The organism is Streptomyces sp. NPDC030820 (assembly GCF_055572075.1).
Genome location: NZ_JBVIEB010000004.1, coordinates 85,665 through 316,350, shown reverse-complemented (window position 1 = coordinate 316,350; position 230,686 = coordinate 85,665). Strand labels below are relative to the sequence as shown.

Annotated in this window: 198 protein-coding genes, 4 tRNA genes, 8 pseudogenes, 1 CRISPR repeat array and 1 riboswitch (1 of these 212 running past the window's edge); of the genes and pseudogenes, 117 read left to right on the top strand and 93 right to left on the bottom strand. The window is 70.1% G+C overall.

The window, feature by feature from the left end; all coding sequences use genetic code 11:
- Nucleotides 1–329, bottom strand: partial view of an ArsR/SmtB family transcription factor gene (locus ACZ418_RS13270; protein WP_468361572.1) — the 5' end (the start) only. It extends 745 nt beyond the left edge of the window; the window shows 329 of its 1,074 coding nt (coding positions 1–329); the start codon lies at nt 327–329; its stop codon lies off the left edge, out of view.
- 87 nt (nt 330–416) lie between these two features.
- Here ACZ418_RS13270 and ACZ418_RS13265 point away from each other — a divergent pair, with 87 nt between their 5' ends.
- A complete protein-coding gene (locus ACZ418_RS13265; protein ID WP_468361569.1) occupies nt 417–1,601 on the top strand; it encodes an MFS transporter in 1,185 nt (394 codons plus the stop codon).
- Here ACZ418_RS13265 and ACZ418_RS13260 read toward each other — a convergent pair.
- The 3 genes from ACZ418_RS13260 to ACZ418_RS13250 all read right to left on the bottom strand — a co-directional run bounded on the left by ACZ418_RS13260 (nt 1,540) and on the right by ACZ418_RS13250 (nt 3,866).
- Nucleotides 1,540–2,373 carry a slipin family protein gene (locus ACZ418_RS13260; protein ID WP_468361567.1) on the bottom strand — a complete coding sequence of 278 codons (834 nt, stop codon included), beginning with the start codon at nt 2,371–2,373 and terminating at the stop codon, nt 1,540–1,542. The genes ACZ418_RS13265 and ACZ418_RS13260 overlap by 62 nt on opposite strands.
- 95 nt (nt 2,374–2,468) lie before the next feature.
- Entirely contained in the window at nt 2,469–3,125 is a 657-nt protein-coding gene (locus tag ACZ418_RS13255) for a hypothetical protein (protein ID WP_468361564.1), read from the bottom strand.
- A 186-nt stretch (nt 3,126–3,311) separates the two neighbouring features.
- The gene (locus ACZ418_RS13250; protein ID WP_468361561.1) at nt 3,312–3,866 is read right to left on the bottom strand and encodes a DoxX family protein; all 555 of its coding nucleotides are present in this window, start codon (nt 3,864–3,866) and stop codon (nt 3,312–3,314) included.
- A 208-nt stretch (nt 3,867–4,074) separates the two neighbouring features.
- On the opposite strand from ACZ418_RS13250, the gene ACZ418_RS13245 reads away from it, so the two are divergent.
- The 16 genes and pseudogenes from ACZ418_RS13245 to ACZ418_RS13170 all read left to right on the top strand — a co-directional run bounded on the left by ACZ418_RS13245 (nt 4,075) and on the right by ACZ418_RS13170 (nt 23,118).
- A complete protein-coding gene (locus tag ACZ418_RS13245; RefSeq protein WP_468361558.1) occupies nt 4,075–6,045 on the top strand; it encodes a potassium transporter Kup in 1,971 nt (656 codons plus the stop codon).
- Nucleotides 6,046–6,191: 146 nt separating this feature from the next.
- Nucleotides 6,192–7,232: a YncE family protein gene (locus ACZ418_RS13240; protein ID WP_468361555.1), complete on the top strand. Its 1,041-nt coding sequence runs from the start codon at nt 6,192–6,194 to the stop codon at nt 7,230–7,232.
- A gap of 382 nt (nt 7,233–7,614) precedes the next feature.
- Nucleotides 7,615–8,148 (top strand): hypothetical protein, encoded by a 534-nt coding sequence (locus ACZ418_RS13235; RefSeq protein WP_468361551.1) that lies wholly within the window; start codon nt 7,615–7,617, stop codon nt 8,146–8,148.
- Nucleotides 8,149–8,233: 85 nt separating this feature from the next.
- On the top strand, nt 8,234–9,169 hold the full coding sequence (locus ACZ418_RS13230) for a hypothetical protein (RefSeq protein ID WP_468361549.1): 936 nt from the start codon (nt 8,234–8,236) through the stop codon (nt 9,167–9,169).
- Nucleotides 9,170–9,190: 21 nt separating this feature from the next.
- Entirely contained in the window at nt 9,191–10,525 is a 1,335-nt protein-coding gene (locus ACZ418_RS13225; protein ID WP_468361547.1) for a Dyp-type peroxidase, read from the top strand.
- A gap of 17 nt (nt 10,526–10,542) precedes the next feature.
- Nucleotides 10,543–11,430 carry a bile acid:sodium symporter family protein gene (locus ACZ418_RS13220; protein WP_468361543.1) on the top strand — a complete coding sequence of 296 codons (888 nt, stop codon included), beginning with the start codon at nt 10,543–10,545 and terminating at the stop codon, nt 11,428–11,430.
- 195 nt (nt 11,431–11,625) lie between these two features.
- Nucleotides 11,626–12,648: an AraC family transcriptional regulator gene (locus ACZ418_RS13215; protein ID WP_468361540.1), complete on the top strand. Its 1,023-nt coding sequence runs from the start codon at nt 11,626–11,628 to the stop codon at nt 12,646–12,648.
- 304 nt (nt 12,649–12,952) lie between these two features.
- Nucleotides 12,953–14,011 carry a beta-keto acid cleavage family enzyme gene (locus ACZ418_RS13210; RefSeq protein ID WP_468361537.1) on the top strand — a complete coding sequence of 353 codons (1,059 nt, stop codon included), beginning with the start codon at nt 12,953–12,955 and terminating at the stop codon, nt 14,009–14,011.
- A 46-nt stretch (nt 14,012–14,057) separates the two neighbouring features.
- A complete protein-coding gene (locus tag ACZ418_RS13205) occupies nt 14,058–15,032 on the top strand; it encodes a quinone oxidoreductase family protein (protein ID WP_468361534.1) in 975 nt (324 codons plus the stop codon).
- Between the two features lie 37 nt (nt 15,033–15,069).
- Entirely contained in the window at nt 15,070–15,990 is a 921-nt protein-coding gene (locus tag ACZ418_RS13200) for a TauD/TfdA dioxygenase family protein (protein WP_468361531.1), read from the top strand.
- Between the two features lie 33 nt (nt 15,991–16,023).
- Entirely contained in the window at nt 16,024–17,364 is a 1,341-nt protein-coding gene (locus ACZ418_RS13195) for an MFS transporter (protein WP_468361529.1), read from the top strand.
- Nucleotides 17,361–17,567: pseudogene (locus ACZ418_RS13190) on the top strand (alpha/beta hydrolase); the annotation flags it as partial. The gene ACZ418_RS13195 and the pseudogene ACZ418_RS13190, both read left to right, overlap by 4 nt.
- 67 nt (nt 17,568–17,634) lie before the next feature.
- Nucleotides 17,635–18,736 (top strand): annotated as a pseudogene (locus ACZ418_RS13185) (ATP-binding SpoIIE family protein phosphatase); the annotation flags it as partial.
- Between the two features lie 108 nt (nt 18,737–18,844).
- Nucleotides 18,845–20,914, top strand: a complete 2,070-nt coding sequence (locus ACZ418_RS13180; protein ID WP_468361526.1) for a SpoIIE family protein phosphatase — start codon at nt 18,845–18,847, stop codon at nt 20,912–20,914.
- Between the two features lie 354 nt (nt 20,915–21,268).
- Nucleotides 21,269–21,445 (top strand): hypothetical protein, encoded by a 177-nt coding sequence (locus ACZ418_RS13175; protein ID WP_468361523.1) that lies wholly within the window; start codon nt 21,269–21,271, stop codon nt 21,443–21,445.
- The gene (locus tag ACZ418_RS13170) at nt 21,442–23,118 is read left to right on the top strand and encodes a protein kinase domain-containing protein (RefSeq protein ID WP_468361520.1); all 1,677 of its coding nucleotides are present in this window, start codon (nt 21,442–21,444) and stop codon (nt 23,116–23,118) included. The genes ACZ418_RS13175 and ACZ418_RS13170 overlap by 4 nt, the downstream gene beginning before the upstream one ends.
- 235 nt (nt 23,119–23,353) lie before the next feature.
- Here ACZ418_RS13170 and ACZ418_RS13165 read toward each other — a convergent pair whose 3' ends face one another.
- Both ACZ418_RS13165 and ACZ418_RS13160 read right to left on the bottom strand, forming a co-directional pair.
- On the bottom strand, nt 23,354–23,635 hold the full coding sequence (locus ACZ418_RS13165; RefSeq protein WP_468361517.1) for a hypothetical protein: 282 nt from the start codon (nt 23,633–23,635) through the stop codon (nt 23,354–23,356).
- 114 nt (nt 23,636–23,749) lie between these two features.
- Nucleotides 23,750–25,765 carry a cell wall-binding repeat-containing protein gene (locus tag ACZ418_RS13160; RefSeq protein WP_468361514.1) on the bottom strand — a complete coding sequence of 672 codons (2,016 nt, stop codon included), beginning with the start codon at nt 25,763–25,765 and terminating at the stop codon, nt 23,750–23,752.
- Between the two features lie 536 nt (nt 25,766–26,301).
- Between ACZ418_RS13160 and ACZ418_RS13155 the strand changes: the two genes are divergently transcribed.
- The 4 genes and pseudogenes from ACZ418_RS13155 to ACZ418_RS13140 form a co-directional block, all read left to right on the top strand.
- On the top strand, nt 26,302–26,805 hold the full coding sequence (locus tag ACZ418_RS13155) for a lactococcin 972 family bacteriocin (protein WP_468361511.1): 504 nt from the start codon (nt 26,302–26,304) through the stop codon (nt 26,803–26,805).
- Between the two features lie 214 nt (nt 26,806–27,019).
- Complete coding sequence (locus ACZ418_RS13150) at nt 27,020–27,514, top strand: hypothetical protein (protein WP_468361508.1); 495 nt, start codon at nt 27,020–27,022, stop codon at nt 27,512–27,514.
- A 195-nt stretch (nt 27,515–27,709) separates the two neighbouring features.
- Nucleotides 27,710–28,135 (top strand): annotated as a pseudogene (locus tag ACZ418_RS13145) (transposase); the annotation flags it as partial.
- Nucleotides 28,124–28,291, top strand: a pseudogene (locus tag ACZ418_RS13140) (site-specific integrase); the annotation flags it as partial. The pseudogenes ACZ418_RS13145 and ACZ418_RS13140, both read left to right, overlap by 12 nt.
- Nucleotides 28,292–28,761: 470 nt before the next feature.
- Here the strand turns inward: ACZ418_RS13140 and ACZ418_RS13135 are convergent.
- A complete protein-coding gene (locus tag ACZ418_RS13135) occupies nt 28,762–28,953 on the bottom strand; it encodes a hypothetical protein (RefSeq protein ID WP_468361505.1) in 192 nt (63 codons plus the stop codon).
- A 486-nt stretch (nt 28,954–29,439) separates the two neighbouring features.
- On the opposite strand from ACZ418_RS13135, the gene ACZ418_RS13130 reads away from it, so the two are divergent.
- From ACZ418_RS13130 to ACZ418_RS13115, 4 genes are all read left to right on the top strand, one after another.
- Complete coding sequence (locus ACZ418_RS13130) at nt 29,440–29,964, top strand: hypothetical protein (RefSeq protein WP_468361502.1); 525 nt, start codon at nt 29,440–29,442, stop codon at nt 29,962–29,964.
- A gap of 58 nt (nt 29,965–30,022) precedes the next feature.
- Nucleotides 30,023–31,582, top strand: coding sequence for a S1 family peptidase (locus tag ACZ418_RS13125; RefSeq protein WP_468361499.1), 1,560 nt, complete (start codon nt 30,023–30,025; stop codon nt 31,580–31,582).
- A gap of 178 nt (nt 31,583–31,760) precedes the next feature.
- Entirely contained in the window at nt 31,761–35,312 is a 3,552-nt protein-coding gene (locus ACZ418_RS13120) for an ALF repeat-containing protein (protein WP_468361496.1), read from the top strand.
- Between the two features lie 57 nt (nt 35,313–35,369).
- On the top strand, nt 35,370–35,645 hold the full coding sequence (locus ACZ418_RS13115; RefSeq protein ID WP_450987682.1) for a hypothetical protein: 276 nt from the start codon (nt 35,370–35,372) through the stop codon (nt 35,643–35,645).
- A gap of 567 nt (nt 35,646–36,212) precedes the next feature.
- On the opposite strand, the gene ACZ418_RS13110 is transcribed toward ACZ418_RS13115, so the two are convergent.
- From ACZ418_RS13110 to ACZ418_RS13095, 4 genes are all read right to left on the bottom strand, one after another.
- A complete protein-coding gene (locus ACZ418_RS13110; RefSeq protein ID WP_468361492.1) occupies nt 36,213–37,319 on the bottom strand; it encodes a tyrosine-type recombinase/integrase in 1,107 nt (368 codons plus the stop codon).
- An 87-nt stretch (nt 37,320–37,406) separates the two neighbouring features.
- Nucleotides 37,407–37,479 (bottom strand) — tRNA-Arg (locus ACZ418_RS13105).
- Between the two features lie 91 nt (nt 37,480–37,570).
- A complete protein-coding gene (locus ACZ418_RS13100; RefSeq protein WP_468361489.1) occupies nt 37,571–39,181 on the bottom strand; it encodes an IclR family transcriptional regulator domain-containing protein in 1,611 nt (536 codons plus the stop codon).
- 82 nt (nt 39,182–39,263) lie between these two features.
- On the bottom strand, nt 39,264–40,496 hold the full coding sequence (locus ACZ418_RS13095; RefSeq protein WP_468361486.1) for a M6 family metalloprotease domain-containing protein: 1,233 nt from the start codon (nt 40,494–40,496) through the stop codon (nt 39,264–39,266).
- A gap of 570 nt (nt 40,497–41,066) precedes the next feature.
- On the opposite strand from ACZ418_RS13095, the gene ACZ418_RS13090 reads away from it, so the two are divergent.
- Both ACZ418_RS13090 and ACZ418_RS13085 read left to right on the top strand, forming a co-directional pair.
- Nucleotides 41,067–41,714, top strand: a complete 648-nt coding sequence (locus tag ACZ418_RS13090; RefSeq protein ID WP_468361483.1) for a TetR/AcrR family transcriptional regulator — start codon at nt 41,067–41,069, stop codon at nt 41,712–41,714.
- 180 nt (nt 41,715–41,894) lie between these two features.
- Complete coding sequence (locus ACZ418_RS13085) at nt 41,895–43,451, top strand: MFS transporter (RefSeq protein WP_468361481.1); 1,557 nt, start codon at nt 41,895–41,897, stop codon at nt 43,449–43,451.
- A gap of 31 nt (nt 43,452–43,482) precedes the next feature.
- On the opposite strand, the gene ACZ418_RS13080 is transcribed toward ACZ418_RS13085, so the two are convergent.
- The gene (locus ACZ418_RS13080) at nt 43,483–43,992 is read right to left on the bottom strand and encodes a MarR family winged helix-turn-helix transcriptional regulator (RefSeq protein WP_468361478.1); all 510 of its coding nucleotides are present in this window, start codon (nt 43,990–43,992) and stop codon (nt 43,483–43,485) included.
- A gap of 102 nt (nt 43,993–44,094) precedes the next feature.
- Here ACZ418_RS13080 and ACZ418_RS13075 point away from each other — a divergent pair, with 102 nt between their 5' ends.
- On the top strand, nt 44,095–44,886 hold the full coding sequence (locus ACZ418_RS13075; protein WP_468361475.1) for a dioxygenase family protein: 792 nt from the start codon (nt 44,095–44,097) through the stop codon (nt 44,884–44,886).
- 37 nt (nt 44,887–44,923) lie between these two features.
- Here the strand turns inward: ACZ418_RS13075 and ACZ418_RS13070 are convergent, their stop codons facing one another.
- Nucleotides 44,924–45,442 carry a GNAT family N-acetyltransferase gene (locus ACZ418_RS13070; protein WP_468361472.1) on the bottom strand — a complete coding sequence of 173 codons (519 nt, stop codon included), beginning with the start codon at nt 45,440–45,442 and terminating at the stop codon, nt 44,924–44,926.
- 192 nt (nt 45,443–45,634) lie between these two features.
- Between ACZ418_RS13070 and ACZ418_RS13065 the strand changes: the two genes are divergently transcribed.
- Complete coding sequence (locus tag ACZ418_RS13065) at nt 45,635–46,633, top strand: sigma-70 family RNA polymerase sigma factor (protein ID WP_468361469.1); 999 nt, start codon at nt 45,635–45,637, stop codon at nt 46,631–46,633.
- A 652-nt stretch (nt 46,634–47,285) separates the two neighbouring features.
- A complete protein-coding gene (locus ACZ418_RS13060; protein WP_468361466.1) occupies nt 47,286–48,176 on the top strand; it encodes a TetR/AcrR family transcriptional regulator in 891 nt (296 codons plus the stop codon).
- Between the two features lie 58 nt (nt 48,177–48,234).
- Here the strand turns inward: ACZ418_RS13060 and ACZ418_RS13055 are convergent, their stop codons facing one another.
- Nucleotides 48,235–49,224, bottom strand: a complete 990-nt coding sequence (locus ACZ418_RS13055) for a helix-turn-helix transcriptional regulator (protein ID WP_468361463.1) — start codon at nt 49,222–49,224, stop codon at nt 48,235–48,237.
- Between the two features lie 62 nt (nt 49,225–49,286).
- On the opposite strand from ACZ418_RS13055, the gene ACZ418_RS13050 reads away from it, so the two are divergent.
- The 5 genes from ACZ418_RS13050 (at nt 49,287) to ACZ418_RS13030 (ending at nt 55,621) form a co-directional block, all read left to right on the top strand.
- A complete protein-coding gene (locus tag ACZ418_RS13050; protein ID WP_468361460.1) occupies nt 49,287–50,867 on the top strand; it encodes an MFS transporter in 1,581 nt (526 codons plus the stop codon).
- Between the two features lie 223 nt (nt 50,868–51,090).
- A complete protein-coding gene (locus ACZ418_RS13045; protein WP_468361457.1) occupies nt 51,091–51,852 on the top strand; it encodes a DeoR/GlpR family DNA-binding transcription regulator in 762 nt (253 codons plus the stop codon).
- Nucleotides 51,849–52,796: a 1-phosphofructokinase gene (gene pfkB, locus ACZ418_RS13040; RefSeq protein ID WP_468361454.1), complete on the top strand. Its 948-nt coding sequence runs from the start codon at nt 51,849–51,851 to the stop codon at nt 52,794–52,796. The genes ACZ418_RS13045 and pfkB overlap by 4 nt, the downstream gene beginning before the upstream one ends.
- Before the next feature lie 283 nt (nt 52,797–53,079).
- On the top strand, nt 53,080–55,248 hold the full coding sequence (locus ACZ418_RS13035) for a PTS fructose transporter subunit IIABC (protein WP_468361451.1): 2,169 nt from the start codon (nt 53,080–53,082) through the stop codon (nt 55,246–55,248).
- A 121-nt stretch (nt 55,249–55,369) separates the two neighbouring features.
- Nucleotides 55,370–55,621 carry a hypothetical protein gene (locus ACZ418_RS13030; protein WP_468361448.1) on the top strand — a complete coding sequence of 84 codons (252 nt, stop codon included), beginning with the start codon at nt 55,370–55,372 and terminating at the stop codon, nt 55,619–55,621.
- Nucleotides 55,622–55,658: 37 nt separating this feature from the next.
- Here ACZ418_RS13030 and ACZ418_RS13025 read toward each other — a convergent pair whose 3' ends face one another.
- From ACZ418_RS13025 to ACZ418_RS13015, 3 genes are all read right to left on the bottom strand, one after another.
- Nucleotides 55,659–56,405 (bottom strand): DUF6227 family protein, encoded by a 747-nt coding sequence (locus ACZ418_RS13025; protein ID WP_468361445.1) that lies wholly within the window; start codon nt 56,403–56,405, stop codon nt 55,659–55,661.
- A gap of 157 nt (nt 56,406–56,562) precedes the next feature.
- On the bottom strand, nt 56,563–57,780 hold the full coding sequence (locus ACZ418_RS13020; protein WP_468362323.1) for a L,D-transpeptidase: 1,218 nt from the start codon (nt 57,778–57,780) through the stop codon (nt 56,563–56,565).
- A gap of 179 nt (nt 57,781–57,959) precedes the next feature.
- Nucleotides 57,960–58,991 carry a P1 family peptidase gene (locus ACZ418_RS13015; RefSeq protein ID WP_468361442.1) on the bottom strand — a complete coding sequence of 344 codons (1,032 nt, stop codon included), beginning with the start codon at nt 58,989–58,991 and terminating at the stop codon, nt 57,960–57,962.
- A 92-nt stretch (nt 58,992–59,083) separates the two neighbouring features.
- On the opposite strand from ACZ418_RS13015, the gene ACZ418_RS13010 reads away from it, so the two are divergent.
- Nucleotides 59,084–59,287: a hypothetical protein gene (locus ACZ418_RS13010; RefSeq protein WP_468361439.1), complete on the top strand. Its 204-nt coding sequence runs from the start codon at nt 59,084–59,086 to the stop codon at nt 59,285–59,287.
- 159 nt (nt 59,288–59,446) lie between these two features.
- On the top strand, nt 59,447–59,623 hold the full coding sequence (locus ACZ418_RS13005) for a hypothetical protein (protein ID WP_365727584.1): 177 nt from the start codon (nt 59,447–59,449) through the stop codon (nt 59,621–59,623).
- An 86-nt stretch (nt 59,624–59,709) separates the two neighbouring features.
- Here the strand turns inward: ACZ418_RS13005 and mscL are convergent, their stop codons facing one another.
- The 6 genes from mscL to ACZ418_RS12975 all read right to left on the bottom strand — a co-directional run bounded on the left by mscL (nt 59,710) and on the right by ACZ418_RS12975 (nt 65,511).
- Nucleotides 59,710–60,186 carry a large conductance mechanosensitive channel protein MscL gene (gene mscL / locus ACZ418_RS13000; protein WP_468361436.1) on the bottom strand — a complete coding sequence of 159 codons (477 nt, stop codon included), beginning with the start codon at nt 60,184–60,186 and terminating at the stop codon, nt 59,710–59,712.
- A gap of 138 nt (nt 60,187–60,324) precedes the next feature.
- Nucleotides 60,325–60,807 (bottom strand): hypothetical protein, encoded by a 483-nt coding sequence (locus ACZ418_RS12995; RefSeq protein WP_468362321.1) that lies wholly within the window; start codon nt 60,805–60,807, stop codon nt 60,325–60,327.
- Between the two features lie 274 nt (nt 60,808–61,081).
- The gene (locus ACZ418_RS12990) at nt 61,082–61,915 is read right to left on the bottom strand and encodes an S-methyl-5'-thioadenosine phosphorylase (protein ID WP_468361433.1); all 834 of its coding nucleotides are present in this window, start codon (nt 61,913–61,915) and stop codon (nt 61,082–61,084) included.
- A 99-nt stretch (nt 61,916–62,014) separates the two neighbouring features.
- Nucleotides 62,015–62,302, bottom strand: a complete 288-nt coding sequence (locus ACZ418_RS12985; RefSeq protein ID WP_468361430.1) for an FmdB family zinc ribbon protein — start codon at nt 62,300–62,302, stop codon at nt 62,015–62,017.
- A 68-nt stretch (nt 62,303–62,370) separates the two neighbouring features.
- The gene (locus ACZ418_RS12980; RefSeq protein WP_468361427.1) at nt 62,371–63,669 is read right to left on the bottom strand and encodes an MFS transporter; all 1,299 of its coding nucleotides are present in this window, start codon (nt 63,667–63,669) and stop codon (nt 62,371–62,373) included.
- Between the two features lie 285 nt (nt 63,670–63,954).
- Nucleotides 63,955–65,511, bottom strand: coding sequence for a potassium/proton antiporter (locus ACZ418_RS12975; protein WP_468361424.1), 1,557 nt, complete (start codon nt 65,509–65,511; stop codon nt 63,955–63,957).
- 217 nt (nt 65,512–65,728) lie between these two features.
- Here ACZ418_RS12975 and ACZ418_RS12970 point away from each other — a divergent pair, with 217 nt between their 5' ends.
- Nucleotides 65,729–68,542 carry a penicillin acylase family protein gene (locus ACZ418_RS12970; protein WP_468361421.1) on the top strand — a complete coding sequence of 938 codons (2,814 nt, stop codon included), beginning with the start codon at nt 65,729–65,731 and terminating at the stop codon, nt 68,540–68,542.
- Nucleotides 68,543–68,613: 71 nt separating this feature from the next.
- On the opposite strand, the gene ACZ418_RS12965 is transcribed toward ACZ418_RS12970, so the two are convergent.
- Entirely contained in the window at nt 68,614–69,195 is a 582-nt protein-coding gene (locus tag ACZ418_RS12965) for a 5-formyltetrahydrofolate cyclo-ligase (RefSeq protein ID WP_468362319.1), read from the bottom strand.
- 132 nt (nt 69,196–69,327) lie between these two features.
- Between ACZ418_RS12965 and galU the strand changes: the two genes are divergently transcribed.
- From galU to ACZ418_RS12930, 7 genes are all read left to right on the top strand, one after another.
- Entirely contained in the window at nt 69,328–70,239 is a 912-nt protein-coding gene (gene galU / locus ACZ418_RS12960) for a UTP--glucose-1-phosphate uridylyltransferase GalU (RefSeq protein WP_468361418.1), read from the top strand.
- On the top strand, nt 70,236–71,558 hold the full coding sequence (gene glp / locus ACZ418_RS12955; protein WP_468361415.1) for a molybdotransferase-like divisome protein Glp: 1,323 nt from the start codon (nt 70,236–70,238) through the stop codon (nt 71,556–71,558). The genes galU and glp overlap by 4 nt, the downstream gene beginning before the upstream one ends.
- A gap of 137 nt (nt 71,559–71,695) precedes the next feature.
- Nucleotides 71,696–72,208, top strand: a complete 513-nt coding sequence (gene moaC / locus ACZ418_RS12950; protein WP_468361412.1) for a cyclic pyranopterin monophosphate synthase MoaC — start codon at nt 71,696–71,698, stop codon at nt 72,206–72,208.
- The gene (locus tag ACZ418_RS12945) at nt 72,205–72,705 is read left to right on the top strand and encodes a MogA/MoaB family molybdenum cofactor biosynthesis protein (RefSeq protein ID WP_468361410.1); all 501 of its coding nucleotides are present in this window, start codon (nt 72,205–72,207) and stop codon (nt 72,703–72,705) included. Before moaC ends, ACZ418_RS12945 begins: the two co-directional genes overlap by 4 nt.
- A gap of 20 nt (nt 72,706–72,725) precedes the next feature.
- Complete coding sequence (locus ACZ418_RS12940) at nt 72,726–73,349, top strand: GNAT family N-acetyltransferase (RefSeq protein ID WP_451006520.1); 624 nt, start codon at nt 72,726–72,728, stop codon at nt 73,347–73,349.
- A 173-nt stretch (nt 73,350–73,522) separates the two neighbouring features.
- A complete protein-coding gene (sepX, locus tag ACZ418_RS12935) occupies nt 73,523–74,713 on the top strand; it encodes a divisome protein SepX/GlpR (RefSeq protein WP_468361406.1) in 1,191 nt (396 codons plus the stop codon).
- A 91-nt stretch (nt 74,714–74,804) separates the two neighbouring features.
- Nucleotides 74,805–74,878, top strand: a tRNA-Ala gene (locus ACZ418_RS12930).
- Between the two features lie 49 nt (nt 74,879–74,927).
- Here ACZ418_RS12930 and ACZ418_RS12925 read toward each other — a convergent pair.
- The gene (locus tag ACZ418_RS12925; protein ID WP_468361403.1) at nt 74,928–75,404 is read right to left on the bottom strand and encodes a GNAT family N-acetyltransferase; all 477 of its coding nucleotides are present in this window, start codon (nt 75,402–75,404) and stop codon (nt 74,928–74,930) included.
- Nucleotides 75,405–75,483: 79 nt separating this feature from the next.
- On the opposite strand from ACZ418_RS12925, the gene ACZ418_RS12920 reads away from it, so the two are divergent.
- A complete protein-coding gene (locus ACZ418_RS12920; protein WP_468361400.1) occupies nt 75,484–76,287 on the top strand; it encodes an exodeoxyribonuclease III in 804 nt (267 codons plus the stop codon).
- 196 nt (nt 76,288–76,483) lie between these two features.
- Here the strand turns inward: ACZ418_RS12920 and ACZ418_RS12915 are convergent, their stop codons facing one another.
- Entirely contained in the window at nt 76,484–77,110 is a 627-nt protein-coding gene (locus ACZ418_RS12915; protein ID WP_468362317.1) for a MerR family transcriptional regulator, read from the bottom strand.
- 177 nt (nt 77,111–77,287) lie between these two features.
- Here ACZ418_RS12915 and ACZ418_RS12910 point away from each other — a divergent pair, with 177 nt between their 5' ends.
- The 4 genes from ACZ418_RS12910 to ACZ418_RS12895 all read left to right on the top strand — a co-directional run bounded on the left by ACZ418_RS12910 (nt 77,288) and on the right by ACZ418_RS12895 (nt 81,010).
- Nucleotides 77,288–78,859 (top strand): flavin-containing monooxygenase, encoded by a 1,572-nt coding sequence (locus ACZ418_RS12910; protein WP_468361397.1) that lies wholly within the window; start codon nt 77,288–77,290, stop codon nt 78,857–78,859.
- Nucleotides 78,856–79,797 carry an alpha/beta fold hydrolase gene (locus ACZ418_RS12905; protein WP_468361394.1) on the top strand — a complete coding sequence of 314 codons (942 nt, stop codon included), beginning with the start codon at nt 78,856–78,858 and terminating at the stop codon, nt 79,795–79,797. The genes ACZ418_RS12910 and ACZ418_RS12905 overlap by 4 nt, the downstream gene beginning before the upstream one ends.
- Nucleotides 79,794–80,678: an SDR family oxidoreductase gene (locus ACZ418_RS12900; protein ID WP_451006534.1), complete on the top strand. Its 885-nt coding sequence runs from the start codon at nt 79,794–79,796 to the stop codon at nt 80,676–80,678. Before ACZ418_RS12905 ends, ACZ418_RS12900 begins: the two co-directional genes overlap by 4 nt.
- Nucleotides 80,679–80,770: 92 nt before the next feature.
- Nucleotides 80,771–81,010 (top strand): hypothetical protein, encoded by a 240-nt coding sequence (locus tag ACZ418_RS12895; protein WP_468361391.1) that lies wholly within the window; start codon nt 80,771–80,773, stop codon nt 81,008–81,010.
- 158 nt (nt 81,011–81,168) lie between these two features.
- On the opposite strand, the gene ACZ418_RS12890 is transcribed toward ACZ418_RS12895, so the two are convergent.
- Entirely contained in the window at nt 81,169–84,552 is a 3,384-nt protein-coding gene (locus tag ACZ418_RS12890; protein ID WP_468361389.1) for a S41 family peptidase, read from the bottom strand.
- A gap of 181 nt (nt 84,553–84,733) precedes the next feature.
- Here ACZ418_RS12890 and ACZ418_RS12885 point away from each other — a divergent pair, with 181 nt between their 5' ends.
- From ACZ418_RS12885 to ACZ418_RS12875, 3 genes are all read left to right on the top strand, one after another.
- Complete coding sequence (locus tag ACZ418_RS12885) at nt 84,734–85,339, top strand: TetR/AcrR family transcriptional regulator (RefSeq protein ID WP_468361386.1); 606 nt, start codon at nt 84,734–84,736, stop codon at nt 85,337–85,339.
- Nucleotides 85,340–85,448: 109 nt separating this feature from the next.
- Nucleotides 85,449–87,674: an MMPL family transporter gene (locus ACZ418_RS12880; RefSeq protein WP_468361383.1), complete on the top strand. Its 2,226-nt coding sequence runs from the start codon at nt 85,449–85,451 to the stop codon at nt 87,672–87,674.
- 128 nt (nt 87,675–87,802) lie between these two features.
- Nucleotides 87,803–88,318 (top strand): YbaK/EbsC family protein, encoded by a 516-nt coding sequence (locus ACZ418_RS12875; protein ID WP_468361380.1) that lies wholly within the window; start codon nt 87,803–87,805, stop codon nt 88,316–88,318.
- A gap of 7 nt (nt 88,319–88,325) precedes the next feature.
- Here the strand turns inward: ACZ418_RS12875 and ACZ418_RS12870 are convergent, their stop codons facing one another.
- Nucleotides 88,326–89,774 carry an arylsulfotransferase family protein gene (locus tag ACZ418_RS12870; protein WP_468361378.1) on the bottom strand — a complete coding sequence of 483 codons (1,449 nt, stop codon included), beginning with the start codon at nt 89,772–89,774 and terminating at the stop codon, nt 88,326–88,328.
- A 516-nt stretch (nt 89,775–90,290) separates the two neighbouring features.
- On the opposite strand from ACZ418_RS12870, the gene ACZ418_RS12865 reads away from it, so the two are divergent.
- Nucleotides 90,291–91,181: an NAD(P)-dependent oxidoreductase gene (locus tag ACZ418_RS12865; protein WP_468361375.1), complete on the top strand. Its 891-nt coding sequence runs from the start codon at nt 90,291–90,293 to the stop codon at nt 91,179–91,181.
- A 55-nt stretch (nt 91,182–91,236) separates the two neighbouring features.
- Nucleotides 91,237–91,512: a DUF1876 domain-containing protein gene (locus tag ACZ418_RS12860; protein ID WP_468361372.1), complete on the top strand. Its 276-nt coding sequence runs from the start codon at nt 91,237–91,239 to the stop codon at nt 91,510–91,512.
- Here ACZ418_RS12860 and ACZ418_RS12855 read toward each other — a convergent pair.
- The 3 genes from ACZ418_RS12855 to ACZ418_RS12845 all read right to left on the bottom strand — a co-directional run bounded on the left by ACZ418_RS12855 (nt 91,502) and on the right by ACZ418_RS12845 (nt 93,857).
- A complete protein-coding gene (locus ACZ418_RS12855) occupies nt 91,502–92,701 on the bottom strand; it encodes a serine hydrolase domain-containing protein (RefSeq protein ID WP_468361369.1) in 1,200 nt (399 codons plus the stop codon). The two genes, ACZ418_RS12860 and ACZ418_RS12855, sit on opposite strands and share 11 nt — an antisense overlap.
- Nucleotides 92,702–92,784: 83 nt before the next feature.
- On the bottom strand, nt 92,785–93,231 hold the full coding sequence (locus ACZ418_RS12850) for an organic hydroperoxide resistance protein (RefSeq protein WP_468361366.1): 447 nt from the start codon (nt 93,229–93,231) through the stop codon (nt 92,785–92,787).
- Between the two features lie 161 nt (nt 93,232–93,392).
- Complete coding sequence (locus ACZ418_RS12845; protein ID WP_468361363.1) at nt 93,393–93,857, bottom strand: MarR family winged helix-turn-helix transcriptional regulator; 465 nt, start codon at nt 93,855–93,857, stop codon at nt 93,393–93,395.
- 187 nt (nt 93,858–94,044) lie between these two features.
- Between ACZ418_RS12845 and ACZ418_RS12840 the strand changes: the two genes are divergently transcribed.
- Entirely contained in the window at nt 94,045–94,383 is a 339-nt protein-coding gene (locus ACZ418_RS12840; RefSeq protein ID WP_468361360.1) for an SsgA family sporulation/cell division regulator, read from the top strand.
- Nucleotides 94,384–94,396: 13 nt separating this feature from the next.
- Here ACZ418_RS12840 and ACZ418_RS12835 read toward each other — a convergent pair whose 3' ends face one another.
- Together ACZ418_RS12835 and ACZ418_RS12830 are read right to left on the bottom strand one after the other, a co-directional pair.
- Nucleotides 94,397–96,064, bottom strand: a complete 1,668-nt coding sequence (locus ACZ418_RS12835; RefSeq protein ID WP_468361356.1) for a penicillin-binding transpeptidase domain-containing protein — start codon at nt 96,062–96,064, stop codon at nt 94,397–94,399.
- A 277-nt stretch (nt 96,065–96,341) separates the two neighbouring features.
- Nucleotides 96,342–96,851: a trypsin-like serine peptidase gene (locus ACZ418_RS12830; RefSeq protein WP_468361353.1), complete on the bottom strand. Its 510-nt coding sequence runs from the start codon at nt 96,849–96,851 to the stop codon at nt 96,342–96,344.
- On the opposite strand from ACZ418_RS12830, the pseudogene ACZ418_RS12825 reads away from it, so the two are divergent.
- A pseudogene (locus ACZ418_RS12825) lies at nt 96,814–97,491 on the top strand (IS256 family transposase); the annotation flags it as partial. The gene ACZ418_RS12830 and the pseudogene ACZ418_RS12825 sit on opposite strands and share 38 nt — an antisense overlap.
- 67 nt (nt 97,492–97,558) lie before the next feature.
- Here ACZ418_RS12825 and ACZ418_RS12820 read toward each other — a convergent pair.
- Nucleotides 97,559–98,008: a hypothetical protein gene (locus ACZ418_RS12820; RefSeq protein ID WP_356316906.1), complete on the bottom strand. Its 450-nt coding sequence runs from the start codon at nt 98,006–98,008 to the stop codon at nt 97,559–97,561.
- Nucleotides 98,009–98,545: 537 nt separating this feature from the next.
- Between ACZ418_RS12820 and ACZ418_RS12815 the strand changes: the two genes are divergently transcribed.
- Nucleotides 98,546–98,860: a hypothetical protein gene (locus ACZ418_RS12815; RefSeq protein ID WP_468361350.1), complete on the top strand. Its 315-nt coding sequence runs from the start codon at nt 98,546–98,548 to the stop codon at nt 98,858–98,860.
- 17 nt (nt 98,861–98,877) lie between these two features.
- Here the strand turns inward: ACZ418_RS12815 and ACZ418_RS12810 are convergent, their stop codons facing one another.
- From ACZ418_RS12810 to ACZ418_RS12800, 3 genes are all read right to left on the bottom strand, one after another.
- Complete coding sequence (locus tag ACZ418_RS12810) at nt 98,878–99,075, bottom strand: DUF397 domain-containing protein (protein WP_468361347.1); 198 nt, start codon at nt 99,073–99,075, stop codon at nt 98,878–98,880.
- A 49-nt stretch (nt 99,076–99,124) separates the two neighbouring features.
- Nucleotides 99,125–100,669, bottom strand: a complete 1,545-nt coding sequence (locus ACZ418_RS12805) for a hypothetical protein (protein WP_468361344.1) — start codon at nt 100,667–100,669, stop codon at nt 99,125–99,127.
- Nucleotides 100,670–101,376: 707 nt separating this feature from the next.
- Nucleotides 101,377–103,125 carry a dolichyl-phosphate-mannose--protein mannosyltransferase gene (locus ACZ418_RS12800; RefSeq protein ID WP_468361341.1) on the bottom strand — a complete coding sequence of 583 codons (1,749 nt, stop codon included), beginning with the start codon at nt 103,123–103,125 and terminating at the stop codon, nt 101,377–101,379.
- 137 nt (nt 103,126–103,262) lie between these two features.
- On the opposite strand from ACZ418_RS12800, the gene rsmI reads away from it, so the two are divergent.
- The 6 genes from rsmI to ACZ418_RS12770 all read left to right on the top strand — a co-directional run bounded on the left by rsmI (nt 103,263) and on the right by ACZ418_RS12770 (nt 109,134).
- Nucleotides 103,263–104,111 carry a 16S rRNA (cytidine(1402)-2'-O)-methyltransferase gene (rsmI, locus tag ACZ418_RS12795; RefSeq protein WP_468361338.1) on the top strand — a complete coding sequence of 283 codons (849 nt, stop codon included), beginning with the start codon at nt 103,263–103,265 and terminating at the stop codon, nt 104,109–104,111.
- A 343-nt stretch (nt 104,112–104,454) separates the two neighbouring features.
- The gene (locus ACZ418_RS12790) at nt 104,455–104,856 is read left to right on the top strand and encodes a hypothetical protein (protein ID WP_468361335.1); all 402 of its coding nucleotides are present in this window, start codon (nt 104,455–104,457) and stop codon (nt 104,854–104,856) included.
- A 47-nt stretch (nt 104,857–104,903) separates the two neighbouring features.
- On the top strand, nt 104,904–105,800 hold the full coding sequence (locus tag ACZ418_RS12785; protein WP_468361332.1) for a TatD family hydrolase: 897 nt from the start codon (nt 104,904–104,906) through the stop codon (nt 105,798–105,800).
- 152 nt (nt 105,801–105,952) lie between these two features.
- Nucleotides 105,953–107,305, top strand: a complete 1,353-nt coding sequence (locus ACZ418_RS12780) for a ubiquitin-like domain-containing protein (RefSeq protein WP_468361329.1) — start codon at nt 105,953–105,955, stop codon at nt 107,303–107,305.
- Between the two features lie 69 nt (nt 107,306–107,374).
- Nucleotides 107,375–108,244, top strand: coding sequence for a 16S rRNA (adenine(1518)-N(6)/adenine(1519)-N(6))-dimethyltransferase RsmA (gene rsmA, locus ACZ418_RS12775; protein WP_468361326.1), 870 nt, complete (start codon nt 107,375–107,377; stop codon nt 108,242–108,244).
- Nucleotides 108,241–109,134 carry a 4-(cytidine 5'-diphospho)-2-C-methyl-D-erythritol kinase gene (locus tag ACZ418_RS12770; protein ID WP_468361323.1) on the top strand — a complete coding sequence of 298 codons (894 nt, stop codon included), beginning with the start codon at nt 108,241–108,243 and terminating at the stop codon, nt 109,132–109,134. The genes rsmA and ACZ418_RS12770 overlap by 4 nt, the downstream gene beginning before the upstream one ends.
- Nucleotides 109,135–109,145: 11 nt before the next feature.
- On the opposite strand, the gene ACZ418_RS12765 is transcribed toward ACZ418_RS12770, so the two are convergent.
- Nucleotides 109,146–109,739 (bottom strand): Uma2 family endonuclease, encoded by a 594-nt coding sequence (locus ACZ418_RS12765; RefSeq protein WP_468361320.1) that lies wholly within the window; start codon nt 109,737–109,739, stop codon nt 109,146–109,148.
- 156 nt (nt 109,740–109,895) lie between these two features.
- Here ACZ418_RS12765 and ACZ418_RS12760 point away from each other — a divergent pair, with 156 nt between their 5' ends.
- The 4 genes from ACZ418_RS12760 (at nt 109,896) to ACZ418_RS12745 (ending at nt 116,635) form a co-directional block, all read left to right on the top strand.
- The gene (locus ACZ418_RS12760) at nt 109,896–111,704 is read left to right on the top strand and encodes an ABC-F family ATP-binding cassette domain-containing protein (protein WP_468361317.1); all 1,809 of its coding nucleotides are present in this window, start codon (nt 109,896–109,898) and stop codon (nt 111,702–111,704) included.
- 268 nt (nt 111,705–111,972) lie between these two features.
- Entirely contained in the window at nt 111,973–113,826 is a 1,854-nt protein-coding gene (locus ACZ418_RS12755; protein WP_468361314.1) for an outer membrane protein assembly factor BamB family protein, read from the top strand.
- A gap of 112 nt (nt 113,827–113,938) precedes the next feature.
- Nucleotides 113,939–115,717 carry an outer membrane protein assembly factor BamB family protein gene (locus ACZ418_RS12750; RefSeq protein WP_468361311.1) on the top strand — a complete coding sequence of 593 codons (1,779 nt, stop codon included), beginning with the start codon at nt 113,939–113,941 and terminating at the stop codon, nt 115,715–115,717.
- 234 nt (nt 115,718–115,951) lie between these two features.
- Nucleotides 115,952–116,635, top strand: coding sequence for a helix-turn-helix transcriptional regulator (locus ACZ418_RS12745; RefSeq protein ID WP_468361308.1), 684 nt, complete (start codon nt 115,952–115,954; stop codon nt 116,633–116,635).
- A 109-nt stretch (nt 116,636–116,744) separates the two neighbouring features.
- On the opposite strand, the gene ACZ418_RS12740 is transcribed toward ACZ418_RS12745, so the two are convergent.
- Nucleotides 116,745–117,089 (bottom strand): hypothetical protein, encoded by a 345-nt coding sequence (locus ACZ418_RS12740; RefSeq protein ID WP_468361305.1) that lies wholly within the window; start codon nt 117,087–117,089, stop codon nt 116,745–116,747.
- A gap of 21 nt (nt 117,090–117,110) precedes the next feature.
- Nucleotides 117,111–118,802: a sodium:solute symporter family protein gene (locus ACZ418_RS12735; protein WP_468361302.1), complete on the bottom strand. Its 1,692-nt coding sequence runs from the start codon at nt 118,800–118,802 to the stop codon at nt 117,111–117,113.
- A 180-nt stretch (nt 118,803–118,982) separates the two neighbouring features.
- Between ACZ418_RS12735 and galT the strand changes: the two genes are divergently transcribed.
- The 8 genes from galT (at nt 118,983) to ACZ418_RS12695 (ending at nt 127,301) form a co-directional block, all read left to right on the top strand.
- The gene (galT, locus tag ACZ418_RS12730) at nt 118,983–120,044 is read left to right on the top strand and encodes a galactose-1-phosphate uridylyltransferase (RefSeq protein ID WP_468361299.1); all 1,062 of its coding nucleotides are present in this window, start codon (nt 118,983–118,985) and stop codon (nt 120,042–120,044) included.
- Nucleotides 120,041–121,003, top strand: coding sequence for a UDP-glucose 4-epimerase GalE (galE, locus tag ACZ418_RS12725; RefSeq protein WP_468361296.1), 963 nt, complete (start codon nt 120,041–120,043; stop codon nt 121,001–121,003). Before galT ends, galE begins: the two co-directional genes overlap by 4 nt.
- The gene (gene galK / locus ACZ418_RS12720; protein WP_468361293.1) at nt 121,003–122,157 is read left to right on the top strand and encodes a galactokinase; all 1,155 of its coding nucleotides are present in this window, start codon (nt 121,003–121,005) and stop codon (nt 122,155–122,157) included. The genes galE and galK overlap by 1 nt, the downstream gene beginning before the upstream one ends.
- 210 nt (nt 122,158–122,367) lie before the next feature.
- Complete coding sequence (locus tag ACZ418_RS12715; protein ID WP_468361290.1) at nt 122,368–122,814, top strand: hypothetical protein; 447 nt, start codon at nt 122,368–122,370, stop codon at nt 122,812–122,814.
- A 5-nt stretch (nt 122,815–122,819) separates the two neighbouring features.
- Nucleotides 122,820–124,997 carry a hypothetical protein gene (locus ACZ418_RS12710; protein ID WP_468361287.1) on the top strand — a complete coding sequence of 726 codons (2,178 nt, stop codon included), beginning with the start codon at nt 122,820–122,822 and terminating at the stop codon, nt 124,995–124,997.
- Nucleotides 124,997–125,659, top strand: a complete 663-nt coding sequence (locus tag ACZ418_RS12705) for a hypothetical protein (RefSeq protein ID WP_468361284.1) — start codon at nt 124,997–124,999, stop codon at nt 125,657–125,659. Before ACZ418_RS12710 ends, ACZ418_RS12705 begins: the two co-directional genes overlap by 1 nt.
- The gene (locus tag ACZ418_RS12700; RefSeq protein WP_468361281.1) at nt 125,659–126,135 is read left to right on the top strand and encodes a hypothetical protein; all 477 of its coding nucleotides are present in this window, start codon (nt 125,659–125,661) and stop codon (nt 126,133–126,135) included. Before ACZ418_RS12705 ends, ACZ418_RS12700 begins: the two co-directional genes overlap by 1 nt.
- A 392-nt stretch (nt 126,136–126,527) precedes the next feature.
- Nucleotides 126,528–127,301, top strand: a complete 774-nt coding sequence (locus ACZ418_RS12695; protein ID WP_468361278.1) for a LuxR C-terminal-related transcriptional regulator — start codon at nt 126,528–126,530, stop codon at nt 127,299–127,301.
- On the opposite strand, the gene tamR is transcribed toward ACZ418_RS12695, so the two are convergent.
- On the bottom strand, nt 127,260–127,757 hold the full coding sequence (gene tamR, locus ACZ418_RS12690) for a MarR family transcriptional regulator TamR (protein WP_468361275.1): 498 nt from the start codon (nt 127,755–127,757) through the stop codon (nt 127,260–127,262). The two genes, ACZ418_RS12695 and tamR, sit on opposite strands and share 42 nt — an antisense overlap.
- Nucleotides 127,758–127,846: 89 nt before the next feature.
- On the opposite strand from tamR, the gene ACZ418_RS12685 reads away from it, so the two are divergent.
- Together ACZ418_RS12685 and ACZ418_RS12680 are read left to right on the top strand one after the other, a co-directional pair.
- Nucleotides 127,847–128,659, top strand: coding sequence for a trans-aconitate 2-methyltransferase (locus ACZ418_RS12685; RefSeq protein ID WP_468361272.1), 813 nt, complete (start codon nt 127,847–127,849; stop codon nt 128,657–128,659).
- Between the two features lie 2 nt (nt 128,660–128,661).
- Nucleotides 128,662–129,045, top strand: coding sequence for a VOC family protein (locus ACZ418_RS12680; protein WP_468361268.1), 384 nt, complete (start codon nt 128,662–128,664; stop codon nt 129,043–129,045).
- A 13-nt stretch (nt 129,046–129,058) separates the two neighbouring features.
- On the opposite strand, the gene ACZ418_RS12675 is transcribed toward ACZ418_RS12680, so the two are convergent.
- Entirely contained in the window at nt 129,059–129,736 is a 678-nt protein-coding gene (locus tag ACZ418_RS12675) for a TetR/AcrR family transcriptional regulator (protein WP_067049993.1), read from the bottom strand.
- A complete protein-coding gene (locus ACZ418_RS12670; protein ID WP_468361265.1) occupies nt 129,733–130,740 on the bottom strand; it encodes an acyl-CoA desaturase in 1,008 nt (335 codons plus the stop codon). The genes ACZ418_RS12675 and ACZ418_RS12670 overlap by 4 nt, the downstream gene beginning before the upstream one ends.
- A 301-nt stretch (nt 130,741–131,041) precedes the next feature.
- On the opposite strand from ACZ418_RS12670, the gene ppc reads away from it, so the two are divergent.
- The gene (gene ppc / locus ACZ418_RS12665; RefSeq protein WP_468361262.1) at nt 131,042–133,774 is read left to right on the top strand and encodes a phosphoenolpyruvate carboxylase; all 2,733 of its coding nucleotides are present in this window, start codon (nt 131,042–131,044) and stop codon (nt 133,772–133,774) included.
- A gap of 69 nt (nt 133,775–133,843) precedes the next feature.
- Here ppc and ACZ418_RS12660 read toward each other — a convergent pair whose 3' ends face one another.
- The 8 genes from ACZ418_RS12660 to ACZ418_RS12625 all read right to left on the bottom strand — a co-directional run bounded on the left by ACZ418_RS12660 (nt 133,844) and on the right by ACZ418_RS12625 (nt 140,400).
- Complete coding sequence (locus tag ACZ418_RS12660; RefSeq protein ID WP_468361259.1) at nt 133,844–134,533, bottom strand: hypothetical protein; 690 nt, start codon at nt 134,531–134,533, stop codon at nt 133,844–133,846.
- Between the two features lie 126 nt (nt 134,534–134,659).
- The gene (locus ACZ418_RS12655) at nt 134,660–135,175 is read right to left on the bottom strand and encodes a hypothetical protein (protein WP_468361256.1); all 516 of its coding nucleotides are present in this window, start codon (nt 135,173–135,175) and stop codon (nt 134,660–134,662) included.
- 52 nt (nt 135,176–135,227) lie between these two features.
- Entirely contained in the window at nt 135,228–135,830 is a 603-nt protein-coding gene (pth, locus tag ACZ418_RS12650) for an aminoacyl-tRNA hydrolase (protein WP_468361253.1), read from the bottom strand.
- 90 nt (nt 135,831–135,920) lie between these two features.
- Complete coding sequence (locus ACZ418_RS12645) at nt 135,921–136,517, bottom strand: 50S ribosomal protein L25/general stress protein Ctc (RefSeq protein WP_468361250.1); 597 nt, start codon at nt 136,515–136,517, stop codon at nt 135,921–135,923.
- A gap of 209 nt (nt 136,518–136,726) precedes the next feature.
- Nucleotides 136,727–137,707 (bottom strand): ribose-phosphate diphosphokinase, encoded by a 981-nt coding sequence (locus ACZ418_RS12640; RefSeq protein ID WP_450674010.1) that lies wholly within the window; start codon nt 137,705–137,707, stop codon nt 136,727–136,729.
- A gap of 154 nt (nt 137,708–137,861) precedes the next feature.
- On the bottom strand, nt 137,862–139,310 hold the full coding sequence (gene glmU / locus ACZ418_RS12635) for a bifunctional UDP-N-acetylglucosamine diphosphorylase/glucosamine-1-phosphate N-acetyltransferase GlmU (protein WP_468361246.1): 1,449 nt from the start codon (nt 139,308–139,310) through the stop codon (nt 137,862–137,864).
- Nucleotides 139,311–139,445: 135 nt separating this feature from the next.
- Nucleotides 139,446–139,516, bottom strand: a tRNA-Gln gene (locus ACZ418_RS12630).
- Between the two features lie 11 nt (nt 139,517–139,527).
- Nucleotides 139,528–140,400 (bottom strand): hypothetical protein, encoded by an 873-nt coding sequence (locus ACZ418_RS12625; RefSeq protein WP_468362315.1) that lies wholly within the window; start codon nt 140,398–140,400, stop codon nt 139,528–139,530.
- Nucleotides 140,401–140,566: 166 nt separating this feature from the next.
- Here ACZ418_RS12625 and ACZ418_RS12620 point away from each other — a divergent pair, with 166 nt between their 5' ends.
- A complete protein-coding gene (locus tag ACZ418_RS12620; RefSeq protein ID WP_468361243.1) occupies nt 140,567–141,880 on the top strand; it encodes a sensor histidine kinase in 1,314 nt (437 codons plus the stop codon).
- Between the two features lie 20 nt (nt 141,881–141,900).
- On the opposite strand, the gene ACZ418_RS12615 is transcribed toward ACZ418_RS12620, so the two are convergent.
- Both ACZ418_RS12615 and ACZ418_RS12610 read right to left on the bottom strand, forming a co-directional pair.
- A complete protein-coding gene (locus ACZ418_RS12615) occupies nt 141,901–142,395 on the bottom strand; it encodes an SUKH-3 domain-containing protein (RefSeq protein WP_468361240.1) in 495 nt (164 codons plus the stop codon).
- Nucleotides 142,396–142,447: 52 nt separating this feature from the next.
- Nucleotides 142,448–142,963: a YwqJ-related putative deaminase gene (locus ACZ418_RS12610; protein WP_468361237.1), complete on the bottom strand. Its 516-nt coding sequence runs from the start codon at nt 142,961–142,963 to the stop codon at nt 142,448–142,450.
- Nucleotides 142,964–143,260: 297 nt separating this feature from the next.
- Between ACZ418_RS12610 and ACZ418_RS12605 the strand changes: the two genes are divergently transcribed.
- The 6 genes from ACZ418_RS12605 to ACZ418_RS12580 all read left to right on the top strand — a co-directional run bounded on the left by ACZ418_RS12605 (nt 143,261) and on the right by ACZ418_RS12580 (nt 150,163).
- Nucleotides 143,261–144,289: an SMI1/KNR4 family protein gene (locus tag ACZ418_RS12605; protein WP_468361234.1), complete on the top strand. Its 1,029-nt coding sequence runs from the start codon at nt 143,261–143,263 to the stop codon at nt 144,287–144,289.
- 10 nt (nt 144,290–144,299) lie between these two features.
- Nucleotides 144,300–147,152 (top strand): SUKH-4 family immunity protein, encoded by a 2,853-nt coding sequence (locus tag ACZ418_RS12600; protein WP_468361231.1) that lies wholly within the window; start codon nt 144,300–144,302, stop codon nt 147,150–147,152.
- Nucleotides 147,153–147,215: 63 nt separating this feature from the next.
- Nucleotides 147,216–148,142 (top strand): RNA polymerase subunit sigma-70, encoded by a 927-nt coding sequence (locus tag ACZ418_RS12595; RefSeq protein WP_468361228.1) that lies wholly within the window; start codon nt 147,216–147,218, stop codon nt 148,140–148,142.
- A 111-nt stretch (nt 148,143–148,253) separates the two neighbouring features.
- Nucleotides 148,254–148,811 carry a dihydrofolate reductase family protein gene (locus tag ACZ418_RS12590; RefSeq protein ID WP_468361225.1) on the top strand — a complete coding sequence of 186 codons (558 nt, stop codon included), beginning with the start codon at nt 148,254–148,256 and terminating at the stop codon, nt 148,809–148,811.
- The gene (locus ACZ418_RS12585; RefSeq protein ID WP_468361222.1) at nt 148,808–149,125 is read left to right on the top strand and encodes an EthD family reductase; all 318 of its coding nucleotides are present in this window, start codon (nt 148,808–148,810) and stop codon (nt 149,123–149,125) included. The genes ACZ418_RS12590 and ACZ418_RS12585 overlap by 4 nt, the downstream gene beginning before the upstream one ends.
- Nucleotides 149,126–149,290: 165 nt before the next feature.
- Nucleotides 149,291–150,163 carry a DivIVA domain-containing protein gene (locus ACZ418_RS12580; RefSeq protein ID WP_468362313.1) on the top strand — a complete coding sequence of 291 codons (873 nt, stop codon included), beginning with the start codon at nt 149,291–149,293 and terminating at the stop codon, nt 150,161–150,163.
- A 53-nt stretch (nt 150,164–150,216) separates the two neighbouring features.
- Here ACZ418_RS12580 and ACZ418_RS12575 read toward each other — a convergent pair whose 3' ends face one another.
- The 3 genes from ACZ418_RS12575 to ACZ418_RS12565 form a co-directional block, all read right to left on the bottom strand.
- On the bottom strand, nt 150,217–151,863 hold the full coding sequence (locus ACZ418_RS12575; RefSeq protein WP_468361219.1) for a sodium/solute symporter: 1,647 nt from the start codon (nt 151,861–151,863) through the stop codon (nt 150,217–150,219).
- The gene (locus ACZ418_RS12570) at nt 151,860–152,360 is read right to left on the bottom strand and encodes a DUF485 domain-containing protein (RefSeq protein ID WP_468361216.1); all 501 of its coding nucleotides are present in this window, start codon (nt 152,358–152,360) and stop codon (nt 151,860–151,862) included. The genes ACZ418_RS12575 and ACZ418_RS12570 overlap by 4 nt, the downstream gene beginning before the upstream one ends.
- Nucleotides 152,361–152,556: 196 nt before the next feature.
- Nucleotides 152,557–154,062: an MFS transporter gene (locus ACZ418_RS12565; protein WP_468361213.1), complete on the bottom strand. Its 1,506-nt coding sequence runs from the start codon at nt 154,060–154,062 to the stop codon at nt 152,557–152,559.
- A gap of 419 nt (nt 154,063–154,481) precedes the next feature.
- On the opposite strand from ACZ418_RS12565, the gene ACZ418_RS12560 reads away from it, so the two are divergent.
- The 6 genes and pseudogenes from ACZ418_RS12560 to ACZ418_RS12535 all read left to right on the top strand — a co-directional run.
- Nucleotides 154,482–155,270: an ABC transporter ATP-binding protein gene (locus ACZ418_RS12560; protein ID WP_468361210.1), complete on the top strand. Its 789-nt coding sequence runs from the start codon at nt 154,482–154,484 to the stop codon at nt 155,268–155,270.
- Nucleotides 155,267–157,846: an ABC transporter permease gene (locus ACZ418_RS12555; protein WP_468361207.1), complete on the top strand. Its 2,580-nt coding sequence runs from the start codon at nt 155,267–155,269 to the stop codon at nt 157,844–157,846. The genes ACZ418_RS12560 and ACZ418_RS12555 overlap by 4 nt, the downstream gene beginning before the upstream one ends.
- 231 nt (nt 157,847–158,077) lie before the next feature.
- On the top strand, nt 158,078–161,611 hold the full coding sequence (mfd, locus tag ACZ418_RS12550) for a transcription-repair coupling factor (RefSeq protein WP_468361204.1): 3,534 nt from the start codon (nt 158,078–158,080) through the stop codon (nt 161,609–161,611).
- 255 nt (nt 161,612–161,866) lie between these two features.
- Complete coding sequence (locus ACZ418_RS12545) at nt 161,867–162,013, top strand: hypothetical protein (RefSeq protein ID WP_468361201.1); 147 nt, start codon at nt 161,867–161,869, stop codon at nt 162,011–162,013.
- A 7-nt stretch (nt 162,014–162,020) separates the two neighbouring features.
- Nucleotides 162,021–162,803 (top strand): HNH endonuclease family protein, encoded by a 783-nt coding sequence (locus ACZ418_RS12540; RefSeq protein ID WP_468361198.1) that lies wholly within the window; start codon nt 162,021–162,023, stop codon nt 162,801–162,803.
- 68 nt (nt 162,804–162,871) lie between these two features.
- A pseudogene (locus tag ACZ418_RS12535) lies at nt 162,872–163,441 on the top strand (N-acetyltransferase); the annotation flags it as partial.
- On the opposite strand, the gene ACZ418_RS12530 reads toward ACZ418_RS12535, so the two are convergent.
- The 4 genes from ACZ418_RS12530 to ACZ418_RS12515 form a co-directional block, all read right to left on the bottom strand.
- A complete protein-coding gene (locus ACZ418_RS12530; RefSeq protein ID WP_468361195.1) occupies nt 163,428–164,552 on the bottom strand; it encodes a hypothetical protein in 1,125 nt (374 codons plus the stop codon). The pseudogene ACZ418_RS12535 and the gene ACZ418_RS12530 sit on opposite strands and share 14 nt — an antisense overlap.
- A gap of 73 nt (nt 164,553–164,625) precedes the next feature.
- Nucleotides 164,626–166,410 carry a M48 family metallopeptidase gene (locus tag ACZ418_RS12525; RefSeq protein ID WP_468361192.1) on the bottom strand — a complete coding sequence of 595 codons (1,785 nt, stop codon included), beginning with the start codon at nt 166,408–166,410 and terminating at the stop codon, nt 164,626–164,628.
- A gap of 69 nt (nt 166,411–166,479) precedes the next feature.
- Nucleotides 166,480–167,190, bottom strand: coding sequence for a hypothetical protein (locus ACZ418_RS12520; protein WP_468361189.1), 711 nt, complete (start codon nt 167,188–167,190; stop codon nt 166,480–166,482).
- Between the two features lie 176 nt (nt 167,191–167,366).
- Entirely contained in the window at nt 167,367–168,071 is a 705-nt protein-coding gene (locus ACZ418_RS12515; protein WP_468361187.1) for a hypothetical protein, read from the bottom strand.
- Between the two features lie 188 nt (nt 168,072–168,259).
- Here ACZ418_RS12515 and ACZ418_RS12510 point away from each other — a divergent pair, with 188 nt between their 5' ends.
- The 7 genes from ACZ418_RS12510 to ACZ418_RS12480 all read left to right on the top strand — a co-directional run bounded on the left by ACZ418_RS12510 (nt 168,260) and on the right by ACZ418_RS12480 (nt 177,339).
- A complete protein-coding gene (locus ACZ418_RS12510) occupies nt 168,260–170,680 on the top strand; it encodes an N-6 DNA methylase (protein ID WP_468361184.1) in 2,421 nt (806 codons plus the stop codon).
- A 166-nt stretch (nt 170,681–170,846) separates the two neighbouring features.
- Nucleotides 170,847–171,509 (top strand): hypothetical protein, encoded by a 663-nt coding sequence (locus ACZ418_RS12505; RefSeq protein WP_468361181.1) that lies wholly within the window; start codon nt 170,847–170,849, stop codon nt 171,507–171,509.
- A gap of 38 nt (nt 171,510–171,547) precedes the next feature.
- Nucleotides 171,548–173,041 (top strand): protein kinase domain-containing protein, encoded by a 1,494-nt coding sequence (locus tag ACZ418_RS12500; RefSeq protein WP_468362311.1) that lies wholly within the window; start codon nt 171,548–171,550, stop codon nt 173,039–173,041.
- Nucleotides 173,042–173,162: 121 nt separating this feature from the next.
- Entirely contained in the window at nt 173,163–173,990 is an 828-nt protein-coding gene (locus ACZ418_RS12495) for a glycoside hydrolase domain-containing protein (protein ID WP_468361178.1), read from the top strand.
- Between the two features lie 179 nt (nt 173,991–174,169).
- A complete protein-coding gene (locus tag ACZ418_RS12490) occupies nt 174,170–174,823 on the top strand; it encodes a SurA N-terminal domain-containing protein (protein WP_468361175.1) in 654 nt (217 codons plus the stop codon).
- 147 nt (nt 174,824–174,970) lie between these two features.
- Nucleotides 174,971–176,032 (top strand): nucleoside triphosphate pyrophosphohydrolase, encoded by a 1,062-nt coding sequence (locus tag ACZ418_RS12485; RefSeq protein WP_468361172.1) that lies wholly within the window; start codon nt 174,971–174,973, stop codon nt 176,030–176,032.
- Nucleotides 176,029–177,339 carry a cytochrome P450 family protein gene (locus tag ACZ418_RS12480; RefSeq protein WP_468361169.1) on the top strand — a complete coding sequence of 437 codons (1,311 nt, stop codon included), beginning with the start codon at nt 176,029–176,031 and terminating at the stop codon, nt 177,337–177,339. Before ACZ418_RS12485 ends, ACZ418_RS12480 begins: the two co-directional genes overlap by 4 nt.
- Here ACZ418_RS12480 and ACZ418_RS12475 read toward each other — a convergent pair.
- Together ACZ418_RS12475 and ACZ418_RS12470 are read right to left on the bottom strand one after the other, a co-directional pair.
- Nucleotides 177,333–178,016 (bottom strand): DUF899 family protein, encoded by a 684-nt coding sequence (locus tag ACZ418_RS12475; protein WP_468361167.1) that lies wholly within the window; start codon nt 178,014–178,016, stop codon nt 177,333–177,335. The two genes, ACZ418_RS12480 and ACZ418_RS12475, sit on opposite strands and share 7 nt — an antisense overlap.
- Before the next feature lie 133 nt (nt 178,017–178,149).
- Nucleotides 178,150–178,884: a GbsR/MarR family transcriptional regulator gene (locus ACZ418_RS12470; protein ID WP_468361164.1), complete on the bottom strand. Its 735-nt coding sequence runs from the start codon at nt 178,882–178,884 to the stop codon at nt 178,150–178,152.
- A 242-nt stretch (nt 178,885–179,126) separates the two neighbouring features.
- Here ACZ418_RS12470 and ACZ418_RS12465 point away from each other — a divergent pair, with 242 nt between their 5' ends.
- From ACZ418_RS12465 to ACZ418_RS12430, 8 genes and pseudogenes are all read left to right on the top strand, one after another.
- Entirely contained in the window at nt 179,127–179,795 is a 669-nt protein-coding gene (locus ACZ418_RS12465) for a DUF4097 family beta strand repeat-containing protein (protein WP_468361161.1), read from the top strand.
- Nucleotides 179,796–180,075: 280 nt separating this feature from the next.
- Nucleotides 180,076–181,131: a transglycosylase family protein gene (locus ACZ418_RS12460; RefSeq protein ID WP_468361158.1), complete on the top strand. Its 1,056-nt coding sequence runs from the start codon at nt 180,076–180,078 to the stop codon at nt 181,129–181,131.
- A gap of 194 nt (nt 181,132–181,325) precedes the next feature.
- A riboswitch (cyclic di-AMP (ydaO/yuaA leader) is annotated at nt 181,326–181,498 on the top strand.
- Nucleotides 181,499–181,502: 4 nt separating this feature from the next.
- Nucleotides 181,503–182,183 (top strand): transglycosylase family protein, encoded by a 681-nt coding sequence (locus ACZ418_RS12455; protein ID WP_468361155.1) that lies wholly within the window; start codon nt 181,503–181,505, stop codon nt 182,181–182,183.
- 361 nt (nt 182,184–182,544) lie between these two features.
- The gene (eno, locus tag ACZ418_RS12450) at nt 182,545–183,852 is read left to right on the top strand and encodes a phosphopyruvate hydratase (RefSeq protein ID WP_468361152.1); all 1,308 of its coding nucleotides are present in this window, start codon (nt 182,545–182,547) and stop codon (nt 183,850–183,852) included.
- 118 nt (nt 183,853–183,970) lie between these two features.
- A complete protein-coding gene (locus ACZ418_RS12445) occupies nt 183,971–184,447 on the top strand; it encodes an FtsB family cell division protein (RefSeq protein ID WP_468361149.1) in 477 nt (158 codons plus the stop codon).
- A 30-nt stretch (nt 184,448–184,477) separates the two neighbouring features.
- Nucleotides 184,478–184,879, top strand: a pseudogene (locus tag ACZ418_RS12440) (DUF501 domain-containing protein); the annotation flags it as partial.
- Between the two features lie 204 nt (nt 184,880–185,083).
- A complete protein-coding gene (locus ACZ418_RS12435) occupies nt 185,084–186,040 on the top strand; it encodes a Ppx/GppA phosphatase family protein (RefSeq protein WP_468362309.1) in 957 nt (318 codons plus the stop codon).
- A gap of 444 nt (nt 186,041–186,484) precedes the next feature.
- Nucleotides 186,485–187,864: an NAD(P)/FAD-dependent oxidoreductase gene (locus ACZ418_RS12430; protein ID WP_468361146.1), complete on the top strand. Its 1,380-nt coding sequence runs from the start codon at nt 186,485–186,487 to the stop codon at nt 187,862–187,864.
- Between the two features lie 107 nt (nt 187,865–187,971).
- On the opposite strand, the gene ACZ418_RS12425 is transcribed toward ACZ418_RS12430, so the two are convergent.
- Complete coding sequence (locus ACZ418_RS12425) at nt 187,972–188,568, bottom strand: hypothetical protein (protein WP_468361144.1); 597 nt, start codon at nt 188,566–188,568, stop codon at nt 187,972–187,974.
- Nucleotides 188,569–188,820: 252 nt separating this feature from the next.
- The gene (locus ACZ418_RS12420) at nt 188,821–189,480 is read right to left on the bottom strand and encodes a hypothetical protein (protein WP_468361141.1); all 660 of its coding nucleotides are present in this window, start codon (nt 189,478–189,480) and stop codon (nt 188,821–188,823) included.
- Nucleotides 189,481–189,729: 249 nt separating this feature from the next.
- Between ACZ418_RS12420 and ACZ418_RS12415 the strand changes: the two genes are divergently transcribed.
- A complete protein-coding gene (locus ACZ418_RS12415; protein ID WP_468361138.1) occupies nt 189,730–191,022 on the top strand; it encodes a class I SAM-dependent methyltransferase in 1,293 nt (430 codons plus the stop codon).
- A gap of 58 nt (nt 191,023–191,080) precedes the next feature.
- Here the strand turns inward: ACZ418_RS12415 and ACZ418_RS12410 are convergent, their stop codons facing one another.
- Both ACZ418_RS12410 and ACZ418_RS12405 read right to left on the bottom strand, forming a co-directional pair.
- A complete protein-coding gene (locus ACZ418_RS12410; protein ID WP_468361135.1) occupies nt 191,081–193,609 on the bottom strand; it encodes an ABC transporter permease in 2,529 nt (842 codons plus the stop codon).
- Nucleotides 193,609–194,379 carry an ABC transporter ATP-binding protein gene (locus ACZ418_RS12405; protein ID WP_468361132.1) on the bottom strand — a complete coding sequence of 257 codons (771 nt, stop codon included), beginning with the start codon at nt 194,377–194,379 and terminating at the stop codon, nt 193,609–193,611. The genes ACZ418_RS12410 and ACZ418_RS12405 overlap by 1 nt, the downstream gene beginning before the upstream one ends.
- Before the next feature lie 446 nt (nt 194,380–194,825).
- On the opposite strand from ACZ418_RS12405, the gene ACZ418_RS12400 reads away from it, so the two are divergent.
- The 4 genes and pseudogenes from ACZ418_RS12400 to ACZ418_RS12385 form a co-directional block, all read left to right on the top strand.
- A tRNA-Leu gene (locus tag ACZ418_RS12400) sits at nt 194,826–194,912 on the top strand.
- A gap of 816 nt (nt 194,913–195,728) precedes the next feature.
- A complete protein-coding gene (locus tag ACZ418_RS12395) occupies nt 195,729–196,115 on the top strand; it encodes a hypothetical protein (RefSeq protein ID WP_468361129.1) in 387 nt (128 codons plus the stop codon).
- Between the two features lie 604 nt (nt 196,116–196,719).
- Nucleotides 196,720–198,444, top strand: a complete 1,725-nt coding sequence (locus ACZ418_RS12390) for a hypothetical protein (RefSeq protein WP_468361126.1) — start codon at nt 196,720–196,722, stop codon at nt 198,442–198,444.
- Nucleotides 198,445–198,475: 31 nt separating this feature from the next.
- Nucleotides 198,476–198,580, top strand: a pseudogene (locus ACZ418_RS12385) (tyrosine-type recombinase/integrase); the annotation flags it as partial.
- A 27-nt stretch (nt 198,581–198,607) separates the two neighbouring features.
- Here ACZ418_RS12385 and ACZ418_RS12380 read toward each other — a convergent pair.
- From ACZ418_RS12380 to ACZ418_RS12295, 18 genes are all read right to left on the bottom strand, one after another.
- Nucleotides 198,608–199,867, bottom strand: a complete 1,260-nt coding sequence (locus ACZ418_RS12380) for a tyrosine-type recombinase/integrase (RefSeq protein WP_468361123.1) — start codon at nt 199,865–199,867, stop codon at nt 198,608–198,610.
- 19 nt (nt 199,868–199,886) lie between these two features.
- Complete coding sequence (locus ACZ418_RS12375; protein WP_356314058.1) at nt 199,887–200,099, bottom strand: helix-turn-helix domain-containing protein; 213 nt, start codon at nt 200,097–200,099, stop codon at nt 199,887–199,889.
- A 2-nt stretch (nt 200,100–200,101) separates the two neighbouring features.
- On the bottom strand, nt 200,102–200,290 hold the full coding sequence (locus tag ACZ418_RS12370) for a hypothetical protein (protein WP_468361119.1): 189 nt from the start codon (nt 200,288–200,290) through the stop codon (nt 200,102–200,104).
- A 3-nt stretch (nt 200,291–200,293) separates the two neighbouring features.
- Nucleotides 200,294–202,159 (bottom strand): ATP-binding protein, encoded by a 1,866-nt coding sequence (locus ACZ418_RS12365; RefSeq protein ID WP_468361116.1) that lies wholly within the window; start codon nt 202,157–202,159, stop codon nt 200,294–200,296.
- Entirely contained in the window at nt 202,156–203,031 is an 876-nt protein-coding gene (locus ACZ418_RS12360) for a bifunctional DNA primase/polymerase (RefSeq protein ID WP_468361113.1), read from the bottom strand. Before ACZ418_RS12360 ends, ACZ418_RS12365 begins: the two co-directional genes overlap by 4 nt.
- 162 nt (nt 203,032–203,193) lie before the next feature.
- A complete protein-coding gene (traB, locus tag ACZ418_RS12355) occupies nt 203,194–205,260 on the bottom strand; it encodes a plasmid transfer protein TraB (RefSeq protein ID WP_468361110.1) in 2,067 nt (688 codons plus the stop codon).
- 27 nt (nt 205,261–205,287) lie between these two features.
- Nucleotides 205,288–205,878, bottom strand: coding sequence for a plasmid transfer protein TraA (traA, locus tag ACZ418_RS12350; protein WP_468361107.1), 591 nt, complete (start codon nt 205,876–205,878; stop codon nt 205,288–205,290).
- Complete coding sequence (locus ACZ418_RS12345) at nt 205,878–206,402, bottom strand: hypothetical protein (protein ID WP_468361104.1); 525 nt, start codon at nt 206,400–206,402, stop codon at nt 205,878–205,880. The genes traA and ACZ418_RS12345 overlap by 1 nt, the downstream gene beginning before the upstream one ends.
- A gap of 17 nt (nt 206,403–206,419) precedes the next feature.
- The gene (locus tag ACZ418_RS12340) at nt 206,420–207,058 is read right to left on the bottom strand and encodes a GGDEF domain-containing protein (protein WP_468361101.1); all 639 of its coding nucleotides are present in this window, start codon (nt 207,056–207,058) and stop codon (nt 206,420–206,422) included.
- The gene (locus ACZ418_RS12335) at nt 207,055–207,456 is read right to left on the bottom strand and encodes an RRQRL motif-containing zinc-binding protein (RefSeq protein WP_468361098.1); all 402 of its coding nucleotides are present in this window, start codon (nt 207,454–207,456) and stop codon (nt 207,055–207,057) included. The genes ACZ418_RS12340 and ACZ418_RS12335 overlap by 4 nt, the downstream gene beginning before the upstream one ends.
- Nucleotides 207,456–208,271, bottom strand: coding sequence for a DUF2637 domain-containing protein (locus ACZ418_RS12330; protein WP_468361095.1), 816 nt, complete (start codon nt 208,269–208,271; stop codon nt 207,456–207,458). The genes ACZ418_RS12335 and ACZ418_RS12330 overlap by 1 nt, the downstream gene beginning before the upstream one ends.
- Nucleotides 208,272–208,276: 5 nt before the next feature.
- Nucleotides 208,277–208,519 (bottom strand): hypothetical protein, encoded by a 243-nt coding sequence (locus ACZ418_RS12325; RefSeq protein WP_468361092.1) that lies wholly within the window; start codon nt 208,517–208,519, stop codon nt 208,277–208,279.
- Nucleotides 208,520–208,623: 104 nt separating this feature from the next.
- Nucleotides 208,624–208,839, bottom strand: coding sequence for a hypothetical protein (locus ACZ418_RS12320; RefSeq protein ID WP_468361089.1), 216 nt, complete (start codon nt 208,837–208,839; stop codon nt 208,624–208,626).
- Nucleotides 208,839–209,351, bottom strand: a complete 513-nt coding sequence (locus ACZ418_RS12315) for a hypothetical protein (protein WP_468361086.1) — start codon at nt 209,349–209,351, stop codon at nt 208,839–208,841. Before ACZ418_RS12315 ends, ACZ418_RS12320 begins: the two co-directional genes overlap by 1 nt.
- A 118-nt stretch (nt 209,352–209,469) precedes the next feature.
- Nucleotides 209,470–209,766: a hypothetical protein gene (locus tag ACZ418_RS12310; RefSeq protein ID WP_468361083.1), complete on the bottom strand. Its 297-nt coding sequence runs from the start codon at nt 209,764–209,766 to the stop codon at nt 209,470–209,472.
- A gap of 113 nt (nt 209,767–209,879) precedes the next feature.
- Nucleotides 209,880–210,257, bottom strand: coding sequence for a SpdD protein (locus tag ACZ418_RS12305; protein WP_468361080.1), 378 nt, complete (start codon nt 210,255–210,257; stop codon nt 209,880–209,882).
- Nucleotides 210,254–210,505 (bottom strand): WhiB family transcriptional regulator, encoded by a 252-nt coding sequence (locus tag ACZ418_RS12300; RefSeq protein ID WP_468361077.1) that lies wholly within the window; start codon nt 210,503–210,505, stop codon nt 210,254–210,256. Before ACZ418_RS12300 ends, ACZ418_RS12305 begins: the two co-directional genes overlap by 4 nt.
- A gap of 235 nt (nt 210,506–210,740) precedes the next feature.
- The gene (locus ACZ418_RS12295; protein WP_468361074.1) at nt 210,741–211,133 is read right to left on the bottom strand and encodes a hypothetical protein; all 393 of its coding nucleotides are present in this window, start codon (nt 211,131–211,133) and stop codon (nt 210,741–210,743) included.
- A gap of 286 nt (nt 211,134–211,419) precedes the next feature.
- Here ACZ418_RS12295 and ACZ418_RS12290 point away from each other — a divergent pair, with 286 nt between their 5' ends.
- From ACZ418_RS12290 to ACZ418_RS12280, 3 genes are read left to right on the top strand one after another with little or no spacing between them, the layout of a single operon-like run.
- Nucleotides 211,420–211,920, top strand: a complete 501-nt coding sequence (locus ACZ418_RS12290; protein WP_468361071.1) for a GntR family transcriptional regulator — start codon at nt 211,420–211,422, stop codon at nt 211,918–211,920.
- Nucleotides 211,921–211,941: 21 nt separating this feature from the next.
- On the top strand, nt 211,942–212,799 hold the full coding sequence (locus tag ACZ418_RS12285) for a DUF5919 domain-containing protein (protein ID WP_468361068.1): 858 nt from the start codon (nt 211,942–211,944) through the stop codon (nt 212,797–212,799).
- Entirely contained in the window at nt 212,792–213,577 is a 786-nt protein-coding gene (locus tag ACZ418_RS12280) for an inositol monophosphatase family protein (protein WP_468361065.1), read from the top strand. Before ACZ418_RS12285 ends, ACZ418_RS12280 begins: the two co-directional genes overlap by 8 nt.
- A 1,763-nt stretch (nt 213,578–215,340) precedes the next feature.
- Here ACZ418_RS12280 and ACZ418_RS12275 read toward each other — a convergent pair.
- The 6 genes from ACZ418_RS12275 to ACZ418_RS12250 all read right to left on the bottom strand — a co-directional run bounded on the left by ACZ418_RS12275 (nt 215,341) and on the right by ACZ418_RS12250 (nt 221,497).
- Complete coding sequence (locus ACZ418_RS12275; protein ID WP_468361062.1) at nt 215,341–216,090, bottom strand: type I-E CRISPR-associated protein Cas6/Cse3/CasE; 750 nt, start codon at nt 216,088–216,090, stop codon at nt 215,341–215,343.
- Complete coding sequence (cas5e, locus tag ACZ418_RS12270) at nt 216,087–216,962, bottom strand: type I-E CRISPR-associated protein Cas5/CasD (RefSeq protein ID WP_468361059.1); 876 nt, start codon at nt 216,960–216,962, stop codon at nt 216,087–216,089. Before cas5e ends, ACZ418_RS12275 begins: the two co-directional genes overlap by 4 nt.
- Nucleotides 216,959–218,323 carry a type I-E CRISPR-associated protein Cas7/Cse4/CasC gene (locus ACZ418_RS12265; protein ID WP_468361054.1) on the bottom strand — a complete coding sequence of 455 codons (1,365 nt, stop codon included), beginning with the start codon at nt 218,321–218,323 and terminating at the stop codon, nt 216,959–216,961. Before ACZ418_RS12265 ends, cas5e begins: the two co-directional genes overlap by 4 nt.
- The gene (casB, locus tag ACZ418_RS12260) at nt 218,320–218,904 is read right to left on the bottom strand and encodes a type I-E CRISPR-associated protein Cse2/CasB (protein ID WP_468361051.1); all 585 of its coding nucleotides are present in this window, start codon (nt 218,902–218,904) and stop codon (nt 218,320–218,322) included. Before casB ends, ACZ418_RS12265 begins: the two co-directional genes overlap by 4 nt.
- Nucleotides 218,897–220,498, bottom strand: a complete 1,602-nt coding sequence (locus ACZ418_RS12255; RefSeq protein WP_468361048.1) for a type I-E CRISPR-associated protein Cse1/CasA — start codon at nt 220,496–220,498, stop codon at nt 218,897–218,899. Before ACZ418_RS12255 ends, casB begins: the two co-directional genes overlap by 8 nt.
- A gap of 822 nt (nt 220,499–221,320) precedes the next feature.
- The gene (locus ACZ418_RS12250; protein WP_468361045.1) at nt 221,321–221,497 is read right to left on the bottom strand and encodes a hypothetical protein; all 177 of its coding nucleotides are present in this window, start codon (nt 221,495–221,497) and stop codon (nt 221,321–221,323) included.
- Nucleotides 221,498–222,073: 576 nt separating this feature from the next.
- Here ACZ418_RS12250 and ACZ418_RS12245 point away from each other — a divergent pair.
- Entirely contained in the window at nt 222,074–225,556 is a 3,483-nt protein-coding gene (locus tag ACZ418_RS12245) for a hypothetical protein (protein ID WP_468361042.1), read from the top strand.
- Between the two features lie 1,686 nt (nt 225,557–227,242).
- A CRISPR array of direct repeats spans nt 227,243–227,821; the repeat unit is 29 nt; unit sequence CTGCTCCCCGCGCATGCGGGGATGGTCCC.
- Nucleotides 227,822–228,352: 531 nt separating this feature from the next.
- Here ACZ418_RS12245 and ACZ418_RS12240 read toward each other — a convergent pair.
- The 3 genes from ACZ418_RS12240 to ACZ418_RS12230 form a co-directional block, all read right to left on the bottom strand.
- Nucleotides 228,353–229,144 (bottom strand): DUF6445 family protein, encoded by a 792-nt coding sequence (locus ACZ418_RS12240; protein ID WP_468361039.1) that lies wholly within the window; start codon nt 229,142–229,144, stop codon nt 228,353–228,355.
- Nucleotides 229,145–229,274: 130 nt separating this feature from the next.
- Nucleotides 229,275–229,535: a hypothetical protein gene (locus ACZ418_RS12235; RefSeq protein ID WP_468361036.1), complete on the bottom strand. Its 261-nt coding sequence runs from the start codon at nt 229,533–229,535 to the stop codon at nt 229,275–229,277.
- Between the two features lie 128 nt (nt 229,536–229,663).
- Complete coding sequence (locus ACZ418_RS12230; protein WP_468361033.1) at nt 229,664–230,071, bottom strand: helix-turn-helix domain-containing protein; 408 nt, start codon at nt 230,069–230,071, stop codon at nt 229,664–229,666.
- 231 nt (nt 230,072–230,302) lie between these two features.
- Here ACZ418_RS12230 and ACZ418_RS12225 point away from each other — a divergent pair, with 231 nt between their 5' ends.
- Complete coding sequence (locus ACZ418_RS12225; protein WP_468361030.1) at nt 230,303–230,518, top strand: hypothetical protein; 216 nt, start codon at nt 230,303–230,305, stop codon at nt 230,516–230,518.
- The last annotated feature ends 168 nt before the right edge of the window (nt 230,519–230,686 follow it).

Genomic DNA, 230,686 nt, shown 5'->3' with positions numbered 1-230,686 from the left:
GTGCGCAGATGGGCGCGGGCCGCGTCCGGTGCCGTCGCGCGGACCCGGGCGGCCTCGTCCGCGAAGGTCTCCCCGCCGCGGGGAGCCGGGGTGAGGAAGTCGGCGATCCACTCCCGGCCGAGCCCGGCCCGTACCAGCCGTGCCGTCAGCGGGTCCGCCGCCAGCCGGGTGCGGTAGCCGGGCAGATGGGCGCGCAGCCACGCATGCTCACCGGGATGAGCGGCGTCCCCCGAGTGCAGCAGCTTCAGGCAGGCGAAGGTCTCGGCGAGCGGCGAGACGACGAACCGGCTGCGGGCGAGCGTGTCCGCGTTGAGCTGCCACAGGCCCACCCCGGCACCCCCCTCACGGCCGTACGACCTTTCGCGCTGCGGCGAAACAATAACGAGCCGGTCCGTGACCCGCCGAGACTGCCCGGCATGTCCAGCTATCGATCCCTGTTCCGCACCCCGGAGTTCACCCCGCTCTTTCTCGGCTCGGCCGCGCAGACCGTCGGCGGCCTGGCCCTGGGCACGCTCGTGTACCGGGCCACCGGCTCTCCGCTGCTGTCGGCGGTGAGCATGTTCGGCCCGTCGCTCGCCCAGGTGCTGGGCGCCACCGTGCTGCTGTCCGGCGCCGACCGGCTGCCCCCGCGTACGGCGCTGTCCGTGATCGCGCTGGCCTTCGCGGCGGGTACGGCGGTGCAGGCGGCGCCCGGTCTGCCGGTCGGCGCGGTCTTCGGCGTCCTTCTGGCGCTGGGCCTCGTGGCCTCCCTGGGCGGCGGGGTCCGCTGGGGCCTGCTGAACGAGATCCTCGCCAAGGACGGCTATCTGCCGGGGCGTTCGCTGTTCAACATGATGAGCGGGCTGATGCAGATCGCCGGTTTCGCCACCGGCGGCGCCCTGCTCGGCACGCTCTCCCCGCGCGTGTGCCTGCTGCTGTCGGCGGCGCTCTACCTGCTGGCCGCGCTCGCCCTGCGGGTCGGCCTGACGGCTCGCCCGCCCCGGAGCGGGGGCCGCCCCTCCCCGTCGGCGACCTGGCGCAGCAACGCCCTGCTGTGGTCGTCGCGCCCGCGCCGTCTCACCTACCTGGGCCTGTGGCTGCCCAACGGCCTGGTCGTCGGCTGCGAGTCCCTGTACGTGTCGTACGCGCCGCACGCCGCCGGCACCCTGTTCGCCTGCGGGGCGTTCGGCATGTTCGCCGGCGATGTGACGGTGGGCCGGCTGCTGCCACCCGCGGTACGCCGCCGCCTGGCCACGCCCCTGTTGCTGGTGCTGGCGACGCCGTACCTGGTGTTCTGCGCGCACCCGCCGCTGGCGGTGGCGGCGGTGTGCGTGACGGTCGCCTCCGTGGGCTTCGGTGCGAGCCTGGTCCAGCAGGAGCGGCTGATGGACCTGACCCCGGTGGAGCTCGCCGGGCAGGCCCTGGGCCTGCACTCGTCCGGCATGCTGACCATGCAGGGCGTGAGCGCCGCGCTGGCCGGCGCGGTGGCCCAACTCACCTCGCCCGCCGCCGGGATGACGGTGATGGCGGCGGGCTCGGTGGGTGTGACGCTGGCGCTCGCTACGGCTGCTCGGCGCTCTGCGGAGCCGGGGCCGGAGCCTGCTGCTGCCGAGGCACGCTGACGTCGGCGTCGATCTTCTGCACGGCCCGGTCGAAGTAGCGCAGCAGCTCGACGGGGAAGGGCATCACGAGGGTCGAGTTCTTCTCGGCGGCGACCTCGACGACGGTCTGCAGGAGCCGTAGCTGCATGGCCTCCGGCGTGTCGGACATGATCCTGGAGGCGTTGGCGAGCTGCTGTGCGGCCTGGAACTCACCGTCGGCGGTGATGACCCGGGCCCGCCGCTCCCGCTCGGCCTCGGCCTGCCGGGACATGGACCGCTTCAGCGACTCGGGCAGCTGTACGTCCTTGATCTCGACGCGGTCGATGTGAATGCCCCACCCGGCGGCCGGGCTGTCGATCATCAGAGCGAGCCCTTCGTGCAGCCGCTCCCGGTCGCTCAACAGGTCGTCCAGATCGCTCTTGCCGATGATGGACCGCAGGGAGGACTGGGCGACCTGGCCGACGGCGAAGACGTAGTCCTGCACCTCGATGGCCGCGCGCGCCGGGTCGGTGACCCGGAAGTAGACGACCGCGTCGACCTTCACGGACACGTTGTCCTTGGTGATGCCCTCCTGGGTGGGCACGGGCATGGTCACGACCTGCACGTTGACCTTGCGCATACGGTCGGCGAAGGGGATCAGGAAGGTGATGCCCGGCTGCCGGTAGCCCGGCAGGGCCTTGCCCCACCGGAACACGACCCCGCGCTCCACCTGGTTGACCACCCGCATACCGCTCTTCAGCACGAGCAGCGCCAACAGCGCCACCACGACGACCGCCACCACGGTGCCTTCCATGGCACTCCATTCCTCGCAACGGCACGGACACCGGGGAGGACACCGGCGGTGGCCGGATGGATGCGGTCGCCCGCGTCATGAATCCGTCAAGATTGTCACCACTCGTCGTCGCAGACCACCCGGAAGCTGCCCACGACGCCGTCCTCACCGAAACCGAAATTGAGACCGGGCAGGCCCTCGTGCTCGGTACGGGTCACCACGCCACTGGTCTCGCCGTGGGGACCCACGACGGCGACCGGACCGCCGTTGTCACAGTTGAAGCCCCGGAAGATCTCGATGGTCCTCCGGCTGTCGTTGAAGACGCTGAAGCTGCTGCCGCCTCCGCTGGCCGTGGTGATGCAGCCTTCGGCGGAGGCGGAGTACGTACGCTCGTTGAAGTAGATCCTCCCGCCGTCCCCGTGGCCGCGGCCGCGCCCGCCCCCGTCGCGTCCGCCACGGCCTTCGTTCCCGCCACGGCCTTCGTTCCCGCCGCGGCCTTCGTTGCCGCCGCGGCCTTCGTTCCCGTCCCGGCCTTCGCTCTTCTGTCCGCTTGCTTTCGTGTCGTTCGAGGAAGCCGCGGCAGGAGCGGTCTGTCGGACGGGCCTGGCCACCGGGTGGGCAGGATGGGCCGCCGGGTGGGCAGGATGGGCCGCCCGGTGGACAGATGGGGAGGCCGGGGCGGATCCGACGGTCGAGGCGTAGGTGATGCCGGCGGCGGCAAGGACGGTCGCGCCTACTCCGGCGCCGATCAGAGCAACTGTACGCGGGGCCATGTCACTTCTTCCTGTCTCGCGGACGTCGGCCCGGGCGACCGACCTGCGATGAACGTACCGACAGCTCTCATGACCGGCATTCCGGATATGCCTGGAGTGTGACATCGTGAGCCCAGCCGGGTGGAAGCGTGCCGCAGTGTGATTCGGGGGCGCCGCAGACCTCGGCCGCCGGTGTTTGCGTAGTTCTCACAGGCCCAGCGTGATCGCGGCAGCGACACCTCCGAGGCCCAACGCAAAGCCGGCTTCGAGCCAGCCGCCCCTGCCCCAGGGGAAGAACCGGTCGAGGGCCAGGCGGCCCGGCCCGATCGCCGCCACGGCCAGGGCGACGACGGCGATGCAGACGCTGTACTCCACGCCGCCTTTCGCGTCCCACAGGCCGTGGGCGCCCGTGACGGTCGCCATGGCGTTGATCATCACGCCGATCAGGGCGGCGGCCGCGAGGGGCGTGAGGAGCCCCACGGCCAGGCCGAGTCCGCCGAGGAACTCGGAGAGGCCGCCGATCACCGCGAACACCTTCCCCGGGTGGTAGCCCAGGTCGGCGAACTCCTTGCCGGTGGCCGTCAGACCCGGGCCCCCGAACAGGCCGAAGAGCTTCTGGGAGCCGTGTCCGGCCATGAACAGTCCGAAGGTCAGCCGCACCAGCAAAAGCCCCCAGTCGCCGGCGGACCCGCCTCGCTCCGGGGCCCCCTGTGTCGTCGGTCGCGTGGGAGTCGAAGGCCAACCCGTGTTGCGCTTCGTCATGAGAGTGCTCCGGTACGACGCCGGGTGCATGGCGCCCCTACCGATCCTTCCGTAACGGCAGTGACCTCGCACATCGGACGGCCGGCAGCCCGAGGCGCCGTTCGGGACGAAACGGCGCCCCCTGCCGGAGGCCGGCGCCATGGGATGGGTATCGTCCGCCTCGATGCCCTGGCCTGCAGTTCAGCGGGCCGCACGGAGGAGGAGCACCATGGCCGGACCCCGGCGGGGAACCGCGTCGGACGACGGAGCCGTCTCGCAGTCGCCACAGGCCGCTGGGGCGAGCGCCCGCGAATCGGTGCGCCTCGCGCTGGTGATCGGTGCCCTCGGCGTGGTCTTCGGCGACATCGGCACCAGCCCGATCTACACCCTCCAGACCGTGTTCAACCCGAGCGACCCGCACCCCGTCCCGGTCACCACCGAGAACGTGTACGGGGTGGTGTCCCTGGTGTTCTGGTCGGTGGTGATCATCGTCCTGGTCACCTATGTGCTGCTGGCGATGCGTGCCGACAACGACGGCGAGGGCGGCATCATGGCGCTGATCACCTTGCTGCGGCGGTGGGGCTCGCAGCGGGGCGGGCGGGTCGCGGTCGTGCTGGCCGGCCTGGGCATCTTCGGCGCGTCGCTGTTCTTCGGCGACAGCATGATCACCCCGGCGATCTCGGTGCTGTCCGCGGTCGAGGGGCTCAAGGTCGTCCAGCCGTCGCTGGAAAGCGCGGTCGTACCCGTCACCGCGGTGATCATCGTGGCGCTGTTCGTGGTGCAGCGCCGGGGAACGGCGGCGGTGGGCCGGGTGTTCGGGCCGGTCATGATCGCCTGGTTCGCGGCCATCGGCGCGTGCGGCATCGCCGGCATCGCCGACCACCCCGACATCCTCCGGGCGCTGTCACCGACGTACGCCCTGGGCTTTCTGTTCGGTCATTTCGGCACCGCCTTCTTCGCGCTGGCCGCGGTCGTGCTCGCGGTCACCGGCGCCGAGGCGCTGTACGCCGACATGGGGCACTTCGGCCGCCGGTCGATCACCCGCGCCTGGCTGTTCCTCGTCTTCCCCGCCTGCATCCTGAGCTACTTCGGCCAGGGCGCCCTGATCCTCGCCGACCCGCACAACATCAGCAGCCCGTTCTTCCTGCTCGTACCCGACTGGGGACAGTGGCCGATGGTCGTGCTCGCCACGGCGGCCACCGTCATCGCCTCCCAGGCCGTGATCACCGGCGCGTACTCGGTCACCTCCCAGGCCGCCCAGCTCGGCTACCTGCCGAGGCTGCGGATCGCGCACACCTCCGAATCCACCATCGGCCAGATCTACGTCCCCTGGATCAACTGGCTGCTCATGGTCTCGGTCCTCACCCTGGTCTTCGCCTTCCGCAGCTCCACGGCGCTCGCCTTCGCGTTCGGCATGGCGGTCACCGGCACCATCACCATCACCACGCTGCTGTTCTTCTATGTCGCCCGCGCGAAATGGCGCACGCCCAGGTGGCTGATCGTCATCGGCGCGACCGTGCTGCTCTTCGTGGACCTGTTGTTCGTGGCGGCCAACCTGACCAAGCTCGTCCACGGTGCGTGGCTGCCGCTGCTGATCGGCCTGACCGTGTTCACCGTCATGACGACCTGGCAGCGCGGCCGCGAACTCGTCACCGCCGAGCGGGCACGGCTGGAAGGTCCGCTGCCCGAGTTCATCGACGACCTCCGCTCGGGGAAGGTGCCGACGCGCCGGATCCCGGGTACGGCCGTCTTCCTCAACCGGGGCAAGCAGACGGCACCGTTGGCCATGCGGGCCAACGTCGAGCACAACCACGTACGCCACGACCAGGTCGTGATCCTCTCCCTGGCGACCGAACCCGTGCCCCGAGTCCCGGCCGACCAGCGGATCGTCGTCGACGACCTCGGCTACGCCGACGACGGGATCATCCATGTCACCGCACGGTTCGGCTACATGGAGACACCGGACGTGCCCGGCACCCTCGCCATGCTCGACCCGGCCCAGACCGAAGGGCCGCTGCACCTCGACCAGGCGTCCTACTTCCTGTCGAAGATCGAGCTGCGGCGCGGAAAGACACCGACGATGGCGCCCTGGCGCAAGCGCCTGTTCATCGCCACCTCCTACATCACGGCCGACGCCGCCGAGTACTTCGGCCTTCCCCGCGACCGCACCGTCATCATGGGCTCACACATCGAGGTATAGGCAGGCCGGATCGGCTACGGAGCCGCGCAGCCGGCACGCACCATCACCCGGTACGCGCTCCTGGCGGCTGGTGCGGACCTGCCCGTCGAGATCTACTTGTGCTGAGTCCCCGCCGCTTCACCGCCGACCCCGGAAAGGCGCACCTGATGCGTCGTCTCAGCCCCCGAGCCCTGCTGGCCCTGGCCGCCGGCCTGGTCCTCGCCGTCGTCGCCGCCGTGGTCGGCGTGACGCTCACCCGGGGTGGCGGTCAGCCGCCCAAGGTGGCGCTGCCCCTCCGGCTGGTGAAGGAGATCACCCTGCCGGGCGACAGTTCCCGTTTCGACTACGCGAGCCTAGACCCCGGCCGCGGCCTGCTGTTCATCGCCCACCTCGGCGCGAGCCAGGTCATCGAAGTCGACGTGCGCGCGGACCGCGTCGTACGGACCATCGACGGCCTCCCCGGCGTCCACGGCGTCCTGGTCGTTCCCTCGCGGCACACGGTGTACGCCACCGCCACGGACGCCGACCAGGTGGCCGCCATCGACGAGACCACCGGCACCGTTCTGCGCCGCAGTCCCACCGGCGACTACCCCGACGGACTGGCCTACGACCCCGCGCACGGCACCGTGTGGACCACCAACGAGTCGGGCGGCTCGGAGACCGTCGTCGACGCCGGCACCGGAGCATCCCGCGGCACTGTCTCCCTCGGCGGCGAGGCCGGCAACGTCGCCTACGACCCGACCACCCACCAGATGCTCGTCGATGTCCAGACCCGCAACGAGCTCGCCGTACTCGACCCGGCGACCCTCCACATCACCCGCCGTGTCCCGCTGCCCGGCTGCGACCACGACCATGGCCTCATCCTCGCCCCCGCCGACCGGCTGGCCTTCGTCGCCTGCGACGGCAACTCGCGCCTGCTCACCGTCGACCTGACCACCTGGCACGTCACCGGCACCGACCGGGTCGGCCAGGACCCCGACGTCCTCGCCTACGACCCCTCCGCCCGACACCTCTACGTCGCCGCCGAGTCCGGCTGGGTCACCACCGCCGACAACCGCAACCGGCACCTGACCGTCACCGGCCGCGCCCATCTCGCCGACGGCGCCCACGTCGTCGCCGTCGACCCCACCACCCACCGCAGCTACTACCCCGTACCCCAGGGCCCCGGCGGACACCCGTCCCTCCGGGTCTATCGACCGACTCCGTGAAGAGGGTCGGCACTCAACACCGACATCGATCAAGGTGTGCAAGCATCTGCTCCGTCCAGATCGTCTTGCCGTCGGCCGAGTAGCGCGCCCCCATGCCTGGGCCAGCTGCGCGACGACGAACAGGCCGCGCCCGCAGGATGTGTCCGCGCGACGGCACACCGCTCACCAGACCGACCGGTGACTGGGTGAACAGGGCATCCAGCAGTGCCCACCGCCAGACGCTCGGGCGTTCATCTCTTTCGGTCTACCCCGGCATTCCCGACACCTCGACCTCAGACGTCACAACCAGGAAACACCGATCTCCTCCCGCTCAGCGGGCGCGCCCAGCAGTCGGGCGGGAAGATGGAATCGTCCCGGCCACTGGACGGCGGGAGGAGCGGACATGGAAATCAGGCCGCAGGCGGTCGTCCTTCCCAAGGAGACGGATCATCTCGAACAGGGGAAGTACGGGCCCATATTCCCGAGGACTCCGGCGTGTTACGGGTTCACCATCGTCGCGCCCGTCAAGCCCGGCCACGCCGATGCCATGCGCGAATACGGCTACGCACTGGCCAAGGCGCTCGAACAGGATCCGTACCTTCTCGCACCGCTGAAGCTGCACTACCTGCGCTGGGTTCTCTTCGACGACGACACGCGCTTCATGTACCAGGGGATCTTCGACACCGACTTCGACAAGTACACCGAGGACGCCGTCGCGCTTTTCTCGAAGGCGGGCGTGAGCACGGCGTTCGAGCATCTGGAGGGGTTCCCGGAGGACTGGCGGACCAATCCGGAGGCGTTCGTCAGATTCGTCCGTGAGCACCACTGCCCGAGCTTCATCGAGTACGGAGAGTATCCGTATTACACGGCGGACGAGATCAAGAAGGCGTTGCGCATCAAGGACGCTCTGTCGGAAATGCTCGACCAGATGCAGTGAGGGCTGGGCGATGAGCGAGGCAAAAACTGCGCGGACATACAACCAGCGGCACGTTTCCCGGAATTACACCCCTGCCGGGCGGCGTGTGAGCGTCTACGTCTCGTGGAGCTATCCGGCCGAGGCGGGCCGGAACGCGGCCGAGCTGGACAACCGGTTCTCCACCATGACCGAGGTGCGGCGGGTGGCGTGGCCGGCGTACGAGGACCCGAAGTGGTCGGACCCAGGTCAGTTCCAGCAGGGCATCGCGGGATCGCTGGAGCTGTTCTTCTGGGCCTGGGTGCCGTTCCAGGAGTTCGTCGAGGAGGTGACCGGGCATCCCGTCCCGGTCTACCAGCGCATCGACCAGGCCGGTTTCCACACCCCGCTCGATGAGCGGGTGCTCGCCGACACGGACGTCCTGTTCGTCTTCGGACTGGACCACATGATCACCGGGCAGGAGGCGCAGCCCGGCGAGATCGAGGCGCTGCGGGCCTTCCTCTCGAGGGAGGACGCCCGGCTCGTCCTGGGGCCCCATCACGACGTCGGCGCGTCGGACGATCTGTCCGTGCGGGAGGTGGAGTACCGCCACCACGGCGACCCCCTGGTACCTCGCCAGCAGCGGTTCGCGACCTACGTCAGGGACCTGATGAAGGGCCTGGGCGTGCCCGTGGTCAACCGGTACGGGCTGCGTCCCGCCACCGGTGAGGACAACCGGATCGCCCCTCTGTCGACCGTCAGGGATCTGGACGAGAGGGGATGGCTGCAAGGGGTCACGAACTTCAACTTCCACATGCACCTGCCGCACTACGCGGTGACGACCGATGAGCCGAAGGCCATCCACGTGCTGGCCCGGCAGCCGATCGACATGTCCCGGCCCCATCCGTTCACCGAGGACGGGAACACCGAGTTCAACATGTTCCTGTGGATGCCCCCCGGCGGTGACCGCGCCGCGGATGTGCTGCTGGCCGACTCGACGATCTTCAGCACGCTCTTCGGCGCCGACGACAGCCTGCGGAACTTCTGGCGCAACCTCGTCTCGTAGCGATGCCGCAGGGAGGCCGACGTGAGCGCGCCCACGGACGTCACACTGGAACTCGACGACATTCAGCGCGGGGTACTCAGCCCACGGCCGACCCCGTACGCGGCGACATACCTGGTCTTCCGCATCGACGACCGCTCCCAGGGCCGGGAGTTGATGCGGCGGGCGAGCGCGGCGGCGACCTCGGCCGCCGACTCCTCCAGCCCCCTCGGGGACACCTGGGTCAGTGTCGCCGTCACGTACCGGGGCCTGGCGGCGCTGGGGGTGCCGCGCTCATCGCTGGACACGTTCGCCTGGGAGTTCCGGCAGGGAATGGCAGCCCGCGCACGAGCGCTGCGCGACGAGGGAGCCGGCAGCCCACAGCACTGGGAAGCACCGCTCGGCACGCCCGACGTCCATGTCGTGATCACTGCGATCGCACCCGACTCTCCACGCCTGGAGGCGGCCATAGACCGCGCCCGGCCCGCCTACGACCGCCTCCCCGGCGTGACGGCGATCTGGCGGCAGGACTGCTACGCACTGCCCACGGAGAAGGAACACTTCGGCTACCTCGACGGCGTCAGCCATCCGGCCGTCGAAGGCAGCGGCATTCCAGGGTCCAATGCGTTGGAAGTGCCGTTGAAGAGCGGGGAGTTCGTCCTCGGCTACCCGGATGAGATCGGCGGTGTCCGGACGCCGCAGCCGGCCGTGCTGGGGCGCAACGGCAGCTACGCCGTCTTCCGCAAGCTCCACCAGGACGTCGCGGGGTTCCGGCGCTACCTGAGGGACAACTCCGCCGGGGACCAGGACGAGGAGCTGGTCGCGGCGAAGATCATGGGCCGCTGGCGCAGCGGGGCACCGCTGGCGCTCGCCCCCGAGCGCGACGACCCGGCCCTCGGGTCCGACCCGCACCGCCGTAACACCTTCCTGTACGAGCAGGACGACCCGACGGGATTCATCACGCCCGGCGGCTGCCACATCCGCCGGGCCAACCCGCGCGATTCCTCGGTGGCCGGGGAGGTGCGGTTGCACCGCATGATCCGGCGCGGCGCCGTCTACGGCCCGCCGCTGCCCGAGGGAGTGCTGGAGGACGACGGCGTGGACCGCGGTCTGATGTTCGCGTTCATCGGCGCCCACCTGGGCCGGCAGTTCGAGTTCGTCCAGTCGGAGTGGATGAACGACGGCGTCTTCTTCGGGGCCGGCAACGCGAAGGACCCCGTGGTCGGATCCGCGGACGGACGGACGGGCTACACCATTCCCCGGCGGCCTGTGCGGCGCCGCCTCGCCCCGCTGCCGCGGTTCGTCGTCACCCGCGGAGGCGAGTACTGCTTCCTGCCGAGCCTGAGCGCCCTGCGCTGGCTCGGGGACCTCAGCGACTGACAGGGCGGGCGAGCACCATGGACGTGCTGCATCTCGTCCTCAACGCGGTCACCGTCATCTTCATCGCGGCCACCATGTTCGCCGCCGGCCTGAGAGCCACCGTCGCGGCACTGCGCGGCCTCTTCGCCGATGTCCCGCTTCTGTTGCTGGCGCTGATCGCCAACATGGTCGTCGTCCCGCTGCTCGGCTGGGGCCTCGGGACGCTGTTCGGCCTCTCCTCGGCTTCCTTCGTCGCGCTGATTCTGATCGCCTCGTCCCCGGGCGGCCCCTTCGGGGCGAAGCTGGCGGCGGTGCAGCAGGGCGACGTCGTCGCGGGCGCGGCGATGCAGGTCCTGCTCGCCTCCCTCGGCAGCCTCACCTTCGCCCCCACGGTCAACGCCATCCTCACCGCCGCCGACATCGGCACCAAGGTCTCCCTCGACGTCGGCGCCCTGGTGCGGACCGTGGCGCTCCTGCAACTCGTCCCGTTCGCCGTCGGCCTGCTCCTGCGCCGCTACGCCGAGCCCACCGCACAGTCGTGGCACCCCACGGCGGCCGCGGTCTCCAACATCACGTTCCTGGTCGTGCTGGCGGGCATGCTGCTGGGCAACTGGCGGGACGTCGTCGATCTCTTCGGTTCACTGGCCCTGCTCGCGGGGTTCCTGCTCGCGGTGTTCGCCTTTGCCGTGGGAACGCTGCTGGCCACCGGGCCGATGACGCGCCGCACCACCATGGGAGGCGTCGCCTCGGTGCGCAACGCCGGCCCCGCCCTGGCCGCCATCGGCCTCGCCTTCGCCGACCAGCCCGCCGTCCTGGGCGCACTCGCCGCGATCCTCCTGAGTGGCCTGGCGGCAGCCCTCCCGACCGCCACGCTGCTCAGCAGACGCCGGAACGTCCCGGAGGCCTCATCGGCGGCGGCACGGTGAGCCCCACTTGAGGATCTTGCCGGTGGGGCCCTTCGTCCGGTGGCGCGGCGGTCCGGCGGTCCGGCGGCGCGGCTGCCGGACGCCCCACGGCCGCGTGGCGTTGACGGGGATGCGACGAATCACTCGTGCCCCATGCTTGACGCACGGGGACGGGAAACCTAACTTCTGGGGACCCGCCGCCCCTGGAGCGTGCCCATGAGGCCCCTCGTCCGCACCGCCGCGCTGAACGGCTACGTCGAACTGAGCCGTTCCCTCGGTCTCGATCCCCGTGCACTGATGAAGAGCGTCGGCCTGGACACCGCGGACCTGGCCGTGCAGGACCGGTGGATCTCCGGCACGGCGGTCGTCGGACTGCTGGAGCTGTCGGCCGCTGCCTCAGGGCGCGAGGACTTCGGGCTGCTCCTGGCGGAGCTGCGGCGCTTCTCCAACCTCGGCCCCATCAGCCTGCTCGTCCGTGAAGAGCCGGACGTGCGCAGCGCGTTGGCACTGCTGATCCGCCATCAGCACTCGTACAACGAGGTGCTGCACGCCCGGCTCTCGGAGGGCAACGGGGTGGCCACGCTCAAGGTGGACCTCCGGCTCGGGGAGCCACAGCCGGCCCGGCAGGGCACGGAGCTCGCCGTGGGCGCGTTCCACCGCGTGCTGTGCGGCTTCCTCGGCCCGCGCTGGCGCCCGTCGTCGGTCTGCTTCGCCCACCGAGCGCCGCGGGACACCGCCGGCCACCGCCGCCTGTTCGGGCCGTTGGTGGAGTTCGACCGCGACTTCAACGGCATCGTCTGCTACGCCGAGGACCTGGACGCGCCCAACGCCATGGCCGACGCGCAGTTGCGCAGCTACACCCGCCAGTACTTCGAGCCCGTCGCGGCTCCCAGGGAGGCGTCCGAGGCCGACCGGGTGCGCGACCTGATCGAGGCACTGCTGCCGACCGGGCGCTGCTCCATCGAGCAGATCGCACGCAGCCTCGGCGTCGACCGGCGCACCGTGCACCGTCATCTGGCCCGGTCCGGCGAGACGTTCTCCTCCCTGCTCAACTCGACCCGCATGGGGCTCGCGGAGCAGTTCGTCGCCAATCCCAGCCGCTCCCTGACCGAGGTCTCGACGCTGCTGGGGTTTTCCTCGCTGAGTGCGTTCTCCCGCTGGTTCCACGAGCACTTCGGCACCGGTCCGCGGGAGTGGCGCAAGAGCCGGAGCGGCCCGGCAGGGCGCGGCGCGAGCTGAGCCTGCGGGACGCACGGGGCCGGTGGGCCCCATGGACTCGCAGACGTGTCCCCGATGGGCAAGTCACCTGTCACCGCAGGTAAAGCAGGCGCGTGCTGCCCGCTCTACGGTGGCACCACCGCACAGGCGGCCGGCCTCCGGAGGGAGTGCTCTCCTGCTCCCCTGAGGGGCACCCCTCCGGATCGGTCCGAAGCTGACCGGGCCAGGTGTCGCCACCAGCCCGGACGTCCGCTGCCGCACGCCCTGTTGTCGCGTCCGCCGCCTGCCCCGTGACGCGATCACCCCTGCGACAAGGAGAAGCACCGTGCACTTCCACGACGACTCTCTCTTTCCCGAGAACCAGGAAAAGCTGGTGATCCAGGCCGCGCCGTACGGCCCCGAGTGGCTTCCCGGAGACGCGGACGACCTGCCGCTGACCATGGACGAGCACGTACAGGCGGCCGTCGACTGCTACAACGCCGGTGCGACGGTGCTCCACATCCACGTGCGTGAGCTCGACGGCAAGGGCTCCAAGCGGATGTCCATGTTCAACGAGCTGCTCGGGCGGCTGCGCGAGGCAGTGCCGGACATGGTGCTCCAGATCGGCGGTTCGATCTCCTTCGCCCCCGAGGGGGAGGGCGGTGACGCCAAGTGGCTCGCCTACGACACCCGCCACCTGCTGGCCGACCTCACCCCGGCGCCGGACCAGGTGACGATCGCGATCAACACCAGCCAGATGAACATCGTCGAGATCATGAACGACGACGACCTGGAGGGCACGTCGATCGCGAAACCGGACTACTACCGGGCCTATCGCGACATGGTCGTCGAGGCCGGCCCGGAGTTCTACCTGGAGCACCTCAAGCGCCTGCACGCGAACGGCATCCAGCCCCACTTCCAGCTCGCGCACCTGGCCCAGCTGGAGACCGTGGAGCGGCTGATCCGCGCGGGCGTCCACACCGGGCCGCTGATCCTCAACTACGTGGCCATCGGCGGCGGTTTCGCCGGCCGGCACCCGGCCGACCTGGTCGAGTTCATCCGCCGCGTGCCGGACGGCGCCGTCCTGACGATCGAGAGCTCCATGCGCGCCGTGGCCCCGATGAACGCCGTCGCCATCGCCCTCGGCCAGCACGTGCGCGTCGGCAACGAGGACAACCTGTGGCGCGCCAAGGGCGAGCGGATGTCCTCCGTGGGCCAGGTCGAGCAGATGGTGAGGATCTCCGAGGCGCTCGGCCGTGAGATCGCCACGGGAGCGGACGCCAAGCGGATCTACAAGCTCGGCGAGTACTACGCGGATGCCGACGAGACCCTCGCCCGGCTCGGCATGGTGCCCAACCGCCGCCCGGGACAGCGCGGCTTCATGCTGCGCGACGTCCGGGGCTGATCCCGGCCTCCTTCCCCACCCCTGCGACCCCCTCCGGGAGCTCTCCGTGGCACACGCCGTCCGCTTCTACGAAACCGGTGGCCCTGACGTCCTCACCTGGGAGGAGGTGTCCGTCGGCGACCCCGGGCGGGGCCAGGTGCGCATCCGGCACGAGGCCGTCGGCCTCAACTTCGCCGACACCTACTTCCGTACCGGGCTCTACCCGGTACGGCTGCCCGACGGCATCGGCGTCGAGGCCGCCGGAGTGGTGGAAGCCGTCGGCGAGGGCGTCACCCACATCGCCCCGGGGGACCGGGTGACGTACACCGGAAGCCCCCTGGGGGCCTACAGCACCGAACGGGTCATGGACGCCTCGCACCTGATCAAACTGCCCCCGGAGATCGGCTGCGAGACGGCGGCCGCGATGACCATGCGCGGCTTGACGGCGGCCTACCTGCTGCGCAGGATCCACCCCCTGCGGGAGGGGGACACGATACTGCTGCACGCGGCGGCCGGCGGCGTCGGCCTGATCGTCTCCCAGTGGGCCGCACTGCTCGGCATCCGTGTCATCGGAACGGTCTCCAGCGAGGAGAAGGCGGAGATCGCCCGCGCACACGGATGCCGGCACGTCATCCGCTACCGGCAGGAGAACGTCGCCGAAAGGGTGCGGGAACTGACCGACGGCGCCGGAGTGCCACTGGTGCTCGACAGCGTAGGCAAGGACACCTTCGTCGGCTCCCTGGCCTCGCTGTCCCGCCGCGGCCTGCTGGTCTGCTTCGGCACCGCCTCCGGTCCCGTACCGCCCATCGACGCCATGCAACTCGCCGTCCAGGGCTCGCTGTTCGTCACCCGGCCCGCCCTGGCCGACTACATCGCCGACCCCACCGAGCGCGCCGCGCTGGCCGGCGAGCTGTTCGGACACGTCGCCTCCGGGCGCATCAAGATCGAAACCAATCAGCGCTACGCCCTCGAGGACGCGGAGCAGGCGCACCGCGACCTGGAAGCCGGCCGGACCACCGGGTCCTCGGTCTTCGTCCTGTGAGCGAGCGCACCCCGTCCCACCCAGGGAGTGAGCACCCATGCCAGACACCCTCGCGTCGTCACCGCGGCACGCCCCGGCGCCGGTGCGCCCCGGTGCGTGCCGTACCTCCATCGAAGCCGAGCCGCTGACCTGCACCATCGGAGCGGAGATCACCGGCGTGAACCTCGCTGACGCGGCTCGTGACGACCACCTGTTCGCCGAGATCAAGAGCCTGCTGCTGCGGTACAAGGTCCTCTTCCTGCGGGACCAGGACATCTCGCGTGCCGACCACGTCGCGTTCGCCTCGCGCTTCGGCCCGCTGGAGGACCACCCCGTCGCCGGCAGTGACCCCGAACACCCCGGACTGGTCCGGATCTACAAGGACCTGGACAGCCCCCCGGAGCACTACGAGAACGCCCTGCACACGGACGGCACCTGGCGGGTGAACCCCTCGATGGGCGCCGTGCTGCGCTGCGTCGAATCGCCCCCGGTCGGCGGCGACACGATCTGGGTCAACATGGCCGAGGCGTACCGCAGGCTCCCCGACCACATCAAGACCCGGATCGAGGGGCTGCGCGCCCGCCACAGCATCGAGGCCACGTTCGGCGCCGTCATGCCCGAGGAACAGCGCCACGCGCTGAAGGAGCGGTTCCCGGACGCCGAGCACCCGGTCGTGCGCACCCACCCCGAGACGGGCGAGAAGATCCTGTTCGTCAACGCCTTCGCGACGCACTTCGTCAACTACCACACACCCGAGAACGTGCGTTTCGGCCAGGACTACGCGCCGGGCGCGAGCCACCTGCTCAGCTACCTGATCAGCCAGGCCGCCATCCCCGAGTACCAGGTGCGCTGGCGCTGGAGCCCGAACAGCGTGGCCGTCTGGGACAACCGCTCCACCCAGCACTACGCCGTCCAGGACTACTGGCCCGCCGTCCGCAAGATGGAGCGCGCCGGAATCGTGGGCGACAGGCCGTTCTGACCTGCCACTTCCCGAGCAGTCGAGGTGATGACAATGGAGTTTCACACCACTGCGCAGTCCACGGCCCCGGCCGCGTCGGCCTGGCCCGTGTCCAAAGGTTATGCCTGGACGGTCTTCGCACTCGGCTTCGGCCTGCTGCTGTCCGACTACATGTCCCGGCAGGTCCTCAACGCCGTCTTCCCGATGCTGAAGGCCCAATGGCTGCTGTCCGACGCCGCCCTGGGGTCGCTCAGCGGCATCGTGGCCCTGGCGGTCGGCGTGCTCACCTTCCCCATGTCCCTCATGGCCGACCGGTGGGGGAGGGTGCGCAGCCTGCTGCTCGCCGCCACGCTGTGGAGCCTGGCCACCCTCGGGTGTGCCGTATCGGCGAGCTACGGCGAGATGTTCGTCGGCCGGCTCTTCGTCGGCATCGGCGAGGCGGCGTACGGCAGTGTGGGAATCGCCGTGGTCCTCAGCGTCTTCCCGGTCGCCCTCCGGGCCACCCTCTCCGGTGCCTTCATCGCGGGCGGCGCCTTCGGCTCGGTGCTCGGCGTCGCCGTCGGCGGCGCCGTGGCCCAGGCGGCGGGTTGGCGCTGGGCGTTCGCCGCGATGGGGCTCTTCGGCCTGGTGCTCGCCGCGGTGTACGGCGTCGTGGTCAAGGAGAGCAGACTGGCGCCGCGCGGACGGCCCACCGGCGGTGGGGACGGCGCGCAGGAGCGTCGGCAGCTGCGCGCGCACCTGCCCCGCCTGTTCTCCTCCGTCTCCGTCGTCAGCGCCTATGCCGGCAGCGGACTGCAACTGTTCATCGCAGGCGCGCTCCTGTCCTGGCTGCCCAGCTTCTTCAACCGCTACTACCACATGACAACGGCCAGAGCGGGCGCGGTCGCCGGCGGCTACGCGCTGATCATCGGCTTTGGGATGATCTTCGGGGGCATCGCCTCCGACCGCATCAGCTCCACCACCCCGATCCGCAAGTGGGCCGTCGCCGTGGGCTGCAGCCTCGGCTCGCTCCTCCTGCTGACCCTCGCCTTCCAACTGCCCGGGGGCCCGGCGCAGTTGTCGGCCCTCGCCGCCGGCGCCCTGCTGTCGGCCGGTTCCGCCGGACCGGCGGCGGCCATGGTGGCCAACCTGACCCCCGCCGCCATCGCGGCGACCGCGTTCGCCACCCTCACCCTGGCCAACAGCCTGCTCGGGCTGGCCCCGGGCCCCGCGGTCACGGGTGCGCTCGCGGACCGCCTCGGCCTGCTGGGCGCCCTGCGCCTCGTGCCCCTCGTCGCGGTCGCGGCCACGGTGGCCTTCCTGGTCGGCCGGCACTGGTACGAACGCGACCTCCTCCGCCTCGACGACCTCGCCGTGCAGGCGGAGCCCAAGCACCCGTCGGAGATCCCCTCATGATCCCCACCGCGGAACCCACCGTGGTCATCGTCCCCGGTCTGCGCGACCACGTCGCCGACCACTGGCAGACCCTGCTCGCCGGACAGCTCGCCCGTCCCGGCCGCGCCGTCCGCACCGTTCCCCCGGTGGAGGGGAACCGACTCGATCTGGACGTCCAGGTCGGCAACCTGGCCGCCACGCCGGCGCCCCTGGACGGACCGGTCCTGCTGGTCGCCCACAGCGCCGGAGCCATCACCACCGTGCACTGGGCCGGGCGCCACCGCGCACGAAGAAGCCTTCGGCCCGGACTGTACGGCGATCAGCGAGGACCTCGTCGACCGGCTCGCGATCTGTCTGGACAACGCTCGCCGGTTCACGAGGGAGCGCGGCATCGCGCTCGCGCTGCAGCGAGCCCTGCTTCCCCAGGGGTCCATCGTGCACCCCGCTGCGGAGACGGCCGCCCGGTACGTGCCTGCAGGCTGCGGCGCCCAGGCAGGCGGTGACTGGTTCGACGTGGTTCCCCTGCCCGGAGCACGAGTCGGCTTGGTGGTCGGCGACGTCGTCGGCCACGGCATCAACGCCTCTGCGACCATGGGCCGCCTGCGCACCGCCGTGCGTACCCTCGCCGACATCGACCTGCTGCCCGAGGAACTCCTCACTCACCTCGACGACATCATCAGCCACACAGCGGGCGAGCAAGGTGGCGAGCCCACCGGTGAGATCCCCGGCGACATCGGTGCCACCTGTCTGTACGCCGTCTACGACCCGGTCTCCGGTACCTGCTCCCTGGCCCGCGCCGGCCACCCTGCCCCCGTGCCTCCTGGCACTGTTCACCGACGGTCTCCTCGCCAACCGGGAGCGCGACGTCGACGAAGGGTTCTCCGACCTGTGCAGCGCCCTCGCCCTGCCGGCCACCACGCTTGATGCTCTGTGCGACACGGTCCTGGACACCCTGTGCCCCGAACCGCACGCCGACGACGTCACCCTGCTTCTGGCCCGCCCCCGCATGGTCGGGGAGGACCGCCTCGCCGGCTGGGACCTGCCCAGCAATCCCGCGGTCGTCGCCGATGCTCGCCGGCTCGCAGCGGAGCAGATCGCCCTGTGGGGACTGGCGGAGGCCGCGTACGTCACGCAGCTGGTGGTGAGCGAGCTGGTCACCAACGCGATTCGGCACGCCGGAGGCCCGATCCGGCTGCGGCTCATCAAGGGTGAGACGCTGATCTGCGAGGTCAGCGACGGGAGCAGTGTCAGTCCTCATCTGCGCCGGGCCCGAGTATTCGACGAGGGCGGCCGCGGCCTGTTCATGGTCGCCCAGTTCACCCAGCGCTGGGGCACCCGCTACACCCGCACCGGCAAGACCATCTGGGCCGAGCAGAAGCTGCACATGCCCTAGGCACGGCACGCATCCCCCGACCCTTGCCGCCGTACGGCCTGTGCTGGGCCTTCTCGACGCTGTGAGCCGCAGTTCATAATGGAGAAGCAGCAGTATGGAGCAGTGGCGATGCCGGATCCTATGCAGGCCGGGGAACGGATGGCCGCGGTCGGGCAGGCCGCGGCATGGTGGAATCTGCTGCCCGTCGCCTTGATCGTCTCCGATGGCACCGGACGGATCACGCAGTGGGCGAAGGCCGCCCCCGAGCTGCTCGGCTACGCCGCCGGTGAGGTCATCGGCCGTGACCTCACCGACCTCGCCCTCCCCGACCATCGCCCGCAGGCCCGCGCCGTGCACGACGCGGTCGCCTCCGGACGCAGTGTGACCGGGCACTTCCCGATGCGGCGCAAGAACGGTTCCACCATCGGAATGGAGGTGTGGGGGTGCCCCGTGGCCGCACAGGGCGGGGAGGGCTGGGACATACTGCTCCTGGCCGCCGATGCCCGTGAAGCGCGCCAGGCCCGCGAAGTCGGTGGCCTGCTGGACGCGCTGTTCGCCTGCTCGCCGGTGGGGCTGGCGATCTTCGACACCGAGCTGCGGTTCCAGCAGGTCAACCGCGCCCTGGAGGCGATGAACGGGCTACCCGCCTCCGCGCACATAGGGCACCGACCGTCGGAGGTGCTCCCTGGGGTCAACAGCGAGCAGATGGAAGCGGCGATGCGACGGGTGCTGGTCACCGGTGACCCCGTGGTGAACTTCCGCCGCATCGGCACCACGCCCGCCGACCCCGACCACGAGCGCGTGTGGTCCTGCTCCTACTTCCGCCTGGAGGACGCGGAAGGCGAACCGCTGGGGATCAACGCCTCGGTCATCGATGTCACCGCCCAGGAGAAGAACGAGCAGGAGGCCGCCGCAGGCCGTCAACGCCTGACTCTGCTCAACGAGGCCACGCTGGGGGTCGGCACCACCCTCGATGCGGCCCGAACGGGACAGGAGCTGGCCGACATCGCCGTGCCCCGCCTCGCCGACGTCGTCACCGTCGACGCCCTGGCCGACCTCACCGAAGCCACCGAGCCGATGACCAGCCTGTGGGGCGGCGCCACCCTGCGCCGCCTCGGCAAGGCCCCCGCCCGAGGTCACCCGGCTGCCGACATCCTCACCCCCGTCGGCCGCACCTTGCACTTCCCCTTGAGCGCGCCGTACGCGCAGGCTGTCATCGACCGTCGCCCCTTCCTGCTGCGCCGCCTCGACGCCCGTGCCGTCGCCCAGGCCGCCCCCTACTCCTCGATTCCTGAACGGCTCCGGTCCCTGGGCGTGACGTCGATGATGATGGTGCCTCTCACGGCCCGCGGCCTGGTCCTCGGCGTCGTCACCTTCCTGCGGGCCGGCGACCGGCCCGTCTTCGACGCCGCCGACCTTGCGCTCGCCGGCGATCTGGCCGCCCACGCCGCCGTATGCATCGACAACGCCCGGCTGTACCACCGCGAGCACGACGTCGCGCTCACCTTGAAGCGCAGCATGCTTCCCAGCCTCCCGAAACCCCCGGCAGGCATCGAGATCGCCCACTGCTACCGGCCCGCCTCCGACGTCCACGAGGTCGGAGGGGACTGGTTCGACGTCGCCACCCTCGCCCCCGACAAGGGCGCCCTGGTCATAGGCGACGTGATGGGCCACGGCATCCAGGCTGCCGCGATCATGGGGCAGATGCGCACCACTGTGCGCGCCTTCACTCACCTCGACCTGCCCCCCGATCAGGTCCTGCACCACCTCGACGATGCACTCCAGGAACTCGACAGCCCGCTCCTGGCCACCTGCCTCTACGGGATCTGCGACTGCACGGAGGGCCGCTGCCAGCTCGGCCGAGCCGGCCACCCCCCGCCCGCCCTCGTGACACCCGACGGCACCGCCCGCCTGCTCGATCTGCCGGCCGGCGCCCCCTTGGGGATCGGCGGTATCCCCTTCACCGCCACCGAGGTCGTATTGGACCCGGGCAGCATCATCGTCTTCTACACCGACGGCCTCATCGAAACCCGCGGGGCCGACCTGGACGAGCGCCTGGACGAACTCGTCCGCCTCCTCACCGGCGCGCACAACGACCTCAACCAGTTGTGCGCCACCCTCATGGACCGCTTCGCCCCCACCCCGGCCGAAGACGACATCACCATCCTCGCCGCCCGCATCAGCACCCCCACGCCCTGACCGGGTGCTTTCGAGCCGGCACCGGAGGAAGATCAGACGCGAGTGCGTGAGGCTTGTCGGATGTCGGCACTCGCCAAGTCCCCGGGGGTGAAGACGGCTGCGGCAACGCGGAGTCGGGGCGGCAGCGCTGACCACAGCTCGTCGAGAAGGCCGCTGCGGGTCTGTGCGGCGGTGCGATCTCCGTGAACGGGGCGCCGGTGGCGATCTCCTGGGCATCGGTTTCCGCGACAGCGTCCTGGTACCGGGCGGGGCGATGCTGCTGATCCTCACCTCCGGCGCCCTGCTCGCTGTGCTTGCGGTTCGCCCGAGGTCGGCACTCGGGCCAAGGGGATCTTCATCAGGACCGTCAAGGTCATGGAACGCGGCCAGAACTCCAGGCTGTTGCGGGGCGACATGCCGGCCACCTGGCCGGCCTCGACGTTCTGCGGTCTGGCCGAGACCGCGTGGGAGCTGACACTCGAAGGCCACATGGGCGCGCGTCAGGCCCCGGACTTCATCAACGCGATCCTGCTGCAGGGCGCGTCTGCGTGACCCTTCCCCAAGAACGCCTGGTCCAGACCCTGGCCGACTGGTCACGTCAGTTCGGCAGTGCGCCCGCCTGCGCCCGCTCTACGACCCGCCCGGCTGCGGCGGTGGCGATCGGCCCGTCGAGGTCGCGCCGTAAGCTGCGCCGGGGTCCGAATTCATGGGAGGCGTGTGTGGGGCGGGACATGGTCCTCAGCGGCCGGTACGAGCTGGCCGAGAAGCTCGGGCAGGGCGGCATGGGAACGGTCCATCGGGGGGTGGACCGGCAGCTGCGCCGCACCGTAGCAGTCAAGCTGCTCTCCGCAGAGTTGGCCCACGATCCGCAGTCGCGAGCCCGTTTCAGGCGCGAGGCGCACGCGGCCGCCGCGCTGAACCATCCAGCGGTGGCCACCATCCACGACGTCGGCGAGGAGCCGCACCCGGACGGCCCGCGACCCTACCTGGTCATGGAGTACGTGCAGGGCAGCACCCTCGCCGAGGTCCTGCGTGACGGCCCATTGCCTGTCGCCGACGCCGTCAACACGGCCTGCGCGGTACTGGACGCGCTGCGGCACAGCCACGAACGCGGCATCGTGCACAGGGACATCAAGCCCTCGAACATCATGCTCACCGGACCCGGCACCGTGAAGGTCCTCGACTTCGGCATCGCCAAGGCGTTCACCGAGGCCGCCACGCGTATCACCGGCAGCGGTGCAACCATAGGCACCCCCGCCTACCTCTCACCCGAGCAGATCAGCGGCGCGGAGATCGACCACCGAGCCGATCTGTACGCGATGGGGTGCCTGCTGTACGAACTGCTCACCGGGCAGACCCCGTTCCGTGGCGATTCGCCCTTCGCCGTCATGCACCAGCACCTGTACGCCGAACCAGAGCCGGCCGCCCGGTTCCGGCCGCAGATACCGCCGGCGGTGGAGGCAGTGATCCTGCGCGCACTGCGCAAGGACCCGGCGGAACGATTCGCCGATGCGGGAGAGATGCGCGCGGCTCTCGCCGACGCCCTCACACAGAGCTCCATGCCGACGGCCCAGGCCACCGCTCCTCCGCCCCCGCCCCGAGCGATGCGGTCTGGCGGCCGAACAACTCCCCGCGACAGGTTCCGTATCTCACTGCGCCCTTCAGCCGACCGCGCGCTGGCTCTGCTCGGCTGCCTGCTTTCGCTGCTGTGCGCACGCGGTGACCTGGTGGACACCGCTCACTTCGGCCGGGTCGCCGTCGCGGCCGGAGTGTGGGGAATGGTGACGCTGCCATGGTCGACCCGCCTGGCATGCGCGGTGGGCTGGGGACCGGTGGCCGAGGCCGTGGCGGTCAACTCCGAAATGCGGCGTGCCGAGGCAGGCTGGGACAGCTCCCTCGTCGCCATCGCCGCCCTGCTGGCACTGGCCGCCGCCTTCTGCCTCATCAGCGCGGTACGCAGCCAGGAGCGCGGCGTCGGCTCACTGGTCGCCTTCTGGTTCAGTGCCACCGCATCGATCTGGTACTTCCTCGACGACCTGCACAAACTCTTCGTCTTCTACCTGCTCCTGGCGCTGGTGGCCGTTGCCACCGTGTCGTGGGAGACCGTCGAACTCGTGCGGCGCCGGGCCGGGGACAGGCGGTCAGCCCTGGAAGGGCCGTACGCCGGCGTGAAACCGCCGGGCCGCCGGCTCACGACCACGTTGACCCGAAACCTCAGGGCATGACGAGGCCGACGGACGGCCGCCCGGGTCAGCGGACGAGACAGCCCCAAACGATCGCAGCTTCCCAAGCTGATGGCCTGGCGCCGGCCTTGCAGTCTTCCTGGCACACCGGCCGCATCGGCAGTGCGAGCACCACCGCATCGCGCGTTGACCGGACCCGCGCCTCACATGCGAGGCAGCCATTCGCAGCGGTTCGCGGTTGTGGTGCGACAGCGGGCGGAGGGCTCAGCGCTCCGGCTCAGTCACTCTCGCCGGGTGTCACTGGCTCGCCGGCCCCGCCGTACAGGTCGGTGCGGAGACGTTCCTTGGCCGCTTCGAGCCGTGGGCCGTAGCCGGGCATGAAGATCTCGCTCAGCGTCTTGTCCAGGGTCCCCGAGATCGCATAGATGGGGGACCACACGGCTCGGTCGCGCACGATCCCCTCAAGGTCGTCGGACTGGAACATCACTTGGTTGAGCCAGTCCGACAGCACGAACGCCTGATCGCGCGTGAGCCTGATGGTGATCGCTTCTTCGTCCATGATGTGGCTGAACGCCGATGTCCTCTGCTGAATGAGACGGAAACCGAGACAGGCGGGCACCGGAGGACATGCCGACGGCCTGGACCGCAGCCGTCGGCGACCAGGCACCGGCGGTTACCTCTTGATCGTCACCTGGAGAGGGGCCAGGTCCGGGCTTGGAGCGGGCTTGTTACTGCCGGCGGACAGCGGCTGAGCAGCCGTGGTCTGCGACGCCACGCCCTTGTAGTACGGCGTGTAGACGTAGTGGGTACCCACGCCGATGGCCGCACCGATCTTGGGAATGACGGACGCGTCGACCGATCCCGTGCCGCCGAAGACGGCCACGTGGTACATGCTCGACGACATGCGCATCAGGTACCGCTTGGTGTCGTACGACAGCGAGGTGGTGTCGGTCCACAGCAGCGGACCGTACGTGGTCATCGCCGACGACGCGGAGACACCGCCGCGCCAACTGCCCACGGAGGCCACCGCGGCGTTCGACGGCAGCGACCACCACAGGTCGGCGAGCTGCATGGCGTTCGACTGCGGAGTGGAGCCCGCGACCCGGTAGTAGCTGTACTTGCTGGGCCAGTTCGGCATCTTGCCGGCGTTGTACGCCCTGGCCAGCGCCGACTCGGCGTCGGTCCCCACCGTGATGATGTCCGTCGTGCTGGGGCTGTACTTGTTGAGGTACCCGTAGACCGACGACGTCATGGTCGTACCGTCGGTCAGCACGACGGTCGCGGTTCCGGAGCTGCCCATGGAACCGGCGGCGGAGCTCGCCGCGAGGGCGTTGTGGTAGTCGGTGCCGGTTGCCAGGAAGATGTACTTCGGCGTGCTGGTGACGGTGTTGGCCACGGCCACCGAGGTGGAGTAGCGCGAGGTGCCGGACAGCCGCTTGGCCACGTATCCGAGCGAGGTCACCTTGGACGCCACCGTGCTGTTGAGGATCGTGCTGCCGCCGATCAGGTAGACGGTCTTGCCCTTCGGCAGCATGCGCTTGAGCTCCGTCTGCACCGAGGAGTCCAGGCCCGTGCCGGAGGTCATCAGCACCGGCCCTCGCTTCTTGCCGGCCAGCGCTGTCGCGGTGGTGGCGTACGCAGAGTCGGACTTGCTGATGAGCACGGCCGCGCCCGCGTTCTTCAGGCCGGGCGTGCTCGTACCGACCGTGTTCCAGGTCCACTTGGACGCGGCGATGTTCGTGTCGTACGAGTCGGAGCCCCAGACCCGGGAGATCGCGTTGTCACGGAGCGGCTGCCAGGCCACGTTCGTGCCCTGGGCCTGGGGTACCTGCGTCTCCGTGCCCGTGCCGAGGTCGTGGATCCACACCTGCGGGCCCTGGGGGACGTCCGGATTGCCGGAGACGTAGATGTCGTACGCGATCCGGTCGCCCTGCGGCGACCAGGCGGGACGATTGTGGTCGGTCGCGTCCGTGGTGAGCTGGGTCAGCCCGGTGCCGTCGGTCTTGACCGTGAAGAGCTGCTTGTGTCCGTCGACGGACCGGGTGAAGGCCACCGACTGGCCGCCGGGGGAGATGCTCGGCTCGCTCGCGTCGTCGGCCACCTTGGTGAACGCGCCGGAACGGCCGTTGTAGACCCAGACGGCCGGGGTGCCGGCGGTGGCGCAACTCGTTCCCGTCCGTACGAAGGCGAGCATGCCGTTCACCGCGCCGCTCGGCTGGGAGTCGCAGCCGTCGACGTCGGTACCGAACAGGGCCTCGGGCGTGCGGGTGCCGTCGGCCGCGGTCAGTCGCAGCCGGCCACCGGCCGTGAAGACGATGTCGCCGCCGCCGTACCAGAAGGTCGGATCGTGCGGATGCCAGCCGCTGCCCGACGGCATGGCCATGTCCATGCTCTGCGACCCGTCGGACAACGCCGTGCCGATGTGGTCGTCGTACGGGTTCACGAAGACGATCTGGCTGCCGTCGGCGGACCAGGCACCCTGGTTTCCGGTCGGGTAGAACTGGGACAACCGCGACCCGTCGGGGTTGATGTAGTTCATCGAGCCGCCGACGTCGGTGTACAGCAGTGTCCCGTCGGTGGCGGGCCAACTGCTGGGGACGGCCGCCGCCGGCCCCGGAAGCGTGGCGACGAGCCCCGCCGCGAGCGCGGCAGCGCTGATGAGCGCCGCGAGTCTGCGGCGCGTACGCATGTTCAATGTGCCCCCACAAGTGAATGGTTGCCCGCCGGGCCCCTCCCCCAAGGTGAACGGACGGCATCGTGATCGTCCGCACGGCAGCGGCGAAACATTAGCGGCAGGCCACGGCATCTGTGAAGGCAGGGGCACGCGGGCGAAGGGGCTGATCGGAGGGCAGAGCGGACGCCCGGTCAGGCGGCGGGTGGTCGCCTCCACTCTCCCGCCTCGATCGGCAGCTGACCTCGGGCTTTCGTGCAGGGTCATCGTCGGTCGGTGTGGGCGCGTCGGGCGGAGGCGATGTTGACGTGCCCGGCCGGCTTGAGAGCACCGCGGATCAAGTCGCGGACGGTGGCCAGGACGGCGGGGTGTTATGGGCCCTGACAACACTCCTGCCGTGGCCGCGCGTTTATGGTTCCGCCCGTGAATACCACCGCCCGACAACGATTTCAGGCCGTGCCGGGACTGTAAATCAGCCAAGCCTTGACCGCCGCAGCGTCTTCGTATCAAGATCCTTCCTAACCCCCGATAGCGGGGGTGGAAAAGGGGGAAACGTGAAAAGGTTTGGAAAGTCAATACTCTTCGGCATTTCGGGCGCCGCGCTTGCGGTTTCCAGCTTTGCCACCCCGGCGACGGCCTACGGCCCTCAGAGCGGAACCCGTACCGGCCATAACGTGGTTGAGGCCGGCGACGGCCTCATAGCTGGGCAGCCCGCCATCCATAAGAGGGGTGACGGCGTCAACCCGCCGGCGCAGCTGGGTAACCCCTCCGAGTGGGGCGTGGTAAAGCTGGAGATCAAAGATTTGGCCGCTCAGCCGAGAGGGAATACCTGCGAGACTGTGACTCATGGCAAGTGGTGCTATGGGTACGAGGTGGTGTCGGCTGGCACTGGAAAGAAGTGCTACTCGAACTACATCGCGGATGTGACTCACAAGTCAACGGTCAGGGTCGTCAACATCGACCATTCAAGTGGCTGGGTGGCGAAGGGGGAGACTTCCTACGCCAACCACACGCAAGGTGCGGCATATACCTGCTATGCATATTACGATAATGCATAAACTTGTCCGCAGTGATGAGGGTTGATCTCCGTCGGGTGGGCCATTACTCCGGGCGCACACGGGTCCGGAGTAATGCCGCATCAGGCCGGAAGAGGAGAGAGTGAACTTTTGGGGTGCTCGGGCCGCGTCGTTTGCGATACCACTCGGGCTTGGCTTGTTGCTTGGCCTGACAGGGCCTACCGCTGAGCATTGGGGCGGCCGTCCAGGTGCGGCCGTGGGCGCCGTTTTCACCGGTGGGTGGCCGTGGGCCTGTTACGCGTTTCTGGTGGGTTATTTCCGCCGATCTAAAATCGAATCGATTGTTCTCGCGCCTCTGGGGCTGGCTATCGGTGTCGTGACCTACTACCTGACTAAGGAAAGCCTGGCCTCCCTGGGTGGACTGGATTCCTCAGGTGCGGGATCATCCGGAATTGCCCTCTGGGGTGTGCTGGCATTCTTCTTCGGAGCACCCCTTGGGCTCCTGGGGAACCTCGCGCAGGTGCCGGGCATCGGCGGCCTGTTCTTCCGGCTGCTCATTCCCCTGGTGGCTTTTAATGAGACTTCCATGCGTCTGGAGACGGAGTCGCACGGGCCGAGTCAGGTTGTTCTGGGTACCTGGACCACCGTTCGGTTCACGGCTGTTGCCGTTGCGGTCGCTCTGGTGGGCCACACGGTCTGGGGTTGGTGGAGGTCTCGCCGTAATCGTTCCGCCGGGGTGGGCGTTGGCTAGCGAGGTGTTTCAGCGTGGCCACTGAAGTGTTTGGCGTGACCACTGATCGAGTGACGACGTAACCGTCCGCAACGGACAAGGCCCCCGTGCCGTTGAGGGAGGTGTTCGGCGTCTCAACTCGCTGGCACAGCAGCCCTGTCGGTTTCCTGACCTGCCGCACTCGACCTGCCCCGTGCCCTGGTCGAGTAGGTCACCATGCTCATCGTCACCCGCGAGGGTGACCGCCGCTGCAAGCTCCCACCGCACCAGCGTGCTCTGGTCGGTCTGCTGTACCTGCGCCGGCACATCACTCTCGCGCAGATTGCGGCCGGCTTCGGAATCTCGATCGGCACCGCCCACGCCTACACGGCCGCGGTGATCGGCCTACTCGCCGATCGCACGCCCGGCCTCCTGCGCGCGCTGCGCGAAGCCGACCCGGACTACGTCCTGTTGGACGGCACCCTTGCCGAGTGCGACCGGGTCGGCGACAGCCGCGCCGACTACTCCCACAAGCACTGCCGGCGCGGAGTGAACGTGCAGGTGGTGACCGACCCGGCCGGGCGACTGCTGATCTCACCCGCCCTGCCCGGCCGCGCCCACGACCTGACGGCGGCCCGCACCCGCCGGATCATCCGTATCTGTGGCAACACGCTCGCCTCCACGGCCGGTGCCGGCACGCGCGAGCTGATGACCCGCATGGGCCACAGCAGCTCGCGGGTCGCGCTGATCTATCAGCACATGACCAGTGACCGGGACCGGGCCATCGCCGACCGGCTCGGTGCCATGATCCGGGTGGGGGAGTGGCCTCCGAGTCCTCCGAGAAGGACCCTGCGGGCTCGTAGTGGCACGTCTGTGGCACGACCCCTGAAACGCCGAAGGGCCAGCCTGGGAGGAAACCCCTCCTGAACTGGCCCTTCTTTCTGTGCCCCCGGCAGGATTCGAACCTGCGACACCCGCTTTAGGAGAGCAACGGAGCCTGTAGCCAGTGGCTCCTACCTGCACCGTTCGTCTTCATGATGACACCTGGAGTGTCTGTGAGTGCAGGATTCGCCTGTGGTTCACGGCTAGAAACACGGCTCCTTAGAAGCGGCCTGAGCGGGTGTCTCCTATGGCGTCGTCAGAACGTTGGAGCGCGATGGGCCCGTTGTTTGAGGAACCGGACGCGCGGGAGGTGACGGCCCGCGCCCGTATCGAGGACCTGCGTTAGCTGATCGGGGAGTTGACTGAGTTGCTGGAGCGCGAGGAGGTGGTGCTGCCGCGGCTGGAGATCACCGGGAGATGGTTACCGAGATCCTCGGTGAGGCCGGAATGCAGGCGCCGCCCAGACGGCCGGTGGGCTTCTCGATCAGGAGGAACCGCCCTTCGTGCTCGATCAGAGCCGCGGTAGCCCAGGCCTGGATGCCGTCCCCGTGGGTGCGGATGACGAGGTCGTCGGCCAGCCGTTCAAAAGTCGAGGACACGGCAGTCTCCGCATGGAGATGACGTCGGGACGGGGTGGCAGTGCCGGACGGGCAGCTTCAGGGGGGCCAGCAGCGCGATGATGCTGATGGGCTGCCGGCAGTGAGGGCAGTCGCGGGGCGCGGCGGACTCCAGCGGTTTTCTGGCAGGCGATAGTTGGTGGGGCGGCGCGGTGGCACGGGCGATGGGTTTGGGCGGGAGCGGAAGTTCCGGCCTCGGGGGAGCCGGCAGTTCCGGCACAGAGGTGCGTTCGGTGGTTTGGGGGCAGTGGCGCCGTCGATGGCGGCCTGGATGCCGTATGCCCCTTCCCGACTGTGCATGCCCTATGGAGGTTCCATGGATTTCCTATGGTGATGGTCACGTTGTTTCGTATCTGACTCCGCTTTAGGGTCGCACTCGACCACTTATTTTTGCTTTACGTCTGTGTGCGCGGGGGGCTGCAGATGTTATTTCGTCATGCCGTCACCCGTGCCTGGAAAGGAATTCGGGTGACTCCTCGTATGCGCAGGATGCTCCCCGTCGCGGGGGTTGCTGTCGTTCTGGCGCTGGCGGGCACGCCGATGCTCGCCTCCGCCGACCCGCAGCCGACCGGGGGGACCGCGGGGGCCACGCCGCCGTCCGCGGTGGAGGACTACGCCTATCCGAACGCGGATCAGATCCAGCGGGACAAGGGCATCAAGCTGATCAAGGGCGACGGGCACATCACCCTCGCCACGTGCGACGACTCCGCCCAGCAGATCAAGGTCCTGACTGTGCAGGGGCAGAGCGGGGATTCGCAGGGCTCCTACTGCTTCAAGGCTTCCACGAAGTCGGGGTATCTCACGCTGGAACTGCCGCGGGTGTTCGCGCTGGAGACTGCCGACCACCCGATCAGCGCGGACCTGAGGCCGCAGGCGGATCCTTCGGCGCCGGTGAAGACGGTGACCGTGGACAAGAACGGCTACCAGAGCGTGGGCGAGGGCGCGGCCGGTGGTGCACCGGCCGTGCTGCTGGAACTGCGGGTCACCGGCTGACCGGCCCCGCCTTCCGCTGCCTCTCCCACCCCTTCTCGCACGACAGCAAGGAACCTTCATGTCTGGCTTTCGTCCGCGCACCGCGTGGACCGGCGGTCTGATCGCCGCCACCTCGCTGGCCGCCGCCGCCCTGACCGCCGCACCCGCCACCGCCGTGTCCGGCCCGACCGCTTCCGGCACGGTCTCGGCCGCCACCGCCCGCCTGGATGTCGGTGGCCAGCGCGGTTGTTCGGGCACTCTGGTGGCCCCGCAGTGGCTGCTGACCGCCGCGAGCTGCTTCACCGACACCCCGGGTGGCACGCTCACCTCCGGCGCGCCCAAGCTGAAGACGACCGCCGCCATCGGTGGCAGCGCGCAGCAGGTGGTGAACCTGGTGCCGCGCACGGACCGGGACGTGGTGATGGCCCAGCTGGCCAAGCCCGTCAGCGGGGTCACCCCGGTCGCGGTGGCCGGCGCCGCGCCCGCGGCTGGGGACGAGGTCCAGGTTGCCGGGTTCGGACGTACCCGCGAGGAGTGGGTGCCCGACCAGGTCCACGCGGCTGCCTTCAGCGTCCAGGACACCGCCGCCACCACCCTTGACCTGGCCGGCAAGTCCGACGGCGCCGCGATCTGCAAGGGCGACACCGGCGGCCCGGTGCTGAGCGCCACCGGAGCGGTTGTGGGTGTCAGCAGTCTGTCCTGGCAGGGCGGTTGCCTCGGCAGCGATCCGGCCGAGACCCGCACCGGCGCGGTGGCCGCCCGCGTCGACGACCTGGCCTCCTGGGTGCAGCAGGTCGCCTACGCCCCCGTCTTCGCGGCCGCCCCGTGGAAGCACGCGGTGCAGATCACGGCCGGCTACTACACCGGTGACTCCGCCGGCGGCACCCGCCACACGGACCTGATCGTCGTCTGGGACGACGGCAAGGTCACCCTCTACCAGGGCGGCTACGGCAACGACCCCGCCCGCCCCTTCATCGCCGAACACCAGCTGCAGCCCGCAAAGAGCATCTGGACCCACGCCCTTGACGTGAGCGGTGCCAACACGGGCGGCGCCACCGACGGGCTGGTGGTGCGGTGGTCCGACGGTGAGATGACCCTCTACACATCCGTGGACGCCAAGGGATTCCACGGCGAGAAGCAGCTCGCCCCGCCGAAGTCCGCCGAATGGAGGGACGACGCCCAGCAGCTGACCGCCGGCCGCTTCACCGCGAACGGCCTGCGTGACGACCTGATGGTGGTCTGGAAGGACGGCCACGTCTCCGTCTTCAGCGACCTGGCGGCCAACGCCCTGAAAAAGCAGACCCAGACCGTCGCCAAGAACCGCACCTGGCCCTTTGCCGAGAAACTCGCCACCGGCTCCTTCACCGGCAAGAGCACCGACGACGTGCTGGTGCGCTGGATCGACGGCGAGACCACCATCTATCCCGGCATGACCGCCAAAGCCCTGCCCGGCGAGATCAGGATCCGCCCCGAGAAGTCGTACTGGACCAACGCCGCCGCGATCACCGCCGGCGCCTTCACCACCAATACCACCGCCAACGACGTCCTCGTCCGCTGGAACGACGGCCACCTCAGCTACTTCACCGGCGTCGACGCCAACGGCCTCCACACCGAAATCCAACTCGCACCGGCCAACTGACACACCCGGACACGGCCTTCTGAGGGACGGCTCGCGGACGACCGGCGAGCCGCCCCCTGGCACCGCGCTGCCCCGGAGCCGACGACCAACGGCACCGCCGGCAGGGACAAGCGGTGCATCCCCCCAACCGAAAGAACGAATCGAGTCCGCAGTGACATATCCACGACGCCCGGGGCGCGTGGCGGCAGGGGCCCAGCGCGCGATTCGCGTGCTGTGCCTGGGCCTGCTGCCCAGCGCGCTCGTCCTGGGCCTGCTGGGACCCGCACCCTCCCCGGCCAGAGCCGACGGCACCACCCCCACGGACACCGGCATCTCCGGTGCCCTCCCGGACACCGACCGCGCCAAGGTGGTACGCCTGTGGGAAACGGGCGGCCCCGGCGTGCGGGCCGCCGCCGAGGTCGCTCTCGTCGGCAGTGACGACGACGTCAAGAACTTCCTCTCCCAGGCCTCCGACATCGCCGTCCAGGACGAGCGGGTGGCCGCCGCCCAGTTCGCCAGCGTCGGCGGCCTCAGCCTCCAGGATGCCGCCCGCAAAGCACTCGACGGGACGCCGGACGACCTGAAGGCGTTCCTGAAGGACGGCTGGAAGGCACCGCTGCAGCAGGACCAGCGGGTCCGCGTCGCCCAGATCATCGACGCGGGCGGCCCGGAAGTGCAGAAGGCGGGACGCGCCGCGCTCAACGGCACCCCCGAGGACATCAAGAAGTTCCTCGACAACGACCAGTACAACGACCGGGAACAGGACGAGCGGGTCGAGGTCGCCCAGATCATCGCGGCCGGCGGGCCGAACGTCCAGGCGGCCGGCCGTATCGCGATCAACGGCACCGCCGAGGACATTCACGAGTTCCTGCAGGTCGGGCAGTATGTGTCCCGTGCCCACGATCAGGAGCACGCCACGATCGCGCAGCTCGCCGATCAGGCGGCCAAGGCGGGCAAGCTGGCCGGGCAGCAGACCCAGGCCGCCAAGGACGCCTCCGCCCGAGCGGTGACCGCCGCGAAGCTGGCGAAGGCAGCGGCGCAGAAGGCCGAGACCGAGACCGAGGCCGCGCACAAGGACACCCAGCACGCGGCTGCCGCCGCTGCCCGCGCCGCGAGTGCGGCCAAGCAGGCCGCGACCGCCGCGCAGACGGCGATCGACGCGGCCAACGCCGCCACCAACGCCGCCCGGATCGCCGCCAATGCCGCCTCCGCTGCCGCCGCTGCCGCCGACGGTGCCGCCCAGGCCGCCTCCCAGGCCCGGGACGCCGCAGCGAACGCGTCCATCGACGCCGGCCAGGCCGGCGCCGCCCGCAAGGCCGCCCAGCAGGCCCGCGACGCTGCGGCCGGCGCTCACGCCGCCGCCCAGGCCGCCGACTCGGCCCACACCGCCGCCGCCCAGGCCGCCGACGCGGCAAAGGCGGCCAGCGGCGCCGGCAGTGACGCCACCGATGCCGCGAACGCGGCCGACCAGGCCAACACGCTGGCCGACCAGGCCGGCGCCCACTCCGCCGAAGCCGCGAACGCTGCGGCCAGCGCGCACCGGCACGCCCGGGAAGCGGCCCGTGCCGCCGACGCCGCCGAATCCCTGGCGAACGAGGCCGCCACCGATGCCGGTGAGGCGCGTGACGCGGCGAACGACGCCGCCACGCATGCCGAGAATGCGGCCAAGGCGGCAGACGACGCCGCCGCCCACGCCGGACAGGCGGCCACCGCCGCCAAGCAGTCCGCCGAGCACGCCAAGGCGGCCAAGAAGGACGCCGACGCCGCCAGCGCCGCGGTCGCCAAAGCCCAGAAGGTCCACGACCTGGCAGTCCGCATCGACGCAGAGCAGTTGACCGCGCGTACCAACGAGGCTATCGACCACGCCCAGGACCTCAAGGCCCAGGAGGACCAGCGCACCGCGGCCCAGCAGGCGGCCACGCAGCAGGCCAAGGACCTGCAGGCCGAGGCGGCCAAGCTCGCCGACCAGGCGTCCCAGTCCGGCGCGGACCCCGCGCAGATCGCCCCCGAAGCCCGCAAGGTGGCCCTGGCGACTGTGAAGACCGGCCGCTCGTGGAGCCAGTCCGCAGCCCTCGTGGCGCTGGCCGGCTCCGACCAGGACGTGACCGACTACATCCGCACCGGCCGTCAGGACGCGAGCGCTCAGGACGACCGCCAGGACGTCGAACACCTCGCGGAGGCAGCTGGCTCGGCCGACGTCCGCGCGGCTGCCGCCAAGGCCCTCGACGGCGACCCCGGCACGGTGAGCGCGTTCCTCGCCACCGGCCAGTACGAGGCCATGAAGCAGGACATGCGCCTGTACATCGCCCGGACCATCGCAGGCGCCGGCCCGATCGAACAGCAGGCCGGCCGCACCGCGCTGAACACCGACACGGCGGATGCCCTGCGCCGGTTCATCACCACCGACGACACCCAGGAGCGCACCCAGGACGAACGCGTCCGCGCCGCCCAGCTCGCCGACCCCAAGAACAGCAGCAGCGGCCCGGAGGTGAAGGCCGCGGCGAGGATCGCCCTGGAAGGGCCCTCCGACCTCCTCCACCTCTTCATCACCGTCGGCCAGTACAAGGCGCAGCGCCAGGACCAGCTCGGCGCCACGCACGAAGCCCAGATCCAGCAGCTCATCGCACAGGCCGCGGGCGTGGCCGCTACCGCGCAGAAGAACGCGGCCGAGGCGGGCAAGGCAGCAGCCACCGCGGCCAAGGCCGCAGACGAAGCCGCCGACTACGCCAAGCAGGCCGACCAGGCGGCCAAGGACGCCAAGAAGTACGCCACACAGGCCGACGGCTATGCCACGCAGGCCGAACAGTCCGCCAAGGACGCCGCCGCCTCGGCCAAGACGGCCCGCAACGCCCAGCAGGACGCCGAGAACGCAGCCGCCGCGGCCGTCACCTCCGCCGCTCAGGCCCAGTACTCGGCCACCGCCGCACGCGGCTCCGCCGACTCGGCCTGGACATCGGCTCAGCAGGCACGTGCCTCGGCCTTGGCCGCAGGCAAGGACGCCACCGCTGCCCAACAAGCGGAAGACGAGGCGTTCCGTGCAGAAGTCGTCAAGCGGCAGCAGGCGCAGGCGCAGTTGCGGCGGTGGTACGAGGAACAGAAGCAACAGAGCCAACAGGAGGACGACGGCAGTTGGGTACCGGGCTGGCTCAAGGACACCGTCAACACGATCGGCGACTACGGTCAGGCCATCCTCGGTAACTCCGACATCTGGAAGGGCCTGTTGGAGACGGGAGCCGGCATGATCGGCGTCGGTTCGGGCGCCTCGATCGACGTCGCGGGCGGAGGCCTGTGCCTGACCATCATCGGCTGCCTTGAGGGTGCACCCGCGATCGTCGTCGGTACCGGGATAGCGGGCGCGGGGATCTACGGAATCACCGATGGCATCAGCCGATTCAACAACGGTCTCGGACAAGCCCTGCGGGAGGCTGAGGGAACGCCCCGTTCAGGAAGTCCCCAGATCAACTCGAACGGCTGGCCCGTTCCCACCCAGAGCAACTGCCTGGAATGTGCCGAGGTCATCAAGGGCAAGGTCGGCGGTGAGATCTACGAAATGAAGGACTCCTTGGGAGCAAGACTCGGCCCGTCCAAACGCGACCCCCATGGCCAGTGGCACAATCACTTCCTGGTGATCAAAGACGGTCGAGCGTACGACGCTTTCACTGGTTCGGAAGGCATGGATCTGGATGCATATCGGCAACAATGGGATTACTGGCAATACATTCGTCTCGACGCGCGGCCTGACCTGGGGTAGCTGATGGACATCCAAGAACTCTGCTTCCACCTGCGAAATCGGCGCCGAATGTATCTCATGGACGACCGGTTCTCAACGATGGTGGCATTCATCGAGGGGTTCTGCACCGCTCTTGGGAGCTCACCGCTGAGTGGATTTCAGGACTGGGTCTGCGGACGGATCCTCGGTGGCCGTTCGAGTATCCACTGGGCATACGTGATCGCCTCGACCAGAGTGCCCGAGATCCTCGACGGGAACATGCCCATCGACCGGATCCCCCGCGAGGTGGAGGCCGACCTGGCAGACCTGGCGCTTGACCTCGTCGAGGAATTCTCCAACCGTCCGGTCGCCTGATGGGCAACTCATGACGCCGTCCCGCCTCGGACCCATCAGGCGGACGAACTGAGATCTATCCAGGACAAACGGGGCTCCTGTGCCGTTGCGAAGGAGGGACGCAACCTCGATCGTCGGTACAGGAGCTTCGTGCCATTGCCTGCGCGACGTCGAGGCGACGCACAGTCCTGTCTGCTCTGAGGGGCGCCGCCCGAGGCGGTCGCCCCAGGGCCCCCTTGCTTTCCCGCCGTGGCTACATACCGTAGGCCCGGACCATGTGTGGTCCGGGCCTACGCCGTGCACGGTGGTTTTATGTCAAGCCCGGGGTGTCGGAGGAGATGTATGCGAAAGGGGCCAATTGGACACGCTGTTTAGCGACTGACAGCGGAGCGCGCTCACCTCAAGGTGACGAGTCGTGGTGATCATTGGCGTGAAGGCGGGATTCCCGCCGCTGATCACAGAGGCGGGCATTTACGACAACGATTTCCACGAGGAGTGGTCATGAGGGATGGCTCCAAGATCTCCGACAGCGCCAAACTCAGGGGGTTCCGCGCGATGCCCAACGGCGAAAGCGGAGCGCCCTGATACTCACGCCTGGAGGCTGGAGACATCGTCCGTTCGTACGTCGGCACCGGCGCCCAGGAGCTCGGTCACGTTGTACGCGCGCAGGTCTTTCAGACGGTGGGTGTGGATCTTCAGCTTCTGCGCGAGGCGGCGGTATCTCTGGCTGACGCTTGAGGGCACGAGTGGGGCGGAGCTGTCGGCTTCGCCGGAGAACACGAAGGCGTCGCGGGCGAGTTCACCGTCGAGCACCTTGCAGCGTTCCTCGGCTCGGGCTCGGTGGGCGGCCAGGACGGAACGCGTGATCACGTCGATTGCTTGCTTACGGCGCTGGTGGGTTTTGGTGTCCTTGATCCTGCGGCCGTTGTTGGAGTGCTTCACGAAGAGTTCGAGGCGGTCGAGGTTGATGTCCGACCAGCGCAGGGCGCACATCTCGCCGCGGCGTGAGCCGGTGACCATCGTCATGAACAGGAACGTTCCCCAGTCCAGGTCCCGCTGCCAGGCAGTGTTCAGAACCAGGGCTGCCTCTTCCGGAGTGGGCGGGTCGGGGTTCGGCTTGGGTTGGGATGGCGGCTCGGCGAGGGCCGCCACGTTCGTCGTCACGTAACCCCAGCGCAGGCCGCGGTTGAGGGCCGGGCGCAGGATGAAGTGAATCTTGCGGATGGAGTTCGCGGCGAGTGGCTCGCAGACGTGCTTCTGCTTCGTCCTGGGGTCGGTCTTGCCGTTGCGTCGGCCCTCGCACTGTTCCTGGCACTGCCGGAGACGGGCGTAGAACAGCTCCAGCATCTCGGCGGTCAGCTTGCCCGCCTTGAGGTCGCCGAACGTGGGCCTGAGGTAGTTGCGGATGATGCCCTCGGCCCGTTCGTACGACGTCTCGTCGAGTTCGGTGACGCCCAGCCACCGGTCGAGCAGAAACGACATGGTCACCTGCGTCTTGGGGTGGCGCTTCTCGTCGACCTGGTGCAGGAGCTTCGTGCGGGCCTTCTCGGCCTCGGTCTCCGTCTCAGCCTGCTCGTGGAGGTAGATGTCCTTCTTCGTGAGCGGGTCACGCCCGGCGTAGACCCGGACCTGGAAGCCGGCCCCGTTGGGGCGGATGCTGCCGCGCTGACGTCGCTTGCTCTTGGTGTTCGCCATGGTTCTGGAACCTATTCATGGTTAATGCCATGGCTACGACGAACAGCGCGCCTACCTCAGAGAGGTAAACGCGCTGGTCAGACACTGTGCCCCCGGCAGGATTCGAACCTGCGACACCCGCTTTAGGAGAGCGGTGCTCTATCCCCTGAGCTACGAAGGCAAGAAGGCATTGCTCGATCGGTGGCGGCGGAGCCACCGAGCGACAGTGTAGCGGGTGGGGCGTCGGCATACGGCGGGCTGGGGGCGTGGGGTCAGGATGCGGGGATGTGGGTGAAGCGGGAGGCGGTGTGGAGGTCCGACTCGATGTGGGCGGCGGTGGTGCGGAGGGCGGGGAGGATCTCGTCGACGCAGTCTTCCAGGGTGCGGCGGGCCGCGTGGGTGGCGACGTTCAGGGCGGCGACCGCCCGGCCGGCCCGGTCCCGCAGCGGTACGGCGATGGATCGCAGTCCCGACTCCAGTTCCTCGTCGACCAGGGCGTATCCCTGGGCGCGGACCTCGGCGAGGGCCGGGGGAAGGGGAGACGTGGTGTCCGCCAGGAGGACGCGGCCGAGGGAGGTCTGCGCGGCGGGGAGGCGCGCGCCGACCGTGATGTGGACCGTGAGGACGCGGCTCGCGCCCGCTCCGGCCGTGTACTGGATCTCCGCGCCGTCGGGCGTCAGCACCGCCAGCGCCGTCGGTTCGTGCAACCGGTCCGCGAGCAGGCGGAGGTGGGGCTCGGCCAGGCGGGGGAGCGTGGTGCGGGACAGGGGTGGGAAGCCGAGGTCGAGGACGCGGGGGGTCAGGGCGAAGGTGCGGTCGGGGTGCGCGCGCACCAGGCCCAGGTGTTCGTGGGTGAGCAGTGCGCGGCGGGCCGTGGCCCGGGCCAGGCCGGTCGCCCGTGCCACCTCGCTCAGGGACAGCGCCGAGCGGCCCTCGCCGAAGGCGGCCGGCACGGTCAGCCCACGCGCCAGGGACTCCACGAAGTCCCGGCCCAGCTGGTGCTTGGACGCCGTCGTCCAGGTCGCGAGGCCCGCGGGGGGTGGCCCCGGCTCGGGCGGCGGTGCCGTGCGCAGGGCGGACTCCATCGCCGTCACCGCCGTACGAAGGCGGGGGAGGAGGGTGGTGCGCAGGTCGGTCGCCGAGTGGCGGCTGGTGTGACTGACCACGCTCGCCACGCAGGCCACGCGGCCGGTGTCCGGGTGCCGTACGGGTACGGAGACCGCGACCAGGCCCGGTTCGACCAGCTGGTCGTCCACCGCCCAGCCGTCCCGGCGCGCCCGCTCCACCCGTGCCGGGAAGGCGGAGTCGTCGGCGGGCGGTTGCCTCGGCGGTACGGCGGGGAAGGCCGCGTCCGTCGGGTCCGCCGCGCGGCGGGCGCGCCAGCGGGTCCAGTCCGGCTCCGCCCACTCGGTCGCGAACAGCGGGCCCGGGGCGGTGCGTTCGGCCGGGAGCAGGTCGCCGATGCGGAAGCTCACGGACATCGCGCGGCGTCGGGTGGCCTGGTGGATGAAGCGGATGCCGTCGAGGTCGGCGACCGCGAGCGAGACCGACTCGTCCAGCTCGTCGGCCAGGGCGTCCGCGTGGGCGCCGAGCAGTGCGGGCAGCCGCAGGGCGGCCAGGTAGGCGTTGCCCAGTTCCATCACCCGGGGAGTGAGTACGACGTCCCGGCCGTCCAGGCGGACGTAGTCCATGCGGGAGAGGGTGGCGGTGATGCGGTCGACCGTGGAGCGGGCGAGGCCGGTGGCCCGTTCCAGTGCGCTGGGGCTAAGCGTGCCGCCCGCCTCGGTCAGCCGCCGCAGCACCCCGACCCCGCGCAGCAACGGCCCGACCGCTTCGCCCGCTTCGACACGGGCGTCGGCATCCAGTGCGGTCTTCGCGGGCATCGGCTCTCCGGTACGGCGTTCGGGCACGCCTACGGTAAACCGCCGCCCGGCGCGCCGTGGCCCGATGCGGGCCCGGGCATCCCTACTGCCGTGTCACCCGCAGCCGGTGCGTCCCGTCCTCGTCCCTGCTGATCACCTGGACGGTGATGCCGTGGCGGGGGTCCTTGAAGGTCTCGCCGGGGGCGAAGGGGGCGTCGGAGAGTTCTGCCTGGACGTTGGGGCTGTGGGTGCAGCCGCCGCTGCCCGGGTGGCTGTCGTGGACCGTGACCGGTCCGCGTCCCGTGTCGATCGTGCCGTCCACCTTGTAGATCAGCACACCGGGACGGCACACCACCTCGTCGTTGCCGCCCTGCTCCCGTACCTCCAGGGCGTATGCACTCCGGGCGTCCAAGGGGACGAGGACCAGCTTTCCGCCGCCCGGCTTGTACAGCGGTGTCAGGTCGTACTCGACGGTGCCCCGCGCCGCCACGCAGCCCACCTGGGAGCCGTCCAGCCAGCCCAGCTTCCACTTGTGCCAGCCGAGCAGATCGTTGGAGGCTCCCCAGTCCTCGCTCATGATGTCCCAGTGTCCGACCGTGCCTCCTCCCTCCTGCGTGTACAGGTCGGGCAGGCCGAAGGTGTGGCTGTTCTCGTGCGGCAGCACCCGGTAGCCGGTGCGGGAGTAGGAGCCGGAGCCGTCGTCCTGGCGGGAGTAGACGAAGGACGCGTTGGCGACGGGGACGCCGTCGGCGACCGGGGCGTCGCCGTTGCCGGCGAAGGTCACGGACAGGACCGTGTCCAGGGCGGAGGGGCCTGCGTTGGGGGTGATCAGGACGTTGAGGATGTCGTACGCGCCGAAGTCCACCCTCGGGTCGGCCACAGCCACGATGTCCTGCACCAGCTGCCGGTAGCCGGGGTCGAAGGGTGCGCCGCGCACTATGCCGTACCCCTTGAAGGGCCGGGGCATCCGCAGCCATGTGGTGATCGGTGTCTCGGGCCGGTAGTCGAGGCGGCCGTACGACGCGGTGCGGAACCACTTCTGGGTCTGCGGGAAGAACTCGTGGAAGCGGTCCATGGCCTTGCCCTGCCCGGGCGCGTCGGAGAAGTCGACCATCAGGGTCAGGGCGTGGAGCGTGCCCGTGGAGTGGGCGTAGCCGTGCGGGGTGGGGATGCCCTCGGTCATCTCCACGTCGGCACCGCCCTGGACCGTGCAGGGGGAGAGTGCGGATCGGGCCGTGCCGATGGGCCCGGCGGTGGTGGGCGCCATCAGGTGTCCGGTCCCGGCCGAGGTGCTGACCGCCAGGGTCAGCACGGTCACCGCGGCGAGAGCAGCCACCCGGCGCGGGCGTATGCGTCGGCGGGCGCGCGGACGCACTTCGCGGGCGAAGCCACTCTGGGGGGTTTGTGCGTGGGGAAGGCCGCTCCAGGAAGTCCCTGCGTGGGCGAGGTCGCTCTGGGGGGTTTGTGCGTGGGGGAGGCCGCCCCGGGTGGTCCCTGCGTGGGGAAGGCCGCTCCAGGAAGTCCCCGCGTGGGGAAGGCCGCCCCGGGTGGCTCCTGCCGGGGTGAAGCCGGCCCCGGGGGCTCCTGCGCGTGCGAGGGATATGCGGCGGGGCGGCTGCGGCTGCATGCATGGACCCTTCGCTCCACGGCAGCCACCGTCCTCCGGCTGCACCCTTGCGCTCACCCTGTGTCGGCGGGGTGCGGGGCGCGCGCTGGAGGAGACCGATCGTGGGAATGCGGGCCCGCACGGGGGTGAATCCCGGCGGGATGTGAGTGTGTCTCAGGTCACAGGCATTCTTTTCGCGGACGGGAAATAACCGGGGAGCCTCTCCCCGTTTAGCCCTGTGTCCGAGCGAAACGGGGACTGCTTCCCCGGATCGCCCCCAAGCAGACCGAGGAGTACGCAGTGCCGACCGCGACCACCCCCGCAGTGCGCAAGGTGCCCCGGCCCCGCGCCGACGCCGTGCGCAACCGGGAGCGGATCGTCACCGCGGCCCGGGAGATGTTCGTCGAGCACGGTCCGGACGTGCCGCTCGACGAGATCGCCCGCCGGGCCGGCGTCGGCAACGCCACGGTGTACCGCAACTTCCCCGATCGCGAGGCCCTCGTCCGCGAGGTCGTGTGCTCCGTCATGGACCGTACGGCCGAGGCGGCCGAGGTGGCCCTCGCCGAGACCGGGGACGCCTTCGCCGCCCTGGAGCGCTTCGTGCACGTCTCCGCCGATGAGCGGATCAGTGCGCTGTGCCCGATGATCGCCAGCAGCTTCGACAAGCACCACCCCGACCTGGAGGCCTCCCGCGAGCGTGTCGAGCAGCTCGTCGAGGAGGTCATGGGCCGGGCCAAGGCGGCCGGTCAGCTCCGGACCGACGTCGGCGTCGGCGACCTGATGATCGTGGTGGCCCAGCTGAGCCGGCCCCCGGTCGGCACGGACTGCCTGCGCGGCGATCGGTTCGTCCACCGCCACCTCCAGCTGTTCCTCGACGGCCTGCGGGCGCCCGCCCGCTCCGCCCTGCCGGGCACGGCCGTGACCATCAAGGAGCTGCGCGAGTCCTGACCGATTAGTTCGGCTCCCGATCCCAGTCCACCCGTAGGCCGGCACACCCGGCGCCCCGGCCGTCACCGTCGACGAGCCACACCCTGAGCTTCCGTTTTTTCGTCCTACTCCCTCTTTTCTCGATCTTTCTCGCACGTTTTCCGTCACGTTCCGTCACGAAGTCCCGAAGTGGGTACCTCCATGTCCGAAACAGCCCGCAAGGCTCCCGGCGCCTCCGCGCCGACCGGCTTCGCCGCACGCGCCGGCGACGCCAACCGCTGGAAGGCGCTCGTCTTCATCGCGCTGGCCCAGCTGATGGTCGTCCTCGACGCCACCATCGTGAACATCGCCCTCCCCTCCGCGCAGAGCGACCTCGGCATATCCGACGGCAACCGGCAGTGGGTCGTCACGGCCTACGCCCTCGCCTTCGGCGGTCTGCTGCTCTTCGGCGGCCGGATCGCCGACAAGTGGGGCCGCAAGCGCGCCTTCGTCACCGGCCTGGCCGGCTTCGCCCTCGCGTCCGCGCTGGGCGGTGCCGCCACCACCGGCCCGATGATGTTCGGCGCCCGCGCCCTCCAGGGCGTCTTCGGCGCCCTGCTCGCCCCGGCCGCGCTGTCGCTGCTCGCCGTGATGTTCACCGACGCCAGGGAGCGCGCCAAGGCGTTCGGCATCTACGGCGCCATCGCGGGCGGCGGCGGTGCCGTCGGCCTGATCCTCGGCGGTTTCCTCACCGAGTACCTGAACTGGCGCTGGACCTTCTTCGTGAACGTCCCGTTCGCCGTCGTCGCCGCGGCCGGCGCCTACTTCGTCATCCGTGAGCCGGAGGGCGGCCGCAACCGCTCCCCGCTCGACATCCCCGGCGTGATCCTGTCCACCCTGGGCCTGGTCGCGCTCGTGTACGGCTTCACCCGCGCCGAGTCCGACGGCTGGGGCGACTCCGTGACCGTCTCGATGTTCGTCGCGTCCGCGGTGCTGCTGCTCGCCTTCGTGGTCGTCGAGTCCCGGGTCAAGGCTCCGCTGCTGCCGCTGCGCGTGGTCAGCAACCGCAACCGGGGCGGTATCTACCTCTCCCTCGGTCTCGCCATCATCGGCATGTTCGGCCTGTTCCTCTTCCTGACCTACTACCTGCAGGTCGTGAAGGGCTACTCGCCGGTCAAGACCGGCTTCGCGTTCCTGCCGATGATCGCGGGCATGATCACGGGGTCCACCCAGATCGGCACCCGCCTGATGACCCGGGTCGCGCCCCGGCTGCTGATGGGCCCCGGCTTCCTGGTCGCCGGCGTCGGCATGCTGCTGCTGACCCAGCTGAAGATCGACTCCTCGTACGGCATGCTGCTGCTGCCCGCGATGCTGCTGCTCGGCCTCGGCATGGGTACGGCGTTCATGCCGGCGATGTCCCTGGCCACCCAGGGCGTCGAGCCCCGGGACGCCGGTGTCGCCTCCGCGATGGTCAACACCTCGCAGCAGGTGGGCGGCGCGATCGGCACCGCCCTGCTGAACACCATCGCCGCGTCGGCGAAGACGTCGTACATCAAGGACCACATCGCCGGTGCGGCCACCAAGCCGCAGCAGCAGCTGGTCGGGCTGCAGGGCATGGTGCACGGCTACACCTCGGCGATCTGGTTCGCCGTCGGCATCCTCGGGCTCGCCGCCCTGATCGCCTTCACCTTCGTCAACGCCGGCCGACCGGGCACCACCGAGGTGATCTCCGGCGAGGGCGTCGAGGACGAGGTGCCGGTGCCGGTGGTGGCCCACTGACGGGCCGCAGCGCGCGTGGCCGTGCGCTGATCTAGCGGAGCCAGGGCAGGTCCGCACCCGCTTCATCGGGCTGGAGGCCCTCGGCGATGATCTCCATGATCTCGCCGAGGGCCTTCTGCTGTTCCGGGCTGAGCCGCTCGAACATCGCCTGCCGCACGGCGGCCACATGGCCCGGCGCGGTGCGCCTCAGCACCTCCGCGCCCTCGTCCGTGAGCACCGCGAACTGGCCGCGCTTGTCGGAGGGGCAGTCCTCGCGGCGCACCCAGCCGTTCTTCTCCAGCCGTGCGATCGCGTGCGACAGCCGGGAACGGGTGATCTTCGCCTGCATCGCCAGCTCGGTCATCCGCAGCCGGCGGCGCGGTGCCTCGGCGAGGCCGACGAGCAGGCCGTAGTAGATGTGCGGCATGCCCGCGTCGCGCTGCAGCTGCCGGTCGAGGTGGTCCTCCAGCAGGGTGGTGGCGTGCAGGTAGGCGCGCCAGATGCGCTGTTCCTCGTCGCTGAGCCAGCGGGGCTGTGCGGCGGAGTCGGATGCCGTGTTCATGCGTTCCACTGTACGAGGCATCTCCTTGAAACTTGAACAAGTCGGGCGTACGGTTGACATGGAACTTGAGAGTTAAAGCAAGCAGTCCTGGGAGTCGCCGCGATGTCCACCAGCAGCCCGGAGCGCATGCCCGCCCTGTACCTCAGCCATGGCGCCCCGCCGCTCGCCGACGACCCCGTCTGGCCCGGCCAGCTCGCCGCCTGGTCCGCGGACCTGCCCCGGCCGAAGGCGATCCTGATGGTCTCCGCCCACTGGGAGGAGGCCCCGCTCGCGCTGGGTGCGGTGGAGACCGTCCCGCTCGTCTACGACTTCTGGGGCTTCCCCGAGCACTACTACCGGGTGCAGTACGCCGCCCCGGGCGCCCCCGAGCTCGCCGAGTCCGTCCGCAAGCTGCTGCGGGCCCCCGGTACCCCCGTCCAGGACATCCCGGACCGCGGCCTCGACCACGGCGCCTACGTCCCGCTCGTGGAGATGTTCCCCGCCGCCGACATCCCCGTCCTGCAGATCTCCATGCCCACGCTCGACCCGGTGCGCCTGATGGACATCGGCCGCAGGCTCGCCCCGCTGCGCGACGAGGGGGTGCTGATCGTCGGCTCCGGCTTCTTCACCCACAACCTCGCCGCTCTGCGCCACGCGGGCGGCGGCGTGCCCAGCTGGTCCTCCGAGTTCGACGACTGGGGCCGTCGCGCCCTGGAGGCCCGCGACTGGGACGCCCTGCTGGACTTCCTGAACAAGGCCCCGGCCGGCCGTTACGCCCACCCGCGCACCGAGCACTTCGCTCCGCTGTTCGTCACCATGGGCGCGGCGGAGGCGGGCGGCGAGCCGGACGCGCAGAAGTCGGTGATCGACGGGTTCTGGATGGGAATGGCCAAGCGGTCGGTGCAGTTCGGATGAGGTGCGGGCCCTTGCCGGGGCGCAGGTGCGCGCGGGACTACAGCTCCTTCTCGTACCAGGCCACGTCCCAGTAGCGGCCGAACTTGCGGCCGACCTCGCGGTACGTGCCGACATGGCGGAAGCCGAAGCGGGCGTGGAGCCGCTCGGAGGCCTCGTTGGGCTGGGCGATCCCGGCGTAGGCGCGGTGCACGTCCTCGCCGGCCAGTGCCTTGAACAGGGCCTCGTAGAGCACCGTGCCGATGCCGCGCCGGCCGGCCTCCGGGGCGACGTACACCGAGGTCTCCACCGACGTGACGTACGCGGGTTTCGGCCGGTAAGGGCTGGATGTGGCGTACCCCAGAATCTCCTGAGAGTCCGGATTCGTGGCAACCATCAGTCGGTGCGGGCCGTCTTCCGGGTGGGAGAGCAGCCAAGGGCGGCGCTCTTCCGGAGTGAAGATCGCGGTATCGAATGTGATGGCCGTCTCACGTACATAGTGGTTGTAGATCGCCGTGAGGGCGTCGAGATCTCCCTCGACTCCCGGCCTGACCTGCACCTCTGTACGTTGCGTCGGCATCTCGCCTCCCGTGTGGCGGACAGGGTACTGGATGATCAGAAAAATTGGGGGGCGGGTTGGGAATTCTGTCCGGATTCCAGTCGTTGTTTCCCACGGATGCAGGGCACTCGGAGAGAGTCGCCAGAGACACTCCCCCCGATGCCGAGCGTTCAGCAGGACCACCCGCCAGCCCACCATCGCAAGGGAGCACGCATGGCAACCCGTGCCGTCGCCCGTCGTCAGTCCGCCACCGGCGAGACGGTCGACTCGGCAAGCAGTGTTCGCGCCCATGGCGGCGAGATCGCGGACCGCGACCTGGTCGGCATGTACCTCGACGAGATCGCGCGCACGCCGCTGCTCGACGCCGCAAAGGAGGTCGAGCTGTCCCAGACCATCGAGGCGGGGGTCTTCGCTCAGCAGGTCCTCGACGGTGAGGAGGAGTCCAGGACGGACGCCTCCCGCGAGGAACTGGAAGCGCTGGTCGCCGCCGGCGAGCGGGCCAAGGACGTCTTCATCCGTTCCAACCTCCGCCTGGTCGTGGCGGTCGCCCGGCGCTACCCGCGCAGTGGCCTGCCCCTGCTCGACCTGATCCAGGAGGGCAACGCCGGTCTGGTGCGCGCGGTCGAGAAGTTCGACTACCGCAAGGGCTTCAAGTTCTCGACGTACGCCACCTGGTGGATCCGTCAGGCCATCACCCGCTCCATCGCCGACCAGTCCCGCACCATCCGGCTCCCCGTCCACCTGGTGGAGGAGCTGGGCCGCATCCGCCGTGTGCAGCGCGAGTTCAACCGTGAGCACGGCCGCGACCCGGAGCCCGCGGAGATCGCCGTGGAGCTGGGCGCAACGCCGGAGCGTGTCATCGACGTCCTCGACTGGGCCCGCGACCCGGTGTCGCTGAACATGTCGGTGGACGACGAGGGCGAGACCCAGTTCGGCGACCTGCTGGAGGACACCTCGGCGGTCTCCCCCGAGCAGTCGGTCATGACCCTGCTGCGCAGCGAGGAACTGGACGACCTGATCGGCCGCCTGGACCAGCGCACGGCCTCCATCATCAAGATGCGGTACGGCATCGAGGACGGCCGCGAGCGCACCCTGACCGAGGTCGGCAAGGAACACGGCCTGACCCGCGAGCGCATCCGCCAGATCGAGAAGCACGCTCTGCTCGAACTGAAGAAGCTGGCCCGCCAGACCGGCTTCGACGCGGCGGCGTAACGGGGCTACGGCGTGCCGGTGCTGTGAGAGGGGTGCCTGTGGAGTGAGGCGAGGGCGGGGTGCCGGGGCGCGGCGGTCGGCGACGCGTGGTGCCTGAGGGCGTACGGTGCCTGAGGGGGCGCACGCCGGTGGCGGACGGCGGCGCAAACATGGCGTGCTCCCATCGCTTCAACTCCCGGGCCCGCGGGAACAACCCTTCCGGGCCCTACAGCAGCCAGGCCCAGGACTACAGCAGCCAGGCCCAGGACCGCACTCCCGACGCACCAACCGCACAGACCGGCCGACCCCACGCGCCCACCGCACGACCCGAGCCACACAGCCAGGTCCCGACGCACATCCCCCCCGGCGCCGGGACCTCCCCAGCCGGGCTTCGGCGCCTATCCCCCCCGGGTGCCGAGGCCCGGCTTTTCCTTGTGCCCCTCACGTCGGCCAGGGGCCCCGCCCGGCAACTCGCCACGGCTGTCCGGACGTTCTCATCAAGCCACCGCCCGTGCGCGCAGCGCCATGCGGCAGACCCAAGTCCGCACGGGCGATGGGGCGGTGGGCGGGATGGGGTGGTGACGCATCATGGAACGACGGTCCACCCCGTACCTGAACCCCGGGGTGGACCGTCCGGATGGCAGATTCTGCCACATGGGCATAGCCTGCCGGGATGAGCACCACCCCTCGCACCATCCCCAGTACCGCCCCTCGTACCACGCCCGGCACCACCACCAGCGCTGCCCACCAGCCGCTTTCCGCCCCCGCTCCGGTCTCGCTGACCGAACGCCGCAAGGCCGAGACCCGGACGGAGATCGCCCGGGCGGCGGCCGCCCTGTTCGTCCGCCAGGGTCTGCGGGCGACCCGTGCCGAGGACATCGCACAGGCCGCGGGCATCGCACCGCGCACCTTCTACCGCTACTTCGCCACCAAGGAGGAAGCGGTCGCCCCCCTCTACGCGGCAGGCGCCCAGCGCTGGGCGGAAGCGGTCCGCTCGGCCCCGGCCCATCTCGGCGTCCTCGAGGCCCTGGAGCACGCCGTACAGCACACCCTCACCCCCGGCGTCGGTGTCTCGGCGGCCTCCTGGGAATGGGTCCGCACCCTGATCCGCCTGGCCGACGCCAGTCCCGCCCTGCGCAAGGTCTGGGCAGAGGTGTGCCAGGCGTCCGAGCGGACCCTGGCCGAGATCCTCGCGCACCGGATCGCCGCAACTGGCGGTGAACACGGCGGAGTCGGCGGTCGCCGAACCGGTGCGGCCGACGCAACCGCGGGACGGCGCGACACCGTTGCCCCGGGGTCCACGCCCCCCGCACCGGTCACCCCCGGCCTCCGCTTCGCCGCGGCCGTCGCCGGTGCCGCCGTCCGCGTGGCCGTGGAGTCCTGGGCCACCACCTCCTCCTCGCCCACCGGCCCGGAGGGCCCCGCGGCCCTGGCCTTGCGCAACCTCCAGTCCCTGCGGGACTTCGGGTGGGGCGACGGGAGGGCCGACGGGGAGGGCCAGGCCCTGTCGTCGAACTCCCTCCCCCAGCCTTCGGCCGGGGGGACCCCCAGAGCACGCACCTGACGCCGCGAGGCCCGCCCTCCGGGCGGACGGCGGGAGTTTGACGACAGGACCCAGGCCGTCACCGAAGGGCCTCCTCCTCCAGGGCATTCGCCCCGGCCCGACTCAACCGCCCGCCCAACGCCCGGACGCACTCCACCAGTTCACTCGGCCCTCGCACAGTGAACTCGTACCCCGTCATCGCCAGCCGCACCGCCAGCCACTCCAGGGGAGCACCGAAGGCGCCCCGCAGCACACAACCGCCCTCGCCGTCGTCCTCCGGCACTCCGAGCTCCGTCGGCAGACGCGCCGAGACCTGCTCCGCCGTCGCGGCGAACCGCACCGCGAACTCGTGCGTCTCCTGCCGTCGGTGGATGGACTGCCGCAGGTACTCCGCCGGGCTCCCGGTCGGCAACTCCCGTGGCGCGAAACGGACTCCGGTCGCGAACGGCTCGCTCACCCGGTCCACCCGGAAAGTCCGCCAGTCGGCGCGGTCGAGGTCGTAGGCGACGAGGTACCACCGCCGCCCGGTCGACACCAGCCGGTACGGTTCGGTCAGCCGCCGTGACTCGCTGCCGTCCTTGTCGCGGTAGGCGAACCGCAGCCGCTCGTGCCCCGCCACCGTCGAGGCCATCACGGTCAGCGTCTCCGGCGCGATGGTCGGCCCGTCCCCGCTGGTCAGCGGTGTCGTCGCGGCCTGGAGCGTGGACACCCGGTGGCGCAGCCGGGCCGGCAGCACCTGCTCCAGCTTGGCCAGGGCCCGTACGGACGCCTCGTCCACGCCCTCCACGGCATGCCCGGCACCGACCCGCAGCCCCACTGCGATCGCCACCGCCTCCTCGTCGTCGAGCACCAGCGGCGGCAGCGCCTTGCCGGCGACCAGCCGGTATCCGCCGTCGGCCCCTTTGCTGGCCTGCACCGGATACCCCAGCTCGCGCAACCGGTCGATGTCCCGCCGCACGGTACGCCGGGACACCCCGAGCCGCTCGGCGAGCTCGCCACCGGGCCACTCACGGGGGGTCTGGAGCAGGGAGAGGAGCTGCAGCAGCCGGGCGGGTGTGTGGGTAGTCATGCCGACGAGAATGCCGCACGACTAGGACGGGATCTGACCTATTGCGGTCCTACCGTCACCTCATGACCCCGAACGACAGCAACACCGGTCAGGGGCGCGGCGAACTGCGCGACCAGCCCGAGACGACGGACAGCCGGAACGCGACAGCAACTCCGACGGCGCTCCCCGAACCCTCACCCGACCGAACCCGCTGGCTGGCCCTGGCCATCGTGATGGCCGCAGCCTTCATGGACCTGGTGGACGTGACGATCGTCAACATCGCCATCCCGTCCATCGAGCGGAGCGCCCATGCCTCGGTCAGCCAGATCCAGTGGATCACCGCCGGCTACGCCCTCGCCTTCGCCGCAGCCCTCATCACCGGCGGACGTCTCGGTGACATCCACGGCCGCAAACGGCTGTTCCTGACCGGTGTCGGTGGCTTCACCCTCGCCTCCGCCCTGTGCGGTTTCGCCGCGAACCCGGAGATGCTGGTCGCCTCCCGCATCCTGCAGGGCGGTATGGCGGCGATGATGGTGCCGCAGGTGCTGTCGATCGTGCACGCCACCTTCCCGGCCCACGAACGCGGCAAGGTGTTCGGCCTGTTCGGCGCGATCGTGGGCCTGGGCGCGGTCTCCGGACCGCTGCTCGGCGCGCTGCTGACCGAGTGGAACCTGTTCGGCCTCGAATGGCGGCCCATCTTTCTCATCAACCTCCCCGTCGGCGTCCTGGCCTGGATGCTCGGGCGCCGTTTCATCACCGAATCGAAGGCCCCCAAGGCGCTGAAGCTGGACCTGGTCGGTGTCGCATTGGTCTCGCTGGGCCTGCTGATGCTGCTCTACCCGCTCACCCGCGGCCGCGAGCTGGGCTGGCCGCTGTGGGGGTACCTCTGCATGGCCGGCGCGCTCGTCGTCTTCGCGGCGCTGGTGTCGTACGAAAAACGGAAGGCGGCCAGGGACGGTTCCCCGCTCGTCGAACTGTCCCTCTTCCGGGTGAAGAGCTTCGCCGCGGGCATCGCCGTACAGACCGTCTTCGGGGTCGCGCTCGGCATCTTCTTCCTGGTCTGGACGCTGTACATGCAGATCGGCCTGGGCTGGAGCCCGCTGCGGGCCGGGCTGACCGGCGTGCCGTTCTCCCTCGCGGTGTCGACGGCGGCCGGGATGTCCGTGCAGAAGCTGGTCCCGAGGTTCGGGCGGAAGGTGCTCCAGGCGGGCGCGCTGGTCATGGCCGCGGGCGTACTGCTCTACCTGTGGGAGGCGCACCGGTACGGCCTCGCCATCGCCTCCTGGCAGATGGCCCTCCCGCTGGTCGTGATGGGCGCCGGGATGGGGCTGATCGTGGCCCCGCTGACCGACGCGGTGCTCTCCGAGGTGCCGCGCGAGCACGCGGGGTCCGCGTCCGGGCTGATCAACACGGTGCAGCAGATGGGCAACGCGCTCGGCCTGGGACTGGTTTCGGTGGTGTTCTTCGGCGAGATCGGCGACCGGCCGGCCCCGGCCCAGGTCGGCCCGGCCTTCGTGCACGCCTTCCAGCACGCGCTGTGGTGGGTCGCCGGGATCATGGCCGCGATCTTCCTGCTGATGTCCGCCCTGCCTAAGCGGCCGGCGCAGCAGGTGGAGGCGGCCGGGGTGGCGGCGCCGGCGCGGGAGCCGGAGCTGGTGCACTGAGCCGCTGGTGCACTGAGCCGCGCCTGACCAGGGCCCGGCACCTGCGGGTGCCGGGCCCTTCGCATGCCCCTCAGCCTGCGTTCTGCCTGGCGGGCGCCCGATCATGTCCGGTTGAAGCCCGAACCTGTTTACTTTCCGGAAATCCCGGCGTAGCCTCCCACTAAAGCCACACGTTCGGGCATCAGTCAGAAGTGAACGGACATCGAGTCGGAGGCGAGCGGACATGTACGCACCGGAACGGCAGCAGGAGATCCTCCGGCTCGCACGTGACGGCGGCCGGGTGGACGTGCTGTCGCTCGCGGAGGAGTTCCAGGTCACCGCGGAAACGATCCGCCGCGATCTGAAGGCTCTCGACCGCGCGGGCCTCGTCCGCCGGGTGCACGGCGGTGCCATCCCGGTCGGCCGCCTCGACTTCGAACCGGACCTCACCGAGCGCGAGTCCACCGCCGCCGACGAGAAGGACCGCATCGCCAAGGCCGCCCTCGCCGAACTGCCGACCGAGGGCACGATGATCCTCGACGCCGGTACGACGGTCGCCCGGGTCGCCGCCGCGATCCCGCTGGAGTCCTCCCTGACCGTCGTCACGCACAGCCTGCCCATCGCCGCCCGCCTCGCCGACCACCCGGGCATCCAGCTCCACCTGGTCGGAGGGCGCGTACGGCACCGCACGCGCGCCGCCGTGGACGCCTGGGCGCTGCGCGCGTACGGCGAGATCCGCGCCGACGTGCTGTTCGTGGCGGCCAACGGCTTCTCCGCCGAGCACGGCCTGACCACTCCCGACCTCGCCGAGGCCGCGGTCAAGCGGGCCGCGGTCGCCGCCGCCCGGCGCGTGGTGCTGCTGGCCGACTCCTCCAAGCACGGCCAGGAGCACTTCGCCCGCTTCGGCGACCTGGGCGATGTGGACCTGCTGATCACCGACAGCGGGCTGAGCCCGGAAGACGCCGCCGTCATCGAGCGCGGCGGCACGGAAGTAGTGCGCGCATGATCCTCACCGTCACCCCCAACCCCTCCCTCGACCGCACCTACGAGGTCCAGGCCCTGAAGCGCGGCGAGGTCATCCGTGCCGAGACCGAGCGCATGGACCCGGGCGGCAAGGGTGTGAACGTCTCGCGCGCCGTCGCGGCCGCCGGCCGGCGCACGGTCGCCGTGCTGCCCCTGGGTGGTGCGCCGGGAGCGCTCATCGCCGACCTGCTCGACGCGCAGGGCATCGAGGTCGCGCCGGTCCCGATCGCCGGCGCCACCCGCTCGAACATCGCGCTCGCCGAGTCCGAGGGGGCGCTCACGAAGATCAACGCGCCGGGGCCGGAGCTGTCGGAGGCCGAACAGGAGCTCCTCCTGGACACCGTGCGCGAGCAGTCCCGCGACGCCGACTGGATCGCATGCTGCGGCAGCCTGCCCCGGGGGCTCGCGCCCTCGTGGTACGCCGACGTCGTCACGCGGGCGCACGCCGGGGGCGCGCGCATCGCGCTGGATACCTCGGGGCGTGCGCTGCTGGAGGCGCTGCGCGCGCGGCCCGACGTGGTGAAGCCCAACGCCGAGGAGCTCGCGGAAGCCGTCGGGCGCCCCCTGGCGACCGTGGGCGACGCGCTGAAGGCGGCCGAGGAGGTACGCGGCATGGGCGCGCGCGCCGTGCTCGCGAGCCTGGGCGCCGACGGACAGCTCCTCGTGGAGGACACGGGCGCCTGGTTCGCCACCGCGCGCGTGGACACCGTCCGCAGCAATGTCGGCGCCGGCGACTCCTCCCTCGCCGGCTTCCTGATCGCCGGCGGCAGCGGCCCCGAGGCCCTCGCCTCCGCCGTCGCCCATGGTGCCGCCGCCGTCCAGCTCCCCGGCAGTGTCATGCCGACCCCCGCCGACCTGGACCCGTCGGCCGTGACCGTCACGGCCGAGATCCCGCTCGACCGCGAACTGACGGAGCCGGTGTCATGAACTCCCTCGCGCTCCGCGGAACACGCCCTGGAACCCGGCATCTGGGCGCACGCCCCGCGCCCGCACGCCCGGACGCACCCACCCGCCCGGTCCCCAAGCGGCGAGGCGCCCCGTTACTCGCCGCGACCACCGGGCGGCACGGCCACCCGAGCCGCCGTGCCACCCGGAGGAGGCAGGGTTTCCCCGGCCCCGTCTCCCGAACGGCCTCATCCCCCCACCGCACCCCCGTCCCCCTTTCCGCCCACGCCTCCCCCCGGGCGATACGCGTGCATAGGAGCCCGCGATGAGCGACATGATCACCGCGGACCTGGTCGACCTCGACCTGTCCGCCGACACCAAGGAAGCGGCGGCGCGCGCCCTCGCCGAGCGCATGGTGGCCCAGGGCCGGGTGACCGACCTGGAGGGCTTCCTCGCCGACGTGGCCGCCCGCGAGGCCCAGATGCCGACCGGCCTCGACGGCGGCATCGGCATCCCGCACTGCCGCAGCGCCCACGTCACCGAGCCGAGCCTCGCCTTCGGCCGCAGCGCCGCCGGCATCGACTTCGGCGCCCCGGACGGGCCGGCCGACCTGATCTTCCTGATAGCGGCCCCGGCCGGCGCCGACGACGCCCACCTCACGATCCTCTCCTCCCTGGCCCGCCAGCTGATGAACACCGACTTCACCTCGGCGCTGCGTGCGGTGGCCGACGAGGAGACGGCGGCGGTGCTGATCCGCGGCGACGCGACGCCGAGCGCGGCGCAGGCACCGGCGGAGTCCTCCGAGGGCGCGGGCGCCGGCGCAGGCGCGAACGCTGCGGCGGGCGCTGCTCAGGGCGCCGCGAGCGCAGGCAGCGCATCCCAAGACTCCGCTGCGGCGTCGGTGGCGGCCTCCGCCGACGCCGCAGCGGACACCACCGCGCAGGCGACCCCGGCGGGCGCAGGCTCCGCCGCGGACTCCGGCGAGCGCCCCTTCCGTATCGTCGCCGTCACCTCCTGCCCGACCGGCATCGCGCACACCTACATGGCGGCCGAGTCGCTGGAGAACGCGGGACGCGAGGCGGGTGTCGAACTCGTCGTCGAGACACAGGGCTCGGCCGGCTTCACCCGGCTGGACCCGGCGGTGATCGCGGCGGCGGACGCCGTGATCTTCGCGCACGACGTCCCCGTACGCGAGAAGGACCGTTTCGCCGGTAAGCCGACCGTCGACGTCGGAGTGAAGGCGGGCATCAACCGCCCCGCCGAACTCATCACGGAGGTGCGCGCGAAGGCGGCGCGCGGCGAGACGAGCGCGCCGGCGCCCGCGTCGGGCGGCACGCCGGTCGAGCGCGCGGGCGACTCCACCGAGGGCTACGGCAGCAAGCTCCGCAAGTGGCTGATGAGCGGCGTGAGCTACATGGTTCCGTTCGTCGCCGCGGGCGGCCTGCTCATCGCCCTGGGCTTCGCGATCGGCGGCTACAAGATCAACAAGGCGCCCTCGGTGATGGACCACTTCGTGTGGACCCAGGCCGACAGCTGGGGCGCGCTGTCCTTCCAGATCGGCGTCGTCGCCTTCGGCTTCCTGGTCCCGGTCCTGGCCGGCTACATCGCCTACGGCATGGCCGACCGGCCCGGTCTGGTCCCCGGCTTCGTGGGCGGCGCGATCTCACTGACCATCAACGCGGGCTTCCTCGGCGGACTCGCGGCCGGTCTGATCGCCGGTGGCGTGGTGATGGCCATCCAGAAGGTGCGGATCCCCCCTGCGTTGCGCGGCATCATGCCGGTGGTGGTGATCCCGCTGATCTCCTCGGCGATCGTCGGATTCCTGATGTTCGTGGTGATCGGCAAGCCCATCGCAAGTGCGCAGAAGGGCCTGACCGACTGGCTGAACGGCCTCACCGGCACCAACGCGGTCCTGCTCGGCGCCCTGCTCGGTCTGATGATGTGCTTCGACCTGGGCGGCCCGGTCAACAAGGTGGCCTACACCTTCGCCACCGCCGGCATCGCGGTCTCGAACCCCAGTGACTCCGCGATGAAGATCATGGCCGCGGTGATGGCGGCCGGCATGGTCCCGCCGCTGGCGATGGCTCTGGCCACCACCGTGCGCGGCAGGCTGTTCACCCGGACCGAGCGCGAGAACGGCAAGGCCGCCTGGGTCCTGGGCGCCTCCTTCATCTCCGAGGGCGCGATCCCGTTCGCGGCGGCCGACCCGCTGCGCGTGATCCCCTCGTCGATGGTCGGCGGCGCGCTCACCGGCGCCCTGTCGATGGCCTTCGGCGCCACCCTGCGCGCCCCGCACGGCGGCATCTTCGTGATCCCGCTGATCGGCAACCCCTTCCCCTACCTCATCGCCATCGCGGCCGGCGTCTGCGCCACCACGGCCCTGGTCGTCCTCCTCAAGGGCATGCGCAAGCAGACCCCGGAGGCCACGGCCACCGACCCCGCCGCGAACGCGGCCGCCACGCCGAAGGAGACCAAGCAGCCCGTGGCGGCCTGACCACCGCACCGCCCTCCCGCCACGCCTTGTCCCTTTAGTTCGCTGTGAGTTGTTCACGGCACCTGCGAGATACGTCACGGTCCGGGGCCAAAGTCCCGGACCGTGGTGTGTACTGGCATGTATGCCCGAGCATCTCTCGACTCTCCAGTTGGCCGGTGCGGTCGTCCTCACCCTGGTCGGCGTGGCCTGGGCGATCGGTGTCGTACGCCTGCTGCGCCGCTTCCGCACGGCGGCCCTGCGAGAGCTCCCGGCTGCTCGTCTCCCGTTCCTGCCGGCCCAACCGCAGGCCGGCCCCGCATGGGAGAAGGTGGAGCTGACCCCCGCGGAACAGGACGCCTTCGCCGGGCTGATACGGCGACTCGGCGACCACTGACCGGGCAAGCGCCGCCAGCCGCTCCGCGGTACGCGCGCTAGCCCTGCCGCGCCGCGCGCCGCTCCATGGCGTCCCGCGCCGCGTCCTCGGACATGTACACCTCGCACATGTGCCGCCCGTCCGGCGTCGCCGTGTGCTCCACCTCCCACAGGGAGACCTCGCTGCCGTCCGGCAGCAGGAACGCGTGCTCGTACAGCGCGTAGCTCAGTCCCACGCGCCCGGCGCGCCCCGGGCGCCCGAACGCCTGCGTGATCTCGTGCGCCGTCGCCGTCGCCAGCAGCGCCGCCGTCTGAGCACCGGGCCGGTCCGGATTCTCCGCACGGCGCAGAAGCCTGCGCGCGTGGTCCGCCGAGTCGTCGGAGGCGAACACATGCCGGGGCTCGGGAATCGCCCACAGCCGCATCAGCGTAGGCAGCTCGAACTCCGGTGCGTCGGCTGGCATTCCGAGCCGCGCCGCGGCCGCCTGCAGGTCCTCCTCGTCGACGTACACCTCGCTCTCCGGGGCGCCGCCCGGGGTGCGGTTGTGCGCGAGCTCCCACAGCGTGACCGCGGAGCCGTCGGCGAGCAGCCAGGTGTGGCGGTAGGTCTCCCGGTGCAGTCCCGCGCTGTGGTACGCCGAGTGCAGCGAACTGTCGTGCGCCAGCGCGCAGTCGAGCTGCCTTATTACCTCGTCGGGCAGCTCGAAGGAGTTCAGGGCACGGCCGAGGAGCCGCTCGAGATGCTCCTCAGGAGACTCGGGCGACTCGGCTGGTTCGTACGCTGCCGTCTCGTACGGAACGCTCAAGACAACTCCCGGCGTTGCTGCATGTCACCTTGTGGGTGCATACCGTAGCCCCTCGGTCGGACATCATGTCCGGGAACCGAGAAAACGTACGCCAGGAAAACGCGCGGGGCGCGCGAGAAGTTCCCGCGCGGCCCGACGTGGCGTCAAAAGTGGCCGCTCAGGCGGCACTTCCTGCGGTCCAGGCGCTCCACGGCACGTTCCAGCCGTTGAGCCCGTTGTCCGGGGACACCGTCGTGTCCGGGGAGTTCTTCACGATGACGACGTCCCCGATGAGCGAGTTGTCGTAGAACCACTTGGCGGACGTGGCGCCCTGCGCGCCCTGCACGTCGGCCAGGCCGACGCAGCCGTGGCTGGTGCCCTCGCGGCCGAAGGGCGGGTTGCCCCTGTCGTACCAGTAGTTGCCGTGGATGAACGTGCCGGAGTCCGTCAGGCGCATCGCATGCGGCACGTCCGGGATGTCGTACTCGCCGCCGAGGCCGACCGTCCGGCTGTCCATGCGGGTCTGGGTGAACTTCTCGGAGATCACCATCTGCCCGTTGTAGGTGGTGTGCTGCGGGCTTCCGGTGGAGACCGGAATCGTCCTGATCGTCTTGCCGTCCCGCACCACGGTCATGGTCTGGGTGTCGGCGTCGACCGTGGAGACCTGCGACCGCCCGATGGTGAAGGAGACGGTCTTCTTCTGCACCCCGTAGACGCCGTTCGCGCCCTGGACGCCGTCCAGGTCGATGTTCAGCGTGACCCTGGAGCCGGCCTTCCAGTACTCCTTGGGCCGGAAGTCCAGCCGCCGGTCCCCGAACCAGTGCCCGACCACCTGCTGACCGCTGCTGGAGTCGACCGTGATGTGCGACTGCACGGACTTCTTGTCGGTGATCGACTTGTCGAACGTGAACGACACCGGCATGCCCACTCCGACCGTGGTGCCGTTGTCCGGCGTGTAGGTGCCGATGAAGCTGTTCGCCGTCGTCACGGTGGTGAAGATGGAGTTGGCGGCCGCGGTACGCCCGTCGACGTCCTTCGCCGTCGCGTCGATCTCGTACTTCGTCCCGCGTTCCAGCTGCTGCTTCGGCTTCCAGCTGCCGCCGTCCGCCGATATCGCCCCGGCCACGGTCTGCCCCGTCCCCGACACGGTCATCTTCACGTCGGTCAGCTTTCCGCCGCTGACCTTCACGCCGGTCGCGTTGATGGACGCGCCGGTCGAGCCGTCCTTGGCCGAGATCGCGATCTTCGCCGCCGACGTCTTGGGGGAGTTCCTGCCGCCCTTGCCGTCGTCGGTGGCGTTGGCGCTGCCACCGCAAGCGGTGAGGGTGAGGCTGCCGACCACCAGGGCGGCACAGGCCCCCAGTACGCGCCGCGCTGCAAGGTCCGGCATTGTCACGGGCTGCTCCAGTTTCATGTGATGTGCGTGATCCGTTCCAGTGCGTGGAGAAAGAGGGCACTGGCGCCCGCAAAGGTTCCCTCCGACTCCCCGGAACGCCCATCACGTGACAGAACCGCGACAATCCAGGCCCGGCGGGCTGCGGTCCGGTCCGACCACAGCCCGCCGCACCTCCCGCATCACCCCTGCCTCGCCCCGTACAACTCCGTGTACGACGGCCACACTCCGCCGGGTCCGTCGACCGGCTCGGCGGCGCGCACACCCCGTACGATCGCGCGCGTCACGACATCCGCACCGGCGGCGAGGATGCCGTTGAGCTCCAGCGGGTCCTCGGAAAGAGAGCGCGTGCCGGTCGCCAGCGCGAACACCGTGTCACCGTCGTTCATGAGGTGCACCGGCCGTACGGCGCGCGCAATTCCGTCGTGCGCCGTGCCCGCCAGCTTCTGTGCCTGCGCCTTGGAGAGGTTGGCGTCGGTCGCGACCACCGCCAACGTCGTGTTGAGCGGGGGCGGCGCCTTCTTGGCGCCGGATTCGTCGAGGCGCCGGCACGCGGCCTCGTGCACGCGCTCCTCGGGATACTCCACCCGCCCCTGACACAACTCCCCGTACAGCGCCCCCGTCTCCGGCTCGATCACCGACCCCGCAGCGTTCACGACCACCAGCGCGGCCACGGTGATCCCCGAGTCGAGCACCGTGCTCGCGGTGCCCACGCCGCCCTTGATCCGCCCCGCCACGGCGCCCGTCCCGGCCCCGACGCACCCTTCCCGCACCCGCGCGCCCGGCGCACTCACCGCCGCGGCCTCCACCGCCGCACGCCCCGTCGCCGCGTCCGGCCGCGCGCGGAAGTTCCCTCCGCGCCCCAGGTCGAAGACGCACGCGGCGGGCACGACCGGCACGACGTGCGCCGGGTCCGGCCCCACCCGCACTCCGCGCCTCTGCTCCTCCAGCCAGGCCATCACACCGGATGCCGCGTCGAGCCCGAACGCGCTGCCCCCGGTCAGCACGACCGCATCGACTCGCCGCACCAGGTTGCGCGGGTCGAGCGCGTCGGTCTCCTTGGTGCCGGGGCCGCCGCCGCGCACGTCCACGGCGGCGACCGCGCCGCTCTCCGGGGCGAGGACGACCGTGGTGCCGGTGAGCCAGCCGTCCCCCGTGCGGGTGGCGTGCCCCACCCGCAGCCCGGCGACGTCCGTGATTGCGTCAACTGTCATGGAAGCCAGTCTCTTTCGTCCAGGCGCCTGAGCGGACTCAGCCGGCCGGAGCGGTGGCGCTCGCGGTACGCTTCCGGCCGACCATGCGCGCCGTGAGCGTCACCCCGACCGCGACCGAGGCCGAACACACCAGCCCCGCCGCGAGCACCGCCCAGTGGCCCAGGAAGGTGCAGCAGATCACCAGCAGCGCCGTGGCCGGCAGCACCAGTTGCTGGGCGATGCCGACCTTGAAGTGCCGGGAGTGGGGCGCCCAGACGGTGAGAGATACAGCGCCGTGGGCAGTGCTCCAGCGGTGAGGAGACCCGGTGCGCCTCGTCGCGCCCGCGCGCGACGAGCCGTCGCAGCGGCCCGGAGGACTGCGGTGCGCCCGGAGAAGCGGGCGCCGGAGCGGAACTCGACGTCATGCCTCCCAGGACAGCAGAAAACCGTCCTGGCCGGGGCCGTACCCTGGTGGCATGAGCACCGCCCCCGCATCCGAGCCCCGCGACCCGAAGCCCGCGCTGGTCTTCGACGACCCGCTGGACCAGCAGTCCTCGGACGACACCGATCGCGGGTGGGGCGAGCGCACCGACGGCGACAGTGCCGCAGACCTGAAGCGCTTCCTCGACGAGAAGCCGCCCCACCACCTCTGAGCCGTCCGCAGCAGCGCCGCCAGGCCCCGTGCTCTGGGGGTCCCCCCCGGCCGAAGGCTGGGGGAGGGAGTTCGACGACAGGGCCTCTAGCGCTCGGTGTGTCCCGATCCACGCTGTGCGACCAGCGCGTCGCGGATCTCCTTGAGCACCTCCAGCTCGGACACCTCGATGACCTCCTTGGTGCCCTCCCGCGCCGCCTTGCGGGCCGACTGCCGCGCCAGGTACTTCGACATCGGCAGGACCATCAGGAAGTACACGACCGCCGCGGTGATCACGAACGTCAGCGTCGCGCCGAGGACAGAGCCCCACAGGATCGGCACCCCGCTCTTGACCGTGCCGTCCGCGCCCACCTGGCACGGAGGCTTCAGACACGAGCTGTAGTGGTCCAGGTTCTGCGTCCCGATCGCGCCGACCAGCGGGTTGATGACCCCCTTGACCACCGAGTTCACGATGTTCGTGAAGGCCGCGCCGATGACCACCGCGACTGCCAGATCGACGACGTTGCCGCGCATCAGGAAGGCCTTGAAGCCCTGCCAGACGCTCGGTTCCTTCTTCTCGCTCACCTCGGGGACTCTCCTCGCATGCGCAGGGTGTGGAACGAAACGCTCCGCAACCTACGACACGGTGCGGCCACTGTGTCCAGTCCCGGGGTCGGATCGAGCGACTTGACAGCAAGCCGCCGAGAAAGCGTCCGAACCGGTTCAGCACAGCGTCACCGCCAGGCGCGCCGTGGCACTCGCGCCGACGAGCCGCGCCGCCGTGCCACGCGGCACCGACAGCACGACCAGCGCCCCGCTCTCGGCCGCGTCCTCCAGCGGCTCGGGCACCTCGGTCACCCGCACGCCGCGCGCGAGCACGCGTGCGACGCCCCCTGCCGTCGGGTCCCCGGCGGCGATGACGTCGACACGGTCGCCGGGCCGCAGGAGCCGGACGGTGGCCGCGTCGGCGATCCGCACGGGCGCCGTCACCGCGTCCACGGCCGGGTGCCGGCGTACGGGCACCGTCACCGGGTGGCCCCGGGCCTGTTCCGCATGATGCGGAGCGGCCCCGGTGTGCGGCCCCGCGGCGACGAGCGCGGCCGCGGTCACCGCGAGGCCGGCCGCAACGGCCCGCCCGCGGCGCCGTACGAGCCGCTGCAGCCGATACCGCCCGCCGCGCACCCGCACCGGCGGGAACTGCGGGATTTCACAGGTCGCCGGGGCGTCCGTGCCCAGCGGACGCGGAAGCCGGAGCGGAGGCGGAGAAAGCGGAGACGGCGGGGACGGAACGGGAGACGGGATCGGGGACGGATTCAAGGACGAGGACCGAGGCACGGAAATCACCGCCTGCGACGAGGAATTCGGTTTGCGCTGCCACGATGAGGCCTCGCGCCGAATTCCGCCGGAGCCGGTGGATCACGGGCGGATTGTGGATAACCCGGCCACCCGAACAGGGAATTCCGGTCTTCTCGCGAAGGCGCTACGGCAGCTCGAAGCCCGGATCCATGCCGCCGAGCGCGTTCGTACACAGGCAGTCGCGTGCCGAGTTCTCCGGCAGTGCCGCCACCGCGTCGAACAGCACGCCGCGCAGCCGGTCCACATTGGCCGCGAACACCCGCAGCACCTCCTCGTGCGAGACGCCCTCACCGGTCTCGGCGCCGGCGTCGAGGTCGGTGACCAGGGTCAGCGACGTGTAGCACAGCTCCAGCTCCCGGGCGAGCGCCGCTTCCGGGTGACCGGTCATGCCCACGACCGACCAGCCCTGCGCCCGGTGCCACAGCGATTCGGCACGCGTCGAGAAGCGCGGCCCCTCGACCACGACCAGCGTGCCGCCGTCCACCGGCTCCCAGTCCCGGCCCTGGGCGGCCTTCAGCGCGGCAGCCCGGCCGGTGGGGCAGTAGGGGTCGGCCATGGAGACGTGCACGACGTTCGGCACGGTGCCGTCGGGCAGCGGCAGCCCGTCGAAGTAGGACTGCACCCGGGACTTCGTACGGTCCACGAACTGGTCCGGCACGAGCAGGGTGCCGGGGCCGTACTCGGGCTGCAGTCCGCCCACCGCGCAGGGGCCGAGCACCTGCCGGACGCCGAGGGAGCGCAGCGCCCACAGGTTGGCGCGGTAGTTGATGCGATGTGGTGGCAGGTGGTGGCCGCGGCCGTGCCGGGGCAGGAAGGCGACCCGCCGGCCGGCGATCTCGCCGAGGAAGAGGGAGTCGCTGGGCGGCCCGTAGGGGGTCTCCACCTGGACCTCGGTCACGTCGTCGAGGAACGAGTAGAAGCCCGAGCCGCCGATTACGCCGATCTCTGCGTTCGCCATGACGAGCACACTAGCGGGCGGTGAAACCGTGGGGGAGCGGCGCCGGGGGGCGCCGAAGACCCTGCCGTCGTACGACAGCAGGGTCCGGGGAAGAAGAGGTCAGGCCGCGGAGCTCGACGAGGACGGCTTCGAGTCGGACGAGGACGTGCTCGACGTGCTCGACGAGGACGTGCTCGACGACTTCGACGCCGGGCTGCTGCTCGACGTGGAGCCGCGGGAGTCGTTGCGGTAGAAGCCGGAGCCCTTGAAGACGATGCCGACCGCGGAGAACACCTTCTTCAGGCGGCCACCGCAGTTGGGGCACTCGGTCAGGGCGTCATCGGTGAACTTCTGCACCGCCTCAAGGCCCTCGCCGCACTCGGTGCACTGGTACTGGTAGGTCGGCACTTGTCTTCCTCCTGGCACTCTCACTCAATGAGTGCTAACGACGTTCCATAGTGACGTATTCCGTGGGATCAGTCCACCGCCACCGGCACGCGGTGACCGACGCCACGTGCGACGGTACGGTTCTGCGGGCGCGCGGCCAGCCGCGACCGCAGCGTCAGCAGGGTCGCCAGCGCGAGCACCGTGCCGGCCATCGGCACCAGGAATCCCGCGCCGTCCCACAGCCGGTCCTCCAGCTGTCCGGCCACCGTGACGGCGGCCGCCTGCCCGAGCGCGACCGCGCCGGTCAGCCAGGTGAAGGCCTCCGTGCGGGCGCCGGCCGGGACCAGGCCCTCGACCAGTGTGTAGCCGGTGATCAGCGCCGGGGCGATGCACATGCCCACGAGCAGGCCGAGCCCGGCGAGCAGCAGCACCGAGTGGGCCGTCCACAGGGCGGAAGCGACGATCGCGAGTGCCGTGTAGCCGATGACCAGGCGGTGCTGAGGGGCGGTCCTCCAGGCGATCGCGCCGCAGACGATGCCGGACAGCATGTTGCCGGCGGCGAAGACGCCGTACAGGACACCGTTCAGGCCGGGCTCGCCGATCGACTCGGTGAACGCCGCCAGCGCCACCTGCATGCCGCCGAAGACGGACCCGATGCCCAGGAAGGTCACGACCAGCACGCGCACGCCCGGTACGCGCAGCGCGGAGGCGTGCTTCACGCGCGCGTGCCCGATCTCCCCGCTCACCGGCGGCTGTGTGCCCTTCTGCGCGGCGAACAGCAGACCGCCGACGAGGGTCAGCGTGCCCTCCGTGACCAGGCCGGCCGCCGGCGTCACGGCGGTGCACAGCGCGGTCGCGAGCAGCGGGCCGAAGACGAAGGTCAGCTCGTCCGTGACCGACTCGAACGCGGCCGCGGTGGTCATCAGGGGCGAACCCTGCAGCTTCACGCCCCAGCGGGCACGCACCATGGGACCGACCTGCGGCACCGAGGCGCCGGTCGGGACGGCCGCCAGGAACAGCGCCCACAGGGGTGCGTGCGCCAGCGCGAGCGCCGTCAGCGACAGCCCGGACAGGGTGTGCACGAGAACGCCGGGGACCAGCACGGCGCGCTGGCCGTAGCGGTCGGCGAGGCGCCCGCTGTACGGCGCGAACAGCGCCATGGAGACGCCGGTGGCGGCCGCGGTGGCGCCCGCGGCGCCGTACGAGCCGGTGGTGTGCTGCACGAGCAGCACGATGGAGATGGTGAGCATCGCGAACGGCTGGCGCGCCGCGAAGCCGGGGAGCAGGAAGGTCCAGGCGCCGCGGGTGCGCAGCAGCTGTCCGTATCCCGGGCGGGACGAGGCCGGGGAGGTCTTCTCCGGCTCGGTGGTGCTGACCGTGGATCCCACGGCCCGTGCCTTTCTGCCGCCTGGTAGCGCGGGCCTGGTGCGGGCCCGGGCGCCGAGAGCTGTCCTCTTGCGCGGACTGCGGTAGATACCGGCGCCCACTGCGAGTGGGGGGCGACCCGGCCGCCATACGGTCGCGCCAGCTCTGCGTCAGGCAGAGTTGGTTCGATCAGGGTGCGCCTTCATCGTACAGGGGCCACCGCCTCGCCCAGCTGTGAAAACGAGCACCACGGACTGGGGGACCTGGGATTGCACGGGACGGGGGCGTGAACGGCGGGGAACGCGTCCTCAACGCGAGCTGCTCGCCCCGTTCGTGCCGAGCCAGCCCGCCAGTTTGCCGCCGTGGGCGACCGCGCGCAGGCGGCGTTCCGCCGCGTCGCGGACCGGATCGGTGGCGACGACGAGCAGTTCGTCGCCCCGCCGCAACACTGTCGAGGGCAGCGGAACGAACGATTTTTCTTCGCGGACGACGAGGGTGACGGCGGCTCCTGCGGGCAGCCGCAGCTCGCTGACCTCCACGCCGTGCATCCGGGAGCCCTCGGGGATCGCGATGGACAGCAGATGTCCGCGCAGCCGCTCCAGAGGTGCCGACTCGATGCCGAGGTCGGCGGCCTCGCCCTCCTCGCCCAGCCGCAGCGTGCGCGCCAGCCAGGGCAGCGTCGGACCCTGGACGAGGGTGTAGACCACGACCAGCACGAAGACGATGTTGAAGATGCGGCGGCTGCCGGTGACGCCGTTCACCATCGGGATGGTCGCCAGGATGATGGGCACGGCGCCGCGCAGTCCCGCCCACGACAGCAGCGTCTGTTCCTGCCACGGCACACGGAACGGCGCCAGGCTGAGCACCACGCTCAGCGGGCGGGCCACCATGGTGAGGACCAGCCCGATGATCAGCGCCGGTACGACGTCGTCGCCCAGCTCGTGCGGGGTGACGAGCAGGCCGAGTACGACGAACATGCCGATCTGGGCGATCCAGCCGAGCCCCTCGGCGAAGCCGCGTGTGGCCGGCCAGTGCGGGAGCTTGGCGTTGCCGAGCATCATCGAGGCCAGATAGACGGCCAGGAAGCCGCTGCCGTGCCCCAGGGCGCCGGCGGCGTACGCCGTCACGGCGATCGCCATGACCGCGATCGGGTAGAGGCCGGAGGCCGGCAGGGCCACGTGCTTGAGCCCCCAGGAGCCGAACCAGCCCACCGCGAGCCCTATGGCCGCGCCGATGGCCAGCTCCAGGGCTATCTCGCCCAGCAGGACGTACCAGTGCTCGACCGGGCCGGCCGCGGAGAAGGCGACGACCAGGATGACCACCGGGGCGTCGTTGAAACCGGACTCCGCCTCCAGCGTGCCCGTCACGCGCGCGGGGAGGGGAACCCTGCGCAGCACCGAGAAGACCGCCGCCGCGTCCGTCGAGGACACCACCGCGCCGACGATGAGCGCCTGCCGCCACTCCAGCCCGACCAGACAGTGCGCGCCCGCCGCGGTGACGCCCACGCTGACGGCGACGCCGAAGGTCGCCAGGACCGAGGCGGACGACAGGACCGGCCTGATCTCCTTCCACTTCGTGCCGAGACCGCCCTCGGCGAGGATCACGACCAGGGCCGCGTACCCCATGACCTGGGTCACCGCGGCGCTGTTGAAGTGGATCTCGCCGATACCGTCCTGGCCCATGAGGACGCCGATCCCCAGGTACACGAGCAGGCTGGGGAGCCCGCTGCGGGAGGAGATCCGGACGGCCGCGACGGCGACGAGCAGGACCACGGAGCAGACGAGCAGGAGCTGGTTGAGGTGGTGAACAGTCAGCGGCGGTTCCCTTCCTTGGCCCGCGCGCCACAGGCGCGAGCTCGCGTACACAAGACCCGAGGCTGCGGCGCACCGCACCCAAGTACTTCGTTACCTTACCTAACTCTTGACGCTTTCTTGACGCTCGCCGAGAGAAGATCGAACGCTCGTGCGCGCTGGTTCCCCACTCCGCGTCAAGCGGGACGGGGCCCTGCGCCTATGGTTGCTCCAGCGCTCATTCAAAGTCACAGCCCGACCTGCCGCTCGCGTTAGGACAGCAAGGACAGCGATGCCCCCCAACACCACCGCCACAACGGGTGACACCGCCACAACGGGTGCCACGTCCGTCAAGTCCGGCAGGAAGAAGGGGCGCAGAGCCCGACTGATCGTGCTGGTCCTGGTACTGGCCATCATCGGAGGCATCGCCTACGGCGCCTACTGGTCGGTCAGTACCGTCCGCGCCTCCTTCCCGCAGACCAAGGGCACGATCACGCTCCAGGGCCTGTCGGGGCCGGTCGACGTCAAGCGGGACGGCAACGGCATCCCGCAGATCTACGCCTCCTCCGACGAGGACCTGTTCATGGCGCAGGGCTACGTCCAGGCGCAGGACCGGTTCTACGAGATGGACGTGCGCCGGCACATGACCTCCGGGCGCCTGTCGGAGATGTTCGGCAAGAGCCAGGTCAAGAACGACGAGTTCCTGCGCACCCTCGGCTGGGACCGGATCGCCAGGCAGGAGTACGACACCAAGCTGTCGGCCGCCACGAAGAAGTACCTCCGGGCGTACGCCGCGGGCGTCAACGCCTACCTTCAGGGCAAGGACGGCAAGGACATCTCCCTGGAGTACGCCGCCCTGGACTTCACCAGCGACTACAAGCCGCAGAAGTGGACCCCGGTCGACTCCGTCTCCTGGCTGAAGGCGATGGCGTGGGACCTGCGCGGCAACATGCGGGACGAGATCGACCGCGCCCTGATGACCAGCCGGCTCGGCCCGCAGCAGATCCAGGACCTGTACCCGGAGTACCCGTACAGCCGGAACAAGCCGATCGTGCAGGAGGGCCGGTACAACGCGGTGGCCAAGTCCTTCCAGCAGGGCGACGGCACCGGCACGCAGGGCACCGGCACGGCCGGCGGCGCCACAGGCACCTCTGCGGGCTCGACGGGCGCGACCGGCTCCTCCACCTCGGCCACGTCCGGATCGGCGCTCACAAGCCAGCTGGCGGGCCTCTACAACGTCCTGGACGACGTCCCGACCGCCGTCGGAGTGAACGGCCAGGGCATCGGCTCCAACTCGTGGGTGGTGTCCGGGAAGTACACCATCACCAAGAAGCCGCTGCTCGCCAACGACCCGCACCTGTCCGCGTCGCTGCCGGGCGTCTGGTACCAGATGGGCCTGCACTGCCGCACCGTCTCCAGCAAGTGCCAGTACGACGTGACCGGCTACACCTTCGCCGGCATGCCCGGTGTGATCATCGGCCACAACGCGAACATCGCCTGGGGCATGACCAACTCCGGGGTCGACGTCACCGACCTCTACCTGGAGAAGGTCAGCGCGAACGGCTACCTGTGCGACGGCAAGGTCCGGCCGTTCAGGACCCGCGAGGAGACCATCAAGGTCGCCGGCGGCTCGTCCAAGACGATCGTCGTGCGCCAGACCCAGGACGGCATGCCGCTGCTGTCCGACCGCGACGACGAACTCGTCCAGGTCGGCAAGCGGGCCACGGTCAACACCGCCGCCCCCGACCGCGGCGACGGCTACGGCATCGCCCTGAGGTGGACCGCGCTCGACCCGGGCACCTCCATGGACGCCGTCTTCGCCATCGACAAGGCGGCGGACTGGAGCGGCTTCCGCCAGGCGGCGGCCCAGTTCGACGTGCCCTCGCAGAACCTGGTCTACGCCGACACCGACAACCACATCGGCTACACGCTGCCCGGCAGGATCCCCACCCGCTCCTCGGTGGACGACGGCTCCGTCCCGGCGCCCGGCTGGGACTCGAAGTACCGCTGGACCGGCTTCATCAAGCAGGACGAGCTGCCCTACGAGTACAACCCCAAGCGCGGCTACATCGTCACCGCCAACCAGGCCGTGGTCGACAAGGACAAGTACCCGTACACCCTCACCACCGACTGGGCCTACGGCACCCGCAGCCAGCGCATCACCGACCTGATCGAGTCCAAGATCAAGGACGGCGGCAAGATCTCCACCGACGACATGCGGCAGATGCAGCTGGACAACAGCAGCGAGATCGCCAAGCTGCTGGTGCCGAAGCTGCTGAAGATCAACCTCGACGACAAGAACGTGCGCGACGCGCAGAAGCTGCTGGAGGGCTGGGACTACACCCAGGAGTCCGACTCCGCGGCGGCCGCCTACTTCAACGCGGTCTGGCGCAACATCCTCAAGCTCGCCTTCGGGAACAAGCTGCCCAAGGAGCTGCGCGTCCAGGGGCAGTGCCTGTGGGTCGACAAGATCGACAGCACCGGCCCGGTCGACGACGACACCAAGGTGCGCGAGTGCGGCACCCGCGACACCGACCAGGCGCAGCCGGACGGCGGCGACCGCTGGTTCGAGGTCGTGCGCACCCTGATGGACAAGCCCGACAGCGACTGGTGGAAGACCCCCAAGTCGGGCACCCGCCCCGCGGCGAACAACATGGACCAGCTCTTCGCCCGGGCCATGATCGACGCCCGCTGGGAGCTGACCGCCAAGCTCGGCAAGGACATCGACACCTGGAGCTGGGGCCGGCTGCACCGCCTGTTCCTGAAGAACCAGACCCTCGGCACCGACGGCCCCAAGGCGCTGCAGTACATCCTCAACCGCGGCCCCTGGAAGCTCAGCGGCGGCGAGGCCACGGTGAACGCGACCGGCTGGAACGCCGCCGGCGGCTACGGCGTCGTCTGGGTGCCGTCCATGCGGATGGTCGTCAACCTCGCCGACTTCGACAAGTCCAGGTGGATCAACCTGACCGGCGCCTCCGGGCACGCCTTCAGCGCGCACTACACGGACCAGACGAGCCTGTGGGCCAAGGGCGAACTGCTGCCCTGGTCGTACTCGGCCAAGGCGGTCGACACGAGCACGAGCGACACACTGGTCCTGCAGCCCTGACCGGCTGACGGTACGGAAAACGGCCCTCCACGCGCATGTGGAGGGCCGTTTCGCATGCCGGCGTGTCCCGGTCAGGCAGTCGGGAAGCGGCGCACGCCGGAGGGCGTCACCACCGCGTGCACGGGCTTGTCGTGCGCCTCCGCCGGGACCTGTGCGACGACCTCCGTGTCGTAGAGCAGCACCACGAGCCGGGGGCGCGCGCCCGCTCGCTCCAGACGGGCCAGCACGCGGTCGTACGACCCGCCGCCGCGCCCCAGGCGCATCCCGCGCGCGTCGACCGCGAGCCCGGGCAGCAGGACGACGTCCGCGGCGGTCACGGCGTCCGGACCGAGACGCGCGCCGGAGGGTTCGAAAAGTGCCATCTTCCCGCCGTGTTGGACCCGCGCGAGGGAGTCCGGGCCGGTGTACTCGCCCCAGTCGAGGTCGTTGTCGGGCAGGAGCGCGGGAAGCAGCACCCGCACGCCTCGCGCCCGCAGGGCGTCCAGCAGTGCCCGCGTGCCGGGCTCGCTCCCCACGGAGACGTACGCCGCCACCGTGCCCGCATGTGCCAGCTCGGGCAGCTCCAGGGCGCGCTCCGCCAGCGCGCGGCCCGTCTCGTCGACGTCATCGTCCGTCAACCTTTTCCTCACCGAGAGGAGCTCCCGCCGCAACATTCGCTTGTCAGGCTCGCTCGCGCGTCCGTCGTGTTCCACGGTCGTTCTCGCACCCTTCTTGAATGCCGTCATAAAGGGTCAACCAACCGGAGCCACAGATTCCTAACAAAGGCACCGGATAAGGTTGCGGGCATGACTCAGTCGCACCCCAGGATCAGCAAGGCTGTCATTCCCGCAGCAGGTCTCGGCACCCGGTTCCTGCCGGCCACGAAGGCCACTCCCAAAGAGATGCTGCCGGTCGTCGACAAGCCCGCGATCCAGTACGTGGTCGAGGAGGCCGTGTCGGCGGGGCTCGACGACGTCCTCATGATCACCGGACGCAACAAGCGTCCTCTCGAGGACCACTTCGACCGCAACTACGAGCTGGAATCGGCGCTCGAGAAGAAGGGCGACGCCGAACGGCTCGCGAAGGTGCAGGAGTCCAGCGACCTGGCGACCATGCACTACGTACGCCAGGGCGACCCCAGGGGCCTCGGCCACGCCGTGCTGTGCGCCGCCCCGCACGTCGGCCACGAGCCCTTCGCGGTGCTCCTCGGTGACGACCTGATCGACCCGCGCGACCCGCTCCTGCAGCGCATGATCGAGGTCCAGGAGCAGCACGGCGGCAGCGTGATCGCCCTCATGGAGGTCGCGCCCGAGCAGATCCACCTGTACGGCTCCGCGGCCGTGGAGGCGACGGCCGACGGTGACGTCGTACGGATCACCGGCCTGGTCGAGAAGCCGGACGCGGCGGACGCCCCCTCGAACTACGCGATCATCGGCCGTTACGTCCTCGACCCGCACATCTTCGACATACTCCGCAAGACCGAGCCGGGCCGCGGCGGCGAGATCCAGCTCACCGACGCCCTCCAGCAGCTCGCGACGGACGAGAAGGTCGGCGGACCGGTGCACGGCGTCGTCTTCAAGGGCCGCCGCTATGACACCGGCGACCGTGGCGACTATCTGCGTGCCATTGTCAGACTCGCGTGCGAACGTGAAGACCTGGGTCCGGACTTCCGGACCTGGCTTCGCAGTTACGTAGCCGAGGAGATGCAGCAATCTTGAGCAGCGCCGCGACCCGCCCCGCCGGCCCGGACGACCTGTGGTCGGTGGACGAGCACCTGGAGGACATCCTCTCGGCCGTCCGTCCCCTCGAACCCATCGAGCTGCAACTGCTCGACGCCCAGGGCTGCGTCCTGGTCGACGACGTCACGGTGCCGGTGTCCCTGCCGCCGTTCGACAACAGCTCCATGGACGGGTACGCGGTGCGGGTCGCGGACGTGGCGGGCGCCAGTGAGGAGTTCCCGGCCGCCCTGGAGGTCGTCGGCGACGTCGCCGCGGGCGCGGCCCATCCGGTCCGGGTCGGGCCCGGCCAGGCCGCCCGCATCATGACCGGGGCCCCGCTGCCGCCCGGCGCCGAGGCCGTCGTCCCGGTGGAGTGGACCGACGGCGGACTCGGCGAAGGCCCGGTGAGCGGGATGCGGGCGCGCAGCCTGGCCCCCGAGGGCGCCGAGGGGCAGGTGCGCGTGCACCGCCCCGCAGAGGCACGCGCGCACGTGCGCGCCAGGGGCAGCGACGTGAAGGCCGGCGACCGCGCCCTGGAGGCCGGGACCATCCTCGGTCCGCCGCAGATCGCGCTGCTGGCCGCGATCGGCCGCGGCACGGTACGCGTGCGCCCGCGCCCGCGCGTGGTCGTGCTGTCCACCGGCAGCGAACTCGTGCAGCCCGGCGAGGAACTGGCCGGCGGCCAGATCTACGACTCCAACAGCTTCGCCCTCACCGCCGCCGCGCGGGACGCCGGCGCCATCGCCTACCGGGTGGGCGCCGTCGCCGACGACGCCGAGACCCTCCGCTCCACCATCGAGGACCAGCTCGTCCGCGCCGACCTGATGGTCACCACGGGCGGGGTGAGCGTCGGGGCGTACGACGTCGTCAAGGAGGCGCTGTCGTACGCCGGCGACGAGGACGAGGCGGGCAGCGGCGTGGAGTTCCGCAAGCTCGCCATGCAGCCCGGCAAGCCCCAGGGCTTCGGCTCCATCGGCCCCGACCACACACCGCTGCTCGCCCTGCCGGGCAACCCCGTGTCGTCGTACGTCTCCTTCGAGCTGTTCGTCCGTCCGGCCATCCGCACCCTGATGGGCCTCACGGACGTGCACCGGCCCCGTGTCCGGGCCACCCTGAAGACCGACCAGGCGCTGCGCTCGCCCAAGGGGCGCCGGCAGTTCCTGCGCGGTGCCTACGGCGACGGCGAGGTCACGCCCGTGGGCGGCGCCGGCTCGCACCTGATCGCGGCGCTGGCGCACGCCGACGCGCTGATCGTCGTCCCCGAGGACGTGGAGTCCGTCGAGCCCGGCACCGAGGTGGAGGTCGTCCTGCTCGGCTGAGGCACGCGCGCGTGAGCGTGCGAAGCGGCCGACGGGGGTCCTGGGCCGGTGCCTGCGCGGACATGGCGGTACCGTGTCGCGCACAACAGGCCCGCGCACCGCACCGCGCCGGGCCCGGACCGGGAGCGGCACACAGCATGACTGAGTCATTCCGGGGGGAGACCTCCGGACCCCCTGCGCAGAACGGCCTGACGCACATCGACGAGGCGGGCGCGGCCCGCATGGTCGACGTGTCCGGAAAGGACGTCACCGCGCGCACCGCCCGCGCCAGCGGCCGCGTCCTCGTCTCGCCCCGCGTGGTCGAGCTGCTGCGCGGCGAGGGGATGCCCAAGGGGGACGCCCTCGCCACCGCGCGGATCGCCGGGATCATGGGCGCCAAGCGCACCCCGGACCTGATCCCGCTGTGCCACCCGTTGTCGGTGTCGGGTGTGAAACTGGACCTGTCGGTCGCGGACGACGCGGTGGAGATCCAGGCCACCGTGAGGACGACGGACCGTACGGGCGTCGAGATGGAGGCGCTCACCGCCGTGACGGTCGCCGCGCTCACCGTGATCGACATGGTCAAGGCGGTCGACAAGGGAGCGGTCATCACGGACGTGCGGGTGGAGGAGAAGACGGGCGGCAAGTCGGGCGACTGGAGCAGGGCATGACCTACCGGGCTCTGGTGGTCACCGCCTCCAACAGGGCCGCCGCGGGTGTCTACGAGGACAAGGGCGGCCCCTTGGTCGCCGACGGCCTGAAGCGCCTCGGTTTCGCCGTCGACGGCCCCCGGGTCGTCCCGGACGGGGAGCCCGTGGAGGCGGCCCTGCGCGCGGGAGTCGACGCCGGGTACGACGCGATCGTCACCACCGGCGGCACCGGGATCTCGCCCACCGACCGCACGCCCGAGGCGACCCGCGCGGTGATCGACCACGAGGTGCCGGGCATCGCGGAGGCCATCCGGGCGTTCGGGCGCGAGAAGGTTCCGACCGCGGCGCTCTCCCGGGGCCTGGCCGGGGTGGCGGGCCGGACCCTGATCGTCAACCTGCCGGGCTCCACGGGCGGGGTGCGGGACGGCCTCGCCGTGCTGGAGCCCCTGCTGGTGCACGCCGTCGACCAGATCCGCGGCGGCGACCACCCAAGACCCAGCAGCGGGGGTGCGAGCTGAACAGCCCTTCCTGGCCCGTCGTGCTGGCGGACGGCGATGTCGTCCTCCGGCCGATACGGCTGCGCGACCAGCGGGCCTGGCGCGAGGTGAACCGGCGCAACCGGGACTGGCTGCGCCCCTGGGAGGCGACCATTCCGCCGCCCACGCCGAGCGGGCCGATCGCGCACCGGCCGACCTACCGCCAGATGGTCCGGCACCTGCGTTCCGAGGCCAACGCGGGCCGGATGCTGCCGTTCGTCATCGAGTACCAGGGGCGGCTCGTCGGCCAGCTCACGGTCGCCGGGATCACCTGGGGATCGATGTGCTCGGGACATGTCGGCTACTGGGTGGACGAGGCGGTGGCCGGGCGCGGGGTGATGCCGACGGCCGTCGCGCTTGTCGTGGACCACTGTTTCCGCACCGTCGGACTGCACCGCATCGAGGTCTGCATTCGGCCCGAGAACCGGCCCAGTCGCCGGGTCGTGGAGAAACTCGGATTCCGCGAGGAGGGGCTCCGGCCGCGGTATCTGCACATCGACGGGGCCTGGCGTGACCATCTGGTGTTCGCGCTCACCGCCGAAGAGGTGCCCGACGGTTTGCTGGCGCGGTGGCAGCGGGCACGCTCCCAGCAGGTGCGGCAGAAACCCCAGAGCACCGGAAATTGAATATGTGTTCGAAATTGATCGGTTGTTGACCGTCTCGGGGGCATTGAATTCCCGCCCGGGACGGTCCGCTGATCGCATGGGTCGCAAAAAATGCTGGAAATATCAGCCAGATCGTGCGACACACCGGCCCAATTGGCGGATGGCCTCACGCAAACCCCTCTACGGTGTGAGATGTGAGCAGCAGCGGCCTCATCTACGCAGTCATTGTCGGGGCCTGGGCCGCCTACTTGGTGCCGATGTGGCTCCGTAGGCAGGACGAGCTGAACGAGGCCCGTCCGACGGAACGCTTCAGCACCGCCATCCGGCTGCTGTCCGGACGGGCGGGAATGGAGCGCCGGTACGCCAAGGACCTGCGGGCGCGCTCCGCCGAGGGGGAGCGGGACTCCGGCGACCCGGACGCCGTCACCGACTCGGTGGACGTCCGGGCCTTCGCCATGCCTCCGACCCGCCGTCAGGTGCACGCCGGCGCCGAACCCGAGGCCTCCGGGAGGGCGGAACCGGAGCGGGCACACGACGCCGCACCGGCGCGCAACTCCGCCTCCGTGCCCGCGCAGAAGCGGGTGCCGTCCGCACGCCAGGCGTCCTCCGCGCAGGTCTCCGCACAGGCGGCCGCAGCACGCGCCCGGCGCTCGAAGGTCCTGGCGCGCCGCAGGCGCACCACCGTGGTTCTCTTCCTCGCCTTCACGCTGGGCGCGATCGTCGCCGCCGTCGGCGGGCTCGCCTTCTTGTGGGCACCCGCCGCGCCGGCCGTGCTGCTCAGCGCGTACATCGCGTACCTGCGCTCCCAGGAGCGCCGTCGCTTCGCCTACCAGATGGACCGCCGGCGCGCCGAGGTGGCCGCCCAGCGGCTGCGGGAGCGCCAGCCGCGCCGCCGTGCGCCCCTCGACGCGGGCGCGGGCGCGGACGAACCGGAGGAAGCCCCTCAGGTCCAGACGGACACCGGGCTCGCCGCACTCGCCGCGGACCGGCGCGCCCTGGTCGAGCAGACGGACCACGCCGAGTGGGTCGACCAGCAGCGCGAGCGGCAGCGGCGGCCCGGCGGGGACAGCTGGGACCCGGTGCCGGTGCCTCTGCCGACGTATGTGACCGCGCCGGTCGCGCCGCGTGCCACGTCCGACGTGGATCTGGGTGCGCCCGACACCTGGAGTTCGGCGCGTTCCAGCTCGGTGGCGCCGGAGCACGAGGCGAGCCGCACGCCGCAGGCCGAGGCGGACGAGCAGGCGCCCACGTCCGGGGACAAGCCGGCGGACGGCCGCAGCGACGCGCGTCGCACAGCCTCCGCACGCCGGTCGCGCGGGCGCGGGCGCACCCCCCTCTTCGATCAGTACGAGGACGGCGACCGCCCGCGCGCGGCCAACGAGTGACGCCCGCCACACTCCGGGAAGGCGCGCTGACCAGTCAGGGAACGGATTTCCAAGCACCCCGATCGGGATGCTAAAGTTTCACTCGTTGCAAGGGCCTGTGGCGCAGTCCGGTAGCGCACCTCGTTCGCATCGAGGGGGCCAGGGGTTCAAATCCCCTCAGGTCCACGCAGCATGAAGCCCCGGTCGGTGGAAGCCGACCGGGGCTTCATCGTGTCTACAGCTTCTTCGCGAAGCAGCGGCTCTCCTCGTGGTGGCGGTAGTAGCCGAACTTGGTGCACGGCTCGTAGCCGCTCGCGGTGTACAGGGCGATGGCCTCGGGCTGCTTGGTCCCGGTCTCCAGGACCATGCGGACACGACCTGCCGCCCGCGCGTCCTCCTCCAGGGCGGTGAGCATCCGGCGGGCCAGGCCGCGGCCGCGCATCTCCGCTATGACGAACATGCGCTTCAGCTCGGCGTCACCGTCCTCGTTGCCCTCCTCGTTGCGATCCTGGCTGCGCCAGCCGCCGGTGGCCACGGGGCGGTCGAACTCGTCGTACGCGATCAGGTAGACGCCGTGGGGCGGGTCGAAGTCCGTCGTGTCGAGGACGGTGGCGTCGCCGTCGTCGCCGTACCGCTCGGCGTACTCGGCCTGGACCTCGTCGTTGAGCTTCACGGCGTCGGGGTGATCGAAGCGAACGCGGCGTATGATCATGCTGGGCATCGTACTTCTATGCAGACGGTGGGACCTCGGGGTTTGAGGGCTCCGACCAGTGTGCCGGTATCGTGCCCGGGTGCTGACTGTGACCTCGGTTAACGTGAACGGGCTGCGAGCCGCCGCCAAGAAGGGCTTCGTGGAGTGGCTCGCGCAGACTGAAGCGGACGTCGTCTGCCTGCAGGAGGTGCGCGCCGAGCCGCACCAGCTGCCCGAGGAGGTGCGGCAGCCCGACGGCTGGCACGTCGTGCACGCCCCGGCCGCCGCCAAGGGCCGTGCGGGCGTCTCCCTCTACACCCGGCGCGAACCCGACCGCGTCCGGGTCGGCTTCGGCTCGGCCGAGTTCGACGGCAGCGGCCGCTACGTCGAGGCCGACCTGCCCGGCGTCACGGTCGCCTCCCTCTATCTGCCCTCCGGCGAGGTCGGCACCGAGCGGCAGGACGAGAAGGTCCGTTTCATGGGGGAGTTCCTCACCCATCTCAAGGCGCTGCGCGAGCGGGCCGCCGCCGACGGGCGCGAGGTGGTCGTGTGCGGCGACTGGAACATCGCCCACCAGCAGGCCGACCTCAAGAACTGGCGCGGCAACACCAAGAACTCCGGCTTCCTGCCCGAGGAACGCGAGTGGCTCGGCCGGGTGTTCGCGGCGGAGGACGGCGGCTACGTCGACGTCGTACGGGCCCTGCACCCGGACGTCGAGGGTCCGTACACCTGGTGGTCGTACCGGGGGCGGGCCTTTGACAACGATTCAGGATGGCGCATCGACCACCAGGTCGCCACGCCCGGTCTCGCCGGGAAGGCGGTCAAGGGCTTCGTCGAGCGCGCGGCCACGCACGCCGAGCGCTGGTCCGACCACGCGCCCGTGACCGTCGTCTACGACCTCTAGCCGTCACAACCTCCAGTCGTACGCCCGCCCCTGCCAGGCTCTCGAAGGCGTGTGCCGCGTTTGCGAACGTCGGGACCATCCCCGCATGCGCGGGGAGCAGCCCTTCGCGAGTACGGCGTGCACCCGCCAGGCACGCTCCGTCGCCTCCTCGCGCGTGATCCGTTCCTCTTCGGATGGACGTGTGACGCTGGGGACGTCACCCGTCCCCCTGCTTTTGCAACCTCCGGTCCAGCGCCAGCGACAGTTCCGCCTCCACCACGCTCCGGGCCAACGGGCGCAGGCGGTGGAGGTCCTCCTCGGAGGTGTGGCGGAGGATCAGGTCGGTGAAGAGTTCGGCCAGGGCGTCGGCGTGTTCGCGGACGCGGGTGGCGGCCGTGAGGACCTCGGCGAGCGGGATGCCCTCGCGGACCAGGGCGGAGGAGACGTCCAGCAGACGGCGGCTGATGTGGACGATCTCGTCGCCGTCCGTGCCCAGGTAGCCCAGTTCCATGGCGGCGGCGAGGTTCTCGGGGGTGACCTCCCCCTCGAAGCGGGCGGCGAGTTCCTCCGGGGTGAGGCGAACCGGCTCCTCCTCGGTGGGGGTGCCGACGCCGATGAGGTCGGCGATGTTCCGGCCCTGGTCGAGGGCCTCCGCGAGCTCGGCGATGCCGTTCAGGGTGTGGCCGCGCTCCAGCAGGGCGGCGATGGTGCGCAGACGGGCCAGGTGATGGTCGTCGTACCAGGCGATACGGCCCTCTCGGCGGGGCGGCGGGATCAGCTTGCGCTCGCGGTAGAAGCGCAGCGTGCGCACGGTGATGCCGGCCAGTCGCGCCAGCTCCTCCATGCGGTACTCGCGCCCGCCTTCCTTGCGTTCTGCGTCCTCTGCCACGCCCGCAGCCTATGTTGTACCGCCGGTAACTTTCCTTCTCCCGACCCCTACCGCTCGGTACGGGGCTGCTCTACAGTCCCATTGCGCCAGTGTTCACTGGCAGAGTCCAAGGCGATGCGTGGAGGCTTCGGGATGGCCGAGCACGAGCATGTACGGGTGGCGGTGATCGGGTCCGGGTTCGGCGGCCTGGGGGCCGCCGTGCGGCTGCGCCGCGAAGGGATCACCGACTTCGTCGTCCTGGAGCGGGCGGACAGCGTCGGCGGCACCTGGCGGGACAACAGTTACCCCGGGTGCGCCTGTGACGTGCCCTCCCACCTCTACTCCTTCTCCTTCGCGCCCAACCCCGAGTGGCCGCGCACCTTCTCCGGGCAGGAGCACATCCGCGCCTACCTGGAGCACGTCACCGACCTCTTCGGACTGCGCCCGCACCTCCGCTTCGACTCCGAGGTCAAGCTGATGAGCTGGGACAACGAGAACCTGCGGTGGAACATCGAGACCACGCGCGGCGCGCTCTCCGCCGACGTGGTCGTCTCCGCGACCGGGCCGCTGTCCGACCCGAAGATCCCGGAGATCCCGGGCCTGGAATCCTTCCCGGGCAAGGTGTTCCACTCCGCCCGCTGGGACCACGACCACGATCTGCGCGGCAAGCGGGTCGCGGTGATCGGCACCGGCGCCTCCGCCATCCAGATCGTGCCCGCGATCCAGCCGCAGGTCGGCCGGCTCACCCTCTTCCAGCGCACCCCGCCCTGGGTGCTGCCCCGCATGGACCGCGCCATCAGCGGTGCCGAGCGCCTGCTGCACCGGTCCGTGCCCTTCACCACCCGGCTCAGGCGCGGCCTGCTGTGGGGCATCCGGGAGCTGCAGGTCCAGGCGTTCACCAAGCACCCCGACGAACTCGGACTCGTCGAGCGGCTCGCCAAGCGCAACATGGCCCGCGCCATCAAGGACCCGGCCCTGCGCGCCAAGCTCACCCCCGACTACCGCATCGGCTGCAAGCGGATCCTGCTGTCCAGCACGTACTACCCGGCGCTGGCCAGGCCGAACGTGGACGTCGTCGCCAGCGGGCTCAGCGAGATCCGCGGGTCGACCGTCGTCGCGGCCGACGGCACCGAGGCCGAGGCCGACGTGATCGTCTTCGGTACGGGCTTCCACGTCACGGACATGCCGATCGCCGAGCGGGTGGTCGGGGCGGAGGGCGTCACCCTCGCGGAGTCCTGGAAGAACGGCATGCAGGCGCTGCGCGGCGCCGCGGCCGCCGGGTTCCCGAACTGGATGACGATCATCGGGCCCAACACCGGCCTCGGGAACTCCTCCATGATCCTCATGATCGAGTCCCAGCTGAACTACATGGCCGACTATCTGCGCCAACTGGACGTCCTGGGGGTCCCCCCAGGCCCTCAAGGCACAGGGGGAGGCCGTACGGCCCTCGATGCCCGGCCCGCGGCCGTCGAGGACTGGAACCGCAAGGTCCAGGAGCGCATGAAGCGCACCGTGTGGAACACCGGCGGCTGCACCAGCTGGTACCTGGACGCGAGTGGCCGCAACACCACCATCTGGCCCGGTACGACATCGGAGTTCCGGCGCGCGACCCGGCGGGTGGACCTGGGGGAGTACGAGGTCATCCGCAAGACCGACGGCAAGTCGGCCGCTACGGCCGCAGAGAAGACGGTCGCCGCCGTCCCGCAGAGCGAGGGCGCCGCATGAGCCGGCTCGCCTCCGTGACCTCCGGACCGTACGCCCCGCCCACCCCCGCCCGTGAACTCACCGTCGTCTCCGCCGATGGCGCGCGGCTGCACGTCGAGGTGCACGGCCCCGAGAAGGCGCCGCCCGTCGTCCTCTCGCACGGCTGGACCTGCTCGACCGCCTTCTGGGCGGCGCAGATACGGGACCTGGCGACCGACCACCGCGTGATCGCGTACGACCAGAGGGGGCACGGGCGCAGTCCCGCGAGCCCCGCGTGTACCACCCATGCGCTGGCGGACGACCTGGAAGCGGTGCTCGCGCAGACCCTCGCGCCCGGGGAGAAGGCGCTGATCGTCGGCCACTCCATGGGCGGGATGACCGTCATGGCCGCGGCCACGCGCCCCCGCTTCCGTGACCACGCCGCCGCCGTCCTGCTGTGCAGCACCGGCAGCTCGCGGCTGGTCGCGGAGGCGCGCGTGGTGCCGCTCGGCGCCGGTCGGGTGCGCACCTGGATCACCGGGCGCATTCTCGGCTCGCGCGCCCCGCTCGGCCCGGTCACGCCGGTCGCCAGGCGCATCCTCAAGTACGCGACCATGGGCGCCGGTTCCGCCCCGCACATGGTGGAGGCGTGTGCGCGGATCGTGCACGCCTGTCCGCGTGCCGTACGCCACGCCTGGTCGCGCGTACTCGAAGCGCTCGATCTCGACCACGGCGTACGGGAGTTGCACGCGCCCACCGCCATCGTGCACGGCGCGTCCGACCGGCTCACGCCCCCCGTGCACGCCCGCGCACTGGTCGCCGCGCTGCCGCACTGCGTCGGTCTCACCGAGCTGACCGGCGTCGGCCACATGACCCCGATCGAGGCCCCGGAGCTGGTGACCGGCCGGATCCGGGAACTCGTCACCACCTACGTCACCACCGGGAAGGCCACAGGCGTGCAGATCAAGGAGGGCGCATGAGCAGGGTCAGCCTCGAAGGGCAGGTCGCGGTCGTCACCGGAGCGGCGCGCGGCGTCGGGGAGCTGCTGGCGCGCAAGCTCTCCGCGCGCGGCGCGAAGGTCGCGCTGGTCGGGCTGGAGGAGGAGGCGCTCAAGGACGTCTCCTCGCGGCTGCACAGCGACAGCGCCCACTGGTACGCCGACGTCACCGACCACGAGACGATGAGCCGGGTCGCACAGGAGGTGAAGGCGCGGTTCGGGAAGGTCGACATCGTGGTCGCCAACGCCGGTGTGGCGACGGGCGGTCCGTTCGCCGACTCCGATCCGCAGGCCTGGCGGCGGGTGATCGAGGTGAACCTGATCGGTTCGGCGGTGACGGCCCGGGCGTTCCTGCCGGTGCTCGTGGAGAGCCGGGGCTATCTCCTCCAGATCGCCTCGCTCGCCGCCATCACGCCGGCGCCGATGATGACGGCGTACTGCGCGTCCAAGTCGGGTGTGGAGGCGTACGCGCACAGTCTGCGCGCCGAGGTCGGCTACCAGGGCGTGCGCGTCGGCGTCGGGTATCTGTCCTGGACCGACACCGACATGGTGCGCGGTGCCGACCAGGACGACGTCATGCGCGAGCTGCGGCAGCGGCTGCCGTGGCCGTCCAACAAGACCTACCCGCTGGGGCCCGCGGTGGATCGGCTCGTCGCCGGGATCGAGCGGCGCTCGGCACATGTGTACGGGCAGTGGTGGCTGCGCGGTATGCAGGGCGTGCGCGGGTATCTGCCGGCGCTCATCGGGACGGTCGGGCAGCGCGAGATGAAGCGGTTCGCGCCCCGGCTGCAAGGAATGCGCTCGGGGCTCGTCGGTGCAGGTGGGGCGGCCGACGAGGCAGCGCGCGCTACGCACCGTGACTGATCCACATGCGTTGCGTGGTCGCCCGTGTGAATCTGGGTGAGGCCCCACCTAGGGGCCGACCCCCAACTCACCCACCACGGGAGTGAACCCACATGGGTATGAAGGACAAGGCCAGCGAGTGGCAGGAACAGGGCAAGCAGAAGATCGGTGAGGCCCGTGAGCGGGCCGGCCAGCGCGGTCAGCAGCCCCAGCGTGGCCAGCAGCAGCCCCAGCGTGGCCAGCAGCCGCAGCGTGGTCAGCAGCAGCCGCAGCGCGGTCGCGAGAATCTGCGCGACATCGAGGACACCGAGGCGGAGATGGAAGACCGCTTCGACCGGGACTACGACGCGTAGTCGCTGCGCTCGGCTTCGGCCGGTTCGCGTGGGGCACCCTTCTTCGTGGAGGGTGCCCTGCGCTGGTTTTTGGGGTGGTGGGGGTGTGTGGTCGTGCGCGGGTGCGTTGTGGCTTGTCGCGCAGTTCCCCGCGCCCCTTCACCACGCACCCCTCCCCGTCAGGTGGCCCGCGGCGGTAGCTCGGGGCGGGCTCGGTTGGGGACCTCCGTGTAGTCGGGGGGGATGGCGGCCGGGTTGGACTCCAGTAGCTCCAGGGCGAGTTCGACCGCGTCGGCCAGCTGGGCGTGGCGGCCTTCCGCCCAGTCCAGGGGGGTGCGCAGGATCTCCAGGTCGGGGGCGACGCCGTGGTTCTCCACGGACCAGCCGTAGGCGTCGAACCAGGCCGCGTTCATCGGGACCGTGATCACCGTGCCGTCGCCCAGGCGGTGCCGGCCGGTCATGCCGACCACGCCGCCCCAGGTGCGCTGGCCGACCACCGGGCCGAGTTTCAGCAGCTTGAAGGCGGCCGTGATCATGTCGCCGTCCGAGGAGGTCGCCTCGTCGGCGAGGGCCACCACCGGGCCCCTCGGCGCGTTCGAGGTGTACGACACCGGTTGCGCGTCCCGCGTCAGGTCCCAGCCCAGGATCGTCCGGGTCAGCTTCTCGATGACGAGCTCGCTGATGTGTCCGCCCGCGTTGCCGCGCACGTCCACGATCAGGGCGGGCCGGGACACCTCCATGCGCAGGTCGCGGTTGAACTGGGCCCAGCCGGAGCCGCCCATGTCGGGGATGTGCAGGTAGCCGCACTTGCCGCCGCTCAACTCCCGGACGACCGCGCGGCGTTTGGCGACCCAGTCCTGGTAGCGCAGCGGCCGTTCGTCGATGAGCGGGACGACGGCGACCCGGCGGGCCCGGTCCGGCTTCTCTTCCGCCGGGACGAACGTCAGCTCCACGGTCGTACCCCCGGAGCCGGCGAGCAGTGGATACGGCCCGGTCACCGGATCGACCGGGCGGCCGTCGACATGGGTCAGGACGGCGCCCTCGCGGATGCCCGTGCCGGCCAGCGGCGAGCGGGCCTTGGAGTCGGAGGAGTCGCCGGGCAGGATGCGTTTGACAATCCAACCCTCCTCCCTGTGAACGAAGTTGGCGCCGAGGAGTCCCTGCCAGCGCTGGTAGTGGGGCGGGCCCTCGTTGCGGCGGGCGGCGGTGACGTAGGCGTGCGAGGTGCCCAGTTCGCCGAGGACCTCCCGCAGGAGATCGGCGAACTCGTCGGGGGAGGCGACCCGTTCGACGAGGGGACGGTACTGGTCGAGCACCGCGTCCCAGTCGATGCCGCACATGCCCGGGTCCCAGAAGTAGGCGCGGATGAGCCGGCCGGCCTCGTCGTAGGCCTGGCGCCACTCGGCGGGCGGGTCGGCCACGTGCAGGATGCGGCGCAGGTCGATCCAGACGGTGGTGTCGCTGTCGCCCATCTCCGTGGCGGGCACCGCGCGCAGCTCGCCCTCGTCCACGACGACCAGCCGGGTGCCGTCGCCGCTGACCGCGAACCAGTCCAGGTGGTCGACCAGTTCGGACTTCTTGGCCTTGGCGAGGTTGAAGTACTCCAGGGTCGGGCGGCCGCTGATGTCGGCCGGATTGGCGAAGGTCTCGCCGAGCGCGCCGGAGATCGGCCAGCGCAGCCAGACCAGTCCGCCGCCGGCGACCGGGCACAGCGCGGAGTACTTGGAGGCGATCACCGGGAACGGTGTGACGCGCATCGCCAGGCCCTCCACCTCCACGGTCACCGTGCCGGCCTCGCCCGTCTCCTCCTCCTCGACGGGGTCGAGGCCGCCGGCCGCCGGACGGCCCTCGGGGTTCAGGGCGAAGGGGGAGGGGGTCGCCGAGTTCAGCGGGACGAGGTACGGGCGGCAGCCGAGCGGGAAGGACAGGTCGCCGGTGTGGACGTCGTACACCGGGTCGAAGCCGCGCCAGGAGAGGAAGGCGAGATAGCGGCCGTCACGGGTGAAGACGGGGTTCTCGTCCTCGAAGCGCCCGTTGGTCACGTCCACGATCAGCCGGTCCTTGATGCGGGCCAGCTTGATCTGGCGCAGGGTGCGGCCGATGCCCGGGTGGGACCAGGTGATCCAGGCGCCGTCCGGGGAGAAGGCGAGGTCGCGCACGGGGCCGTTGATGGACCGGATCAGCTCGGTCACGTGCTCGCCGACATCGGCGGCACCTGAGCCATCGTCACCGGAGTCCCTGTCACCGGAGTCACCCGAGCCAGAGTCACTTGAGTCACCGGAGTCGCTCCCGGCGTCCGCCGCCTCTTCGGTGACCCCACCCTCGGTACCTTCCGACTCCTCGCCCACATCGATCAGCAGCAACCGCCCGTCGTGCGAGGCGACCGCCAGCCGTTCGCCCTCCGGGTCGCAGACCATCTCAAGGACGCGGCCCAGCCGGCCGGAGGCCAGTCGGCGGGGCGCGCGGTCGCCGGTCGCGCGGGGCAGCTGGGCGATCTCGACGGCGTCCTCGCCCTCGGCGTCCGTCACATACGCCACCTGGCCGGTCGTACCCAGCATCTCCGGCAGCCGTACCCGTACGCCGGGCGTGTCGGTGATCGTACGGGCGGGGCCGTCCCGGTGGGTGAGCCAGTACAGGCTGCCGCGTACGACGACGGCGCTGGCCCGGCCGGTCTCGTCCACGGAGATGCCGTCGACGTTCTGCGCGGCCGGCACCTGGTAGCGGCGGCGCCCGGTGGCCGGCCCGGCCAGTCGGACGTCCAGCTTGCGCGGTACGGCGCCCGGGGAGAGGTCGTCCACCAGCCACAGGTCGCCCGCGCACTGGTAGACCACCCGGGCGCCGTCGCTTGAGGCGTGCCGGGCGTAGAAGGCGTCGTGGTCGGTGTGGCGGCGCAGGTCGGTGCCGTCGTACGAGCAGGAGTAGAGGTTGCCGACGCCCTCGTGGTCGGAGAGGAAGGCGATGCGGCCCGCGACGAACATGGGGCAGGCCAGATGCCCCTCGATGCCGGGCAGCAGGCGTTGCCCGTGCAGCCAGAGGCGGCCCATGGCGCCGCCCCGGTACCGCTTCCAGGAGGCCGGCTCGTGCGGCGGGGTGCCGGTGAGCAGCAGGGTCTTGTGCCCGCCGGCGACGTCGGCGACCTGGATGTCGGCGACCGGGCCCCAGGGCAGTTTGCGCCCGGGGTCGCCGTCGGGGGACACCTTGTAGGCCCAGGTGAAGTACGAGAAGGGCTCGCCGTGGGAGGCGACGGCGAGGATGTCGCACGTCCCGTGCTCGTCCGGGGGCGTCCAGCCGCAGACCTGTGTGTCGGTGCTGCCCCAGTACGTCAGCTGCCGCGCGTGACCGCCCTCCACGTCGACGAGGTGGATCTCGGGGACGAAGCTGCGCCAGCTGGTGAACGCGATCTGCCGGCCGTCGGGCGAGAAACGCGGGTGCCCGGCCTTCGTGCGGTCCGCCGTGAGCCGCCAGGCCCGGCCCGGGGCGTCGAGAGGGGCCAGCCAGATGTCGTCCTCGGCCACGAAGCACACCAGGTCGCCGCTGAGGTGGGGAAAGCGGAGATAGCTCACCCTCCCCATGCTTTTCCGCCCGCTGAGGCCCAGCAACTTGTGCGGCCCGCACGGCCGCGAACTTATGTGTCCCTCACGTTCGTGACCCAGCACACGTACGAAACGGTTTCGTTTCGCACGCTCTCAGGGTATCTTCATGGTGGTACGAAGCAGGAGGCTCCGGAGTGGGAAGGCGAGTGGCATGACCGAGGTTGTCGCAACGTCACGTCGCAGCCGGATCACGCCCGAGCGCGAGGCCGAGTTGTACGAGGCCGTGCTCGACCTGCTCCGGGAGGTCGGCTACGACGCCCTCACCATGGACGCCGTCGCCGCCCGCACCCGGTCCAGCAAGGCCACGCTCTACCGCCAGTGGGGCGGCAAGGCCGAGCTGGTGGCGAAGGCGGTGCGGCACAGCAAGCCGGGCGGCTCCGCCGGCGGGGTCGACACCGGGTCGCTCAGAGGCGATCTGCACGCCCTCACCCTGCGCTCCGACGACTGCGAGATGGAGCAGAACTCCGCACTGATGCGGGGTCTGGCGATGGCCGTCCACGGCAATCCCGACCTCCTGAAGGCGTTCAAGGAGCATCTCATCGAGCCGGAGCTGGCGGAGTTCCGCCGCGTGCTGCAGCGGGCGATCGACCGGGGCGAGATCCGTGCGGACAACCCCGCGATCGACTACGTGATGCACATGATGATCGGCGGGTTCGCCGCCCGCTCGCTCATCGACGAGCAGCCGCCGACGCAGGCCTTCCTCCTGTCGTACATCGACGCCGTGGTCCTCCCCGCCCTCGGCGCACCCACCCGCTGATCACCCTCTGATCCCCGAGCAAGCCCACCGTCTGACGTCACCGCTCACGTCGTCGGGCTGATCACCCCTGCCCTGATGAACCCCACGACCTGACCGGGAGTACGCCTCCGTGGCCACGTTTCTGTACAAACTCGGCCGTCTCGCCTTCCGGCGACGGCACTTCGTCGCCCTCATGTGGGTCGCGCTGCTCACCCTGGCCGGGGTGGGCGCCGCCTCCGCGCCGCCCGCCGGCAGCACGTCCTTCTCAGTCCCCGGCACCGAGGCCCAGAAGGCCTTCGACCTGCTGGAACAGCGCTTCCCCGGCATGAGCGCCGACGGCGCCACCGCGCGCGTGGTCTTCAAGGCGCCGAGCGGCGAGAAGATGACCGACCACGACAACAAGGCGGCCGTCGAGAAGACCGTCAAGGAGCTGCAGAGCGGCTCCGAGGTCACCTCCGTCGCCGACCCCTACGCCGGGCACGCCGTCAACAGGAACGGCACCATCGCCTACGCCTCGGTGAAGTACAAGGTCTCCGGCATGGAGCTGAAGGACTCCGCCAAGGACGCCCTGAAGGAGGCCGCCCAGCATGCACGCGACGCCGGGCTGACCGTCGAGGTCGGCGGTGACGCGCTCACCGCGACCCCGGAGACCGGCTCCAGCGAGGCCATCGGCATCGTCATCGCCGCCGTCGTCCTCGTCATCACCTTCGGCTCGCTGCTCGCGGCCGGATTCCCGCTGCTCACCGCCATCATCGGCGTCGGCATCGGTGTCTCCACCATCACCGCGCTCGCCGGCGCCCTGGACCTCGGCTCCACGACCTCCACCCTGGCCTCGATGATCGGCCTGGCCGTCGGCATCGACTACGCGCTCTTCATCGTCTCCCGCTACCGCGCCGAACTGGCCGAGGGCCGCGAGCGCGAGGACGCGGCCGGACGCGCCGTCGGCACGGCGGGCTCGGCGGTGGTCTTCGCCGGCCTCACCGTCGTCATCGCCCTGGTCGGCCTGTCGGTCGTCAACATCCCGATGCTGACCAAGATGGGCATCGCCGCGGCGGGCACCGTCGCCATCGCCGTCCTGATCGCACTGACGATGATCCCGGCGCTGCTCGGCTACGCGGGCCGCAAGGTCAAGCCGGCGGGCCAGAAGAGCAAGCTGCTGGGCGGCGGCCGTACGCCGAAGAAGCCCGGCCGCCCCAACATGGGCACCCGCTGGGCGAGCTTCGTCGTACGGCGCCCGGTCGCCGTCCTCCTCCTCGGCGTGCTCGGCCTCGGCGCGGCGGCGGTCCCGGCCGCCTCCCTGCAACTGGGCCTGCCCGACGACGGCTCCCAGCCCACCTCCACCACCCAGCGCCGCGCCTACGACCTGCTCTCCGAGGGCTTCGGACCGGGCTTCAACGGCCCCCTGATGGTCGTGGTCGACGCCAAGGACAGCGCGCACCCCAAGGCGGCCTTCACCGAGGTCGGCGACGAGATCAAGGGCCTGAAGGACGTCGTCACGGTCACCCCGGCCATGCCCAACAAGGCCGGCGACACCGCGACGATCACCGTCGTACCCAAGTCCAAGCCGTCCTCGAAGACGACCGAGGACCTGGTGCACGCCATCCGCGACAAGGGCGCGGACATCACCGCGAAGACCGACTCCAAGGTGCTGGTCACCGGTACGACGGCGATGAACATCGACGTCTCGCAGAAGCTGAACGACGCGCTCCTGCCCTACCTCGCGCTGGTGGTCGGCCTGGCCTTCCTGCTGCTGATCGTGGTCTTCCGCTCGGTCCTCGTCCCGCTGAAGGCGGCCCTCGGCTTCCTGCTCAGCGTGCTGGGGGCCCTGGGCGCCGTGGTCGCGGTCTTCCAGTGGGGCTGGCTGTCCGGCCTGATGAACGTCGAGCAGACCGGCCCGGTCATGTCGATGATGCCGATCTTCATGGTGGGTGTCGTCTTCGGCCTCGCGATGGACTACGAGGTCTTCCTCGTGACCCGGATGCGGGAGGCGTTCGTCCACGGCGAGAAGCCCAGCCAGGCCGTGGTGACCGGCTTCAAGCACGGGGCGAGGGTGGTGACCGCCGCAGCCGTGATCATGATCGCCGTCTTCTCCGGCTTCATCGGCTCCAGCGAGGCGATGGTCAAGATGATCGGCTTCGGCCTCGCGATCGCCGTCTTCTTCGACGCGTTCATCGTCCGCATGGCCATCGTCCCGGCGGTCCTCGCCCTGCTCGGCAAGCGGGCCTGGTGGCTGCCGAAGTGGCTCGACCGCGCGCTGCCCAACGTGGACGTCGAGGGCGAGGGCCTGCGCACCGAGCCCTCCGCAGCCGGCAAGGACGCCGACCCCGACGAGGAGAGGGAGCTGGTACGGGCCTGACGTATCGCTCCTGAGCCGGAGCGGCCGGTGAGGGTGCCCGTGGGGACGGGGCTGCACCCTCACCGGCCTTCTTTCTGCCTCGGAAAACGCCGTGATCAGGGCACGGGCGATGGCGTAGCGTGCCCGGCATGACGACGACAGCCGCCACTGACGCCGAAGAGTCCGGAGCCCACCCCCGATTCGCCGAAGCCCTGCGCGCGCTCGGCCTCGACGACGTGCTCGCACGGACCAGGAGGTTCCCGGAGGCCACCCGGACCGCCGCCGAGGCCGCCGCGGCCATCGGGTGCGAACTCAGCCAGATCTGCAAGTCGCTGATCTTCGCCGCCGACGGGGTCCCGGTGCTGGTCCTCATGGACGGGGCCTCGCGCGTGGACGTGGACCGGGTGCGGGAGGAGCTGGGCGCCGGCCGGGTCACCCGCGCCGACGCCGGCGTCGTACGCGAGACCACCGGGTACGCCATCGGCGGCGTGCCGCCCTTCGGACACCGCACGCGCACGCGTGTCCTCGCCGACCGCTCGCTGCTCGCCCATGACGTGGTGTGGGCGGCCGCCGGAACGCCGCACACCGTCTTCCCGATCGAGCCCAAGGCACTGGTGGCCCACGCCGGTGCCGACCTGGTGGACGTGCGCGAGCAGACCGCGTGACGCCGCTCTACTTCGTTCGTGGTCTCCCTCGTCGACCGTTGTCCGGGAGCGTGACGACGCGGGAGGTCCCGAGGACCTTGCCCTGCGCATCGAGCGCCTTCACTTGGAAGTACGGTCCGGGGGCGTTCGTGGTGACGGCCGTCTCGAATCCGGAGCGTGGGGCGTGCCCGACCACGACCGACAGGGAGTGGGGGTCGGACCCGGCGAGTACACGCCATGCTCTGGTCCGCGTCGAACCGTTCCAGGAGGCGTAGACGACGTTGCCCTCGGCGTCGGAGCGTGCCGCGACACTCGGGGGGTAGTACGGAGTGCCGACCCATTCGTTCCGGAATGCCCGGTACGAGATGTCGGAGCCCGGCAGTTTCGCGTCGTAGAGCAGGTTTCGCAAGCCGTTGCCCTGGGTGTTTCCCTCCCCCGCGTACTCGGAGTAGTACGGGCTCTGGCCCCATCCGATGAACTCGTTGCCGTTGGAAAGGGCCTGTGTGTTTCCCTGGGTCGGTGACTCCAGCGGCGGCTGGTGGTAGTAGGTCCGGTCCACGGTCGCCTTCCGGCTGCGGAAGTCGAGGTTGAGGATCAGGCCGTGCGACACCTGTTCGGGGGCGCCGTCGGGCAGGTCGCAGCAGCCGTCGTCGAACATGCTGATCCGGTTCCCCGGCCGGTACCGGGCATCGTGCTGCCAGTAGAAGTCCGCGTTGGGTCCGAAGGCGAAGTCGCTCTTCTTTCCTCCGATCTGATAGCGGATTCTCCCGGATCTCCTGGTGACGTCGTAGATCGCCCACATGTTCCGGGCCGAGATCAGCAGTCGGCCGTCAGGACCCTCGTCGACGGAGTTGATGTGGAAGGCATCCCACACGCCGTCGGACGACGTCGCGCTGGACGCCGGCTCCTCGGAATCCGCGGGGTCGAGGTGGTCCAGTGCGTTCCACGAGAAGAGCAGTCTGCCCGTGGCGAGGTCGACCTCCTGGATCTCGCTGTTCTCGATGGAGCCGTTCTCCGGACCACCGTAGGGCGTGAGGTCCATGGGCACGGGCTTGGACGCGATGAACAGCGCGGTACCCCGGCGGGTCAGGGTGAACTCGTGCTCGTCCGGGTAGTAGCCGTGATGCGCCAGGACCGTCCTGAGCAGGCGGTAGTGGGTGTCGTAGATGTAGTAGCACCCGCCCGGTTCCGGGGCACCCGCCGGCAGGTTCGTGTACCACGGGGGCAGGGCGAGGGTTCCCTGCCACCAGGTCAGCACCGGCTTTCCCCGGCCCCTGCGGGCGTCGTAATAGGTCTGGACCCTGATGTCGGCGTTCTGGAGGTTCGTGGAGGGGAGCGGGCGGAACCAGACCGGATCACCGGAGTTGTCGTTGATCAACGCCCCGGTCTGGCCGATCATCCTGTCCGCGCTGAACGGGCCCACGAGGATGTCTCCGCGGGCCGTACCCGGCTTGTTCGCGGTCACGGTCACTCGCATGGGGTGAAGGCCCGGCTCGGAGACGAAGCTCCACACATCGCTGCCCGAGAGGACCGGGGGCGGAGGACTTTTCGTCGGGGGGAAGGGCTTCGTCGCGCACAGGTGGTCGCCCGCTCGCGGCCTCGCCGCAGCCGGGGGCACGCAGAGTGCGACGACGCACCCGGCCGCGAGCATGCAGGCCCCGACAGTGCGGCAGGGCCGCCTTCGTGTCCGGCGAATCCGCAGCTGTCGCGTCGCCATGGCCGGCCTCCTGGGCTCCCGGCACCCTTCCCCCATGGCGGTGCCACTGGTTTTCGAACGCTTCGTCCGGTTCAGCCCTCCGACCCGCAAGGACCAGGATGGGGGCATTCCTCGGGCGACGGTAAGCGACACGGGCCGTCTGCGCCTGCTCAAAGCCATGCGGGTGGACCGTTCGGCAGACGCGGCCTCACCCGGACAGGCGGCGGTGTTCTGCGTTGCGGGGTACCGGTAGTGAGAACCCCTGGGCAGCAACCGGACGACGACAGGGAGCCGCCAATGACCGACAAGCCGACCGTCAGCGTGCTGGGCACCGGCATCATGGGGGCCGCGATGGCCCGGAACCTGTGCCGCGCCGGGCTGGAGGTCCGCGCGTGGAACCGTACGCGCGAGAAGGCCGAGCCGCTCGCCGCCGACGGCGCACGGATCGCCGGCACACCCGCCCAGGCCGTCGAGGGCGCCGACGTCGTCCTGACGATGCTGTACGACGGCAACACCGTCCTGGACGTCATGCGCGAGGCCGCGCCGGCCCTGCGGCCCGGCATGGTGTGGGCGCAGTGCACCACCGCCGGGACCGAGCTGGTCACCGACCTGGCCGCCTTCGCGGGGGAGCACGGGCTCGTCTTCTACGACGCCCCCGTCCTCGGCACCAAGCAGCCCGCCGAGGCCGGTCAGCTGACCGTGCTGGCCGCCGGGCCGCAGGAGGGGCGGCAGACGGTCGCGCCCGTCTTCGACGCGGTCGGCGCGAAGACCATGTGGACCGGGTCCGACGCCGGCGCAGGCAGCGCCAGTCGGCTGAAGCTGGTCGCCAACAGCTGGGTGCTCGCGGCCACCGCGGCGGCCGGCGAGGTCCTCGCCCTCTCGCGGGCCCTCGGCGTGGATCCGCAGGGGTTCTTCGACCTCATCGAGGGCGGTCCGCTCGACATGGGGTACCTGCGGGCGAAGGCCGCGCTGGTGCTCGACGGCAAGCTGACCCCGCCGTCGTTCGCGGTGGCCACCGCCGAGAAGGACGCCCGGCTCATCGTCGAGGCGGGCGAGCGCGCAGGGGTGCGGCTGGACGTCGCCGCCGCGACCGCGCAGCGGTTCGCCCGCGCCGCCGCCCAGGGCCACGCGGACGAGGACATGGCCGCCGCGTACTTCGCCAGCTTCGGGGACCAGGCGTCGACATGACGGGCCGGGGTGCCGGGGCGCACCCTGGAAGCAAGGGTTTTCGGAGGTGATCGTCATGATGCACACCGCTGTGGGATGGCATGTCGAACTTGAGTTCAAGGAGGATGATCAGCACACGAAGGCGGCGGCCCTGGTGCGCTTGCCCGACGGAAGTGAGGTACGGGCGCACGGCCACGCAACCCGGCACCGCGTCGACGCCAACCAGCCGAGGGTCGGCGAGGAGATCGCCGGCGCACGTGCCCTCAACGAACTGGCCATGCAACTGCTGACCAAGGCACACGACGAGATCGACGCGGCGTCCGGACGGACCTCGCACACGATCAACGTGTGACAACGCGCACGGTGTGACAGGACGCGACCTGGGTGAGTGCCGTGCGTACCGCCCGTACCAGCGCCTGTGCCCTCGGGTCCGCCGTCACGCTCTTGCGGAAGCCGTTGGTGACATAGCCGAAGGCGATCCCGGTCTCCGGGTCGGCGAACGCGAGGGCGCCGCCCCGGCCCGGGTGGCCGAAGGAGCCGGGGGAGAGCAGCGGGGACGCGGCGCCGTGCAGCATGTAGCCGAGGCCGAACCGGGTGCCGACCACCAGCACCCGGTCCGGTCCGGCGGACTGCTCGGCGCGGGCCAGTTCCCTCGTCTCCGGGGTGAACAGCCGCCTGCCGCCGTCGACCTCGCCGATGAGCGAGGCGTAGAAGCGGGCCAGGCCGTCGGCGGTGGCGATGCCGTTGGAGGCGGGCAGGGCGGCCGCGCGGTAGGCGGGGTCGTTCTCGTCGGGAAGCGGGGTGATCGCGGCGAACGCGCGCCGGGTCAGCGAGTCCGGGTCGGCGTAGGCCTCGGCCACGGCGCGCTTGGGGCGGGTCCTCAGGCCGTTCACGGCCTCTGCTGCCTCGACCGGGCCGACGCGGCCCACGCGCGCTTGCTCCGACTCCGGCAGGCCGAGCCACAGGTCCGCGCCGACCGGGCCGGCGATCTCGTCCGCCAGCCACTCGCCGACCGGGCGCCCGGTGATCCGCCGGATCAGTTCGCCGGTGAGCCAGCTGTAGGTCTGGGCGTGGTAGCCGTGATCCGTGCCCGGCTCCCACACCGGCGCCTGCGCGGCGACGGCCGCGGCGCCGAGATCGGGGTCGGCGGCCTCGGCGGGGGTCAGCGGGCGGTCCAGTACGGGCACGCCCGCGCGGTGGGCGAGCAGGTGCCGGACGAGGGTGTGCTCCTTGCCGGCCGCCTTGTACTCGGGCCAGTACGCGCCGACCGGGGCGTCCAGGTCCAGTTCGCCGCGCTGGTGCAGGAGCAGCAGTGCGGCGGCGGCGACACCCTTGGTCGCGGAGCGCACGATCTGCGCGGTCCCGGGTTCCCAGGGCGCCGTACCGTCCACATCCCGGGTGCCGGCCCACAGATCGACGACCTTGTGCCCGTCGCGGTACACGGCGACGGCCGCGCCGCGCTCCCCGAGCAGCGCGAAGTTCGCTGCGAACGCCTCCCTGACCGGCTCGAAGCCCTCGGCCACTGTGCCGTTCACGTCCACGCCCGCCGTCCCTTCGGTCACTGTCCCATCGCCTGCGACTGTGGGTGCAACGCGGGCTGCGCACCTGTGATTCCTCGGCGGGGTCAGCCCAGCAGGATCGTTACATCGATGTTGCCGCGCGTGGCGTTGGAGTAGGGGCAGACCTCGTGCGCCGCGTCCACCAGCCGGGCCGCCACGTCCGCGTCCAGCACCGGCAGGGAGACGCTGAGCGCGACCGCGAGGCCGTAGCCGCGGTGCCTGTTCGGGCCGATGCCGACCTTGGCGGCCACCGTGGAGCCGGTCAGGTCGTAGCCGGCGCGGTTGCCGACGAGGATCAGCGCGTTGTGGAAGCAGGAGCTGTAGCCGGCCGCGAACAGCTGTTCCGGATTGGTGCCGTTGCCGTCGCCGCCCAGCTCCGGAGGCATCGCGACCTTCAGCTCGATCTGCCCGTCCTGGCTGGTGACATAGCCGTCGCGGCCGCCGTGGGCGGTGGCCTCGGCGACGTACATGATCTTCGTCGGGCGGGTGTCGACAGCGGTGTCCTCGGTCATGGCCGGCCTCCCCCGGAACAAGTGGCGCACAAGTACATCGTGCACAAGGTACTGGCCGGTACGTCAGCAGGCGGCACCAGGGGGTGGCAACCGTGGGTAACGCGCGATCAGTGCGCGATCAGTGCGAGATCGGCGCGCGATCAGTGCGCGATCGGGCGCGATCAGCGCCGGTCGGCCGCCGCGTCGGCGCGCTCGGTGAGCTTCCACAAGGCCTCGCGCAACCACGCGACCTCCTGCGCGCCGAGGCCCGTCGTGGTGAGAAGTGCGCCGGGTATGCGCGCTGCGCGCTCCCTGAGTTCCTCTCCGCGCCCCGTGCACGCGACCAGCACCGAGCGCTCGTCGCCGGCCGCGCGCTCCCTGCGCACCAGGCCCGCCCCTTCCAGCCGCTTCAGCAGCGGCGAGACGGTGCCGTAGTCCAGGCGCAGGGCGCGCGCCAGTTCCTTCACGCTGGTCTCACCCCGCTCCCACAGCACCAGGAGTACGAGGTACTGCGGGTAGGTGAGCCCGAGGTCGTCCAGGAGCGGACGGTATGCGGCGGTCACGGCCCGCTGTGCGGCATACAGCGCGAAGCACAGCTGGTCGTCCAGCAGCAGCGACCCCTCGGCGGCGCGGTCCTCGTTCGTCACGCACCCATTGTCACGGACTTGGGATCGACGCCGGACGGCAGCTCCATGCGGTACGCACGGTGACCTCCGCGCTCACCGTGAGTTGCTCTCGCATCCCAGCGAGGCGTAAATCGGAAAATATGGGACATTAGGGAGAAAGCGGAAGCGCGGCTTCCGCACAGGTCACTCAGGGTGAAAGGGTGATCCGATGTCTGTGGTCGAGCAGTACGCGCGCGCCCATATCGTCACGGACGAGGAGGACCCCGGGGCCGTACCGGTGGTGCTTCGGTACGACCCCGACTCCGATCCTCGGTCGGTCCGGGTCGGCCTGCCGGGACCGCACGAGTGGACCTTCTCGCGCGCGCTGCTGGAACGGGGCCTGCGCGCACCGGCCGAGAGCGGCGCGGTGCGGGTGTGGCCGTGCGGGCGCGTCCAGGCCGTTGTGGAGTTCCACTCCGACAACGGTGTCGAAGTGGTCCAGTTCGAGTCGAAGGCGCTGGTGAGATTTCTGCGCCGGACGTACACGGCGGAGCCGGTAGGGGCCTGATCAGCTCGCCTGATCAGCCCATCTTCAGGAGGGACGCGACGATCGGCCCGGCCGTGTCGCCGCCGTGGCCGCCTGCCTGGACCACACCCGCGGCGGCCAGGTCGCCCTTGAAGGCGGTGAACCAGCCGTTCGGCTTCTTCTGGCCGTCGACCTCGGCGGAGCCCGTCTTGGCGCCGTAGTCCCCGCTCATGCCCGCCATCGCCTTGGCCGCCGTGCCGTAGTCAGCGGTGAACCGCATGACCTGCTTCAGCTGGGACTGCGTCTTCGCGGACATGGTGCGCGACGCCTTCGCCAGGGTGCGGTGGTCCACCTCGGGGGACACCAGGTACGGCTGGTGGAAGGCGCCCGACTCCACCGTGGCCGCCACCGACGCCATGTTCAGCGGGTTCATCCGCACCCCGCCCTGTCCGATCAGCGAGGCGCCCATCTGCGCGCCGCTCTGCACCGGGACGGAGCCGTCGAAGGACGGGACGCCGATGGCCCAGTTGTTCATGGCGAGGCCGTAGACCTCCTGGGCCTCCTTCGTCAGGTCGCTGCTGGACAGCTTCGGCGCGAAGTCGATGAAGGCGTTGTTGCAGGAGGCCCCGAAGCTCTGCTCGAAGGTGCCCTTCTTGATCTCGGAGTCGCCGTCGTTGTGGAACGTCCAGCCGGCCAGCTTGTACGTCTTGGGGCAGGGGTGCGAGGCGTCCGGGGTGATGAGCTTCTTCTCGAACAGCATGGTCGACGTCACGATCTTCATCGTGGAGCCGGGGGCGAGGGAGCCCTGGAAGCCGACGTTGAAGCCGTGCTCGCTGTTGGCCACCGCGAGGATCTCGCCGGTCGAGGGCCGCACGACGACCACGGAGGCCCGGGAGCGCTTGCCGACCTGCTGCTCGGCCGCGGCCTGGAAGGTGGGGCTCAGCGTCGTCTTCACCGTGCCCGGTGTGCCCTTGCTCAGTTCCACCAGCGTCTTGTCGGACAGCCCGGCCTTCTGCGAGGCCTTGCCGCGCACGACACGCAGCTCCACGCCCGCCTTGCCGCCCGCCGTCTTGCCGTACTTCTCCCGCAGCCCGTCCAGCACCGGCCCCAGGGAGGGATACTTGGCGGCCGTCAGCTCGCCGCCGTCACGGTCCAGCGCCTTGATGGGCGGGGTGCCGGACTCGCCCGTGACGAGCGTGTCGCCGTCCTTCAGATCCGGGTGGACGACCGACGAGTGCCAGTCGACCAGCGGCTTGCCGTCGCTCGCCCGCCGCACCACCGTGAACGAGCTGCCGTAGGTCAGCGGCTTGCTGAGGTTCTGGTACGACACCGTCGCCTTGACCGAGAACGGCACCTTGGCGCCCGTGGGCGTGCCGGCGGTCAGCGTGACGTCCTTCAGACGGGCGTCCTTGGTGTAGCCGGTCAGCAGCCCGGTGGCGGCGGAGGCGTCGTCGGTCGCGGCGGCCGCCTCGCCGATCCTGCCCTGCTGCCACGCGGTGAGGAAGCGGGCGGAGGCCGTGCGGATCTCGGCGGCGCTGAGCGGGCCGGTCTTGACGGCCTTGTGGTCGGCCGAGGCGGACGCCTGCTCGTCGGCGGCGGCACCGCCACCGGTCAGCGCATAGACGGCGAACCCGGCACCGCCGACGACCAGGGCGATGACCCCGCCGACCAGGGCGGGCCCGGTCGTCCTCCGTCGCTCGGCGACGCGCCTTCTCTTGCCCACAGCCTCAGATCCTCCGTGCCTTCCCCAGGGTCCCCGTAGCCCTCACCATCCCCAACGACGGCACTCACCATAAGGTCCCCTCCACGGCGGGTGATGTCTGCGGCAAATCCGTAGCACTCTTGCGACAATCGGGCCGGGTGCCGGTTCGCGACATTTCATGCTGAGCCGGGCGGACGCTCCCCGGGCAGGACCGCGTCGAGGCCGTCCTGACAGTGGTCGGCGACTGCCGGGACCTCGCCCCTGCCGGTCGCCGTACCCGGTGTGACGCGCATCCTGGCTAGGCCGGCCAGTTGGCACGACCCCAGTCGATCAGCTGGACCATGTCGTCGCCGCTGGCCAGCGAGTTGTCCACATCGCCGTTGAAGCTGCCCTCACCGGAGACCACTCCGCAGAGCCGGACGTTGCCATCGGTGAAGGCGGCGAAGAACGGGCCACCGGAGTTGCCGTGATTGAGGCTCGCCTCGGTCTCGATGATCTGCCCGTTGTCGTCCTCGTAGTCGTCTTCCATGCTCTGTCCCCACTGCACCGCGGGACGCTGGCCGCCTCCGACGTCGTACGGATATCCCACGTTGGCCCAGACCGCCTGGCCCCGCCAGCTGTCGGCGAAGGCGGTGGAGCCCAGATAGCCCCACTGCCCTATCGGGTCGAAGAGGCGGCAGAGCATGTAATCGTGGCCCAGCTTGTACTCGTCGTCGCTCTCAGCGTCATAGTGACGCAGATCGCTGACGTAGCTGGCTCCCCAGGACCACGTCCTGGTCCTGCTCGGGGTCCGCCTCGACGGATCCAAGGAGCTGATCGCGCTGGCCGAGGGGCTTCGGGAGAGCACGGAGTCATGGGCCGACCTGCTGCGCGGCTGCCGCCGCCGCGGGATGCGCGACCCGGAGCTCGTGGTCGGAGACGGTGCGATGGGGCTCTGGCGGGCTCTGGCCGAGGTGTTCCCCGCCGCCCGGCATCAACGCTGCTGGGTCCACAAGGCCCGGAATGTGTCGAACTGCCTGCCGAAGTCGGCACAGCCGAGCGCGACGAAAGCGTTGCAGGAGATCTGCAACGCCGAAGACCGCGCCCACGCCGAGAAGGCGATCGAGGCCTTCACGAAGACCTACGGCACGAAGTCGCCCAAGGCCGTCGCGAAGATCACCGACGACGCCGAGGAGCTTTTGACGTTCTACGACTTCCCGGCCGAGCACTGGGTCCACCTGCGGACCACGAACCCGATTGAGTCGACGTTCTCCACGGTCAAGCTCCGCACGAAGGTCACCCGCGGGGCGGGCAGCCCTGTTGCGGCCCTTGCGATGGTGTTCAAGCTGGTCGAGTCCGCCCAGGCCCGCTGGCGCGCGATCACTGGAGCTCACCTCGTGCCCCTGGTCCGCGCTGGTGCTCTGTTCGAGAACGGCATCCTCGTCGAGCGCGAGGAGCAGGCAGCTTGAGCACGTCGGAGAGCGCCCGGCCGGGCCATGGCGGGGCAGTCCAATTGCCCCAAGCCCGTGGAATTGTTCAGTCGCCTGACACTCCCCAAAATGCAAGTGCGCATGGGACGCCGTCCTCGTAGAGGGCCATGCAGTGGCCGCTCCACCTCGGAGCTTCCTCCAAGGCATCCAGGTCTCCGGGATCCATGCCGTTGAAGTCCGCAAGGCTTGGTTGATCGGAGCCGAACCCAGCGCGGATTGCCGCCACACTCAGCGGCCGGACAGTCCCGAAATCGTGCTCGTCCTCCGTGGCGATCACCCGGTCAACGTCCAGCACCGAATGGGTGCCGCTGGTGCCCATGAACTCCCAGTAGACCGGATTCTCAAACAGTTCACCCGGCGAGGCCGGCGCAGGCAACCCCCACTCCGTCGGACTGAAGTACTCGCCAGACGCCAGAACCTGCGCCCGCACAGTCCGTAGCGCGGCGCCGAAGTCGCTCTGGTACGGCGTGACATACCTCCAGCCCGACGCCCCCACGTGTGGCCCCTCCCGCCTTGCCCCAAACCGGTGCCACATTCTAAGTGAGGGTCCAGCCACTACGACGCTGGCCCTCGAAGGTCATGGCTTGACCACAGGTCTTGACTATTGCTCCGTGTCTCCGTGTCCCCCCAGGGTTGGGCGCTGGCCGCATAATGCGCGCATCGCTCGCCAGTGTGGAGCCACTGTCACCGGACTGTGATCCAAGTGCATCCGTGAGCCTGACCCCATAGGCGACGAAGGGCTCCGCTTCCCTGCCGGTTGGCTGAGGTGCCGGGGGGCTCCTTCGCTACCGTCCCGCCATGGATTACCTAGCGATAACCGGTACCGTCGCCGCCGGCCTCAGCGCCGTGGCCACACTCGGCTCGTGGAAGGCAGCACACCGCGCGAACAAGACCAGTGCCTCAGGCGCAGGAGACGGGCGAGCGCGCCTTCCAGACCGCCGAAGCCGTGGCGCGCATTGAACGCGACCGCCGGCGCGAGGAATGACGCCCACAGTTCGAACCGTGGCTGGAGCCGCGATCGCCGCAGCACTCCATGCTGAACGTGCACCTGCTCGGCCCTGATGAACTGGGCGAGGTGGAGATCGTCAGCATTCGCGTGGACGACGACGACAAGGACCGCACAGGCCTGATCTACGGCAGTACTTCCCGCGAGGACATCCTCAACCACGTCTGGGGGCCGTTCCGGTTCACACCGCGCGCTGACAACGCGGACGCACACGGGCGAGCCGTGGGCCCTGAAACCTTGAGGGTCGGCCGGGGTCGGCCGTTTCAGATGGAGCCCACTCGACCCGGCCACTGGAGACGCACCTTTGAACCGGCCGCCCAGCACGCTCCAAGAGGGGAGTAGAGACTGCCGCGTCAGCGTCAGCCTCGGAAGAATTCACTGTCAGTGCAGATGGCGTGCATGAAGCACTCCCAGCCTTGTGCTGGTATTTGCAAGAATGGTTTTGCTGTGTTCTTGCTGTCTCGAATGTGCACGAATGGAAATTCCCATGCCACTTCAATGCAATTTGAAGTGGCGCCTGAATGAGAGCTCTTCTGCCATGCGGATAGTCCGTGCATCAGATCTCCCTGATCAGTGACATAAAGAGATCGGCCAGTGGTCGTTTCATCACGGCTGCAGGTGGCGAAGCTGGATTGCCATACGCCTGACGGTTACGGTGATCGGATGCGTGGCCGGCAGATTGATGCAATCGGTTTCGAGCGCAGTGAGTCGGTCTAGTGCTTCGTCATTCCGCCCGGCTTCCATCAGGAACTGGGCTACGCACTTGCGTCGATCCAACACGGCTGGGTCTTTTGGCCCTAGGATGCTGACGCTCTTTCGTACGGCTGCTTCGAGGAGGGGTAGTCCCTCATCGTGGTCTCCAGACGCAAATATGCTGCTTGCGAGTCCAAATTCCAACCCCAAGACCAGGCGATGACTGTCCCCCAAGGTTGAGGCGGCCCGGCCTTTTAGCCGTTCGTAAAGAACACGGGCTTCGGAAGGGCGACCGCAATGGAAAGTGAAGGATGCGACCATGCTTTCTGCCATCAGTGTCTCTTCATGGTCAGCGCTGAGCTCCCGTCGGAGAGCCCGCGTTCGCTGCTTGGCGACGGCCAAGGCTTCCTCTGCAGAGCGCATGGGCGCGTCCGATTCCCACAAGATCGCCTCGGCTTGACCGATACCTGCTTCTGCCGCACGTCGTAGTGCTGGAAGGGCTAGCGCGAAGTTTCCAGATGAATATACGTTGCAGGCCATTGCGTAGGCCTCATTGGGTGAGGCGAGGTTCATGACTGCCGCCCAGACGGGTTCCGGTATGGGGTCCTGCGCGGGAAGATCGATCAAATAGTCGAAAGCCAGGAATCCGCGTTCGGTGTCGCCTAGTAGCAGGCTGTTCGCCCCTGCGGGGACCGTAGGGGTCAAAGCCCAGTTCAGCGCCTCTTCGAATGACTCGGGGCGTAATTCCACTCCACCGCGGCGAACAAGGTAGCCCTCGTGAAGTTGCTGGAGAATCTCCGCGGGCAAAGGACTGTGGTAGCCAGCGCGGCGGGCATCGACAGCCGCTGCAATCAGTGCCGCACCGCGAGGGTGGTGCCCTGGGACCCACGCGTGCTGCCAGCCTTCGACTAGTTCCGGGCCAGCTGCTAACAGTTCGGCTACGCCGAAGCGCTGATCACCGGCCAGCGCCCGGATGAGTCGGGGGTCAGTCGTCAATGCACGAGCGCGTTCGCGCTCGGTAACTGTCCATCGCCTCTCGACGTGGACCACTTGAGCTTGTCTCAATACGGCCCGACCTTGACGCCAGATTTCTTGCGCGGGCCCGGACGCCTCGACCTCCCCACGATCACGGTAGCGGTCGTATTCGTGACTGCGCATGGTGGCCAGAACCAGAACCTGCCGGTCCGAGATCAAAAGGCGGTGCAGCGTGGACGTTGTCAACCCACCTGGTCCGAGGAAACGTTCCAAGTCATCCAGCCACACCACACAGTCGTTTGCTGCTTCCCAGTCGGCCAACAGCACTTCAATGGCCTCGCGTGTTGAGGGGGCTACAAAATGCCGATCAGGGCACAGCAGTCGAATCGCCTCGAAAGCGGCTCGCGTCTTACCTGCAGTGGACTCGCCGACCAGCAGGACGAAGCCCCCATGTCGCAGGGCAGCGTGCAGGTGCGGCTCCATGTCCCGAGTGACATACGCCGGTACCCGATCGAGCCTGCCTTGCCGCATGGCGGTTTCGGCTGGGTGTACTCCCACCGCGATGGGGTCACGTAAATCCCGTACCAGCGGGAAGTGCCCTCCGGCTGAGGTCACCTCTAAGGCCTCAGGCCGACGACGAGCCGCCTCAGCCTGCCGCTGCCACTCCGCTTGAGCGCCTACCGCAACGACACTCACTATGGCCGCGACTGCGGCCCCCAGCACTCCCGCCGATGCCTCGGACCCCCACAGCGCGGCGAGTATTCCGATCACCGCGCTGACGACCATTACAGCGAACAACCGTACCCACGGCCGGTGCTTGCTCCCCGAAATCACCACCGTTCCCCCACCTTCCGATGGCAAGGGACTGCCCGGGGAGCATGCCCTGGATAGTCAGAGCCTAACCAGTAGGCGGCGTCGGGCCACACTGGCCTGTTCAGCGCGCTGTGTGAGTACGAGTGCCCGTGACACAGCACAGCTGTATGCGTGTGGGGTACGTCTGGGGCTGGCTGCAAAGAGAAGCGAGGAACGGCACGTGACGGGGGGCGTCGCGCGCGGTCTGTAAATGTGCTGTGGTGCCGTAGTCGGGCGTCCTCCGGGCCGTCCGAGGGTGGCCAGCAGCAGCCACTAACGACCAACAATGACCCCGAGGGCGCGGCCAGCCGCCGCGCCCTCGGGTTGTGTCCGCCCGGCTACACCCAGGTGTCCAGCCACATCCGCGACCGCCACGAGTCGATCGGGATCGCCGTGCCCGTGTACAGAGGCCAGAAGTAGATGAAGTTCCAGGCGATCAGCAGCACCAGGACGCCCGCCGCCGACGCGCCGATCACGCGGCGGGTGTCGGAGGAGCCCGGTGGGCCGATGATCGCGCCGATCAGCATCGCCACCGCGAGGCACAGGAAGGGCAGGAAGACGACCGCGTAGAAGAGGAAGATCGTCCGCTCCTGGTACAGGAACCAGGGCAGATACCCCGCCGCGATGCCGCACGCGATGGCACCGGCGCGCCAGTCGCGGCGGAACGCCCACCGCCACAGCACGTAAAGGATCGCGAAGCAGGCCGCCCACCACAGCAGCGGTGTGCCGATCGCCAGCACCTCGCGGGCGCACTTCTGGCCCGCGTTCGCCGGGCAGCCGTCGGCGCCGGGGTTCGGTGACTCGTAGAAGTACGACACCGGGCGGCCCAGCACGATCCAGCTCCACGGGTTGGACTGGTAGGTGTGCGGGGAGGTCAGGCCGACGTGGAACTTGTACACCTCGTGCTCGTAGTGCCACAGACTGCGCAGCCAGTCCGGCAGGAAGCTCCAGCTGCCGCCCCTGCCGTCGGTGGCCGCCCAGTTGCGGAAGTAGCCGCCGGTGCCGTCCGTCGGGGAGAGGATCCAGCCGAGCCAGGAGAGCAGATAGACCGCGATCGCCACCGGCACCGTCGCCAGGAAGGCGATGCCCGTGTCGTACTTCAGGGCCGCCGCGTACGGGTGCCGGGCGCCGGCCGTCTTGCGCGCACCCACGTCCCACAGCACCGCCATCACACAGAAGGCGGCCAGGATGTACAGGCCGTTCCACTTGGTGCCGATGGCCAGGCCCAGCATCAGCCCGGTCGCCCAGCGCCAGGGGCGCAGGCCGAAGCGGAACGTGTCGGCGACGCGCTCGTCCGGGCGGACCCGGCCGTCGGCGTCCACGGGCAGGGCCGCGGCCAGCCTCTCCCGTGACCGGTCCCGGTCGATGACCAGACAGCCGAACGCGGCCACCACGAAGAACATCAGCACGCCGTCGAGCAGCGAGGTCCGGCTCATCACGAAGTGCAGGCCGTCCACCGCCATCAGCGCGCCCGCCAGGCAGCCGAGGAACGTCGAGCGGAACAGCCGGCGCCCGATCCGGCACAGCAGCAGCACGCTCAGCGTGCCGAGCAGCGCGGTCATGAACCGCCAGCCGAACGGGTCGAACCCGAACATCAGCTCGCCGAGCCCGATCACGTACTTGCCGACCGGCGGATGCACGACGTACGCCGCGTCCGTCGGGATGGCGACATGGCCGTGCGTCTGCAGCACCAGGTCGTTGGCGTTCTTGTCCCAGTTGACCTCGAAACCGCGGTGGACGAGCGCCCAGGCGTCCTTGGCGTAGTACGTCTCGTCGAATATCACCGCGCGCGGGCTGCCCAGGTTCCAGAACCGCATCAGGCCCGCCATCAGCGTCACCAGCAGCGGACCGACCCAGCCCGACCAGCGGGTGATCCGTTCGGCGAGGAGCGGCGGCACGCCGAGCACCTGCCACAGCCGGGGGCCCGGCTCGGCGTACGGGGGCACCAGCCGGCCGCGTACGTCGCCCGAGGGCGCGTCCTTGGCCGGTACGTACCCGAATCGGCGCAGCCGCTGCTGCCACGACGGCCGCTGGTCGTGCGGTGCCTGGCCCTGCCGGAGGTCCATGGAGGACGCGGTACTGGTCACTCGCGCCATGGTAGGGAACCGTTCTGTGCGAGTCCCGTGCATGTGGGGTACCGGTCGGGTACCAGTCGGGATGCAGTCGTTTTCCGCGGGGAGCGGGGGCGGGCCGCGGGCCGGCCGGGGGCTGGGAGGATGGGGGTGTGACTGGAACCCTTGTCCTGGCAGGTACCCCCATCGGCGACATCGCGGACGCGCCGCCCCGGCTGGCCGAGGAGCTCGCCGGCGCCGACGTGGTCGCCGCCGAGGACACCCGGCGGCTGCGCCGGCTCACCCAGGCCCTCGGCGTCACGCCCAAGGGCCGCGTCGTGTCGTACTTCGAGGGCAACGAGTCCGCCCGTACGCCGGAGCTCGTCGAGGAACTGCTCGGCGGCGCGCGCGTGCTGCTCGTGACCGACGCCGGGATGCCGTCCGTCTCCGACCCGGGCTACCGGCTGGTCGCGGCCGCCGTGGCGCAGGACATCCGGGTCACCGCCGTACCGGGGCCGTCCGCCGTGCTCGCCGCGCTCGCGCTGTCCGGGCTGCCCGTCGACCGCTTCTGCTTCGAGGGCTTCCTGCCGCGCAAGGCCGGCGAGCGCCTGTCCCGGCTCCGGGAGGTCGCGGCCGAGCGGCGCACGCTGGTCTACTTCGAGGCCCCGCACCGGCTCGACGACACCCTCGCCGCCATGGCCGAGGTCTTCGGCGCGGACAGGCGGGCCGCCGTGTGCCGGGAGCTGACCAAGACGTACGAGGAGGTACGGCGCGGCCCGCTGGCCGAGCTGGCGGAGTGGGCCGCGGAGGGGGTCCGCGGGGAGATCACCGTGGTGGTCGAGGGAGCGCCGGAGGCCGGGCCGGAGGAACTCGACGCGGAGGAGCTCGTGCGGCGGGTACGCGTGCGTGAGGAGGCGGGGGAGCGGCGCAAGGAGGCGATCGCGGCGGTGGCCGTGGAGGCGGGGGTGCCGAAGCGGGTTGTTTTCGACGCGGTGGTTGCAGCGAAGAGCTCCGCTGGGTGAGCCGGGGCCGGGTAGCGCCGTGGGGGCTTCGGTTTCGCGGCGGGCTGCGGGTCCGTCGTGGCTTGTCGCGCAGTTCCCCGCGCTCCTTCGGGGCGCTGCCCCGGCCCGCGCCGATAACCCTCTGAGCAGGGATGTTCTCGGGTGAGCGGACGGGCCATGGGACGGCAAAGGGCTGTCGCCGATGGCAAAGGGAAACGCCGCCGATCGGGGCCTTTTCTGCAAGGAAGACTCAAATCGCTTCCAACACTCGACAGCCCTGGTGCGTTCGCGCTGGTGAAGGCGTCCACTGGTTGAAGAGACGCCCCGTTGCGGGGCGTTTGTCCAGCGGACAAGAGGAGCTGGCATGAGCGAGATCGCCGGGCAGACCGGCCTCCGTGGTACGCCCACCGCCGTCGTTCACGAGTCGTATTCGTTCGCCTGTATGCGATGCGGGCACGGCTGGGAGCAGTCGTACGAGATAGAGCACCACACGGACGCCGACGGGCATGAGTTCGTGCTGTACGTGGCCGACGGCCGGATCGTGCCGTCGCCGCTGAGCCGGCCCGGCTGCCACAACTGCGACGGTCATGTCGTGCGGATCATGCGCGCGGGGCAGGTCTCTTCGGTGCGCGGCGCCGCCGAGCGGCACCACGCCGTGCCGCAGGCGGGCCCGGTCGAGGCCCCTCAGGTGCCCGCGGAGCCCCGCGAACCGCACCACTGGCACCTGTCCGATCTCCTGCACCCGTTCCAGCGCAAGGCCGGCTGAACGGATCACCGGCCGGTGCGGGCATGCCCCTTTCGTAGGATCGGGGCATGCCTTCGAACGCCGGCCAGACCTCCAAGGGCGACAAGCACGCCGCACCGCCGCTTCCGGCGCCGCTGCGCGTTCCGGTCGCCGACTCGCACACCCACCTCGACATGCAGTCCGGCACGGTCGAGGAGGGCCTCGCGAAGGCCGCGTCGGTGGGGGTGACGACCGTCGTCCAGGTCGGCTGCGACATCAAGGGCTCGCAGTGGGCCGCCGAGATCGCCGCCGCCCACGACAGCGTCCACGCCACCGTCGCCCTCCACCCCAACGAGGCCCCGCGCATCGTGCACGGCGACCCCGACGGCTGGTCGCGGCAGGGTGCTCGCGAGCCGGGCGGTGCCGCCGCGCTCGACGAGGCCCTCGCCGAGATCGACCGGCTCGCCGGGCTGCCCCAGGTCAGCGGCGTCGGAGAGACCGGGCTGGACTACTTCCGCACCGGCCCCGAGGGCAAGGCGGCGCAGGAGCGGTCCTTCCGTGCCCACATCGAGATCGCCAAGCGGCACGGCAAGGCGCTCGTCATCCACGACCGGGAGGCGCACGCCGACGTCCTGCGGGTCCTGAAGGAGGAGGGCGCCCCCGAGCGCACCGTCTTCCACTGCTACTCCGGCGACGCCGAGATGGCGGAGATCTGCGCCCGCGAGGGCTACTTCATGTCCTTCGCCGGCAACGTCACCTTCAAGAACGCCCAGAACCTGCGGGACGCCCTCGCCGTCGCCCCGCTGGAGCTGGTCCTCGTGGAGACCGACGCGCCCTTCCTGACCCCGGCGCCGTACCGCGGGCGTCCCAACGCGCCGTATCTGATCCCGGTGACCGTGCGCGCGATGGCCGCCGTGCGCGGCATCGACGAGGACGCGCTGGCCACGGCACTCGCCGCCAACACCGCCCGCGCCTTCGGCTACTGAGTGTCCGCGGTCTGCCGGGTCCCCGTTCGGGTGCCGGGCGCACGGTCGACGGGCAACAGTACGTAGCCGCGTCGCTTTGGAGAGTGACGAACGCTCCGCTAGGTTCTGGGGGCTCGATCCGGATCCCCGTGGCACTTCTGGAGCGTGTCGGCGTGAGCAAGTCGCAGTACGAGACGTACGGGCCGTACGGCCATGACGCCTCCGTGCACAGCGCGGAGACGCTGCCCCATGGGTTGTGCGGGGACACCTACCGGCCCGCTTACGAGGCGCAGGCGTACTTCGTCACCGAGCCGGTGCTGCCCCGCCACGCGGTGAGCGTGCCCGAGCCGGTGGGCGCGCAGGACCCCGGCCCACCCGAGAGCGTGGACGGGCATGCCGGACGCCGGCGCAGGGCCCGCTGCGACAGGCGCCCGGAGTCCGCCGTGCGCCGTCTGCTGCCGCAGGCGCTGGTGGTGGCCTTCCTCGCCGGCGGCACCACCGCGTTCGTCGCCCAGGACAAGGCGATCGAGCTGAGCGTCGACGGTCGGCCGCGCACCCTGCACACCTTCGCCGACGACGTGCACGAGCTGCTCGCCGAGCAGGGCGTGCGCGTGGGGGCGCACGACATGGTCGCGCCCGCCCCCGGCACGGCGCTCGCCAGCGGAGACGCCGTCGCCGTGCGCCACGGGCGCCCCGTCCGGCTCACTCTGGACGGCCGGCGGCGCGAGGTGTGGACGACGGCGCACACCGTGGCGGGAGCGCTGGACGAGCTGGGGGTGCGTGCGGAGGGCGCGTACCTGTCCGCCTCGCGCTCCCAGCCCATCGGACGCACCGGGCTCGCGCTCGACGTGCGCACCGAGCGCGCCGTCACGATCATGGCCGACGGCCGGACCCGGATCATCCGCACCAACGCGGCCACCGTCCGCGAGGCCGTCGAGGAGGCCGGGATCGGCCTGAACGGCCAGGACACCACCTCCGTCCCGCTCGACAGCTTCCCCCGCGACGGGCAGACGGTGACCGTGCTCCGGATCAGCGGCACCCGGGAGGTCCACGAGGAGCAGATCCCGTTCGAGACCGAGCGCACCGAGGACCCCACCCTCTTCAAGGGCACCGAGGTCGTCGCACAGCCCGGGCAGCCCGGACTGCGCCGCGAGACCTACCTCCTGCGTACCGTCAACGGGGTCCGCGACAAGCCGCGCCAGGAGACCTCCGAGGTGGTGCGCAGGCCGCGCAGCCAGATCGTGAAGGTGGGCACCAAGCCCCTGCCGGCCTCCGTGGACGGCGCCGACGACCTCGACTGGCACGGTCTGGCCGCCTGCGAGTCCGGCGGGCGCCCGGACGCGGTCGACCCCTCCGGGACGTACGGGGGGCTCTACCAGTTCGACACGCACACCTGGCACAGCCTCGGCGGCTCCGGCCGCCCCCAGGACGCCTCGGCGGCGGAACAGACCTTCCGCGCGAAGAAGCTGTACCTGCGGCGGGGGTCGACACCTTGGCCGCACTGCGGGAGGCGGCTGCACGGCTAGCCCCTCCGGGGCGCTCGCAGCGCCGGGCGCCTGGCAAACCGGCCGGGCAGACCCCCGTACCCTTGTCCCGTGAGCAGCCCCACCCCCGACGCCCTCCTCGGCCCCGCCGACATCCGTGAGCTGGCGGCAGCGCTCGGTGTCCGACCCACCAAGCAGCGCGGCCAGAACTTCGTGATCGACGCCAACACGGTCCGCCGTATCGTCCGCACCGCCGAGGTCCGCCCCGACGACGTGGTCGTCGAGGTCGGCCCGGGGCTCGGCTCCCTCACCCTCGCGCTGCTGGAGGTCGCCGACCGGGTCACCGCGGTCGAGATCGACGACGTGCTCGCCGCGGCCCTGCCCGCGACCATCGGGGCGCGCATGCCGGCGCGCGCCGACCGGTTCGCGCTCGTCCACTCCGACGCGATGCACGTCACCGAACTGCCCGGCCCCCCGCCGACGGCCCTGGTGGCGAACCTGCCCTACAACGTCGCCGTCCCCGTGCTGCTGCACATGCTCGACACCTTCCCGAGCATCGAGCGCACCCTCGTCATGGTGCAGTCCGAGGTCGCCGACCGCCTCGCCGCCGCACCCGGCTCGAAGGTGTACGGCGTGCCGTCGGTGAAGGCCAACTGGTACGCCGAGGTGAAGCGGGCCGGGGCGATCGGCCGTAACGTCTTCTGGCCCGCGCCGAACGTCGACAGCGGGCTGGTGTCGCTGGTCCGCCGGACCGAGCCGATCAGGACGACGGCCTCCAAGCGGGAGGTCTTCGCGGTCGTCGACGCGGCCTTCGCCCAGCGCCGCAAGACCCTGCGGGCGGCGCTCGCCGGCTGGGCCGGGTCCGCCGCCGCGGCCGAGGCCGCCCTGGTCGCGGCCGGGGTCTCGCCGCAGGCGCGCGGGGAGTCGCTGACGGTGGAGGAGTTCGCGCGGATCGCCGAGCACAAGGAGACCGGCAAGTGAGCGTCACGGTACGGGTCCCGGCCAAGGTCAACGTCCAGCTCGCGGTCGGTGCCGCGCGCCCCGACGGCTTTCACGACCTCGCCAACGTCTTCCTCGCGGTCGGCCTGTACGACGAGGTGACGGTGACCCCCGCGGAGGAACTCCGGATCACCTGCGAGGGCCCGGACGCGGACCAGGTCCCCCTGGACCGCACGAACCTCGCCGCACGCGCGGCCCTCGCGCTGGCCGCGCGCCGGGGCATCGAGCCGGCCGTGCACATCCACATCGCCAAGGACATCCCGGTCGCCGGCGGCATGGCGGGCGGCAGCGCGGACGGCGCGGGCGCGCTGCTCGCCTGCAACACGCTGTGGGGCACGGGGGCTTCTCGGGCCGAACTGCTCGCCATCTGCGCGGAGTTGGGGAGCGACGTCCCGTTCAGCCTGGTCGGCGGCGCCGCTCTCGGCGTCGGACGGGGCGAGCAACTGACCGCCCTGGAGGTCGGCGGCACCTTCCACTGGGTGTTCGCGATGGCCGAGCGCGGTCTGTCGACCCCGGCCGTCTTCCGCGAGTTCGACCGGCTGGCGGAGGGACGGGAGATCCCGGAGCCGGTGGCCTCGCCGGACCTGCTGGAGGCGCTGGCGAAGGGGGACGTGGAGGCGCTGGCGGCGGCGGTCTCCAATGATCTCCAACCTGCCGCTCTGTCCCTGTTCCCGGAGCTGGCAGAGACGCTGGCCGCGGGGCGGGGGGCGGGTGCGCTCGCCGTACTGGTGTCCGGTTCCGGGCCTACGACGGCTTTCCTCGCGCGCGATGCGGAGGCGGCGGAGAAGGTGGCGGCGGCCCTGTGGGCGTCCGGCACCTGCCGCAGCGTGCGGACGGCGGCAGGACCGGTGGCTGGGGCGACGGTGGTCTGAGGGCCAGACCCTCAGAGTTCGTCGATCGCCGTCAGGTCGATGTCGATGGGGTACGGCTTGTCGACCTTGATGCGGTCGCGATGCATGCCGGTGTGGATGTATGACCTGGTGAGCGGGTCGAGCTCGTAGACGTGGATGACGGGCCTGCCGCTCGTCCTGTTCTCCTCGACGCGCCAGAAGTTCGGGATCTCGGCAGCGGCGTACTTCTGGGGCTTGGTCGTGCGGTCGCGGGACTCCGAGTCCGGGGAGACGACTTCGATGGCCAGGAGCACGTCCTTGGCCTCGTACTTCGTCTGGTCAGGGCCCGTGACGGCGTCGGCGTGGATGACGCTTACATCGGGCTCCGGGCCGTTGCGCTCGTCGAGGACGATGGTCATCTCACGCTTAACCTTGAACCCGATCGGCAGGCCCTGGCGAAGGCCGTTCACCAGCAGGTCGATCGCATCGGCGTGAAAAGCGCGCTGCGGACTCGCGAAAACCAGGCTCCCGTCGATCAGCTCGGTGTGCGGCGGGAGATCCGGCAGTGTGAACAGGTCGTCCACGGTGTAGCCGTCCTGGGGCGGCACCGGCCAGTGGTGGCGGTGCTCTACGGACTCGGCGGTCATGGTTCCTCCCATGGACGGGATCCTGCTGCCTGACCACAACGGTAGCGGCCGTGTTCCGATCACGTCATCACAAAGAGTGACAACACCCTCGCAGTCCGCCCTTACCCCCTGCTGCCCTACGCTAGAAGGCTGACCGACCCCGCGCACAGGAGTGAAATGGCCGTCAACCTGGTCAATGTCGAGAACGTCAGCAAGGTGTACGGCACCCGTGCCCTGCTGGACGGCGTCTCGCTCGGCGTGTCGGAAGGGGACCGGATCGGGGTCGTCGGGCGCAACGGCGACGGCAAGACCACCCTCATCCGGATGCTCGCCAAGGTGGAGCAGACCGACACCGGGCGCGTCACGCACTCCGGCGGGCTGCGGCTCGGCGTGCTCACCCAGCACGACTCCCTCGACCCCGCCGCCACCGTGCGCCACGAGGTCATCGGCGACCTGGCCGACCACGAGTGGGCCGGAAACGCCAAGGTCAGGGACGTACTGACCGGGCTGTTCGGCGGGCTGGACCTGCCGGGCTTCCCCAAGGGGCTCGACACCGTCATCGGACCGCTGTCCGGTGGCGAGCGGCGCCGGATCGCGCTCGCCAAGCTGCTCATCGAGGAACAGGACCTCCTCGTCCTCGACGAGCCCACCAACCACCTCGACGTCGAGGGCATCGCCTGGCTCGCCCGGCACCTGCAGAACCGGCGCTCGGCGCTGGTGTGCGTGACCCACGACCGGTGGTTCCTGGACCAGGTCTGCACGCGTATGTGGGACGTGCAGCGCGGCGATGTGTACGAGTACGAGGGCGGCTACTCCGACTACGTCTTCGCACGTGCCGAGCGCGAGCGGATCGCGGCCACCGAGGAGGCCAAGCGGCAGAACCTGATCCGCAAGGAGCTGGCCTGGCTGCGGCGCGGCGCCCCCGCCCGTACGTCCAAGCCGCGCTTCCGGGTCGAGGCCGCCAACGAGCTGATCGCGGACGTGCCGCCGCCCCGGGACAGCAGCGAGTTGATGAAGTTCGCCTCCTCGCGGCTCGGCAAGACCGTCTTCGACCTTGCGGACGTCACGGTGCAGGCCGGGCCGAAGGTGCTGCTCAAGCACGTCACCTGGCAGCTCGGACCGGGCGACCGGATCGGTCTCGTCGGCGTGAACGGCGCCGGCAAGACCTCGCTGCTGCGCGCGATGGCCGACGCCGCCCGCACCGAGGGCGAGGAGCAGCCGGCGGGCGGCCGGATCGCGGTCGGCAGGACGGTCAAGCTCGCCTATCTCTCCCAGGAGGTCGCCGAACTCGACCCCACCTGGCGGGTCCTGGAGGCCGTGCAGCGGGTCCGCGAACGCGTCGACCTCGGCAAGGGACGCGAGATGACCGCCGGGCAGCTGTGCGAGACGTTCGGCTTCAGCAAGGAGAAGCAGTGGACGCCGGTGGGGGATCTGTCGGGTGGTGAGCGCCGGCGGCTCCAGCTGCTGCGGCTCCTCATGGACGAGCCCAACGTCCTCTTCCTGGACGAGCCCACCAACGACCTCGACATCGAGACCCTCACGCAGCTGGAGGACCTCCTCGACGGCTGGCCCGGCTCGATGATCGTCATCTCCCACGACCGCTTCTTCATCGAGCGCACCACGGACCGGGTCTTCGCGCTCCTCGGCGACGGCACCCTGCGGATGCTGCCGCGCGGCATCGACGAGTACCTGGAGCGGCGGCAGCGCATGGAGGAGGCGGTCGCCGCGCAGGCCGCCGCCGCGGCGCCCAAGCCGGCCACGGCCGAGAAGAGCGCCGCCGACCAGCGCGCCGCCAAGAAGGAACTCCAGAAGATCGAGCGCCAGTTGGACAAGATCTCCGAGAAGGAGTCCAGGCTGCACGCCCAGATCGCCGAGAACGCCACCGACTTCGCCAAGGTCGCCGACCTGGACGCCCAACTGCGCGACCTCATCGGCGAGCGCGAGGAACTGGAACTGCGTTGGCTGGAGTTGGCGGAGGACGCGTAGCGCGAGCCGGAGGGCGGGGCTGAGGCTGGACAGCGCTCGCCCCGGCGCGCGGGGCTGTTGCGTGCGCTGCGTGAAGGGGGCGTGAAGGCGCGTAACGGCGGCATCACGGGCCGGTCGTCCCTTGGGAACAGCGGCGGATCCGGGCCCGTGTGCTGTCGGTACCGGGTGATAGAAAGGGCCGTCTGAGAACCGTCTGAGTAACGACCCAGGGTCCGTCAAGAACCTCAGGGCGTGGCGAAAAATCAGTGAACGAGGGGGAAGAGCGCTGATGACCCAGCCGCCCAACCAGCCGCCGCAGGGTGGATTCGGAGCGCCGCAGGACCAGCCACCGCAGGGCGGCGGTTTCGGCGCCCCGCAGACGCCACCGGCCCCGGGCGGTTTCGGCGCCCCGAGCGCTCCGTACAGCACCCCGGGCGCCCCCCAAGGCGTTCCCGGTGCGCCCAGTGCCCCCGGCGTACCGCCCATGCCTCCGCCGCCGGCCCAGCCGCCCGCCGCCCCGCCGCAGCCGCCCCAGCCGGGTTACGGCTACCCCCAGCAGCCGGGACCGTACGGCGCCCAGCAGCCGGGACCGTACGGCGCTCCCACCCCACCCGGCACCCCGGGCCCCTACGGCTATCCGCAGCAACCGGGGCCCTACGGGGCGGCGCCCCAGCCCGGGTTCGGGCAGCCGCAGCAGCCGCCGTACCCGGGTGTGCCCGGTGTCGCGCCGGGGGGCCGGCCCAGGGCGAAGACCGCGCTGATCATCGGTGCCGCGGTGGCCGCGCTGCTCCTCATAGGCGGCACGGTGTACGCGGTCACGAGCGGCGGGGACGAGGGCGGCAAGAAGAAGCCGGTCGCCCAGCAGAGCGACGACCCCAAGCCGTCGGCCTCCGGCAGCACGTCGAGCGGCGGCGGTGACGACCCGGAGAACCTCAACGCGGGCCGGAAGGCCGGTGAGGCGAAGGTGCTCTGGTACAAGTCGGCACCGGACGCGCCCGGTTCGGGTGCCGACGCGCCCGGCCTGTGGGTCACCGGCAAGACCGTGGTGAAGGCGGCGTACAAGCAGGTCTTCGGCTACGGCGTCGGCGACGGCAAGCCCGCCTGGGACCCGATCAGCTTGCCGCAGAAGATCTGCGCGATCACTCCGCAGAAGTCGGCCGACGACAAGGTCGTCGTGGCCTACGAGAGCGGCACCGGCGACAAGACCGAGTGCAACCAGCTGCAGCAGATCGACCTGAACACCGGCCAGAAGGGCTGGAGCGGCAAGGTCGCCGACGGCGAGCTGTTCGACAACGCGGTCGAGATCAACCTCACCATCAGCGGCAGCACGCTGATGGTGGGCCGCGGGGAGTCGGGCACGGCGTACGACATCGACAGCGGCAAGAAGCTGTACGACAAGGGGAAGTACGGGGGGTCCTGCTATCCGACCGCGTACGCGGGCGGCGCCGGACGGCTGATCCAGGCGTCCGGCTGCGCCGCGTACGCGCCCAATGAGCACGACGAGATCCAGGAACTGGACCCGGCCACCGGCAGGGTCAAGTGGAGCCTGCCGGTCAAGAAGGGCTGGCAGGTGACCAAGGTGTACTCCGTGGACCCGCTCGTGGTGTACCTGACCAACCCGGACAAGAAGGCCTGGAACATCTCCACGTTCACCAAGGACGGCAAGTTCCGCTCCCAGGTGACGGTCGACGAGAAGTTCGCCCCCCGCTGCGGCTTCCTCAACCGGGATCTGCAGGGCTGTCAGGGCGTCGTGGTCGACGCCGACACGCTGTACCTGCCGACGGACACCACGAGCAGCGCCAACGAGATCGTCGCCATCAGCCTCGTCACCGGCAAGGCGAAGTGGCGGGCCAAGTCCCCGGCCGACGAGCCGATGTACCCGTTGAAGGCCGAGGGCGGCAAGCTCGTCGCCTATGTGCAGCCGTCGTACGACACGGGCGGCCAGGTGGTGTCGATCCCGACTACCGGCTCCTCCCACAGCACCACCAAGCTGCTGCAGAACCCGCAGGGCACCGCCGAGATCGAGGAGACCTTCTTCGAATCCGTCGTGGACTGGGCCGACGGGCGGTTCTTCATCTCCACCGGCCGGCTGTCCGGCGGCGACCAGGCGAAGGAGAAGCTGATCATGGCTTTCGGCAACTGAGCCGCCGTACCGGGCTCCCCCAGTTGCGGCCCTGCCAGTTCCGGCTTCTCCGCCGTCCCCACCGAATCCCTTCGCCGTCCGGCCGTTCCGGTCTCACCGAGGTACCCGTCCCATGACCCAGCCGCCCCCTCCGCCGCCCAACCAACCCCCGCAGCAGCCCGGTTTCGGCCCCCCGAGCCCGAACCAGCCGCCGCCGCAGCAGCCTCCGCAGCCGCAGCCCGGCTACGGCTACCCGCAGGCCGCGTCCGTCCCGCAGCCGCCGCAGCCGCCCCAGCCCGGTTACGGCTATCCCGGCGCGCAGCAGAACCCGTACGGCCAGCAGCCCCCGGCCTACGGCCGGCCGCCCGCCGCTCCCTACGGGGGCGGGCCGCAGAACCCGTACGCGCAACCTGTGCAGCCGGGTTACGGCTATCCGGGCGGGCCGCCGACCCCGATGCCGCCGCAGCCGGTGCCGGGCACCGGCGGGCGGAACAACACCGTGCTGTTCATCGTCGTCGCGGCGGTCGTCGCGATCGCGCTGATCGTCGGCGGCGGCATCTGGTACGCCAACTCCGGGGGCGACGGCAAGAATCACGGCACCGCCTCGTCGAGCGGCGGCACGGGCGGCAAGAACGGCAGCGGCGGGACCGCGGGGGGCGGCGGCAAGGAGAAGGTGCCGGCCGATCCCGCGGCCAAGGTGCTGTTCCAGGTTCCGCTGCCCACCACGGACGACGTGGTGAGCACCGTGGGCGCATGGCTGACCGACAAGGTGTACGCCAAGAGCGGCGTCGCCGAGATCGTCGGCTACGACCCGGTCAAGGGCACCAAGCTGTGGACGATCAAGCTGCCCGGCCCGGTGTGCGCGGCCAGCAAGCAGGTCACGTCCGACGGCAGGACCGCGATCACCTACGAGCCCAAGTGGGACACGAAGCACAGCTTCGCCGGATGCACGCAGATCGCCGCCCTCGATCTCGACGCCGGTAAAAAGCTGTGGACGAAGACGGTCAAGTCCGGTGACTACCCGATCAATTATCAGAATGTGACGGTCGGTCAGCGCACTGTCGCGGTCGGCGACACCAGCGGAGGCGCCGCCTTCGACATCGACTCCGGCAAGCCGCTGTGGCTGCCGAAGCCCGGCGACGACTGCTACGACGCGGGGTACGGCGGTGGCGCCAAGCTGGTCGCGGTGCGCAGCTGCGGAGACGTCGACAACGCCCAGGTGCTCATCCAGACCCTCGACCCGAAGACGGGGAAGGTGCTCTCCGAGTACAAGATGGACCCGGGCGTCGACGAAGCCTCCGTCGTCTCCAGCGACCCGCTGGTGGTGGCCGCCGCCGCGGGCGACAGCACCGAGATCACGGACTACTTCTCCATCGACAACAAGACGGGCAAGCTGCTCGCTCACATCTCCGCGCCGTCCAGCACCTACGCCGGCAAGTGCGAGGGCATCACCCGCGTCGAGGACTGCCACGGGATCGTCGTCGGGAACGGCAAGCTGTATCTGCCCACCGCGGAGCACGACGGCTCCTCCGGCCTCAGCCGGACCAACTCGGTCGTCGCCTTCGACCTGACCACCGGTAAGCCGACGGGCCAGCGCGCCGATGCCGGCGACGACACCACGCTCTTCCCGCTGCGCATGGACGGGAGCAATCTGCTCGCCTACAAGCCGCCGACGTACCAGAAGGGCGGTCAGATCGTCAGCATCGACGGCGGCAGCTTCAAGGTGACCAAGCTGCTGGAGAACCCTGCCGTGAAGAACGTGCGGGAGGCGGAGAGCAACATCCTGCCCGACAGCGGGGAGATCCTCTTCCGCGACGGCCGCCTGTACATGGCGCAGGTCTTCGCCCACCGGAAGGGCGAATCGTCGATCGGCGAGGAGGACCTGGTGCTGGCGTTCGGCACGGGCGGCTGACGCCGCGCAGCAGCCGCGCCGCCGCGGTGGGTCTCGCCCGAATGGGTGACTTACCGAGGAGTGCCCCGGATTTCATCGATCCGGGGCACTTCTCATGAATAGGGGCAGCGCTACGTCGAACAAGCGTGTAGCTTCCGGGGGCATGAAGGACGAGGAGCCGGGGGGCCCTCTGTCCGTGCGGACCGGTGGGCGTCCATAGTGGGGCATCCATGGGGGGGACTGGGGGGTTGCTCTATGGGAGTGCGGCTCATGGTCGTCGACGACCATCGCCTGCTCGCGGAGGCGCTCGCGTCGGCGCTCAAGCTGCGCGGGCACCGGGTGCTCGCCGCGGCGGCGCCGGCCGCGGGCGCGGCGGACCTGGTGATCGCGCGGGCGCCGGAGGTGTGCCTGCTGGGTACGGCGGCGCCGGCCGAACCGGGTGTCTTCGACCCGGTGGTGAAGATCAAGCGGGAGCGGCCGCAGGTGGCGATGCTGGTGCTCGGCCCGGTGCCGTCGCCGCGGGGGATCGCGGCGGCGTTCGCGGCGGGGGCGTCGGGGTACGTGCGGCACGACGAGCGGATCGAGGGCGTCGAGCGGGCCATCATGAAGGCGCGGGCGGGCGAGGCCGCGGTGGCTCCGCAGTTGCTGCAGGGGGCGTTCGGGGAGCTGCTCAACCCCGCGGCGCAGCCCGACGACGAGGCCCAGCGGCTGCTGTCGGTGCTGACGCCGCGGGAGGTGGAGGTGCTGGTGCGGGTGGCCGACGGGGAGGACACCCGGCTGATCGCGGCGGGGATGGGGATAGCGCCGAGCACGGCCCGTACCCATGTCCAGCGGGTGCTCATGAAGCTGGGCGTCGGCTCGCGGTTGGAGGCGGCGGCACTGGCTGCGAGGACGGGGCTGCTGGACCGGGCGGGGCCGTTGGGTTCCAGTACCGAGTAGGCGCCCGGCACTGGGGTGCGCCCCGCAGGGGCGCGGGGCGGTATCGATATGCGGCTCCGCCGCGTGGGCGCGACCAGCCCCCACGCGGCCGCAGACGGGAATCGGCGCTCTACTCCCCCTGCCTCTCCTCCGGCAACCCCTCCGGAGGAAGCGGCGGCGGAGTCGGACGGAGTTTCAGCCAGACCAGGAAGAAGATGCCCAGCAGGAGCATGCCGATCCCGGTCCACAGGTTGATGTTGACGCCCTGGGCCTTGTCGATGGCGGCCTGGGAGTCGGTGATGCCGGTGATCGTGACGATGACGCCGTACAGCACGAACAGGCCGCCGATGATGCGGCGCAGGTCGAAGATGCGGGCCGCCGTCGCGGACTTGCCCTCCAGCTCGGTGACCTCCCGCGCCACCTCGTCCTCGGTGTAGTGGTGGCGGCGGTCAGGGTGCTCGGGGTGTTCGGACATGGTTTCCTCGATCCTCCCGCGTCAGAACGAGAACGGGATGTAGCAGACGGCGGCGAGCACGACCGCGCCCCAGCCCAGCAGGGCCGGCCGGCGGTACCAGGCCTCGTCGCCGGGCGCGGGCGGTTCGGCCATGCCGGGGGAGCGGGTGCCGTAGACCAGGCCCTGCAGCTCCTGCGCCGGCTTCGGACTGGTGAGCAGGGACACCGCGGCCATCACGACCGCGCCGGCGACGAAGCCCGCGATCGCGGAGACGAAGTTGGCGCCCTGGTCGGAGGGGATGGAGATGATCCCCTTCTTGTAGAAGACGAAGTAGTTGATCATCGCGGTCACGGTGCCCGCGAGCAGGCCCCAGAAGCCGGACTTGGCGGACGCGCGCTTCCAGAACATGCCGACGATGAACACGACGAACATCGGCACGTTGAAGAAGGAGAACAGCGTCTGCAGGTAGCTCATGATGTTCGAGAACGAGGACGCCAGGAACGCCGTGCCGATGGAGGCGAGGACGCCGATCACGGTGATCAGGCGGCCGAACCTGACGTAGTAGGCGTCCTCGCGGCCGCTCACCACGTACTTCGCCCAGATGTCGTTGGTGAACACGGTGTTGAAGGACGACACGTTGGCCGCCATGCCGGCCATGAACGCGGCGAGCAGACCGGTCACGGCGATGCCGAGCACACCGTTGGGCAGCAGCTCCTGCATCAGGTACGGGATGGCGTCGTTGTACTGGTAACCGGAGCCGGCGGTGCCGAACTTGGGGATGAGCGCGGCGGCGACCAGGCCCGGGATCATCACCAGGAAGACGATGAAGATCTTCGGGTAGGCGGCGATCAGCGGGGTCCGCTGCCCCGCGGAGAGGTTCTTCGCGGACAGGGCGCGCTGCACCTCGGCGAAGTTGGTCGTCCAGTAGCCGAAGGAGAGGACGAAGCCGAGGCCGAGGACGATGGTCAGCCAGTTCGCGCCGAGCGGGTTGGCGTGTCCGATGCCGGTGCCGCCCCAGGCGGTGGTGAAGTTCGCGCCGTGCGTCGCGGTGAGCTTGTGGGTCAGCCCGCTCCAGCCGCCGGCCTTCTTCAGGCCGAGGACGGTGATCGGGATGAGGGCGGCCAGGATCACGAAGAACTGCAGGACCTCGTTGTAGATCGCCGAGGACAGACCGCCGAGGGTGATGTACGCCAGCACGAACGCGCCGGCGACCACGATCGCGACCCACTGCGGCCAGCCCAGCAGGGCCTCGACGACGATCGCGAGGGCATACAGGTTGACACCCGCGATCAGGATCGCGGCGAACGCGAACAGGATCGAACTGAGCAGGTGGGCGCCCCGGTCGAAGCGCAGCAGCAGGAACTCGGGGACCGAGCGGACCTTGCTGCCGTAGTAGAACGGCATCATCACCAGGCCCAGGAAGACCATCGCGGGAATGGCGCCGATCCAGTACCAGTGCACGGTGTACGCGCCGTACTGGGCGCTGTTCGCGGCCATGCCCAGGATCTCCGTGGCCGCCAGGTTCGCCGAGATGAAGGCGAGGCCGGTGATCCAGGCGGGCAGCGAGCGTCCGGAGAGGAAGAAGTCCAGGCTGGTCTTCACCGAGCGGCGGGCCGCGAAGCCGATGCCGAGCACGACGACGAAGTAGATCGCCAGGATCGTGTAGTCCAGCCAGTTCGTGGGGAGCCGTAGCGCCGCCGCCATATACAGGGGGCTGTCTGTGGGGGTTTGCATGAGTACTCGCTTCGTTGCGCGAACTGATCCAGAGCGGAACCTACGCCTCCGCGTTCAGAAATTGAACACTTCTGTTGGTGTCCTTTGTTTGATTGTGATGATCCCGACTGTTGTCGAGTTGTGGTCTGTTATGTTTGATTGTGTTGAGTGATTGGGTGCGGGACGTAGAGGAGTCCGGCGTTGAAGAAGACCTCGACACGGCTGGCCGACGGTCGTGAGCTCATCTACTACGACCTGCGGGACGACACCGTGCGGGACGCCGTCGACCGCCGCCCGCTGGAGCGGACCCATACGACGTCCGAGATCCGCCGCGACGTGCTGCTCGGCGACTCGGTCGCCGTCGCCTCCCACCGGCAGGGCCGCACCTACCACCCGCCGGCGAACGAGTGCCCGCTGTGCCCCACGCAGGGCGACCGGCTCAGCGAGATCCCGGACTCGTCGTACGACGTCGTCGTCTTCGAGAACCGGTTCCCCTCCCTCGCCGGCGACTCCGGCCGCTGCGAGGTCGTCTGCTTCACCTCCGACCACGACGCCTCCTTCGCCGGCCTGAGCGTCGAGCAGGCGCGGCTGGTGCTGGACGCGTGGACGGACCGCACGTCGGAGCTGTCGCATCTGCCCTCCGTCGAGCAGGTGTTCTGTTTCGAGAACCGCGGTGCCGAGATCGGCGTGACCCTCCAGCACCCGCACGGACAGATCTACGCCTACCCCTTCACCACCCCGCGCACCGCGCTGATGCTCCGCTCGCTCGCCGCGCACAAGGAGGCGACCGGCGGTGACAACCTCTTCGACGCCGTGGTGGAGCGGGAACTCGCCGAGGAGCGGGTGGTCCTCGAGGGTGAACACTGGGTGGCCTTCGTGCCGTACGCGGCGCACTGGCCGTACGAGGTCCACCTGTACCCCAAGCGCCGCGTTCCCGATCTGCTCGCCCTCGACGAGGCGGCACGCACAGAATTCCCCCAGGTCTATCTGGAACTCTTGAGGCGCTTCGACCGTATCTTCGGCGAGGGGGAACCTCCGACGCCCTACATCGCGGCCTGGCACCAGGCCCCGTTCGGCGCGCTGGAGGAGTTCGAGGGGGTCACGCGGGACGACTTCGCGCTCCACCTCGAGCTTTTCACCATCCGCCGCACTTCCGGCAAGCTGAAGTTTCTCGCGGGTTCCGAGTCCGGCATGAGCGTGTTCATCAACGACGTGCCGCCGGAGCGCGCGGCCGAGCGACTGCGAGAGGTAGCGAGTTCATGAAGTACCTGGTGACGGGTGGCGCGGGTTACGTCGGCAGTGTCGTGGCCCAGCATCTGCTGGAGTCCGGCCATGAGGTCACCGTCCTCGACAACCTCTCCACCGGCTTCCGCGAGGGCGTCCCGGCCGGGGCGGCCTTCGTCGAGGGCGACATCCGCGACGCCGGCAAGTGGCTCGACCCCTCCTACGACGGCGTGCTGCACTTCGCCGCGTCCTCGCAGGTCGGCGAGTCGGTCGTGAAGCCGGAGAAGTACTGGGACAACAACGTCGCCGGCTCCATGGCCCTGCTCGGCGCGATGCGCGAGGCGGGCGTCCGCAAGCTCGTCTTCTCCTCCACCGCGGCCACGTACGGCGAGCCGGAGCAGGTCCCGATCATGGAGACCGCCCCGACCAGGCCGACCAACCCCTACGGCGCCTCCAAGCTGGCCGTCGACCACATGATCACCAGCGAGGCCGAGGCCCACGGCCTGGCGGCGGTCTCCCTGCGCTACTTCAACGTGGCCGGCGCCTACGGCGCGCACGGCGAGCGCCACGACCCCGAGTCCCACCTCATCCCGCTGGTCCTCCAGGTCGCCCAGGGCCGCCGCGACGCGATCTCCGTCTACGGCGACGACTACCCGACCCCGGACGGCACCTGCGTCCGCGACTACATCCACGTCGCGGACCTGGCCGAGGCCCACCTGCTGGCCCTGGCCGCCGCCACCCCGGGCGAGCACCTGATCTGCAACCTCGGCAACGGCGAGGGCTTCTCCGTCCGCGAGGTCATCGAAACGGTCCGGCAGGTCACCGGCCACCCGATCCCCGAGATCGTGGCCCCGCGCCGCGGCGGCGACCCGGCCGTCCTGGTCGCCTCGGCGGACACGGCCCGCGAGAAGCTGGGCTGGAACCCGACCCGCGCGGATCTCGCGGGCATCGTCGCGGACGCGTGGGAGTTCGCACAGCACATCGCAAGGGAGCACTAGTGGGGGCACAGCACGTCGCGGACCGCTTCGCCGAGCTGTACGGGGCCGCACCGGAGGGCGTCTGGGCGGCACCCGGCCGCGTCAACCTCATCGGCGAGCACACCGACTACAACGACGGCTTCGTGATGCCGTTCGCGCTGCCGCACCGGGCGATCGCGGCGGTCTCCCGCCGCACCGACGGCGTCCTGCGCCTGCACTCGGCGGACGTCGAGGGCGGCGTCAAGGAGCTGCGGCTGGACGCGCTGGCCCCGCAGAGCGACGACGACTGGACGGCGTACCCGGCGGGCGTGGTCTGGGCGCTGCGCGAGGCGGGCCACGGTGTGACCGGCGCGGACGTCCACCTGTCCTCGACGGTCCCGACCGGCGCCGGCCTGTCCTCCTCGGCGGCCCTGGAGGTGGTGATCGCGCTGGCGCTGGGCGACCTCTACGAACTGGGCCTGCCGGGCTGGAAGCTGGCCCGGCTGTGCCAGCGCGCCGAGAACGTCTACGTCGGCGCGCCCACCGGCATCATGGACCAGACCGCGTCGGCCTGCTGCGAGCAGGGCCATGCGCTCTTCCTGGACACCCGCGACCTGTCCCAGCAGCAGATCCCCTTCGACCTCGCGGCCGAGGGCCTGCGCCTGCTGGTCGTGGACACCCGGGTCAAGCACGCCCACAGCGGCGGCGAGTACGGCAAGCGGCGGGTCGGCTGCGAGAAGGGCGCGGCCCTGCTCGGCGTCGACGCCCTGCGCGACGTCCCCTACGCCGAGCTGGACGCGGCGCTCGCCCGCCTGGGCGACGAGGAGGAGGTCGTCCGCCTGGTCCGCCATGTGGTGACGGAGGACCACCGGGTCGAGCGGGTCGTCGACCTGCTCCGCGCCGGCGAGACCCGCGCGATCGGCCCGGTCCTCACCGAGGGCCACGCCTCCCTGCGCGACGACTTCCGCATCTCCTGCCCGGAGCTGGACCTGGTCGTCGACACGGCTCTGGCGAACGGCGCGCTCGGCGCCCGCATGACCGGCGGCGGCTTCGGCGGCTCGGCGATCGTCCTGGCGGAGGCGACGGACGTCGACACCCTCACCAAGGCGATCGAAGAGGCCTTCGCCGCAGCGGCCTTCAAGACTCCCCGCGTCTTCGAGGCGGTTCCGTCGGCGGGGGCGCGGCGGGAGGTCTGACGGCATCCGTTCCCACGTCCCGCACCGGCCCGTGCACACTCAGCGCGTACGGGCCGGTGCGGTCGTTCCCGGCCTTCGTCGCCGTTCTGTGCCTCTGGAAGGCCAATGCCGAACTGCCATGAGTGCGTAGGTGACTTGGCAAGTCACGGTAAGGTGCGTGGCTGCACTGCACTGCCTGACAATGCATCGACACACGGGGGTGGGCCACTCATGGCGTGGCAGGAGTGGGAGCAGCTCAAGGCCCAGGCGGCTGATCGGCATGCCACGCGGATGCAGCTCAACCAGTACCCGGCCGACCAGGGAGGCGAAGGCACCCAGGGCGATCTCGTCGCACACCACCAGGACCTCGAAGCGGTCGGCAAGGCGGCCCATGAACTGTTCGACCGCTTCACGACCGACAGCGGGCACGCGCGTGCGACCTCCGAGGCCGCAGCAGGCGGCCTCAAGGGAGAGGGTTTTGCCTTGGGCGGCGCGCTGGAGCATGTGATGCATCGCTGGGACGAACAGTCGAAGACCCTGCTCGACGCGTGCGCGCACATCTCCAACCACCTGCGGTACACCAGGAACCAGCACGACGCCGACGACTCCTACATTGCCGGTGCGGTCAGCAGCATCGCCTCGCTCGACGAGGGCTTCGACGACCGGAAGGGCCACTGACGCCGATGGACCTCGACACGCTGCGGCACGGCAACTTCGCCAAGCTCGGTGAAGCGGTCACCGACTGGGAGCAGATGACGAAGAAGCTCGCCGATCTGAAGAAGGACGCCGAGGACAACCTCAAGGCAAAGGCCGACGAGGCCAAGTGGGCGGGAGCCAACGCGACCGTCAGCCGAGAGTTCATCGCCAAGACCGCTGCAGAGTTCGCCGACGCCCATACCCAGGCCAATTCCATCACCAAGATCCTCAGCGACACGCGCGGTGAACTCATCGGCTATCGCACCCAGCTGAACGATGCGATCAAGCGGGCCAATGACGACAACATAACGGTGGTCGACAACCATGACGGCACCTTTTCCGTCATGGGGAACACCCGGCCCGACTGGGCGTCCGACCCGAGCGGCAACACTGGTGCGACGGACCAGAACAAGGTCGACGCCTGTCGCCGCGAGATCCAGACCATCCTGACCAAGGCGACAGAGAGCGACAACAGCGCGGCAAAGGTCCTCAGAATCCTCGTCGACCAGGCGAAGTACGGCTTCACCGACGCCTCCTATGCGGACCGTGACGGGGCAGCCAAGGCAGTCGCGGCTGCGGAGAAGCTGGCGCAGATGGCCAAAAAGCCGGACGACATGTCCCTTGACGACATCGCCGCGTTCAACCGCACGATGGGGCAGTACCACGACGACCCGCTGTTCGCCGAGCAGTTCGCGAAGAACCTGGGGGCCAAGGGAACCCTCCAGTTTTGGAACGAGATGGCGTCCAAGCACGCCGGTGCCAGAGGCTCGGAACTCGACACGATGAAGGAGCTGCAGACCAATCTGAGTCTGACGCTGGCCACGGCGTCCTTCTCGGACTCCGGCGCGATGCAGCACTGGAAAAAGGACCTCATCGCCGAACGCAACACCAGCTTCCATCCCAACGGTTCGTTCAGCCCGGTCGGCGCGCTCGGATCTCAGATCATCAGCAGCCTGATGCGCCAGGGACAGTTCGACACCGAGTTCCTCGACGACTACCGGGAGAAGCTGTTCAAGGCGGACAAAGCAGCTGGCGACTCGGCTACGGACAACCTGTGGGTCAAGGGCTACGACTCGGTGGACCTCGTCTTCGGAGACGGCAACGGCCGGGACCCGCTGGAGGGACTGTTCGACGGCCTCTCCCACAACCCCGAGGCGGCCGAGCACGCCTTCGCGTCCAAGTCGGACCTGGACCACATGCTCGGCACCACCCGGTTCACCGACCGCGGAGCCTCCCTCGGCCGCGCCCTGGAGAGCGCCGTCACCGGCGTCGCCAACGGGGACACATCCTCGATGGCCCCGCCGCACAGCGCGGCCCAGGTCAAGATCATGGCCAACATCATGAACGCGGTGGCCCAGCCCGGCGGTGGCGCGGACCTCGTGAGCAAGGGGTTGGGCGAGAGCTTCGGGGACATGGCGGCGGCATACATGCCGGAGATCAGCCAGGCCCTGGCCGGCCCTGACTCGAAAGCTGTTTTCCTCACGAACAGTGAGGCGCCCGATGCCTTCCAGGGCAAGGGCCTCCCCGATGTGGTGAGATTCCTTTCCGCGACGTCCGCGGACCCGTCCGGCAGAGCCGGGATCGTCTATGGGGAGAGCATTTACACCGGCAGCCTCCTCGAATCACACCTCTCCGACCCGTCCTTGTTCGATGGCTCCCGTCAACAAGTGCTGACGGACATCGGCAGGAATGCGGGCATCATCGAGGGAATCGTCGGACATTCCGTCGCTGATGGCGCAGTGCAGGCCGCCGTCGGCGGGGAGACGGACTACAACCAAGCCCTGAAGGAAAAGGGGGATGCTGCCAAGACTTGGGTCAACATCGCTTTCACCGGCCTCAAGCTCCCCGAACATCTGGGCGGCGAGGTCATGGGGTCCGTCCTCGGCGGAGCGGCCGGAGCCGTTGCCGGTGGGGCCGTTGACCGTCTGATCGAAGGCCAGCAGATGCAGGGCGCCAAGGACGCGGCATTGTACTCGAGCGCCAAGGACCTGTATGCGATGCGGGATTCCGTTGACCAGCAAACACAATGGTCAACTGAAGACGCACTCGCCCGGCACCACGTGAACTTGCCCAAGCAGGGCACCGACGATCTCGTCCGCAATGCTGTCAACGCAGGCTGGGATGCCAGTAGTGAGTACCTGAGCAACACCAAGGAGCGTCCCTAGTGGAGAAGTCACAGAAGAGCCGGACACCGCTTGCCACATGGCGAAACGGGAGAGTCGTCCTCCTGTTTCTGGTGACTCTCGGGCTGTTCTGTGGCGCGGGATGGATGTTTCTGAACAAAGGTCTCTATCTGCTCCCCAGCACAATGTGCGAAGGAACTCTCAAACGCGATATGGCCAAAAGCGTGCTGCCGTCGGCGCGGTCGGCCGACAGTGGCTCCGACAGTCACGGTGCGGGGGCTGACCTTACTTTCTGGTGTCATGTCACCACCAGCAATGACTCGATCCTCTCCGGGGAAGCCCGGGTCCAGCCCGCCTCGCGCGAGGAATGGCTCGCATACTATCGGGGCTCCGGGGATCGGAAGAGAATCATCCGCGTCTCCGTGGGCGACATGGAAGCTCTGGCTCAGGTCGGTTCCGGCGCAGACACTTCATCGGTGTACGTGCCCTGTGCTCCGCCAGGTGTCCCCTCCTACAACGCCTCCCAGCCCTACGCGGTCGTCGGGGAGGCATGGATCCACGGACCTGCCAAAGCGGCGGGCGTGCCGCTGAGGCAGACGCTCACCGACTTTGCATATCAGCTCGCCGAACACGCCTACAAACTGGCCGAGTGCAAGGCTCCCCGCGACTTTCCCGAGAAACTGCCCCGTTACGAGGGCCGCTGATGACGGACGACGAACTGCGGTCCCTCTTCGACGGCCGGGGGACGATCGAGGTCCGGGGTGACGTATCGGTGAAAGCGCGGGCCGAGGAGATCGCGCACGCGCTCGGGTACCGGCTGGTCTCCACCGAGCGTCTCCGTGGTCCAAGCCATGTACTGCTCGGGTACCGTGGTCCCGTCACCGTGCGGCTGCTCTTCCGGCGCGACGACGACCCCCGGGCGCGCCGCAGGGCCGAGCAGACCATCGAGCGGCTGCGGGCCGGTGGTCCGGTGCTGGTGGAGGGTGAGCTGACTCCGCCCCCGCCGCCTCCCGCTCCGGCGCCGCCTCTCACGCCCCGGGCGCCGGCGCCCCGCCCCCGGCGCTCGCTGGAACCGCAGCCGCCGCCACCGGTGGGCCCGCCCCGGCCCCGGATCCCGCCCCGGCCGCACTATCCACCACCGCCCCCGCCGCCCCCGCCGCCCCCGCCGGCATCGGATTGAGCCCTGATTCTCCTGGGTCAGGCTGCCAGCCAGGCCGTCGGCGGGGGCGCGGCGGGAGGTCTGAGCTCCGCTGCTCGGAGATGAGCGGAGCAGATCGCGTCGGGGTTTGTCGACTTCCGTCTCAGTACGAAACTTGCGGCACACGATAAACGCGCTGGACGGCCAGTTCTGCAAATCTCCTTCCGCCGCGTGCTCCCGTCCGTACTCTGTGGAACAGCACCGGTGGGGGCCGGTGCTGATCAGGGGGCGAGACAGGCGGGTACGGCGCCCGCGGTGGGGGTAGCAGTTTCCGCGACGGCGGCGGCCGCGCGGTGCGCGTCCTTTCCGTGGGTTTCCGTACCCGCGCGGGTCGTCGTTCTCCGGTGGACCAGGCCCGGTCCGGGAGGGGTTTCGTGGTTCGTATCCGAGTCCTGGTCGTCGACGACCACCGTATCTTCGCCGAGTCGCTCGCCGCCGCCCTGGCCGCCGAGCCGGACGTCGAGGTCTCCGCCGCCGGCAGCGGTCCCGCCGCGCTGCGCTGCCTGGAGCGGGCGGCCGGTGAGGGCCGCCGCTTCGACGTGCTGCTGGTCGACGCCGACCTCGGTGGCCATGTGCCGGGCAGCCGTCCGGCCGTTCCCGTGCCGGTGCCGGAGGGCAACGAGGAGGGGCTGGTCGACGGGATCTCGCTGGTCGCCGGCGTCCGGGCCGCCCAGCCCGCCGTGCGGATCGTGGTGCTCGCCGAGAAGGACGATTCCCGGCGGGCGGCGCTCGCGCTGCAGGCCGGTGCCTCGGGGTGGGTCGCCAAGGACTGCTCGCTGTCCCGGCTGCTGACGGTGATCCGGGGTGTGCTGCGCGACGAGACCCATCTGCCGCCCGCCCTGCTCACCGGCGTGCTCAGGGAGCTGACGGCCGCCCGCCGGCACCGCACCGAGAGCGAGCGGCTGGTGGAGTCCCTCACCCCGCGCGAGCGGGAGGTGCTGCGCTGCATGGTCGCGGGCCTCGGCCGCAAGGCCGTCGCCGAGCGGCTGTTCCTCTCCCCGCACACCGTGCGCACCCATATGCAGAACGTCCTCGGCAAGCTGGGCGTCCACTCGACACTGGCCGCCGTCGCCCTCGCCCGCCGCGCGGGGGTCGGACCGGCCGAGCTAACCGGGGATGTTGTCGAACGGGGCGGTCAACTGGCGTAGCAGACCGGCCAGTTCCGCCCGCTGGGCGGGGGACAGCTCGGCCAGGATCGCCCGCTCCTGCTCCAGCAGGCCGGCCAGCGCCTGGTCGGCGCGGTCCCGGCCGGTGTCGGTCAGCCGGACCAGCACACCGCGCCGGTCGCTCGGGTCGGGCAGCCGCTCCACCAGGCCCTTCTTGGCCAGCCGGTCGATGCGGTTGGTCATCGTGCCCGAGGTGACCAGGGTCTGCGTCAGCAGCTGACCGGGGGAGAGCTGGTACGGCGTGCCCGCGCGCCGGAGCGCGGTCAGCACATCGAACTCCCACGGCTCCAGCTGATGCTCGGCGAAGGCGAGCCGGCGCGCACGGTCCAGATGCCGGGCGAGTCGGCTCACCCGGCTGAGCACTTCCAGCGGCTCCACGTCGAGGTCCGGACGTTCCCGGCGCCACGCTGCGACCAGCCGATCGACCTCGTCCTCCATGGAGATCAGTGTAGTGGTTGTGTCGACGTGAAGTCTCTTGATGTCAAGCCTCTTGACGTCGAGATAGCTTGGAGGGGACAGTGGTGGGCATGACGACACCGATCTGGGACCCCGGGCAGTACCTGCGGCACGCCGGTCACCGGGCCCGTCCCTTCGCCGACCTCCTCGCCCGCGTCCCCGCCCTCCCCACGCCGACGCCCCGCATCGCCGACCTCGGCTGCGGCCCGGGCAACGTCACCGCGCTGCTCACCGAACGCTGGCCCACCGCCCACGTCACCGGCTACGACAACTCCCCGGAGATGCTCGACAGGGCCCACACCGAGCACGAGGGCCCCACCGCCGGGGGCGGACGGCTGGACTTCGCCCCCGCCGACGTACGCACCTGGGTGCCCGGGGAGCCGTACGACCTGATCGTCTCCAACGCCACCCTCCAGTGGGTGCCGGGCCACGCCGACCGCTTCGCCCAGTGGACCGCCGGCCTCAGGCCCGGTGGCGCCTTCGCCTTCCAGGTGCCCGACAACATCGACGCCCCGCTGCACGCCCTGATGCGCGAACTCGCCGCCACCCCACGCTGGAAGTCCCGGCTCGCCGAGGTCCTGCGCCGCACCGACTCCGTGCACACCCCCGGCGCCTATCTGGACCGCCTCGCCCGCCTCGGCTGCGTGACCGACGTGTGGCAGACGACGTACTTCCATGTCCTGCAGGGCGAGGATCCCGTTCTGGACTGGGTGAAGGGGACCGGCCTCAGGCCCGCACTGACCGCGCTCGCCGACGACCCCGCGGCACGCGACGCGTTCCTGGCGGAGTACCGGGACCTGCTGCGGCAGGCCTACCCCAGCGCGCCGTACGGCACGGTCCTGCCCTTCCGCCGGCTGTTCGCCGTCGCCGTGAAGGAGGCCTGAGCATGCTCGCCGCGGTCGATCACGTGCAGCTGGCGGCCCCGCCCGGGTCGGAGGACGCGCTGCGGGCGTACTACGTCGACGTCCTCGGCATGACGGAGATCCCCAAGCCACCCGTGCTCGCGGCGCGCGGCGGCTGCTGGTTCCAGGCCGGAGCCGTGCAGCTCCACCTGGGTATCGAGGAGGCCCCCGCCGGAGGCGGAAAATGTCACTGTCGACCGGCGAAAAAGGCCCACCCCGGGCTGCGGGTGACGGAGATCGAGGCGTACGCCGCCCGGCTCACCGCGAAGGGCGCGAAGGTCACCTGGGACGACAACCTCCCCGGCCACCTGCGCTTCTACTCGCAAGACCCGGTGGGCAACCGGCTGGAGTTCCTCCAGCCCCGGTAACCGCCGCCCCTGGCTACGCCTTCCGGTGCCCGATCAGCCGCGGCTTCTGCTCCAGCCCGTCCAGCCCGTGCCACGCCAGGTTCACCAGATGCGCGGCGACCTCCGCCTTCTTCGGGCGGCGTACGTCCAGCCACCACTGGCCGGTCAGCGCGACCATGCCGACCAGCGCCTGCGCGTACAGCGGGGCCAGCTTCGGGTCGAAGCCGCGGGACTTGAACTCGCGGCCCAGGATGTCCTCCACCTGGGTGGCGATGTCCGAGATGAGGGAGGCGAAGGAGCCCGTGGACTGGGGGATGGGGGAGTCACGGACCAGGATGCGGAAGCCGTCCGTGTACTCCTCGATGTAGTCCAGGAGAGCGAACGCGGCCTGCTCGCACAGCTCGCGCGGGTGGCCGGCGGTCAGGGAACTCGTCACCATGTCCAGCAGGCGGCGCATCTCGCGGTCCACCACCACCGCGTACAGGCCCTCCTTGCCGCCGAAGTGCTCGTACACCACCGGCTTGGACACCCCGGCCTTCGCCGCGATCTCCTCCACCGAGGTGCCCTCGAAACCCTTCGCGGCGAAGAGGGTACGACCGATCTCCAGCAGCTGCTGGCGGCGCTCGGCACCGGTCATACGGGTCCGGCGGGTCCGCCGCGGTTTGTCGTTGCTGGAGGTGCTGCTGGAGTCGGTCGCCACGGCGTCAATCATGCCGCCTTCGCGGTCTCCCTCCGGCGCCGGGAGCCGTCCTGGTCGGTGTTCCGGCGCGAATCGATACGCGAGCGTGACGGCCAGCGCACGTCGTACGCCCAGCCGAGCAGCTCGAAGATGCGGATGAACCGGGCCGAGGAGTCGATCTGGCCGCGCATCACACCGTGCCGCGCCGAGGTCGGGTCGGCATGGTGCAGGTTGTGCCAGGACTCACCGCACGACAGCACCGCCAGCCACCACACGTTGCCCGAACGGTCCCGGGACTTGAACGGCCGCTTGCCCACCGCATGACAGATCGAGTTGATCGACCACGTCACATGGTGCAGCAACGCCACCCGTACGAGTGAACCCCAGAAGAACGCGGTGAACGCGCCCCACCAGGACATCGTCACCAGACCGCCGACCAGCGGCGGCAGGAGCAGGGAGACGCCCGTCCAGTACACGAACTGGCGGGAGATCGCCCGGATCGCCGGGTCCTTGATCAGATCCGGCGCGTACTTCTCCTGCGGAGTCTGCTCCTCGTCGAACATCCAGCCGATGTGAGCCCACCACAGGCCCTTCATCAGCGCCGGAACCGTCTCGCCGAACCGCCACGGAGAGTGCGGGTCGCCCTCCGCGTCGGAGAACTTGTGGTGCTTGCGGTGATCGGCCACCCAGCGCACCAGGGGGCCCTCGACCGCCAGCGAACCCATGATCGCCAGCGCGATCCTCAGCGGCCGCCTGGCCTTGAACGAACCGTGGGTGAAATACCGGTGGAAACCGATCGTGATGCCGTGACACCCCAGGAAGTAGAAGAACACCAGCAGGCCCAGATCGAGCCAGCTCACCCCCCAGCCCCAGGCCAGCGGCACGGCCGCCACGAGCGCCAGGAACGGCACGGTGATGAACAAAAGCAGCGTGATCTGCTCGATCGAACGCTTCTGCTCGCCACCCAGCGTGGCGGACGGGATCGGACTGTCGTCGGCCTTACGGGCTTTTTCGATCACATCGGAACTTGAGGTCATGCGCGTCCCCTGTGGGGTCGAGGGTCGAAGCAGATGCCGGGCCGCCGGAACCACACGGGAGGCGACGGCACTTCCCTACGGTTCCGTAACCTACGGCGTCGTAAGTATGGCAGCGTGTCGAGCGGCGGCAAGAGCCCCGGAGCCTGCGCGTCCCCATCGACACCTATCCTTGAACTCGGTCGGACAGCGCGGTCCGCTGAAGTTTCCTTCCCGGACGCTCCGGCCCGTATGCGGCGCCCGCCGCGCGGCAGCCGGCCGGGTTCCCTCCCAGAGAGCTTCCACACTGCAAGGAGCCGCACCTGTGAGCAGTGCCGACGACCAGACCACCACGACCAGCAGCGAGCTGCGCGCCGACATCCGCCGGCTGGGTGACCTCCTGGGCGAGACCCTCGTACGGCAGGAAGGCCCCGAGCTCCTCGACCTGGTCGAGAAGGTCCGCCGCCTCACCCGCGAGGACGGCGAGGCCGCCGCCGAGCTGCTGCGCGGCACCGAACTGGAGACCGCCGCCAAGCTGGTGCGCGCCTTCTCCACCTACTTCCACCTCGCCAACGTCACCGAACAGGTGCACCGCGGCCGCGAACTGCGCGCCCGGCGCGCCGCCGAGGGCGGCCTCCTCGCCCGCACCGCCGACCGGCTCAAGGACGCCGACCCCGCACACCTGAAGCAGACCGTCCAGAACCTGAACGTTCGCCCGGTGTTCACCGCACACCCCACCGAGGCCGCGCGCCGCTCGGTGCTGAACAAGCTCCGGCGCATCGCCGCGCTCCTGGAGACCCCCGTCCAGGGCTCCGACCGCCGCCGCCACGACGTCCGCCTCGCCGAGAACATCGACCTCGTCTGGCAGACCGACGAACTGCGCGTCGTCCGCCCCGAGCCCGCCGACGAGGCCCGCAACGCCATCTACTACCTCGACGAACTGCACGCCGAGGCCGTCGGCGACGTCCTGGAGGACCTCACGGCCGAACTGGAGCGCGTCGGCGTCAAGCTGCCCGACGACACCCGCCCCCTCACCTTCGGCACCTGGATCGGCGGCGACCGCGACGGCAACCCCAACGTCACCCCCCAGGTCACCTGGGACGTCCTCATCCTCCAGCACGAGCACGGCATCAACGACGCCCTGGAGATGATCGACGAACTGCGCGGACTGCTCTCCAACTCCATCCGCTACACCGGCGCCACCGAAGAGCTCCTGGACTCCCTCACCCAGGACCTGGAGGTGCTCCCCGAGATCAGCCCCCGCTACAAGCGCCTCAACGCCGAGGAGCCCTACCGGCTCAAGGCCACCTGCATCCGGCAGAAGCTGGAGAACACCAAGCAGCGCCTCGCCAAGGGCATCCCGCACGAGGCGGGCCGCGACTACCTCGGCACCAGTGAACTGCTGAAGGACCTCAGGATCATCCAGGCCTCGCTGCGCGAGCACCGCGGCGGCCTGCTCGCCGACGGCCGCCTGGCCCGCACCATCCGCACCCTCGCCGCCTTCGGCCTCCAGCTCGCCACCATGGACGTCCGCGAACACGCCGACGCCCACCACCACGCCCTCGGCCAGCTCTTCGACCGCCTCGGCGAGGAGTCCTGGCGGTACGCCGACATGCCCCGCGAGTACCGCGCCAAGCTCCTCGCCAAGGAACTGCGCTCCCGCCGCCCGCTCGCCCCCACCCCGGCACCCGTCGACGCGGCCGGGCAGAAGACCCTCGGCGTCTTCGAGACCGTCAAGAAGGCCCTGGAGGTCTTCGGCCCCGAAGTCGTCGAGTCCTACATCATCTCCATGTGCCAGGGCGCCGACGACGTCTTCGCCGCCGCCGTCCTCGCCCGCGAGGCCGGCCTGATGGACCTCCACGCCGGCTGGGCGAAGATCGGCATCGTCCCCCTGCTGGAGACCACCGACGAACTGCGCGCCGCCGACACCATCCTGGAGGACATGCTCTCCGACCCGTCCTACCGGCGCCTGGTCGCGCTGCGCGGCGACGTCCAGGAGGTCATGCTCGGCTACTCCGACTCCTCCAAGTTCGGCGGCATCACCACCAGCCAGTGGGAGATCCACCGCGCCCAGCGGCGCCTCCGCGACGTCGCCCACCGCTACGGCGTACGCCTGCGCCTCTTCCACGGCCGCGGCGGCACCGTCGGCCGCGGCGGCGGCCCCTCCCACGACGCCATCCTCGCCCAGCCCTGGGGCACCCTCGAAGGCGAGATCAAGGTCACCGAACAGGGCGAGGTCATCTCCGACAAGTACCTCATCCCCTCCCTCGCCCGGGAGAACCTGGAACTCACCGTCGCGGCCACCCTGCAGGCCTCCGCCCTGCACACCGCCCCCCGCCAGTCCGACGAGGCCCTCGCCCGCTGGGACGCGGCCATGGACGTGGTGTCGGACGCGGCGCACGCGGCCTACCGCGCCCTCGTCGAGGACCCGGACCTGCCGACGTACTTCCTCGCGTCGACACCGGTGGACCAGCTCGCCGACCTGCACCTGGGCTCCCGGCCCTCCCGCCGCCCCGGCTCCGGCGTCTCGCTCGACGGCCTGCGCGCCATCCCGTGGGTCTTCGGCTGGACCCAGTCCCGGCAGATCGTCCCCGGCTGGTTCGGCGTCGGCTCCGGCCTCAAGGCCCTGCGCGAGGCCGGCCTGGACACCGTCCTCGACGAGATGCACCAGCAGTGGCACTTCTTCCGCAACTTCATCTCCAACGTCGAGATGACCCTCGCGAAGACCGACCTGCGCATCGCCCAGCACTACGTAGACACCCTCGTCCCCGACGAGCTCAAGCACGTCTTCGACACCATCAAGGCCGAACACGAACTGACCGTCCGCGAGGTCCTGCGGGTCACCGGCGAGAGCGAACTCCTGGACGCCCAGCCCGTCCTGAAGCAGACCTTCGCCATCCGCGACGCCTACCTGGACCCCATCTCCTACCTCCAGGTCACCCTGCTCAAGCGCCAGCGCGACGCGGCCGCGGCGGGCACCGAGCCCGACCCGCTGCTCTCCCGCGCCCTGCTCCTCACCGTCAACGGCGTGGCGGCAGGCCTGCGCAACACGGGCTGACTCGCCGCCGAAACAGACAGTGCCCCCGAGGTCGTACGACCCCGGGGGCACCGCCCTGTCCGGCTCCCGTCAGCCACGCGCCTTACGGCGCCGCACCACCAGACAGCCGCCCACACCCACCAGCAGCGCAGCGGCACCCGACAGCACACCCACCGGAACGCCGTTACCCGTCTCGGCGAGACCGCCACCCTGCGCGGACGACGAGGACGACGGAACCGGAGCAGCAGACGACGAGGACGACGAACCAGGGGCCGACGAGGACGGCGACGCGGACGAGGACGGCGCGGGGGACGCGCTCGACGTCGCACCGGACGACGGACTCGACGACGGCGTACCGCCACCGCCACCGGAGCCCTGGCAGTCGGTCCAGAACACCTTGTGCTTGGCCGCGCCCTTCTCGCCCACGAAGTTCCAGAACAGCTTGTAGTGCCCGTCGGGCAGCGTCATGTCCGCCGTCCGGCCATGGCCGTCGGCGTCCAGGGACAGGGCACCCGACTTCACCGTCGTGCCCTTCGTCCCACCGGTCGGAGCCCACACCTCGATGCGCCAGTCGACCTGCTGGCCGCCGTCGAAGTGGAAGGCGTCCAGGTAGAACGAGCACACATGCGGCTGATTGCGCTCGTCGTACTCGTCCGTCGAGGACTTGTGGATCTTCACATCGCCGTTGTCGCCGGGCGGAGCGGCGTGCGCGGCGGGCGCGAGGAACAGCGCCGCCGACAGACCGGCGGACACCGCGCCGGCACGAATGAGGGTACGCATGGGACTGGTCCATCTTCGAGTGGCCTACGGGGAAGATGTGGAGGGGGCGACCCAGCTTCCAACTCCCGCTGACCCACGGTCAATCACGAAGACACAACACCTGCCCGGCACCACCGGCGCACGGAATCACGAACCCGCGGACACCGCCAGAAAAGCTCCCGTCAGCAAAGCCACCCCGCACCCCGCCAGCACCCACGCCACCCGCGTCCGCCGCAACCCGCCCGCGACCACCACCGAGGCCAGCAGCAACGCCCCACCCAACGGCACCCAGGCATACAGCATCCCCGCCGGACCCGAACGCACCGCGTCCGCCGTACCCGGCTTCAGCACCACGTCGTACGTCCGCCCCTTGCGCACCGCGACCGACTCCGCGATCTCCACACGCGCGCGTGCCCGCGCCCCCGCCGACGTCGGCGAGAAAGGACCACTGCACATGTCGTCCGAACAGGAGGTCACCCGCACCGTGCCCTGCTCCCGCCCCCTGGCCAGCATCACGTGCTGCGCGGTCCCCCAGGAACCCCACAGCCCGGCGAACAGAATCAACGCGGCGAGCACGCCCGTCGCCGCGATGCGCCCCCACCGCAACGCGGTCACGGAGGCCTGGCGAGCAGTGCTGGCAGTGGCAGGCATGGCCGGGATCATTGGCCATACCCGTACGAGCGGTCAACCTCACTGTCCGCCGTAGAAGCACATGTCAGGAGTTGTACGCGCTCTGCGCCCGCTCCAGCCCCTCGATCACCAGACACTCCACCGCATCCGCCGCACGGTCCACGAAGTAGTCCAGCTCCTTGCGCTCCGCCGACGAGAAGTCCTTCAGCACAAAGTCCGCCACCTGCATACGACCCGGAGGCCGGCCGATCCCGAACCGCACCCGGTGATAGTCCGAACCCATCGCCTTCGTCATCGACTTCAGACCGTTGTGCCCGTTGTCACCACCGCCCAGCTTCAGCCGCAGCGTGCCGTAGTCGATGTCCAGCTCGTCATGCACGGCCACGATGTTCGCCACCGGCACCTTGTAGAAGTCCTTCAGCGCATTCACCGGACCACCGGACAGATTCATGTACGACATCGGCTTCGCCAGGATCACCCGCCGGTTCGCCGGCCCCGCCGGACCGATCCGCCCCTCCAGCACCTGCGCCTGCGCCTTGCCCGCCCGCTTGAACTTCCCCCCGATCCGCTCCGCGAGCAGGTCCGCCACCATGAAACCGACGTTGTGCCGGTTCATGGCGTACTCCGGCCCGGGATTCCCGAGCCCGACGATCAGCCAGGGCGCATTGGCGGGGGTGGTCACGTCCATCTCTCCTTGATACGCGCCAGCCGCCGCTCCCCGCGAGGGACAGCGGCGGCTGAACGGATGACGACGACGTCAGAGGCTGACGCCGGCTGATCAGGCCTCGGCCTGCTCCTCGCCCGCCTCGGCGGCCTCGCCCTCGACCTCCTCGATCTGGGCCTGCAGCACCTGCAGAACGACCGCGTCCTCCTCGACGGCCAGGGTCACACCGCTCGGCAGCGTGATGTCCTTGGCCTGCACGGAGTCACCGGCCGCCAGACCCTCGACGGAGACCGTGACCGCCTCGGGGATGTGCGTGGCCTCGGCCTCGACCGGCAGCGTGTTCAGGACGTGCTCCAGCAGGTTGCCACCCGGGGCCAGCTCGCCCTCGGTGTGCACCGGGATCTCGACCGTGACCTTCTCGCCACGCTTCACCAGCAGCAGGTCGACGTGCTCCAGGAAGCCCTTCAGCGGGTCACGCTGCACGGCCTTCGGGATCGCCAGCTCGTTGGTCTTGCCGTCGATGTCCAGGGCGATCAGGACGTTCGGCGTACGCAGCGCCAGCAGCAGGTCGTGACCCGGGAAGGTCAGGTGCAGCGGCTCGGAACCGTGGCCGTACAGCACACCCGGAACCTTGTTGTCACGGCGGATGCGGCGCGCGGCACCCTTGCCGAACTCGGTACGGGTCTCGGCGGTGAGCTTCACCTCGGACATGATGATCACTCCTCGTAGGAACTCGGAACGGACGTGGTCACCCGGCCACGAACGGCCTGCTACGAAGAGCGCGTCGATAACGGACCGCCGTACCCCGTCAGAAACGGAGAACGGCCTCCCTCGCCGAGCAACTGCAGCAGTCTACTCGGACCAGGAGGCCGCACCCAAAAGGATCTTCGGCTACCTCACGCAGTGAGGCCGCAGAAACCTCACTGCTCGTCGAACAGGCTCGTCACCGAACCGTCCTCGAACACCTCACGCACCGCACTCGCGATCGTCGGAGCGATCGACAGCACCTTGATCTTGTCCAGATCCCGGCCCAGCTCCGCCGGCGTAGGCAGCGTGTTCGTGAACACGAACTCACTCACCCGGGAGTTCTTCAACCGGTCCGCAGCCGGACCGGACAGCACACCGTGCGTCGCGGTCACGATGACGTCCTCCGCACCATGCGCGAACAGCGCATCGGCGGCCGCACAGATCGTCCCACCGGTGTCGATCATGTCGTCGACAAGCACACACACGCGGCCCTTGACCTCACCCACGACCTCGTGGACGGTCACCTGGTTCGCCACATCCTTGTCCCGCCGCTTGTGCACGATCGCCAGCGGCGCACCCAGCCGGTCACACCAGCGGTCCGCCACCCGCACCCGCCCCGCGTCCGGCGACACGACCGTCAACTTGTCCCGGTCCACCTTCTCGCCCACATAGTCGGCAAGCAGCGGCAGCGCGAACAGATGATCCACCGGACCGTCGAAGAAACCCTGGATCTGATCCGTGTGCAGATCCACCGTCAGAATCCGGTCCGCCCCCGCCGTCTTCATCAGATCAGCGATCAGACGCGCCGAAATAGGTTCACGACCCCGGTGCTTCTTGTCCTGCCGCGCGTAACCGTAGAACGGCACAATCACCGTGATGGAGCGAGCCGACGCACGCTTCAGCGCATCGATCATGATCAACTGCTCCATGATCCACTGATTGATCGGAGCCGTGTGGCTCTGGATCACAAAGCAGTCCGCACCACGCGCCGACTCCTGATAACGAACGTAGATCTCACCGTTCGCGAAGTCGAAGGCCTTCGTCGGGACAACCCCGACACCCAGCTCGTGGGCGACCTCCTCGGCAAGCTCGGGGTGGGCGCGGCCGGAGAAGAACATCAACTTCTTCTCGCCGGTCGTCTTGATCCCGGTCACAGCACAGTCTCCTCAGAGGTTGTCTCAGCCAGCCGGCCGCTACGCCGGCCTCCCGCCTGGGCATGAGAGGCCGAACCAGCTGGTAGGGGTGCGGGTGCACGTGTGCGGATGTGCACTTATCACGGTACGCCGTGTTTGACGTACCCGTTTCCGGTCAGTCCTCGCTCTCGCCCCTCCGGGACGCCGCCTCGGCCGCCTTCGCCGCCGCGCTCCCCGGACGCTTCCGAGCCACCCAACCCTCGATATTCCGCTGCTGACCACGGGCCACGGCCAGCGAACCGGGCGGCACATCCTTCGTGATCACAGACCCGGCGGCGGTGTAAGCACCGTCCCCGACCGTGACAGGAGCCACAAACATGTTGTCCGAACCCGTCTTGCAGTGTGACCCGACGGTCGTGTGGTGCTTGTGCTCTCCGTCATAGTTCACGAACACACTCGCCGCCCCGATGTTCGTGTACTCACCGATCGTCGCGTCACCCACATAGGACAGATGCGGCACCTTGGTGCCCTCACCGATCGACGCGTTCTTCGTCTCGACGTACGTCCCGATCTTGCCCTTGGTACCGAGCCGGGTCCCGGGCCGCAGATACGCGTACGGCCCGACGGACGCCTCCGGCCCGACCACGGCCCCGTCCGACACGGTGTTGTCCACCCGCGCCCCGGCACCGACCGTGGTGTCCTTCAGCCGGCTGTTGGGCCCGACCTCGGCACCTTCACCGATGTGCGTCGACCCGGTGAGCAGCGTGTTGGGATGAACGAGGGCGTCCCGCTCGAAGGAGACGGTCACGTCCACCCAGGTGGAGGCAGGGTCTACAACGGTGACCCCGTCCAGCATCGCCGCGGTCAGCAGCCGCTCGTTGAGAATCCGGCGCGCCTCGGCCAGCTGCACCCGGTTGTTGATCCCCGCGATCTCCCGGTGATCCCCGGCCACGGAGGCCCCGACCCGATGCCCGGCCTCGCGCAGGATGCCCAGGACGTCCGTCAGGTACTCCTCACCCTGACTGTTGTCCGTCCGCACCTTCTTCAGCGCGTCCGCCAGCAACTGCCCGTCGAACGCGAACACCCCGCTGTTGATCTCCCGGATCGACCGCTGGGCGTCGGTCGCGTCCTTGTGCTCCACGATCGCGGTCACGGCACCCGTCGCCTCGTCGCGGATGATCCGGCCGTACCCGGTGGCGTCCGGAACCTCGGCCGTCAGCACGGTCACGGCGTTGCCGTCGGCGGCGTGGGTCCCGGCGAGCTGCTTGAGCGTGTCGGCGGTGAGGAGCGGCGTGTCCCCGCAGACGACCACCACGGTCCCGTCGACGGCCCCGCCCAGCTCCTCCAGGCCCATCCGCACGGCGTGCCCGGTCCCGTTCTGCTCCGCCTGTACGGCGGTCCTGGTGCCCGGGTCGATCTCGGCGAGGTGGGCGGCGACCTGCTCACGGGCGTGGCCCACGACCACGACCAGGTTCTCCGGATCCAACTCTCGGGCGGCGGCCAGCACATGGCCCACGAGGGAACGGCCACAGATCTCGTGCAGGACCTTCGGTGTGGCCGACTTCATACGGGTGCCCTCACCCGCTGCGAGAACGACTACGGCTGCCGGGCGGATGGCGCTCACGGGGTTGCCCTTCGGCTGTGGGTGAGTGGGGGTGACAGCCGCAGGATACCGGGGTGTTTCTTGGGGGAGGTGAGAGCGGGCCCTGACGAGGCTTTCGCCGGTCAGGACCCGAACCTGGGTTTTGTGTGCTGTGCGCTCCCGGAGAAGGATTCGAACCCTCATTCAACGGACCAAAACCGTTTGTCCTACCCTTAGACGATCCGGGATTGATTGCGCGCTATGTCCGATTTTGTTGATCGGCTTCGCGTACGGCCTCCACTATGCCGTACCAAGAGCCTTCGATGCGACGGTACAAGTCGGCACCTTTCAGGACTTTGATCACGAGGCACCCGCGGTAGTTGTCACCGGTGTTCTTGCGGACCGTCTTGGGGTTGTGCTTCTTGAGGGTTGTCTTGTTGAAGGCGGAGCGGTCGGCGCCGACGAGGTTTGCCCAGTACCGTTCGGCCCCCGCCACGTCTGCGTTCTCGTGGATCATCACGGTGTAACGCAGTCGCTCGCGCTCCACTCCCAGCAAGTCGAGCCAGGCGAGGAAGACCTCGATGACCCCCGGGTCGCTGTTCACGAAGGTGACGTTTTCGCGGCGGTCGTACGGCTTGTCCTTGCTTCCTTCGGCCCAGTAGAGGCTCACGCCCGCCAAGAACAGTTCGCGGACGGAGAGCCACCCGATCGCCTGCTTGGCCGCATCCTTGGTCCGTTGGCGCTCCTCGTCGCGGATCCGCAGCTTCGCTTCCCAGCCCCGCCTTGCGATGGCTGCCGCCTCCTCCGGGCTCCGCTTGCGCTCCGGCCTCGGTAGATCCCGCACCCACAGTGAGATCGAACTCTTGGAGCACCCCAGCTCCACCTGGATCTGGTCGTAGGTCCACCCCTGGAGCCGTAGCTCCCGCGCCCTCTGCCGCAGGTCGTCCTTCGCGTTCGGGCGCTTCGTCCATTCCGGTGGCGGCTCGCCCTCCAGGAGGCGGTTGAGGATGTCGTTGTTGTCGACGTGCAGCCGGTCGCGGATCTGTCGTCGGCTGAGCCCTGCCCGCCGCAGGGCCACCGCCCGCTCCCGCAACCCTTCGAAGTCGGCGTACCTGCCAGGTGAATGTGCCATGGGCATACCGTCCGGCCGGAATGATCCGTTCCGGAGTCGAACGCGAAGGGTTCACCAGTTCGAGTGATTCTGGTGGGTTTCGAGGTCGTTCGGTTACGGAGTGTGGTGTGTGGAGGTCGGTGAAAGTCACCGGAAAAGCCGCAGCGGACGCCCGTAGGCTGGGGGCATGACCACGACGGGGGAAGAGCAGGCCACGGCCCTGACCGGGCCGTGGTGGTGGGCCAGGTGGCGCAGTGCCGTGCTCGACGGGAGTCTCGCGCTGGTGTCCGCCGTTGAGTGCGGAGCGGAGGGTGTTCCCTTCGCCCGGGATGCCGGCATTCCGATGGCGGTGGGGATCGTTTTCGGGGTGATCGCCGGCTCCGTGTTGCTGGTACGGCGGAAGTGGCCGATCGCCGTCGTGCTGGTCGCCATCGCGATCACGCCGGCGCAGATGGGGTTCCTGCTGGGGATCGTCGGCCTGTACACGCTCGCCGCGTGTGAGCTGCCGCGCCGGATCATCGGGGCGCTGGCGGGGATGTCGCTGGTGGGGACGGCGGTGGTGACGTTCGTGCGGGTGCGGCAGGACATGGCGCGGGGCGATCTGACGCTGGGTGACTGGTTCGTGCCGTTCGCGGCGGTGACGACGGCGTTGGGGCTGACGGCTCCGCCGGTGCTGCTGGGTCTGTATGTGGGGGCGCGGCGGCGGTTGATGGAGAGCCTGAGGGAGCGGGCGGACAGTCTGGAGCGGGAGCTTCAGTTGCTGGCCGAGCGGGCGGAGGAGCGGGCCGAGTGGGCGCGTAACGAGGAGCGGACGCGGATTGCGCGGGAGATGCATGACGTGGTCGCGCATCGGGTGAGTCTGATGGTGGTGCATGCTGCGGCGCTTCAGGCGGTTGCGCGGAAGGATCCGGAGAAGGCGGTGCGGAATGCGGCGCTGGTGGGGGACATGGGCCGGCAGGCGTTGACCGAGTTGCGGGAGATGCTGGGGGTGCTGCGGGCGGGGGAGGATCCGGTGCGGCGGGTTCCGGGGGTGCCGTTGGCGGCGGTGGGGGTGGCGGCTGCGGCTGCGGCTTCCCGGGTGGCCGAGGGGGACGGTGGGGTGGAGGGGCCGTGTCTGTCGGAGCTGGAGGAGTTGGTCGGGCAGTCGGCGGCTGCGGGGATGGTCGTGGTGTTGTCGGTGGAGGGGGAGGTGCGGTCGTATGCGGCGGAGATCGAGCAGACGGCGTACCGGGTGGTGCAGGAGGCGTTGACGAACGTCCACAAGCATGCGGCGGGTGCGAAGACGCATGTGCGGTTGGCGCATCGGGTGTCGGAGATCGCGATGCAGGTGGAGAACGAGCCGCCGCCGGAGCCGGGGTCGGGGTTGGCGGCGGGGTTGCCGTCGGGTGGGAACGGCCTGGTGGGGATGCGGGAGCGGGTCGTGGCGCTGGGTGGTGTGTTTGTGTCGGGGCCGACGGATGCGGGGGGTTTCCGGGTGTCGGCGGTGATTCCGGCGGCGTAGGCGCGTGTGCTCTGCGGGGGTCAGCCGGCGGTGAGGCGTACGGGTTCGAGGCCGGTGACGAGGGTGGTGAGGGCGTGGTCGATGTCGGGGCCTGCGTACCAGTCGCCGGTGTGGTCGAGGGTGTAGACGCGGCCTTCGGTGTCGATGGCGAGGACGGCGGCGGTGTCGGTTTCTTCGCCGAGGGGGCAGAGTTCGGTGCCGAGGGCGCGGCCGAGGTCGCCGAGGGTGCGGGCGTGGTGGAGGCCGTGGAGGGGGTCGAGGTGGAGGGTGGCGGGGGCGATCTGGCGGCCGGGGCTGTTGGGGGTGATGGTGAGGCCGCCGAATTCGGCCCAGGCTTCGACGGCGGCGGGGAAGACGGTGTGCCGGTGTCCGGCGGGTGAGGTGTGTTCGCGTAGGGCGTCGGCCCAGATTTCTGCCTGCTTTATGTCCCAGCGTCCGGGTTGCCAGCCGGCGGCGCGCAGGGCGGCGTCGACGAGTACGGGGAAGCGCGTGGTGGAGGTGCGGTCGGGGTGCATCTGCCCTTCGTTCTCGTCGAGTCGCTGGTGTTGTCGGTGTTGGCGGGGGTTGTCAGTCGTCGGTTGTGGTGGGGTCGACGATGCGGACGCCGAAGTGGGCGCTGAGGGCGGTGCAGGCGCGGCAGGGGGTGGCGAAGCTGCCGTGGAGGGGGTCGCCGTCCTCGCGTATGCGGCGGGCGGTGAGTTTGGCGTGTTTGAGGGCTTTGCGGGCTTCGCTGTTGGTCATGGGTTTGCGGGCGGCGCGTTTGCTGCGTGCGGCGTCGGCGGCGGTGAGGTGCCGGGAGATGAGGATGGTTTCGGCGCAGCGGCCGGTGAAGCGGTCGCGTTCGCCGCTGGTGAGGGTGTCGAGGAAGTCCTGGACGAGGGGGTGCAGGGCGGGTGGTTGGTCGCTGCGGGCGGCGGTGCCGGTGAGGGTGGCGCCGCGGACGGAGAGGGCGGCGGCGACGGTGGGCAGGATGCCGTCGCGGCGGTGGCGGAGGGTGGGGGCGGGGGGTGTGTCGGTGCCGCTCCATCCGATGCGTGGGTCGCCGGACCGCACGTCGGTACCTTCGGTTCGCAAGGTGTTCATGATCGTTTTTTCCCTCCCCGGGTGGTCCCCGGCGTCCCCCGAAGGACACAGGGTGCCAAATGCCGTGGCGGGTGCGGAAGCTGGGGCGGTGCGACACGCCCGTGTCGGGGCTGGTCGTGACGGTGGGGTGACGGCTGGTCACGGAGGTGGGGGGTGGTGTCCGGGGTGAGCGGAGGGGTGGTCTCCTCGGGGGGTGGTGGGCCGGTGACCGGGGTTCGCGTACCGCATAGGCTGTCGGCATCCGCGATCGACACCGCCGATTTGAGGCCAGAGAGAACGCCGCAGGGGGCTACCGCCATGACGACAGGTCGGCTCGGGCAGCAAGCCGCGCCGCCGAACGCGGCCTATGCCGGGCAGGTCGTGCACTTTCCGGATCCGGTCCGTGCGGCGCGTCACCCGAGAGGGGTATGGGTCGATGAGCGTGGTTATCCGGATTTCTCTCCGTACGCGCGTGTGGCGGTGGAGATCGCCGAGCCGCCGGAGGGTTTCGGTGTCGACGAGTTGCGGCTGACGGACTATGTGTCGGCGAATGCGGCGTTGGCGGCGGAGCGGCATGAGTTGTGGGACACGGTGCCGGATGTGGCGACGCCGCACGGCTGGACGTGGCATCACGTGGCCGGGACGCGGCGGTTGGAGCTGATTCCGGTCGAGGTGAAGGCGTTGCTGCGGCATCACGGTGGGGTGGCGACGGCGGCGGTGGACCATGGCAAGCGGGGGACGCGGCCGTTGCAGGAGACGCGGCCGGCGCATTTCGGGCTGCCGAAGTCGGGTGTGGCGGTGTCGGAGGCGCAGGTTCAGGGTGTCGAGGAGGATCTCGGGTACCGGCTTCCGGGTGCGTATCGCTCGTTCCTGAAGGCGGCGGGTGGGTGTGCGCCGGTGGGTACGGCGCTGGCCGCGGAGTTGGGTCTGCTGGTGGACCAGCCGTTCTTCACGGTGCGTGAGGAGGCGGCGGTCAATGACCTGGTGTATGTGAACAAGTGTCTGCGCGACCATCTGACGAAGGATTACCTCGGGGTGGCGTTCGTGCAGGGCGGGTTGCTCGCGGTGAAGGTGAAGGGCGAGCGGCCGGGTTCGGTGTGGTTCTGCGCGTACGACGATGTGCGTGATGTGGATCCGTCGTGGTCGCCGGCGGAGCGGGTGGAGCGTCTGCTGCTGCCGTGCGGTGACGATTTCGACGTCTTTCTGTCGCGGCTGGCGGGGAGTCCGCCGGAGTTGGAGACGGTGGCGAATCTGATGGTGGACGGCGGCTTCGCGCGTGTCGTTCCGGTGTCTTCCGGTCTTTCCGGTTCTTCCGGTGCGGCGTCTTCCGGTCCGGTGGGGGAGTGAGCTTCAGGCGATGGTGACCTACGCGCAGGCGCAGGAGCGCGCCGAGGAGTGGATCAACGGTGATGTGCCCGCGTACCAGCATCGTGAGGTGCGGGTGCGGGAGTTCGAGCTGGGTTTCGTGGTGTGGGGCGAGGACCGGGCGGAGGGTCCGCGTTCGGATGCGGGTGCGCAGCGGCTGGTGATTGCGCGGGACAGCGGGGAGGCGACGCTGTGGCCGGGGCTGCCGGTGGGTGAGGTGATCCGCCGGTACGAGGAGGAGTACGGCCGTGCGGAGGGGCCGCAGGATGCGGTTCCGGCGCCGGCTGCCGTGCGGATGGATCTGAATCAGACGTCGTTCCTGCTGACTCCTCCGGAGTGGTTGCAGGAGGCGGCGGACAAGCTGGGCATCGGGGACCGGCGGCCGGGGCGCGAGGACGGTGCCGGTGCCGGGGCGTCCGGTGGTGGTGCGGGCGGTGGTGCCGGTGGCGGTGCTGGGGTTTCGTCCGGTGGGGCGGGGCCGGCGCAGACGCAGGCCGGGGTGCCGGCGGACGCGTCCGGGGCGGCTGCTCCTGCGGGTGCGCCTTCGGCTGATGTGCCGGTGGGGGCCACGCCCTGGGCCGGTACGGACACGAACGCGGACTCCGGTGAGGACGACCGTTCGGTGCCGTTGCCCGCGACGGTGTTCGCGCCGCCGTTGAGCGATGCCGAGGACGAGGGTCCGCAGCCGCCGGTGAGCGTGCCGGATGCGAAGACGGCGTTGATGTCGGGGGGCAGTCAGCTGCCGCCGACAGCGGTCGCGCCGGCGCTCGATACGTCGGACACGCCGAGTGTGCAGGGCTTCCCGCCGGGCGCGCCCGGTGTGCCCGGGGCGCCCGCCGCTCCTGGGGTGCCGGGCGTTCCGCAGGGCAGTACGCCCCCGCCGCCCGGTACGCCGCCGTACGGCTACCCGCAGCAGCCGGCGGCACCCGGGACGCCGCCGCCGGGCGTGCCCGCGTACCCGCCGGTTCCCGGTGCGCCGGGCGTTCCGCAGGGCAGTACGCCCCCGCCGCCCCCGGGTGCGCCGACCTACGGCTATCCGCAGGGTCCCGGCGCTCCGCAGGGTGCTCCGGGTTACGGCTATCCGCAGGCGCCCGCGCCGGGTGTGCCGCAGCCTCCGGCCGGCACGGGTGCCCCGGCGCGGCGGCTCGCGCCGAATGCCGGGGACATCGCGGATGCCGCGACGAGCAAGGCCGCGCCGCCGCCGAAGAAGGCGCGCGGTGGGGTGGGTGTGCCGCCTCCGCCGCCGGGTGCCCCCGGTACGCCGGGCGCGCGTCCGGGGGGCGCGGCGACGCCGCCTCCCGCGCCGGGTGCGCCTGCCGGTGGGTATGTGCCGACACAGCTGGTGTCGGCGCTCGGTCCGGAGGGGCCCGAGGGTCCGGGTGGTGCAGGCGGGGCGCAGGCGCCGGGGGCGCCGAATGCTCCGGGTGCCCCCAATCCGCCGGCCGCGCCTCCGGGCAACGTGCACCACGCGGCCACGGTGCTGGCCGACCCCGGTCAGCTGGGCGGAGGCGTGCCGCAGCCTCCGGGCGCGCAGGGTGCTCCGGGCGCCCCGGGTACGCCTCCCGTGCCTGGCGCGCCGCAGCCTCCGGGCGCCCCCGCGGCTCCTGGTGCCCCGTTGCCGCCGAGCGGCGCTGCCGGTCCCGGCGTGCCCGGCGTGCCGGGTGGGGGGCGCGAGGGCGTGCACCACGCGGAGACGGTGCTGGCCGCGCCCCCGGTGACCGGTCCGGGCGCGCCCCCGCCGCCGCCCGCCCCCGGCGCACTCGGCATGCCGCCGGGCGTGCCGGGTGCCCCGCAGCCGATGCCTCCGGGTGCGATGCCGCCGCCGGGCGCGCCCGGGCAGCCGCCGGCGTACGGGTATCCGCAGCAGGGGCAGCCGACGGTGGGTCCCGGCTATCAGGCCGTGCTGCGCTATCGCGCGCAGGACGGTTCGGAGCAGCAGCTGATCCGGCGTTCGGCGCCGGGTACGCCGCACCCGGAGTGGCAGATCTTCCACGAGCTGCGGGCGATGAACGTGCCGCCGGACCAGGTGCTGGAGCTGCACACGGAGCTGGAGTCGTGCGAGCTGCCGGGTGCCTACTGTGCGCGGATGATCCGGGAGCAGTGGCCGCAGGCGCGGATCACGAGCATCGCGCCGTACGGCACGGACCAGGCGAGCCGGCAGCAGGGCATGCAGCAGTTGCTGGCGCACCAGGGCGAGTTGCACCAGGTGGCGGACGGTCCGGCGCGGCCCGTGCCGGTGCGGGCGCCGTTGCCGCCGGTGCAGGCCGCGCCGGCCGTTCCGCCGGAGGGCATCGCGCAGGAGCTGGCGGCGGCGTTCGGGCCGGGGGTCTTCCGGTTCGAGCAGCAGGCGGTGTCGCGGCAGGGTGTGCCGCCGATCGTGGCGCACACGCTGGTCGTGGCCGGGCTGCCGGTGGACATGGGCCCGTTCTTCTGGGCGCAGGCCCAGCCGGGCCGCCCGGTGCCGACGCTGGCGGAGCTGGCGGCCGAGCGCGGGGTGCAGCCGGCCCCGGACGCGGGCTCGTACCTCGTCATGGGCACCGACTTCGGCAAGGCGATCTGTGTGCAGTACGGCACGGCGAACATCGTGGCCGTGCCGGTGGAGGCGGGGCCGGGCGGGGCTCCGGTGCCGCCGCAGTTCGTGAACACCGGGCTGCCGGAGTTCGCGCGCTGCCTGGCGCTGCTGGGCCGGATGTGGCGCCTGCGGTACGGGCTGAACCAGGAGCAGGCGGGCCGCTGGACCGTCGACTTCCAGGCGCAGCTGGCCGCCCTGGACCCGGCGGCGCTCGGTTCGCCGGAGAGCTGGTGGTCGGTGCTGCTGGAGCAGATGTGGGACGGGCTGCTGTAGCGAAGCCGGCCCGGCGTGAGCGGATCATGCCCTTCACGCGCGCGTGAAGGGCATGATGGGCCGGTGGACTTCGAGCCGTACCGGGGCGAGCTGGTGGCGTACTGCTACCGCATGCTGGGCTCGTTCCACGAGGCCGAGGACCTGACGCAGGAGACGATGCTGCGGGCCTGGAAGGCACGGGACCGCTACGACGCCACGCGCGCGTCCGTGCGGACCTGGCTGTACCGCATCGCGACCAACGCCTGTCTGAGCGCTCTGGAGAGCCGTTCGCGCCGCCCCCTGCCGTCCGGGCTGGGAGCGCCGTCCGGGGATCCCGGCGCGCCGCTGACGCCCGCGCCGGACGTGCCGTGGCTGGAGCCGTTCCCCGAGGCGCGGTTCGACGTGGAGGCGCGTGCGGATCTGCGGCTGGCGCTGGTGGCGGCGCTGCAGCTGCTGCCGGCGCGGCAGCGGGCCGTGCTGGTGCTGCGCGAGGTGCTGGAGTTCTCCGCCGCCGAGGTCGCCGAGCAGCTGGAGACGTCGGTGACCGCGGTCAACAGCGCGTTGCAGCGGGCGCGCGCCGCCCTCGCGCGCGGGGGTGCGGGCGTCGCGATCGACGGGGTCGGTGAGCCGGAGGATCCCGAGGTGCGGGCGGTGGTGCTGCGCTACATGCGCGCCTTCGAGGCGGCCGACGTGCCGGCGCTGGTGCGGCTGCTCACCGAGGACGCGGTCCTGGAGATGCCGCCGGTGCCGCTGTGGTACCGGGGCAGGCGGGACTACGGCCTGTTCATGGAGCGGGTGTTCGCGCTGCGCGGCACGGGCTGGCGGGTGGAGCGGGTGGCGGCCAACGGGCAGCCGGCGCTCGCGGCGTACGCGCCGGAGCCCGGCGGTGGCCATGCGCTGCACACCGTGCAGGTCCTGACGGTCGTCGGCGGCCGGGTCGCTCGGAACGTGGTGTTCGCCGATCCGCGCGTCCTGGCCGCGTTCGCGCCCCCTGCGTCCGTCGCCCCGTGAGATGACACGGCCTGCGACGGCGATCCCGACGCGATTTTCCGGTGCGGGCGATGAGTCGGGTCGCTGCCGCCGGTAGGTACCGGTGAGCAACCCAGCGAAGGGACCGTCGTCATGAGTGTCGTCGTCATCGAGTTCATCAGCCTGGACGGGATCGTGTCCGACCCGGACGGGTCCGCGGGTACGCCGTACGGCGGCTGGGCCTTCCGGCACGGCCCGGAGGCGGTCGCCGGGGACAAGTTCCGGCTCGGCCGTGTGCTGGACGAAGGGGTGCTGCTGCTGGGCCGTACCACCTGGGAGCTGTTCGCGCGGCTGTGGCCGGGCCGGGACACCCCGTTCGCCGCGCGGATGAACGCCGTACCGAAGCTGGTGGCCTCCCGTGGCACCCCGGACGTGTCCGCATGGACCAACTCCCGCCTGCTGAAAGGGGACCTCGCGGACGCCGTGCGCGCCGAGCGGCGGGACGTGGTCGTCACCGGCAGTCTCGCGGTCGTGGCCGCGTTGCGGGAGAAGGACCTGGTCGACGAGTACCGGCTGCTGACCTTCCCGGTCGTGCTGGGGCAGGGCCGGCGGCTGTTTTCGGCCGGGAGTGAGCCGGCCGAGCTGGAGTGCCTGTCGGCCGAACGGGTGGGCGCCGCCGTTCTCACGCGCCATGGGAGGGCCGCACGATGACGGCCCGTTTCCTCGCCCTGTACGAGAACCCTGCCGACCCCGAGGCGTTCGACCGGCACTACCGCGAGGTGCACATCCCGCTCGGCCGGCGGCTGCCCGGTCTGCGCCGTTACACGGTCGGCCGGGAGACGGCGGCGGTGCGCGGGGGTGCGCCGTACTACCTGGTCGCGTCGCTGGAGTGGGACTCGCTGGAAGAGCTGCGCGCGGCGTTCGCCTCGCCCGAGGGACGCGCGACGGCGGCGGACGCGGCGCGTCTGGCGCAGCTGGCGCCCGTTCGCAGCGTGATCGTCACCCTGGAGGAGGACGTGCTGTAGCCGGCCCCGCCCGCCGCACCGATCGCGAAGTGCGGGGTTTCGAGCGTGATGTGACTGCGGAGTGTCGCGTTATGAACACTTACGCCCGATCCATCAAGATATGCGCGAAATCATCCTGTCGTGTATGTCCGGTGGAGAGGGGTTCCCAGGGTGAGCAGCGCATCGATGTCGCCGCACGGCTTCGTGACGGTCCGGGGGCGCGGCTACCGCCCCGAGCAGGTCGACGCCTTCCTGGAGGAGCTGTCGCAGGACCGCGACGCCGCGTGGGAACGGGCCGCGCGGCTGACCGTGCTCGCCAAGGACATGGAGACGGAGGCCGCGCGGATGCGCGAGGTCGTCGCCCAGCTCGCACCGCAGACGTACGAGTCGCTCGGGGAGGGCGCACGGCGTGCGTACCAGCTCGTGCTGGAGGCGGCGGCGGACCTGCGCGAGCGCACGCGGCGTGAAGCGGAGCAGCACCTCGCGCAGGCCGAAGCGCGCGCCGAGAGCGTACGCCGGGAGGCGCAGGAAGCGGCGGACGCGCTCCGCGCGGAAGCCGACGAACGCGCCCGCCGGCGGCTCCTCGCCGCCCGTGCCGAGGCCGACGACCTCCGCGTCGGCGCACGACGCGACGTGAAGGAAGGGCGCTCGGAGGCGCTCGCCGCGTTGCGCGAGGTACGGCAGCGCACCACCGGCATGCTCGCCGAGCAGTCCCGGGAGCACGCCGAGCGGTGGGCCGAGGCCGAGCGCGAGGCGGCCGAGCGGGCGGCCGAGCTGGACGCCCGGCACGCCGAGCGGATGAGCCGGGCCGAGACCGCGCTGTCCGACGCCGAGCGTGCCCTCGGGGAGGCCGAGGAGTACGCGCGCCGCGTCCAGGAGGAGGCACGCGCGCGTGCCGTCGAGATCATCGCCGACGCGCGCGTGCGCGAGGAACACATCGCCCGGGAGACGGAACAGGTGCTGCGCGAGCACGGCGAGACCTGGGACGACGTACGGGCCCACATGGACCAGGTCCGCAGCAGCCTGATCTCACTGACCGGCAGAGCGGCCCTGGAATAGCCCCCCCAGCCGCGAGCCCCCGGCACCCTGCGCCGCTCCCCGCCCCGCCCCGCTCAACCCCCCTTCCGCACCGCCCCCGCCAGAATCCACCCCTCCACTGCCTCGTACTGGTGCCGCTGCTGTTCCGCCTTGGCGCGGCCCGAGGCGAGGGTGCCGAGCCAGCCGAAGAGGAAGCCGGCCGGGATGGAGACGATGCCGGTCGTGGTGAACGGGAACCAGTTGAAGTCGGCGTGCGGGAACGCCGAGACGGGTGAGCCGGAGACCAGGTTGGTGCCCGGCATGAGCAGCAGCACGGTCAGCGTGCCCCCGATCAGCGTCGCCAGCAGCCCGCTGCGGGTATAGCGGCGCCAGAACAGCCCGTACACCAGGGCCGGCGCGATGGCCGAGGCACCCAGGCAGAAGGAGAGCGTCACCAGGGGCTGCAGGCTGTGGTGCTGCACCATCGTGGCGAGCAGGATCGTCGGCACGCCTGTCGCGAGCGCTGAGAGGCGCGCGAGGGCCATCTCCCGCCGGGCCGGCATCTCCTGCACGCGGGCCGCGAACACGTCGTGGGCGAGGGAGTTGGCGCAGGCGAGGATCATTCCGGCGACCGAGGCGAGCAGGGTCAGGAAGATCGCCGTCGTCACCATGGTGAACAGGAAGGTCTCCGCCGTGGACACGTCCGCGCCGAAGACCGCCCGCGAGCCCAGCAGATACGCGGTGTTGCCCTGCGGATCGGCCCCGGCGATCACGGCACGGCCGACCAGCGCCGTGGCGCCGAACCCGACCACGGTGATGATCAGCACGAACAGCGCGACGATCGACACCGCCCAGGACATCGAGCGGCGCACCTGGCGGGCGCTGGAGGCGGTGTACATGCGCATGGTGATGTGCGGCAGGACGCCGCCGCCGAGCACCACCGTCAGCTCCGAGGCGATCATGTCGAGGCGGGACCTGCCCGACGTGCCGAACTCCAGCCCGGAGCGCAGGAAAGCCGGCCCGGCGCCGCTCTGCCGCGAGGCCGCGGTGAACAGCGCGCCGGGATCCCAGTCGAAGCGGCGCAGGATCAGCACGGCGACCACGGCGCCCGACCCGACCAGCATCACGATCTTCAGGATCTGGATGAGCGCGGTGCCCTTCATGCCGCCGATCGCCGCATAGGCGATCATCAGGGCGCCCAGCCCGACGACGCACGCGGTCTTCAGCGACTCGTCGGTGAAGCCCAGGATGAACGCCATCAGCTGCCCGGTTCCGGCGAGTTGGACCAGCATCAGCGGCAGCAGCGCGGCGATCGTCACCGCGCAGGCCGTGATGCGCACGCAGCGCCCCGGCAGCCGGCGGGCGAGCGCGTCGCCCATGGTGAACCGGCCCGCGTTGCGCAGCGGTTCGGCCAGCAGGAACATCAGCAGCATCAGCGACAGCGCGGTGCTCAGGGCGAGGGCGACTCCGTCGTAGCCGCACAGGGCGATCACCCCGCCGGTGCCGAGGACGGTGGCGGCGGAGATGTAGTCCCCCGCGATGGCGAGGCCGTTGCGCAGCGGGGACAGGGAGCCGTAGCCGGTGTAGAACTCGTCGAGGTCGTCGCGGTCGGGGCCGGTCATCACGCACAGCAGCAGGGTCACCGTGGCGACGGTGGAGAAGGCGACCAGGGACATGGACTGGGCCGTGCCGCTGAAACCGGTGAAGCCTCCCACGGCCGGAGTGCCGGCGGCGGCGGTCATCGGGCCGCTCCTCGGCGTGCGTCCAGTTCGGCCTGCTTGCGGATGCGGTCCGCGAGCGGATCGACGTGCCGGCGCGCGGTGTGCTCGTACAGCGCGATCGCGAGCCAGGTGACCGGGACCTGGATCACGGCGAGCAGCAGACCGGCGGGGATGCCGTCGGCGACCGTGCGCGTCATCACGCCGGGCGCGGACGCGGACAGCACCAGGAACAGCGTGAAGTAGCCCAGCGCGGTGAGCGTGGCCGTACGCCGCTGCCAGCGGTAGGCGCTGCGCAGCACCCGCAGGTCGCTGTGGTGCCCGAGGGGTTCACGGGGCGGCCGGCGGTCCGGGAGCGGCGGCTGCGCGGGAGCGGGCTGCCAAGGGTAGGTGAGGTGGGGCGGGTCGTACGGCGGTTGGGGTAGGTCGTACGACCGTTGGGGCGGGGCGTACGGAGATCGGGGTGGTGCGTACGGAGATCGGGGCGGGCTGTACGACGGGTGCGGCGGGTCGTAGGACATCCCGGGGCTCCTTGCTCGGCTCGGGTCCGTGGCGGCGGACCGCAGGGAGGTGGGGGGCGTGCGGAGCCACGCACGCTACTCGCGGGTTTCGGGGACGCGTGGCGTTTTCACCGAACTGGCCGGTCGGTATGCGCTTACTACGCGAAAACACGTGCCGACCTGGGGTGTTACCCGCGTTAACCGACCTCTCGTGCGCTCACTCCTCGCGCACCGGGAACCGCCGCGGTGCCACCAGCAGCAGCACCAGGAAGGCCAGGGCCGCCGCGGCCGCCGCACCGAGGTACACCGCGTGCACCGCGTCGGCGATCGCGTGCCGGGTCGCCTCCGGGGCCGTACCGGCGTCCAACGCGCGCGTGACGGAGTCCAGATCGCCCGCGCCGCCCAGCCGCGCGGCCAGCACCCCGTTGGCGACGGCGCCGAACAGCGAGGCGCCCAGGGTCTGTCCGGTCTGCCGGCAGAACAGCACGGACGCGGTCGTGGTGCCCCGCTCCGACCAGCCCACCGTCGACTGCACCCCGACGATCAGCGGCAGTTGGAACAGCCCGAGCGCCGCGCCCAGCAGGAGCATCAGCAGTGTCGGCTGCCACCACGAGCCGGGGTAGGGCAGGAACGGGAACGCGCACAGGATCAGCGCGGCCAGCCCGATGCCGAGCAGCGCGGTGTCCCGGAAGCCGATGCGCCGGTAGACGTGCTGGCTGAGCGCCGCCGACACCGGCCAGCTGAGCGTCCACACCGACAGCACGAAACCGGCGGCCACGGGCGCGAGTCCGAGCACCGACTGCGCGTACGTCGGCAGGAACACGCTCGGCGCCACCATCAGCAGGCCCAGCGCGCCGAGCGCCAGATTGACGGCCGCGATCGTCCGGCGCCGCCACACCCACCCGGGGATGATCGGTTGCGCCGCCCGCCGCTCCACCGCGACCACCACACCGGCCAGCGCCAGACCGGTGCCGAACAGTGTCAGCGAGGGCGCCGACAGCCACGGCCAGGCGACCCCGCCCCGCACCAGCGCGGTCAGCAGCACCCCGCCGCACGCGAACACCGCGAGCGCACCCGCCCAGTCCACGCGCGCGTACGCGCCGTTTTCCGGCTTCTCGCGTTCGGGCTCGTGCAGATGACGGACGATCAGCCACAGCGCGGCGGCGCCGATCGGCAGGTTGATCAGGAAGATCCAGCGCCAGTCGGCGTACGCGGCGAGTACCCCGCCGAGCCCCGGCCCGGCCACCGCCGACACCGCCCACACCGTGGACAGCTTGGACTGGATCTTCGGGCGCTCGGCCAGCGGATACAGATCGGCCGCGAGCGTCTGCACGGTGCCCTGCAACGCCCCGCCGCCGAGCCCCTGCACGATCCGGAACGCGATCAGCGCCGCCATGTTCCAGGCGCCCGCGCACAGCAGCGAGCCCAGCAGGAACACGCCCGCGCCCGTCACCAGCACCGGCTTGCGGCCGAAGGTGTCGGACAGCTTGCCGTAGACGGGGAGCGTGACGGTCACGGCGAGCAGATAGCCGGAGAAGAGCCAGGAGAAGACGGAGAACCCGCCGAGGTCGCCGACGATCTGCGGTACGGCCGTGGAGACGATGGTGGCGTCCAGCGCGGCCAGCGCCATCGCCAGCATCAGCGCGGCGACGACGGCGCCTCGGCGCCGGGTGCCCTCCGTATGGACCTTGCCGCCGCGTATCGCGGGTGTCGTGCCCCCCACCGGATCCCCTCCCGTGCCCATTGCACCTATTTCCGGTACGACAGCTTCCCACGGCAGCCGGAACTTGACCCTGACGCGACGGGAGGGTGGAGGCTTTCCGCACCGAAGGGTGGAGACGACCCCGAGGGGATCTCCGCCCACGGGTGGACCACCCCTAGGGGTACCTCCGTACTACGGCTCGGGGAGGGTTCGTTCCGGCGGAGGACGAGGGGGGCCGGGCCCGGTCCTTAACCTGGCTTTACGCCGCCGGGGGTGGCCGACCGCACCGGCGGGGTGGGGTTTTCCCCCGGGAAAGAGGGGGCTTCGCACCAGCGCGGGAGGGCCCCGCCGGCCGTGAGACTCGACGGCGTACCCGAGACGACGCCCTGGCACGCCGGGGCACCACTCACCGATTTGCCGACCGATACAGGAGACATACCGTGACATCGGCTGTGACCATTCCCAGGGACGGGGGCACTGGAGGGCGTACGGCCGTTGCCGCGCGGGCGCGGCAGGTCGTGAAGGCGTACGGGTCCGGTGAGACCCGTGTCGTCGCCCTCGACCACGTGGACGTGGACATCGCGCGGGGCCAGTTCACCGCCATCATGGGCCCCTCGGGGTCCGGCAAGTCCACGCTCATGCACTGCCTCGCCGGGCTCGACACCGTCACCAGCGGCAAGATCTACCTGGACGAGACCGAGATCACCGGACTGAAGGACAAGAAGCTCACCCAACTGCGCCGGGACCGGATCGGCTTCATCTTCCAGGCGTTCAACCTGCTGCCGACGCTGAACGCCATCGAGAACATCACGCTGCCCATGGACATCGCGGGGCGCAAGCCGGACAAGGCCTGGCTGGACCGCGTCGTGGAGACCGTCGGCCTCGCCGGACGCCTCAAGCACCGGCCGGCCCAGCTCTCCGGCGGTCAGCAGCAGCGCGTCGCCGTGGCCCGCGCCCTCGCCGCCCGCCCGGAGATCATCTTCGGCGACGAGCCGACCGGAAACCTCGACTCGCGCGCGGGCGCCGAGGTCCTCGGCTTCCTGCGCCGCTCGGTGGACGAGCTCGGCCAGACCATCGTGATGGTCACCCACGACCCCGTCGCCGCCTCCTATGCCGACCGCGTGCTCTACCTCGCCGACGGCCGGATCGTCGACGAGATGCACCAGCCGACGGCCGATCAGGTCCTGGACCGCATGAAGGACTTCGACGCCCGGGGGCGTACCTCATGACCGTCATGAAGACCTCGCTGCGCAACTTCTTCGCGCACAAGGGCCGGATGGCGCTCTCCGCGATCGCGGTCCTGCTGTCGGTGGCCTTCGTCAGCGGCACCCTTGTCTTCACCGACACGATGAACACCACCTTCGACAAGCTGTTCCAGGCCACGGCCTCGGACGTGACGGTCAGCGCGAAGGGCTCCTCCGACACCGGCGAGACCACCTCCCGCACCGGCAAGCCGCCGGTCATGCCGGTTTCCGTGGTCGGCGAGGTCCGCGGCGCCCAGGGTGTGCGGAAGGCCGAGGGCACGGTGTTCTCCACCTCGGTGACCGTCATCGACGCCAAGAAGGACAAGCTCTCGCCCAGCAGCGGCGCCCCGACCATCGTCGGCAGCTGGAACGGCAACGACGCCCGCACCATGAAGATCACCTCCGGTACGGCGCCCAAGGGCCCGGACCAGGTCATGGTCGACGAGGACACCGCCGCCAAGCACCACCTGAAGCTCGGTGACGACATCGGGATGATCTCGGTCGTGGGCACGCACCACGCGCGCGTGTCCGGCATCGCCGCCTTCAAGGTCACCAACCCCGGCGCCGCGATCTTCTACCTGGACACGAAGACCGCCCAGCAGACCCTGATCGGCAAGACCGGCGTCTACACCAACATCAACGTCACCGCCGCCCAGGGCGTGACGAACGACCAGCTGAAGAAGAACGTCACGGCCGCCCTCGGCCACGGCTACAAGGTGCAGACCGCCAAGGAGGTCGCCGACGCCAACCAGAAGAGCGTCGAGAGCTTCCTGAACGTCATGAAGTACGCGATGCTCGGCTTCGCCGGGATCGCCTTCCTCGTCGGCATCTTCCTGATCATCAACACCTTCTCCATGCTGGTCGCCCAGCGCACCCGCGAGATCGGCCTGATGCGCGCCATCGGCTCCTCCCGCAAGCAGGTCAACCGGTCCGTGCTGATCGAGGCGCTGCTGCTCGGCGTGATCGGCTCCGTGCTCGGCGTCGGCGCGGGCGTCGGCATCGCGGTCGGCCTGATGAAGCTCATGGGCAAGATGGGCATGCATCTGTCCACCGACGATCTGACCGTCGCCTGGACGACCCCCGCCGTCGGCCTGCTCCTCGGTGTCGTGGTCACCGTCCTGGCCGCCTACCTGCCCGCCCGGCGCGCCGGCAAGGTCTCCCCGATGGCCGCCCTGCGCGACGCCGGCGCCCCCGCCGACGCCAAGGCCGGCACCGTCCGCGCCGTGATCGGGCTGCTCCTCACGGCCGCCGGCGGCTGGAGCCTGTACGTCGCCGCCACCGCCGACAAGGCCAAGGCCGGCTCGGGCTGGCTGGGCCTGGGCGTGGTCGCCACGCTGATCGGCTTCGTCGTCATCGGCCCGCTGCTGGCCGCCGGACTGGTCCGGGTCCTCGGCGCGGTCATGCTGCGGATCTTCGGCCCGGTCGGCCGCATGGCCGAGCGCAACGCGCTGCGCAACCCGCGCCGCACCGGCGCCACCGGCGCGGCCCTGATGATCGGCCTGGCCCTGGTGGCCTGCCTGTCGGTGGTCGGCTCCTCCATGGTGGCCTCGGCCACCGACCAGCTCGACAAGACCGTCGGCACGGACTTCATCATCTCGCCCGACAACCAGCAGCTGATCAAGCCGCAGGAGGTTCAGGCCGTCAAGTCCGCCCCGGGCCTCGCGCGGGTCACCGAGTACCGGCCGACCCAGGCCGACTTCACCACCCCGGACGGCAGGACCCTCAAGGACACCGCCATCACGGGTGCGGACCCGACCTACGCGACCGACCTGCGCACCAAGACGGTCGCCGGTGACCTCAAGGACGCCTACCGGCCCGACTCGATGTCGGTCCACCAGAAGTTCGCCGAGGACCACGGCATCCACCTCGGCTCCAGGATCTCCGTGGCCTTCCAGGACGGCTCCACGGCCCACCTGACGGTGCGCGCGATCACCAGCGACGACACCGTCATCGACAAGGGCGCGATGTACACCTCCCTGGCCACCATGGCCAAGTACATCCCCGCCGACCGGATGCCGCTGGACCAGCTGGTCTTCGCCTCCGCCAAGGACGGACAGCAGGCCGCCGCCTACAAGGCGCTGAAGAGTGCGCTGCACAGGTATCCGGAGCTGACCGTGCGCGACCAGACCGACTACAAGAAGGCGCTGAAGGACCAGATCGGCCAGCTGCTGAACATGATCTACGGCCTGCTCGCGCTCGCGATCATCGTCGCCGTCCTGGGTGTCGTGAACACCCTGGCCCTGTCGGTGGTCGAGCGGACCCGGGAGATCGGCCTCATGCGGGCCATCGGTCTCTCCCGCCGCCAGCTGCGCCGCATGATCCGCCTGGAGTCCGTGGTGATCGCCGTCTTCGGCGCCCTGCTCGGCCTCGGCCTGGGCATGGGCTGGGGCGCGACCGCCCAGAAGCTCCTGGCGCTGCAGGGCCTGAAGGTTCTCGACATCCCCTGGCCGACGATCATCACGGTCTTCATCGGCTCGGCCTTCGTAGGCCTGTTCGCCGCGCTGGTCCCGGCGTTCCGGGCGGGCCGGATGAATGTGCTGAACGCGATCGCGACGGACTAGCCGCGCAGGCTGGACCGACGCCACGACCACCGCATACGGGGGTTGCGGGGGAAAGACCCGGTGCCGGGGAGCCGCACAGGCTTCCCGGCACCGGGTTCTTTTGCCGTCACGGGAAACAGGGGTTGTCCACAGGCCCGGCGCCAACCCCGACGGAGTCGTACGCTGGACACCCCCGGCCGTCACACGCGTCGGGTTATTCGCGTTGCCCACCACCGGACGGAAAGCCCCTCCATGAGCCTGCACGGTCTGCTCGACGCCGTCGTCAAGGACCCCGCCCTCGCGGAAGCGATCACGGCGGCCGCGGACGGCAACCGCATGCACATCGACCTCGTCGGCCCCCCGGCGGCCCGCCCCTTCACGGTCGCCGCCCTCGCCCGCGAGGCCGGCCGGCCGGTGCTCGCGGTCACCGCGACCGGACGCGAGGCAGAGGACCTGGCGGCGGCCCTGCGCTCCCTGCTGCCCGCCGAGGGCGTCGTGGAGTACCCCTCCTGGGAGACCCTCCCGCACGAGCGGCTCAGCCCGCGCAGCGACACCGTCGGCCGCCGCCTCGCCGTCCTGCGGCGCCTGGCCCACCCCAGTGCGGACGACCCCGGGACCGGCCCCGTCTCCGTCGTCGTCGCACCCGTGCGGTCCGTGCTGCAGCCGCAGGTCAAGGGCCTCGGCGACCTGGAGCCGGTGTCCCTGAGGACCGGCCAGACCGCCGATCTGAACGACGTCGTGGAAGCCCTCGCGGCCGCCGCCTACGCGCGCGTGGAGCTCGTCGAGAAGCGCGGCGAGTTCGCCGTACGCGGCGGCATCCTGGACGTCTTCCCGCCCACCGAGGAACACCCCCTGCGCATCGAGTTCTGGGGCGACGACGTCGAGGAGATCCGCTACTTCAAGGTCGCCGACCAGCGCTCCCTCGAAGTCGCCGAGCACGGCCTGTGGGCCCCGCCGTGCCGCGAGCTGCTGCTCACCGACGACGTCCGCGCACGCGCGCGTGCCCTCGCCGAGGAGCACCCGGAGCTGGGCGAGCTGCTGAACAAGATCGCCGAGGGCATCGCGGTCGAGGGCATGGAGTCGCTGGCCCCCGTCCTGGTCGACGACATGGAACTGCTCCTCGACGTCCTCCCCAAGGGTGCGATGGCCGTGGTCTGCGACCCGGAGCGGGTACGCACGCGTGCCGCCGACCTCGTGGCCACCTCCCAGGAGTTCCTGCAGGCCTCCTGGGCGGCCACCGCCGGCGGCGGCGAGGCCCCGATCGACGTCGGCGCCGCCTCCCTGTGGTCCATCGCCGACGTCCGCGACCGCGCACGCGAGCTGGACATGATGTGGTGGTCGGTGTCCCCCTTCGCGGCCGACGAGGAACTCGACGCGGACACCCTCAAGCTCGGCATGCACGCGGCCGAGACCTACCGCGGTGACACCGCGCGGGCCCTCGCCGACACCAAGGGCTGGCTCGCCGACGGCTGGCGCGTGGTGTACGTCACCGAGGGCCACGGCCCGGCCGCCCGCACCGCGGAGGTCCTCGGCGGCGAGGGCATCGCCGCCCGCCTCGACGCCGACCTCACCGAACCGAGCCCCTCGGTCGTCCACGTCTCCTGCGGCTCGATCGAGTACGGCTTCGTGGACCCGGCGCTCAAGCTCGCCGTGCTCACCGAGACCGACCTGTCCGGCCAGCGCGCGACCGGCCGCGAGGGCGCCCGGATGCCGGCCCGCCGCCGCAAGACCATCGACCCGCTCACCCTGGAGGCGGGCGACTACATCGTCCACGAACAGCACGGCGTCGGCCGCTACATCGAGATGGTGCAGCGCACCGTGCAGGGCGCCACCCGCGAGTACCTGGTCGTGGAGTACGCACCCGCCAAGCGCGGCCAGCCCGGCGACCGCCTCTACATCCCCACCGATCAGCTGGAACAGATCACCAAGTACGTCGGCGGCGAGGCACCCACCCTGCACCGGCTCGGCGGCGCCGACTGGACGAAGACGAAGGCTCGCGCGAAGAAGGCGGTCAAGGAGATCGCCGCCGACCTGATCAAGCTGTACAGCGCGCGCATGGCCGCCCCCGGCCACTCCTTCGGCACCGACACGCCCTGGCAGCGCGAGCTGGAGGACGCCTTCCCCTACGCCGAGACCCCGGACCAGCTCACCACCATCGCCGAGGTCAAGGAGGACATGGAGAAGTCCGTCCCCATGGACCGCCTGATCTGCGGCGACGTCGGCTACGGCAAGACCGAGATCGCGGTGCGGGCCGCCTTCAAGGCCGTACAGGACGGAAAGCAGGTCGCCGTCCTCGTACCGACGACCCTGCTGGTGCAGCAGCACTTCGGGACGTTCTCCGAGCGGTACGCGCAGTTCCCGGTGGCCGTGAAGGCGCTGTCCCGCTTCCAGACCGACACCGAGGCCAAGGCCGTCCTGGAGGGGCTGAAGGACGGCGCGGTGGACGTCGTGATCGGCACCCACCGGCTGTTCTCCTCCGAGACCAGGTTCAAGGACCTGGGCCTGGTCATCGTCGACGAGGAGCAGCGCTTCGGCGTCGAGCACAAGGAGCAGCTGAAGAAGCTCCGCGCGAACGTCGACGTGCTGACGATGTCCGCGACCCCGATCCCCCGGACCCTCGAAATGGCCGTGACCGGCATCCGTGAGATGTCCACGATCACCACGCCCCCGGAGGAGCGGCACCCGGTGCTCACCTTCGTCGGGCCGTACGAGGAGAAGCAGATCGGCGCCGCCATCCGCCGTGAACTGCTGCGCGAGGGCCAGGTCTTCTACATCCACAACCGCGTCGAGTCCATCGACCGCGCGGCGGCGAGGCTGCGCGAGATCGTCCCCGAGGCACGCATCGCGACGGCCCACGGCCAGATGTCGGAGTCGGCGCTGGAGCAGGTCGTCGTCGACTTCTGGGAGAAGAAGTTCGACGTCCTCGTCTCGACCACGATCGTCGAGTCCGGCATCGACATCTCCAACGCCAACACCCTCATCGTGGAGCGCGGCGACACCTTCGGCCTGTCCCAGCTGCACCAGCTGCGCGGCCGCGTCGGCCGAGGCAGGGAGCGCGGCTACGCGTACTTCCTGTACCCGCCGGAGAAGCCGCTGACGGAGACCGCGCACGAGCGCCTGGCGACCATCGCCCAGCACACGGAGATGGGCGCGGGCATGTACGTGGCGATGAAGGACCTGGAGATCCGCGGCGCGGGCAACCTGCTCGGCGGCGAGCAGTCCGGCCATATCGCGGGCGTCGGCTTCGACCTGTACGTCCGCATGGTCGGCGAGGCGGTCGCGGACTACCGGCGCCAGCTGGAGACCGGCGAGATCGAGGAGGAGCTGCCGCTCGAGGTCAAGATCGAGCTGCCCGTCGACGCGCACGTCCCGCACGACTACGCGCCCGGCGAGCGCCTGCGCCTCCAGGCCTACCGCGCCATCGCCTCCGCCAACAGCGAGGAGGACATCAAGTCCGTCCGCGAGGAACTCACCGACCGCTACGGCAAGCTGCCCGAACCGGTGGAGAACCTGCTGCTGGTGGCCGGGCTGCGCATGCTCGCGCGCGCCTGCGGCGTCGGCGAGATCGTGCTCCAGGGCACCAACATCCGCTTCGCACCGGTGGAGCTGCGCGAGTCGCAGGAACTGCGGGTCAAGCGCCTCTATCCGGGCACGGTCATCAAGCCGACCGTCCACCAGGTGCTGGTCCCGCGCCCGAAGACCGCGAAGGTCGGCGGCAAGCCGCTGGTCGGCCGCGAACTGCTGGGCTGGGTAGGCGAGTTCCTGGCCTCGATCCTGGGGTCGTAGCCGGCGTGGAGCTCGTAGGCGGGGGCGATGGGCCGCGCCGGGCCAGGCTCCACGGAAGCACGAGGTGAGCGGGCGCGCTCGCGCGCTCGCCGTACTCCCCTGGTGGGCGCCCTCTGCCCCAACTCACCGGCGGATCAGCTCGGAATGCCCCCTTAGTCCTTATCTGACGTCGGTCGCAGGCCAGCTACCGTAAGGGACGGAACGATTCCGCCCGTGTCCGACGGGCGGACCCGGGCGAGTGAGGGGGGACGCATCGTGGCGCGTCTGAGGGGTCGGGCGGTCATCGCCCTGGCCGTGCTGGTGACCGGCTGCAAGTCCGTCGACTCACTGACCGTCAAGGTCAGGGCGCCGAAGACCGGTTACTCCGAGCTCATTCAGGGGGCAGTGCGCTATGCGTACTGAGAGGCACATGAGGCGCAGTGTCGGGAGTCGGCGCGTTGTTCTGGCATCCGCCGCAGTGGTGGCCACCGGAATCCTGATCTCCGGCTGCAAGGGCGTTGCTCCACCTGCGGACAGCGGAACCTCCGCTTCTGCCGTCTCGACCGCCGGCAACGGCCGGGCCGTGAACCCGCTGGACAATCCGGACGGAACGCGGCCGGGGCTGGCGGCGATCACGTCCACCGCGGACATGGCGAAGGCGCGGTCGTTGATCGAAAAAGTGGCGACGAAGGGACGCGGACCGAAGACGGGGTACGCGAGGGACAAGTTCGGCTACGCCTGGATGGACTCGGCTCCAGGCGGCCTCCCCTTTGCTCACAACGGCTGCGACTCGCGAAACGATCTCTTGAAACGCGATGGCGAGAGTGTCCGCTTCCGGGCCGGCTCCGACTGCGTCGTCACCTCCATGACGCTGCACGATCCTTACACCGGTCACACCATCGAGTGGGTCAAGTCCCACGCCACGACGGTGCAGATAGACCACGTCATGCCGCTGTCGTACGACTGGCAGATGGGTGCGTCCCGCTGGACCAAGGGCAAGCGGGAGGACATCGCCAACGATCCGCTCAACCTGATTCCCGTGGACGGTCCCACCAACGGCGCCAAGAGCGACTCGGGGCCCGCGGCGTGGCTGCCCCCGAACAAACAGATCCGCTGCTCCTACGTGGTGCGCTTCGCCCAGGTGTCGCTGAAGTACGACCTTCCGGTGACGGTCGCGGACAAGCGGATGATGCTGAGGCAGTGCGGCGGCTGACCGAGACGGACGCGGCCGGCTTCAGCCGTCGGCCGAGGGAGCCGTGGTGCGCGTGAGGGCCACTTGTCGCCCTCGCCGTCGACGGCCGGCGCACCCTGCCTGCGCGCGGCTGGGACCAGGTCCTGCTCCGGGCCTTCGCCGACCTGCGCCGCGGCACCCGCCCGGACACGGTGAGCGCCGTCTCCGTCACCATCGCCCCGCAGGCCGAGGGCCACGGCCTGTCCGCCGTCATGCTTTCGGCGATGCGGGACCGTGCCCGCGCCCGCGGCTTCCGCGAGGTCGTCGCCCCCGTCCGACCCAGCGCCAAGCACCAGGAACCGCACACCCCGATCACCGAGTACGTCCACCTTGTCCGCCCCGACGGCCTGCTCGAGGACCCATGGCTGCGCGTCCGCGCACGCGCCGGAGCCACCATCGACTCCGTCGCGCCGGCCTCCATGACCGTGCGCGGCTCGCTGGAGGAGTGGCGCCGCTGGACCGGGCTGCCGTTCGACACCGCGGCGGACGTCGAAATGCCCGGCGCGCTGGTCCCGGTCCGCTGCCAACCGGAACGCGGATACGCCGTCTGCGTCGAGCCCAACGTGTGGATGCGGAACCGCCTGTACGCCCCGCCTCCGGTGTTCGTCAGCTCCCGGTGACGTGGCCGCGTGGCGCGGGGGCGGGGCGGCCCGCCTTCTCCCAGGAGACGAAGGTGTTGGTACGGGCGAAGACGAAGGCCTTGACCGGGTTGCCGGAGTACGTCCACGGCACGCTGCCGACGTATCCGCCGACCGCGCGGAACTGCTCGACGGCGTCCGCGTACCGCTTCGTCTGGAACAGGGTGTCCGCCAGCAGGTGCCGGACCAGCGGCAGCCGGTGGTGCCCGGCCGGCGTCCGGTCCACGGCGTCCAGGGTGGCGTCCAGGGCCGGCTGCACGAACGGCTGGTTGTACACGGGCGCCTTGGGGTCCCGGAACGCGTGCTCCATCAGCGCGTACAGGTAGATCACGGGCAACAGGCTGCCCTGCGGAGCGGAGGCCGCGGCCTGCTCGGCGAACGCGTACATCAGCTCGTGGGAACCGCGCCACTTGGCGCACCAGTACTGCAAGGCGCTGACATGCGCGCCGAAGTGGTGCGGGTCGCGTGCGGTGATCTCCGCCCACAGCGCACGGAAGTCGTCGTGCGGCCAGCCGAGCCCCAGGGCGATGGTGATCTGCGCGATCCAGGGGCACGGGTCCTCGGGCGCCATCCGGGCGGCCTCCCGGCAGGCGGGCAGCGCCTCGGCCAGCAGCCGGTGGAAGCCCTCGAACTGCTCGGCCGTGGTGTGCTTCGCCTGCTTCGCACCGCGGACCTTGCCCGCGAGGGAGACGAGCGCGTCGGCGTGCACGAGCGCGGCGGACGGATCGTCGGGGTACTCGGTTCTCCACGCCCTGAGCCAGGAGTCGTCCTCGGCGGCGGCGTGCGTGAGGATGCCCAGCCGGTACCACCGCAGGTCCCAGTCGCGGCCCGCCCCGGCCAGGTACCCGGCGGCCTGCCGCCAGTCACCGGCGAGAGCGGCTGCCGCGACCGCGTCCGCCTCCGGATCGGGACCCGCGAACCGGGTGTCGAGCTGCGCGGCGGGCACCAGCCCGTACTTGGCGGGATCGATGTTGACCGGCGCCTTGGCCTTCGCCTCGGCCCGAGCGGCGCGCGCCTTGCGGGCGTTGCGGGGGATGGTGACGGCCGCGTAGACGAGGGCGCCGGCGCCGGCTATGTCGATCAGGATGTTCATACCGGGTCTTTTCAGGTCGGGGCCGCATGGGGAGGCGACCGTTGAGGCTGTCGGAACAGGGCAGCGAAGGCTGTCAGGACGGGGCGTGGGGCGGGGGCCAGGCCGATGTGGGGGGCGGGGGTGCCATGCCGTCGAACGGGGAACCTGCGCCGCCGAACAGCAGAGCGCGCAGTGGCCCGGTGCGGGGTGGATCGGCGACCGCGTGGTCCAGCGCCTCCTCCAGTGCCTCGGCGAACCCATCGGGTGCCACCTGGCGCGCAGGGGGGCCCGCCCAGCACAGCTCCCACCGGCACAGCCCCGCGTCCAGCGCGGTGAGCAGGGCCAGTTGCCGCAGGGCCGAGCGCAAAGCCGTCCGGGCGAACTCGCGCGCCGCACGTCCACTGCTGCGGCCCGCCTCCTCCGACTTGGGCAGCCGGTCGGCGATGTCGTACAGCAGGCCGTGGTCGAGCAGGGCCAGGAGGTGTGCGAGGGGTGGGACTCCGGGTGGGGCGACGCCCCTCGCACCGGACACCTGGGCCATGGCCCCCAGCAACGGCTCTGCTCCGCGCGCCCAGCCCGCACGCCGGGTCTGCGAGGGCAGTTCGGCCCAGGGCACCCGCTGCCGGGCCAGCGCCTGTGGGCTCAGTACGACCCGCTCCAGCTCGGCGAGGAGGCTGTCGGGCGCCCGGAGCAGTGCGGTAGCGGGGCGGCGTACGAACGCCGGGGTGCGTCCGTCGTCGGGGAGTGCCTCCAGTGCCGCGATGCGGTCGGCCGTGGGCGGGTGGGTGTCGTAGGGAGACCTCTCCTGGGACACCTCCTGCGGGAGCGGCCCCTCGGCCAGCGTTCTCAGTTCCGCACGGCGTGTGCCGTCCGCGATGAGGAGGGCGAGCCCACCGTAGAACTGCCCCTCCGGCGGCAGCAGCCCGGCCTCCCAGCCCAGCAGGGCGTAACCGTTCACGTAGAGGTCGTCGGCGGCTTCGAGCACGGGGATGCGGCGCAGTGCGGCGGCCGTGGTGTCCCGTCCGGCGATCCGGGCGGCCACCAGATCGGCCGCGTACTCCTGCCGGCGGCTGACGGCCTCGGTCAGGCGCAGGCACAGCCTGGCGTACGCGGAGAAGACGAGGGCCAGATAGTGGTCCGGGCCCCGTGTGGGTTCCCGCTTCACCGGTGGCGGCTCGCCGGCCGCCCGGTGCCGGGCGGCCCGTGCCGCGAACGTCGCCTTCTGCCCGGCCTCATCGACGGCGGCCCGGTGCCGCAACGTGCGCACGGTGTTCAGCAACCTGCTGCGCAGTGCCCACAGCAGACCGCCCAGCCGGGTGTCGTCGTGCGCGTAGTGCCCCAGCTCGTGCGCGAGTACGGCGTCCAGCTCGTCCTCCGACAGGCCGATCAGCAGCGCCACGCCGAGGAGGAGCCGGCGTTCGCCCGCCACCAGCCCGAGCCACCGGGCGTCCTCCTGAACCATGGCACCGGCCCCCGGGATCACCCGTATCTCCGCGGGCGGCCGAGTGCCCACCCGCTCGGCCAGGTCATGCACGCGCCGCCACAGCTCCGGCTGCTCCCGCGGCGTCAGCGGCAGACCGGCAGGCCCGTCGCGCCGATCCCCGCGGTCACGGCCGAGCAGCACGACGCGCACCACGCACCAGGCGATCGCCAGTGAGCCCAGGTAGCCCTCCAGAGCCATGACCGTGAAGCCCGGGCCCCGGGCCAGGACGACGTCCAGGACCGCCAGCGCCACGAGGATGAGCACGGCCAGCAGATAGAACCCGATCAGCAGGCCGAGGGCGAGCGCGGCCCGCAGCGAGGTCGCGGGTACGCCGCGGCCCCGTACGGCGGCTTCGTCGGCGGCCGCCCGGCCGACGAGGCGGGACGTCGGACGCATGTGCATCCTTCACAGGGACGGAACGGTCGTGGGACGGGAAAACCGGTGGTCAGGCCTGGCCGCCCGGCTTCACCCCTTCTTCAGCGCCGCGAGGACCGTCGTCGTCACCTTCTTCGCGGACGTGGCGCCGTTGTCGGTGCCCGCCGTGGACAGCACGGTGACCACGGAGTTGCCGGAGCGGGCCGCGATCAGCGTGGTGCCGTTCTGCCAGGCGCCGCTCGTCAGCGTCATCGTGTAGGCCTCGTCCCCGAGCCTGGCCGTGGACTTGCCCGTGACCTTCACCTTGGCGTGCGTGTCGGTGTCCGTGAACGTGGCGCACTCGCCGGCGACGGTCTGCAGCTGCTTCAGCACCGAGCTCGCGGTGGTGCCCTGGAACGCGTCGACCTCCTGGGCGACCTCCTGGGTCTTGTCGTGGCTCGCGTAGTCGTTCTGCGCGAACGACACGCCCCCCTTGTAGCCGGTCACCTGGATCCAGGACGTGCCCCCCAGCCTGGTGCAGTCCGGCTTCGCGGTGCTCCTGGCGGACGGCGAGAGGAACTGGCTTCCGGTATCGGCGGCGCCGTCGGACTCCAGCTTGAGCCCGGCGGGGAAGGCCGACGCGGGCGCCAGCGCGCCCTTCAACCGCGTACCGGTGGGCAGACCGGCGTTCAGGTCCTTCGCCTTGGCCGGCTTGGCGCCCGCGCCGCCGGTGCCGGCGGAGGAGCCGGCGGAGCAGGCGGTGAGGGCCAGCGGGAGCGCCGCGACGGCGAGCAGTGTGGCGGCACGGGGGGAGAGACGCATGGCAGTCCTTCAGCAGGTGGTGTTTCGGGGGAAGTGTGTACGGCATGCCGTACGGGGTCCGGAACCGGGTCCGGCTGCGCGGGGCGGCGCCCGGGCAGCCGGAGCCGGTGGGACGGGTGCGGTGAGCGGTGTTCGGGTGAGCGGTGTTCGGGTGGGCGGCGGTGGGAAGCGCCGGCTCAGGCCGCCTTCTTCCAGTCGCCGCAGCCCGTGGTCTTGAAGTAGGCGTCGCCCGGACTGATGGTGACGATGGCCGTGCCGGTCACGTTGTCGTTGGCGATGATCGAGTTCGTCCCGTGCTCGGCGTCCTTGGTGCGCTCCCAGTAGCAGTTGTCGTCGGCGGTGTTCCCGGTCGACTTGTAGGTGCCCGGCGCGATGTCCGTGCCGACCTTGTACATGCCGCCGTCGCCGTCCACCGAGGAGGCGGGCGTGCCCTTCGCCTTCGGGTCGACGGCCTCCCAGTCCTTGCAGCCGCTGGACTTGAAGATCTTGTCGGTGGGCTTGATGGTCACGTAACTCGTGCCGGTGACGTTGTCGTTGGCCAGCAGCGAGTCCATTTCGCCCTTGGCGTCCTTGGCGCGCTCCCAGTAGCACATGTCGTCGGAGTTGCCGGTCGTGCGGTACGTGCCCGGCTTCACGTCCGAGCCGACCTGGTACTCGCCGTCGCCGGCGATGGCGGCCTTCTTCTTCCCGGCCGCCTGGCCGGCCCCCGAGTCCTTCTTGCCCTTCGTGCCGCCGGGGGTGTGCTCGGCGGAGGCGGAAGAGCCCTTGTCGCTGCCGCCGGAACCGCCGTCCTTGCCATTGCTGCCGGCGTTCGCCGACACGGCAGCGATGACGACGACCCCCACGACGGCGCCCAGCGAGACCTTGGCCTTGATGCCCATGGCGAATCCCTCCCCAAAGCGGCGGCCTCCCCCTCCGGTGGCCGCTTGTTCGCTGGGTCAATAAGAGCAGAGCCTGTGAACCGAGTCAACATGGTGCGCATGGTCTGATGAGTACACGCCGTGAATGCACGGATCTTGTGTACGCCGGTATGCTCGGCGTCACACACGGGACGAGGGGAGCGGGGCCGGTGCAGGACAACGCGACAGAGGTGACCGCGGCCGGAATCGCCCGGCTCGCCGGAGTGGGCCGGGCCGCCGTCAGCAACTGGCGCCGCCGGCACGCCGATTTCCCCAAGCCGGTCGGCGGCACCGAGACCAGCCCCTCCTTCGCGCTCGCCGAGGTCGAGGCCTGGCTGCGCAAGCAGGGCAAACTCGCCGAGGTCCCGCTGCGTGAACGCGTCTGGCAACAGCTCGTCGGACATCCCGAGGGCCCGCTGACCGCCCTGGTGCACGCGGGCTGTGCCCTGCTGCTGATCCACGAGCGCCCCACCGTCTGGCTCGACGCGAGCGCGGGCTCCGACGTGCGCCTCGCCGCGATGCTGCCGGACGTGCTGGAGCAGGTGCTCACAGCGCGTTTCGGCAGCGTGCGGGGGCGGGCGGCGCACGGCCGGCGGTCCGCGGGCGCGGGTTCTGCTGTGAACACGTCCGGCGAGGCGGGGGGTGTGAACACCTCGTCCGCCACGGCTGATCCGAACTCGGGTGCTGCGGCGGCCGCTGTGAACGAAGGCTTTACGGCTCGCGATGTGAACGGAGGCTTCGGGGCGTCTGGTGTGAACGCAGGCTCCGCGGCAGCCAGTGTGAACGTGGATCCCTCGGGGCGCGCTGTGAATCCGGCGCTCACGACATCCGATGTGAACTCCTCACCGCCCGGCCGGCCTGTGAACACCCCACCAGTCGTTCACCACCCCGCCGCCGCTGACGCCACCCCCACAACCACCGCGGGCACCCCCACCGCCACCCCGGGCACCCCCGCCCCGCACACCCCCGCCCTCCGCACCCCCACCGGCCCCCAACTCCTCCCCTCCGCCCCGCTCCTGCGCGGTGCGGCCGAGCTGGCCGCCGAGATCGGGGCGCGGCAGGCCTTCGAGTTCCTGCTCGGCCGGCACCTGGACGCCAACCCCCGCCAGTACACGCTCACCCCCGCCGAACTCGCCGGTCTCATGGCCGACCTCGCCGGCCCCGCCCGTACCGTCCTGGACCCCGCCTGCGGCACCGGCGCCCTGCTGCGGGCCGTCGACACCCGCCCCGACCAGGAGCTCTACGCCCAGGACAGCGCACCCGACCTGGCCGCGCTCACCGCGCTGCGGCTCGCGCTGCGCTCCCGGGCCGACGTGCGCGGTGCCGCCGGTGACACCCTGCGCGCCGATGCCTTCCCCGAGCTGCGCGCCGACGCGGTGCTGTGCCATCCGCCGTTCAACGAGCGCAACTGGGGCCACGACGAACTCGCCTACGACCCCCGCTGGGAGTACGGCTTCCCCGCCCGCACCGAGTCCGAACTGGCCTGGGTGCAGCACGCGCTCGCCCGGCTGGCCGACGGTGGTACGGCGGTCCTGCTGATGCCGCCGGCCGCCGCCTCCCGTCGTTCCGGGCGTCGGATCCGCGCCGACCTGCTGCGCCGGGGCGCGCTTCGGGCCGTGGTCGCGCTGCCGGTCGGGGCGGCACCGCCGTACAGCATCCCGCTGCACGTGTGGGTGATGCGCCGGCCCGACCGGACGCCGGCGTCGCCCGAGGTGCTGCTCGTCGACACCGGGAGGTTCGCCGGGGAGGGGCGCGGCGGCCCGGACTGGCCGGCGGTGCGCGAGACCGTCCTGGACGCCTGGCGCGCCTTCGAGCGCGGGGGGCGGTTGGCGGAGCGGCCGGGGCTCGCGCGTTCCGTGCCGGTCATCGAACTCCTCGACGACGACGTCGACCTCGCCCCCGCCCGCCATCTGCCGCCGGCGGCCGTGGCCGACGGCGCGGAGCAGCTCACGGCGGTGCGCGAGCGCCTCGGTGAGACCCTGCGCCTGACCGCCGAGCTCACTCCGCCGCCCGCCGCCCCCGCGCCGGGCGGGCGCTGGCCGCTCACCACCGTCGGTGAACTCGCGCGCGGGGGCGCGCTGATGATGCGCACCGGCGGAAACGGCGGCCACGCGCGCGTGCCCGTGCTCACCGACCACGACGTGCTCGCCGGCACGGCGCCCTCCGGGACGCTTCCGGAGAGCGAGGAGGAGGCGGTGCTGACCGAGCCGGGCGACGTCGTCGTACCGGTGATGGGCGGCGGCTCGGTGGCCCGCGTGATCGACGACGCGACGGGGGGCGCCGCCCTGGGGCGCAACCTCGTGCTGCTGCGCCCCGATCGCACGGCACTCGACCCGTGGTTCCTCGCCGGGTTCCTGCGCGGCACCGCGAACAACCGGCAGGCCAGCAGCTACGCCTCCACCGCGACCCGCCTGGACGTGCGCCGTCTGCAGCTGCCCCGGCTCCCGCTGGACGAACAGCGGCGCTACGGCGCGCGCTTCCGCGCACTCGACGAGTTCGAGCGGGCGCTGCGCCACGCGAGCCGGCTCGGGGAACAACTCGTGCGCGGTATGTACGACGGCCTCACCGACGGTACGGTGACGCCCGACTGATCGCCGGTGTGGGCAGGACAACGGTTCGGTACAACCAGGACGCCTGTCCGTGTCCTTGTCCGTGTCGGGTCATATGCTCGAAGCGACAAGCGCACGACCGGCGTTCTCCGCCCGACGGAGCACGCCGGTCGGGCACGTACGCCCACCTCAGGCATCAGGAGCAGTCATGCAAGGCCTCGGCTACGGACAGCCGGTGAAGCAGCCGCCGCACACCGCGTGGCTGGTTCTGCTGCGGGTGCTGTTCGTGGCGACCGGGTTTTTCAGCATCGGCCTCCTGGCCTGGGTGATGCTGCTGCGGCTGGCGATCGTCACGCGGCGGGGGCTGGACTGGTGCCTGTTCGCCGCCGCGCTGGTCGCCGACGTCCTCAGCCTGGTGCTGATAGGCACCGAGCCCGGTGACGACATCCACACCTCTGTGGGCTACTTCGGCATGTTCCTGCTGCTCGGCACGCTCGTGGCCGGGACCGCCTACTACCTCGCCGCGGACATCCGCCACTTCGCGCTGCGGCAGCAGGCGTACGCGGCGCAGCGGGCCGGGCAGGCCGGATACGCCTATCCGGGCCCCGCGAACCCGTACACGCCGTCGACCGTCCCGACCAGGCCGGTCGGTCGGGCGGGCCGCGACACGCCCTTCCCGCCGGCCCCGGTCGCCCCGCACACCCCGCCCCCGGTGCCGCACACGCCCCCGCCCCAGCCACCGCCGGCCACCCCGCCGCCGCAGCGCCCGGCGCCCAGCCACATCGACCAGGTACGCGCCGAACTGGACGAGCTGAGCGACTACCTGCGCAAGCACGACGGCCGGCACGACGGCCATGAGGGCGGAAGGTGACCGTGGCGACAGGACGTGTCGTCGCCGGCCGGTACGAACTGTCCACGCTCATCGGGCAGGGTGGCATGGGCCAGGTGTGGACGGCGTACGACCGGCGGCTCGACCGGCGCGTGGCGGTGAAGCTGCTGCGCCCCGACAAGGTGGCGGGCCAGGAGGCGGACGAGCTGCGCCGCCGGTTCATGCGCGAGTGCCGGGTGACCGCGCAGGTCGACCACCCAGGCCTGGTGACCGTGCACGACGCGGGCAGCGAGGGCGAGGAGCTGTTCCTCGTCATGCAGTACGTCGACGGCGCCGACCTGTCCGACCATCTCGCCGAGCACGACCCGTACCCGTGGCAGTGGGCGGTCGCGGTGGCCGCGCAGCTGTGCGCCGTGCTGAGCGCCGTGCACGCGGTGCCGATCGTGCACCGTGACCTCAAGCCGCGCAACGTGATGGTGAAGCAGGACGGCACGGTCACCGTGCTCGACCTGGGCGTGGCCTCGGTGATGGACACCGACACCACCCGCCTGACCCACACCGGCTCCCCGATCGGCTCGCCCGCGTACATGGCGCCGGAGCAGGCGATGGGCGGCGCGGTCGGCCCGTACACCGACCTGTACGCGCTCGGTGTGCTGATGCACGAACTGCTCAGCGGCGACGTGCCGTTCGCGGGCTCCACGGCGCTCGGGGTGCTGCACCGGCACCTGTACGAGCCCCCGCTGCCCGTGCGGCGTATCCGCCCCGAGGTCCCCGAGGCGCTGGAGACGCTCGTGCTGCGGCTGCTCGCCAAGGACCCGCAGCACCGGCCGGCGTCCGCGCAGGAGGTGTACGAGGACCTGGCGGCGCTCCTGCCCGCGCGCGGGACGCCCACCGGGGCGCCCTTGGACCCCACGCGCCCCTTCCTGCGTCCGCACGCCCCCTGGCCGGACCGCGCGCGGACCCCCGCGCCCCAGCCCGCCCCCGTCGCGTCGGCCCCGCAGGTAGCCGGGAAGCCCGATGTCGCCGCCGCCGTCGACGAGGTCAAGCGCCTGCTCGGGGAGGGGCGCATCACCCAGGCCGTGGACATCCTGGGCGCGATCCTGCCCGCCGCCGCCGAGCAGCACGGCGAGCACTCCCCGGTCGTGCGCACCCTGCGCAAGCAGTACGCGGCCACGCTCATGGACGACGGCCAGTACCGGCGCGCGCTGCCCGAACTGCGCCGCCTCGCCGACGAACGCGCCGCCGAGGCCGGCCAGGCCGACCCGCAGTCCCTGCGCTACCGCTACGAGGCCGCGCAGTGCCTGGAGCAGCTGGGCCAGCCGGCGGCGGCCCTCGCCGAGTACCGCGCGCTGCTGCCGTACTACGAGAACCAGTACGTCTCCGGCGACCCGCAGCTCGCCCACGACGTCCGCCGGCGCATCGGCCATCTCCTGCTCGCCCTCGGCGACCGGCCGTCCGCCCACGACACCCTCGCCCGGCTGCTGATGGACGTGGAGCGGCTGCACGGCCCCGGCTATCCGATGGCCATGGAGATCCGGCGCACCCTGCAGTGGCTCGGGCAGGTGCGCGGATAGTTCTTTGCCGTTTCCTGGCAGAACTTTGTGATCGTCAGGGGATTGGGTTTCCCGAAGGCTTGATCGGCGCCGGATAGGTTGCGCTTCGCTTTGCCAGGCACGTACGACAGGGGTGGGTTCCATGGCCGGCCATCGGCAGTCGAAGAAGCGCAGATTCAGCACGTGGGCGGTGGCCGGAGCCGCTGTGGTCGCCGGCGCCGGAATCGCCGCGCAGACCTCCATGGCCGCCACCACCTGGCCGGAGCAGAAGACGTTCACCGGCCACGCGTTCGACACCTGCGCGGCGCCCTCGCTGTCGGCGATGAAGGCCTGGCACACCGGCTTCTACGGGGCGGCGGCGGTCTACATCGGCGGCAGGAACCGAGGCTGCAGCCAGCCCAACCTCACCGCCTCCTGGGTGAAGTCGGTCGACTCCACCGGCTGGAAGCTCATCCCGATCTACGTCGGGGCCCAGCCGCCCTGCCAGTCCGGCTCCAACCCGGAGAAGCTCACCGCCACCACCGCCGCCTCGCTCGGCAAGACCGATGCGGACGACGCGGCGGCCAAGGCGTCCGGGCTCGGCATGAAGCCCGGCAGCCCGGTCTTCCTCGACATGGAGCCGTACGACATCACCAACACGTCGTGCAACAACGCCGTGCTGACGTATGTGCGGGCCTTCGACAAGGAACTGCGCGCCAAGATCTACCGCACCGGCTTCTACGGCTTCACCAGCTCCAGCGCCAAGGCGATCGCCACCGCAACCGACAAGACGGACCTGCCGGGCAACCTCTGGTACGCGCTGTGGGACAAGCAGTACACCACGACCACCGACTGGCCGTGGGGCTCCACCCAGTTCACCGATCACAGCCGTGGTCACCAGTACATCGTGAACAGCAAGGAGACGCGCAACGGCTACACGATCACCGTGGACCGTGACGCGTGGGACGGGCCCGTCGCCATCATCGGCTGAGGCCGGTCGCCGCGCGGGACAAGCCCCCTGCCGTCACATGGGGGCGTTCCGCCGGTGCGACGGTGCCCGAAGTCCTGATGAATCGTTGGTCGAATGGGTTGGCCTGAGCTGAGGCGCTGCCTACCATCGATCACCGCAAGACTTTGTGCACCGTCGCACAATCTCCTCGGGAGGTTTCCTTGCACCGCCGCCGTCGCACCGCGCTCGTCCTCACCGCCGCGATCGCCGCCGCGGCACCCCTGCTGACCGCCTGCGGAAACGATGCGCACCCGGGCGCCGCGGCCGTCGTGGGAGGGCAGCGGATCACCGTCGCCCAGCTGGAGAGCCGGGTCAACGAGGTCCGCAGGGCGCAGCGGGCCGCGGTGCCGGACGAGACCCAGTACCAGCAGGTCCTCGCCTCCACCAGCAGCCTCACCCGGGACACCCTGCACAACATGGTCCTCGACCGGGTGCTGCACCGCGCCGCGCAGGACGCGGGCATCACGGTCAGCCGCGAGGAGGTCCAGCAGATGCGCACCGGGCTGGAGCAGCAGGCCGGTGGCGCCAAGGGGCTGCAGACCGCCTGGCTGCAGAAGTACGGCATCGCCCCCGCCCGCCTCGACGACAACCTCCGGCTCCAGCTGGAGGCGCAGAAGCTGGCCCGGCAGCTCGGCACCGACACCACCCAGCCCGCCTTCTGGAAGGCACTGTCGAAGGCGTCCCAGGAACTCCACATCGACCTCAACCCGCGCTACGGCACCTGGGACGTGCAGAAGAGCAGCCGCGTGGACGCCCGGACACCCTGGGTACGGGAGGTCACGACGGCCTCGGGCGGGCAGCCGGTGACGGCGTAGCGAGGCCGGGCCGGGCGCCGGAACGGTACGGCCGGGCAGCCGGGCCGGCTCGGGCAACCGAGCAGGCCCGGTCATACGATCACATGTTCGTCCCCGCCCTGTGGACAACCGAATCCGCTCCCCGCCGCCGTGGGTTACGTTCGGATCGTGAACGCATCCAGCTCCGACCTCGCCCCCGCCACCGACCCCGGTCGCATCGTCCTGCTCACCACCAGCCACCGCGTCGCCCCCGGTCTGCTGTCCTGGCCCGCCTGGCAGGCCCTGCGCACCGCCGACGCCGTGCTGTGCGCGGACGGAGCGCATCCGCAGCTGCCGTATCTGCGCGAGGCCGGCATAGCGGTTGAGGAGGCGTCCCCCACCGCCCAGGAGCTCGTCGACGCCTGCGCCGGCGGGCGGACGGTGGTGGTCGTGGCCACCGGTGAGGGGGAGCCCGCGCTCACCGACGGCCTGGCCCGGCTGGCCGGCTCCGGCCGCGTCACCATGCCCGAGCTGGAACTGCTCCCGGCCTCCTACGATCTGCCCGGCGCCCGGCTGCTGGACCTCGTGCAGGTCATGGACCGCATCCGCGCCGAATGCCCCTGGTCCTCCCAGCGGACCCACGAGGGCCTGGCCAAGTACGCCATCGAGGAGTCGTACGAACTGGTCGAGGCGATCGAGGCCGGCGACCGCGAGGAGCTCCGCGAGGAGCTGGGCGACGTCCTGCTCCAGGTCGTCTTCCACTCCCGGATCGCCGAGGAGCACCCGGACGCGCCGTTCTCCGTCGACGACGTGGCCGGCGGCATCGTCGCCAAGCTCGTCCACCGCCACCCGCATGTCTTCGGCGACGAGAAGGCCGAGACACCGGAGGACGTCAAGGAGCACTGGCTGCGCACCAAGGCCGAGGAGAAGCGGCGCACCTCGGTCACCGAGGGCGTCCCGCTCGGACAGCCCGGCCTGGCCCTCGCAGCCAAGCTCGCCTCCCGCGCGCGCACGGCGGGCCTGGACGTGCCGCTCCCGCAGGGCGAGGGCATCGGCTATCAGCTGCTGGCCCTGGCGGCCCGCGCCGAGGCGGAGGGCGTGGACCCGGAGGCGGCCCTGCGCGCGGCGGCGCGTGCGTACCGGGACGCCATCCGGAAGGCGGAGGGAGTCGCCCCCGAGGCGATACCCGAGGCCACCGGCGACCACCGGGACGCGGAGGCCCACCCGGATGCGGATACGGTCGGAGAGTGACCGACCAGCCCCACCCCCAGTCCGCCCACGACCCGGCCCCGGACTCCGCTCCCGCCCTGTTCACCTGGGAGTTCGCCACCGACCCCTACCCCGCCTACGCCTGGCTGCGCGAGCACGCGCCGGTGCACCGGACGCGGCTGCCCAGCGGTGTCGAGGCCTGGCTGGTCACCCGGTACGCCGATGCCAAGCAGGCCCTCGCCGACCAGCGGCTGAGCAAGAACCCGGCGCATCACGACGAGCCCGCGCACGCCAAGGGCAAGACCGGCATCCCCGGCGAGCGCAAGGCCGAGCTGATGACCCATCTGCTGAACATCGACCCGCCGGACCACACCCGGCTGCGCCGGCTGGTCAGCAAGGCGTTCACCCCGCGCCGCGTCGCCGAGTTCGCGCCCCGGGTGCAGGAGCTGACCGACCGGCTCATCGACCGGTTCGCGGCGAAAGGCTCCGCCGACCTCATCCACGAGTTCGCCTTCCCGCTGCCCATCTACGCCATCTGCGACATGCTCGGCGTCCCACGCGAGGACCAGGACGACTTCCGGGACTGGGCGGGCATGATGATCCGGCACGGCGGAGGGCCGCGCGGCGGGGTCGCCCGGTCCGTGAAGAAGATGCGCGGCTACCTCGCCGAGCTGATCCACAAGAAGCGCGAGGCGCTGCCCGCCGAGCCCGCGCCCGGCGAGGACCTCATCTCCGGTCTCATCCGCGCCTCGGACCACGGCGAGCACCTCACGGAGAACGAGGCCGCGGCGATGGCCTTCATCCTGCTGTTCGCCGGCTTCGAGACCACCGTGAACCTGATCGGCAACGGCACCTACGCCCTGCTCACCCACCCCGAGCAGCGTGAGCGCCTCCAGGACTCCCTGGCCAGGAAGGAACGGGACCTGCTGGAGACCGGAGTGGAGGAACTCCTGCGCTACGACGGCCCGGTGGAGCTGGCCACCTGGCGGTTCGCCACCGAGCCGCTCACCATCGGCGGACAGGACATCGCGCCGGGGGACCCGGTGCTCGTGGTGCTCGCGGCGGCGGACCGGGACCCGGAGCGGTTCGCCGACCCGGACGTGCTGGACCTCGCCCGCCGCGACAACCAGCACCTCGGCTACGGCCACGGTATCCACTACTGCCTCGGCGCGCCGCTCGCCCGGCTGGAGGGCCAGACCGCGCTCGCCACCCTGCTCACCCGCCTGCCCGACCTGCGGCTCGCCGTCGATCCGGCCGACCTGCGGTGGCGCGGCGGGCTCATCATGCGGGGCCTGCGCACCCTGCCCGTGGAGTTCACGCCGGCCCGGGCGGGCAGCGGCGATCAGTAGTCCAGGCCGGCGAACCAGTCGCCACGGCCGCCCGGCGTCAGGTCGAGGAGGTGCCAGACGGGGCTGAGGAGGTCGATGCCGCGCTGGTCGATGTCCTCGGACATGCGTGGATGGGCGGAGTAGAAGTGGCGGACCGTGCCGTCCGCGTCCCGGGTGAAGACGGAGACGGTGGAGTCCTGCACCCCGTCCTCGTCCTCGCTTCCCAGGTCGTACTTGAAGGTGCTGTCCCCGGCGCTCAGCAGCCGCAGCCGGGACCAGCCGCGGCTCCGGGCGTGCCGGCGCAGGGTGGGCGGGTCGGCGGCCGCGACGACGACGAGGTCGGCGTTCTGGGCGACGTGGTGGGCGACGCCGTTGAAGCCGTCGATCCACAGGGTGCACATCGGACACGGGTCGGTCTGCCGTTTGCCGTACATGAACTGGTAGACGATCAACGGCCGGCCGGGGCCGGTGAACAGCTCGCTCAGCCTGACCTCGCGGACGGGTGTGTCGCCCGCGTCGAGGTCGGCGGGGCCTTCGAGAAAGACGTAGTCGTCGACGGCGGCGCCCTGCGGAAGCGCCCTGCGCAGGGCCGCGACCTTCTCGCGGTGGCGCATGAGGTCGATCTCGGCGTCGCGGAGTTCCTCGCGTGCGGCGAGGTACTCCGCGGACTCGCCGGGCAGCCGGGTGTGCCGCGCCATCGCGTTCCTCCTGCGGGAAGCCCCCGTGGGTCATGTCGAGTCCATGGTCGCGGCCGCCCCGCGCGCCGGGCGTGAGGCGCCGCCGTTCCCGACGGGTGAGAAAGCCGGGTGACCGCCCCGGCCTGTAGGTGGCTCAGGTAGCGCTGTCCGGGGTCGTTTCGGGTTTCGTGTGGAGGATCTCGCGGGCCTGGTCCGCGGCGCGGGCGATGCTCTCGGAGACGAAGTCGACGAAGCGGGCGATGTTCTCCAGGCGGGCGGCGGCCGGCGTGCCGGGGCCGAGGATGCCCACGCCCTGCCGGGCGATCTCTCCGAGGTGGGCGGTGGATCGGGCGGCGGCCATCGTGGATTGGTACATCACGTCGTCGTCGACGACATAGCGTTCGCGTCGGCGTTCGTCGCGTTCGCGGCGGATGAGGCCCTGGCTCTCGAGGAACGCGACCGCCTTGGAGACGGATGCCGGGCTGATCTGGAGGTGCCCGGCGAGTTCCGAGGCGGTGAGGCTGCCGGCGTCGGTGGTGTAGAGGCCGGCCAGCACCCGGGCGGTCATCCTGGGCAGGCCCGACTGCATGAAGACGGTGGTGAACGTCTCCTCGTACTCGCGTACGGCTTCGGCGTCGCGTCCGTGCGCCTGCGGGAGCGTGCCGGGGTCCCGGGGCACGGCCTTTCTGCGGCGGTGGGCGCGGCGTTCGGTGGCGCGGTGGGCGAGGTCGGCACGGTAGGCGGTGGGGCCGCCGTTGCGCATGACCTCGCGGGTGATGGTCGAGGTCGGGCGGTCGAGGCGTCTGGCGATCTCCGCGTAGGCGAGGCTGTCGGCCAGTCCCAGCGCGATCTGCTGGCGTTCCTGCTGGGTGAGTCTGCCTCCCGGCATCGCGGTCTCCTTCGTGGTCCGTGGTGTCTCCACCGTAGCGTTCACGCTCAATCAAGTGCAACGAACAGACTCGGCGGCGTTGCGTTGATTTCCAGACCATTGCAATGATTTCACGGCATCTACCAGTGCTTATAGTGCTTGCATGCAACGAGAGCGTTGCCAGATATGTGAATGCAACGTAGCGTTTCTGTAGTCGGAAACGCAGGCTCGAGGAGTCCGCGATACAGCAGAAGGAGCGCACGATGCAGAAGTTCGACACCCCCGCCCCGGTCTCGGTCGTCCTCGACATCCCCGCCGGACACATCCGGTTCATCGCCGCCGACCGGGCCGACACCACGGTCGAGGTCCTGCCCGCGGACGCCGCCAAGAGCCGCGACGTGAAGGCGGCGGAGCGGATCGAGGTCGCATACGGCGACGGCGTCCTGCGGATCGAGGCCCCGGAGGCGAAGAACCGGATCCTCGGCAACTCCGGATCCATCGAGCTGACCGTCCAACTGCCCGCCGGCTCCCGCGTCGAGGGCAAGTCTGCCCTCGGCGAGTTCCGGGGCGTCGGACGGCTCGGCGACGTCACCTTCGAGGGCGCGCAGGGCACGGTCAAACTCGACGAGACCGCGAGCGCCCAGCTGACCCTCCAGTCCGGCGACATCTCGGTCGGCCGCCTGGGCGGCCCCGCACGGATCAGCACCCAGAAGGGCGACCTCCGTATCACCGAGGCCGTGTGCGGCACGGTCACGCTGCGCACCGAGCACGGCGGGATCTCGGTCGGCGCCGCCCGCGGAGTCTCCGCGTCGCTGGACGCCGGCACCTCCTACGGCCGGATCCACAACGCGCTCAGGAACACCGACGGCGCCGCCGGTCTGAACATCCACGCGACCACCGCCTACGGCGACATCAGCGCCCACAGCCTGTAAGAGGGGCACTCCTCGGGCGCGGCGATCCCGCGAGCACGCGACGACGGGACGTTCGCGCCGGGGATCCCCGGCGCGGCCCCGGTGGGTGACAAAGCGGACGGGACGGGAGTTTCGGTGTCGCGCGAGAAGGGGATGGCAAACATTCAACTCTGTGATCTTCACGTGATCTGCGCGGCATGAACTTGTGACAAGTGATCGTCTGCCGATACGTTCACCCATCAGCGTGGCAGGAGGCACCACTTCGCCGCGCCGGTCCTGCTGTCGCACGAAAGGCTTCCGCATGCTCTCCGGGAACGGTCGTCACCGTCGCCCCCGTCAGGCTCCGGCCCTCCTCGTCGCGGCCGGCGTGACCGGCTCCGCCATCGCCATCCCGCTGCTCGGCGCCGCCAGTGCGAGCGCGGCCGACGGCACCACGTGGGACAAGGTCGCCGAGTGCGAGAGCGGCGGTTCCTGGAGCGCGGACACCGGAAACGGCTACTACGGCGGTCTGCAGATCTCCCAGGACGACTGGGACAAGTACGGCGGCACGCAGTACGCCGAGAGTGCCGACCAGGCCAGCCGCTCCCAACAGATAGCCGTCGCCGAGCAGATCCTCGCCGACCAGGGCACCAAGCCGTGGGCCATGTGCGCGCTGACCGCCGGGCTGACCTCCCACTCCGGTTCGGTCGACGTCGACCCCGGCGTCGGCGGCTCCGGCAACGGCGGTTCGAGTGACGCGTCCGGCTCGGCCGGCGGCTCCGCCTCGTCCGGTCTGCCGGATTCGTCCTCCCCGGACTCCGGTTCGGGCTCCGGCTCCGATTCCGCCTCGAACTCCTCCGGCTCGGACTCCACCGGTTCCCCCTCGAACGGGAGCGCCACGCCGACCCCGAGCGAGCACACCACCGGGACCCCGGACGGCACCGGCGACTCCGCCGGGACCAGCACCCCCCAATCCGACAAGACCGACAAGTCCGGCTCGCGCGACGGCGGAACGTCACAGGGGGGCGACAGCTCTCCCACGGCCACCTCGGGCGCCGACAACCCAGACAAATACCAGCAGAGCGCCGGTTCCTGGAGCCTGGTCGACACCGGTGCGCTCAGCAGTGGCGGACGTCACCGCGGTGAGAGTGCGGACGAAAGCGTGACAAACGGTCAGAACGCCACATCTGCCGGACGTCACGCCAGCCGTGAAACGGGCACCTACACCGTCCGTGAGGGCGACTCCCTCGTCTCCATCGCCGACTCCCTTGACGTCGATGGCGGGTGGCAGGCGCTCTACGACAGCAACAAGAAGGTCATCGGCGCCGACCCGAACCACATCACCGCCGGTCAGACCCTGAAAGTCGGGGACGAATAGGGCGGCGAACGGCGGCAGTTGACGCCACGTTTCGCGACTGATGTCCGTTTTGGCGAAAGTGTGGGATGAGTCTCAGAAGCCCTGATCGTCTTTGAAATTCCGCCGATCGCGTGTCTACGGTCAGGACCGCTCGTCACCACGAGCCCCGGCCGTCGCAACGCCGAATCCTGCCAGCGACTGCCCGGGAACAGTCGTCGCGTCAAGCGCCGTAGGCAGGAGCGGGGGACCCAAGGTAAGCGCCGGGCCCAGCGGTTGACGCTGGACCGGCTTGGGGTGAAGCCGCGCCTCGGATGAACGAGTGCGCGGCCGGGCAACTCAACCGGCCCGAACCCGACAGCTCACCTCGCAGGCGTCGGTGAGGGGATCGATCCATGCTGTTCTCCGGCAAGGGCAAGCACCGTCGTCCGTCCAAGGCCATCCGCGCCATCACGCTCGCCGGCGTCACCGGCGCCGCCGTCGCCGCCCCGCTGATGGCGGCCGGCAACGCCTCCGCCGCCACCGCCTCCCAGTGGGACGCCGTCGCCCGGTGCGAGTCGGGCGGCAACTGGTCCATCAACACCGGCAACGGCTTCTACGGTGGTCTGCAGTTCACCAACTCCACCTGGGCCGCGTACGGCGGCACCGCCTACGCCGCGCGTGCCGACCTCGCCACCAAGGCGCAGCAGATCGCCATCGCCGAGAAGGTCCTCGCGGGCCAGGGCAAGGGCGCCTGGCCGGTCTGCGGCACGGGCCTGACCAGCGCCGCCTACAACGGCTCCGCCCCGACGACCACCAAGTCCAGCAGCACCGCCACCCGCTCCACCGGCCAGCAGGCCGCCACCCGCTCCACCACGCGGACGGCCCCGAAGGCGAGCAAGACCGTCACCACGCCGACCGGCAAGAAGGTCAAGAAGGGCGACGGCGAGTACAAGGTCGTCAAGGGTGACACCCTCAGCGCCATCGCCGAGAAGCACGGTGTGAAGGGCGGCTGGCAGAAGCTCTTCCAGCTGAACAAGGACATCGTCCAGGACGCGAACCTCATCTACCCGGGCCAGCAGCTGCACCTGAAGTGACACCTGGCTCCGCACGGGCCCACAGCGCCCTCACATTCCGGCCCGCACTGAAGGCCTCGTGAGGGCCACCCCCGTCCCCACGGGCTCCCCGCCCCGGCGCGTGTTCCCCCGTACGCGCCGGGGCGGGGTCTTTCGTTGGCGGGGTCTTTCGTTTCCGCGCGCTGTTCGCCCACTCTTCAGCCGGGCCTCACCGGCAGGCCCCTTTGTTCCGAGGGTGAACAATGGGTACCGTCTGCGTGTCCCTCCTGTCCACGGGACGGTCGGTCGGTGGCCGACGCCCCGGGGACGGTTAGGCTCTAGTCGCAAGGCACAGCCGTAAGGCAGAACGCCCTGCACTTCCAGCGTCACATCCCAGAAGGAGATGCTCGTGCCGTCCATCGACGTCGTCGTAGCCCGGGAAATCCTGGACTCCCGAGGCAACCCCACGGTCGAGGTCGAGGTCGGCCTCGACGACGGCAGCACGGGTCGTGCCGCCGTCCCGTCCGGCGCCTCCACCGGCGCCTTCGAGGCCATCGAGCTCCGCGACGGCGACCCCAACCGCTACCAGGGCAAGGGCGTCGAGAAGGCCGTCCTCGCCGTGATCGAGCAGATCGGCCCGGAGCTGGTCGGCTACGACGCCACCGAGCAGCGCCTGATCGACCAGGCCATGTTCGACCTGGACGCCACCGACAACAAGGGCTCCCTCGGCGCCAACGCCATCCTCGGCGTCTCCCTCGCCGTCGCCCACGCCGCCTCCGAGGCGTCCGACCTCCCCCTCTTCCGCTACCTGGGCGGCCCCAACGCGCACCTGCTGCCGGTGCCGATGATGAACATCCTCAACGGCGGCTCGCACGCGGACTCCAACGTGGACATCCAGGAGTTCATGATCGCCCCGATCGGCGCGGAGTCCTTCTCCGAGGCCCTGCGCTGGGGCGCCGAGGTCTACCACACCCTCAAGTCCGTCCTGAAGTCCAAGGGCCTGTCCACCGGCCTCGGCGACGAGGGCGGCTTCGCCCCGAACCTGGGCTCCAACCGCGAGGCCCTCGACCTCATCCTCGAGGCCGTCAAGCAGGCCGGGTACGTCCCCGGTGAGCAGATCGCCCTCGCGCTCGACGTGGCCGCCTCCGAGTTCTACAAGGACGGCAAGTACCTCTTCGAGGGCAAGGAGCGCTCCGCCGCCGAGATGACGGAGTACTACGAGGAGCTCGTCGCGGCCTACCCGCTCGTCTCCATCGAGGACCCGCTGTTCGAGGACGACTGGGCCGGCTGGAAGGTCATCACCGACCGCCTCGGCGACAAGGTCCAGCTGGTCGGCGACGACCTGTTCGTCACCAACCCCGAGCGCCTCGCCCGCGGCATCGAGGAGGGCACCGCCAACGCCCTGCTGGTCAAGGTCAACCAGATCGGCTCGCTGACCGAGACCCTGGACGCCGTCGAGCTGGCCCAGCGCAACGGCTTCAAGTGCATGATGTCCCACCGCTCCGGCGAGACCGAGGACGTCACCATCGCCGACCTCGCCGTCGCCACCAACTGCGGCCAGATCAAGACCGGCGCCCCGGCCCGCTCCGAGCGCGTCGCCAAGTACAACCAGCTGCTGCGCATCGAGGAGATCCTCGACGACGCCGCGGTGTACGCCGGCCGCAGCGCCTTCCCGCGCTTCAAGGGGACCCACGAGGTCTCCAAGGGCTGAGCCGACCCGGGCCAAGTCTTAGCCAGTCGTACGTACGTCCCCGTATCCGGTCCCGTACCGTGTCCGGGGACGTACGCACGTGTGAAGGACACCGGCAAGGGGAGGCGGGAGAAGCCAGATGGCCGTGAAGGACCGGGACCGTTTCTCCACCGCGACCAGGCTGCGGCTGCTCGGCGAGCAGACGGCGGCCCGGGTCTACCGCTCCCAGACCAGGCGCCAGGCCCGCCGCTCCCGGCTCACCGGCCGTGCGGCGCTGCTCGCGCTGGTGCTGTGTTCGCTGATCGTCGCGCTCGCCTATCCGATGCGGCAGTACGTCTCCCAGCGCGCGCAGATCTCCGACCTCCAGCGGCAGCAGGAGCAGGCCCGCAAGCGGGTCGAGCAGCTGCGCGACCTCAAGGCGCGCTGGCAGGACGACTCCTACGCCGAGCAGCAGATCCGGCGCCGGCTGCACTATGTGCTGCCCGGGGAGACCGGGTACGTGGTGATCGACCCGGGTGTGGCCAAGCAGTCCCGCGCCGACCTCGGGGCCGCCCGCCGGCCCTGGTACGCGAACGTCTGGGACGGCGTCGACAAGTCCGACGCCTCCGACCAGTGAACCGACAGAAAGCCTGACGAAAAAGCAGTCATGGAAACGCCCCCGCCGCCCACTGAGCGCACCGAGCCCACCGACGCCGACGTCGAGGCCTTCCAGCAGCAACTCGGCCGCCCGCCGCGGGGCCTGCGGGCCATCGCACACCGCTGCCCGTGCGGTCAGCCGGACGTCGTGGAGACGGCACCCCGGCTGCCCGACGGCACGCCCTTCCCGACGACGTACTACCTGACGTGCCCGCGCGCCGCCTCGGCGATCGGGACGCTGGAGGCGGACGGCGTCATGAAGGAGATGACGGAGCGGCTGCGGACCGACCCGCAGCTGGCCGCCGCCTACCGGGCCGCGCACGAGGACTACATCCGGCGCCGGGACGAGATCGAGGTCCTGGAGGGCTTCCCCAGCGCGGGCGGCATGCCGGACCGCGTGAAGTGCCTGCACGTGCTGGTCGCCCACTCGCTGGCCGCGGGCCCGGGGGTGAACCCGCTCGGCGACGAGGCGATCGCGATGCTGCCGGAGTGGTGGCGCAAGGGGCCCTGTGTGCAGCCGCTCCAGGCGCCCGACCCGGCGGACGAGCATCCCGGTGAGGAGGGTGCCGTGTCCGACCCCGCAGAGGTCCGCAGCGGCTTCTTCGCGTACCGGCCGATGGTTCCGGAGGGCTTCTCCCGGGTAGCCGCCGTCGACTGCGGCACGAACTCCATCCGGCTGCTGGTCGCCGACGTCGACCCCGCCACCGGCGAACTGCTGGAGCTGGACCGGCGCATGACGATCGTCCGGCTCGGCCAGGACGTGGACCGCACCGGCCGGCTGGCACCTCAGGCGCTGGAGCGGACCTTCGCCGCGTGCCGGGAGTACGCCGAGGTCATCCGTGAACTCGGCGCCGCCGAGGTGCGGTTCGTCGCCACCTCCGCCTCCCGGGACGCCGAGAACCGGGACGACTTCGTGCGGGGAGTCGTGGACATCCTCGGCGTCGAGCCCGAGGTCATCTCCGGCGACCAGGAGGCCGAGTTCTCCTTCACGGGGGCCACCAAGGAACTCAAGGGGCGTGCCGACCTCGCCAAGCCGTACCTGGTCGTGGACATCGGCGGCGGCTCCACCGAGTTCGTCGTGGGCGAGGAGCACGTCCGGGCGGCGCGGTCCGTGGACGTCGGCTGTGTGCGGATGACCGAGCGGCACCTGGTGCACGACGGCAAGGTGAGCGACCCGCCCACCGAGGAGCAGATCGCCGCCATGCGGGCGGACATCGAGGCGGCCCTGGACCTCGCCGAGGAGACGGTCCCGCTGCGCGAGGCGCGCACGCTGGTGGGCCTCGCCGGGTCCGTCACCACCGTCTCGGCCATCGCGCAGGAGCTGCCGGAGTACGACTCCGCGCGCATCCACCACTCCCGTGTCTCCCGCGACCGGGTGCGCGAGATCACCGAGTGGCTGCTGCGCTCCACGCACGCCGAGCGCGCCGCGATCCCGTCCATGCACCCCGGCCGGGTCGACGTCATCGGCGCGGGCGCCCTCGTACTGCTCGCGATCATGGAGCGGATCGGCGCCGAGGAGGTCGTGGTGAGCGAGCACGACATCCTCGACGGCATCGCGTGGTCGGTGGCGTAGCTCTCTTTTGTTACTAGCGGGTAGCCGACTGCTGAGCAGGTCGGATAACGTTTGAGCGGCATGGAGGGGCCCTTCGGGGCCCCTTCGTCGCGACCGCTCCGGGAAAGTTCGTGAAGTTCTTCACAAGGAATTCGGCCCGGTCGGGCCGCGAAAAGGTGCCGGTTGGCCCTTCCGGGCGCCAAAAGGTCGTTTGAACATGTTCAGATGGCGGATGCGGGCTGCCGCGGAAAGGGTCGTTCCGGGGGTGTCACGGCACCCTCACGGCCGCCCCGCCGGCCCGGAGAGGCAGCTCACACGGCATTGGCAACGGCCCCGGCGGTACTGCGGTTCCCGTCGGCACTCATGATCTGCGTCACGCGGGTCGCGGAGTGTAGCACAGGCCCTGTCAGAGCTTGTGAAGGGGCGCACGAGCACCCCCTCTGAGGCGGGTGGATACTCGATGGCATGAGCACCACGGAGCGTCCCAGGATCCTCGTAGTAGGCGGTGGGTACGTAGGCCTGTACGCAGCTCGGCGCATTCTCAAGAAGATGCGCTACGGAGAGGCGACCGTCACGGTCGTCGACCCCCGGTCGTACATGACCTACCAGCCCTTCCTCCCCGAAGCCGCCGCCGGCAACATCTCCCCTCGCCACGTCGTCGTCCCGCTGCGACGCGTGCTGCCGAAGGCGGAGGTCCTCACCGGTCGGGTCACCACCATCGACCAGGACCGCAAGGTCGCCACGATCGCCCCGCTGGTGGGCGAGGCGTACGAGCTGCCCTTCGACTACCTCGTGATCGCGCTCGGCGCGGTCTCCCGCACCTTCCCGATCCCCGGCCTCGCCGAGCAGGGCATCGGCATGAAGGGCATCGAGGAGTCCATCGGTCTGCGCAACCACGTCCTCGAGCAGCTGGACAAGGCCGACTCCACGACCGACGAGGAGATCCGCCGCAAGGCGCTCACCTTCGTCTTCATCGGCGGTGGCTTCGCGGGTGCGGAGACCATCGGCGAGGTCGAGGACATGGCCCGGGACGCGGCCAAGTACTACAAGAACGTGTCCCGTGAGGACATGCGCTTCATCCTCGTCGACGCCGCCGACAAGATCCTCCCCGAGGTCGGTCCCAAGCTCGGCCAGTACGGCAAGGAGCACCTCGAGGGCCGCGGTGTGGAGATCTACCTCTCCACCTCCATGGACTCGTGCGTCGACGGCCACGTGGTGCTGAAGAACGGCCTCGAGGTCGACTCCAACACGATCGTGTGGACCGCCGGCGTCAAGCCGAACCCGGCCCTCTCCCGCTTCGGTCTGCCGCTCGGCCCGCGCGGCCACGTGGACTGCGAGCCGACCCTCCAGGTCAAGGGCACGGACTACATCTGGGCCGCCGGTGACAACGCACAGGTCCCGGACCTCGTCGGCCGCAAGGCGGGCAACGAGAACGCCTGGTGCCCGCCGAACGCCCAGCACGCGCTGCGCCAGGCCCGCGTCCTCGGCGACAACGTGGTCTCCGGTATGCGGGGCTTCCCGCAGAAGGAGTACGAGCACGCCAACAAGGGTGCGGTCGCCGGTCTCGGCCTGCACAAGGGCGTGGCGATGATCGTCATGGGCAAGATGAAGATCAAGCTCAAGGGCCGCCTCGCCTGGTACATGCACCGTGGCTACCACGGCATGGCGATGCCGACCTGGAACCGCAAGATCCGCGTCTTCGCCGACTGGACGCTCGGCATGTTCCTCAAGCGCGAGGTCGTCTCCCTGGGCGCCATGGAGAACCCGCGCGAGGAGTTCTACGAGGCCGCGAAGCCGGCGCCGGTCGCCGCCGCCAAGACCGAGGAGAAGGCCAAGGCCTCCTGACCCCGGTCATGTGAACACGCCGAAGGGGCCGCCTGCCATCCGTGGTGCGGGCGGCCCCTTCGGCGTGTGCGGACACCGGCGCTCGCCGGGCCCGGGGGACGCTCCCGTCAGGTGGCCACGGCGGGTCCCTCGGCCTGCCGGGGGCCGTGGTGCGGGGCCTTGATGCTGTCGAGCACCTGTCGGTAGTCCCGGTCGACGGTGGCCCGCTGGGCACCGGTGCCGACGGTCATGACCATGATCGACTGCTTGCCGTGGTCGACGAGGCGGATGTGCCCCACCTTGCCGTCGGCGCCGACGAGCTTGGCCTCCAGATAGTGGTCGCCGTCCTTGGTGCCGGCGTGGACGTCGGTGCTGTGCAGCCGGGCGCGGGTGTCGGTGCTGTTGTAGCCGTCCACCGCGGCCTTGAGGCCCGTCCTGAGGTCCCACGGCTTGGTCGGGGCCTTGCCGGACCCGTCGAAGACCGAGAAGCCCAGGGCCCCGTACCCGGTCGGCACCACGTAGTCACGGCTGTTGACTCCCTGATCGCTGTACTTGTGCACCACGGGTTTTCCGGGGAGCCGGACGGTGATGCCGCTCGGGGAGTCGGTGACCTTCTGCCACTGCGTGGCGGCGAACGCGCTGCCCTGCGACAGCACACCTCCGGTGATCACCGTCGTCGAGGCGGCGAGCAGGGCGAGACGCTGGACCTTGGAAAGACGAATCATGGCAATGCACATCCGATGAGGAGAAGGGGAAGCCCGGTACGTCATCCATTACGGCCGGGCCCCCGGCGCGCGTCATGCCCCTGCAAGTCGTGGCTTGACCGATGGCGCGGTTTCGCGCACACTCCGCACCCCATCTGCGTGGCTCGGCATGTTGCTCGGCAAACACCCCGAAGGACCTCCTGCCATCCGTGGTGCGGGAGGTCCTTCGGGGTGTGCGGGCCCCGGCTCTCGCCGGGGCCGGTGTCGTCCCGGTCAGATGGACTGGGCGGGTGCCTGCGGGTCCTGCGGGGTGCCGCCGTGGGGAACGTGAATGCTCTGGAGCACCTGCTGGTAGTCCTGGTCGACGGCATGCTGCTGGTCGCCGGTGCCCACGTTCATGATCTCGATCGCGTGCTGGCCGAGGTCGATGACGCGGATGTGTCCCGTTGTTCCGTCGGTGCCGACGAGTTTCGCCTCCAGATAGTGGTGGCCGGAGTCCCTGCCCTCCTGGACATCGGTGCTGGTCAGCTTTCCGCTGGCAGCGCCTCTGTTGTAGGCGTCCAGTGAGGACTTGAGACCTCCCTTGAGGTCCCACGGGCTGTTCGGATCCGAGCCGGCGGGCCCGTCGAAGACCGAGAAGCGGAGTGCCCCGTATCCGGTCGGCACCACATAGGCACGGCGGTCGACTCCGTTGACGGACTTGGTCTTCACCTGAGGCTTTCCGGGGAGCCGGACGGTGATACCGCTGCGGTCGGTGATCTGCTGCCAGTGCGTGGCGGCGTCGGGGCGGCCGGTGGCGGTGGCGGTGACGGCTGCGGTGTGCGGAGCCGCCGTGGCCGCGAACGCGGAGCCGTGCGCCAGCACACCTCCGGTGATCACCGTCGTCGAGGCGGCGAGCAGGGCGAGACGCTGGACCTTGGAAAGACGAATCATGGCAATGCACATCCGATGAGGAGAAGGGGAAGCCCGGTACGTCATCCATTACGGCCGGGCCCCCGGCGCGCGTCATGCCCCTGCAAGTCGTGGCTTGACCGATGGCGCGGTTTCGCGCACACTCCGCACCCCATCTGCGCCCATACAGCTGTTTTGCTCAGTTGTAACTCCTTTGCGGGGCTGCGCCGGAGGGCCAACGGTGTTTACGTGGTTACCGGCATCCGGGATCTCGTCTTGGAGGTGTGCGCCATGGCCGACGCCGCGTCGCGGCTGAGGAGTCTTGCCGAGCAGGGGCTGGGAGTCCCGCTCCCGGTACGGATCCGTGCCTGGGACGGGTCGGAGGCCGGGCCGCCGGACGCGCCGGCGCTCGTCGTGCGCAACCGCCGGGCCCTGCGCCGCATGCTGTTCAAACCGGGCGAGCTGGGCCTCGTCCGCGCCTGGGTCGCAGGTGACCTGGACATCGAGGGTGACCTGTACACCGCGCTCGACGCCCTGGCGGGCCTCGTCTGGGAGCGCGGCGAGGACGCCCCCGGACTCCTCCAGTCCCTGCGCGACCCTGCCGTCCGGGCCGCCGCCCGCGAACTGCTGAAGCTGGCCGGGCCGCCGCTCCCGCCCGCCCCGCCGCGCGAGGAGGTCCGCAGACCGCGCCGGCATCTGCACACCCGGCGCAGCGACAAGCAGGCGATCAGCCACCACTACGACGTCGGCAACGACTTCTACGAGATCGTCCTCGGCCCCTCGATGGTGTACTCGTGCGCCTACTGGGAGGACGCCGGCACCCTGGAGACCGCCCAGCGGGACAAGCTCGAACTCATCTGCGCCAAGCTCGGCCTGACTCCAGGTCGGCGGCTGCTGGACGTCGGCTGCGGCTGGGGCTCGATGGCGATCCACGCGGCCCGGGAGCACGGGGTGAGCGTCGTCGGGGTCACGCTGTCGCAGGAGCAGGCGGCGTACGCCCGCAAGCGCGTCGCCGACGAGGGGCTGACCGACCGGGTGGAGATCCGGGTCCAGGACTACCGGGACGTGCAGGACGCCCCGTTCGACGCCATCTCCTCCATCGGCATGGCCGAACATGTCGGCGCCGAGCGGTACCTGGAGTACGCCCGCCGGCTGCACGACCTGCTGAAGCCCGGCGGACGCCTGCTCAACCACCAGATCGCCCGCCGCCCGCAGCAGGACGAGTCGTCGTACGCCGTCGACCCGTTCATCGACGCCTACGTCTTCCCGGACGGCGAACTCGCACCCGTGGGCACCACCGTCACCCAGCTGGAGCGCGCGGGGTTCGAGGTGCGGGACGTGGAGTCGATCCGCGAGCACTACGCCCGCACCCTGCGCCGCTGGGTCGCCAACCTGGAGGGGGAGTGGGACCGCGCGGTCCGCCTCACCGGCGCCGGCCGCGCCCGCGTCTGGCGGCTGTACATGGCCGCCTCCGCGCTCGCCTTCGAACGCAACCGGATCGGCGTCAACCAGGTCCTGGCGGTCCGCACCCCGGAGTCGGGCGCGTCCGGGCTGCCGCTGCGCACCCGCACCTGGAACACCTGATCCGGCTACGGCAGAAGGGGGCCCTTTGCTCGGGGCCCCCTTCACCGTCGTACGACCGCTACTCGGCCTTGATCGCCGCCAGCATGTTCAGCCTGGCCGCGCGCCGGGCCGGCCACAGCGCGGCGAGGACGCCGACCGTGCCCGCCAGCAGCAGGAAGGCCGCCATCCGGCCCCAGGGCAGGACCAGTTCGTACGTCGGCATCTTCGTGCCCAGCAGCTGACCGGCCGCCCAGCCGAAGAACACGCCCAGGCCGATGCCGAGCACCCCGCCGAACAGGGAGATCACCAGGGACTCCAGGCGGACCATCCGCTTGACCGCCTTGCGGTCCAGGCCGATCGCGCGGAGCATGCCGATCTCCTGGGCGCGTTCGAAGACGGACATGGCCAGGGTGTTGATGACGCCGAGGACCGCGACGATCACCGCCATGCCGAGCAGGCCGTAGAGCATGTTCAGCATCGTCGTGAAGATCTGCGCGATGCTGTTGGAGATGTCCTGCTTGTCCTGGATCTTGATCGCCGGGTTGGTGCCGAGGACCTTCGTCAGCCTGTTCTTCGTCGCGTCGGAGGGGCCGTTCGCCGTCTTGACCATGACCTGCATGTCGGCCGGGTCCTTCAGGTGCGGGGTGAGGACCTTGTTGTCGAGCATGATGCCGTTGATCATGTCGTTGCCCTCGTAGACACCGGCGACCGTCAGCGTCCGGGCCTTGCCGTCCTCGAAGTGCGCCGTGAAGTGCGAACCGGGCGTCCAGCCGTACTCCTTGGCCCGGTCCTTGTCCACGACGATCTGCGAGCCGCCCACCGTGAACGTGCCCGCGTCCACCTTCAGGTCGGTCAGCTTCCCGATGGACGAGCCGTCGACCCCGGTCAGGAACTCGGTCTTGCCGTCGATGCGGGACTCGGCGTCGCGCAGCGGGCTGCTGGCGGTGACGCCGTCGGCGGCGGCGAGCTTGGTCGCCACGTCCGGGGAGAGCGGGGAGCGGTTGGCCATCGAGACGACGTAGTCCGCGCGGATCGCCGAGGAGGCCATCTTGTCGATCGCGGTCTGCAGGCTGCCCGCCATCACCGTCATGCCGGTGATCAGGGTCAGGCCGATCATCAGCGCGGAGGCGGTGGCCGCCGTACGGCGCGGGTTGCGCACCGAGTTCTGGCGGGCCAGCTTGCCCGAGACACCGAAGGCGCGCAGCACCGGGGCGGCGGCCGCGATCAGCGGGCGGGACAGCAGCGGGGTCAGGATGAACACCCCGATGATGAGCAGGACCGCGCCGATGCCCATCGGGCCCTGGGCGGAGTCGGCGTTCATCGACGTGGCCGCGAGGACCACCGCGACGCCGGCCGCCGCGAACAGGGCGCCGAGCGTGTTGCGCAGCACCAGCGACTTGGTGGTGGCCTTGGCATGCACGCTGCTCATCGCCGCCACCGGCGGGATCTTCGCGGCCCGGCGGCCGGGCAGCCAGGCGGCGAGCATGGTGATGAGGATGCCGACCGCGAGGGCGGCCACCACGGTGCCGGGGCTGATCACCAGCGGCCCGTCGGGGACGCTCGCGCCGAAGGAGCCCAGCAGCGAGCGCAGGCCCGCGCCGATGCCGATGCCGGCGGCGAGCCCCGCCACACCGGCGACCGCGCCGACCGCGAACGCCTCGATCAGCACCGAGCGGGTCACCTGGCGGCGGGAGGCGCCGACCGCGCGCAGCAGGGCCAGTTCCCGGGTGCGCTGGGCGACCAGCATGGTGAAGGTGTTGGCGATGATGAACGTGCCGACGAACAGCGCGATACCCGCGAACACCAGCAGGGCCTGCTTCAGACCGCTCATCGAGTCGGCGATCTGCTTCGCCTGGTCGTCGGCGAGCTGCTTGCCGGTGGTGGTCTCCGCCAGGTGCGCGGGCAGGGCCCTGTCCAGCTCGGCCTTCAGCGCGGACTGGCTGGTGCCGGCCGCGGCCCTGACGTCGATCTCGTCGAAGGTGCCCTTCTTGCCGAACAGTTGCTGCGCGGTCGGCGTGTCGAACAGGGCGAGGCTGCCGCCCGCCGACACATTGCCGTCGTCGGTGGTGAAGATGCCGGCGAGGGTCGGGGTGAGGACCGGGCCGTTCACGGACAGGCGCACGGTGTCGCCGACCCGGTAGCCGGCCCGCTCGGCGGTCCTGGAGTCGAGCAGGACCTCGCCCGCTCCGCGCGGGGCGTGGCCGCTGACCAGCGGGTACCGGGCGTCCTTGGTGCCCCAGTAGTTGCCGCCGGCGGACTGCCAGTCGCCGCCGACCAGTTTGCCGTCCTTGCCGGCGACGGCGGTGAAGCCGCTGACGACACCGGTCGCGGAGGCGGCACCCGGGACCTTGGCGGCCTTGTCCAGCGTGGCCCGGGTCAGGTCGGACAGCTTGCCGACCTTGTCGCCCTTGGAGTCCTGGTACTTGGGCTGTACGGCGACGTCGACCTGGTCGAAGCCCTTGGCGGAGCTCTTCTGGTAGGCGTCGGAGATGGTGTTGGTGAAGACGAGCGTCCCGGAGACGAAGGCCACGCCGAGCATGACGGCGAGCACCGTCATCAGCAGCCGGGCCTTGTGCGCGAGGACGTTGCGCAGGGCGGTGCGGAACATCAGGAGGTACGGCCCTTCGCGTCGAACTGCTTCATGAGGTCGAGGACGGAGTCGGCCGTAGGACCGTGGATCTCGTCGACGATCTGGCCGTCCGCCAGGAAGACCACACGGTCCGCGTACGCGGCCGCCACCGGGTCGTGCGTCACCATGACGACGGTCTGGCCCAGTTCGCGCACGGAGTTGCGCAGGAAGCCGAGGACCTCGGCGCCGGAGCGCGAGTCGAGGTTTCCGGTCGGCTCGTCACCGAAGATGATGTCGGGCTTGGAGGCCAGGGCGCGGGCGACGGCGACACGCTGCTGCTGGCCGCCGGAGAGCTGGGAGGGCCGGTGGCTGAGCCGCCCGGACAGGCCGACCATCGCGATCACCTGATCCAGCCAGGCCTTGTCCGGCTTCCGCCCGGCGATGTCCATCGGCAGGGTGATGTTCTCCAGGGCGGTCAGCGTCGGCAGCAGGTTGAAGGCCTGGAAGATGAAGCCGATCTTGTCCCGGCGGAGCCTGGTGAGCTGCTTGTCCTTCAGGGAGCCCAGCTCGGTCTCGCCGATCCGCACCGAGCCGGAGGAGAAGGTGTCGAGGCCGGCCACGCAGTGCATCAGCGTGGACTTGCCGGAGCCGGACGGGCCCATGATCGCGGTGAACTCGGCCTGCCGGAAGTCGACGGAGACCCGGTCCAGGGCGACCACCCGGGTCTCACCCTGCCCGTAGATCTTCGACAGCTCCGTGGCGCGTGCGGCCACGGCGGTGGTCCGGCCGGCGGTGGGTGTGGTGGTCACGGGACGGTGCTCCTGTCGGGACGACGTGTGTTCCAAGGGGACCGCTCCATCGTCCCGGCGCGCGGCGCGCGTGTAGTCAGTCGCTGTTCCGGTTCCGGAGGCCGACTCGGGTCGGACGGGAGAGCGCGGCGTCATACCTGGGGAGGACGGCGACCCTGAGACCGGCACCGCCCCGGACGGCCGCCGACTCGCCGTCGACTCGCTCTCGAACCGCTGTCCAACGATGTCGAGAACGGGTGGAACACCCTCGTTCGGACGGTGAAATTCCGTCATTCCACGTACGGCCGTACCCACGTCACGTCAGGCTGTTGGCAAGTGCGGATGGCCCGTTCCGGGGGCTGATGCACCCTCAGACGTCAATAAAATAAGACAACATCGGTCCGCCCTACCGCTGTTCGGGGGATGCGTCCCGATAGGCTCGAACCTCGAAGCGGAGCCCATGGCCTGCCCGGATGGTGGAATGCAGACACGGCGAGCTTAAACCTCGCTGCCCCTTCGCGGGCGTGCCGGTTCAAGTCCGGCTCCGGGCACCACCTCGTCTGCTACGCAGGAGGCGGGCCGCCCTCGGGGTGACCCGGAAGTGGCCCGCTGGTTGCAGTTCTGGTTGCAATTGCGGTTCCCGCAGCGCGCCGCCGAGCCGTTTCGCGGCATCCTTCGTCAGCTTGCGCCCTGCTGATTCGGTGACGCTTAGTGACCGACAGAGGCAGTCGCTCCCACGGTGCGCTAAGGGCAGCGCCGGGGGCGCACCGCGCAGCTACGGGGCTTGTTGACCCCCGGCCCGACGACACAGGCCATGGTCGACCGTTGGGCGCCACGTGGTCGAGCAGACTCGGACAACATCTCCAGAGACTCCCCGGCGGCCTGGCAACGCCCTGCTTTACGCGCAGGGCGTCAGATCGGCTGGGCCCAGGGAGCGTTCGTATGGCCGGACGGCGTGCTCTGCGTTGAGCAAGGCGTCATCGCGCCCTCTTTTCGATGCTGCGCGGCCGCGCCTTACGAGGCCCGGTGGCGGTCGCCGTGGTGGCGGTCGAACACCCAGGGGTCTGCTTCGGGGGGTTCGCCGCAGACGTCGCAGACGCCGGGGCGCGGGAGCACCTCAATGCAGTTGTGAGCGAAGCCGCCGGGGCCGTCGTAATCGCGTTGCGCGACTCTCAGGCAGTCCCGGCCGGGTCAGCAGCGGCCACAGCAGTCGGGACCATGATGGTCGGGTCTACCTTCTTGCTGCACCCTCCTCTGACTGCACACGTAGTACCACCCCTCCCCGTGGACCTGGTGCGAGGTGCGACACCTGCCGCTTCTACGTTCGCGCCCACGACGACGCCGGCCAGACCGGCCCCTGGAGCAAGGCAGTGACCACCGGCATCCCGCTCGACGACCGCGCGACGGCACTGCACTACACCGGCACCTGGAAGTCGGTAGCGGCATCCTCCGCTTGGTCCGGCATCGAGCGCACCTCCGCCACCAAGGGCGCGTACGTGTCCTTCTCGGCGGATGGCACCCAACTGCGCATAGTCGCAACCCGGAAGTCGTCGGGCGGGCGCTTCGCGGTCTTGGTGGACGGAAAAACGGTCGGTACGGTGAACGCCTACGCCGCGACGACGGCCTACCGGCAAGTGGTGTTCACCTACACGCTCGGCACCACCATCACGACCCACAAGGTGCAGTTGCGGGTCCTCTCCGGCAGCACACCCGGACGATCCACCGTCATCCTCGACGCCATCATGGCCACCCGCTGAGTCGGCCTGCCCGGCCGTGAGGCTGCCACGACAACGGCAGTCACGGCCGATGCGGTCGTTCCTCCGCCGTCACCGAAAGGGGCAGGGCCGGTCTGAAGACCAGAGGCTGGCCGACGCCACCGGAGAGCCAGCATCCAAAAACACAAACCTCAGGCTGCTGACCTGGGTTTCTCTCTGCAGCGGGTGACGAGAATCGAACTCGCGCTGTCAGCTTGGGAAGCTGCGAGCATTTGGGAGCGGTTTGGGCGCTGAGCTGGGCGAACGGACGGTTCGTGGCCTCGTCAGGCTGGGCCGCTTTCACCGTGGTTCCCCGCTGATCCCCGCTCGGTCTGGTGCGGTTGTGGTGCGTCTGGTCCTTGCCTCACGTGACTCAACGTCCTGCAATAGCCGCCCGAGCAGTCTCACAGGTCCCGTCCGGCTCACGGTGGCATTACGGCGACGCCACCGAGGAATGTGGCTCTCCTCATGACCCATGCGGTGCCGTGGCGGTTGACTGGCATGTTCGTTGACCCGGTGGCAGGGCTCGCTCATGCCAGTCGGCGAAGTTACCACATAGGGCGACTCGTCGAGGGGTGAAAGGCGGCCGCCAAATGGCGCACACGAGATGTGGGATTCAATCACTTCCGACAAGACTGATCTTGGAACGCTAAGAGGCAGGGAGGTCGCAGTGGAGCCGTCTAAGGAAGCTTTCGCGAAACAAGTATTCACCCCGCACGATCGCATCACTCTTGCCCTTCTCGATAACCTTAAATCCTGGCGCCTGCGGGCAATTGAGCGAGTGGTTTTCTCTAAAGCGATGTGGTCAGAGCGAGATCGCGAAATTCATGTCAGGCCTTTTAGTGAAGTAGTGAGTGCTCCGGAAAATGGAGGCTTGAGTGTTGGCGGCTTGGCGGAGGACTTGGAGATTCTCAAGAGTGAAGACCCTAAGAACCTAATTGAAAATGGCGGCATTTGTCTAACTTTGCCCATTACGGAGCTCCCAAAGGTTCCACTCCTGGATCTACGCATCAGCGTCGCGGAAAAAAAGGTGTATCGAACTCGGATGGACGACAGTGCGCGAATTCAGGCGCGTTACATCAGATATCTGAGTGCAGACATCGGAGAACCGATCGGTGAAGACCTCGAGGATTTCCTGGCCGCGCTCTTCTATTTTCCAACTCAGGCATACGATGAAGTGTGGCGGAGCCCTAGGACTAGATTTCTGTCCGAGCGGAGGAAGACCCGTCATTACCTCAATCAGGACCCGTGGCTGAAGTCTGCAGTGGAGGATAGTCTTTATGATCACTGGTTCCACACATGTAGCGAAGTCACAGAGCTAGTGAGGGAGCTGGCCCACAGGGAACACCTGAGTGGCACGGAGAATCCCCTCATTGCGCTCCCGCATTTTGTTCGCGAAAAGCGAAATAGCGGCCACTTCAAGTTGGGAGGCTGGGATGAGCCGGAGAGGAAAATCACTAGTCTGCTAATGACTTTGCGGGATTTTCTCAAGATGGCTGAAGGGGAAAGCAAGGCTGAGACCGTTGCAGGCAGAGCAGCCAGTAAGATTCTCGACGCGTACGCGACGTATGGTTACCGATGGATGGCATTTTCGAAGTGCATTGTTCCTCTCGATAAGCCATTCATTATCGAAGTAAAGGAGGAACGCTCTGTCTTCTTTTCATTCAAGTGGAGCGGTCAGTACAGAAGCGCCAGAGTGATCCCCGTTGGAGAGCACTTCGGAAAGACTGCATGGAAAATGGTGTCTTTTGCTGACGCGGAGACAAATCACGTAAGTATCCGTGTTGCAGATACGTCGGTTCGACTGCGTCGGAAATGTGTGGCGCTGGACGCGAGGTATAAACCTGCGGATAGGGAAGTTGATGAAGAGAGGAGAACGTTCGAGCTCTATCTCAGGCACTCAAGCCTAAAGCGCCCCGAGCGAATGTGGATTAAGTGCCACCTCCGGCTTGTTCGTGTGACCTCAATCTTCCTCTACCTCGCCATGATCATTACCGCCTTCGGTATCTACTTGCTAATTTGGCGTGGTGTAGCGGAAACTCCCAAATCCACCGCCCCGGCGAGATACCAGGTCGCTATGGACGGCGATACAGGGACTGTGACGTCGGTCAAGGATGGTAAGGACTACACGCATGGCCTTACAGCCAAGGATGTCACGGTGGTTCTCGTCCCTGTCGCCTTTGTCGCGTCATTTCTGCTTGTTAAAGACTCGTCTACCCTGGTGGTGCGCATCCGTAGACTAAGGCAGGCGATCCTCGTGGGCGAATTGTTCGTGCTGCTGGCTGTTGCCTTCTCCCTATTTGCGGCACGTAACATCTGGTCGTCTCCATAAAGAAGTCTGGAAGCATAGATGCTCAATGTGACCCCAGGGCGGTCAACTGCGGCGCAGCAACTTCCGCGACGACTGGGTCAAGGCCCGGAAGGCTGCGGGCGTCACTGCCGAACTGCACTTCCTCCGTGCCCAGCACCACTTCGCGAGATACGCGACTCGGCATCTATTGCCCTCCCCACAAGGCGTCACCGACCCTGTGCGCGGCCTCCTTCGTCAGCTTGCGCGTCGCATGTGCGTAACGCTTAGTGACGGCGAGGGAAGAGTGCCGGAGGATCTGCTGGACGACCCTGATGTCCACTCCCTGCTCCAGCATGAGCGTGGCTGCGGTGTGCCGGGCGTCGTGCGTACGGGACTCGCGGATGCCGGCCTCCCGCGCGAGCTCCTTCCATTCCTCCCAGTCGTCACGGGACGGAATCGGTCGCCCGTCCGGGCGAGCGAACACGAGGTCCCAGTCCTCCCACCGGTCGCCGGCCGCGAGCCGCTCCTTGGCCTGGGCGGCCTTCTGGGCGCGTAGCTGGGGCAACAACTGCGGGGGGATGTCGAGAACCGGGCCGCTGTCCTCTCCTTCGTGCTTCGGTTCCTTGAAGTACCAGGCACCACCCGTGCGCTCCGGGCAGTAGCGGGCATGCGACTCGCACCCGGGCACGCACTTCTTGCTGTGATACCGCGTACCGCATGCGTGCGGATCAGCACAGCCATGCCGATAGCGCCGCTTCTGCAGCTGAAAGACCTTGACGGTGCCCTCGTCGAGGTCCACATGCGACCAGCGCATGCCCAGGGCTTCGCACTGCCGGAGGCCGAGGGCGAGAGCGACCGACCAGCGGGCACCGTTGCGCCTGCGCTTCGAGGCCTCCAGGAGGCGCCGGGCCTGCTTCTGCGAGTAGGGCTCGAAGGCCTTGTCCCGGTGCCGAGGTGCATCCACGAGAGTTGCGACGTTGCGTGCGACCAGTCCGCGTCGGTGGGCCATCTTCAGAGCGCGGCTCAGGATCTGGTGGATCATGAGCAGCGTCTTCGAGCTCAGCTCACCCGACTCTGCGAGCTTGAGGTAGAGGGCGTCCAGGTGCTCCGGCTCCAGGCGGTCGATCCGGTGTCGGCCTATGTTCGGGATGATGTGGTGCACGACCTTCGGGCGGTACGTCGAATCGATCGTGTGCTGGGCAGCCGTGCGAGGGGCGATGGTGTCGAGCCAGGTACGCATCCACGAGGCGACCGTCGGCGGGCGACCGGGTTTTGCCACCTGGCCCGCGGTTCTGGCGTTCTCCAGCTTCCGTATCTTCTCGGTCACCTCGGTTTCGGTCTTGCCTCGTCGGTGACGACGGTCCGGGCTGCCGTCCGGCTTCGTGCCGACGGTCACCCAGCCGTGCCAGGAGCCGTCCTTCTCGCTGTAGTAGATCGATGAGCGCAGGTTGGGCTTGCGTCCCATGCAAGCTCCCTTCCAGTGGTCAGGCCGCGGGCGGCTCATTGAGGAGGCTGTCGACGAAGGCCTGCAGATCTGTGCTGCGGATGCGGCGCAAGCGGCCGATCTGCACAGACTTGAGATGGCCGGAGCCCATGAGCGCGTAGACCTTCGTGCGGCCGATCTGCAGCACTTCGGCGGCCTGCTCGGCGGTGAGCAGGAGGCGGGGGAGAGTGGTGGGCTCGATGGCGTGGGACATGGTCAGGACTCCTGTAGGTCGTAATCGGCGGCTTCGGCGGTGGGCAGGGTGACGGTGAGGTAGAGGCGGACCAGTCGGCTCGGCGGGCGGTCCGGGTAGGGGCGGCTAATGTCGAGGACGTCCAGGGCGCGGGCCAAGCGATCGGCCATGGCGCGGACTTCGGCTTCAGTGCCGTGGAGGCGGATGCGCATGGTTCAGCTCCTGGTGATGGATGTCGGGTCGCAGCCCGGATGCGTGGTGGCACCGTCGGCGGCGAGGACGGGGTCGAGGGGGCTGCCGCAGCCCTGGCACAGGAGCGCGGCAACAGAGAAGAGGTGCGAGTCAGCACCCGGAGCGCCCGTAGCACCCGGGGGCGGGACTTCGGCCTGGTCAGTGGGGGCATGGTTGCCGGGTGCTCGGAGCGGGCCAGCGCCCGGTGGAGTGCCCGCAGCGCCCGGAGGGGCGAGGTGTCGGGTGCTGTGGATGCCCGCGCGGGTGCTGGGGTCCGTGTGAGCGCCCGGGGATCGTTCCTGGTCAGCGGTCGGTTCGGGTGCTGTGGGTGCTCCGGGTACTGAAATGCAGTGCTTCTCTGATGCCGTGAGGCTGTAGAGGCGCGAGCGGTTGCCGTCGGGCTGGCGCTTGGAGTCGTCGACGTCGATGCCGATCGTGCGCAGCGCGGGGGCGAGCCGCTTGAGTTGGCCGGCGGCGCGGGTGGCGTCCTTGGGCCACTTCTTCGGCAGTTTCTCCGGTGCGGTGACACTCTCCAGGAGCTGGGCAGCTGTAACGGTGATGCCGTCGGGGCCGGACGACCGTACGAGGTCGACGACGGCCTGGGCGAAGGGCTCGCCGTCCAGGACGTCGGCCACGGCGTCGGCGGCGGTGGCCTTGTAGGAAGCCTGCGTGTTCCAGCCGGTGACGTGGTCGACGGCGGCCAGGACGCGGGCGAAGTCGGCCATCCGGGGGCGTTCGGTCAGCTGCACATTGGGGAGGGCTTTGAGGACCTTGGCGAGCAGGTCGAATAGCGACGCGAGGATGGCCGGATGGGCTTCGGCGTATGCGCGATCGAGTTCGGCTTCCTCGCGGCGCTTGTGGTCGGGGATCAGCTGCAACTCGATCGTCAGCAGTCGCTCGGCGAGGTCGCCGGCGAGAGCTCCCGCATCGATCGTCGTCATTGCCAGGACTCGTCGGAATTCGAGGACTACGACGTCGTCATCGGTGAATAGGGCACGGTCGACCACACCGTCGCCGGTGACTGCACGACACAGCGCGTCGGAGAGCCAGTCGGGAATGATCGAGACGTTGTCGAGGCAGATTGCCCAGGAGTTGAAGGCCTGCACCGACCAGGACTTCAGATCGCGCGGGGCGGTGCGCTTGGGAGCTCCGGACGGGTCGATGATGCCGATGACCATGGCCGCGCCCTTGGACTTGCCGGTGCCCTGCTCGCCGCGGAAGGCGAGGATCGGGTGCGGCAGGTCAGGGATGAACGCGGCCACAAGCCATGCCGCCAGGAGGTGGAAACCCTCGTCCGTCGTGTTGAGCAGGTTCCGCAGCTTGGCCAGGCCGTCGCCGTCCCGGACGGGCGCAGGCAGCGGCTTCATCGCACCGGAGCGACGGAAGACGACCGGCGAGTCGGACAGCATCTGCCAGCCGTCGGGACCAACGCTGACGCAGCGGCCGTCGGAGGTGCCGAGGTCGATGAGGATCCGGTCGTCGTGGCGCGCGACGCGTAGACGAGGGGTGCGGGGATCGGCGTTGGCGGCGAGGCCTTCCAGGACGGTCATGGCGTCGGCAAGGGCGGATTGTGAGGGCACGGTTCCTCCGTTGACGTCGGTGTAGATGCGGGCGAGCTGGGAGCGCAGGCCGGCCTTTCCTCGGAGAGGGAGGGCGAGGTTGGGGCCGTCGACCTTCACGCCGTAGGGGCGGCCGTCGTCGGACATGAACAAGTCGTAGCGCTCGCGGGCGAGGGCAACGAGCTGGGATGCCTGGGAGGGACCCTTCTTGTCCGGGTCGACGCCGTGGCTGGCGAGGATCTCCTTGGCGAGCGCGGCCGAGCCGTTGGCGCCGTTGACGTGCTGGGTCATCGGGCACCTCGCGCGATGCGACGGGCGGCAGATGCGACCGTGGCGCGGGCCTCGGGTTCCGGTAGACCGACGCGGGTGGCGGCCTCAATGAGCGCGTCGGCAAGGGCGGGGCCGTCGGTGGTCTCGTACGCGCGGCAGGCTGCCCAGTAGAGGCGGTCGTTGCGCCGGCCCTCGGAGGCGTCGAGAACGAACTGGACCAGGGCGAGCGCCTTGCGTCCGGCGACCGGCAGCGGGCTTGCCATCGTCGGCGCCGGGGTGGGCGGAGTGAGCAGCTGCAGCAGGCGGTGTGGGAGGTCGCCGAGGGCCTGGTGCTCGGTGCCGGGGACGAGCGTGTAGATGCCGCGATTGCTGGTGGAGCCGGGGCCGACCAGGTAGCCGCCGGTGCCACGGACGTCGATGCCGGGCGCGAGGCGGCCGACCGAGTTCGGGATGGTGCGATCGGCAGGGCCACGGAGCCACAGGTGTCGGCCGCCGCTCGGGGTGGCAACCGTGATGGTGGCCGGGACCTTGAAGCCGTGTTCGTCGGCCAAGGCTGCGAAGTTGGCGATGCCGTCGATGTCGTTCTTGATGTCCAGGTCGATGCCGATCAGGTGGTGCGGGGCGCGTCCGCAGGCGATGCCATAGCCGGTGGCCCACGGTGCGGCGGCGAACAGGGCACGTACGGCGTCGGGGTCGGTGGTGGCGTCGTGGATGCCGTGGCCGACCTGCCCGCATTCGCCGTGGCAGCGGATGCGCCGGCGCTCAGCTCGGTGCGGGGAGCGGACGGCGGGGAGTTTCGTGCGGCTGAGCGGGATCACCGCCAACCCGCGGTGGGCAGCGCTCAGGGCGTGGGCCACGGCGGTGTTGTGGGCGGGGTGGGAGTGTGCGTTCACGAGGGGCCTTCCTGGGGTTCCGTGAGGGCTGGGCTCTCGGGTGTCAGGGGCGTCAGGTCGGGGATGTCAGACGCGTCTGACGGGGGTCGCGCGCGCGTATGACCCGTGCGTTTGGGCCGGTCGACGTCAGCGATGTCAGACGCGTCTGGCGCGTCAGAGCCGTCAGGCGGCCTCGTCCTCGTCGTCGCGGACGATCCGATACACGCCGGTCTCTTCGGTCTCGGCGAGGCGGCCGACCATGACGAATTGGGCGACCTGGCCCGAGACCCAGGCTCGGGAGCGGCCGTGGCGGTCGCAGTGCTCCATGAAGTCGGCGGGGCGGACGATGGTGCGCCCCTCGTCCTCGAACTCCTGCAGCAGGTCTTCCATGGCTTGGCGCGCCTGCTTCGGCGTGAGCTTGATCTTCGGGGTAGTGGGCGGGCGCTCGCTGAACTGCAGCACGGTGGTGGGGAGCGGGATCTCCTGCTCGGGGTCGATGCTGTCCAGGCCCTCGTCGTCCTGGTCGTAGCCGTCGTATGCGGTGAAGGCCACGGCCTGGTCGTCGTCGGCGGCCTGCGCGACGGCGCGCGGAGCGTGGCTGGGCATGGTGGTGTCCTCCTGGGCGGGCTGGGTGTCAGGGGCGCCGGGCAGCGGGTAGCGGGGGCGCTGGGTGTAGTGGCGTCCCGCGACCTTGGCCGCGGCCTGCGAGGTGACTGGGTCGACTGCGGCGCGTATGTCCGCGAAGGTGAGCGCGACCCACTCCAGGTACTCGCGGGCAGAGAGGTAGTCCCGCAGCGGGGTGGCCCAGAACGTCTCGGGTATGCCGTTCGCGACCAGGTAGCTGTAGCCGGGCTTCTTGTCCTTCCACGCGTGTGGGGCCGCGCCGGCGTCCAGCACGTCGTCGTCCAGGGCGAAGCCGGCGTCGGTGTCGTTGCGGACGCCGTGGCACCAGGACGAGCCGAGGGAGGCACGGGTGTCGGTGGAGACCTGGTTGTGGGAGGCGCGCTGCATGGAGACGACCAGAGACACTCCGGCCGACCGGGCCTCTTGGGCGATGCCGGTGAGGGCGTCTTCGTCGGTCTCGCGGAGGGTCTTGGCAGCTTCCTCGAACCAGCCGATCAGGTAAGGCATGCCGGGCGAGCCGTCGGCCTGGGGCTCGGCGCAGGCCGGTTCCCACTGCTTGTAGCCGTACTTGGCCAGCCACGCCGTACGTGCCGGGATCACCGCGTGCAGGGCGGCGACCATGGCCTTGGTCGACGGCACATCGAGGGCGGCCCAATCGAGGGCAGGCAGCAGAGGGCCGAAGGTCTGCTCGGCCTTGGCAGGGTCGGAGGCCCAAACGACCACGTCCCGTCGGGTGACGACTTCCGCGAGGGCTGTGAGTCCGCCCTCGGACTTGCCGGAGCCGGTCATGCCCATCACCAGCAGATGCATGGCGTTGCGGGCGGCTGTCGAGTTGCCGGGGAAATACATGACGGCCGGGGTGCCGTCCTCGTAGATTCCGACGTGCACCGGGTCGGCGATCGATCCGCCCGGGTGGGAGGGACCGGGGCAGGGGACTGTGTTCTTCAGCAGATCGCGAGGGACGATCACGATCTCGCCCCGCGAAGCCGATTCAGGATCCGGGGCGTGGCGGACGGCATTGGGCGGGACGTCCAGGGCAGATGCGAGCTTGGGCAGGGCCTTGGAGACGTCGTCGGTGGTGAGTTCGCCGCGCGGCAACTGGTAGCTGATGGTGGCCTTGTTGGGGGCGGCGTCGGCTTTGGTCGTCATGGTCTTGGCCAGGCCGACCTTTTCCCAGATGCCGCCGTCGGCGCTGCCAGTGGCGTCGGGGTTTCGGCGCAGGATCTGGCGGATGTTCCAGGACAGGGCCAGGGCGGGACCGCCGATGAAGTACAGGCCGGCCAGCGGTCCGGCGTCGGGCCCGGCGATGGCGGCCGCGGTGAACCAGCTGGTCCCGGCGGCCACGGTGACGGCGGAGTGCAGTCGGCGCTGTGCGGTCGTGGACTTGCCCGCTGCCCACGTCGCGCCGGTGAGCGCGACCGAGGCGAGCGTAAGGCCAGCCGTGGCGGCGGCGTTGTCCGCCCAGTAGATATGGGCGGGCCAGGAGACCAGGCCGGTCCCGATTCCGGCGAGCCACGGCGGCAGGTGCGGCTTGAGGCGGTGCAGCAGGTACTCGATCACACCGCCGCCGCCCTGAGCGGCGCGCAACTGCTCTTCGATCAGCTGCTCGGGGGTGGGCTGGGACACGGCTTGGTCCTCCTGGTACGCGGGGGGTCAGAGGTTGAAATCGAAGCGGCGGCGGCCAGCAGCAGCGCGGCGGTTGTACGGGGCCAGCTCCGGTTCGAACTCGCGCTGGAAGGCGGCGTAGGTGGCCACCGCGTTCTTCGCGGCGGCACGGACCTCGTCGGCGGTCTTCTTGAGCTTCTTGGACACCCGGCGGGCCCGAGCACGGGAGGCCATCCGGCCGCCCTGCGGGTCCGGCACCTGGCTCAGTGCCGCTTGCAGGACCTCAGCGGCTCCGGCGAGCTCGAAGGACAGCTGGAGGAAGACGCTGCGGGCCTGGTCGCAGTAGTTGCGGACGTCCGTGCTGTTGAAGAACTGCGGGTCCGCGAGCGGGCTGTGCCCAGGCCTAGTGCCGCCGCCGGCGCTGCGGGCGAAGAACCCGTCGCCGGGTCCGGCGTTGGGCTTACCGTCCTGGGGGCCGCCAACGTGGACGTGGTAGTGCCGGTCCCCGCCGCGCCGGGAGCCGCCGTTGGCGCGGCCATTGCTGCGGCCCGTGCCGTTGGCCGATGGCCCTGGTGCTCCGGTGGTGTCGCGGAACGCGGTGAAGTCGTTCTTCCACGTGTTGCCGTTGGGCGTGGTCATCAGTCGATCTCCTCAATCGGTGCGGTCTTCGCGGTGTGGCGGGTGCGCAGCCACAGCACTTGCGCGGTGACGGTGAGGGCGATCCAGATCAGCGGCAGCGGCCGGGTGAGCGGACCGAAGCCGACGGCGAGCGCGGCCCACGCAGCTGTGACGGAGCCGAGTGCGGCGAGTGCGCGACGCCAGCGGCGGATCGAGCGGTCGTCGGCCGGATGCCGGAGGTTCATCCAGGCCAGCCAGCCGAATGGGATGCCCGCGGCGGGGGCGAGCACGATAGCGGTCCACCACGCGAGCACGTGTACGACACCGGCGGCGAGTAAGGCGGCGACGGCCATGCCACTCGGGGCCCAGCTGCGGCGGGTCTCCCACAGCCAGACGCCGATGGCGCGGACGGCGCGCTGAGCGAGCGTGGGTCGTTCGGGGACGACCAGGACGATGGGCTGGGCATCCCGGCGGCGGGTGCGCGGGACGTGGACGGTGCGTGCGCCGCCGTAGGCGACCTTCCGGGCCCGGCTTCGATTTGGCATGAGGAGTCGGAGTCCTTTCAGCTGGAGGAGAGGGCGTTGTGAGTGCCACGTCGTCCCGCGCGACGGCCTGCGGTGGTGGCGTGGGTGGGCTGCGGAACGGCGTAGCGCCAGCTGGTGCCCAGCTGCTTGGCCCCGTACATGGCCTCGTCGGCGGCCCGAAGGCGGAGATCGAACGGGGCGCCCGGGCTGTCGACCGGGCGGCAGATGCCGATAGATACGCGCGGGACGATCGGCGCCGGGCGGTCGATGTCGACACTGTCCTGCAGGCGGCGGATCAGGCTGTTGAGGTCGAGAGGCGCGAGGTCGTCCAGGTCTGCTACGGCTGCGAACTCGTCACCGCCCAAGCGGCCGGCGAACCCGCCATGTTCGGCGCACCAACTCTGCAGGCGCTGACCGATCGCGGTGAGCAGGGCGTCTCCGGCGGCGTGCCCGAAGGCGTCGTTGACGTCCTTGAAGCGGTCGACGTCCAGGAGCAGGACGCTGAGTGGCCGTCGGGCCGTCGCCCGTATGGCGCGGGAGGTGAACGCGGCGCGGGTGGGCAGGCCCGTCAGCGGGTCGACGCGGGCAATGCGCAGGCGGCGGGCGAGCCACAGGCTGTGGGCTGCCCAGGCCGCCAGAGGCGGCAGGGCTACGGCCACGATGGTCGGGTCGGTCACTGGGTGAACTCCTGTTCTGTGGCACGGGTGCTGGGTTCGGGGTAGGCGCAGAGGACGCAGATGCCGAGCGAGCGTGGGATGCAGTGGCCGTAGGTGATGCCGCACTGCGGGCAGGTACGGCGGGCCAGCATCGCCAGGGCGAGGGCTCCCCACTTGCGCGAGGTCATCGGCCGGACCGGTTTGGCATCGGCTATGCGGTAGAGGTAGGCGACGCGCTGGTGGCCGTGGCGGGTGTAGACGAGGACCTGTGCGACTACGGGCTGACCGCCGGGCCGCAGCCCTCGTGCCCGCAACTGCCGGCGGGTGGCGAGCCCGTCCGGGGCCAGGCGCCAGGGATAGGTCGGGATCCCGTGCCGAGCGCCGGTCGGGTCGTAGCACTTGGCGTATGCGGTGCCCATCAGCTCTCACCACCGGTGAGCACCAACTCGGCATCCGTTGTCGGCTCGTCAGCTGATTTTGGCTCCGGTGCCGGGCTGTCGAGGGCGGCGTCGCGGATGCGGCCTGCGCGGCGGGTGCCGATGCCGTAGGTCTTGATCAGCCACGTGGCCGACGGCTCCTGCCCGGCAGCGGCGCGCTCGCGGGCTGCCTCGATCAGCTCCTCATCCGTCGGTCCCGGGGACAGGGCCTGCCGCTTGCCACCGTCGCTGACCGGGCGGCGGGGCTGCCGCCGCTTCGGCTTGGCAGGGGCTGCCGGAGGAATCGGCAGCGGGGGCGCCGCCATGGCGGGTGGCGGGGTCTGCCGTCCGTCTTCGGCGGCAGGAGTGCCGGACGCGGGCGCGGCAGGGGGCAGGGCGCGCAAGTGCGCCATGTGCACGAGCAGTCCGAGGACGACCGGCGGGATTGCGGAGACGGCGACGATCAGCGGCCAGGACACGGCGATCACGTGTGAGGCGATGGCGTGATCGACCGCGTTGCCCGCGACCGACAGCACGATCGCGCCGATGGCGTTCGCCTTGGCCCACGCGCGGGCCCGGATGCTACGGGTGGAATGCCCCAGCCACACGCGCACGGCGGTCATGGCGTAGGCGTCGGTGGTCAGCGGTAGCAGCCAGGACAGCCACGGCCACCAGCCGGTACGCATGGCCAGGTCCTGCAGGGCCGCGTACGAAGACGCAGCAGCGGCCAGGCCGACGGCACCCATCCCTGCGTACAACAGCCAGTCGTGGCGTGGTACTTCAGTCTCGGCGGGCCCGTTGAGGGTGTCGGTAGTCATCGCGCTCAACCGAGGGAGTTGCTCAGGCCGGAGACGACGGCGACGACAGACTGGGAGACGGCGCCCTTGACGCCGTCGGCGAAGCTGCCGGTCATGTACAGGCCGATCAGGATGCCCAGGATCAACGTCGACCAGCGGTGTTCGGTGAAGTAGCAGAGCATCCCGGCGACCAGGACCAGCAGGAGCAGGACGGAGATGGTCACCGTGGGAGCTGCGGCCGGGGCTGCCAGCAGGATGGGGGCGGACACGAAGGCTCCTTCAACAGGGCTGTGGAAAAGGGAGGTGGTGGGACCGTGGCCCGCCCCGGCGCGGGATGTGGGGGTCAACCGCGCGGGGCGGGCGGCAGGGGCGGCTACTGGCGGCCGGGGCCGCGCTCGTAGGCGGCGATCGTCAGGTCGATCAGGCCGGGGTCGGTGCAGTAGCCGGTGTAAGTGCCGTTCGCGTGCCAGACGTGCCACCGGCAACCGAGTACGCCGGGGGTGCCGGCGCAGACGGCGAGGTAGGCGCGGCGGCGGATGACGGGCGCGTCGGGGAGCGTGACGTTCTGCGGCAGCGGCGAGGCGTCCATCAGGCGGCCTCTTCCTCGTCGGCCCTCAGCTCGGCGAGCCGGGCCGCGGAGGGCCCCAGATCGCAGTGGTCGGTGAGATGCTGCAGCTCGCGGGCGAGGGAGTAGTCGTCGGAGACGGTCACCTCGCGGTAGTCGCCGCACACACACGGCACGAGCAGTGTCCAGCGCGGCTCTGGCATGGAGCCGGGCTGGGAGGCGAAAGTGTGGTGCAGCCAGACGCCTTCGTCCAGGTAGCTGACCGCGCTCGGACCGATCGCCCACTCGTACTCGATCCCGTCGACGTACAGCGCCGGGTAGCCGGCCCATTCGTCGGCCTGAACGACCTGGGCGAGGGTGTCGGGGAAGGCCTCCTGTGTCTGGTCGTCGGCAAGCTGCAGCGCCATCCGCACCTGTGCTTCGATCCGTTCGCGCTTTTCCCGCTCCCATTCCAGCTCAACGGCCTTGCGGGAGGCGGCGGCCAAGGCCAGGAGGCGGCGCAGCCGGGTCTCCGGGGCGGTCGTGGTGTCGGTCATCGTGCGGTCCTCCTCGCGTGAGTGGGGTGGCAGATGTGGGTGCGTGCGGCGCGGCGGGCAGCACGCTGGTTGCGATATGCGGGGTGCCAGCCGCACGCGGGGCATCGCGTACGGGCGCTCATGCGATCCGCCTCCCGACCAGAGCCGGCGTCTCGCCGTCGACGGCGGCCAGGGCCTCACGGGTGAGCTGCGGGGCGTACTCCGGCAGGGCGTTGAGCTGGTCCAACGTGTCGATGAGCACCGTGAGCGGGAGCGCCTGGCCGTCGTAGTACGCGGAGACGGCGGCGCAGGTCGCGGCCAGTAGTTCGGCGTGGTCATGCCGCAGCGCGGCGAGCTGACGGCGGAGCTGGCCGTTGGCGGCCGTCAGCGAGGCGACCGTCGGACGCGGGTGGTTAGGGAGAGCCCGAGTGGACATGAGGGGAAAACCTCCAGAATCGGACGGCTGCCGGGCGCGTTCGGGCAGCTCCGGGCCAGGGCCGGGCACACCGGCAGCCGTGCGGAAAGGGGGTGAGCTGAGAGGGCGCGGGGTCAGACGCCGTGTGGACCGCGTCGCGAGCGTGCACTGTCGCGGGTCATCGACCGCAGCACCATCGCGCACACGGTGAGCGATACGGCGACAACGGCGACCGACGCGGCGACGACCGCGACTGACAGCAGAAGCGCGACCAGGACCACGCCGACGACGAGCGTGCCTGCCATGCCGGCGGCGACCAGGGCGCCGGGCGACATGGCCGACGCCCGGGACGGCGCCGCCGGTGCATGGGCGCAACCGCACGACGGGACCAGGCCTGTCGGCGCCGGCGCCTGGTGCACGAGCGGAGCCGGGGCCGATGACGGGTAGATGCGGCCGAGCGCGTCGGTGAGTACGTACGGCTCCATGGGCTGGGGAGAGTTCGGCTCGTTCATGCCGCTGCTCCCTTCCGGCGCCGGCGGCTGAGGGAATGGCGCTCGTCCGGGGTGAGCCCGCCGAAGACGCCGTATGCCTCACCCGCAGCCAACGCCCGTTCCAGGCAGGCACCTTGCACCGGGCAGCGCCCGCACACTGTCTTCGCGGCCAGCACGGCCGACTCTGCCTCGGAGAAGAAGAGCTCCGGGTTCTCGGTCCGGCATGCCGCGTCGTCGAGAGCGGGAAGGTCCAGGCTCAGGCGGTCCATCGGCGACGTGACCACTTGCAGATGCGGCCGACGCCGACCTTGGATCCCGCGGAGGTGGGTGCCCATCAGCGCACCTCCGCTCGCTCGATCCGCTGGGACGGAGTCCAGGCGAAGCCGCACGACCCGCATTCCTCCCGCGCCGTGTGGCAGCGCGAGACGAACACCGGGCGGTGACAGCGGGGGCACCTCGACTTCGCGCACACCGGGCGCGGGTCGTAGAACGGAGCGGCGGCCATCACGCCTGCTCCCGCCTGTCCTGGTCCGCGTCAGTGGGCTCGACCTGGATGTCGTCGAAGGGCGCGTAGACGTGGATGTGCAGGACGCCCACCCTGCCGTGGGCCTCGAAGACGAAGCCGTTCCGGCGCCAGGGGTTCAGGCGGGGGCGGGTGCCCATGGCCTGGGCGAGACGGGACACGGCCGGGAACCGGTCTTGCGGCGCAGCCGCCTCGTACCAGGGCAGCTGAAGTCCGACCCGCTCGTTGTCGGACATCGTGATGTACATCGCCGGGAGCCCGGGAACACCGTCCAGCAGGTCCGCGAGTTGCCGCAGCGCCTGAGACGGAGTGGTAGAAGCCGGTTGCTCCGGCTGGGATACGACCACCGATGCGGCGGTACGCTCGTCGAGCATCGTTGAACTCCTCGCAAAGGGATTCGATGCGTGGCCCTGGCAGGGCTTCGGGAGGTGTTGGCGCACTTCCCGGGCCCACGACTGCCAGGGCCATTGCTGTGTTCGAGGTCGTTCACGGGGTCTCTGCAACCTCATGCACTAGGTTCAGCCTAGTGCATGAGGTTGTCAAGCGGTTCAGCGCAGTTCTTTGACGGCCCGTCGCCGCAGCTGCCTGGCTCGGCTCTCACCCGGTGTGCTGCACTATCTGTGGCTAGTGCAGTAGGTACGGGCAGAAGGGTGCTGGAGAGTGGCAGAGGTGCAGGAGGGGCCGGCGTACAAGCGGCTTGCGGATGAACTGCGCTCGCAGATCGCGAGTGGAAAGCTGCAGGTCGGAGCGGCACTGCCCTCTGCGTCTCAGCTCGTGAAGGCCCACGGGGTATCCACCACCGTCGTGCGGGACGCGCTTCGGATCCTCAGAGAAGAAGGGCTCGTCTACGGACAGCCGGGCAAGGCCGTGTTCGTACGCGCCACTCCAGACGAGTCAGCCTCTGAGCGCCTGACTCTCGACGAACTGACGGATGGCTTCCACCGGATCCAGGAACAACTCGAAGATTTGGAGCCGGGTACCGGTCGCACCGCGGTCGAAGAGCTTCGCGAGGAGATTGCCGATCTTCGTCGTTCGGTTGCCGTGCTTCAGGCACAGTTGATCGAGCTGTACGGGCGTGTTGGCCAGCCGTATCCGCGGGACAAGGCGCCGTTGAAGAGCGATGACGAATTCGGGCAGCCGCGTAGGGCTGTCGGCGGGTAGACCCGGGCTGAGGGGGATGAAGTGAGCAGGCACGGTTCCGGCAACATCGTGTCACTGCACGACAGAGCGTCTTATCGGCCGGATCTTGGGGAGCTGGCGCGCAACCAGCTGGCTGCTGCTCGGAAGGCTCAGGGGCTCAGCCATGCTGAGTTCGCAGAGCTGTTATCGAGCATGCTCGACTGGAATGTGAGCGCTGACGCGCTTGAGTCGTGGGAGACGACGGCCACTCCTCCGGGCGACGTCCTGGTGGCCGCGGAGCTGATTGTGAGGCGGGCCGCACCTGGGCTGACCGATGGCGAGCCGAGGGATGCCCTGACCCAGATTGTCGGAGATCAGTTCGCGGACTTGGCGGGCGTGTATGCGAGCCGCTCGGAGTTCCAGGCGAAAGTGTCGGCTGCAGATCTCTTCGACGACGCCCAGGACATCCGCATCGCCGGCCTTTCACTGAACCTGCTCTGCCAGTCGTACTCCGAGGCGAAGCTCAGGCAGCTCGTCGAGGGCGGTACGACGCTGACTGCGCTGTTCCTCAAGCCGTACGGCCACTTCATCAAGGAACGCGAGCAGGAAGAGGGCTACCCCGAGGGGCGTCTGTCTGCGCTCACCGCTCTCAACATGACCATCCTGCAAGAACGGGTCGCCGAGCGGCTCGGCTCCGCGTCGGCCGACCGTATCAAGATCGGGGTCTACGACGAGCCCATACGGTTCAACATCACCCTGATCGACGGGCAGTTGTGTGTGGCTCAGCCCTACCTGCCCCAGACTCGCGGAGTCGACTCGCCCACATTCCTCGTCCGCAAGCGTCGGCTCGCGGGTGGGCTGTACCCGACGTTCGAGCAGATCTTCAGCACCCTCTGGGAGAGGCGGGAAGTGAATGACTGACCTGGGGCCGCTTCTGCAGATCGCCGGCGCGGCGCTTGACCGGGTGTCGCCGTTGGTGACCGATATGGCTCTGGGCGCGGTCCGGTCTAAGGGTGACCGGGACATGGTCTCCGAGATCGACCTGGCGGTTGAGGAGCGTGTGCGCAGCTTCCTGCGGAAGGAGACACCGGAGATCGGCTTCCTGGGGGAGGAGAACGGCGGGACGGGCATTGACGGCCCGCTCACCTGGGCTCTCGACCCGGTCGACGGTACTGCGAATCTCGTCAACGGCCTTCCGCTGTGCGCCGTCTCGCTGGGTCTAGTTGAAGACGACCGTTCGGTCCTGGGGGCGATCGACCTGCCGTTCATGCGGCACCGCTTCCGAGCTGCCGACGGCCACGGTGCCTACGCGGACGACGAACCGATCCGGGTAAGCCAGACCACAGCGCTGGACCAGGCCATTGTCGCAATCGGCGACTACGCAGTCGGTGTCCGTGCCCAACAGCGAAACGTTCAGCGCTTCGCTCTGACACGTCGGCTCGCCGAACAGGTTCTGCGGGTACGTATGTTCGGCTCAGCCGCCATCGACCTGGTGTGGGTCGCGTCCGGCAAGCTCGATGCCTGCATTGCGCTCAGTAACCATCCGTGGGACATGGTCGCGGGGGTTGCCATCGCCAGGGAGGCCGGCGCCGTGGTGATGGATTTGGATGGCACGTCGCACAGCTTGGGCTCCACGGCCACGATCGCTACTGGGCCAGAGCTTCGGGAAGGTCTGCTGCAGTTGCTTGAAGGCCTGTGACTGGATCTTTGCCGGTCGGGGACCCCCGCGGGTGCGGGGAGCAGGGCAACGACGCGTTCCGCGCCGTGCACGACGTGGGACCATCCCCGCGGGTGCGGGGAGCAGACCCACCAGGACTCGGGCACCAGATGGTGAAGGGGACCATCCCCGCGGGTGCGGCGAGCAGATCATTTGCGCGGTCCCCTGGATCACGGTGCCGGGGCCATCCCCGCGGGTGCGGGGAGCAGGAGTATCCGCCAGACGTGCCAACGTCAGTGGTGGGACCATCCCCGCAGGTGCGGGGAGCAGACCAGCAAGGAAGAGACCGACCTGAAGGCCACGGGACCATCCCCGCGGGTGCGGGGAGCAGGCGTACGGCTTCTCCCGCGCTCACGCGGTGGCGGGACCATCCCCGCGGGTGCGGGGAGCAGGACGAGCAGGGCCTGAACCTGGCCGGTACCCAGGGACCATCCCCGCGGGTGCGGGGAGCAGCAGCGGCCCGAGCGTGAGCTGTGGTCGTGGAAGGGATCATCCCCGCGGGTGCGGGGAGCAGTCGATCGCGCCGTCGCAGGTGATCTGAATGTCGGGACGCTCCCCGCAGGCACGGGGAGCAGGTCGGCGCCGGTGGCCTGTGGGCCTACCACAAGGGATCAACCCCGCGGGTGCGGGGACCAGATCAAGTTACCTGTGGAGAGGGTCGTCTACGAGGGACCATCCCTGCCGGTGCGGTGAGCAGGACTTCCGGCTACTGGGTGATGGCACTCAGCAGGGACCATCCTCGCGGGTGCGGGGAGCAGCCGCTGCTCGCCGAGACCGTGCCCGACGGAACGGGACCATCCTCGCGGGTGCGGGGAACAGTCGTCCAGGGCGTCCACGACGAGCTGCGGCCAGGGACCATCCCCGCGGGTGCGGGGAGCAGTTGAGCTTGTACACGAACCGCGGGTTGTTGTTGGGACTATCCCCGCGGGTGCGGGGAGCTGGAGGCGCGCGGCTGGACCGTGTACGCCGATGAGGGACCATCCCCGCGGGTGAGGGGAGCAGGGCTGCTTCATGTCGGTTCTCCCTCTGGTGTGGGGGACCATCCCCGCGAGTGCGGGGGAGCAGCCGCAGTTTCAGCAACCGGGCAGGGCAGACAAGGGACCATCCCCGCGGGTGCGGGGAGCAGACCGCGCCGGCGACCTGGTCAAAGCTGATCTTGGGACCATCCCCGCAGGTGCGGAGAGCAACAGCCCTGCGGCGGAACGGGCACGTATTCGTGGGACCGTCCCCGCGGAAGCGGGAGTAGATCGCGACGAGGTTGCCGTCGGTGTCGAACTGGGGACCATCCCCGCGGGTGCGGGGAGCAGGACCAGCTCGACTTCGCGAGCAGCGTGACGTCGGGACCATCCCCGCGGGTGCGGGGAGCAGAAGAGGTGCTCGACACCCACCGTGCCGACCAGAGGACCATCCCCGCAGGTGCGGGGAGCAGCGGTTCAACACCCTTGAGCCGAAGATCTTCAAGGGACCATGCCCGCGGGTACGGGCAGCAGAAGGACATGGTGTACGTGCGGATGAAGCCCTCGGGACCATCCCCGCGGGCGCGGGGAGCAGCCGTCCGGCTCGTACTCGGTGGCGCGTAGCCAGGGACCATCCCTGCGGGCGCGGGGAGCGGTTCCCTGAGTCCGGGACGATCAGCGGCCGGCCGGGACCATTCCCGCGGTGCGGGAGCAGTTAATCGCGTTCCACAGCGGCAGGAAGATGTAGGGACCATCCCCGCGGGCGCGGGGAGCACGGTGAGCCCCTGTTCAGCGTACGAGGATTAGTCCGCAACTGTAGGCACGCGCGTGGCCGATGCCCTGGGTGAGGGCGGTAACGAACGCCTTCGGGTCGGTCACCGTGAGGGTGCCCTTGATCTCCGCACGAGCAATGCGCAGACCCTTATGTGGTGCCGGGCTGGAGACTCGCGGGAGCATGCGTAGAGCGAGCCGCTCGGTGTTCGCGTCAGCGCCAATGCGGGTGACACCGTTGGGGGCGACCGCGGGTTCTCCGGACGGTTGCAGACGGTGCGAGAACCACGTCCTCACGTGCTCGGGGCGGGTGTGGGGGACGCGGACGCCGCGGGTTTTCGGTGGTGAGCCTGGGGCGGGCGGAATGCTGCGGACCGGATTGACGACCGTACGGAAGTCGACCCGGTCACCGATACGGAAAGTGCGGTCGACGGTGAGGGTTTCCGGCGCTTCGGCCAAGGCGCCCCGGGGCACTCCGCTCCAATCGGCAGGGACCGACGACTGGACCACCAGGTTGAGCCGCGCCTGTCGGAGATCGACTGTCCAGGTCGACAGGATGCCCATCTGGGAGCGGGCGTCAGAACTGCCATTGTCCACCCAGCCGAGGAAGCCGCTCATGACGGTCCGGTGCATGTCCTGCGCGTCGATGAGCGATTTGGCGGCGAAAGGATGCCGGGCGTCCAGAGTAAGCAGACTCTGCGTGGCGACGAACCTGGCGGCACCGCCCGGACCTGAAGGCGCATGCGACGTGGCAGCTGTCGTGTTCACAGGATGATGTCCCATCCGCGGGCGTGCGAGGCGATGGTGATGCGGTGACGGGTCTCCCATCGGAGGCTGTGGACGCCTCCGTCCGCGCCGAACCGCACAGGCTGGTCCGACAGGGGGCCGATGCCTGGAAGCGGGCGCGGACTCTCGATCCAAGCCCATGGACGTACGTCTGTCACCGGAGCCGGCGGCTCACCTTCGTAGCATGGATCCTCGGGGAGCAGGGCGTGCGTCTCGAAGGCTTCCCTGATGGTGCCTGCAACGACTCCGAGGGCGAGGTCACCCGAGGGCGGACATGCCTTACGTCCGAGCCAGAGCAACCGCTTGGGGCACTCCAAGGCATGAGCGATCCGTTCCAGGAGTGCTGCATCGGGGTGCTCCAGGCCGACGAGGAAGGCGGCGTCGGCGAGATACCAGCGCTCTGTGATCAGAGCGTGGCGGCGGACCTCTCCGGAGATGAGGGCTCCCGATGTCGGGTCCGCGGTGACGTACTTCGGTGAGCCATACCAGGCTTCCAGCTCCCCGCGGCCGAATGGGCCGGGCTCTGAATCCTTCAGCCCCGAGACCGTCGCGGCCTTCTCGGCACGCTGGTGGTCGGTGAGGAGGTCTCGAGGGCGCAAGGGATAGGTGCCTCCGCCGACAGTGTGGTAGTCGCGAAGCGGCGTGCCGGGCCGGTCGGCGCGGACCCCGAAGAGGACCTCGGCGAGTTCCCCGAGGGGCTCTTCCCGGGCGAGGCCGAGAGCTGCGGCGCACAAGCCGATCACGCCGGACTTCGTGGGACGGGTGTGTGTGTCCCGGCGCGCGAACCGACCGGTGAGGCCCCAGGACTGCAGGGGACCTGCCAGTCGGACGAGCAGAACATGAGGGTCGTTCACGGGGTGAGGTCCTCGGTTTGCTCCACCACGGTCAGTGACTCCGGCAATTCCAACTCCTCCAGGAGCACGTCGATTTCGGGGTCGTACGTGAGCACCCGCACGGTGCGCAGGTCATCGCGGCGGCGGCTGACGAAGGTGTGGTGGCGCAGCAGCCTGCGAACGGCCGCGGGTCCTGCCGGTCCCTCCCCGCCGGCCGACACAGGGCCTTCGTCCACCGGCCGCTGGAAGGCGGACGCATAGTTGTAGGGGCGTTCCCCCTCGAACGCCAGAACGAGCGCGGGCAGAGACCCGGTGGATGCGGTGGAGTTCTTCTTCGCCTCCGGGAACGCTTCCACAAAGGCGTTCACGAACTCCTTCTCGGCGTCGGACGCGGCCGTTTCGGCCTCGTGCTCGTCCATTCCGGCCGCCCGTAGATTGGTGCGCAGTTGCGTGCGGTCGAGGACGGCGTGCCGGTAGAAGGTGCCGGAGATCAGCGACTGGTAGCCGGTCATGCCGGCGCCCGCGTCGTCGGCGGCGTCGAGGAAGCTGAGGGCGTTGCGCTTGCGATCCAGCTTTGCATCGTCGGCCGCTGCATAGAAGTCCTCGATCTGCTCAGCTTCGTGCACGGTGAAGGCATGCCCGGTCTGGACGGCACCGTCGACGTTCGGAGAGTCGGGGATCTCCGCCAGAAAGCGGCCATAGAGAGCGATGTCCACGGCGTCGCGGGGAGCGAGGGCGAGCAGAACGGCGTCGCGCGTGGCCTTGGGCAGCGGCGGTAGAGGGACGGACACGACAGCTTCCGCTGTGGAAGTCCCCTCCGCCTCTTCCGCCTCTGGCGATGATGCGGCCTTCTTCCTGGCTCCACGACGTGCCTTCTTCGCCGCCTCCGCGCTGGCCTGAGCTTCGAGGTACGCGTCGCACCACTCTTCGACCTCTGACGCGTGATCTGCGATGTGGCCCGCGATCCTCACTGCGGCATCGGATGGCGCGAAGACGAGGACCTTCGTCAGGTTGGCCACAGTCTTCTTCTTCGGGTCGCCGAATTTAAGTCCGCTTGCCTCCATCACTGCACGGGCTGTGACCAGGGCCTTCTCCTTCTCCCAGCCGTGGGCAGACTCGAGTTCACGTCCGGCCAGGATCGCCCACTCCCGGGTGCGGACGCCCATGCTCCGTCCCTTGAGCGCCCCGCGGCCCGAGTTGGCACGGTTGCGGGCGTGGACCCGCTCGGCGCGTCGGCGGGCCTGGCTGGTGATCATGTGGCGTTCCACGCCTCCGAAGACAAGAGTCTTGGGCTGCGCGTTCTCGTCGCGCACCGGGAGGACCGCCGCGAGGGTCTCGATGAGGTGCAGGGAGAGGAACTGGCTCCGAGGTGCCTCGATCACGTGGTGGTGTCCTTCCGCGTCGTCGGTTCGTTCTGTGTTTCCCGGCCTCGCGCCGGAGGGGTGTGGAACTCGACCGACCACCAGTAGGCGATGCGCGCCTTGCGGTCGTTCCAGTTGATGAGGTCCTCGGTCAATCCGGTCCAGGACGGCGGCGGCTGTTCGCAGGCTCGCAGGCGAGTGACCGCATGCTGGAGGTGGCGCCAGGGGATGCGCCGACTGGCGACGACACGGTTCAGTAGGCGCTCGGCTCCGGGATTGTCGGGCCCGCGTCCGGTCCCGTCTCCGATGCGGCGGGCAGCGGCGCCAAGGCTGCCGTGGCCGTATGAGGGCGTGGAGCGCCCTTGGTGGTAGATGGCGAAGAGGAAGGCCATCTGCTCGAACAGGTCGCGGTGGTCGTCGCCGCCGTACCATCCCGCGCGGATGTGGGCGTTGGTGCCGCCTCTGGCTCGGCGCAGTTCGGCGAGGGTCCCGTACTCGCGGTTGCGGACGAGAGTGGTGAGCCAGGCGGTGAGGGCCGCGCTGTCGTGCGGGACCCGAGGGCGCTCTTGGTCTGTTCCGGCGGACAGGCTGTGCTCAGTCACGCGCGATCTCCCCTCGCAGTTCGGCCGGGGCCCAGTCATTGGACATGTCCTCGTCGAAGCGCCGCACGGCCCGGGCTCGCGCGCGGTGGTTGCGGTCGTTCGGGGGCAGGGTGTCGAGGCGCTGAAGCATTTGGGTGCGAGCTGTCGTCATCAAGCCCCGTGCGTAGTCACCGAGGGGCTCCGACACCGGGTCATCGTCTTCCGGCCCTCTGTCGACCACTTCGTCCAGCAGTTCGTGGAACGGGTCCTCCGCAGCGGGCCAGAAAGCCCACCGGGCATCGAGCCGTGCCACCTGACCGGCCTCGTCCGCACCCCGCATGGCTGGAAAGGCCGTCTCCGCGGCCAGGATGGCCGCGTTCTTCAAGCTCCTTGCGATGTATTCGGCGATGTCGGAGCCCCGACGGGAGGCTCGGTAGAGGTGGGCAGCCATGCCCGGGGCGTAGGGGTATGCACCGTGTGTCCAGGCGACGGGCAGGGTCTTGTTCGCCAGCAGCCCCACTGCCCACAACTGGTATGGGGCGCCTGTCCCCGTCCGCTCGTAGGGCAGGGAACGGAGCCGCGCGTACAAACCGATTCGGTCGTCCCTGACGGCGCTGTAGAGAGCGTGGGCTTCCTGCCACAGCGCTCTGCTGGGGGACGGCCACAACGGCTTCTTCAGGCCGTTCGTCGTCTTGCTGAACACGGCGTCCTGGAGGTGCCGGTCCGGGTCAAGTTCCAGGATCTCGCCGGCGCCGATCAGGACCCTGTCGACGACGATCTGCCCTTGCGGTCCGCGGTCCGGGCGTAAAAGCACGGACCTCCCCAGGGCGCTGTGAAGGTCCGCGGAGCTCCGCGGCACTCGGGGCTTCGCCTTCTCGGTGAATGTACGGCGCTCGATGACGCCGGTAGTCCAAGACGTATTGAGCGAATCTCCCGGGCCGTCTGGCGGGTAGAGGTTCAGGCGCAGTGTCTCGCCGAGCGTCTGTCCCAGGGCGACGACGCGGATCCTTCCCGTGAGCCGGCCCGCGGCGAGATTGGTCACCTTGGCGCCGAGCCGCTTCCCGGACATGCGAGCCCGCCCGTAAGGGCCGTACACGTGTTGTGTGAGCGTGGCGCGGAAGGCGTCTGCCGCTGGCAGCGGGTTGTCGAGCTCAAGATGGTGATGGTCGAAGTGCTGGTTGTAGTCACCTGCGTGTTCGATGACCAGCTGGGCCGTTCCCGTGCCGCTTTCGTCGAGATCCGCCGCTAGGAGGGAGTTTTGCACTAGGGGGGCCGTGGGGTGGAACAGGTCCCAGGTGTCGTCCGGTTGGCGGGCCAGCCACGCGGCCGCCGGTGCGAGGTCCTGCTTGCCGACCACCCAGGCACGCCATTCCTTGTCCGAAGACGGGCAGGTACCGGACGCGAAGCAGACGGCCAGCAGGTGCTCGATGACGGCGACGTTCTCACCGGGTGACGCGCAGTCGAGGGCGGCCAGTTCGTCGGCCCCGGCAAGGAGCGCGCACAGGGAGTGATGGGCAGTCGCTCCGTCGACGGTTACGGTGGGTATGCAAGGCTTACGACGGGGGTCCCAGCTGAGACGCTGCTCGGCAGGCCCGGGCGGGGGAGCATCGGACAATTCCTGACTACCCTCTTTCGCTCATGGACAGTGGACACGGCGCCGATTCCGGCGAACGGCGACCAAGCCGACGACGGTGATCGTCGCCGGGGCCGTTCTGCAGATCGGGATCCCCTTGTCGCCAGGGGACTGGAACAGCCCCCGCACAAGCGGGGAAGAACTCAGGCGGAGCCCCTGATGCCGTCGACGGGCCACTCCCGCTGTTTGCGGGAACGCTCCCTTAGTTTTGCGCTCGACTCTCCTTCGAAGAAGCACCTGGCTGTTGACCTGGAGCTGTACGGATCGGGCACTTACAGTGGGAGATTGCCGAAGGATCGGCAGTCTCGGCATGGCCGCACCGGCAGACCGGCGAGGCCACGGAGCGGTTCCCGTTCCGCGCACACGGGACGGGAACCACTCGTTGCCGGGGCAGGCCGTTCTTGGCGCCTTGGTTGCGCCAAGAACGGCCGTCTACCAGAGGTGATCGACTATGTCGCTGACCACCGCGGCAGCCACGATGAGAACTAGCTCCCATCCATGGCGTCCCAGCCATTCGCGTGCAGCTCTGCCCATGAACACCCTCCGTATCGCGGCCTCCAGTCCTGCGGTTGCAGAACGGGGGGCGCCGATACGGCCAACAGCAGAAGCCCGCACGGATGCCTTTGTATCTCAACGCACCCGTGTGGCGGGCGAGTTTGAGCGAGTGGATCTTGCGGTATTTCAGGGCGCTGCGCCTGAAGCTGTCGAGTTGAGTGCAGCGACGGCGTGGCGCTTGAGCCTTTGATCTGAGTCCTGGGCCCAGGCGTAGGCTCTGTCGCAGGAGGACTCCGAGGCGCATCCCACTCACCGCGGGCGGCGCCGCACCAGGATGGTGAGAGTGGTGCGGGCATCCTTGCGGCGTTCCGGCGTGGGGGCCAGGACGGAGACGAGGGCGACGACGAACAGGACGCCCGCGTACAGCAGGCCGGCACACCCGCTCAGAGCTGCGGCATAGTGGAGCAGTTGGGAAATCTCGGACACGGGCCATCCTTCTGTCTCGGGGGCCGGATTCGGCTGGGGCGGTGATGGCTCTACAGTCGCGAGACGGCGGGACAACGGACAGTTGCGCCTTACTCAGTGCGAGGATTTCCGCAGCTCAAGCGGCATATTTTTGACGGCGCCGACCGAGCTTTCCGCTGTTGCGAGCCGAGAGGGGGATCGGTGACCGATACGGAGCGAATGGCACGCACGAGACTGGGTGCCATGCTGACGTGCCTGTGGGAGGCGGCGGGGCAGCCACGAGCTCAGGAGCTGAGGCTTCCTCCTTCCACGCTGCGAGATTGGCGCATGGGAGAAACAGCCCCGTCAGCCGAGAGAACGGACCACTTCTGGTCTGTGGTGCGGAAGCTGCAGCAGGCCGCTGGCCGCCCGGTCCACACGGATACCGAGTGGGAGGTCGCCCTGCGTGCCGCGCAGGAGGAAGGGACCAGTAGGCGACACCGGCAGATCGTCGTGGTCCGGGAGAGGGACCCCCACCACCGCTTCGTTCGCCCTCACAGGCCTGCCGTTGAAGCCGCCGTGGACGATGTCCGCGGGCGGGAGGGCGAGCGTAGGGTCATGAACGCGTTCGTCAAGGACTCCCGTTCCACGGCGCCGTCGTACCTTTGCTGGCACGCCGACGCTCCCGTGGGCAAGACCGCCCTGCTCGCCGACTACGTGCAGCGACCACCGCACAACACCGACATCTTGAACTTTTTCGTCTCCGCGGCGCACGGAACTGACACACGCGCTGAGTTCGAAAAGCAAATGGCGGATCAGATCGGGGCGTTCCTCCGTTCACCTCAACAGTGCATACCCGGCGGCGTCCGGCAGTGGAAACGCCTCTTCGCCGCAGCCGCCGAGGAGAGCGTGCGGCACGGGCGCAAGCTGTTGCTGGTGGTCGATGGTCTCGACGACGACGTGGCCTGGTCCGGAGTCGCTGCCGCCGGCGAGGCGCCGACAGCCGGAGGTAGAAGCAGGCCAAGCATCGTCCGCGGAAGCATCGCTGCGCTCCTCCCCGCTGCTCCACCTCTCGGGATGCGCATCATCGTCTCCTTCCGGCTCGGCGTGCGCTATCCCGACGACCTTCCCGCCCGGCATCCGCTGCGCCAACGCACACACGTGCGCGCTCTCGCACCTGTCGAAGGAGTAACGCAGGTCCGGCGGACACCGCCGGATGCCACCGCTCTGGGTGAAACGGTCGCGGGACTGCTCGCCGCGGCGGGCGGCGGCCTGCGTACGGCGGACCTGACGGAGCTGGCCGGGGTCCCGGCCGACAGGCTCGACCGCTTGGTGCAGGGGCCGGCGGGGCGCTCCCTCATCCTCGACGATCCGGTAGCCCAGACCTACGCACTGGCGGAGCCAGGTCTCATCCAGGCGGTTCGTGGAAACTTGGGCGACGAGGCGATCGCGCGGTATACCCGTGCGCTGCTCGCCTGGTCGCAGAGATGGCGTACGGCGGGCTGGCCCCCCGGGACGCCCCCGTACCCCCTGACGCATCAGCTCCGGCTGCTGACCAGTGCCGCAGAACGTGCCACGTACATTCTTGACATGCCCCGGCTGCGCCGACTCGCCTCCATGGCCGGTCCGGCAACGGCTCTCGCGCAACTGGACGCATTCGAGCAAGAGATCAGCCCCTCAGACACCACCCCTAGCAGCCTGGCGGTGCTGGTCCCGCTCACCGCGACGCGGGCTCTCTTGCGCCGCGAGTCACGCGAGGTGCCTCCCGGGGCTCCCGCCCTCCTCGTCCGACTTGGCGAAGTGGAGCGCGCTCGTGGCCTGGCCCGTTCCGCACCGACCATGGCCGCAACGGCCGTGCACTTGGCGGACATAGCGGTGGAGATGACCTATGTAGACCGTGAAGGGGCGGACGCCGTCGCGCTCGAGGCAGCCCAGTGGCTCACCCGTACCGACCTGGGCTTCCCCGGCACGTATCAGGACACCGAGACATACACGCGGCTCCTCGAAGCCGCCCGCACACTCGTATCACTGAACCATCTGGGGGCCGCCCGAACCCTGCTAGGGGCCGTGATTCGCGACAAGGCAGCCGGGATCGAAGCACTCACCGAGGCAGCCGGCCTGCTGGTCACGGCCGATGACGCGGATGGCGTCACGGCGTTGCGTGAACGAGCAGAGACCCTTAGCGAGGGCGGCACCCGCGACCGTGCGGCCGCGGTTGACCTCTGGGGAGCACTGGCGCGGGCGATACCTTCGCTCAGCAGCGACGCCGGTGATCGCATCATGGCCATTTGTGAGGAGCTCGGCTCCTCGGACGGACTGGAGGCAGTCGACGTACTCGCCCGCGCCGCGTCTGCGCTTTACAGACTGCCTGCCAGGCGGCACCGCGTTGCTCAGGAAAAGACACGGGTCGCACTGGCCCGGATTACCGAAGCGCTGGCCGACCCGAACGCGCTGTGCGAAGACGATCAGGCCCACCTCGGTCGCGAACTGGCCGGAACGCTGGCACGTCTCGCCCAGGCGGTCGACGACACCATGCCCTTCACGAGGAATGCCCTCAACGACATCGACCGCTTGCTGAAGTCGCTATCCGAGAGGCTGCGCGTCGGCGTACTCGGCGACGTCATCTCTGAACGGGCTCTCTCACTCACCGAGGCCGGTGAGGAACGCAGAGCACAAGAGGCCAAGGCCGCCTCGGCCGCCGCCAGGGAAGAGAAGAACGCGGTCCGGAGAAACAAGGACGCAGAGCGGAAAGTTCTGGCGGCATCGCGAAGGAAGGACACGAAGCCAAGAGCGGAACCACGAGACACACAGAAGCAGAGCCGGCCCGCACCAGTAACCCGGCGCGCGCACAAGCATCGGCCGTCCACAGGTCTGCGTCCCCCCGGCGACGGCCCGCAGTCTGATCACGTACTTCTGCTCCACGAGGCGGACGATCAACTGGGCGCAGGCAATTTCTTGCGCAGCCGGGAGCTGCTGGAGACTGCCCTGCGACGCTCCCCCGTCCTGTCGTCGCATCCCCCCGTACCAGAAGACTGGACAGTACACCTGTCTCAAGCTCTGGGTTTTGCAGGCGAATTCGGCACAGCCGAAGAACTCGCCGCATACTTGCCAGGCGCACCGGACCGTGCGCTTCACCTGGCAGCTCTCTCCCTCGGGTGCTCTCTCGGAGGGCACACAGATGCGGGAGGCCGCTACGCCCATGAGGCAGCACGTCTGACGGCCGGCAACACCGATCCCGGCCTGACGAACGTCGTAGCCCAAGCGCTCGCCCATGCCGGAGACGCACCTGCGGCTTCGGCCACCGCATCGGGACGTACCGCCACGGAGAAGCGGCAGGCGCTAACAGCCGTCGCGGCCGGGCTCACCCGTCACTGCCCCGAAGAAGCAGCACGTATCGCCGAACCTCTCATAGAGGCTCTGATACGACGGATCGGCTCGGGAAGCCCTCTCCGGACCGTCCCGGAACTGGCAGCTCTCCTGCTCGCCTACCCAGATATCCGGCAACCCGACCCGCGACTGCACGAAGCGTTCCGGCTCGCCTCACTTCGCCTGTCCGACACACCCCCGCTATGGCACGCCCCGTCAATGATCGTCCTCACCCTGCTGAAGCGGCTTGGCTGCCTCCCCGAGGGGAGCAGCCACGTCGTCGCAGGCATAACCAACAGATGGCAGCGCTCGCTTCAGCCGGGGGAAGAGCCTTGCGCAGAACTCGCCCTGCTTTCCGCCATGGACGGTGACACCGTCGCCCTTTGGCGCCATGCCGATGCTGCACGAACACCAGAAGGGCGAGCGATGGCGCTCTACGCGGCCGCCGCATACCTCGCGGGCACCCCGGTAACTCTGGCCACGGATAGCCGGTCCGGCGACAGGGTCGTCCGGACCTGTCTGGCGCTCGCCCGGACATCCGGCGACGGCAGCCCCCCTGCCGACGCAACGGCCTGGCGCCTCGTGCGCAGCCTATTGAGAACCGACGCGTGGACCCACACGATCCCGCTGCTTCCTCAACTCGCTCCTGGCGCCCTACGGCATCTGATCTTGATCGCAAGAGACCAGGACCGGCGCACAGACGGACCAGAAGCACCGGAGGCAACACATTCCTGAGCAGATCAGTGACGATAGTGCTCGTCCTCCGCCCGCACCTGCAGCATGCGGTGGGACGGGGTCCGCGCTTAAGGTTGCACTGCTCACCGCATCCGCTGGGATGGTCCCAAGCTGTACCAGATCATCCAAGACGCCTTCACTTGCTCCCCGCACCTGCGGGGATGGTCCTCAGCGGATGGCCACCTTCGGCGGCCTGCTGCGCTGCTCTCCGGATCTGCGGGGATGGTCCCGAGGTGCGGCTGATCGGCCAGGGTGCGGGTAACTGCTCCCCGCGGCTGAGATGCTCCCCCACGCGGTGTGGCACGCGATCCCGAATGTTAGCTCCCCGGACCTGCGGGGATGGTCCCCGAGGTCACGGACAAGGGGGTGGCCGTCGAGGTCTGCTTCCCCAACATGCGAGATGGTCCCTCAGAGACGTCCCACATGAACTCTGGGCCTGCTCCCTGCGTATGCGTGGATGGTCCCGAGTACAAGTGGCGCCGGACCCAGGCCGAGGACTGCTCCCCGCACATGCAGGGATGGCCCCATGCTCAAGCTGGCCACCTGGATGCGGCAGGCCTACTCCCCGCGCCCGCGGGGGATGGTCCCCACGGCCAGCAGTAGGCGTCCATCAGCGTCTTGTGCTCCTCGCGCCCACGGGGATGGTCCCGCGGAGAACGACTACACCGCGCTCTGGGCGGAGTGCTCCCCGCGCCCGCGGGGATGGCTCCACGAGCACTGGCTGATGGCCTCTTGTGCCGGCGCGGGTGGTTGTCTGTCGGCGACGGCTGGAAAGTGGACCAGTAGAACCCAAGCGTCGGCAGTGGCTCACAATTCAGCCGTCGCCGACAGTTGTCAGCGTGGCTGTTGTCGGCGGCACCGGCAAACGGGGCGCCTCTATCGGCCTGCCCTGCTGCAACGGCATGCTGCCTGTGGTGTGTCAGTGCCGCCCTTTACCCTGCTGGCGTGTTGGCGACCGGCGGTTGCGCCGCGCTGGCATTGCAGCTGAAGTAATCGATCAGCACGATGAGTCGGTCCTCGGTGGCAGAGGCCGTGAGCTACACCTCAGCAAGGCGAAAGGGCGGTTTGCCTGTGATGCCGGACTCAGTGAAAGTGATGAAAAGCGTGCTGACGACGCGGTAAGAATGCAGGTCAGCCAGTGTGCTCCCCGCGCCCGCGGGGATGGTCCGGGTTCTCCGCAGCGGATGCAGTTGAAGGACGGGTGCTCCCTGCGCCCGCGGGGATGGTCCCAGCAGCGGTCTCGCCAGCCCAGGCCTCGCCACGTGCTCCCCGCACCGGCGGGGATGGTCCCTTCGCGTCGTCGATACCGACACCGATCAGCTTCTGCTCCCCGCGCTCGCGGGGATGGTCCCGAGACCCGTGAGACCTGGCGCTGCAACGTCGTCTGCTCCCCGCGCCCGCGGGGATAGTCCCAAGTTCCTGGCGGACATCGAGACGCTGGGTATGTGCTCCCTGCGTCCGCGGGGATGGTTCCTTCGACAAAGCGATGGGTGTCCTCAACGCCACCTGATCCCCGCACCCGCGGGGATGGCCCCACCTGGGAACTCAAGAAGTGGGACATCATCGCCTGCTCCCCGCGCATGCGGGGATGGTCCCGCGACCGCGACCATGATGGTGATCAACTCCAACTGCTCCCCGCATGCGGGGATGGAGCCAGCGAGCGGGGGCCCAAGAAGGACCGCGGGTTCTGCTCCCCGCGCATGCGGGGATGGTCCCAGGGCCGAGTACTTCATGTAGGTACGGAACATCTGCTCCCCGCGCATGCGGGGATGGTCCCATCGAGCTGCCCGACGAGGACCTGGAAGTCGACTGCTCCCCGCGCATGCGGGGATGGTCCCGGCCGGCGCTCTGTCTCCAAGGCCATGAACGACTGCTCCCCGCGCATGCGGGGATGGTCCCCAGTCGACCGGCGGGCGGACCGGGGCTTCCACCTGCTCCCCGCGCATGCGGGGATGGTCCCGTGTGCCCGCCCGCCGTTGTCAGGACCCAGCCCTGCTCCCCGCGCATGCGGGGATGGTCCCGACCTGCGCCACCGGTTCCTGGCGGCAGCGGACTGCTCCCCGCGCATGCGGGGATGGTCCCGGGACGCGGTCGGTGCGGGCGATGATCGTGCCCTGCTCCCCGCGCATGCGGGGATGCTCCCGACGCCGACTTCTACTGGCTGCCCGAGGGCGTCTGCTCCCCGTGCATGCGGGGATGGTCCCGGCTACGTTTACATGGCGCCGGCCGTAGGCGTCTGCTCCCCGTGCATGCGGGGATGGCCCGTGCACCCAGCGTTCGCGGTAGCTCTGGGTAAGCGGCAATCCGTGTGACTGAGGTGGCCTTGCCAGTCCCGACGGTTGCAGCACCGGTTGCAGTTCACGGTCGTACGCGGTCATCCAAAATCGAACGCCTAGCAACGCCCTCTTGGTAATGAACTCCGGTGAATCGAACACCGTTACGTCCCAGGAGGCTTAAACCTCGCTGCCCCTTCGCGGGCGTGCCGGTTCAAGTCCGGCTCCGGGCACCACCTCGTCTGCGACGCGGGGCGCGGGCCACCCTCGGGAGCGCTCCTACAGTGGCCCGCTGACGTGGCGCGGCCGTATCGCTCAGTGGCGGAGAGAGCGGCGTCCTCTTCGAGGGAACCCTGGCCAAGACCGCACCTTCGGTGCGTGCTGGGGATGCTTCTGTCTGGCCCTGCGGGGGCGAACGCGGTCGGTGCCGCCCGAATTGCCGACGGCCACCCGCGCGAGCTGCTGGGTGGCCGTCGAAGTCCGGATCCGGCGCGGGGGGGGGGGGCGCCGGTACCCGGCTCGCTCAGACGTCGATGTCGAAGAAGAAGAGCTGCACCAGACGGTGGGTGCCGTGTTCGCCGGCGAAGTGCTCGTAGGAGGTGGCCGAGTGGAAGAGCTTCGCGTCCCAGATCACCAGCCGGTTGTACTGGCCGGAGATCGACTCGACCAGCTCCCAGTTGTCCTCGTGCACGAAGTTGTACGGGTCGTAGACGGTGGAGCGCGCGGCTTCCACGGCCTCGGGGCTGCCCAGGCGCGCCCGCTCCTTCGGATGGCTGGGCGCGCGCCGGCAGCCGTGGGCCCGGTCGCGCCAGAAGCTGGTGCCGGCATGGGCGGGCGGGTTCGGGTTCAGGTAGATCGCGGCGGCGTAGCTCTGCGTGTCGTGGTGCCAGACCAGCGGATCGTCGTGCGCGGTCTGCTGGAAGACACCGTTGGCGTTGTGGCCGAGCCACTCGGTGACCGGGGTGCCGAGCAGCCGTGAGAACTCCTCGCGCAGGCCGGGCCAGAGGTACTGGTGGTCGCTGCGCAGCCCTTTGTAGTGCTCCGGATCGGCGTGGTAGCTGACGTTCAGCGCGATCTCGCGCACCTCGTCCGGGTCGTCGAGGAAGTCGTCCACGGAGAGCAGATGCGGCACGCTCGGGGTGAACAGCCGCTTGGCGGCCGGTCGGCGTCGCGCGTTCTCGAGGGAGTGGCGGGGGACCACGATCGGCAGTCGCGCGTGACCGCTGGAGATCAGGTAGCCGTTGTCACCACGATCTTCCAGCACCACGGCGGTTTCACCGCCGAAATTGACCTGCTCCCCCGGGTGGAATGGCATGGACAGACTTCTTTCGCCGTGCTGACTGACGCCCGGAGAATATCAACCAAAACCTAGCAATTGGGCAATTCCGACACGCAGTTACCCATATAGGCCGCGCTCCTGCAGCAGGGGCGGACCTCGTAGCTCCTCACCCCTCGTACACGGTCAGTACCGCACCGTCCACCTCGATGCGCCGACCCGCCCGGAGTCCGTCCGTGCGCAGGGTGCGCAGGCAGGTGTGGAACAGCTCCAGCTCGTCCGCGTCCAGGATCGCGGCGGCCAGGTCCAGCAGTTCGGTCACCGCGTCCTCGGTGAGCACCTCCGGTAGCTCGCCGGAGAGCAGCACAACCGATTCACCGGCGGGGCCCCGGACCACCGCGGTGGCCGGCCCGCCATGTACGAACAACACGTTCCCCCCAAGGCCCGGGTCGCACGGCTCTCGCTCCCCGGGCAGGACGAGAGACTAGCGGGGGATGTGGGGCTGTTCGGGCGAAGTTGCATGATTTTTCCGGTGCGGCCGGGGAGCGGGCGTTCCGGTCACTTCTCCGGTGTCGACGGCGCCGAGCGGCCGAGCAGGGACTCGACCAGGGCGGCGACATGCCGGCGGTCCTCGGCCGACAGCTGCTGCACGCTGGCGATGAGCAGCTCCACCTCGGGGTCGGTCGCGCGGGCGGCCGTACCGTCCGCGTCGGGGGCGGCCGGGCCGCCGTAGACGTGGATGCCGCAGGCCTCGGCGGCCGCCCGGCGCACGGTGTCCAGCGGCAGCTGCAGGCCCTTGGCCAGGCCCTCCAGGGTGGTGGCCTGGGGCATGCGGACGACCCGGTCGGCCGTGGCCAGGTGATGGACGGTGGAGCGGGGCACACCGCCGCGCCGCGCCACGTCGCCGTAGGACCAGCCCTTGGCATCGAGACGCTCACGGATCAACTGCTGCAGTGCGTTGGCCACCGAAGTCCACTTCCTGCTCGCCGCTCGACCTGACCGTCCCTGTCGGCGCCGATTCTACGGTCGGGTAGTCGGGTCACCGAAAGGGTGATTCGCCGAACGGGTTGCGCGGGGTGCCGCGAGGCCCTAGTGTCCAATCTCGTTGGACAGTTCGTCCGACCAAGTTGGACAGAGTCCGGGGGGAACCTGACTCTCTCCGACCGGAAGCGCCTGTTTCCCGAGGGGGAATCGACCATGTTGAACGCCCATGAGCTCGACGCCGAGTCCGCGGAGCTGCTGCCGGGCCGTGAGGCCCTGGGCCGGCTGAAGTTCAGCTTCGGCAGGACGGTGAACGTCACCAAGCACGTCGCGAACATCAACGCCCACAACGAGTCCGCCGCCCTGAACGACCACTCCTCGTGGTCCGTGGCCGACTCCGGCGCCGGCCAGACCATCAGCGTCTGCCAGTAGCCCGCGCGCACCCGATCCACCCACGACGAAAGGACCACCCACCATGAGCATGGACATGCGCGAGCTGGACGGCGAGTCCGCGGAGCTGCTGCCGGGCCGTGAGGCCCTGGGCCGGCTGAAGTTCAGCTTCGGCAGGACGGTGAACGTCACCAAGCACGTCGCGAACAT

Coding starts and splice junctions, on each gene's coding strand:
- ACZ418_RS13250 (WP_468361561.1), bottom strand. CDS start 3,866: ATGACGAAGCGCAACACGGGTTGGCCTTCGACTCCCACGCGACCGACG.
- ACZ418_RS12335 (WP_468361098.1), bottom strand. CDS start 207,456: ATGGGCACCGCATACGCCAAGTGCTACGACCCGACCGGCGCTCGGCAC.
- ACZ418_RS12610 (WP_468361237.1), bottom strand. CDS start 142,963: ATGAACACCTTGCGAACCGAAGGTACCGACGTGCGGTCCGGCGACCCA.
- ACZ418_RS12435 (WP_468362309.1), top strand. CDS start 185,084: ATGGTTCCGGAGGGCTTCTCCCGGGTAGCCGCCGTCGACTGCGGCACG.
- ACZ418_RS12305 (WP_468361080.1), bottom strand. CDS start 210,257: ATGAACGAGCCGAACTCTCCCCAGCCCATGGAGCCGTACGTACTCACC.
- ACZ418_RS12620 (WP_468361243.1), top strand. CDS start 140,567: ATGACCACGACGGGGGAAGAGCAGGCCACGGCCCTGACCGGGCCGTGG.
- galU (WP_468361418.1), top strand. CDS start 69,328: ATGACTCAGTCGCACCCCAGGATCAGCAAGGCTGTCATTCCCGCAGCA.
- mfd (WP_468361204.1), top strand. CDS start 158,078: ATGAGCCTGCACGGTCTGCTCGACGCCGTCGTCAAGGACCCCGCCCTC.
- ACZ418_RS12530 (WP_468361195.1), bottom strand. CDS start 164,552: ATGAACATCCTGATCGACATAGCCGGCGCCGGCGCCCTCGTCTACGCG.
- ACZ418_RS13035 (WP_468361451.1), top strand. CDS start 53,080: ATGAGCGACATGATCACCGCGGACCTGGTCGACCTCGACCTGTCCGCC.
- ACZ418_RS12300 (WP_468361077.1), bottom strand. CDS start 210,505: ATGGACCGCCTGAGCCTGGACCTTCCCGCTCTCGACGACGCGGCATGC.
- ACZ418_RS12945 (WP_468361410.1), top strand. CDS start 72,205: ATGACCTACCGGGCTCTGGTGGTCACCGCCTCCAACAGGGCCGCCGCG.
- ACZ418_RS12895 (WP_468361391.1), top strand. CDS start 80,771: ATGGGTATGAAGGACAAGGCCAGCGAGTGGCAGGAACAGGGCAAGCAG.
- ACZ418_RS12475 (WP_468361167.1), bottom strand. CDS start 178,016: ATGGCGCGGCACACCCGGCTGCCCGGCGAGTCCGCGGAGTACCTCGCC.
- ACZ418_RS12580 (WP_468362313.1), top strand. CDS start 149,291: ATGTCGCCGCACGGCTTCGTGACGGTCCGGGGGCGCGGCTACCGCCCC.
- ACZ418_RS12760 (WP_468361317.1), top strand. CDS start 109,896: ATGGCCGTCAACCTGGTCAATGTCGAGAACGTCAGCAAGGTGTACGGC.
- ACZ418_RS12865 (WP_468361375.1), top strand. CDS start 90,291: ATGACCGACAAGCCGACCGTCAGCGTGCTGGGCACCGGCATCATGGGG.
- ACZ418_RS12570 (WP_468361216.1), bottom strand. CDS start 152,360: ATGTCCTACGACCCGCCGCACCCGTCGTACAGCCCGCCCCGATCTCCG.
- ACZ418_RS13245 (WP_468361558.1), top strand. CDS start 4,075: ATGGCCGGACCCCGGCGGGGAACCGCGTCGGACGACGGAGCCGTCTCG.
- ACZ418_RS12645 (WP_468361250.1), bottom strand. CDS start 136,517: ATGTCCGAGGTGAAGCTCACCGCCGAGACCCGTACCGAGTTCGGCAAG.
- ACZ418_RS12875 (WP_468361380.1), top strand. CDS start 87,803: ATGACGACGACAGCCGCCACTGACGCCGAAGAGTCCGGAGCCCACCCC.
- ACZ418_RS13030 (WP_468361448.1), top strand. CDS start 55,370: ATGCCCGAGCATCTCTCGACTCTCCAGTTGGCCGGTGCGGTCGTCCTC.
- ACZ418_RS12785 (WP_468361332.1), top strand. CDS start 104,904: ATGCCTTCGAACGCCGGCCAGACCTCCAAGGGCGACAAGCACGCCGCA.
- ACZ418_RS13125 (WP_468361499.1), top strand. CDS start 30,023: ATGTCTGGCTTTCGTCCGCGCACCGCGTGGACCGGCGGTCTGATCGCC.
- ACZ418_RS12465 (WP_468361161.1), top strand. CDS start 179,127: ATGCAGAAGTTCGACACCCCCGCCCCGGTCTCGGTCGTCCTCGACATC.
- ACZ418_RS12925 (WP_468361403.1), bottom strand. CDS start 75,404: ATGATCATACGCCGCGTTCGCTTCGATCACCCCGACGCCGTGAAGCTC.
- ACZ418_RS12380 (WP_468361123.1), bottom strand. CDS start 199,867: ATGGGACGCAAGCCCAACCTGCGCTCATCGATCTACTACAGCGAGAAG.
- ACZ418_RS12840 (WP_468361360.1), top strand. CDS start 94,045: ATGTCTGTGGTCGAGCAGTACGCGCGCGCCCATATCGTCACGGACGAG.
- ACZ418_RS12750 (WP_468361311.1), top strand. CDS start 113,939: ATGACCCAGCCGCCCCCTCCGCCGCCCAACCAACCCCCGCAGCAGCCC.
- ACZ418_RS12615 (WP_468361240.1), bottom strand. CDS start 142,395: ATGCACCCCGACCGCACCTCCACCACGCGCTTCCCCGTACTCGTCGAC.
- ACZ418_RS12790 (WP_468361335.1), top strand. CDS start 104,455: ATGAGCGAGATCGCCGGGCAGACCGGCCTCCGTGGTACGCCCACCGCC.
- ACZ418_RS12365 (WP_468361116.1), bottom strand. CDS start 202,159: ATGACCCAGCACGTCAACGGCGCCAACGGCTCGGCCGCGCTCGCCAAG.
- ACZ418_RS12885 (WP_468361386.1), top strand. CDS start 84,734: ATGACCGAGGTTGTCGCAACGTCACGTCGCAGCCGGATCACGCCCGAG.
- ACZ418_RS12740 (WP_468361305.1), bottom strand. CDS start 117,089: ATGTCCGAACACCCCGAGCACCCTGACCGCCGCCACCACTACACCGAG.
- traA (WP_468361107.1), bottom strand. CDS start 205,878: ATGACCACGCCCAACGGCAACACGTGGAAGAACGACTTCACCGCGTTC.
- ACZ418_RS12860 (WP_468361372.1), top strand. CDS start 91,237: ATGATGCACACCGCTGTGGGATGGCATGTCGAACTTGAGTTCAAGGAG.
- ACZ418_RS12765 (WP_468361320.1), bottom strand. CDS start 109,739: ATGACCGCCGAGTCCGTAGAGCACCGCCACCACTGGCCGGTGCCGCCC.
- ACZ418_RS12575 (WP_468361219.1), bottom strand. CDS start 151,863: ATGACCGCCGCCGCCGGCACTCCGGCCGTGGGAGGCTTCACCGGTTTC.
- ACZ418_RS12965 (WP_468362319.1), bottom strand. CDS start 69,195: ATGTTGCGGCGGGAGCTCCTCTCGGTGAGGAAAAGGTTGACGGACGAT.
- ACZ418_RS13200 (WP_468361531.1), top strand. CDS start 15,070: ATGCCAGACACCCTCGCGTCGTCACCGCGGCACGCCCCGGCGCCGGTG.
- ACZ418_RS12625 (WP_468362315.1), bottom strand. CDS start 140,400: ATGGCACATTCACCTGGCAGGTACGCCGACTTCGAAGGGTTGCGGGAG.
- ACZ418_RS12600 (WP_468361231.1), top strand. CDS start 144,300: ATGGTGACCTACGCGCAGGCGCAGGAGCGCGCCGAGGAGTGGATCAAC.
- ACZ418_RS13085 (WP_468361481.1), top strand. CDS start 41,895: ATGTCCGAAACAGCCCGCAAGGCTCCCGGCGCCTCCGCGCCGACCGGC.
- ACZ418_RS13165 (WP_468361517.1), bottom strand. CDS start 23,635: ATGGACGAAGAAGCGATCACCATCAGGCTCACGCGCGATCAGGCGTTC.
- ACZ418_RS12910 (WP_468361397.1), top strand. CDS start 77,288: ATGGCCGAGCACGAGCATGTACGGGTGGCGGTGATCGGGTCCGGGTTC.
- ACZ418_RS13075 (WP_468361475.1), top strand. CDS start 44,095: ATGTCCACCAGCAGCCCGGAGCGCATGCCCGCCCTGTACCTCAGCCAT.
- ACZ418_RS12320 (WP_468361089.1), bottom strand. CDS start 208,839: ATGGACGCCTCGCCGCTGCCGCAGAACGTCACGCTCCCCGACGCGCCC.
- ACZ418_RS12970 (WP_468361421.1), top strand. CDS start 65,729: ATGCCCCCCAACACCACCGCCACAACGGGTGACACCGCCACAACGGGT.
- ACZ418_RS13260 (WP_468361567.1), bottom strand. CDS start 2,373: ATGGAAGGCACCGTGGTGGCGGTCGTCGTGGTGGCGCTGTTGGCGCTG.
- ACZ418_RS13070 (WP_468361472.1), bottom strand. CDS start 45,442: ATGCCGACGCAACGTACAGAGGTGCAGGTCAGGCCGGGAGTCGAGGGA.
- ACZ418_RS12900 (WP_451006534.1), top strand. CDS start 79,794: ATGAGCAGGGTCAGCCTCGAAGGGCAGGTCGCGGTCGTCACCGGAGCG.
- ACZ418_RS12515 (WP_468361187.1), bottom strand. CDS start 168,071: ATGGGCATCAAGGCCAAGGTCTCGCTGGGCGCCGTCGTGGGGGTCGTC.
- ACZ418_RS12330 (WP_468361095.1), bottom strand. CDS start 208,271: ATGACTACCGACACCCTCAACGGGCCCGCCGAGACTGAAGTACCACGC.
- ACZ418_RS12280 (WP_468361065.1), top strand. CDS start 212,792: ATGACTGACCTGGGGCCGCTTCTGCAGATCGCCGGCGCGGCGCTTGAC.
- ACZ418_RS13050 (WP_468361460.1), top strand. CDS start 49,287: ATGACCCCGAACGACAGCAACACCGGTCAGGGGCGCGGCGAACTGCGC.
- ACZ418_RS13045 (WP_468361457.1), top strand. CDS start 51,091: ATGTACGCACCGGAACGGCAGCAGGAGATCCTCCGGCTCGCACGTGAC.
- ACZ418_RS12660 (WP_468361259.1), bottom strand. CDS start 134,533: ATGCGTACCCTCATTCGTGCCGGCGCGGTGTCCGCCGGTCTGTCGGCG.
- ACZ418_RS12495 (WP_468361178.1), top strand. CDS start 173,163: ATGGCCGGCCATCGGCAGTCGAAGAAGCGCAGATTCAGCACGTGGGCG.
- ACZ418_RS12415 (WP_468361138.1), top strand. CDS start 189,730: ATGGCCGACGCCGCGTCGCGGCTGAGGAGTCTTGCCGAGCAGGGGCTG.
- galE (WP_468361296.1), top strand. CDS start 120,041: ATGAAGTACCTGGTGACGGGTGGCGCGGGTTACGTCGGCAGTGTCGTG.
- ACZ418_RS12655 (WP_468361256.1), bottom strand. CDS start 135,175: ATGATCCCGGCCATGCCTGCCACTGCCAGCACTGCTCGCCAGGCCTCC.
- ACZ418_RS12505 (WP_468361181.1), top strand. CDS start 170,847: ATGCAAGGCCTCGGCTACGGACAGCCGGTGAAGCAGCCGCCGCACACC.
- ACZ418_RS12870 (WP_468361378.1), bottom strand. CDS start 89,774: ATGCGAGTGACCGTGACCGCGAACAAGCCGGGTACGGCCCGCGGAGAC.
- ACZ418_RS12675 (WP_067049993.1), bottom strand. CDS start 129,736: ATGATTGACGCCGTGGCGACCGACTCCAGCAGCACCTCCAGCAACGAC.
- eno (WP_468361152.1), top strand. CDS start 182,545: ATGCTCGTGCCGTCCATCGACGTCGTCGTAGCCCGGGAAATCCTGGAC.
- ACZ418_RS13060 (WP_468361466.1), top strand. CDS start 47,286: ATGAGCACCACCCCTCGCACCATCCCCAGTACCGCCCCTCGTACCACG.
- ACZ418_RS13015 (WP_468361442.1), bottom strand. CDS start 58,991: ATGACAGTTGACGCAATCACGGACGTCGCCGGGCTGCGGGTGGGGCAC.
- ACZ418_RS12915 (WP_468362317.1), bottom strand. CDS start 77,110: ATGGAGGAGCTGGCGCGACTGGCCGGCATCACCGTGCGCACGCTGCGC.
- ACZ418_RS12540 (WP_468361198.1), top strand. CDS start 162,021: ATGAGGCGCAGTGTCGGGAGTCGGCGCGTTGTTCTGGCATCCGCCGCA.
- ACZ418_RS12525 (WP_468361192.1), bottom strand. CDS start 166,410: ATGCGTCCGACGTCCCGCCTCGTCGGCCGGGCGGCCGCCGACGAAGCC.
- ACZ418_RS12685 (WP_468361272.1), top strand. CDS start 127,847: ATGACGACACCGATCTGGGACCCCGGGCAGTACCTGCGGCACGCCGGT.
- ACZ418_RS12605 (WP_468361234.1), top strand. CDS start 143,261: ATGACGACAGGTCGGCTCGGGCAGCAAGCCGCGCCGCCGAACGCGGCC.
- ACZ418_RS12735 (WP_468361302.1), bottom strand. CDS start 118,802: ATGCAAACCCCCACAGACAGCCCCCTGTATATGGCGGCGGCGCTACGG.
- ACZ418_RS12455 (WP_468361155.1), top strand. CDS start 181,503: ATGCTGTTCTCCGGCAAGGGCAAGCACCGTCGTCCGTCCAAGGCCATC.
- ACZ418_RS12520 (WP_468361189.1), bottom strand. CDS start 167,190: ATGCGTCTCTCCCCCCGTGCCGCCACACTGCTCGCCGTCGCGGCGCTC.
- ACZ418_RS13160 (WP_468361514.1), bottom strand. CDS start 25,765: ATGCGTACGCGCCGCAGACTCGCGGCGCTCATCAGCGCTGCCGCGCTC.
- ACZ418_RS12390 (WP_468361126.1), top strand. CDS start 196,720: ATGTGGGATTCAATCACTTCCGACAAGACTGATCTTGGAACGCTAAGA.
- ACZ418_RS12745 (WP_468361308.1), top strand. CDS start 115,952: ATGGGAGTGCGGCTCATGGTCGTCGACGACCATCGCCTGCTCGCGGAG.
- ACZ418_RS13215 (WP_468361540.1), top strand. CDS start 11,626: ATGAGGCCCCTCGTCCGCACCGCCGCGCTGAACGGCTACGTCGAACTG.
- ACZ418_RS13110 (WP_468361492.1), bottom strand. CDS start 37,319: ATGGCGAACACCAAGAGCAAGCGACGTCAGCGCGGCAGCATCCGCCCC.
- ACZ418_RS12370 (WP_468361119.1), bottom strand. CDS start 200,290: ATGCGCATCCGCCTCCACGGCACTGAAGCCGAAGTCCGCGCCATGGCC.
- ACZ418_RS12905 (WP_468361394.1), top strand. CDS start 78,856: ATGAGCCGGCTCGCCTCCGTGACCTCCGGACCGTACGCCCCGCCCACC.
- ACZ418_RS13055 (WP_468361463.1), bottom strand. CDS start 49,224: ATGACTACCCACACACCCGCCCGGCTGCTGCAGCTCCTCTCCCTGCTC.
- ACZ418_RS13005 (WP_365727584.1), top strand. CDS start 59,447: ATGAGCACCGCCCCCGCATCCGAGCCCCGCGACCCGAAGCCCGCGCTG.
- ACZ418_RS13195 (WP_468361529.1), top strand. CDS start 16,024: ATGGAGTTTCACACCACTGCGCAGTCCACGGCCCCGGCCGCGTCGGCC.
- ACZ418_RS12410 (WP_468361135.1), bottom strand. CDS start 193,609: ATGTTCCGCACCGCCCTGCGCAACGTCCTCGCGCACAAGGCCCGGCTG.
- ACZ418_RS12670 (WP_468361265.1), bottom strand. CDS start 130,740: ATGACCTCAAGTTCCGATGTGATCGAAAAAGCCCGTAAGGCCGACGAC.
- ACZ418_RS12810 (WP_468361347.1), bottom strand. CDS start 99,075: ATGCACGGACTATCCGCATGGCAGAAGAGCTCTCATTCAGGCGCCACT.
- ACZ418_RS12590 (WP_468361225.1), top strand. CDS start 148,254: ATGAGTGTCGTCGTCATCGAGTTCATCAGCCTGGACGGGATCGTGTCC.
- ACZ418_RS12680 (WP_468361268.1), top strand. CDS start 128,662: ATGCTCGCCGCGGTCGATCACGTGCAGCTGGCGGCCCCGCCCGGGTCG.
- moaC (WP_468361412.1), top strand. CDS start 71,696: ATGACTGAGTCATTCCGGGGGGAGACCTCCGGACCCCCTGCGCAGAAC.
- ACZ418_RS13220 (WP_468361543.1), top strand. CDS start 10,543: ATGGACGTGCTGCATCTCGTCCTCAACGCGGTCACCGTCATCTTCATC.
- ACZ418_RS12345 (WP_468361104.1), bottom strand. CDS start 206,402: ATGCCAAATCGAAGCCGGGCCCGGAAGGTCGCCTACGGCGGCGCACGC.
- ACZ418_RS12375 (WP_356314058.1), bottom strand. CDS start 200,099: ATGTCCCACGCCATCGAGCCCACCACTCTCCCCCGCCTCCTGCTCACC.
- ACZ418_RS12850 (WP_468361366.1), bottom strand. CDS start 93,231: ATGACCGAGGACACCGCTGTCGACACCCGCCCGACGAAGATCATGTAC.
- ACZ418_RS12715 (WP_468361290.1), top strand. CDS start 122,368: ATGGCGTGGCAGGAGTGGGAGCAGCTCAAGGCCCAGGCGGCTGATCGG.
- ACZ418_RS13065 (WP_468361469.1), top strand. CDS start 45,635: ATGGCAACCCGTGCCGTCGCCCGTCGTCAGTCCGCCACCGGCGAGACG.
- ACZ418_RS12240 (WP_468361039.1), bottom strand. CDS start 229,144: ATGCCATTCCACCCGGGGGAGCAGGTCAATTTCGGCGGTGAAACCGCC.
- ACZ418_RS13115 (WP_450987682.1), top strand. CDS start 35,370: ATGGACGACCGGTTCTCAACGATGGTGGCATTCATCGAGGGGTTCTGC.
- ACZ418_RS12700 (WP_468361281.1), top strand. CDS start 125,659: ATGACGGACGACGAACTGCGGTCCCTCTTCGACGGCCGGGGGACGATC.
- ACZ418_RS13180 (WP_468361526.1), top strand. CDS start 18,845: ATGCCGGATCCTATGCAGGCCGGGGAACGGATGGCCGCGGTCGGGCAG.
- ACZ418_RS12225 (WP_468361030.1), top strand. CDS start 230,303: ATGTTGAACGCCCATGAGCTCGACGCCGAGTCCGCGGAGCTGCTGCCG.
- ACZ418_RS13240 (WP_468361555.1), top strand. CDS start 6,192: ATGCGTCGTCTCAGCCCCCGAGCCCTGCTGGCCCTGGCCGCCGGCCTG.
- ACZ418_RS13080 (WP_468361478.1), bottom strand. CDS start 43,992: ATGAACACGGCATCCGACTCCGCCGCACAGCCCCGCTGGCTCAGCGAC.
- ACZ418_RS12990 (WP_468361433.1), bottom strand. CDS start 61,915: ATGGCGAACGCAGAGATCGGCGTAATCGGCGGCTCGGGCTTCTACTCG.
- ACZ418_RS12710 (WP_468361287.1), top strand. CDS start 122,820: ATGGACCTCGACACGCTGCGGCACGGCAACTTCGCCAAGCTCGGTGAA.
- ACZ418_RS12245 (WP_468361042.1), top strand. CDS start 222,074: ATGAACGCGTTCGTCAAGGACTCCCGTTCCACGGCGCCGTCGTACCTT.
- pfkB (WP_468361454.1), top strand. CDS start 51,849: ATGATCCTCACCGTCACCCCCAACCCCTCCCTCGACCGCACCTACGAG.
- tamR (WP_468361275.1), bottom strand. CDS start 127,757: ATGGAGGACGAGGTCGATCGGCTGGTCGCAGCGTGGCGCCGGGAACGT.
- ACZ418_RS12555 (WP_468361207.1), top strand. CDS start 155,267: ATGACCGTCATGAAGACCTCGCTGCGCAACTTCTTCGCGCACAAGGGC.
- pth (WP_468361253.1), bottom strand. CDS start 135,830: ATGGACGTGACCACCCCCGCCAATGCGCCCTGGCTGATCGTCGGGCTC.
- ACZ418_RS13175 (WP_468361523.1), top strand. CDS start 21,269: ATGGAACGCGGCCAGAACTCCAGGCTGTTGCGGGGCGACATGCCGGCC.
- ACZ418_RS13255 (WP_468361564.1), bottom strand. CDS start 3,125: ATGGCCCCGCGTACAGTTGCTCTGATCGGCGCCGGAGTAGGCGCGACC.
- ACZ418_RS12310 (WP_468361083.1), bottom strand. CDS start 209,766: ATGTCCACTCGGGCTCTCCCTAACCACCCGCGTCCGACGGTCGCCTCG.
- ACZ418_RS12315 (WP_468361086.1), bottom strand. CDS start 209,351: ATGACCGACACCACGACCGCCCCGGAGACCCGGCTGCGCCGCCTCCTG.
- ACZ418_RS12460 (WP_468361158.1), top strand. CDS start 180,076: ATGCTCTCCGGGAACGGTCGTCACCGTCGCCCCCGTCAGGCTCCGGCC.
- ACZ418_RS13235 (WP_468361551.1), top strand. CDS start 7,615: ATGGAAATCAGGCCGCAGGCGGTCGTCCTTCCCAAGGAGACGGATCAT.
- ACZ418_RS12805 (WP_468361344.1), bottom strand. CDS start 100,669: ATGGAGCCGCACCTGCACGCTGCCCTGCGACATGGGGGCTTCGTCCTG.
- ACZ418_RS12430 (WP_468361146.1), top strand. CDS start 186,485: ATGAGCACCACGGAGCGTCCCAGGATCCTCGTAGTAGGCGGTGGGTAC.
- ACZ418_RS12755 (WP_468361314.1), top strand. CDS start 111,973: ATGACCCAGCCGCCCAACCAGCCGCCGCAGGGTGGATTCGGAGCGCCG.
- ACZ418_RS12470 (WP_468361164.1), bottom strand. CDS start 178,884: ATGCCGGGAGGCAGACTCACCCAGCAGGAACGCCAGCAGATCGCGCTG.
- ACZ418_RS12585 (WP_468361222.1), top strand. CDS start 148,808: ATGACGGCCCGTTTCCTCGCCCTGTACGAGAACCCTGCCGACCCCGAG.
- ACZ418_RS12420 (WP_468361141.1), bottom strand. CDS start 189,480: ATGATTCGTCTTTCCAAGGTCCAGCGTCTCGCCCTGCTCGCCGCCTCG.
- ACZ418_RS12425 (WP_468361144.1), bottom strand. CDS start 188,568: ATGATTCGTCTTTCCAAGGTCCAGCGTCTCGCCCTGCTCGCCGCCTCG.
- ACZ418_RS13265 (WP_468361569.1), top strand. CDS start 417: ATGTCCAGCTATCGATCCCTGTTCCGCACCCCGGAGTTCACCCCGCTC.
- ACZ418_RS12815 (WP_468361350.1), top strand. CDS start 98,546: ATGCTGAACGTGCACCTGCTCGGCCCTGATGAACTGGGCGAGGTGGAG.
- ACZ418_RS13100 (WP_468361489.1), bottom strand. CDS start 39,181: ATGCCCGCGAAGACCGCACTGGATGCCGACGCCCGTGTCGAAGCGGGC.
- ACZ418_RS12295 (WP_468361074.1), bottom strand. CDS start 211,133: ATGCTCGACGAGCGTACCGCCGCATCGGTGGTCGTATCCCAGCCGGAG.
- ACZ418_RS12445 (WP_468361149.1), top strand. CDS start 183,971: ATGGCCGTGAAGGACCGGGACCGTTTCTCCACCGCGACCAGGCTGCGG.